At 53.3% G+C, this 230,686-nt stretch carries 189 protein-coding genes, 4 tRNA genes, 1 pseudogene and 3 riboswitches (1 of these 197 only partly in view); of the genes and pseudogenes, 87 read left to right on the top strand and 107 right to left on the bottom strand.

Going from position 1 to position 230,686, the window contains the following annotated elements:
* The 11 genes from OH144_RS02800 to OH144_RS02750 all read right to left on the bottom strand — a co-directional run.
* On the bottom strand, positions 1-530 hold the 5' portion of the coding sequence (locus OH144_RS02800) for an SDR family oxidoreductase (RefSeq protein ID WP_266204769.1). Its footprint begins 238 nt before the window's first position; only the first 530 of its 768 coding nucleotides appear in the window; its start codon is at positions 528-530; the stop codon falls past the left edge of the window.
* A gap of 73 nt (positions 531-603) precedes the next feature.
* Positions 604-1,170 (bottom strand): NADPH-dependent FMN reductase, encoded by a 567-nt coding sequence (locus tag OH144_RS02795; protein ID WP_266204768.1) that lies wholly within the window; start codon positions 1,168-1,170, stop codon positions 604-606.
* A 234-nt stretch (positions 1,171-1,404) separates the two neighbouring features.
* Entirely contained in the window at positions 1,405-2,121 is a 717-nt protein-coding gene (locus tag OH144_RS02790) for an SDR family NAD(P)-dependent oxidoreductase (RefSeq protein ID WP_266204767.1), read from the bottom strand.
* A gap of 497 nt (positions 2,122-2,618) precedes the next feature.
* On the bottom strand, positions 2,619-3,134 hold the full coding sequence (locus OH144_RS02785) for an NUDIX domain-containing protein (RefSeq protein WP_266204766.1): 516 nt from the start codon (positions 3,132-3,134) through the stop codon (positions 2,619-2,621).
* A 76-nt stretch (positions 3,135-3,210) separates the two neighbouring features.
* A complete protein-coding gene (locus tag OH144_RS02780; protein ID WP_266204765.1) occupies positions 3,211-4,233 on the bottom strand; it encodes an SDR family NAD(P)-dependent oxidoreductase in 1,023 nt (340 codons plus the stop codon).
* Positions 4,234-4,329: 96 nt separating this feature from the next.
* Positions 4,330-5,100 (bottom strand): outer membrane beta-barrel protein, encoded by a 771-nt coding sequence (locus OH144_RS02775; protein ID WP_266204764.1) that lies wholly within the window; start codon positions 5,098-5,100, stop codon positions 4,330-4,332.
* A gap of 230 nt (positions 5,101-5,330) precedes the next feature.
* Positions 5,331-6,266, bottom strand: coding sequence for a M20/M25/M40 family metallo-hydrolase (locus tag OH144_RS02770; protein WP_266204763.1), 936 nt, complete (start codon positions 6,264-6,266; stop codon positions 5,331-5,333).
* A 1,062-nt stretch (positions 6,267-7,328) separates the two neighbouring features.
* Positions 7,329-7,541 (bottom strand): hypothetical protein, encoded by a 213-nt coding sequence (locus tag OH144_RS02765; RefSeq protein ID WP_266204762.1) that lies wholly within the window; start codon positions 7,539-7,541, stop codon positions 7,329-7,331.
* A gap of 156 nt (positions 7,542-7,697) precedes the next feature.
* Positions 7,698-8,282, bottom strand: coding sequence for an outer membrane protein assembly factor BamD (locus OH144_RS02760; protein ID WP_266204761.1), 585 nt, complete (start codon positions 8,280-8,282; stop codon positions 7,698-7,700).
* Between the two features lie 15 nt (positions 8,283-8,297).
* Positions 8,298-9,020, bottom strand: a complete 723-nt coding sequence (locus OH144_RS02755; RefSeq protein WP_266204760.1) for a head GIN domain-containing protein — start codon at positions 9,018-9,020, stop codon at positions 8,298-8,300.
* Positions 9,021-9,127: 107 nt separating this feature from the next.
* Positions 9,128-10,048, bottom strand: a complete 921-nt coding sequence (locus OH144_RS02750; RefSeq protein ID WP_266204759.1) for a M48 family metalloprotease — start codon at positions 10,046-10,048, stop codon at positions 9,128-9,130.
* A gap of 235 nt (positions 10,049-10,283) precedes the next feature.
* On the opposite strand from OH144_RS02750, the gene OH144_RS02745 reads away from it, so the two are divergent.
* Entirely contained in the window at positions 10,284-10,697 is a 414-nt protein-coding gene (locus tag OH144_RS02745; protein WP_266204758.1) for a hypothetical protein, read from the top strand.
* An 89-nt stretch (positions 10,698-10,786) separates the two neighbouring features.
* On the opposite strand, the gene OH144_RS02740 is transcribed toward OH144_RS02745, so the two are convergent.
* Together OH144_RS02740 and OH144_RS02735 are read right to left on the bottom strand one after the other, a co-directional pair.
* Positions 10,787-11,335, bottom strand: a complete 549-nt coding sequence (locus OH144_RS02740; protein WP_266204757.1) for an outer membrane protein — start codon at positions 11,333-11,335, stop codon at positions 10,787-10,789.
* Positions 11,336-11,887: 552 nt separating this feature from the next.
* On the bottom strand, positions 11,888-14,140 hold the full coding sequence (locus tag OH144_RS02735; RefSeq protein WP_266204756.1) for a Tex family protein: 2,253 nt from the start codon (positions 14,138-14,140) through the stop codon (positions 11,888-11,890).
* 334 nt (positions 14,141-14,474) lie between these two features.
* Here OH144_RS02735 and OH144_RS02730 point away from each other — a divergent pair, with 334 nt between their 5' ends.
* The 4 genes from OH144_RS02730 (at position 14,475) to OH144_RS02715 (ending at position 18,639) form a co-directional block, all read left to right on the top strand.
* On the top strand, positions 14,475-15,797 hold the full coding sequence (locus OH144_RS02730; RefSeq protein WP_266204755.1) for a mechanosensitive ion channel family protein: 1,323 nt from the start codon (positions 14,475-14,477) through the stop codon (positions 15,795-15,797).
* 71 nt (positions 15,798-15,868) lie between these two features.
* Positions 15,869-17,260, top strand: coding sequence for a neutral/alkaline non-lysosomal ceramidase N-terminal domain-containing protein (locus OH144_RS02725; RefSeq protein ID WP_266204754.1), 1,392 nt, complete (start codon positions 15,869-15,871; stop codon positions 17,258-17,260).
* A gap of 274 nt (positions 17,261-17,534) precedes the next feature.
* Positions 17,535-17,768, top strand: a complete 234-nt coding sequence (locus OH144_RS02720; protein ID WP_266204753.1) for a hypothetical protein — start codon at positions 17,535-17,537, stop codon at positions 17,766-17,768.
* 283 nt (positions 17,769-18,051) lie between these two features.
* Positions 18,052-18,639 carry a hypothetical protein gene (locus OH144_RS02715; protein ID WP_266204752.1) on the top strand — a complete coding sequence of 196 codons (588 nt, stop codon included), beginning with the start codon at positions 18,052-18,054 and terminating at the stop codon, positions 18,637-18,639.
* A 76-nt stretch (positions 18,640-18,715) separates the two neighbouring features.
* On the opposite strand, the gene OH144_RS02710 is transcribed toward OH144_RS02715, so the two are convergent.
* Positions 18,716-19,207: a peroxiredoxin gene (locus OH144_RS02710; protein WP_266204751.1), complete on the bottom strand. Its 492-nt coding sequence runs from the start codon at positions 19,205-19,207 to the stop codon at positions 18,716-18,718.
* A 167-nt stretch (positions 19,208-19,374) separates the two neighbouring features.
* Between OH144_RS02710 and OH144_RS02705 the strand changes: the two genes are divergently transcribed.
* The 7 genes from OH144_RS02705 to OH144_RS02675 all read left to right on the top strand — a co-directional run bounded on the left by OH144_RS02705 (position 19,375) and on the right by OH144_RS02675 (position 26,956).
* Entirely contained in the window at positions 19,375-20,067 is a 693-nt protein-coding gene (locus OH144_RS02705; RefSeq protein ID WP_266204750.1) for a glycosyltransferase family 2 protein, read from the top strand.
* 62 nt (positions 20,068-20,129) lie between these two features.
* Complete coding sequence (locus OH144_RS02700; RefSeq protein WP_266204749.1) at positions 20,130-21,467, top strand: glycosyltransferase 87 family protein; 1,338 nt, start codon at positions 20,130-20,132, stop codon at positions 21,465-21,467.
* 120 nt (positions 21,468-21,587) lie between these two features.
* Positions 21,588-22,223, top strand: a complete 636-nt coding sequence (locus OH144_RS02695; protein WP_266204748.1) for a DUF4919 domain-containing protein — start codon at positions 21,588-21,590, stop codon at positions 22,221-22,223.
* A gap of 129 nt (positions 22,224-22,352) precedes the next feature.
* Positions 22,353-23,702 carry a GntP family permease gene (locus OH144_RS02690; protein WP_266204747.1) on the top strand — a complete coding sequence of 450 codons (1,350 nt, stop codon included), beginning with the start codon at positions 22,353-22,355 and terminating at the stop codon, positions 23,700-23,702.
* A gap of 167 nt (positions 23,703-23,869) precedes the next feature.
* Complete coding sequence (locus tag OH144_RS02685) at positions 23,870-24,574, top strand: TIGR04283 family arsenosugar biosynthesis glycosyltransferase (RefSeq protein ID WP_266204746.1); 705 nt, start codon at positions 23,870-23,872, stop codon at positions 24,572-24,574.
* Positions 24,575-24,592: 18 nt separating this feature from the next.
* Positions 24,593-26,317: a glycoside hydrolase family 15 protein gene (locus OH144_RS02680; RefSeq protein WP_266204745.1), complete on the top strand. Its 1,725-nt coding sequence runs from the start codon at positions 24,593-24,595 to the stop codon at positions 26,315-26,317.
* 159 nt (positions 26,318-26,476) lie between these two features.
* The gene (locus OH144_RS02675; RefSeq protein ID WP_266204744.1) at positions 26,477-26,956 is read left to right on the top strand and encodes a vitamin K epoxide reductase family protein; all 480 of its coding nucleotides are present in this window, start codon (positions 26,477-26,479) and stop codon (positions 26,954-26,956) included.
* A 57-nt stretch (positions 26,957-27,013) separates the two neighbouring features.
* Here OH144_RS02675 and OH144_RS02670 read toward each other — a convergent pair whose 3' ends face one another.
* Both OH144_RS02670 and OH144_RS02665 read right to left on the bottom strand, forming a co-directional pair.
* Entirely contained in the window at positions 27,014-27,880 is an 867-nt protein-coding gene (locus tag OH144_RS02670; RefSeq protein ID WP_266204743.1) for a sterol desaturase family protein, read from the bottom strand.
* 167 nt (positions 27,881-28,047) lie between these two features.
* Positions 28,048-28,731: a DUF2461 domain-containing protein gene (locus tag OH144_RS02665; protein WP_266204742.1), complete on the bottom strand. Its 684-nt coding sequence runs from the start codon at positions 28,729-28,731 to the stop codon at positions 28,048-28,050.
* 142 nt (positions 28,732-28,873) lie between these two features.
* Here OH144_RS02665 and OH144_RS02660 point away from each other — a divergent pair, with 142 nt between their 5' ends.
* Positions 28,874-30,022 carry a L,D-transpeptidase family protein gene (locus OH144_RS02660; protein WP_266204741.1) on the top strand — a complete coding sequence of 383 codons (1,149 nt, stop codon included), beginning with the start codon at positions 28,874-28,876 and terminating at the stop codon, positions 30,020-30,022.
* Positions 30,023-31,085: 1,063 nt separating this feature from the next.
* Here the strand turns inward: OH144_RS02660 and OH144_RS02655 are convergent.
* Together OH144_RS02655 and OH144_RS02650 are read right to left on the bottom strand one after the other, a co-directional pair.
* On the bottom strand, positions 31,086-31,694 hold the full coding sequence (locus tag OH144_RS02655) for a TIGR04282 family arsenosugar biosynthesis glycosyltransferase (RefSeq protein WP_266204740.1): 609 nt from the start codon (positions 31,692-31,694) through the stop codon (positions 31,086-31,088).
* The gene (locus OH144_RS02650) at positions 31,681-32,199 is read right to left on the bottom strand and encodes a rhodanese-like domain-containing protein (RefSeq protein ID WP_323134773.1); all 519 of its coding nucleotides are present in this window, start codon (positions 32,197-32,199) and stop codon (positions 31,681-31,683) included. Before OH144_RS02650 ends, OH144_RS02655 begins: the two co-directional genes overlap by 14 nt.
* Before the next feature lie 231 nt (positions 32,200-32,430).
* On the opposite strand from OH144_RS02650, the gene OH144_RS02645 reads away from it, so the two are divergent.
* Entirely contained in the window at positions 32,431-33,795 is a 1,365-nt protein-coding gene (locus OH144_RS02645) for an NAD-dependent succinate-semialdehyde dehydrogenase (RefSeq protein WP_266204739.1), read from the top strand.
* A 544-nt stretch (positions 33,796-34,339) separates the two neighbouring features.
* On the opposite strand, the gene OH144_RS02640 is transcribed toward OH144_RS02645, so the two are convergent.
* The 4 genes from OH144_RS02640 to OH144_RS02625 form a co-directional block, all read right to left on the bottom strand.
* Positions 34,340-35,104 carry a YdcF family protein gene (locus tag OH144_RS02640; RefSeq protein ID WP_266204738.1) on the bottom strand — a complete coding sequence of 255 codons (765 nt, stop codon included), beginning with the start codon at positions 35,102-35,104 and terminating at the stop codon, positions 34,340-34,342.
* Positions 35,105-35,255: 151 nt separating this feature from the next.
* On the bottom strand, positions 35,256-35,477 hold the full coding sequence (locus tag OH144_RS02635) for a DUF2905 domain-containing protein (RefSeq protein WP_266204737.1): 222 nt from the start codon (positions 35,475-35,477) through the stop codon (positions 35,256-35,258).
* A gap of 167 nt (positions 35,478-35,644) precedes the next feature.
* Positions 35,645-36,244 carry a hypothetical protein gene (locus tag OH144_RS02630; protein WP_266204736.1) on the bottom strand — a complete coding sequence of 200 codons (600 nt, stop codon included), beginning with the start codon at positions 36,242-36,244 and terminating at the stop codon, positions 35,645-35,647.
* 2 nt (positions 36,245-36,246) lie between these two features.
* Positions 36,247-37,071: a metallophosphoesterase family protein gene (locus OH144_RS02625; protein WP_266204735.1), complete on the bottom strand. Its 825-nt coding sequence runs from the start codon at positions 37,069-37,071 to the stop codon at positions 36,247-36,249.
* A gap of 303 nt (positions 37,072-37,374) precedes the next feature.
* Between OH144_RS02625 and OH144_RS02620 the strand changes: the two genes are divergently transcribed.
* Positions 37,375-39,816, top strand: a complete 2,442-nt coding sequence (locus OH144_RS02620) for a type IA DNA topoisomerase (RefSeq protein ID WP_266204734.1) — start codon at positions 37,375-37,377, stop codon at positions 39,814-39,816.
* Positions 39,817-39,897: 81 nt separating this feature from the next.
* Here the strand turns inward: OH144_RS02620 and OH144_RS02615 are convergent, their stop codons facing one another.
* Positions 39,898-40,299 (bottom strand): hypothetical protein, encoded by a 402-nt coding sequence (locus OH144_RS02615; protein ID WP_266204733.1) that lies wholly within the window; start codon positions 40,297-40,299, stop codon positions 39,898-39,900.
* Between the two features lie 568 nt (positions 40,300-40,867).
* On the opposite strand from OH144_RS02615, the gene OH144_RS02610 reads away from it, so the two are divergent.
* A complete protein-coding gene (locus OH144_RS02610; RefSeq protein WP_266204732.1) occupies positions 40,868-41,869 on the top strand; it encodes an SWFGD domain-containing protein in 1,002 nt (333 codons plus the stop codon).
* A gap of 216 nt (positions 41,870-42,085) precedes the next feature.
* Positions 42,086-42,694, top strand: coding sequence for a porin family protein (locus OH144_RS02605; protein WP_266204731.1), 609 nt, complete (start codon positions 42,086-42,088; stop codon positions 42,692-42,694).
* A gap of 74 nt (positions 42,695-42,768) precedes the next feature.
* Here OH144_RS02605 and OH144_RS02600 read toward each other — a convergent pair whose 3' ends face one another.
* From OH144_RS02600 to OH144_RS02585, 4 genes are all read right to left on the bottom strand, one after another.
* A complete protein-coding gene (locus OH144_RS02600) occupies positions 42,769-43,410 on the bottom strand; it encodes a carbonic anhydrase (protein ID WP_266204730.1) in 642 nt (213 codons plus the stop codon).
* A 55-nt stretch (positions 43,411-43,465) separates the two neighbouring features.
* Entirely contained in the window at positions 43,466-45,037 is a 1,572-nt protein-coding gene (locus OH144_RS02595; RefSeq protein ID WP_266204729.1) for a SulP family inorganic anion transporter, read from the bottom strand.
* 150 nt (positions 45,038-45,187) lie between these two features.
* Positions 45,188-46,579, bottom strand: coding sequence for an ATP-binding protein (locus OH144_RS02590; protein WP_266204728.1), 1,392 nt, complete (start codon positions 46,577-46,579; stop codon positions 45,188-45,190).
* Positions 46,576-47,259 (bottom strand): response regulator transcription factor, encoded by a 684-nt coding sequence (locus tag OH144_RS02585; RefSeq protein WP_266204727.1) that lies wholly within the window; start codon positions 47,257-47,259, stop codon positions 46,576-46,578. Before OH144_RS02585 ends, OH144_RS02590 begins: the two co-directional genes overlap by 4 nt.
* Positions 47,260-47,392: 133 nt before the next feature.
* On the opposite strand from OH144_RS02585, the gene OH144_RS02580 reads away from it, so the two are divergent.
* Complete coding sequence (locus OH144_RS02580; RefSeq protein WP_266204726.1) at positions 47,393-48,304, top strand: cation diffusion facilitator family transporter; 912 nt, start codon at positions 47,393-47,395, stop codon at positions 48,302-48,304.
* 4 nt (positions 48,305-48,308) lie between these two features.
* Here OH144_RS02580 and OH144_RS02575 read toward each other — a convergent pair whose 3' ends face one another.
* The 4 genes from OH144_RS02575 to hpf all read right to left on the bottom strand — a co-directional run bounded on the left by OH144_RS02575 (position 48,309) and on the right by hpf (position 50,808).
* Positions 48,309-48,668, bottom strand: a complete 360-nt coding sequence (locus tag OH144_RS02575; protein WP_266204725.1) for a DUF1801 domain-containing protein — start codon at positions 48,666-48,668, stop codon at positions 48,309-48,311.
* Positions 48,669-48,828: 160 nt separating this feature from the next.
* Positions 48,829-49,461: a DsbA family protein gene (locus OH144_RS02570; protein ID WP_266204724.1), complete on the bottom strand. Its 633-nt coding sequence runs from the start codon at positions 49,459-49,461 to the stop codon at positions 48,829-48,831.
* Positions 49,462-49,570: 109 nt separating this feature from the next.
* Entirely contained in the window at positions 49,571-50,353 is a 783-nt protein-coding gene (locus OH144_RS02565) for a glucose 1-dehydrogenase (protein ID WP_266204723.1), read from the bottom strand.
* A gap of 149 nt (positions 50,354-50,502) precedes the next feature.
* The gene (gene hpf / locus OH144_RS02560; RefSeq protein WP_266204722.1) at positions 50,503-50,808 is read right to left on the bottom strand and encodes a ribosome hibernation-promoting factor, HPF/YfiA family; all 306 of its coding nucleotides are present in this window, start codon (positions 50,806-50,808) and stop codon (positions 50,503-50,505) included.
* A gap of 264 nt (positions 50,809-51,072) precedes the next feature.
* Here hpf and OH144_RS02555 point away from each other — a divergent pair, with 264 nt between their 5' ends.
* The 13 genes from OH144_RS02555 to OH144_RS02495 all read left to right on the top strand — a co-directional run bounded on the left by OH144_RS02555 (position 51,073) and on the right by OH144_RS02495 (position 63,166).
* The gene (locus tag OH144_RS02555) at positions 51,073-51,696 is read left to right on the top strand and encodes a hypothetical protein (protein ID WP_266204721.1); all 624 of its coding nucleotides are present in this window, start codon (positions 51,073-51,075) and stop codon (positions 51,694-51,696) included.
* A 7-nt stretch (positions 51,697-51,703) separates the two neighbouring features.
* Positions 51,704-52,012 (top strand): winged helix-turn-helix domain-containing protein, encoded by a 309-nt coding sequence (locus OH144_RS02550; RefSeq protein ID WP_266204720.1) that lies wholly within the window; start codon positions 51,704-51,706, stop codon positions 52,010-52,012.
* Positions 52,013-52,096: 84 nt separating this feature from the next.
* Positions 52,097-52,435, top strand: a complete 339-nt coding sequence (locus OH144_RS02545; RefSeq protein ID WP_266204719.1) for a potassium transporter KefB — start codon at positions 52,097-52,099, stop codon at positions 52,433-52,435.
* Between the two features lie 43 nt (positions 52,436-52,478).
* Complete coding sequence (locus tag OH144_RS02540) at positions 52,479-52,808, top strand: hypothetical protein (RefSeq protein WP_266204718.1); 330 nt, start codon at positions 52,479-52,481, stop codon at positions 52,806-52,808.
* 52 nt (positions 52,809-52,860) lie between these two features.
* Complete coding sequence (locus OH144_RS02535; protein WP_266204717.1) at positions 52,861-53,151, top strand: hypothetical protein; 291 nt, start codon at positions 52,861-52,863, stop codon at positions 53,149-53,151.
* 68 nt (positions 53,152-53,219) lie between these two features.
* The gene (locus OH144_RS02530) at positions 53,220-53,510 is read left to right on the top strand and encodes a hypothetical protein (RefSeq protein WP_266204716.1); all 291 of its coding nucleotides are present in this window, start codon (positions 53,220-53,222) and stop codon (positions 53,508-53,510) included.
* Between the two features lie 47 nt (positions 53,511-53,557).
* Entirely contained in the window at positions 53,558-54,802 is a 1,245-nt protein-coding gene (locus OH144_RS02525; protein ID WP_266204715.1) for a hypothetical protein, read from the top strand.
* Positions 54,803-54,900: 98 nt separating this feature from the next.
* Positions 54,901-57,408 (top strand): XrtN system VIT domain-containing protein, encoded by a 2,508-nt coding sequence (locus OH144_RS02520; protein WP_266204714.1) that lies wholly within the window; start codon positions 54,901-54,903, stop codon positions 57,406-57,408.
* A complete protein-coding gene (gene xrtN, locus OH144_RS02515) occupies positions 57,405-58,790 on the top strand; it encodes an exosortase N (protein ID WP_266204713.1) in 1,386 nt (461 codons plus the stop codon). The genes OH144_RS02520 and xrtN overlap by 4 nt, the downstream gene beginning before the upstream one ends.
* A gap of 135 nt (positions 58,791-58,925) precedes the next feature.
* Entirely contained in the window at positions 58,926-59,645 is a 720-nt protein-coding gene (locus tag OH144_RS02510) for a hypothetical protein (protein ID WP_266204712.1), read from the top strand.
* A 101-nt stretch (positions 59,646-59,746) separates the two neighbouring features.
* A riboswitch (SAM riboswitch) is annotated at positions 59,747-59,852 on the top strand.
* Between the two features lie 317 nt (positions 59,853-60,169).
* Entirely contained in the window at positions 60,170-60,889 is a 720-nt protein-coding gene (locus tag OH144_RS02505) for a phosphoadenylyl-sulfate reductase (RefSeq protein WP_266204711.1), read from the top strand.
* 112 nt (positions 60,890-61,001) lie between these two features.
* Positions 61,002-61,910 carry a sulfate adenylyltransferase subunit CysD gene (gene cysD, locus OH144_RS02500; protein ID WP_266204710.1) on the top strand — a complete coding sequence of 303 codons (909 nt, stop codon included), beginning with the start codon at positions 61,002-61,004 and terminating at the stop codon, positions 61,908-61,910.
* Complete coding sequence (locus OH144_RS02495; RefSeq protein WP_266204709.1) at positions 61,910-63,166, top strand: sulfate adenylyltransferase subunit 1; 1,257 nt, start codon at positions 61,910-61,912, stop codon at positions 63,164-63,166. Before cysD ends, OH144_RS02495 begins: the two co-directional genes overlap by 1 nt.
* A gap of 310 nt (positions 63,167-63,476) precedes the next feature.
* Here OH144_RS02495 and OH144_RS02490 read toward each other — a convergent pair whose 3' ends face one another.
* The 5 genes from OH144_RS02490 to OH144_RS02470 form a co-directional block, all read right to left on the bottom strand.
* Positions 63,477-63,893, bottom strand: coding sequence for an OsmC family protein (locus tag OH144_RS02490; RefSeq protein ID WP_266204708.1), 417 nt, complete (start codon positions 63,891-63,893; stop codon positions 63,477-63,479).
* Between the two features lie 267 nt (positions 63,894-64,160).
* Positions 64,161-65,321 carry a trans-sulfuration enzyme family protein gene (locus OH144_RS02485; protein WP_266204707.1) on the bottom strand — a complete coding sequence of 387 codons (1,161 nt, stop codon included), beginning with the start codon at positions 65,319-65,321 and terminating at the stop codon, positions 64,161-64,163.
* A gap of 72 nt (positions 65,322-65,393) precedes the next feature.
* Positions 65,394-66,929 (bottom strand): TSUP family transporter, encoded by a 1,536-nt coding sequence (locus OH144_RS02480; protein ID WP_266204706.1) that lies wholly within the window; start codon positions 66,927-66,929, stop codon positions 65,394-65,396.
* 22 nt (positions 66,930-66,951) lie between these two features.
* Positions 66,952-67,791: a uroporphyrinogen-III C-methyltransferase gene (gene cobA, locus OH144_RS02475; protein ID WP_266204705.1), complete on the bottom strand. Its 840-nt coding sequence runs from the start codon at positions 67,789-67,791 to the stop codon at positions 66,952-66,954.
* Between the two features lie 92 nt (positions 67,792-67,883).
* Positions 67,884-69,977, bottom strand: coding sequence for a nitrite reductase (locus tag OH144_RS02470; protein WP_266204704.1), 2,094 nt, complete (start codon positions 69,975-69,977; stop codon positions 67,884-67,886).
* 125 nt (positions 69,978-70,102) lie between these two features.
* Here OH144_RS02470 and OH144_RS02465 point away from each other — a divergent pair, with 125 nt between their 5' ends.
* The 3 genes from OH144_RS02465 (at position 70,103) to OH144_RS02455 (ending at position 74,454) form a co-directional block, all read left to right on the top strand.
* The gene (locus OH144_RS02465; RefSeq protein WP_266204703.1) at positions 70,103-70,351 is read left to right on the top strand and encodes a hypothetical protein; all 249 of its coding nucleotides are present in this window, start codon (positions 70,103-70,105) and stop codon (positions 70,349-70,351) included.
* A 138-nt stretch (positions 70,352-70,489) separates the two neighbouring features.
* Positions 70,490-70,592, bottom strand: a riboswitch (SAM riboswitch).
* A gap of 563 nt (positions 70,593-71,155) precedes the next feature.
* Complete coding sequence (locus OH144_RS02460; RefSeq protein ID WP_266204702.1) at positions 71,156-73,654, top strand: outer membrane beta-barrel family protein; 2,499 nt, start codon at positions 71,156-71,158, stop codon at positions 73,652-73,654.
* Between the two features lie 137 nt (positions 73,655-73,791).
* Positions 73,792-74,454: a YczE/YyaS/YitT family protein gene (locus OH144_RS02455; RefSeq protein WP_266204701.1), complete on the top strand. Its 663-nt coding sequence runs from the start codon at positions 73,792-73,794 to the stop codon at positions 74,452-74,454.
* Positions 74,455-74,498: 44 nt separating this feature from the next.
* Here OH144_RS02455 and OH144_RS02450 read toward each other — a convergent pair whose 3' ends face one another.
* The 13 genes from OH144_RS02450 to OH144_RS02390 all read right to left on the bottom strand — a co-directional run bounded on the left by OH144_RS02450 (position 74,499) and on the right by OH144_RS02390 (position 98,082).
* Complete coding sequence (locus tag OH144_RS02450; RefSeq protein ID WP_266204700.1) at positions 74,499-74,768, bottom strand: hypothetical protein; 270 nt, start codon at positions 74,766-74,768, stop codon at positions 74,499-74,501.
* Between the two features lie 491 nt (positions 74,769-75,259).
* Complete coding sequence (locus OH144_RS02445) at positions 75,260-76,075, bottom strand: carboxylesterase family protein (RefSeq protein ID WP_266204699.1); 816 nt, start codon at positions 76,073-76,075, stop codon at positions 75,260-75,262.
* 9 nt (positions 76,076-76,084) lie between these two features.
* Entirely contained in the window at positions 76,085-77,857 is a 1,773-nt protein-coding gene (locus tag OH144_RS02440; protein ID WP_266204698.1) for a family 43 glycosylhydrolase, read from the bottom strand.
* 220 nt (positions 77,858-78,077) lie between these two features.
* Positions 78,078-79,598, bottom strand: coding sequence for a sulfatase family protein (locus OH144_RS02435; protein ID WP_266204697.1), 1,521 nt, complete (start codon positions 79,596-79,598; stop codon positions 78,078-78,080).
* Between the two features lie 82 nt (positions 79,599-79,680).
* Complete coding sequence (gene bglX / locus OH144_RS02430; RefSeq protein WP_266204696.1) at positions 79,681-82,035, bottom strand: beta-glucosidase BglX; 2,355 nt, start codon at positions 82,033-82,035, stop codon at positions 79,681-79,683.
* A gap of 16 nt (positions 82,036-82,051) precedes the next feature.
* On the bottom strand, positions 82,052-82,720 hold the full coding sequence (locus OH144_RS02425; protein ID WP_266204695.1) for an SGNH/GDSL hydrolase family protein: 669 nt from the start codon (positions 82,718-82,720) through the stop codon (positions 82,052-82,054).
* Complete coding sequence (locus tag OH144_RS02420) at positions 82,717-84,879, bottom strand: glucoamylase family protein (RefSeq protein WP_266204694.1); 2,163 nt, start codon at positions 84,877-84,879, stop codon at positions 82,717-82,719. Before OH144_RS02420 ends, OH144_RS02425 begins: the two co-directional genes overlap by 4 nt.
* Positions 84,880-85,455: 576 nt before the next feature.
* On the bottom strand, positions 85,456-87,189 hold the full coding sequence (locus OH144_RS02415) for a family 43 glycosylhydrolase (RefSeq protein ID WP_266204693.1): 1,734 nt from the start codon (positions 87,187-87,189) through the stop codon (positions 85,456-85,458).
* Positions 87,190-87,284: 95 nt separating this feature from the next.
* On the bottom strand, positions 87,285-88,667 hold the full coding sequence (locus tag OH144_RS02410; protein ID WP_266204692.1) for a glucoamylase family protein: 1,383 nt from the start codon (positions 88,665-88,667) through the stop codon (positions 87,285-87,287).
* A gap of 56 nt (positions 88,668-88,723) precedes the next feature.
* Entirely contained in the window at positions 88,724-90,352 is a 1,629-nt protein-coding gene (locus OH144_RS02405) for a glucoamylase family protein (RefSeq protein ID WP_266204691.1), read from the bottom strand.
* Positions 90,353-90,440: 88 nt separating this feature from the next.
* Complete coding sequence (locus tag OH144_RS02400) at positions 90,441-91,907, bottom strand: RagB/SusD family nutrient uptake outer membrane protein (protein ID WP_266204690.1); 1,467 nt, start codon at positions 91,905-91,907, stop codon at positions 90,441-90,443.
* A gap of 22 nt (positions 91,908-91,929) precedes the next feature.
* Positions 91,930-94,908 (bottom strand): SusC/RagA family TonB-linked outer membrane protein, encoded by a 2,979-nt coding sequence (locus tag OH144_RS02395; RefSeq protein ID WP_266204689.1) that lies wholly within the window; start codon positions 94,906-94,908, stop codon positions 91,930-91,932.
* A gap of 273 nt (positions 94,909-95,181) precedes the next feature.
* Positions 95,182-98,082 carry a ligand-binding sensor domain-containing protein gene (locus OH144_RS02390; RefSeq protein ID WP_266204688.1) on the bottom strand — a complete coding sequence of 967 codons (2,901 nt, stop codon included), beginning with the start codon at positions 98,080-98,082 and terminating at the stop codon, positions 95,182-95,184.
* Positions 98,083-98,353: 271 nt separating this feature from the next.
* Between OH144_RS02390 and OH144_RS02385 the strand changes: the two genes are divergently transcribed.
* The 9 genes from OH144_RS02385 (at position 98,354) to lysA (ending at position 109,090) form a co-directional block, all read left to right on the top strand.
* Positions 98,354-98,983, top strand: a complete 630-nt coding sequence (locus tag OH144_RS02385; RefSeq protein WP_266204687.1) for a hypothetical protein — start codon at positions 98,354-98,356, stop codon at positions 98,981-98,983.
* 165 nt (positions 98,984-99,148) lie between these two features.
* Positions 99,149-99,919, top strand: a complete 771-nt coding sequence (locus tag OH144_RS02380; RefSeq protein WP_266204686.1) for a DUF4145 domain-containing protein — start codon at positions 99,149-99,151, stop codon at positions 99,917-99,919.
* Between the two features lie 278 nt (positions 99,920-100,197).
* A complete protein-coding gene (bioB, locus tag OH144_RS02375) occupies positions 100,198-101,199 on the top strand; it encodes a biotin synthase BioB (RefSeq protein WP_266204685.1) in 1,002 nt (333 codons plus the stop codon).
* Positions 101,200-101,268: 69 nt separating this feature from the next.
* Entirely contained in the window at positions 101,269-102,405 is a 1,137-nt protein-coding gene (locus tag OH144_RS02370) for an aminotransferase class I/II-fold pyridoxal phosphate-dependent enzyme (protein WP_266204684.1), read from the top strand.
* A complete protein-coding gene (gene bioD, locus OH144_RS02365; RefSeq protein ID WP_266204683.1) occupies positions 102,402-103,016 on the top strand; it encodes a dethiobiotin synthase in 615 nt (204 codons plus the stop codon). The genes OH144_RS02370 and bioD overlap by 4 nt, the downstream gene beginning before the upstream one ends.
* Before the next feature lie 59 nt (positions 103,017-103,075).
* On the top strand, positions 103,076-104,392 hold the full coding sequence (gene bioA, locus OH144_RS02360; RefSeq protein WP_266204682.1) for an adenosylmethionine--8-amino-7-oxononanoate transaminase: 1,317 nt from the start codon (positions 103,076-103,078) through the stop codon (positions 104,390-104,392).
* Positions 104,393-104,663: 271 nt separating this feature from the next.
* Positions 104,664-105,857: a beta-ketoacyl synthase N-terminal-like domain-containing protein gene (locus tag OH144_RS02355; protein ID WP_266204681.1), complete on the top strand. Its 1,194-nt coding sequence runs from the start codon at positions 104,664-104,666 to the stop codon at positions 105,855-105,857.
* A 766-nt stretch (positions 105,858-106,623) separates the two neighbouring features.
* Positions 106,624-107,955 carry an aspartate kinase gene (locus tag OH144_RS02350; RefSeq protein ID WP_266204680.1) on the top strand — a complete coding sequence of 444 codons (1,332 nt, stop codon included), beginning with the start codon at positions 106,624-106,626 and terminating at the stop codon, positions 107,953-107,955.
* Positions 107,921-109,090: a diaminopimelate decarboxylase gene (gene lysA, locus OH144_RS02345; RefSeq protein WP_266204679.1), complete on the top strand. Its 1,170-nt coding sequence runs from the start codon at positions 107,921-107,923 to the stop codon at positions 109,088-109,090. The genes OH144_RS02350 and lysA overlap by 35 nt, the downstream gene beginning before the upstream one ends.
* Positions 109,091-109,159: 69 nt before the next feature.
* On the opposite strand, the gene OH144_RS02340 is transcribed toward lysA, so the two are convergent.
* The 4 genes from OH144_RS02340 to OH144_RS02325 form a co-directional block, all read right to left on the bottom strand.
* Entirely contained in the window at positions 109,160-109,876 is a 717-nt protein-coding gene (locus tag OH144_RS02340; RefSeq protein ID WP_266204678.1) for a hypothetical protein, read from the bottom strand.
* A 174-nt stretch (positions 109,877-110,050) separates the two neighbouring features.
* A complete protein-coding gene (locus OH144_RS02335; RefSeq protein WP_266204677.1) occupies positions 110,051-111,310 on the bottom strand; it encodes a homoserine dehydrogenase in 1,260 nt (419 codons plus the stop codon).
* Entirely contained in the window at positions 111,291-112,358 is a 1,068-nt protein-coding gene (gene metX, locus OH144_RS02330; RefSeq protein WP_266204676.1) for a homoserine O-acetyltransferase MetX, read from the bottom strand. The genes OH144_RS02335 and metX overlap by 20 nt, the downstream gene beginning before the upstream one ends.
* Positions 112,359-112,366: 8 nt before the next feature.
* The gene (locus OH144_RS02325) at positions 112,367-113,689 is read right to left on the bottom strand and encodes an O-acetylhomoserine aminocarboxypropyltransferase/cysteine synthase family protein (protein ID WP_266204675.1); all 1,323 of its coding nucleotides are present in this window, start codon (positions 113,687-113,689) and stop codon (positions 112,367-112,369) included.
* A 299-nt stretch (positions 113,690-113,988) separates the two neighbouring features.
* A riboswitch (SAM riboswitch) is annotated at positions 113,989-114,098 on the bottom strand.
* Positions 114,099-115,119: 1,021 nt separating this feature from the next.
* Between OH144_RS02325 and xseA the strand changes: the two genes are divergently transcribed.
* Together xseA and xseB are read left to right on the top strand one after the other, a co-directional pair.
* A complete protein-coding gene (xseA, locus tag OH144_RS02320; RefSeq protein WP_266204674.1) occupies positions 115,120-116,688 on the top strand; it encodes an exodeoxyribonuclease VII large subunit in 1,569 nt (522 codons plus the stop codon).
* Positions 116,669-116,926 carry an exodeoxyribonuclease VII small subunit gene (gene xseB, locus OH144_RS02315; protein ID WP_266204673.1) on the top strand — a complete coding sequence of 86 codons (258 nt, stop codon included), beginning with the start codon at positions 116,669-116,671 and terminating at the stop codon, positions 116,924-116,926. The genes xseA and xseB overlap by 20 nt, the downstream gene beginning before the upstream one ends.
* Positions 116,927-117,876: 950 nt before the next feature.
* Here xseB and OH144_RS02310 read toward each other — a convergent pair.
* Complete coding sequence (locus tag OH144_RS02310; RefSeq protein ID WP_266204672.1) at positions 117,877-118,938, bottom strand: DUF6687 family protein; 1,062 nt, start codon at positions 118,936-118,938, stop codon at positions 117,877-117,879.
* A 147-nt stretch (positions 118,939-119,085) separates the two neighbouring features.
* Here OH144_RS02310 and OH144_RS02305 point away from each other — a divergent pair, with 147 nt between their 5' ends.
* Positions 119,086-120,549 (top strand): nicotinate phosphoribosyltransferase, encoded by a 1,464-nt coding sequence (locus OH144_RS02305; RefSeq protein WP_266204671.1) that lies wholly within the window; start codon positions 119,086-119,088, stop codon positions 120,547-120,549.
* Between the two features lie 63 nt (positions 120,550-120,612).
* Here OH144_RS02305 and OH144_RS02300 read toward each other — a convergent pair whose 3' ends face one another.
* The 12 genes from OH144_RS02300 to OH144_RS02245 all read right to left on the bottom strand — a co-directional run bounded on the left by OH144_RS02300 (position 120,613) and on the right by OH144_RS02245 (position 131,563).
* The gene (locus tag OH144_RS02300) at positions 120,613-120,903 is read right to left on the bottom strand and encodes an HNH endonuclease family protein (protein WP_266204670.1); all 291 of its coding nucleotides are present in this window, start codon (positions 120,901-120,903) and stop codon (positions 120,613-120,615) included.
* A 195-nt stretch (positions 120,904-121,098) separates the two neighbouring features.
* Positions 121,099-122,517: a carboxypeptidase-like regulatory domain-containing protein gene (locus OH144_RS02295; RefSeq protein ID WP_266204669.1), complete on the bottom strand. Its 1,419-nt coding sequence runs from the start codon at positions 122,515-122,517 to the stop codon at positions 121,099-121,101.
* A 323-nt stretch (positions 122,518-122,840) separates the two neighbouring features.
* The gene (locus tag OH144_RS02290) at positions 122,841-123,419 is read right to left on the bottom strand and encodes a hypothetical protein (protein WP_266204668.1); all 579 of its coding nucleotides are present in this window, start codon (positions 123,417-123,419) and stop codon (positions 122,841-122,843) included.
* A 76-nt stretch (positions 123,420-123,495) separates the two neighbouring features.
* Positions 123,496-125,127, bottom strand: coding sequence for a hypothetical protein (locus OH144_RS02285; RefSeq protein ID WP_266204667.1), 1,632 nt, complete (start codon positions 125,125-125,127; stop codon positions 123,496-123,498).
* A 251-nt stretch (positions 125,128-125,378) separates the two neighbouring features.
* On the bottom strand, positions 125,379-126,512 hold the full coding sequence (locus tag OH144_RS02280; protein ID WP_266204666.1) for a hypothetical protein: 1,134 nt from the start codon (positions 126,510-126,512) through the stop codon (positions 125,379-125,381).
* A gap of 196 nt (positions 126,513-126,708) precedes the next feature.
* Positions 126,709-128,115, bottom strand: a complete 1,407-nt coding sequence (locus tag OH144_RS02275) for a CsgG/HfaB family protein (protein ID WP_266204665.1) — start codon at positions 128,113-128,115, stop codon at positions 126,709-126,711.
* A gap of 64 nt (positions 128,116-128,179) precedes the next feature.
* On the bottom strand, positions 128,180-128,608 hold the full coding sequence (locus OH144_RS02270) for a curli production assembly/transport component CsgF (RefSeq protein ID WP_266204664.1): 429 nt from the start codon (positions 128,606-128,608) through the stop codon (positions 128,180-128,182).
* A 24-nt stretch (positions 128,609-128,632) separates the two neighbouring features.
* The gene (locus tag OH144_RS02265) at positions 128,633-129,145 is read right to left on the bottom strand and encodes a CsgE family curli-type amyloid fiber assembly protein (protein WP_266204663.1); all 513 of its coding nucleotides are present in this window, start codon (positions 129,143-129,145) and stop codon (positions 128,633-128,635) included.
* A gap of 172 nt (positions 129,146-129,317) precedes the next feature.
* Positions 129,318-129,734, bottom strand: a complete 417-nt coding sequence (locus OH144_RS02260; protein ID WP_266204662.1) for a response regulator — start codon at positions 129,732-129,734, stop codon at positions 129,318-129,320.
* A gap of 19 nt (positions 129,735-129,753) precedes the next feature.
* On the bottom strand, positions 129,754-130,575 hold the full coding sequence (locus OH144_RS02255; protein WP_266204661.1) for a sensor histidine kinase: 822 nt from the start codon (positions 130,573-130,575) through the stop codon (positions 129,754-129,756).
* Complete coding sequence (locus tag OH144_RS02250) at positions 130,572-131,108, bottom strand: hypothetical protein (protein WP_266204660.1); 537 nt, start codon at positions 131,106-131,108, stop codon at positions 130,572-130,574. Before OH144_RS02250 ends, OH144_RS02255 begins: the two co-directional genes overlap by 4 nt.
* 125 nt (positions 131,109-131,233) lie before the next feature.
* Positions 131,234-131,563, bottom strand: a complete 330-nt coding sequence (locus OH144_RS02245) for a hypothetical protein (protein ID WP_266204659.1) — start codon at positions 131,561-131,563, stop codon at positions 131,234-131,236.
* A 263-nt stretch (positions 131,564-131,826) separates the two neighbouring features.
* Here OH144_RS02245 and trxA point away from each other — a divergent pair.
* Positions 131,827-132,141 (top strand): annotated as a pseudogene (gene trxA, locus OH144_RS02240) (thioredoxin); the annotation flags it as partial.
* A 99-nt stretch (positions 132,142-132,240) separates the two neighbouring features.
* On the opposite strand, the gene OH144_RS02235 reads toward trxA, so the two are convergent.
* Complete coding sequence (locus OH144_RS02235) at positions 132,241-133,635, bottom strand: sensor histidine kinase (RefSeq protein ID WP_266204657.1); 1,395 nt, start codon at positions 133,633-133,635, stop codon at positions 132,241-132,243.
* On the bottom strand, positions 133,625-135,007 hold the full coding sequence (locus tag OH144_RS02230) for a sigma-54-dependent transcriptional regulator (protein WP_266204656.1): 1,383 nt from the start codon (positions 135,005-135,007) through the stop codon (positions 133,625-133,627). Before OH144_RS02230 ends, OH144_RS02235 begins: the two co-directional genes overlap by 11 nt.
* Positions 135,008-135,298: 291 nt before the next feature.
* On the opposite strand from OH144_RS02230, the gene OH144_RS02225 reads away from it, so the two are divergent.
* The 11 genes from OH144_RS02225 (at position 135,299) to OH144_RS02175 (ending at position 154,026) form a co-directional block, all read left to right on the top strand.
* Complete coding sequence (locus OH144_RS02225; RefSeq protein WP_266204655.1) at positions 135,299-136,549, top strand: efflux RND transporter periplasmic adaptor subunit; 1,251 nt, start codon at positions 135,299-135,301, stop codon at positions 136,547-136,549.
* Between the two features lie 169 nt (positions 136,550-136,718).
* Entirely contained in the window at positions 136,719-137,420 is a 702-nt protein-coding gene (locus OH144_RS02220) for an ABC transporter ATP-binding protein (RefSeq protein ID WP_407676624.1), read from the top strand.
* Between the two features lie 144 nt (positions 137,421-137,564).
* Positions 137,565-139,994 carry an ABC transporter permease gene (locus OH144_RS02215; RefSeq protein WP_266204653.1) on the top strand — a complete coding sequence of 810 codons (2,430 nt, stop codon included), beginning with the start codon at positions 137,565-137,567 and terminating at the stop codon, positions 139,992-139,994.
* A gap of 21 nt (positions 139,995-140,015) precedes the next feature.
* The gene (locus OH144_RS02210) at positions 140,016-142,424 is read left to right on the top strand and encodes an ABC transporter permease (RefSeq protein WP_266204652.1); all 2,409 of its coding nucleotides are present in this window, start codon (positions 140,016-140,018) and stop codon (positions 142,422-142,424) included.
* 41 nt (positions 142,425-142,465) lie between these two features.
* Entirely contained in the window at positions 142,466-143,209 is a 744-nt protein-coding gene (locus OH144_RS02205; protein ID WP_266204651.1) for a toast rack family protein, read from the top strand.
* A 42-nt stretch (positions 143,210-143,251) separates the two neighbouring features.
* Positions 143,252-145,645, top strand: a complete 2,394-nt coding sequence (locus tag OH144_RS02200) for an ABC transporter permease (protein WP_266204650.1) — start codon at positions 143,252-143,254, stop codon at positions 145,643-145,645.
* A gap of 303 nt (positions 145,646-145,948) precedes the next feature.
* Entirely contained in the window at positions 145,949-147,829 is a 1,881-nt protein-coding gene (locus OH144_RS02195; RefSeq protein ID WP_266204649.1) for a M61 family metallopeptidase, read from the top strand.
* 46 nt (positions 147,830-147,875) lie between these two features.
* Positions 147,876-149,228 (top strand): TolC family protein, encoded by a 1,353-nt coding sequence (locus OH144_RS02190; RefSeq protein ID WP_266204648.1) that lies wholly within the window; start codon positions 147,876-147,878, stop codon positions 149,226-149,228.
* Between the two features lie 639 nt (positions 149,229-149,867).
* Positions 149,868-152,177 (top strand): TonB-dependent receptor, encoded by a 2,310-nt coding sequence (locus OH144_RS02185; RefSeq protein WP_266204647.1) that lies wholly within the window; start codon positions 149,868-149,870, stop codon positions 152,175-152,177.
* On the top strand, positions 152,177-152,992 hold the full coding sequence (locus OH144_RS02180) for a DUF4249 domain-containing protein (protein WP_266204646.1): 816 nt from the start codon (positions 152,177-152,179) through the stop codon (positions 152,990-152,992). The genes OH144_RS02185 and OH144_RS02180 overlap by 1 nt, the downstream gene beginning before the upstream one ends.
* Before the next feature lie 251 nt (positions 152,993-153,243).
* Positions 153,244-154,026: a CPBP family glutamic-type intramembrane protease gene (locus OH144_RS02175; protein WP_266204645.1), complete on the top strand. Its 783-nt coding sequence runs from the start codon at positions 153,244-153,246 to the stop codon at positions 154,024-154,026.
* A gap of 102 nt (positions 154,027-154,128) precedes the next feature.
* Here the strand turns inward: OH144_RS02175 and OH144_RS02170 are convergent, their stop codons facing one another.
* From OH144_RS02170 to OH144_RS02150, 5 genes are all read right to left on the bottom strand, one after another.
* Positions 154,129-154,944, bottom strand: coding sequence for a purine-nucleoside phosphorylase (locus OH144_RS02170; RefSeq protein WP_266204644.1), 816 nt, complete (start codon positions 154,942-154,944; stop codon positions 154,129-154,131).
* Positions 154,945-155,236: 292 nt separating this feature from the next.
* Positions 155,237-156,997, bottom strand: a complete 1,761-nt coding sequence (sppA, locus tag OH144_RS02165; RefSeq protein WP_266204643.1) for a signal peptide peptidase SppA — start codon at positions 156,995-156,997, stop codon at positions 155,237-155,239.
* 163 nt (positions 156,998-157,160) lie between these two features.
* The gene (locus tag OH144_RS02160) at positions 157,161-157,364 is read right to left on the bottom strand and encodes a hypothetical protein (RefSeq protein ID WP_266204642.1); all 204 of its coding nucleotides are present in this window, start codon (positions 157,362-157,364) and stop codon (positions 157,161-157,163) included.
* A gap of 51 nt (positions 157,365-157,415) precedes the next feature.
* Positions 157,416-158,684, bottom strand: a complete 1,269-nt coding sequence (locus OH144_RS02155; protein WP_266204641.1) for a replication-associated recombination protein A — start codon at positions 158,682-158,684, stop codon at positions 157,416-157,418.
* Positions 158,685-158,762: 78 nt separating this feature from the next.
* Positions 158,763-159,908 carry an AI-2E family transporter gene (locus tag OH144_RS02150; RefSeq protein ID WP_266204640.1) on the bottom strand — a complete coding sequence of 382 codons (1,146 nt, stop codon included), beginning with the start codon at positions 159,906-159,908 and terminating at the stop codon, positions 158,763-158,765.
* 76 nt (positions 159,909-159,984) lie between these two features.
* Between OH144_RS02150 and OH144_RS02145 the strand changes: the two genes are divergently transcribed.
* On the top strand, positions 159,985-160,881 hold the full coding sequence (locus OH144_RS02145; RefSeq protein ID WP_266204639.1) for a DMT family transporter: 897 nt from the start codon (positions 159,985-159,987) through the stop codon (positions 160,879-160,881).
* Positions 160,882-161,127: 246 nt separating this feature from the next.
* Here OH144_RS02145 and OH144_RS02140 read toward each other — a convergent pair whose 3' ends face one another.
* The 6 genes from OH144_RS02140 to lpdA all read right to left on the bottom strand — a co-directional run bounded on the left by OH144_RS02140 (position 161,128) and on the right by lpdA (position 169,415).
* A complete protein-coding gene (locus tag OH144_RS02140; protein ID WP_266204638.1) occupies positions 161,128-162,471 on the bottom strand; it encodes a DEAD/DEAH box helicase in 1,344 nt (447 codons plus the stop codon).
* A 1,117-nt stretch (positions 162,472-163,588) separates the two neighbouring features.
* The gene (locus tag OH144_RS02135) at positions 163,589-164,569 is read right to left on the bottom strand and encodes a YpdA family putative bacillithiol disulfide reductase (RefSeq protein ID WP_266204637.1); all 981 of its coding nucleotides are present in this window, start codon (positions 164,567-164,569) and stop codon (positions 163,589-163,591) included.
* A 102-nt stretch (positions 164,570-164,671) separates the two neighbouring features.
* Complete coding sequence (locus tag OH144_RS02130) at positions 164,672-165,193, bottom strand: GNAT family N-acetyltransferase (RefSeq protein WP_266204636.1); 522 nt, start codon at positions 165,191-165,193, stop codon at positions 164,672-164,674.
* Positions 165,194-165,325: 132 nt separating this feature from the next.
* Entirely contained in the window at positions 165,326-166,444 is a 1,119-nt protein-coding gene (locus OH144_RS02125; protein ID WP_266204635.1) for a fatty acid desaturase family protein, read from the bottom strand.
* 80 nt (positions 166,445-166,524) lie between these two features.
* Positions 166,525-167,637: a fatty acid desaturase family protein gene (locus OH144_RS02120; RefSeq protein ID WP_266204634.1), complete on the bottom strand. Its 1,113-nt coding sequence runs from the start codon at positions 167,635-167,637 to the stop codon at positions 166,525-166,527.
* A 383-nt stretch (positions 167,638-168,020) separates the two neighbouring features.
* A complete protein-coding gene (gene lpdA / locus OH144_RS02115; RefSeq protein ID WP_266204633.1) occupies positions 168,021-169,415 on the bottom strand; it encodes a dihydrolipoyl dehydrogenase in 1,395 nt (464 codons plus the stop codon).
* A 201-nt stretch (positions 169,416-169,616) separates the two neighbouring features.
* Between lpdA and OH144_RS02110 the strand changes: the two genes are divergently transcribed.
* Positions 169,617-170,225 (top strand): tetratricopeptide repeat protein, encoded by a 609-nt coding sequence (locus OH144_RS02110; RefSeq protein WP_266204632.1) that lies wholly within the window; start codon positions 169,617-169,619, stop codon positions 170,223-170,225.
* 662 nt (positions 170,226-170,887) lie between these two features.
* Here OH144_RS02110 and OH144_RS02105 read toward each other — a convergent pair.
* On the bottom strand, positions 170,888-172,225 hold the full coding sequence (locus OH144_RS02105; protein ID WP_266204631.1) for a peptidoglycan DD-metalloendopeptidase family protein: 1,338 nt from the start codon (positions 172,223-172,225) through the stop codon (positions 170,888-170,890).
* Between the two features lie 281 nt (positions 172,226-172,506).
* On the opposite strand from OH144_RS02105, the gene fabG reads away from it, so the two are divergent.
* The 4 genes from fabG to OH144_RS02085 all read left to right on the top strand — a co-directional run bounded on the left by fabG (position 172,507) and on the right by OH144_RS02085 (position 177,052).
* Positions 172,507-173,253, top strand: a complete 747-nt coding sequence (gene fabG / locus OH144_RS02100) for a 3-oxoacyl-[acyl-carrier-protein] reductase (RefSeq protein ID WP_266204630.1) — start codon at positions 172,507-172,509, stop codon at positions 173,251-173,253.
* A gap of 313 nt (positions 173,254-173,566) precedes the next feature.
* Positions 173,567-175,645 carry a vWA domain-containing protein gene (locus OH144_RS02095; protein ID WP_266204629.1) on the top strand — a complete coding sequence of 693 codons (2,079 nt, stop codon included), beginning with the start codon at positions 173,567-173,569 and terminating at the stop codon, positions 175,643-175,645.
* Between the two features lie 117 nt (positions 175,646-175,762).
* On the top strand, positions 175,763-176,350 hold the full coding sequence (locus tag OH144_RS02090) for a GNAT family N-acetyltransferase (RefSeq protein ID WP_266204628.1): 588 nt from the start codon (positions 175,763-175,765) through the stop codon (positions 176,348-176,350).
* A gap of 24 nt (positions 176,351-176,374) precedes the next feature.
* Complete coding sequence (locus OH144_RS02085) at positions 176,375-177,052, top strand: pseudouridine synthase (RefSeq protein ID WP_266204627.1); 678 nt, start codon at positions 176,375-176,377, stop codon at positions 177,050-177,052.
* Between the two features lie 820 nt (positions 177,053-177,872).
* On the opposite strand, the gene OH144_RS02080 is transcribed toward OH144_RS02085, so the two are convergent.
* Both OH144_RS02080 and OH144_RS02075 read right to left on the bottom strand, forming a co-directional pair.
* Positions 177,873-178,418 carry an RBBP9/YdeN family alpha/beta hydrolase gene (locus tag OH144_RS02080; protein WP_266204626.1) on the bottom strand — a complete coding sequence of 182 codons (546 nt, stop codon included), beginning with the start codon at positions 178,416-178,418 and terminating at the stop codon, positions 177,873-177,875.
* A gap of 31 nt (positions 178,419-178,449) precedes the next feature.
* Positions 178,450-179,043 (bottom strand): porin family protein, encoded by a 594-nt coding sequence (locus tag OH144_RS02075; protein ID WP_266204625.1) that lies wholly within the window; start codon positions 179,041-179,043, stop codon positions 178,450-178,452.
* A 134-nt stretch (positions 179,044-179,177) separates the two neighbouring features.
* Here OH144_RS02075 and OH144_RS02070 point away from each other — a divergent pair, with 134 nt between their 5' ends.
* Positions 179,178-179,735 (top strand): GNAT family N-acetyltransferase, encoded by a 558-nt coding sequence (locus OH144_RS02070; RefSeq protein ID WP_266204624.1) that lies wholly within the window; start codon positions 179,178-179,180, stop codon positions 179,733-179,735.
* A 74-nt stretch (positions 179,736-179,809) separates the two neighbouring features.
* A complete protein-coding gene (locus OH144_RS02065; RefSeq protein ID WP_266204623.1) occupies positions 179,810-180,439 on the top strand; it encodes an L-threonylcarbamoyladenylate synthase in 630 nt (209 codons plus the stop codon).
* A 179-nt stretch (positions 180,440-180,618) separates the two neighbouring features.
* Here the strand turns inward: OH144_RS02065 and OH144_RS02060 are convergent, their stop codons facing one another.
* Entirely contained in the window at positions 180,619-181,503 is an 885-nt protein-coding gene (locus tag OH144_RS02060; RefSeq protein WP_266204622.1) for a lysophospholipid acyltransferase family protein, read from the bottom strand.
* Positions 181,504-181,710: 207 nt separating this feature from the next.
* Between OH144_RS02060 and OH144_RS02055 the strand changes: the two genes are divergently transcribed.
* Both OH144_RS02055 and OH144_RS02050 read left to right on the top strand, forming a co-directional pair.
* A complete protein-coding gene (locus OH144_RS02055) occupies positions 181,711-182,316 on the top strand; it encodes a WbqC family protein (RefSeq protein ID WP_266204621.1) in 606 nt (201 codons plus the stop codon).
* A gap of 119 nt (positions 182,317-182,435) precedes the next feature.
* Positions 182,436-185,033 (top strand): ATP-dependent Clp protease ATP-binding subunit, encoded by a 2,598-nt coding sequence (locus OH144_RS02050; protein ID WP_266204620.1) that lies wholly within the window; start codon positions 182,436-182,438, stop codon positions 185,031-185,033.
* A gap of 167 nt (positions 185,034-185,200) precedes the next feature.
* Here OH144_RS02050 and OH144_RS02045 read toward each other — a convergent pair whose 3' ends face one another.
* Together OH144_RS02045 and OH144_RS02040 are read right to left on the bottom strand one after the other, a co-directional pair.
* Positions 185,201-185,347: a hypothetical protein gene (locus tag OH144_RS02045; RefSeq protein ID WP_266204619.1), complete on the bottom strand. Its 147-nt coding sequence runs from the start codon at positions 185,345-185,347 to the stop codon at positions 185,201-185,203.
* Positions 185,348-185,558: 211 nt separating this feature from the next.
* Complete coding sequence (locus OH144_RS02040) at positions 185,559-186,605, bottom strand: AI-2E family transporter (RefSeq protein WP_266204618.1); 1,047 nt, start codon at positions 186,603-186,605, stop codon at positions 185,559-185,561.
* An 88-nt stretch (positions 186,606-186,693) separates the two neighbouring features.
* Between OH144_RS02040 and OH144_RS02035 the strand changes: the two genes are divergently transcribed.
* Positions 186,694-187,992, top strand: coding sequence for a M20/M25/M40 family metallo-hydrolase (locus OH144_RS02035; protein WP_266204617.1), 1,299 nt, complete (start codon positions 186,694-186,696; stop codon positions 187,990-187,992).
* Between the two features lie 161 nt (positions 187,993-188,153).
* Complete coding sequence (locus OH144_RS02030) at positions 188,154-188,867, top strand: SIMPL domain-containing protein (protein ID WP_266204616.1); 714 nt, start codon at positions 188,154-188,156, stop codon at positions 188,865-188,867.
* A gap of 203 nt (positions 188,868-189,070) precedes the next feature.
* Here OH144_RS02030 and OH144_RS02025 read toward each other — a convergent pair whose 3' ends face one another.
* Together OH144_RS02025 and OH144_RS02020 are read right to left on the bottom strand one after the other, a co-directional pair.
* Complete coding sequence (locus OH144_RS02025) at positions 189,071-189,925, bottom strand: SDR family oxidoreductase (protein WP_323134772.1); 855 nt, start codon at positions 189,923-189,925, stop codon at positions 189,071-189,073.
* A gap of 79 nt (positions 189,926-190,004) precedes the next feature.
* Entirely contained in the window at positions 190,005-190,865 is an 861-nt protein-coding gene (locus tag OH144_RS02020) for an endonuclease/exonuclease/phosphatase family protein (protein ID WP_266204615.1), read from the bottom strand.
* Between the two features lie 197 nt (positions 190,866-191,062).
* On the opposite strand from OH144_RS02020, the gene priA reads away from it, so the two are divergent.
* Positions 191,063-193,594 carry a replication restart helicase PriA gene (priA, locus tag OH144_RS02015; RefSeq protein WP_266204614.1) on the top strand — a complete coding sequence of 844 codons (2,532 nt, stop codon included), beginning with the start codon at positions 191,063-191,065 and terminating at the stop codon, positions 193,592-193,594.
* Positions 193,595-193,970: 376 nt separating this feature from the next.
* Here priA and OH144_RS02010 read toward each other — a convergent pair whose 3' ends face one another.
* The 4 genes from OH144_RS02010 to OH144_RS01995 all read right to left on the bottom strand — a co-directional run bounded on the left by OH144_RS02010 (position 193,971) and on the right by OH144_RS01995 (position 199,679).
* Entirely contained in the window at positions 193,971-194,153 is a 183-nt protein-coding gene (locus OH144_RS02010; RefSeq protein ID WP_266204613.1) for a hypothetical protein, read from the bottom strand.
* 150 nt (positions 194,154-194,303) lie between these two features.
* Positions 194,304-195,749 carry an SLC13 family permease gene (locus tag OH144_RS02005; RefSeq protein WP_266204612.1) on the bottom strand — a complete coding sequence of 482 codons (1,446 nt, stop codon included), beginning with the start codon at positions 195,747-195,749 and terminating at the stop codon, positions 194,304-194,306.
* 79 nt (positions 195,750-195,828) lie between these two features.
* Entirely contained in the window at positions 195,829-196,362 is a 534-nt protein-coding gene (locus tag OH144_RS02000) for a DinB family protein (protein ID WP_266204611.1), read from the bottom strand.
* Between the two features lie 755 nt (positions 196,363-197,117).
* Positions 197,118-199,679, bottom strand: a complete 2,562-nt coding sequence (locus OH144_RS01995) for a M14 family metallopeptidase (protein ID WP_266204610.1) — start codon at positions 199,677-199,679, stop codon at positions 197,118-197,120.
* A gap of 444 nt (positions 199,680-200,123) precedes the next feature.
* Between OH144_RS01995 and OH144_RS01990 the strand changes: the two genes are divergently transcribed.
* Positions 200,124-200,813, top strand: a complete 690-nt coding sequence (locus tag OH144_RS01990) for a TIGR02117 family protein (RefSeq protein ID WP_266204609.1) — start codon at positions 200,124-200,126, stop codon at positions 200,811-200,813.
* A gap of 57 nt (positions 200,814-200,870) precedes the next feature.
* Here the strand turns inward: OH144_RS01990 and OH144_RS01985 are convergent, their stop codons facing one another.
* A complete protein-coding gene (locus OH144_RS01985) occupies positions 200,871-201,584 on the bottom strand; it encodes a pirin family protein (RefSeq protein ID WP_266204608.1) in 714 nt (237 codons plus the stop codon).
* 26 nt (positions 201,585-201,610) lie between these two features.
* Complete coding sequence (locus OH144_RS01980) at positions 201,611-202,195, bottom strand: nitroreductase family protein (RefSeq protein ID WP_266204607.1); 585 nt, start codon at positions 202,193-202,195, stop codon at positions 201,611-201,613.
* 258 nt (positions 202,196-202,453) lie between these two features.
* Here OH144_RS01980 and thiL point away from each other — a divergent pair, with 258 nt between their 5' ends.
* Positions 202,454-203,479 carry a thiamine-phosphate kinase gene (gene thiL, locus OH144_RS01975; protein WP_266204606.1) on the top strand — a complete coding sequence of 342 codons (1,026 nt, stop codon included), beginning with the start codon at positions 202,454-202,456 and terminating at the stop codon, positions 203,477-203,479.
* 138 nt (positions 203,480-203,617) lie between these two features.
* Here thiL and OH144_RS01970 read toward each other — a convergent pair whose 3' ends face one another.
* Together OH144_RS01970 and rlmD are read right to left on the bottom strand one after the other, a co-directional pair.
* A complete protein-coding gene (locus tag OH144_RS01970; protein WP_266204605.1) occupies positions 203,618-203,986 on the bottom strand; it encodes a hypothetical protein in 369 nt (122 codons plus the stop codon).
* A gap of 171 nt (positions 203,987-204,157) precedes the next feature.
* Entirely contained in the window at positions 204,158-205,570 is a 1,413-nt protein-coding gene (gene rlmD, locus OH144_RS01965) for a 23S rRNA (uracil(1939)-C(5))-methyltransferase RlmD (protein ID WP_266204604.1), read from the bottom strand.
* Positions 205,571-205,798: 228 nt separating this feature from the next.
* Between rlmD and OH144_RS01960 the strand changes: the two genes are divergently transcribed.
* The gene (locus OH144_RS01960; protein WP_266204603.1) at positions 205,799-206,608 is read left to right on the top strand and encodes an SDR family oxidoreductase; all 810 of its coding nucleotides are present in this window, start codon (positions 205,799-205,801) and stop codon (positions 206,606-206,608) included.
* 165 nt (positions 206,609-206,773) lie between these two features.
* Here OH144_RS01960 and OH144_RS01955 read toward each other — a convergent pair whose 3' ends face one another.
* Positions 206,774-207,511: an SH3 domain-containing protein gene (locus OH144_RS01955; RefSeq protein ID WP_266204602.1), complete on the bottom strand. Its 738-nt coding sequence runs from the start codon at positions 207,509-207,511 to the stop codon at positions 206,774-206,776.
* A gap of 73 nt (positions 207,512-207,584) precedes the next feature.
* Here OH144_RS01955 and OH144_RS01950 point away from each other — a divergent pair.
* From OH144_RS01950 to OH144_RS01940, 3 genes are all read left to right on the top strand, one after another.
* A tRNA-Lys gene (locus tag OH144_RS01950) sits at positions 207,585-207,657 on the top strand.
* Positions 207,658-207,796: 139 nt separating this feature from the next.
* Positions 207,797-207,869, top strand: a tRNA-Lys gene (locus OH144_RS01945).
* 129 nt (positions 207,870-207,998) lie between these two features.
* On the top strand, positions 207,999-208,619 hold the full coding sequence (locus OH144_RS01940) for a DUF4403 family protein (RefSeq protein ID WP_266204601.1): 621 nt from the start codon (positions 207,999-208,001) through the stop codon (positions 208,617-208,619).
* 13 nt (positions 208,620-208,632) lie between these two features.
* On the opposite strand, the gene OH144_RS01935 is transcribed toward OH144_RS01940, so the two are convergent.
* From OH144_RS01935 to OH144_RS01925, 3 genes are all read right to left on the bottom strand, one after another.
* Positions 208,633-209,598 (bottom strand): TIGR03885 family FMN-dependent LLM class oxidoreductase, encoded by a 966-nt coding sequence (locus tag OH144_RS01935; RefSeq protein WP_266204600.1) that lies wholly within the window; start codon positions 209,596-209,598, stop codon positions 208,633-208,635.
* A 188-nt stretch (positions 209,599-209,786) separates the two neighbouring features.
* Positions 209,787-211,148, bottom strand: coding sequence for a hypothetical protein (locus tag OH144_RS01930; RefSeq protein ID WP_266204599.1), 1,362 nt, complete (start codon positions 211,146-211,148; stop codon positions 209,787-209,789).
* A 95-nt stretch (positions 211,149-211,243) separates the two neighbouring features.
* Positions 211,244-212,002, bottom strand: a complete 759-nt coding sequence (locus OH144_RS01925; RefSeq protein WP_266204598.1) for an ABC transporter ATP-binding protein — start codon at positions 212,000-212,002, stop codon at positions 211,244-211,246.
* A gap of 292 nt (positions 212,003-212,294) precedes the next feature.
* On the opposite strand from OH144_RS01925, the gene OH144_RS01920 reads away from it, so the two are divergent.
* Positions 212,295-212,376: transfer RNA gene (locus OH144_RS01920), tRNA-Leu, on the top strand.
* Between the two features lie 723 nt (positions 212,377-213,099).
* Here OH144_RS01920 and OH144_RS01915 read toward each other — a convergent pair.
* From OH144_RS01915 to OH144_RS01905, 3 genes are all read right to left on the bottom strand, one after another.
* Positions 213,100-215,178 carry a ComEC/Rec2 family competence protein gene (locus OH144_RS01915; protein WP_266204597.1) on the bottom strand — a complete coding sequence of 693 codons (2,079 nt, stop codon included), beginning with the start codon at positions 215,176-215,178 and terminating at the stop codon, positions 213,100-213,102.
* 26 nt (positions 215,179-215,204) lie between these two features.
* Positions 215,205-215,633, bottom strand: a complete 429-nt coding sequence (locus OH144_RS01910; RefSeq protein WP_266204596.1) for a GNAT family N-acetyltransferase — start codon at positions 215,631-215,633, stop codon at positions 215,205-215,207.
* Between the two features lie 103 nt (positions 215,634-215,736).
* Positions 215,737-216,774 (bottom strand): PhoH family protein, encoded by a 1,038-nt coding sequence (locus OH144_RS01905; protein ID WP_266204595.1) that lies wholly within the window; start codon positions 216,772-216,774, stop codon positions 215,737-215,739.
* 97 nt (positions 216,775-216,871) lie between these two features.
* Here OH144_RS01905 and OH144_RS01900 point away from each other — a divergent pair, with 97 nt between their 5' ends.
* From OH144_RS01900 to OH144_RS01880, 5 genes are all read left to right on the top strand, one after another.
* Positions 216,872-217,648, top strand: coding sequence for an SAM hydrolase/SAM-dependent halogenase family protein (locus OH144_RS01900; protein WP_266204594.1), 777 nt, complete (start codon positions 216,872-216,874; stop codon positions 217,646-217,648).
* A gap of 40 nt (positions 217,649-217,688) precedes the next feature.
* Positions 217,689-218,069: a four helix bundle protein gene (locus OH144_RS01895; RefSeq protein WP_266204593.1), complete on the top strand. Its 381-nt coding sequence runs from the start codon at positions 217,689-217,691 to the stop codon at positions 218,067-218,069.
* A 67-nt stretch (positions 218,070-218,136) separates the two neighbouring features.
* The gene (locus OH144_RS01890; RefSeq protein ID WP_266204592.1) at positions 218,137-218,427 is read left to right on the top strand and encodes a putative quinol monooxygenase; all 291 of its coding nucleotides are present in this window, start codon (positions 218,137-218,139) and stop codon (positions 218,425-218,427) included.
* A gap of 132 nt (positions 218,428-218,559) precedes the next feature.
* Positions 218,560-219,096 (top strand): Fe-S protein assembly co-chaperone HscB, encoded by a 537-nt coding sequence (gene hscB, locus OH144_RS01885; protein WP_266204591.1) that lies wholly within the window; start codon positions 218,560-218,562, stop codon positions 219,094-219,096.
* A gap of 13 nt (positions 219,097-219,109) precedes the next feature.
* Positions 219,110-219,193 (top strand) — tRNA-Leu (locus OH144_RS01880).
* A gap of 125 nt (positions 219,194-219,318) precedes the next feature.
* Here OH144_RS01880 and OH144_RS01875 read toward each other — a convergent pair.
* The 4 genes from OH144_RS01875 to OH144_RS01860 all read right to left on the bottom strand — a co-directional run bounded on the left by OH144_RS01875 (position 219,319) and on the right by OH144_RS01860 (position 225,610).
* Complete coding sequence (locus OH144_RS01875; protein ID WP_266204590.1) at positions 219,319-220,728, bottom strand: KAP family P-loop NTPase fold protein; 1,410 nt, start codon at positions 220,726-220,728, stop codon at positions 219,319-219,321.
* A 468-nt stretch (positions 220,729-221,196) separates the two neighbouring features.
* Positions 221,197-222,576 (bottom strand): FAD-binding oxidoreductase, encoded by a 1,380-nt coding sequence (locus OH144_RS01870; protein WP_266204589.1) that lies wholly within the window; start codon positions 222,574-222,576, stop codon positions 221,197-221,199.
* A 461-nt stretch (positions 222,577-223,037) separates the two neighbouring features.
* Positions 223,038-224,882: a PLP-dependent transferase gene (locus OH144_RS01865; protein ID WP_266204588.1), complete on the bottom strand. Its 1,845-nt coding sequence runs from the start codon at positions 224,880-224,882 to the stop codon at positions 223,038-223,040.
* Between the two features lie 227 nt (positions 224,883-225,109).
* On the bottom strand, positions 225,110-225,610 hold the full coding sequence (locus OH144_RS01860; protein WP_266204587.1) for a YkgJ family cysteine cluster protein: 501 nt from the start codon (positions 225,608-225,610) through the stop codon (positions 225,110-225,112).
* 247 nt (positions 225,611-225,857) lie between these two features.
* On the opposite strand from OH144_RS01860, the gene OH144_RS01855 reads away from it, so the two are divergent.
* The 3 genes from OH144_RS01855 to OH144_RS01845 all read left to right on the top strand — a co-directional run bounded on the left by OH144_RS01855 (position 225,858) and on the right by OH144_RS01845 (position 229,282).
* Complete coding sequence (locus OH144_RS01855) at positions 225,858-226,520, top strand: transmembrane-type terpene cyclase (protein ID WP_266204586.1); 663 nt, start codon at positions 225,858-225,860, stop codon at positions 226,518-226,520.
* A gap of 592 nt (positions 226,521-227,112) precedes the next feature.
* Positions 227,113-228,096 carry an acyloxyacyl hydrolase gene (locus OH144_RS01850; RefSeq protein ID WP_266204585.1) on the top strand — a complete coding sequence of 328 codons (984 nt, stop codon included), beginning with the start codon at positions 227,113-227,115 and terminating at the stop codon, positions 228,094-228,096.
* A gap of 244 nt (positions 228,097-228,340) precedes the next feature.
* The gene (locus OH144_RS01845; protein ID WP_266204584.1) at positions 228,341-229,282 is read left to right on the top strand and encodes a DUF808 domain-containing protein; all 942 of its coding nucleotides are present in this window, start codon (positions 228,341-228,343) and stop codon (positions 229,280-229,282) included.
* Positions 229,283-229,365: 83 nt separating this feature from the next.
* On the opposite strand, the gene OH144_RS01840 is transcribed toward OH144_RS01845, so the two are convergent.
* Complete coding sequence (locus OH144_RS01840; RefSeq protein ID WP_266204583.1) at positions 229,366-230,259, bottom strand: LysR family transcriptional regulator; 894 nt, start codon at positions 230,257-230,259, stop codon at positions 229,366-229,368.
* A 105-nt stretch (positions 230,260-230,364) separates the two neighbouring features.
* Between OH144_RS01840 and OH144_RS01835 the strand changes: the two genes are divergently transcribed.
* Positions 230,365-230,622 carry a hypothetical protein gene (locus OH144_RS01835; protein WP_266204582.1) on the top strand — a complete coding sequence of 86 codons (258 nt, stop codon included), beginning with the start codon at positions 230,365-230,367 and terminating at the stop codon, positions 230,620-230,622.
* Positions 230,623-230,686: the final 64 nt, after the last annotated feature.

Genomic DNA, 230,686 nt, shown 5'->3' with positions numbered 1-230,686 from the left:
GCGTTAGCCCGGATGCCATACTTGCCGAGTTCGATGGAAAGGGTTTTGGTAAAGCCGATGATGCCCCATTTAGCGGTGGAGTACGGACTCCGGTTCTCATACCCAAACCTGCCTGCAAGCGAAGACATATTGATGATCACACCAGCTTCTGATTTTTTCAGAAAAGGAATGGCCGACCGGGTGACATAGAAGGTGCCATTCAGATCCACCTGCATCACTTTTTCCCATTCTTCCGGGTCCATCTCCTCCACCGGCGCCGTAGGGCCGGCAATACCGGCGTTGTTTACCAGTACATCCAAACCACCCAGGGCTTTGGCGCCGGCAGCCACCATACTTTCCACATCGCTTCGTTTCGAGACATCGCATACCTTGACCTTGGTGATTACGCCGGGAACATCCTGCTCCAGTTTCTTTAAAGCATCTTCGTTGATATCACACACAAAAGCACTGCCCCCTGTGGCTGCAAAAGCCTTTACTATTTCAAGGCCTATACCGGCAGCACCTGCGGTTACTAATACTTTGTGTTTCATAATGAATGATTTGAGATAGAGAATTGATCTCCTGATAAATCAGGGCAGGATAACACTGTTGTCCAGGCAATCTTCAGGCAGCTTGTTTTTTAGTGTTTGTATCCACCCATTTTGCGAAGGCTTCCATAAAGCTTTTCAAAAAATCTTTGGTTGAGTCGTTGGTAAGGTTACCACTTTCGTCAAATAAAGAAGCAGCATCTCCAAGATAGGCTTCGGGCTGGGCCATAGCGGGCACATTCACAAAAACAAGCGACTGGCGCAGGTGATGATTGGCGCCAAAACCGCTTATGCTCCCGGGGGAGACACTTACAACAGCTCCGGGCTTACCGTCCCAGGAGTTTTCCCCATAAGGGCGGGAGCCCACATCGATGGCATTTTTTAATACGCCCGGTACCGAGCGGTTATATTCCGGTGTAACAAACAACAGGCCATCGGCAGCCCTAATCTTGGCACGGAAGTCTTCCCATTCTCTAGGCGGTGTTTCTTCCAAGTCTTCATTAAACAACGGAAGTTCCCCGATACTTACCAGTTCAAGCGACAGCGATTCCGGTGCCAGCGCCATAAGTGCTTTCGCAGTTTTCAGGTTGAGAGATTCTTTGCGGAGGCTTCCCACAAAAACGGCAATCTTATACTTGTTCATAGTTCTGTTTTTTGATTTAGATATCTTTTAAACTCAAATTGCGATTAACCCACCCCTGAGAGCTGCGCTCGCTAGCTCAAAACTCGCGTTGTGGCTAGTCCAGAGGAGGGGAATTCCGCAGAAGAGTAGGTGATTCCCCTCCTTGGAGGGGTTAGGGGTGGGTTTACACCTGCACATCATGAGTAGATCGCAACTTGGGTTTTTAAATTAATCCCTTATGCTTTAGCCGAAGCGTTAAACCGCAGTATAAACGCCATCCACTTTAAGGCTTGTTCCGGTAATAAAGGAAGCATCATCGCTGGCCATGAAAAGAACGGCGTCAGCCACTTCAATCGGTTCGCCTAAACGACCAAATGGGTGCAGGTCGGCTAACTGCCCTCTTATCTCGGAGGATATAGTCTGGTTGGTATAAGCCGGACAAACCATGTTGCTCCATATTTTTTCTTTGGCATAGGTGGTGCCCACCATTTGAGTTAACATTTTAACGCCACCTTTAGAAGAGGCATACGCGGTCAGCCCTTTTCTTGCCACAAAACTGTGGATGGAACCGTTGTTCACAATAGCCCCGCCCGTTCCCTGCTTTTTGAATTGCTGTACCGCACACTTGTTGCACAGGAAAGTGCTTGTCAGGTTAACATCGATTACTTTTTGCCATTTCTCTAATTCCAGTTGATCTACATCTGCTTCAATATTGATGCCTGCATTGGCAAAGAATACATCCAGCTTTCCGAACGCGCTCACGGTTTCATTCACTAAATTCTGCACGTCTGTCTCACTCGCAGCATCCGCTTTCACGAAGATGGCTTCGCCGCCATTGCCTTTGATTTCTCCTACTACTTTATTCCCGGTTTCCTGATTAATGTCGCTAATCGTCACTTTGGCACCTTCTCTTGCGAAGAGCAGAGCGGTTTCTTTGCCAATGCCTGATCCTGCCCCTGTAATGATGGCCACTTTGTTTTTCTAGCTTTCCCATAGTTGTGATTGTATTGATTGCTATTAAATACTTGCCCGTCTGGTTTTCATCAGCCTGGATAAGGCCTTGCAGAAGATTGGCAGGCCTTCACCTGTATTTTACCCACTGCCAAATAAGTTGTGCATTTCATACCTACGTCCGCAGCACGTATCAGTTCGCCATGCGTCAAAGCGCTCGACACAACGGCACACGCTTATACCGACACCAAGATCACCTTTAAAGCAACTGACTTTCAGGTAGTTTTACTTCACCTACTCTGCTGCCCAGGCAGTTTTCACACCCAGTAATATTTGCGTTTATGTGTTTTTAGTTTGAGACACCGCTATGTCCTTCATACCACAACCGGTTGGCTAAGTGTAACAGAACCGACGAATTAGCCAGCTGGAAACACCGCTAAAAAGCGATGCCGGCCATACTTGTAAGTATAGCCGGCATCGCCTACGTGGAAGTATAAAGAAGAATAAAAAAGTGGCCTTTATCTCCGGTTCAGTTTGGCCCACTGCTGCGCGATGATGGTCTTGGCATCAGGGGTCTCGAGGGCGTCCAGCTCTTCCGGGCTCAGGTGCAGGATCTCGATAAACTCGTGCTCGTGGGCGTTGCCGCCTCCTGCGCCGTTCTGCTTCGTTACCTCGGCAAAGTATAGCATCACCCGCTCGGTGGTGCCGCCCGGCGAGGAGTAGAACGTGTGCAGGTGCTGCAGCTTGTCCACGTGGTAGCCGGTTTCCTCTTCCACCTCACGGGTTATACTTTCCTCGGGCTGCTCGCCCTGGTCTACCATGCCGGCCACCACCTCCACCAGTTCCGACTCCGAGCCCACCCGAAACTGCCGGGTCAGGATGTACTGCCGCTTCTCGGTGTCGAACACAAGCGCTGCCACAGCGTCGCCGCGGTCAAACTGCTCCCGGGTAAACGTATGCCCCTGCTGCTCAACGGTCAGTTTATAGATCTTGAAGTAGCCGTCGTAGGCCTTCTCTCTGTTCTTAATTTTCATAAGGGTGAAATTTGTGATGCGGATAAAGATACCAAATCTAACGTACAGCCGGGTTTATACTTGTGCCAGGTATAAATTATAGCTCGTTGTTTTTGGTGGCGGCCTTCTGCGTACGCTCCGTCAGCCACGACTCCGACAGCGGCGTTTCACTCTCGTAGCCTTTGGCCCTGTTCTTCCCGATACCTCCCTCGCCGGGCAGCACAGCGTTTACCAGCGCCAGTATATCCGTAGTCAGGCCCGGAGAGAGCCGGTGCAACATCTCCCCTATCGTGGCAAAGAGCGTGGTAGTTACCGTGGCATCGCCGTGGCGCAGGGCGTTCAGCATTTGGCGTGCCGAGTCTTCGGCCGGGATGGAGGTCAGCGGACTGGAGTCCATGATCTTAAACAGCGTATACTCCTGCTTATGGTGCCCCTTTATAAAGGCATGGCGGGGGCTGCCTGTCTGCATCAGGCCGGGCGTGGCCGTGGTTACCGAGATGTTATACTTCTTCAACTCGGCCCGTAAGCCCTCCGACAAGCCCACGAGGGCGAACTTGCTCGCGCTGTAGGGCACCAGGTGCGGCACGCTCACCCTTCCGCCAATGGAAGCAACGTTCAGGATTCGGCCTCCGCCCCGGGCCTTCATACCTGGCAGCACAGCCAGCGTGGTATAAATCGGCGCCCAGTAGTGTATGTTGATGGCCTCCTCAAAATCCTGCACCGTCATCTCCGCCACCGGTCCGGCATGTATGACACCGGCGTTGTTGATGAGCACGTCAATTGGGCTGTACTCGTTCTGCACGTTGGTGATCATGTCATTCACCTGCTGCTCATCGGTTACGTCGCACTTCTGCACCAGCACCTCGGCCCCTTTCCCGGCCAGCTCCAGGCGGGCATTCTCCAGCTCTGTCTCGTCGCGGGCGCAGAGCACCAGCCTGGCCCCCTCCTGTGCCAGCTGCCGCGCCATCACCAGCCCCAGTCCGCGGCTGCCGCCTGTTATCAGCACTGTTTTCCCTCTAAAGTCGTAGGCGGTCAGTTGGCGGGTAACAGCCCGCCCAACGGCCAGGGCGCTTAGCCCGGCGGCAAGCCAGAAGAGCTTTTTCTTATCTGTTGTTTCCATAGGTAGCGAAGTATAAAACGAAAGGCAGGCGCGCTTTGCACCTGCCTTTACCTCTACGGCGGTAGAAATAGCGAGGTTAAGTAAATTGCGGCGATGCTACTTGGAGAAGAGCTTCAGCTTGTTCTTGAGCACCGGCGTATACTGCAGCTTTATAGCCAGCACCCCATACTCATCCCGGCGGGAGCCATTGGTAAGCACGGCCGGTATATTATCGAGCAGGTCGGTGCTGGTGACACGGTAAACCGCCTCCCCGGCGATACTGAACTCATCGTTGATGAAAAAACGGATACCTCCGCCCACGGGCACCACCGCCGCAAAGGCCGGGTAATCCTGCTCCGGGTCGTAGGTGGTCTGGGAGTCGTCGAGGCTGCGGTTGGCCGGGAACGAGGAGGCGGTGTAGTATAAGCCCCCCAGGCCCACCCGGAGGTAGGGCACCGCGAAGCGCTTGCGCTTGGAGCGGTAGTTTCCTGATCCGGCATAAGTATCGAGCAGGTTGATCACAGCAGAGGCCGACACCTCGATCACCTCCGACTCAAATGCAATATTAAGCGGAGCCTCCGGGTTCTTCTCCACCGCGCCCAGCTTTACATAATCCAGCGTGCCGCTCACCCCGAAGTATGGAGAGAATTTGTACAGGCCGCCCACGCTCACGTTCGGGCCAAAGTCTATGCAGCTGGGGCTGCCACAAATATCGCTCCTGACTGCCGTAACACCGCCGCCCACGAGTATCACCCACCCGCGCTCCATCACATTTGTGGTTTTGCTGTTTCGCTTGTAGCGGTACTGTTGCTGTTGCGCCAGTGCATCCCAGGGGTAAAGTATAAGCAGAGAGAAAAGTATAAGTAAATAGTATGGTTTCCTGTTCATATCATCAGACAGGTTTAACATCATTTTGCCAGGCTTTCGGGCGGGTAAACAGCTGCCGCTGCCATGCCCTTGCGCGTGCCTGCAACTTCTTCTTCTCTACGGTTTATCTGCAAGAAAGATGGTGCTTTCGCGATAAATATATACTAATATCGGAATAGTTAAAGTATAAAATATTAGCTCGTGGTGGCTGAGGCTTATTTTTGAGGTTTGGATCGAAAACCGGGCATGCTTTACTCGTGTTTTGCCGGCCGCTGCTGCTGCACCGGAAGCCGCTGCAGGTTGGTGTCTATCAGCTCCAGAAAATCTATCACCAGTGCCGCCGCATCGGGGTAAAAGGCATGGTTGATGTTCTCGTAGTCGTCGGTGGGCTTGTGGTAATGGGGATGGTCCTCCACGCCGAAGTATACGTAGGGTATGCCGCGCTCATGAAACCTGAAGTGGTCGGACTGGCCGGTCCAGTCGTCGCTGCCCTGCTCGGGGCGGTCGTGGCCCAGTACCAGGCGCGCCTGTGCTCTTGGTTTCACCTTCAGCAGGTATGGCTTCAATTGCGGATAGTGGAAGGTGCCGCTGGCGTAAAGCTCACCTTTCGGGTTGATGCCCAGCATGTCCATGTTCACATTGAGCAGGATATTATGCAGCGGCACCGGCGGCTGCTCCAGAAACGCCTTCGCGCCGGATAAGCCCAGTTCCTCACCATCCAGGGCAGCAAAGATAACGGTGTGCTTTGGAGGGTGCTTCGCAAAATGGGCGGCGGCGGCCAAAAGCGCGCCCACGCCGGAGGCATTGTCATCGGCGCCGTTGTAGATCTTTCCCTCGCGCTGGCCCACGTGGTCGTAGTGCGCCGTTACCACCATCACCTTGTCTGACTTACCCGGAAGGTAGCCCAGCAGGTTCGTGGCCTGCTCTACCTGTGCCCGCCTGTTATTGATCTGGAAATGCTGCTTGTAGTTGCCGTTAAACGGCTTCAGCCCTATCTCCTCAAAACGCTTCAGGATATACTCCTGCGCCATCAGGTTGCCTTCCGTCCCGCTTAAACGCCCCTGCATCGAGTCGGCCGACAGCACTTTCACATCCCGCAAGAGCAAAGCGGTATCTGGTTTACTTTTCTGCGCCAAGGCAAAAAGCGGTGTGGCAAGTATAAAAGCGAGGGCGAAGGTCTTTTTCATGGGAGTTAAAAGCCGAAGATAATGGTTGCAGGCGGGTTTGGCAAATTATGAGATGCCCATGCCAGATCCAACCACCCCTGCCCCTCCTTGTCCAAGGAGGGGAGCCTGAAATTGCTTTAGCCAAAGTATGAGCTTCCTAGCTGCTGCCATTTCGCGGACAGGTTACGACCTGTCTCTACAAAATTTAAACCCCAGCCCTAAACTCTCCGAGGAGGGGAATTATACTTACTCCTTTCCCTGTCATCTCGAGCTGCGCGAGAGATCTATCGGGGATTTCGGATGAAAGCCTATGTGACAAAGACAAAAGAGACAAAGTATAAAACCACTTATACTTGCGGCATCGCTAAAGCAGTGGCTATCGAACTGATCCCAGTCCTTGGATTGAGCGCCTTGTAGATTTCCGGTTTCGCTTTAGCGAAATTGCGGAGACCGCAGGTCAAGCAATGGAAATGTACACCGCGCGATGCCCGAGGACGAGCCCTCTCGGGCTGGAGAGCAGAATGCATGAGATGAAACAGTGCAGGTTGTAAAGCTTTGGATGAACAGAAGCTAGATAGAATAGCTTGGTTCAAGTTGCAGAAAGCAGCGGCTATGGAAGTATAGCTGTTGCAAGTGCTGGCTTTTCAAACCACTCGGATTACAAATCCGAGATTGTAGAAAGTCACGGGTTGCAAACCCGCGCCAGCGGAGGGCTGGAGGATGAACGGGAGCTAGCAAGGAATAAAAGTATGGCTTGGGTCAAGCTGCAGGAAGCAGCGGCTAAAGTATAAAAAGGCACGGGCTGCAAGCCCGCGCCAGCGATAGGATGAAGTATAGCAGCAAGTAAAGGCACAAGCGGACGCTTGCGCCAGAGAAGTATAAGGTATGGCTTAAGTATGAAGTATGGCTCTCCGAGCCGGTCGGGTTGCAAACCCGCGCCAGCGTGGTTATGGCAGGAAGTAAGAAGTATAAACAGCCGTAGCTACGCTACGCCAACCAAATATGTATAAAAACAGAACAGCCCCAGCTACGCCAGCAATAAGCCGACACAGCTGGGGCTGCTCCCTGGTTACACTTTTATCTTTATATAGACCTCACCCACTCAATCCAGTTGCGCTGGCGACGTGGCTGCATGGGCTGCTCTAAATCTGTCTCAGAACGTTCGGTTTCCTGGGTATAGGCTTCTTTATAACCCACCATTTCCCCGCGGTTCACCCATCCCTCCTGGCGCATGTAAAATCTGATGGCTCTTGCCTCTACAAACAGTTCTTCGGTTCTTAAATCGTTGTAGTTCATCTGCTTCTTCAGTTGAAAATTTATACTATGGCTAAAAAAATCTAACAGAAGAAGCATAAAAAGCGTGCCACTACGAATGCATTCCCTTAAAAGTTACAAACACATCATCATATTTTTAAGAAAACAAAAAAGCCAGGTGCTGTACCTGGCTTTTCCTTACCCCTTTATCTTGATGTAAGAGGGCAGTTCCAAAGGTCCTACCGAAGTTTGGATGGTGGGTTTTATCTGCAGCGTTACCTTGGGGCGGTCGGCGCTGTCCTTGTTCAGGAGCGTGGCCAGGCGCAGCAGTTTGTTCAGGTCTGGCTGGCTGCTGCCCTCCCCGGTGGCAAAGGTAAGCGGAGAGGCAACGGTGATAGTGTTCAGACCGTTCCGCAGCTCCACCGGCTCGCTCACCAGCCCATCCAACGTATGCTGACCATCCACCAGCAACTGCCACTTCAGCTGCGTTACCGTCATGGTGCGCTCCTGGCTTCCCTCCGGCAGCTCCACCTTCAGGCCGATGGTGGACACCGCGTTCAGGGCGTTGTCGGAGAAGGCTGTATAGAGGGTGGCGGCATCGCTGAACGAGAAATCCTGCGGACGCTTCTTTTTCAGCAGGTCGATGCCGTTCAGCTCCATGCGCTCTATACTTTCCAGATCATACTTAGCCTCCTTAAAAGCCTCCACATCGTTTTTGGTGCTGCACGAAAAGCTGAATACCAGCAGCATCAGCAGCAGTGTGTATTTCCCTATATTCCTCATGATCCTCATTGTATTTTACTTCTTTATCACTTTCCCGGAGCCCGAGACGCTGGAGCGAACATCGGGGCTGCCACTATAGTATACGCGCCCGCTACCGCTGATATCGGCTTCCAACCGGTCTTCTGCCTCCACCTCGGCTCTGCCCGAGCCGGAAACGCTCACCTCAACCCTGCGGCTGTCCAGGTCCGTGGCCAGGTACTTGCCCGAGCCGGAGATGGAGACATCCTGCACATCGGCCACACCTGCAGCACGAATTGTGCCAGAGCCGCTGATACGGGCATCAAGATTCTCCGTGGCCAGGCGCAGCAGCACACTCCCGGAGCCTGACACGCTGGACTGGAACGAACGGCTTTTGAATACATCCACCAGTTCTACGGTTCCGGATCCTCCTACGCTGGCCTTCTCCAGTTCCGGCACCGTAATGTATACCTCCACAGTTTCGTGCGTGCCCAGGCAGCGCTCAAACTCGATCTCCCACGTACCATCGCCCTGCACCTCGGTGTCCAGCTCATCCAGAATGTTGGCCTGGCCGCGCACTTCCACGCTTTGCTGATTTCCCTGCCGGATGTATACCTTGGTGCCGCCGCTTACTTCAACACCGCTGAACCGGGAGAGTTCCAGTGTGCGGCGCTCCACATCGCCCTCGCCTTCAAGGCACAGCAGGTTACCGCAGGCGGACAAGGCACCCAGCAAAGCCACAGCTGCCAGCTGCAGCACCGGTTTTTTCGTAATTTTCATAGTTCAGGGGGTTTAGGGCATATTACTGCTGCAATATATTAAATTCCGAAGTATAAAGGCCACATCGCCTGTAACGATGTGGCCTTTCTGCCTGCGGGAACACAGGGTTAAGACAGATGCCCTACCTGTTGCCCCTGCCTGTTTACCAGGATGCCTTCATCTGTGATGAAGACAGTTTTAAGGTACTCACTCTCGAAGTAATAAGGGTAATCGGGGTTGCCGGTTTTGGCAAGCTTGCCGATTACTCTTGGCCCGTCTTTGGTGAGGTGCACCAGGTGCAGGCGTGAGGTAAGGTAGAACTGCTCGCGCGGCGCCTGGCTGAACACCACCTTGGAGAGCACCATGCGGCTGTTGAGGGAGGCCGTCTGGGCGGCGGCTGCACGCTGTTGCTGCGGCTCCTGCTGAGCCATGCGCGGCTGCCTGCGCACTGGCTCTATGGCACGCTGGTCAGGCTGCGGGCCGCTGGCGCTGGCCAGCAACTGCTCGTTGGCACTGCGCCAGCCTTTGCTGATAGCCGCCAGCCGGTAGCTGCGCCCCGGGTGCGAGCGCGAGTTCTCCTCCTCCGACAGCAGGTTGATGGCCGCCTGCGCCTCTGCCATACTTGCCCCCATTTTGCGCAGCACAAAACCGGAGAATTCATCGGCCTCCAGTTCATCGGCCGGGTTGCTGCCGCTGCGACTCAGGGTATGGCCGTTCAGATGGTGGCCAATCTCGTGGGCAAGTATACTTACACCGGCCCAGTCGGTATGCACGGCGTTGTTGATGGCATCCAGGAACCGCTCGTTGTAGAGAATATAGCGCTTGCCGTTGTAGACCACGGCAGCGGCGTTGTCAATGTCGGCAGCCTGCAGCTCGAAGCGGGCTTTCAGGCCCACCACGTTGATGATCTCCTGCACGATGTCGCGGGTATCAGCAGACGTAGCAACTGTAGTATAAGGGGCAGCAACCGTAGCTGCCGTGGCCACTTGGCCCAGTACCGGGGCGAATATAAGCCCCAGCGCAAACGTAATTTTTCTGAAGTATGGCATGTATAAGCTCTGTGGATGATGCGGCTATATTTAAAACGTAGGTGCCGCCGCGGGTAGTATAATAGCAAGTACTTTGCCAGAAATACAATTTTATACTTCCGCCTCCTTCGCTACGCTCCTTCCTACCTAACTTCCCTGCTTATATTTTACTACTTTAGGAGAGACCGGCTGCCAGGCATGATCATGCATTATTAAGCTTTTTTATTTAACTTGCTCTATGCCTGCACCCCGTGTTGTGATCTTAAACGAACCCGAGCTACTCATCTATATGGTGCCGGAGCAACAGTTGATGGTGGTGCAGGCAAATGGCGTGGTTCCCTCAGCCACTTACCGCAAGGGGTTGCAAACAGCCACAGACGAGGCCATTGAAAGGCGGTTGAAGTACTGGCTGATAAATAACAAAGCAGGAGGAATCGTCACACCTGCCGATCAGATCTGGGCGAATGAGGTAAACGCGCCGCAACTGGCCTATCAGTCTGCCATCGTTAAAATGGCGATTATAGAACCTGAGGATGTACTGAGCCAGCTTATACTTGAGGGCATGATGGATGAGGGAAGAAATATTTTCCCGTTCGAGATGCAGTTCTTTGAGAAAGTAGAGGATGCCTATGTCTGGTTCAGGGACTCGGATCTGTCTTTAGACTTGTAGCAGTGTGTACTCTACGTCTTTTTTCACAAAAAAAGGCGGCTCCCGCTGGTGCAGGAGCCGCCTTTTCTATACTTTAAACCTATAGGCTCTTAGTTGATTGGGAATGCTATGCCTACCTGAATAGCAATCTGCTCCAGCGGCGTGTTATACTTGATTTGGGCATTAAGGTCAAGCGTTTCGGTAAGGGGATATACCAATCCTGCCCCGATGTTTATGCCAGCCTTGTTGTCTGAAGCAGATTCTGAGCCCATCCAGTTTTCATCGCCATCTACCTCTACCTTGGCAAACGCCATAGACAGGCCTGCCATGCCATAAAACGATACCGTTTCGGAACCTGCAAAATAGTACCGCCCGTCAATGTCTAAGGTGCTGGCCTGACCTGATATTTCTGCTCCGTAAAAGTCAACCTTCGACTTGAAGAAATAGGTGAAGCTCGGTGCAGCGCTAATTTTCTCCGTGAAGAAATACTCGCCACCTACAGAAATACCCACACCGCCTTTTCCGCCTCCGTTCTCATCCAAACCGGCTTCGGTACCATAGGCTAGCCCAGCACCCAATTTCATACTTCCCTGCTCCTGGGCAAACGCTGTTCCTGCAGCCAATACCACTGCCACTAATGCTAGTAAAAATGTTTTCATAGACTTTAAATTTTAAATTGTTATTGATTTACAGTGCAAAAATAGAAGTTATATATACTTTTCAAAATATAATATATAAACTATATAACAAAGTTTAAGCTACACCAAAATTGCAGTTGATAGCCAACCACTTATAAGGAAACATATCGACTCAACAAAGAAACAAAGTGCAAGAACAATTACTTTGCGGTGTAATAACCAGGAAAAATTTCTCTGACTTTCCTGTGCCATAAAAAAGGCGGCTCCCGCTGGTGCAGGAGCCGCCTTCGAAGTATAAAGCAGATGCTATTACAGGCTGAACAGGTAAGCTAGGGAAACGCCTAAAACACTAGTAGCAGACTTGTGTATACCATCTGGGCACTCATCCTCATACTTTTGTCGTCTGAGGAACTACTGCGCATATCCAGCTTAAAAGAGCCTGACGCTAAACCTTCACCAACGCGTGCTCCCAGAAGTAACCTGTTGTCTTTGGAAGTAGGCTACAGATACATACAAAAAGCCCCCGCTATACTTTAGCAGGGGCTTCCTTCCTATTTATACTTGTACCGGCGGCTATTTAAACCGGCCTTTTAGCTGCGCCAGCTTTGCCTGGAAGTCGTTCATTGGCTCTTCCTCACGCTTATTGCCGCCTTTGCCTCGGTTACCTCCGGCAGGCTTAGGAGCGGCGGGGTCGCCTTTCATACTTAGCGAGATGCGTTTGCGGTTTACATCCACCTCCAGCACGGTCACTTCCACCTTCTGTCCTACTTTCACCACCTCGTGCGGGTTGCTCACAAAGCGGTCGGACAAATGGCTCACGTGTACGAGGCCGTCCTGGTGCACGCCCAGGTCCACGAAGGCACCGAAGGCCGCTACGTTTGTCACGATGCCTGGCAGTTTCATGCCGGCGCGCAGGTCTTTGATCTCGTTCACGCCCTCGGTAAAGCTGAAGGCCTCAAATGTGTGGCGCGGGTCGCGACCGGGTTTGGCCAATTCGCTTACGATGTCCTGCAGTGTTGGCAAACCAACCGTTTCAGTAACATAGTTTTTCAGGTTGATCTGCTTGCGCAGCTCCTCTTTCTGCATCAGGTCCTGCACGGTAACGCCCAGGTCTTTGGCCATCTGCTCCACGATCGGGTAGCTTTCCGGGTGCACCGCCGAGGCATCCAGCGGGTTTTTAGCATCGCGGATCCGTAAGAAACCTGCCGCCTGCTCAAAAGCCTTATCGCCTAAACGGGCGACTTTCTTCAGTTCGGTTCTGGTTTTGAACGGTCCGTTCTGGTTCCGGTACTCTACAATGTTCTGCGCCAGGGCGGGTCCGAGGCCGGAAACGTAGGTCAGCAATTGCTTGCTGGCAGTGTTTACCTCCACGCCTACCGCGTTCACGCAGCTCATCACCACGTCGTCCAGCGAGTGTTTCAGCGCCGACTGGTCCACGTCATGCTGGTACTGGCCTACGCCTATACTTTTCGGGTCTATCTTCACCAGTTCAGCCAGTGGGTCCATCAAACGGCGGCCAATAGAAACAGCGCCGCGAACGGTTACGTCCTGATCGGGAAACTCTTCACGGGCCACGTCTGAGGCGGAGTAAATAGAGGCGCCGCTCTCGTTCACCATCACTACCTGCACCGAGGCCGGCAGCTTCAGGCTCTTCACAAAAGCCTCTGTTTCGCGGCTGGCGGTTCCGTTGCCGATGGCAATGGCCTCCACCTCAAAGCGCGTGACCATGTAACGCACTGCCTGCGCGGCCTCCTGCTCCTTGTGCTGCCCTGTGTGCGGGTAAATTGTCTCGTTGTGCAGCAGCTTGCCCTGCTTATCCAGTACCACCGATTTTACACCGGTCCGGAAGCCGGGGTCCAGAGCCAACACCGTTTTCTGGCCAAGCGGCGAGGACAACAGCAGCTGGCGCAGGTTGTCGGCAAACACACGGATGGCTTCTTCATCAGCCCGCTTCTTCGAACTCAGGCGCACTTCGGTTTCCATACTTAGCTTGAGCAGGCGCTTGTAGCAATCCCTGGCAGCCAGCTTTACCTGCTCGGAAGCCGCGTTGTTGCCCTGCACAAACATCTTCTCTAGCTTTGCCAGTGCTGCTTCGTCGTCGGGCTGTGCCGTCAGCATCAGCACCATTTCGGTTTCGCCGCGGCGCATGGCCAAGATGCGATGCGAAGGCGCTTTCTCGATCGGCTCCTCCCACTCAAAGTAATCTTTGAACTTCTGGCCTTCCTCTTCCTTACCCATCATCACGCGGCTCTTGAACATGCCCTGTTTCTCGAACAGTTGGCGCATGGCAGCACGTGCCTCGGCATTCTCGTTCATCCACTCGGCCATGATGTCGCGGGCACCGGCCAGGGCTTCGTTCACATCCTTCACCTCTTTCTCTTCCGAGATAAAGCTGGCGGCTTCGGCTTCTACATCAAAGTTTTCCTGGGCAAACAGGCGCTCTGCCAGCGGCTCCAGTCCTTTTTCGCGGGCGATGGTGGCGCGGGTGCGGCGTTTTGGCTTGTAGGGCAGGTAAATGTCCTCCAGCACGGCCATCGTTTCGGCGGCCATGATCTGCGCCTCCAGCTCCGGCGTGAGCTTCTCCTGGTCGCGGATAGACTTCAGGATGCTTTCGCGGCGCTTGTCGAGCTCGCGCAGCTGCTCCATTCTGTCGCGGATAGAGGCGATCTGTACTTCGTCGAGCGAGCCAGTGGCCTCTTTGCGGTAACGGGAGATAAACGGAACAGTCGCCCCTTCGTCCAGCAAGGTTGCCGTGGCCTCCACCTGCTTGATGGTGATAGAAAGCTCTGAGGCAATCTTTAGTAAATGTTCTAAATTAGGTTCCATATATCGGTATAAGACAATAGTCTGGTTTGGTGCTGCGGCAGGTATGGCGGGGAAGTATAACTCCTGATCTGAAAGGGCTTTTGCACCTTCTCCTCCTGCCGCCATAGCCCTTGTCCCTGCCTTAAAGTATAAACCGGGACTTAAGAAACGCCAAATTTAAACCTTATTGCCAAACCTGAAAACATTATCTGCTGAAATGGCAGGGATGGAAAGCATAAATTCTGGCAGGCTGGCCAAGGTATGCGGACGGCTATAGTACAGTTTTCGCCTTCCCCTCCCTGTATTTTTGTTACCTTTGCACTGCAATCCATCTTTCAACCTTTTACCCATCAACATGGAAACTGCAACTCATTCCCCCTCCCTCACCCACTGGACCTATAACCAACTTGTGAGTATGGGCATGCCCGAAACCACAGCCGTTTACCTGAACATGCTGCTGTTGTTTGCCGTGGTGCTCCTGCTGGTGTACACGGCCGGTGCTGTTTCTAAGAAGCTGATGGTGGGAGCTGCGCAAAAGTTCTCCAGCAGAACGGCTTCCCAGTTCGATGATTTACTTATCCGCAACAACGTGTTCAGCCACTTGGCCAAGGTGGTTCCGCTCATTATTGTGGTGCAGGCGCTGCCCATAGTTTTCGCTGATTTCCCAGCCTGGGTAAAGCCGCTGCGGACGCTCACCGATGTGTACACCGTACTGCTTTCCATCTGGGTCATCCGGGCTCTCTTGCGCACGACAAAGGACTACATGAAGGGCACCGCCCTCTTCCGCGACAAGCCGGTGGATAGTTTTCTGCAGGTGATCTCCATCTTTTTATACTTTGTGGGCGGCCTGCTCATCTTCTCGCTGCTGACGGGCAAGGAAGTATGGGCCTTCATCACGGCTATGGGTGCGGCCTCGGCTATACTGTTGCTCGTGTTTAAGGATACCATCCTTGGCTTTGTGGCCAGCATACAGGTCTCCAGCAACGACATGGTGCGCATCGGCGATTGGATCACCATGGAGAAGTATGGCGCTGACGGCGACGTGATCGAGATCAACCTGACGACCGTGAAGGTGCAGAACTGGGACAAGACCATCACCACCATCCCGACTTATTACCTGATCTCCGACTCATTCAAAAACTGGCGCGGCATGCAGCGCACAGGCGGGCGGCGCATCAAGCGCTCCATTCACCTGAAGATCTCCAGCATAAAGTACCTCTCCCCGGAAGACATCAACCGGCTGAGCAAGATACAGCTTATCCAAAGTTACCTGGAGGAGCGCACGCAGCAGATAGATGCCTACAACCGGGAGAACGAGATCGATAAAAGCCTGCTTATCAACGGCCGTAACCTGACCAACGCGGGTGCTTTCAGGGCCTATGCCAGTGCCTACATCGAGCAGAACCAGTTTGTACACAAGGAACTCACGATGATGGTGCGCCAGTTGGAGCCCACCACCACCGGCATGCCCATAGAGCTGTATGTGTTTGCCAACGATGTGCGCTGGTCCAACTATGAGGGCATTATGGCAGATATTTTCGACCACTTGCTGGCAGCGGTCAAGTATTTTGACCTGGAGGTATTTGAGCACCCCGCAGCCGACGACATGCGCCATTTAAGCAATACCATGGCAAGCTCGCGCATGCCCGGTTATGTGGCGGAGGCCATGCAGAATTAAGGCAGGATTTTTGCAAATGCAGTCGCAGCAAGTGCTCCTTTGGGCACTTGCTGTTTTGTTATCATACTGAAATGAACCCGAAAAGCCTTCAACGCTCCCGCCGCTACAAATACCTGTATGTGCTGCTCTTCCTGCTGCTGCTTACGGCCTGCGTAGTGCGCCCCCTCGACCGCACCCCCTACCGGCAGACCGACTACTACCAGGAAACCATCAGCGACCTGAGCGAGAGCCCGGCCACCGTTACCCACAGCGACACAGTGCAGGTGGGCTGGGCGAAGGTGAATATTACGCCACCGGTGGGCACGCCCCTGGCAGGCTATGGCAAGCGCATGGGCATGGCCTACGAGCAGGTGCACGACTCGGCCTGGGTGCGCACGTTTGCCTTCAGCAACAGCAAGACAGAAGCCTATTATGTGGCATTGGATCTACTGATCGTGCCGATGCAGGTGCTGCAGGAGCTGGAGAAAGTATACCCGGAGCTGGGTCTCCGGCCAGAGCAGGTATACCTTACCGCCACCCACAGCCATACCAGCTTTGGGGGCTGGGGCAAGAAGCCGGGCATCAAGCTGATGTCGGGCAAGTATGATGCGGAGCTGGTAGAGCGGCTGGCGCAGCAGATCGTGCAAAGTATAAAACTGGCCCGCCAACACCTGCAGCCTACTAAAATTGGCTACGGCAGCACCAGTGCCGCCAGCCTGGTGAAAAACCGTCTGCTCGACGACCAGGATAACCCCTACTATGAGGACCGCCATACCACCCGCGACACTGAGCTGCGCTTCCTGAAGTTCGAGCGGGAGGACGGCAGCACGGCCATACTGTCGGTTTTCTCGGCGCACCCCACCATCCTTCCCTCCGACGATCCTACCCTCTCCCGCGACTACCCGGGCGTGCTGGTGGACGAACTGGAGGAGCGCGTGGGCTTCGCCTCGTTTTCGGCGGGCGCGGTGGGCAGCCAGAGCACCGTATACTTTCAGGGCGATACGTATGAGAGCACCGAAAACGTAGGCGATCGCCTGGCCAGGCTGCTGCGCGAGGAACTGCTCCACGTTAAAACCGACTACATGTATACCCTGGGCTATGGCCGCGTACCGCTGGAGCTGCCGGAGCCAAGCTGGCGCATCAGCAAGGGGCTCCGGCTGGCGCCGTTCCTCTTCAACAGCATCTTTGGGGAGCACCCGGCCTACGTTACCAGCCTGCAGCTGGGCGATGTGGTTTTCCTGGGCGCGCCCGCTGACTACTCCGGCGAGTTTGTGGCGCAGATCAGGCAGCAGGCACGCGCGCAGGGGCAGCAGGCTATCGTGACGAGCTTTAACGGCGGATACATCGGCTACATCACTCCGGACAAGTACTACAACCTGAAGGAGTACGAGACCCGCAGCATGAACTTCTTCGGCCCCTACAGCGGCAGCTACCTCACCGAGATCATGCTACGCCAGCTACAGCAGCATCAGCCCAGGAAATAAGTATAGCAGGAACTTTAGTAATCAGCTATTGCAAAACGTTTAACAGCCATAGTACAGGGTGTGGAGCAGCAGGAGAAAAGAAAAAGGATATGATTTCCGTGCCATATCCTAAAGTATCTCTGATTCTTGCTAAGTACAATTAGTTTCCCTCAATTTATTTGCCATTCCCACAGTATTCTTTTTAAAATGATAAACATAAAATCGCCAAACCTGTTTAACATAGTATAACAGGGGCAGCTATGCCTCTGCATGTGTACAATTTAGAAATGGAGTTATGGAACTGATGATGATAGATGTGACCAATATGCTTTTCCTGTTGATGGTTGGGCTGTACATGGTACTGCTGGGAATGATCCTGGCCTACGTGTACTTTGATGCCCGGCAACGCGGGCTGAACGGCTGGTTGATTGCGGGCATGACCTTCTTTACGGGTACCATCGCCGGTGCTCTTGCCTGGCTTCTGCTCCGCCCTAAGCTGAAACCACAGCCTATACCTGTTAAAAGGTAAGCACGCCAGAGGCGAATACCTTATGGCTGAAGAGCCGGCAGCCGGAAATTAAGTATGTTGGTGCTTATTTCCGGCTGCCGGTTTTTTTGTGCCCGTTTTATACTTCTGTTCACCTATGCCCAAACAGGCTAACCTCCGGCAGGAGTCCCCACATCCCGGAGGCGGTGCATGGTTAAAAAATGCGGTGGCCATGCAACCCTCACCTACCCAAACGGGGTCTGCCTGATAGACAACAAATTTTATTGCTTAACTTACGAACACAAATCTATTTTCCGACACCCGCATGAAGACTACCGTAAAATCTTTCTTTCTCCTGATGTTCGCCTCTGCGACCCTGGCCTCCTGCGAAAACTGCGGCGACATCAGCATTACCGAACCTACTCCAGAAGACAGTCAGTGGCTGGTATACGGCACCGGCGATAACGTCCTGTTCCGCAACGAAAAAGACGACACTATCACCTACCAGCGTACCGGCATCTACGTCCAGAGTGTACCCGGCGATGGCTACTCCGTCTCCGACGATTGCATTGATAAGCGCAACACGCAGGTGACGAACATCATCGAGGATAAGGACAGAAAGCTGCCTTACCTGATCACCTACATCCTGAAAAAACCAGACTCCCTGATTGTGAGGATCGGCGTGGCCAACAAAAACGCCTGGGAGATCAAAGGCAGCGACCAGCCACAGACCGTAACCGTAGGCGAGGGAGAGGATGAGATTACGTACAACAACGCCTATGTATTAAAGGCCGACAGTACCGCCGCCGATAGCCCGAAGGAAGTGTACTTTACCAAGGACGAAGGGTTCGTTAAGGTAGAGTTGTACAATGGCAAAAAGCTGGAGCTGATTGAAATTAAGAACGACAAGTAATAACTCAACCGCTAACATATAAAGGGGCCGCCGGAAGTACATCCGGCGGCCCCTTTTAGGTATCGTTTTAAACTAACTAAGCGGTTTTGAAGTGTCTCTCTTTGCTGTTGATCTCGCGCAGCACCTCCAGGGCCGTGCTCACGTGCTCCAGCGGCTTGGTCATGGAGTTGAACACGTAGCGCACTACGCCCTCCTGGTCGATGATGTAGGTCACGCGGCCCGGCAAAAGGCCCAGTTTGCGCGGCACCCCAAACAGTTTCCGGATCTGGCCGCCCCTGTCGCTTAGCAGCGTGAACGGCAGTCTATAGGTCTCCTCGAACTTCTGGTGCGACTCCACACTGTCTGAGCTAATGCCCACTACCTCGGCGCCATGCTCCTTAAACACCTCGTACTGGTCGCGGAACTCGCAGGCCTGCTTGGTGCAGCCGGGTGTGCTGTCCTTCGGGTAAAAGTATAGCACCACGCTTTTCTTTCCAATCAGATCATACAGGCGAAAAAGACCCCCGTCCTGGCGTTCAAGCTCAAAATCAGGTGCCTTGTCTCCAACCTTTATGGCTTCCTCTCTCATACTTATTGTATTATTTATTATTTGTCTAACCTGCTCACAGGCAAAAAGTTTAGTGCAAAGGTAGTGCCGCATAAGCCAGAACTTCAAAGAAAAGGCATATTAATAAGTAGAGGTACTAGAATAAGGTGTGGAGGATTTTGGACATCTTTGCCCTACGTATGTTACCTATGCCCCGAATCAACGTCATTATACCTGCCTACAACGAGGAAAGCTCCATATCGCTGGTGGTGCAGGACATCCCCAAAGGGTTGGTAGCCGAGGTGATTGTGGTTAACAACAACTCCACAGACCGCACCGCCGAGGTAGCCGCCGCCGCCGGAGCCACCGTGCTGCACGAGCCCAGCCCCGGCTACGGCAACGCCTGCCTGAAAGGCATCGCCTACGCCGCCGCCAAGCCCGCTTCCTCCCGCCCCGATATCCTTGTTTTTCTGGACGGCGACTACTCGGACTACCCCGAGGAGATGGTGCAGCTGGTGCAGCCCATTGTGCAGGGGCAAGTCGATATGGTGATCGGGTCGCGGGCGCTGGGGCAGCGGGAGAGCGGCTCCATGATGCCGCAGCAGATCTTCGGCAACTGGCTTGCCACCACACTCATCCGCGTGCTTTACGGGGCCCGCTTCACCGACCTTGGTCCGTTCCGCGCCATCCGGCTGGACACGCTGCTGGCCCTGGGCATGCGCGACCGCAACTATGGCTGGACCGTGGAGATGCAGGCCAAGGCCGCCCGGCAGAAAATAAAGTATACCGAGCTGCCCGTCTCGTACCGCAGGCGCATCGGCGTATCCAAAGTGTCGGGCACACTAAAAGGCACCGTCATGGCGGGTTATAAGATCATCCTGACTATATTTAAGTACCTGTAGGCGGTGTTTACCGTATCGGGTAACATCATGACGATAAAAGCTGCATAAGGCCCACCCTACGAATGGCACCCGCAAAGAGCAACCCACTCGGCTACGCAGCCCTGGCTGTTTCGGCTGCGGCATATGCAGCCCTGGCTTACGCCACGCCCCGCACTAGTTTTGCGCAGCTACTGTTGCTTTACGCGGTGGTGTTTGTGGCTTACCTGTATGTAACCAACCAGCGCTTTAGCCTGCGGCACGGCATGGCGGCCGCCCTGCTTTTCCGATGCATTTTTCTGTTTGCTACTCCTGCCCTTTCCGATGATTACTTCAGGTTTGTGTGGGATGGGCGGCTATTGGCGGCTGGCGTAAATCCATACCTATACTTGCCGGAGTTCCTGATGCAGCCGGAGGCGCCACAGGTGCCGGGCATTACGCAGGAACTGTTCGCGCAGCTCAACTCGCAGAGCTATTATAGCGTGTATCCGCCGGTGTCGCAGGCGGTGTTCTGGCTGGCAGCGCAGCTCTCGCCGCAAAGTATACAAGGCAGTGTGGTGGTGATGCGGCTTATACTTTTGCTGGCCGAGGCCGGAAGTATACTGCTGCTCTGGCGTCTGCTCCGCAAAATGGGCCTCCCCGAAAAGCACGTGCTGCTCTACGCCCTCAACCCGCTGGTGATTATAGAACTGGTGGGCAACCTGCATTTTGAGGCCCTGATGATCTTCTTCCTGCTCCTGGCGCTCTACCAGCTCTTTTACCACCGCCTGGTATGGTCAGGCTTTGCGTTTGGGCTGGCCATTGGCACCAAGCTGCTGCCGCTCATGTTCCTGCCCTTCCTGCTCCGCAAGCTGGGGCTGCGCCAGTTCATACTTTACGGCTCGGTGGTACTGATAACGGTGATGGCTCAGTTCGCGCCACTGGTAAACCTGCAGCTGCTGCACAACATCCTCCAGAGCCTGGACCTGTACCTTACCAGGTTCGAGTTTAACGCCAGCATTTACTACCTGCTGCGCTGGCTGGGTTTCCGGCTAATGGGCTACAACACCATTGCCATACTTGGGCCCTTGCTCTCGCTGGCTACGCTAGTGGTGATACTAAGTATGGCCTCGGTTAAAAAGCTCGGCTCCGTCCGGCGCCTGGCCGGTTATATGGCGGCAGCCCTTACGGTATACCTGCTGCTCTCTACCACCGTACACCCCTGGTACCTCACCACGCTGCTGGCCCTTACCGTCATGAGCCACTTCCGCTTCGCCATTACCTGGAGTGGCCTGGCCATACTTACCTACGCTGCTTACCGCACCCCCACCTACCAAGAGGATACCTTGCTTCTTGCATTAGAATACATCCTTGTTTTCATGTGGCTCGGTGTCGAGGTATACCTCTACCGTCAGCGCCGCCGCCATGCTAATTTGAATGGGTAAAGGATAAAGAGAATTTTTCTATATTTAGAGGAGGGTATCTTCTTAAAGTAATGATTGTAAGTATAACCGCTACCGGCTTAGGCAGAAGGCAGGCTTTGCAACACATTTACTAACTATGATATGAGAGCTATACTTTTACTGTTTATACTTCTTTTTTCTTGTAAAACTTTTGCTCAGTCAGTTTCCGGAGAACAGATCAAGGAAAATGTAACTGCATTTCTCACCGACAGTACCTCGGCAGACCATTGGACTAAGGTTAAGGCCATATTTGAGCAAAACGAAGAGGCACTCACCTCTAGGCACTTTTTCCTGCTCTATTATGCCCAAGGCGTAAAGCCCTCTCCCACCTATACTTCACTTGAGGTGAATGCTGAAAGAATGCAGCTCATGCATTATGTAAGAGCCAAAAGGTACAAGAAGGCTATTGAATTAGGGGAGAACCTAATGCAGGAGAATCCTTTTGACCTTACAACACTGGTTTACCTTTCCATGAGTCTGGATAAATTAAAAAGGAATACAGATAATAAATACTACACAAGGATGCGCCAAATAGTAGAAGCCATTTTATCTACTGGAGACGGACGTACGCCCGAAACAGCGATCAAGGTTGCCAATATTGGGGATGACCAGGTGATGCTAGGGCTTACAGATTTTAAAACATTCAAGGCTTCCTTTAAATTAGTTGGCCCTCATGTGGTATGGGAGAACAGTAGTGGAGAAAATTTATACTTTGAACATGTGATGATGTTTCCGTAGCAGAGTAGCCAAAGTATTGGAAGAACTGATCAGCAAAGACGGCCTATTCCAATTCCTTTCCAAGCCATCATTCGTAAAGCAAAAACTGCTCGTTTCAGCCCTTCACCCCACCCTGAAAACAAAGTATACATGATCGACTACACCTTGCTATTTGCCGTTGTCGCTGGTATTGCACTGCTGCTCTTCCTGATTTTATACTTCAAGCTACAGGCTTTCCTTTCGCTGCTCATCGCCAGTATTGCGGTAGGCTTACTGGCGGGCATGCCAGCCATGGATATCATTCTGAACATACAGAAGGGCATGGGCAGTACGCTGGGGTTTATAGCGGTGGTGGTGGGCCTTGGGGCCATGTTCGGGGCTATTCTGGAGAGTTCGGGCGGGGTGCAGTCGCTGGCGGCGCACATACTGCATAAAACCGGCGAAAAGCGCGCTTCCTGGGCCCTGGCTGCTACGGGCTTTCTGGTCAGTATACCTGTTTTCTTTGATGTGGCCTTTGTGATTCTGGTGCCGGTGGTATACGCCCTGCAGAAGAAAACAGGTCGCTCGCTGCTGTTTTACGGCATACCACTGCTTACCGGACTGGCTGTTACGCATGCGTTTATACCACCCACGCCCGGCCCTGTGGCCGTAGCCGACATACTGGGTGCTGACTTGGGCTTGGTGATCGCGGCGGGTATGTTGGCGGGCATACCTGCCACCATCGTGGCCGGGCCGCTCTTTGCCAGCTTTATCTCCAGGAGGATTCATGTCGAAACGCCTGCAGCTTTTATAGAGGCAGAGGCCACCCCGCAGAAACTACCCTCTCCTGCCATGATCCTGGGGCTGCTTGGCCTCCCCCTAGTGCTTATTCTGATGAGCACCTACCTGGATAGTCCGTTAGGTGCCGCCATTCCATTTTCTGAAACTGCCAAGAGCTGGATAAAAATGCTGGGGCATCCTTTTGTGGCACTGATCCTGGCTAATCTGCTGGCCTGGTACCTGCTGGGCGTAAAACGGGGCTTCAGCCGACAGGAGTTGCTCTCCATCACCTCCAGTTCCTTAGGTCCGGCGGGCCTGATCATACTTATAACCGGTGCGGGCGGGGTGTTCAAGCAGATCCTCACAGAAACCGGGGCTGGCAAGATGCTGGCCGAGGTGATGACGAGTTACGGCCTCTCCGCCTTCTTGTTCGCCTTCCTGACGGCAGCTGCCATTCGTATCATGCAGGGTTCCTCCACGGTGGCCATGATCACGGCGGCCGGCATGGCGGCCGCTTTCCTGGAAGGCACCGCCTTTAGCGACATGCACCGCGCCCTGATGGTGATCGCCATTGCTTCCGGGGCAAGTATACTCTCGCACGTAAACGACAGTGGCTTCTGGCTTGTGAGCAAATACTTTGGCCTGACAGAACGCCAAACCCTCCGCTCCTGGACCGTCATGACCACCCTGATCGCGCTTACTGGTTTTCTGATGGTGCTGCTGCTGAGTGTGGTATTATAAAACGCCTCTGTTTCATCCTAAAACATACCAGCCAGCTTAGTATAAGTAGCGTTTCACCCTTGAACAGCGGGTAACCGTAAAAAGCAAGAGTACCATACTTTAACTTCGCCAATTGAGGTATGGTGGGAACAGCTGCATACACCCTACTCTAACAAACTGAACCACGCATGCCTGAGCGTATAAGTATCATTATACCGACCTACAACGAGGCCGACAATATTGAGCGGCTTGTCAGGCATTTGCTGAAGGCGGTGCCGGCACCGGAGGTTATCGTATCGGATGGGGGTAGCACAGATGCTACGCAGCTGTTAGCAAAAGAGGCCGGAGCCAGCGTTGTTCAGTCTTCATTGAAAGGCAGGGCCCCTCAGATGAATGCCGGCGCCAAGGCGGCTACGGGTAGTATTCTGTATTTTCTGCACGCCGACACCTTTCCCCCGGCCGATTACCAGGCTACAATTCTGGAAAACTGCACCCCCGCGAGCGGTGCCGGTTGTTTCCGGCTTCAGTTCGACGATGCACACTGGTTTCTGAGCGTAAACGCCTGGTTTACCCGCTTCGACGTTGACAGCATCCGTTTTGGAGATCAAAGCCTGTACATCCGTAGGCATTACTTTGAACAGATAGGTGGCTTCCGGAATGATTACGTGCTGCTGGAAGATCAGGAAATTATCAGCCGAATAAGAAAGTGTACAGGATTCAGAGTGCTGTCAAAAGCTGTGACCACCTCCGCACAAAAGTACCGCGAGAATGGCATATACCGGCTCCAGTTGATTTTTTCCTTCATTTGGTTTTTATACTACCTGGGTCTTCCGCAGCAGAAACTTGTTCACATCTATAACACACTGATCAGGAAATCCAAGCTGAAAGACTAGTTGCGGAAATGTAAAGAGATGGAGGAACAGGAAGTCAACATAAAGGATCTGGCCATGATAGGCGACCGCCGCACCTGCGCATTCCTGGATAAGCGAGGCAACGTGGTCTGGTACTGCCCTAAGCGCTTCGATAGCCCCTCCTTATTTGCGCACTTGCTGGATACGAGTAAAGGGGGTATTTGGCGCCTGGAACTGAACGGAATGCAGCTTGAGAAGCGGCAGTATCTGGAAGGGAGTGCGTTGTTGCAGACACATTTTGCCAGTGATAAAGGCAGTTTATTACTGGAAGACTGGATGCCACTTTATGCAAGCTTTTACGGCATGTGCCGGGAGCTTTCCCCCAGCCCGGTTTCGTACACGATGCACATGGTCCCTCGCCCAAACTACAGCCGCCAGCCCCCGGTGCTACAAGCCGTGGGCAAACAACACGCCACCCTGGATTTCGACTTTCACCTCTATGCCTCCCACCCGCTTGATATAGCCCAGGAGACTGTTTCCTGCCGGGTACCCACTGGAGAAGCAGCTTGGTTTATAATTTCTGAAAAGGCCCTGGACAACCCTGAGAAACTACTCCGCGAGACCAGAAAGCTTACGCTCAGTAACTGGAGGGAAGTATCGGGCCATATCACCTACCAAGGCCCTTATCAGGAGGAAGTACAAAAGTCTCTCCGCTTGCTGCGCATGCTCACCTACGCGCGGAACGGAGGGATTATTGCGGCTGGCACCACCTCTTTGCCCGAGGTGCCCGGTGGAAAACGCAACTATGATTACCGTTACGTTTGGCTGAGGGATGCAGCCATGATTGTGAGCGCCCTTTCCCGGGCAGGGAGCGACGGGGAGGAAGAGCGGAATTTCCTGAGCTTTATGTGTTCAGCCATGCACCGCATCTCAAGGCCCGTGGTGCCGATGCTCACGCTGGACGAGCAACCTGCCGGCACAGAGCAGGAACTTGACTTTGCTGGCTACCGCAACAGTAAGCCAGTGCGTTACGGAAACGGAGCTAACAGCCAGCTACAGCTCGACGCCAACAGCAACGTCATCATTGCCGCTAAAGTCATCTACAACCGCTATGAAACGCGGGAACATTGGGAAACGATAGCAGAACTTGCTGACTTTTTGGTAGAAAACTGGCATAAGCCGGACCATGGCATGTGGGAGGAAACTCCCAAGCACCATTATACTTCCAGCAAAGTGGTGGCCTCCATAAGTCTGCAGTACATAGCAGAGCACTCCCAGGACGAGGAGCAGAAGAAGCGTTGGCAGGATGCCTCCGCCGCGATACGTGCGTATGTGGAAAAAAAATGCAAGACGCCGGATGGTGCCTACGCAGTGTATGCAGGGAGCGAAGCGGTAGACGTGAGCGCCGTGCTTTTCCCCATCTGGGGGTTTACAGAGGCAGACTCTCCTACCATGCTGAAAACCATCGAAAGGCTGGAAAAGGATTATTGCCACCACAACCTTTACCGCCGCCACCTGGTGGAATTCGACTCCCGGCAGGAAGGAGCCTTTCTGGCCGGTACGTGCTGGGTAGCGCAGTACTGGGTAATGCGGCAAAACCGTGAGAAGTTTGAGCAAATAATAGGCGCAGCCCTGCAGTTTATGAACGACGTGGGGTTAATGCCCGAGGAAGGAGACCCGGAAACCGGCGAGTGGCTCGGCAATGTGCCGCAGGCTTTTGTACATGCCTCCCTTATAGGGGCTATCATAGACTACAAGAGCGAATTCGAACCAGCTAAAGTGTAAGCTTCTCCTTATCTGAATCCTCGAAAGTATACGTTAGCGAATGAAGCACAGGTAACGGGTAAGAGGCTCACTGGCTTGCTGCAGGCTGATCCTTTTCCAGCCTGCAACACTCCGATTTATATTACTCGTAAACAACAGTTTATAAACTTAAACCAAGCTATGAAACAAGCAACTACAGTAATAGACGAAATAAGACAAGACAGAACCGAAGCAACAGAAAACAGACGGCAGGTAGCAGCTTTGGCGGCGGCAGGACTACTGGACTTTAGCCTGATCTCCCTGTTACAGATGGGCTACTTCAAAAAACTACCTGACCTGCCCGGAAAAGTGTTTGACACGGTAAAGGTCAACACATCAAAGGATGCAGTGATCCTGGGTATACCAGATGGCGTGATTAGCTTGGGAGCTTACGCCGCGACAATGTTCTTAGCCATGGCCAGCTCCCGCTTCCAAAAACAATCCCGGCTTCTGGATCTGGCCTTAGGTGGCGTTGCCCTTGGGCAAGCTGTGGGCGCCGCCCAGTACCTCTACAAAATGGCCTTCGTGCAGAAGAAAGTGTGCGTGTATTGTGTAACTGGAGCCGCCATAAATTTTGCCTCGTTAAAGCCCGTCTATAAACTCATTCGCCAGGAAAGGTAGTTCGGGTACTTACCTGCGGCAGATCCCAGCTCATCATAGTAATTCCTGATTTTAGCGTTATGGAGCGAGGCGAGTGCGGGGGAATTTCTCTTCCCGCTCCGGCACTGTGCCATCAGGTAATTGCCATGCACGTTGGTGCTTAAACGGGATCATGAAGAGGTTGAGGGGAGTTTGTTCTTTTGGATCTCTAAAAGAGGGTACACCAATGGTGATTTCATCCTGTGCCACGTGCAGCAGTAGAGAGTTGTGCAGCCTATCCCACCAGGAGAAAATGACCGAATAGTTACTGTTCGTTTCTTTGGCTACGATGGAGTGGTGTATGCCGTGCATTCGTGGCGTAACCATTACACGGCTCAGCCGCTGCTCTACTTTATAAGGCAACCGCAGATTGGAATGATGAAACGCTGTGCAACCTTCAAACATAAGTTCGTAGAACAGCACGAGCGGGGCAGGCGCACCAAGTAGAGCAACGACAGCGCTTCGGTAAGGAGCTGAGGCAATATTCTCACCTACATGAAAACGCCAGGCCGTAGAGAGATCCAGGTCCAGGTCGATGTGGTGCACGTTATGGAAGCGCCACAACAGGTCTGATTTGTGGAGCAGAACGTGCCACAGATAATTGGTGTAATCCAGCAGCAGAAAGCCGGCAGGATAGCGTATCCACACGGGTAGCGCTGCCCAGTACAGTACTCCAAATTTAGATTTTTCAGCCTGCCGTGCCGCTGCATACAGACAGGGCAGCAGCAAAAGCCGCAGCGCAGGCAGTGCCAGGGCTGCTACACTGGCATTCTCTTTCAGGCGTTCAGTTTTGGACCGGGTGCGCTTTCGTAATTGCCGCTTCGCTTCAGCCACAAACAGCACAGTGGCAGCCAGTCCGAGCAGTGGCATTCCGATGGTATCGAAGTACGGAAACCTGACCTTCATCCAGTTAAGTACAACGGGAGCGCCCCAGAAGTTACATCGTGGCCCAGGAGAAGTGCCATACGAGAAGTTGCCTTACGCGGCCTGAAGCTGCTGCTGTTTGGCCGGCACAAGGATTACCTTTTCCAGATGAGGGTGCAAACGGCCGAACACGCCGCCTTTTTCCCCCTTTACTCCTCTCCCATATCCTTCAGCGGGTGCGTCAGGAAATCATTCAGCGGCTTCAGGGATCGGAACCCGTCGAGCACCACCTGCAGGAAATCCGGACTCAGCACCGTCTCGTCGGGGAGCGGCATCACGGCGTTCCAGCTTTTGAAGCGCAGGTAAGGGATAGCGGGGTTGTCTTTGTCGTAGCCCTTGGGCGTGGTTTTCAGCTGCTCGCCCTCCAAGGCGCCAAACTTCTTCCTGAACTCCTCCGACTCCACCAGCGCCTTAAACTCCTCCAGGTTATAGTCTATCTCCTGCCGCACAGCCTTCAGTTCCGGCGCCGGCGGGTACCACAATCCTCCCGCCAAAAAAGACTTGTTGCCGCCCGCCAGGTGCAGGTAATAGCCCGGAAGTATGGATTTGCGCCCTCCTTCCGCCACATAAGCCCCAAAATGGTCTTTGTAAGGCCGCTTGTCCTTCGAGAAACGTACGTCGCGGTAAATGCGGAACACCAGATCTTTGCCTTGCTGGCCCCGGGCGGCGGGCTCAAAATGCTGCATCTCCTGCAGCAGCTCCTGCAGAAAGCCAATGTAGTTCTGGCGTGCCTTTTCGTAGCGGGGCTTGTTCTCGGTAAACCACTCGCGGGTATTGTTAGCAGACAGTTCGGCCAGAAAGCCCAGTGTATTCTTATCAATGGTGGATGCCATACGTGTGTGATTGATCAGCAACGACAAATGTCATTTTTTAGGGTGAACAAAGCTACTACCTTAGCCTGAAATGAAAAAGAAGCAGGCAATGCCGGGCGATTGTCCCGCTCCGTATACTTTAATAGCTACTATACAGTTCCACATGCTCCGTTCACTGTCCCTTTTATTCATCTTCTTCTTTTTATGGACGGAGGTGCGTGCGCAGGAGCAGCTGCAGCCATACAGGCCCTACAGCAAGGACCGGATGGAGCAGGCCCTGCTGCAGTACGAGGCCATCGCCAAGTCAGGCTGCTGGCATACTTTCCCCGACACCCTCCTGCTCCGCCCCGGCGACAGCAGCCCACTTATTCCGCAGCTGCAGGACAACCTCCTGCTGACCGGCGATCTGCCCCTTGACTCGGCCTCCAGTGCTTTGGTTTATACTTCAGGAATAAGCACGGCCGTGCGGCACTTTCAGAGGCGCCACGGCCTGGCGCCTGACGGTGTGGTTGGCCCCGTCACGGTTGCTGCCCTTAATGTGTTACCCGATAAGCGGCTGGAGCAGCTGCGCATCAACCTTACCCGTTATGATGCTGTGTTCACCAGCGAGCAGGAACCTTACGCCATCATCAATTTGCCAGAGTTTATGATGCAGGTGGTGGATAGCGGCAAAACCGCGCTGCAAATGCGCGTGATCGTCGGAAAGCCCGTGCTCAAAACGTACCCGATCCACTCCAGGCTCGACATGGTAGTGCTGAACTCTTACTGGCAGGTGCCCACCTCCATCGCCGTAAAGGAAATCGTGCCCATTCTGAGGCGCAACCCGGGCTACCTGGCCAAAAAGAACATGGTGCTGGAGCAATCCGACGGCAGCGGCTGGATGCGCATAAGCCCTTGGGAGGTGGACTGGCAACGTATAACGGCAGCCAACTTTAACTACCGCATCATACAACTAAACGGGCCCGATAACGAGTTGGGGGTGGTAAAATTCCCGTTTCCGAACCGCCTGCCGCAGTACCTCCACGACACGCAGGCCAAGCAACTCTTCAGTTACCCGAGCCGCGCCTTCAGCCACGGCTGCGTCCGGCTAGAGAAACCGGTGGAACTGGCGTATTACCTGCTCGAGCGCGGCTCCGGTTATACCGCCGCAGAGGTTAAGAAACTATGGGAGCTTGGCAGGCCCAACCACTACGTGCGTGTAAAGAAGCCCGTGCCGCTGCATATCGTATACTTTACCTCCTGGGTAGACGAGCAAATGGAAGTACATTTCAGGGACGATGTGTACGGCTATGACGCTTTGCTGGGGCTGTAGAGAGTTTAGGAGTTAGAGAGTTTGGGAGTTATACTTTGAAGAACGGGAAGGATGGCTGAAGTATAATGGTTTCGTAACGCTGGCTTTACCCTCCATACGTCTTGTAGCTGCCAGGGCCATACTTTGGGATTTTCGTTTTTTAGGTCTGCCTAACCGGTTCGAACTGCCTTAACCCCTCCTTGTCCATGGAGGGGAGTCTGTAATTACTTGTGCTAAAGTATAAGTTTCATAGTTGTTCTTATCAGCACAAGTATAAACCCACCCCCAGCCCCTCCCGAGAGGGGAATTTAACCTCACCCCAACCCTCTCCTAAGAACAGGAGAGGGAGTTCCCCGCTACCGGGTCCAACCACCCCTACCCCTCCTTAGCTAAGGAGGGGAGTTCTGTTCAAGTTGCAAAAGCAGCGGCTATCGAATCCGATCCCAGTCCTTGGGTTGAGCGCCTTGTGAGATCCGGTGCCCGTTGAGGCCATGCCGAGCGAAAGCGAGGCAAGGAGGAAACACAGCGCGATGCGCTTATCGAGGGACCCTACCCCCAGGACGAGCCCTCCCGGGCTGGAGGGAGCCAAAGCCAGAAATGCAACTGTAGGCTTGTAAGTCTGGAGGATCAGCAGTAGCTAGCAAGGATAGCTTGGTTCCAGTTGCAGGAAGCAGGAGCTAAGAGAGGCACAAGCGGACGCTTGCGCCAGAGAGACTACAGGAGCAGCAAGTATAAATCAACAAGTAAAGAAGTATAAAGTATAGCTCAAGTATAGTAGCACAGTCCAAGTATAAAGGATGGCTCTGTGAGCCAGTCGGGTTGAAAACCCAACGAATAACAAGACACGGGCTACAAGCCCGCGCCAGCGGAAGAAGACTAAAGAAGTATAGAAGGACGACTAAAGTATAAAATCCCGCTAATACCTTCATCCTGAAAATTCCGATTCGGACAAGTATAAACGTATGGCCAAAGCAAGTATAGCTTACACAGGCGTTGACGCCCGCAGCAGAGAAGTTCCGCACAAGGATGTACGAAGCAGCGGAAGGCATCGGAGATTTAAGCAGTGGATGCGCGCAAGTATAAACTACAGCCCGAAATCGCGTAGCAGTTCCTCGTCCAGGTCCTCCACCTGATCTACGTCGGAGAGGCGGGGCAGCAGGGCGTACGACAGCTTCAGGCGCTGCAGGTCCTGGATGGTTTCCGGAAAGACATGTGCGGTGCTCCAGTGCTTGTTCTGGAAAAGCTGCGAATACAGGCAGTTCATCCCGATCAGGTAGTAACCGCCGTCCAGTGCCGGCCCCACCACCACATCATGGGTCTCCAGTGCTTCGTAGGCATTCAGGATGATCTCCGGCGTGAGCTGCAGGCAGTCGCTCCCAATGATCACCACCGAAGTATAGCCTTCCAGGAAAGCGGCGGCAAAGGCAGCTTGCATGCGCTGGCCCAGGTCTCCCTCTACCTGCTCCCGCTTCTGGTAAATGGCATTAGGCCAAATATCATTTAGATTCACCCCGCCCACATAGTATACCAGCTTATCCATAGGCAGCTCCTGCGTTACCTGCCTGGTGTGTTGCAGCAGGTGGATGTACACTTCCAGCGCCGTTTCAGGCCCAACGGAGGCAGCCAGCCGGGTCTTTACCTTGCCCAGCTCCGGGTTGCGCACAAAAAGCAGCAGTAGTTTATTCTTTCCCATATACTTTCTCCCCTTTCTGCAGCCAGACACCCCATGTTCTGGAGTAGGCGTGCACTCTGTTTGTTTTCCCTTTACTATCATACACAGGCAGTCCCTGGTTCACCCACTCGAACAGGCCGCCGTAGAGGTGGCGCACATTGGTATACCCTGCAGCCTTCAGCTGCTCCCCCACCCGTTCGCTGCGATAGCCCACCGAGCAGTAGAGTACAATGGGGGCATCTTTTGGCACCTCCTCCAGTTGTTCAACCCGAAACGTTTCATAGCCCAGGAAGCGGGCGCCAGCCAGGTGGCTAACGTCGTACTCCTCCTGTTGGCGCGTGTCGAGGAGCAGTGGCTTCTCCGCTTCAGAAGCCAGCATGACTTTCAACTGAACAGGGTCTACAGTAGGGACCGTCTTTTTATAAAGCCCATCAAGCATCAGCGCATAAGACATATCTGTGGCTTGCCCACAGGCCTGCAGCACCGTTAGCCAGCAAACGGTGCCCAACAACAATAACTTCTTCAAAATGATCGTCAATATAGGTATATAGGAATCAAGTACGCGACACTCCCCTTACTGCCTGAGAAGCAACAGGTTTCAAGGAATCTCTCCAAAGTTAAAAATATTATAGGAAATCATTCCTAAAACCAAGACTTACCTTCATTTGTTTCTGCAGCCGAAGTATAAGCAACTGCCGGCTCAGCCCGGGTGCGGCTTGTTGCGTATATTTACAACGCAACCCGAAAAGACAAAACTATGGCCATAGAAACAGTAAACCCAGCCACCGGCGAAGTGGTGAAAACCTTTACCCCGCATACACCGGAAGAAATAAGAGAGAAAATCGAGGCTGCCGAAAAAGCTTTCCAAAGCTGGCGCGACGTAAGCTTTGAGGAACGCGCAAAGTGTATGAACAGACAGGCCGAGATACTGGAAAACGAGGCCGAGAAGTATGGCCGGATCATTTCGCTGGAGATGGGCAAGCCGCTGAAGGATGCCGTTGCCGAAGTAAAGAAATGCGCCCTGGCTTGCCGCTACTATGCCGAGAACGCAGCCGATTTCCTGGCGGATGAAGAAATAGGAACCAAAGCTGAGCGCAGCCTGATCGCCTTTGAGCCACTGGGTGTGGTACTGGCCATTATGCCCTGGAACTTCCCCTTCTGGCAGGCCTACCGCTTCCTGGCCCCTGCCCTGATGGCTGGTAACGTGGGGTTGCTGAAGCACGCCTCCAATGTGCCGCAGTGCGCGCTGGCCATCGAGGAAATTGTGCGCAAAGCCGGCTTTCCGGAGAAGGTGTTCCAGACACTGCTGATCGGTTCCGGGGAGGTGAATGCTGTGATAGAGCACCCGCACGTAAAGGCGGTTACGCTGACCGGTAGCGAAGGCGCGGGCTCGAAAGTAGCCAAGAAAGCCGGGCAGGAGATAAAGAAAACGGTGTTGGAGCTGGGTGGCAGCGATGCCTTTGTCGTGTTGGAGGATGCCGACCTGGAGAAAGCTGCGGAAACAGCGGTAAAGTCGAGGATGGTGAACGCGGGCCAGAGCTGTATTGCCGCCAAGCGCTTTATCGTGGTGGAAAGTATAGCAGATGCCTTCCTGCAAAAATTTAAGGAGAAGATGCAAAGCCTGAAAACCGGCGACCCGCTGAAAGAGGATATTGACTACGGCCCATTGGCACGCGTGGACCTGGCCGAAGACTTGGAGAAGCAGGTACAGGAGTCGGTGAAGCAGGGGGCGGAGGTGGTGCTGGATGGTGGCCGCGAGAGCAAAGACAGCGCCTACTTCAAGCCGATGATCCTCAGAAACGTGAAACCCGGCATGCCTGCCTACGAGGAAGAAATGTTCGGCCCCGTGGCTGCCGTGATGGTGGTGAAGGATGAAGAGGAGGCCATAAAGGTAGCCAATGATTCCCGCTTCGGCCTGGGAGGCGCGGTGTGGACGCAGGACAAGGAACGCGGCCTGCGCGTAGCCCGAAAGGTAGAGACCGGTGCTATGTTCGTAAACGCTATGGTAGCCTCTACGCCCGAAATGCCCTTTGGCGGCATCAAGAAATCCGGCTATGGCCGCGAGCTGTCCTACCTCGGCATCCGCGAGTTTGTGAACCAGAAGAGTATTTGGGTGGCTTGATAGTTGTTCGTTATTCGTTGTTGGTTGTTCGATTTGTAGAACCGGGTCCAACCACCCCTACCCCTCCTTGTCTAAGGAGGGGAGCTCCGTTCAAGCTCCGTCAGCGGCGGCTATCGAACTGATACCCAGTCCTTGGGTGGAGCGCCTTGTAGATTTCCGGTTTCGCTTTAGCGAAATTGCGGAGACCGCAGATCAAGCAAAGGAAATGTACACCGCGCGATGCCAAAGGACGAGCCCTCTCGGGCTTGAGAGCACCACAGTCGGAAATGAAACAATGCAGGTAGTAAAGCCGTGGATGAACGGCAGCTAATAAGTGTAGCTTGTGTCCAGTTGCAGGAAACAGCGGCTATGGAAGTATAGCCAAAGTATAAAGTATGGCTCTGCGAGCCAGTCGGGTTACAAACCCGACACCATAGAAGGACACGAGTTGCAAACGCGCGCCAGCGGAGGAACTGCAATAGCTAAGCGATGAAGGCACAAGCAGGCGCTTGCACCAGAGAAGCTAAAGCAAGGGGTAAACCGCATCTACGGCAGCAGAAAGCAGTTAGCAGTACCCCAACAATTTATACACCACATACCCGGCTATTTCGTGGATGAGGTGGTGCCAGCCCTCAAAGGCAACGGCGCTGGGGATTAACGTATAGTCCGGCGTAAAGACCAGCTCAGAGGAGTAGAAATCCGTGGGATAGCTGTCGAAGGACACGCCCACTTTTTGGAAGCAGCCCTCGGAGCGGCGCATGTGGAAGGCAGAGGTTACCAGCAGCACCTTCTTCCAGCTCGGATGCTGCGCCAGCACCTGGGCGGCATATACTGCATTCTCGCGCGTGTTCACAGCGCCAGTCTCCACAATTAGATCCTCATCCGGCACGCCAGCCAAGAGCATGACTTGCCTCAGCTGCTCCGCCTCCGGCGTCATCTCGTCCAGCAAAAAGCCTTTGCCGCCAGTTATCAGGATCTTATCCACTTTACCCAGGCGGTAGAGCTGCAGCGTGTGCAGAAAGCGGTCTGCCCCTTTGTTGGTGTGCACCCGGTCCGTGATATCGGGCTTAAAGGAAGTCACGCCCGTCAACACCACGGCCACGTCATACTTGCCCACCTCGCTAACCGGCACCGGCTTGGCCTCCCAGGCGCGCCAGGCCAGGTTGCTGAGAAAGGGGTTGCTGAAAAACAGCAGCATCGCCAGTGCACTGATCAGGCTGACGCGGCGCCATTTCACAGATTTCATGAAAACGGCCAGGAACAGCAGCACAAGCACCCACACCAGGGGCATCAGCAGGAAATCGAGAGTTTTGGAAAGTATAAAGAACATGGCTCAGAACAAAAGCCAAAGCAGCAGAAACACCAGCACCATGGCTAGCAAAGCGTAAAGGTCTTTGTGGAGCTTGACTTTCATCGGGATTTATACTTTGGCGGCAGCAAGTTAGGAAAGTATGGCCAAAGTATAAAACCACCGCATCCCCCTAAAAGAGCTTGCGGAACAGCCACAGCGCCAGCGAGAGCAGGATGCTGAGCAGGATCATGCTGGTGATAGGCGCGTAGAAGCGCATGTTCTTCTTCTCCACGCGGATATCGCCGGGCAGGTGACCAAACCAGCTAAACTTGTCGCCGGCCAGCCACACCACCAGCCCGATTACCACAAGTATAACCCCAAGTATAACAATGGTTTTCCCGATCGGCTGCATCTGATTTCCTGTTTTATACTTTATAACTCAAGTTCCGATTAACCCACCCCTCCGAGAAAGGGAATTTTGCAAAAGAGTAGGTGATTCCCCTTCTCGGAGAGGTTAGGGGTGAGTTCACACCTGCGCTGAATTAGTAAATCGTAACTTAAGTTTTATACTTTATTGCCCTAAAACCCTGCCCGCACGCCAATGGCAAAACTCATAATGTCCCAGGCGGTGAGCGTAGGGTCTTTTACGGCGGAGGTCACGATCAGGTCGTAAGTGCCCACCTCCCCGTAGAGGGTGAGCTCTTTTATACTTCGGCTGTTGCGGATCGGGCGGTGCAGTTCTGCGCCCAGGCCGCCGGTTACGCGCAGGCTGCTCGTCCACCAGTAGTAGTTTTTGGGGTAAGAGCTGTCCCAGGAGGTGGAGAACTGGTCGCGGAAGTAGTAGCTCAGGCCCAGGTTCAGGCGCAGGGGCGTGAGTTTATACTTCTCGTTGAGCTCAACCCGCTTTATCGGCTTGTAAATGCCCCGGATGGTGAGCAGGTGCAGCACTTCCTCGGCATCAAACTTTGGCACAAAGCCATAGAGCAGCTCCGCATTTACTTTATCCTGCGCAAAACTATAGTTCGGGCCAACCGCAAACATGCCAACGTTTCCGGCGAACTGCAGCGTCAGGGCGTCGGGAGCGTACCATTGGCGCGCGCTGGTGCTATCCTCCTGCCCATACGTATAAAGCGGCAGGCTAAGGAAGCAAAGTATGATCAGTAGTAGTCTTAGATTCATGGTTAGATCTTAACGCGCTCAAAGTTTACCTCATCGCCCACCACCGTGAACACAATGTACTCCAGTTTCTCGGTGGCCGCCGTTTCCAGCACCGGCACCCCCTCCCCGAAAGGAAAGTGGAACTTGTAGTTGTGGTTGTGCCCGTGCAGCGAATAGGTGACACTATACTGATTCATCAGCTCGCCATACCGCACTGCGTTCTCCTCGCCGAACTCGGTATTGGTGGGTGGGATGTGCGAGATCACAAAGATGTTCTCCTGCTCCTGCGCAGCCTGCAGTTCCGTCTCCAGCCAGTCCAGGTCGGGCACCTGCTTGTCGAACTCCAGGTAATTGGTATTCAGAAGTATAAACCTGGCGTTGCCCACGGAAAAGCTCACGTCGTAGTCGCCGTACATGGCCGAAAACACCTGCTTGCCGTTGTTGATGGCGTCGTGGTTGCCCACCACGGCCACATAGGGCACCTTCAATGTTTTGAAATCCTGGTGCACCAGCCGGAACTCCTTTGTCAGTCCGAAGTCCGTCAGGTCGCCGCCAATCAGCACAAAGTCGATGTCGTCGCGCCGGTTGATGTGCGCTACCAGTTTCTCGTTCTCCTCATAAAAGCCCTGCGTGTCGGCGGTAAGTATAAAGCGCAGCGTATCGGTGGGGGAAATAGGGAGGGCGCTTATCCGTTCGATGTTGCGGCCGTTAATGTTCTTTTCGTCATCGTCCAGCCTGATCTCGTAAGGGCTGTACTCGAATTCCTCGCAGGCCTGGTTCAGTAGCGCCAATGCCAAGATACCCGCGGCCAGGAAGCCACGGCTATACCATTTTTTTAAAGCATGCATGTTAGTGTTGTGTAGTAGTTCTTCATTCGGTGTACATCAATCAGCAGCGTAATGTTTAGCACTTATCCCACGTGTTTCAGCACTAAACATCAATTCATTTAAGTATAACTTTAAAGATATGCTTGTATAGCCATAGCAGGCATACTTGTTTTATGATTGTACCCACCTAACCGGCCAACAGGTTTAATGTTTCAACTCTCATACGTTTATTTACAGTGATATAAGGCTGGCTTTTATTCGCAGATGCGGCATAAAAATGCTAAATTTGGAGTCTGATGAACATCTTCCTAAACCCCTAACAGCTTGAAAGTCTGCATTGCTGAGAAACCGAGCGTAGCCCGTGAGATTGCCATGGTGATTGGTGCCAGGACAAAAAAAGACGGCTACTTTGAGGGCAACGGCTACCAGGTAACCTGGACCTTCGGCCACTTCTGCACCTTGCGCGAGCCCGACGACTACCGCCCCGAGTGGAAGCGCTGGAGCCTCTACGACCTGCCCATGCTGCCCGAGAAGTATGGCATTAAGCTGATGAAGGACAGCGGGGTGCAAAAGCAGTTCGGCATCATTAAAAAGTTGCTGGAAAACGCCGAAGAGGTGATCAACTGCGGGGATGCTGGCCAGGAAGGGGAAGTGATCCAGCGCTGGGTACTGACCGAGGCCAAATATAGAAAGCCTTTCAAGCGCCTCTGGATCTCCTCGCTCACCGAGGACGCCATCCGGCAGGGCTTTGCCAAACTGAAGGAGGGCTCCGAGTTTGACCTGCTCTACCAGGCGGGCAAGAGCCGCGCCATCGGCGACTGGCTGCTGGGCCTGAACGCCACGCGCCTGTTCACGCTCAAGTATGCCAACGGCGGCCGCCAGACCCTGTCCATCGGCCGGGTACAGACACCCACGCTGGCCATGATCGTGAACCGCCACCACGAAATTGCCAACTTTGTGCCGCAGCCCTACTGGGAACTCAAAACCCTTTACCGCGACACAACCTTTGCCAGCACCAACGGCCGCTTCCAAAAAGAGGAGGAGGCACAGAAAATCATGGAGGCCATCAAGCAGGATGAGCTCACGATCACGGATGTAGAGACAAAGAAAGGCACCGAGGCACCGCCCAAGCTCTTCGATCTGACCTCGCTGCAGATCGAGTGCAACAACAAGCACGGCATGTCGGCCGACGAGACGCTGAAAACGGTGCAGAGCCTGTATGAGAAAAAGGTTGTCTCCTACCCCCGCGTAGACACTACCTTCCTCCCGGATGACATCTACCCAAAGATCCCCGGCATCCTGCAGGGCCTGAGCAACTACAGGCAGGAGGTGGCGCCGCTGCTGCAAAGTAAGATCCGCAAGACTAAAAAGGTCTTCAACAACAACAAAGTTACCGACCACCACGCCATTATCCCGACCGGCGATGCGGCTGGCAACCTGTATGGCCGCGAGGCGGATGTATACGACATCATCACGCGCCGTTTCATCGCCGCTTTTTACCAGGATTGTATCGTGAGCAACACCACGGTGATGGCCGAGTCGGCGGGTTATACATTTCGGGTGCGTGGCAAGCAGATTCTGGAGCCGGGCTGGCGCGTGCTCTACGGTGCCGACGACGTGAAATCATCTGATGCGCCCACAGGCAAGGATGCCAAGGAGGAAGAAGAAGCCGCTGGCGTTTTGCCACTCTTTGAGAAGGGCGAGCACGGGCCGCACGAGCCGCTGCTGGAGAAGAAAATGACCAATCCGCCCAAAGAGTATACCGAGGCTACCCTGCTCCGCGCCATGGAAACAGCCGGCAGGCAGGTAGACGACGAGGAGCTGAAGGAGGCGCTGAAAGAGAACGGCATCGGCCGCCCCTCTACCCGTGCCGCTATCATCGAGACCCTTTTCAAACGCCAGTACATCCGCAAGGAAAAGAAGAAGATCATCCCTACGCAGATGGGCATCGACCTGATCGGTGTGATCAGGAACGAAACGCTGAAGTCGGCGGAGATGACCGGGCAATGGGAGCGCAAGCTGCGCCAGATCGAGGGCGGTGAGTTTAAGGCCGAAGCCTTCCTGCAGGAGTTACAGGAGTTCGTGACCAACCTGGTACAGGAAGTGAAGTATGACCGCGCCACCGTGACACTGGAGCCACAGCAGGAAGAGAAACCAGCCAGCAAAGGCAAGAAGACAAGTATAAAGCCCGCAGAAAAGAAGGAAGCCACGCCTTCTCAAGGTCTGGGCGCCTGCCCTGCCTGCCGCGAGGGGCACATCCTGAAAGGCTCCAAGGCCTATGGCTGTATCCGTTACAAGGAGGGCTGCCGTTTCCTGATACCCATTGAGCAGCATGGTAAAGAATTGACAGAGAAACAGGTGACGGCGCTGCTGGGCAAAGGAAAAACCCCGACCATCAAGGGGTTTAAAAACGAGCAGGGCGATACATTTGACGCCATACTTAAGCTGGATGCAAGCCACCAGCTGCAAGTGGAATTGGTGGAGAAAGCCCCCGCCAAAGACCCGTTTGCCCAATGCCCGCGCTGCAAGCAGGGCAAGCTGCTGAAAGGCAAAGCCGCTTATGGCTGCAGCAGGTTCCGGGAAGGCTGCCAGTTTGTGGTGCCGTTCGAGATGGGCGGCAAGCAACTATCTGAAAAACAGATCGCGACGCTGCTGCTCAAGGGAAAGACACCTAAAATAAAGGGGTTTGTATCGCAGAAAACAGGCGAGCCTTTTGATGCCTCCTTATCCCTGAACGAGCAGTGGCAGGTGGTGTTCCAGTTCTGAGTGGCCATGCCAGTAGCATAAATAAAAAGGCGGCTCCGATTACTCGGAGCCGCCTTTTTATCAGGAAAAGTATAATCAGGATTACTTCACGTTAACCGTTACCTCTCTGGTGCTTAGGTTCGTGCGCTTGTCGGTGGCCGCTACAATAAGCTTATAGGTGCCCGGCGCGATGCCGCCAACGTTAAGTGTCGTATCAAACTCCACCACTTTCTTGCCTGGCCGGGTACTGAAATTCAGCACTGCTTTCTCGGCCGTCTCGCCTCTCAGCGTGAAGTTCAGGTTTTCTACATTGTCTTTGTCAACGGCTGTGATGTTTACACGCAGGCCGCCTGTGACAGTAATGGCCTGGTTTTTACCAGGGTTGTTGATGGTTAAGCTCGGGGTAGAACCATCTGGTTGAAGGTTTCCCCCCTCAAAGATGTCCTCACAGGCTGTAAATGTAACAACAGCAACCATAGAGGCCAGCAAAGTTTTAAGTTTCATAGGTAATATGACTAAAAGTATCGTGCCGTAAACGGGTAGTCCGCAGTATAAATTGCACTCCTGGCTCAACCATTTCTGCTGCCACATAATTCCAACACGCCACAAAATTATATAAGCCCAAACAATAAACCTAACGCTTTACTATAAAAAATTACAATTAGACAAATAAATGAAGTACAATAAAAATCGTCCAAACACCACCAGTATCAACTCAGACACATATAGTTACACACTAATTAATAAACTGTGTGAAATTAGATACAACAAAACACATAGAGTAAATACAATTTTTAGAATACCAATAATGTATTATACTTATACAGTCATGCTTACATGGAATTGCACTGCATCTGTCTTACTAATTCATTGCTAGCGTACAGAGTAGGATTACTGTGACGGCCTGAAGGAGGGTAAAAGGCTGTGGGGCTCTGAAAACAGGCGATAATATAACATATCATCCTGCTCACCGTAGAAAAATACGTCGAAAGCATTTAGTATCTGATGCTTCTGCTTTCGGCACTTGCTATTGCATGTAAGTAATATCTTTAAATTAAAACTAATAGAACCTATGAGAAGCTATGAAAACTCGGGTTACAACCCGTTCAACGACAACGACAGGTCCCAGTCAAGAGGATCTGCCAGAAACTACTATTCGAACGATTTCGACATAACAAACCGCAACCGCCGCACTGGCTACGATAGCTCATCCAGTGGCTACGGCAGCCGCAGATCTGATCTGGGCTCCGGCACGGATGCCTACTCCAGCTCAGGCTACGGCAATACCTCATCCTACGGCCGCTCGGCCGGCACCGGTTCCTCCAACTACGGCTACGGCTCTTCAGGCTATAGCTCCGACTACGATCGTGACAGAAGCCACCGAGGCGAACGCGACACGTGGGACCGCTCTAAGGACGAGGTAAGATCCTGGTTTGGCGATGATGACGCCGAGCGCCGCAGAAGAAGAGATGAGATGCGCGACCGTGACAGCGACCGTTGGAGCGGCAGCAACTATGGCTCCTCTAACTATGGCCGTTCATCCGGTTCCGGTTCCGGCTCTTCCTATGGTTCCGGTTCGTCCTACAGCCCAGGCTCTTCGTACAGCAGCGGCTCTAACTATAGCGGAAATTACGGCAGCAGCAACTACGGCAGCGGATCCTCAGGCTATGGCAGCAACTACGGCAGCGGTAGCGGATCCTCAGGCTATGGCAGCGGCACGTACGGCACAGGCTATACTACCAGCAACTATGGCTCCTCCGGAAGAGGCAGCTACGGCTCATCCGGCTACGGCAGCAGCAGCTACGACAGAGACCGCTATTCTTCCGGCCACGACAGGGACCGAGACCGTGATGACGACAGAGGCTTCTTTGACCGCGCCGGCGACGAGGTAAAGTCCTGGTTCGGGGATGAGGAGGCCGAGCGCCGCAGAAGAATGGACGAGATGCGTGACCGCGACAGGGACCGCGACTTCCATACCGGCAACCGGTATGGAAGCTCAAGTGGGTACGGAAACACCTATGGCGGACCTCCCTACTCTTACGGATCATCTTCGAGAAGAGATTATGAATGGTAGGCACACAGACAGGCGGCCGCTTCCCAGCGGCTACCGTCGGTAAGCTTTCCTGAAAGATAGTGGCAAAAGCGCCACACAAAAGCCCTGCTACAGCTGTAGCAGGGCTTTTTGCATTTTAGGCTGGCTATATTCAAAGCTTTTTATACTTTTGCGGGCAGCAGGGCAGCCTACTGCAGCCTTACCCGCTATTTAAAAGCTTTTAATTTATACTTTATCATGAAGAAATTTATCCTTGGCGTAGGCCTTTCTCTGCTGGCTGGCGCAGCCAGTGCCCAGTCCATGGGCGTAAAAGCCGGCCTGAACCTTGGCACCCTCAGGGGCGAACATGCCAACAACTATGACTACCGCCCAGGCTATACGGCCGGTATTACGGCCCGCCACGGTTTTAACGAGCTGATCGGCATCCAGACAGAGGTGCTGTATACCTCCAAAGGCTCCAGGTATACGTTCAACACCAATGATATTGAAACAGAGGATCGCCTGCGCCTGAACTACCTGGATATTCCGGTGCTGCTGCACCTGCAGGTGAGCGGCCTGTTTTTTGAGCTGGGACCGCAGGCATCGTTCCTGGTAAAGGCCAAGCGCATCCGGGAGGTTAGCCGGGCTAATACCACGACCACCACTGAGACCGACATCACGGACGACCCCTATCCTATTGACTTTGGCTACGCTGCCGGACTTGGCTACCGGGCTCCGAGCGGCATCGGGCTGGGTCTGCGCTACAACGGCGGCCTGAAGAACATAGACGACGAGGGAGCCTATGAGGGGCGTGAGCGCCGCAACACCTCCTTCCAGCTTACCTTGAGCTACGTGCCGGGCTTCTAGAGAGTATAGACAAAAACAAAGCGCCTCCCCTAAAATTGGGAGGCGCTTATCAACTAAACATAAACAAAAGGCACTTAGGTAGTAGTGGTCATGTCACCGGTTACGCTGTAGATGTGGTCGTACTGCTGGAAATCCTTCTCCCCCACTTTCAGGTCGCGCAGCAGGCCTTCCCGGATATCATACACCAGCCCCCAAAGCCTCGGGGCATTATCGCTCAGCATGGCGTTCTGGATAATAGACGTCTTCGACAGGTTATGCACCTGCTCTATGATGTTGAGCTCCACCAGGCGGCGCTGGCGCTGCTCCTCATCCTCCATGCTCATCAGTTCCTCCTCGTGCAGGCGGATCACGTCCTTGATGTTGCGCAGCCAGTTGTCCATCAGCCCAAACTGCTTGTTACTAGCAGCCGCGGCCACACCGCCACAGCCGTAGTGGCCGCACACGATCACGTCCTTCACCTTCAGCACCTCCACGGCATACTGCAGCACCGACAGCATGTTTATGTCCGAGTGCACCACCATGTTGGCAATGTTACGATGCACAAATATCTCGCCCGGACCCGTACCGGTAATTTCGTTTACAGGCACGCGGCTGTCGGAGCAGCCAATGTAGAGGTAGCGCGGCTTTTGGCCGTTAGCAAGCTTGGTAAAGAAATCACTGTCCCCGGCCAGCTTTTCGGCAACCCATTTCTTATTGTTCTCAAATATCTTCTCCATAAAATAACGTTTGCTTTATTTTAATCCTCTTATCTGTTTATATTCCTTTTTATACTTAATGCAGATCCAATACGGCCACATCTTTAATATTGATCAGCTCCACCTGTATATTACGCTCATGCGCGGTTTTCTTGAACGTCTGTATCGCTTCCAGCACATCGTAGTCTATGTACTCGGAGTTCTCTCCGTCTATGATCACGTGGCTGTTTCGGGGCATGTGGTCCAGGGTAAGCACGATGCTGGCCTTGTTGAGAAACGACACGTGCTCGCTTAGTTTAATGCGGATAATCTCGCGCTCCCGGTGCTCCTCCTTGTGGAAGAAGTAGGGCGATTTATAGTTGGCCTTCAGGATGTAGAACACACCCACGGCAAGGCCCACGCAGATACCAACCAGCAGGTCGGTGAACAGGATGGCGAGAATAGTAACGATGAAGGGGATGAACTGCTCATGCCCCAGCCTCAGCTGCGTTTTATAAAGTACGGGCTTGGTGAGCTTGAAACCTACCACCAGCAGCACGGCAGCCAGCGCCGAGAGCGGGATCAGGTTCAGGAAGCTGGCCAGAAACAGCACCGACAGCAGCAGGAAAAGGCCATGTATAAAGGCAGACATCTTGGACTCGGCGCCTGAGGCCACGTTAGCAGAGCCGCGCACGATCACCGCGGTCATGGGCAAACCGCCAATCAGGCCCGCTGTGATGTTACCCACGCCCTGCGCCATCAGCTCCCGGTTGTTAGGGGTGCGGCGCTTGTGCGGATCCAGCTTATCGATCGCCTCCACGCTTAGTAGCGTTTCCAGGCTCGCAACGATGGCAATGGTAAAGGCCACCACGTACAGCTGCGGGTTGGCGAAGGCCGACAGGTCGGGGAAGCGAAGCTCCTGCCCCAGTTCCGAGACAGAGCCGATCACCGGCAGGCTTACCAGGTGCTGCGCCCCCACTACAAGCCCGGGGAAGGAAGCCTTGAACAGCTCGTTCAGGGCGATGGATAGAAGCACCACCACCAGCGCCCCCGGCACCAGCTTAAAGAATTTATACTTTTTCAGCGCCTTTGTATCCCAGCCGATAAGTATGGCTAGCGAAATAGCGCCTATCATCAAAGCGCCCAGGTTGATGGCTGAGAACGCGTGGCCAATCTCGGAGAAGGTGGTGCGCCCGTCAGGCTGGAAGAACCGCATCTCGCCAAAGAAGTCATCATCGGCACCCATGAAGTGCGGAATCTGCTTCAGGATAAGGATAAGACCGATGGCAGCCAGCATGCCTTTGATAACGGAGGAAGGGAAGTATAGCCCGATCACCCCGGCCTTCAGAAAGCCCAGCACCAACTGCAGCACACCGGCCAGCACCACGGCCAGCAGGAACGCCTCGTAGGTTTGCAGCGCCTCGATACCGTTCAGCACGATGACCGTTAGGCCGGCAGCCGGACCGCTTACGCTCAGCTGTGAGCCGCTGAGCCAGGCCACTACCACACCCCCTACTACACCCGTGATGATACCGGCAAACAAGGGTGCGCCGGAGGCCAGCGCAATGCCCAGACACAGTGGCAGCGCCACTAAGAATACGACCAACCCAGAGGGGAAATCCTTTCCCAGGGTAGCCAAGTAGTTTCTTCTTTCTCCTTTTTCTGTCATATTTAATTCTGATCTTGTTCGGCAAGCTTCCACACCTGCACCCGCTCACGCTAAGGTGCAAGCGCAGAATAGCTTGTCTCACCTAACTGGCACAAACCTACGCTGCCGGGATTAAGGGGAAATTAAAAAGACATTAAAAGGGAATTAAAATCACGGGTGGGCAGGAATCGTTGCGAAAGCCTGGGGTAGCGAGATAGTTACCTCAGTGCCCTTGTTGATCTGCGAATGCACCGCAATGCTGCCCCTGTGCAGCTTCAGGATACGCTCTGCCAGCGGCAGTCCGATGCCGTGCCCCGTAATGTTGCGCACATTCTCGGCCCGGAAGAAAGGGACGAACACGTGCTTCAGGTCCTCGGGGGCAATGCCCAGGCCATGGTCCTGCACGCGCAGCACCACATCGCGCTGCTGCACCTCTATCTGCCCGATGGCCGCCCGCCCATTCGGCGAGAACTTGATGGCATTTTCCAGCACGTTTACCACCGCAATCAGCAAGAGAGCCTCGTTGCCCTGCACCATCAGGCGTTTCTCATCGTCCGGGAAGCTGGCAAAGTCTATATCGATACGGGCCTGTGGCTGGCGCTTCAGGGCCTGGTCGCGGGCCATCCACAACAGTTCGTCGAAGCGCAGCAGCGTCTGCTTGATCTTGGCGTTATCTATACTTGCCTGGGCAATCTGCAGCAGGCCGTTCGAGAGTTCGGTGAGCAGGCGGGCATCCTCCAGGGTGCTCTGCAGCACCCGCTGGTACTCCTCCGGCTCACGCGGCTTCATCAGGGCCACCTCCAGCTCCCCTATCATGGCGGTAAGGGGTGTGCGCAGCTCGTGCGAGGCGTTGGAGACAAAGGTGCTCTGCATCTCGAAGGAAAGCTCCAGGCGGTCGAGCATCTTGTTAAAGGTCTGCGCCAGGTGCGAGAGCTCATCTTTGCCGTCGGCGTTGCTCAGGCGCAGGTGCAAGTCGCTGGCGCTGATCTTCTCCACCTCGCTCACGACCTTGGTGATGGGGCGCAGCGCTTGCTTGGCAAAAATCCACCCTGCCAGCACCACCACCACCACGGATCCCAGCATGCCTACGATCAGTATAATCTTCAGATTCTGAAGCTTGCGCAGACTATAGGCATCGATGCTGGAGGCCAGCACCGCGTATTCCTCGCCGTTATCCTGGTAGCAGATGCCCACCACCTGCCGCACGTCGCTGTCGTACTCCACGGCCCCATCCTGCAGCAGGCGCTCCAGTATGGCGGGCGTGATGCCCAGGTTGCCGTCGCCGTGGGAGAATACCAGCTCGCCGCTCCTGTTGTAGATCCGGACAGCCTCATGCGGAAGCTCGTGGTAAAAGTCGATCATGTTCTGCCGCCGTGCCGCTGCCCCTACCTCATCGGCCTCCAGTACGTGCCGGGCCGCCACCTCCGCGCGATTCAGGATGCGCTTGTAGAAATCGTCCTGCCGGTAAAGGGAGGTAAAATAGTAGACGACCAGCGAGAAAAGCACCAGGATCAGAGCAAAGATACTGGCGAACTGCAGCGTCAGTTTAGAGCGGATTTTCATACTTCGTCCTGTTCTTTCAGCACATAGCCCATCCCTACCAGCGTGTGGATCAGCCTGGAAGTATGGCCTTTGTCCACCTTCTTGCGCAGAAAGTTGATGTATACGTCTATCACGTTGCTACCTGTGTCGAAGGAGGTCTCCCATACCTGCTCGGTGATATCCACACGGGATACCACGCGGCCCTTGTTGCGCAGCAGGTAGTGCAGCAGGGCGAACTCGCGGGCCGTCAGGCTGATGGGCTTGCCGGCCCGTAGGACGGTTTTGCGCACCACGTCCATCTCCAGGTCGGCTATGCCCAACCGCTCACCCACGATGCTCTCGCTGCTGCGCCTGGAGATGGCCCGGATGCGCGCCAGAAGCTCCTTGAACTCGAAGGGCTTGGTCAGGTAATCGTCAGCGCCGGCGTCCAGGCCTATGATCTTGTCGTCGGTGGTGCCGAGCGCTGTGAGCATCAATATGGATACCGTGCTGTTGTGGCGCCTGATCTCGCGGCACACATCCAGCCCGTTCATGTTTGGCAGGATGATATCGAGGATGATAAGGTCGTACTCCTTCTGCAGCGCCAGCCGGATGCCCAGGCTGCCGTCATAGGCCTGGTCTACCTCGTAACTCTGTTCCTCCAAGCCCTTCTTAATAAAGGAGGCGACTTTTGGTTCATCTTCAATAAGCAGTATCTTCATGGACGATGGGTGTTTACGTGCCTGCGTGGCATTAGGCTTGCGGGCGCAGGGCACAAATGTACAACCTATACGCCAAAGCGCAACGGCGCGGCAAGCAGACACCCTAAAACAGCATTTACCGTTTTATAGGATTATGGCACACGATCACCGGCACCACGAAGGCCAACACGGGCATCACCACCACCATGGCGGCAGCAATATAAAGGTGGCCTTTTTCCTGAACCTGGGCTTTACCCTGCTCGAAATTATAGGCGGCATCTGGATAAACAGCGTGGCCATACTTTCGGATGCCCTTCACGACCTGGGCGACTCGCTCTCGCTGGGACTGGCCTGGTACTTTGAGAACGTGGCCAAGCGCGGCCGCGACCAGAAGTATACCTTTGGCTACAAGCGCTTCACCTTGCTGGGGGCGGTGATTAACTCGGTAGTGCTGCTGGTGGGTTCTTTCTTTATACTTTCGGAGGCGGTGCCCCGTATCTGGGATCCGCAGGAAGTGCATGCGCCGGGCATGATAGCCTTTGCCATACTTGGCGTGATCGTGAACGGAGCCGCTGTGTTGCGCCTCAAGAGTGGTAGTTCGCTGAACGAGCGCGTGGTGAGGCTGCACCTGATGGAGGATGTGCTGGGCTGGGCAGCCGTGCTGGTAGGCGGCATCATCCTATACTTTTTCGACCTGCCCTGGATAGACCCGCTGCTGTCGGTGGTGATTACGTTGTACGTGCTCTATAACGTGGTGCGCAACCTGCGCCAAACCATGAATATCCTGCTGCAGGGCTCCCCTTCCCATATCAAACCGGAGGCGGTGGAGGCAAAGCTGCAGGAGATGCCGGAGATCAACTCGGTGCACGACCTGCACATCTGGACCCTGGATGGGGCCTATAACGTGCTGACCGTGCATGCTGTCGCCACATCTGCGCTGCCGCTGCACCAGGCCGAAGAGCTGAAGAAAAAGGTGCGCTCTGCCATGGCCGCCATGGACATACAGCACGTCACCATCGAGCTCGAGAGCCCGGGCGAGGAATGCAGCCACGAGGGCAGCCTCTAAGAACTTAGTTCTGGTTCAGGTGCACCGCCTCGCGCACCAGGTCGGCGAAGTAGGCCTCATCAATATCGGCGATGGTACGGATCTTAATGTGCGGGTACTGGCCATTGCGGCTCACCAGGCGGCGGTGCGGATCAGATAGCTCCTTGCCCCGGAAAAAACCAAAATGGATACCGCTACGCGAGGAGGAAAAGTAGCACACAGGGCCGTAGAAGAAATAACAGGCGCAGTCCCAGCGTACGCACTCCTCCAGGTGGGCCACCGAGGCGTGGATAATGCGGCGCACTTCCTGAGCCAACAGCTGCTTCTCGGGCGTCAGTTTGTCTATGTACTCATCAACTTGGTTTGTGGTCGTTTTGCTTCTCATATGGGGGTCTGGTTCTCTATTCGGTCTAAACTCAAGAACACTTAAATATACTGAAGTTTTAATATACGACAAAACAAGTAAAGAGGTTGTTATAGATGCTCATGAAGGCCTATATATAAAACTACTTATATAAATAAAGTATAAATCCTGTCTTGGCCCCTTACAGCAGCTGCAGCAGGCGCTGCTCCAGTTCCCCCAAGTCTACATAGCCGGCGGTGAGGCGCTGGGGGCCGTCTTCGGTGTTCAGGTAAACACTTGGATAGGTCGTGGCCCCGATGTCGTCTACGAAGGCAAACTCATCCTCCATCTGCCGCATAATCTCCTCAGACTCAAATAAGGTCAGGAACAGGTTCTCGGGGATGCCGAAGAGACGGACAAGGCGCACCAGCTCCATCGTGTCCTTCAGGTCGATGTTATCCACGAAAAAGGCAGAGTGCATGGCCCGTAGCACCTCCAGGGTGAGTACAGGCCGCAGCAGGCGCACGCACAGCATGGCGCGGCAGGCTGGCTCGGTGTTAAACACAAAACTGCGCTGGATGAAAAAGCGGTACTCGAACGGAAGGTAGGTGCGCTCCTGCACGCGGTGCCAGCTCAGGGCCAGGCGTTCTTTATGTTCGTGCTGCAGCGGCTGTGTTTCGTGCGCCTGCAGCTCCCCGAAAAGTACTTTTACCTCTACCCGCCCCTGCCACAAGGCCCGCAAACGGCGCACCACCGGCGTAAAGCCATAGCACCACGCGCACATGGGGTTAGTAACATAAAGCAGCGACAGGTTTTCGGGCATGTCTCTCATCATAGCTTGGCTCTGTTTCTATACTTTCTACGGGGATGGGGTTATTAGTTGCTCGTTATTAATTGTTCGTTACCGGCCACTTTCAACTTTCTAATTCTTTAACTTTCTAACGCTAAGCGTAAATCATTTTCACGCTCATGCCGCCGTCTATTATGATACTTTGCCCCGTAATGAAGCCGGCTTTGTCGGAGCAGAGGAAGAGGGCGGCCTCGGCAATGTCGTTTGGCTCGCCCACTCTGCCGGCAGGGTGCTGTTCCCTGTCTTCTTTGGTGTGCTGCGGCGCATACTTGTCCTCCGCCTTTTTCCACTCGCCCACCTCTATCCAGCCCGGGGCAATGGCGTTTACCCGCACCCGCTCCCGAGCCAGGCTCACGGCCAGCGCGTGCGTGAGGGCCTCCAGGCCGCCTTTGGAGGCAGAGTAGGCAAAGGTGTCGGGCTCCGACATAAAGGCACGGGTACTGGAGATGTTCAGGATGGCCGGGTGCTCTGCCTGCTGCAAAAGCGGCAAAGCATACCTGGCACACAGCAGCGGGCCGCGCAGGTTCACGGCCAGCATCTTGTCGAAGGCAGCCATCTCCAACTCCTGCAACGGCCCCTGAAACGGGTCGGCAATGCCGGCGTTGTTGATGAGCGCATCCAGGCTTTTATACTTCTCCCCCACCTGCCGCATCAGCGCCTGTACCTCCTCCTCCCTACTTACATCGCAACGCACGAATAGGGCCTGATAGCCCTGCCCCTGCAGCCACTGCTCCGCCTGCCGGCCGGCTTCTTCGTCGTTATCGGCGATAACGACGGTGGCCCCTTCCTGGGCAAACCGATAGGCCATCCCCAGGCCAATGCCCTGCGCGCCGCCGGTTATGAGTATGGTTTTGTGCGGATAGTAGGATTCACTCATTTTATACTTCTGATTTGGTGGTACAAGTATAACGGATGTCCTGGCCGAGGGCTCTAAAAGGAAGCGCCTGCAGGTGATGGGAAAACAACAAACCCGCCGCATCTACAAGTATAAATGCAGCGGGTTTGCCTTGTAAGGCCAGAGGCAGTTTATCTTTTCTCCAGCTGTCGCTTTAGTTTCTCCTCCACGTTCTTGAGCAGTTCATGCCAGTTGTCGCCTTCGTCCTGCGCAAAAACATCGTTACCGGGTATACCCACGCGCATGCGCACGCTCTTGCTGTTGGTAGCCTGGCTGGCCTCCTCCTTAAAGTACACGTCCACGGAGTCGATCTTTTTCGCGTGGCGCTTCACCTTGTCAATGGTATCGCGCACGCTTTGCTGCAGGGCGTCAGAAATGGTAATATCAACAGCCTGCACGTCTAGTTTTATGCCTTCGTAATGCTCTGTGTAATTCATCGTTTGTTTTGTTTCATGTATGGATGGGGCAGAACGCTATACTTTATACTTCCCGCCCCGGGTTTGCCATTTAAACGTAAGGCGGGGGCTTTGGTTTGGCCGTGCTTTGCGAGGGATGCCTCCGCTCGCCGCTCCGTTTCAGGCTTGGGCATCGCAGTTCTCACAGCGAAAAGGCACCGGGTGCATCTTATTTTCAAAATATTTATTCTTTTCGCTTGACATTACGTAAAGCACTATTAACTTTGAAACTCAAAGTACTTTACCATGAACCAGCAGCAAGACCAACTAGAAGCCCTGCACGAGATCCGCAACATCATGGATCGCTCTTCCCGCTTTATCTCGCTTAGCGGCCTGTCGGGAATAGCAGCCGGCGTCTCCGCGCTCTTAGGGGCGGCCGTGGTGAAGTGGTACCTGGTAAGCCAAGGCATCAAGTATGGAGCGTCACTGGGCCTTACCCTGACCCAAGACAATCTCATGTTCCTGGCGGCAGTGGCGGGGCTTGTATTTATACTTGCCCTTTGCTCGGCTACCTATTTCACGGCACGCAACGCCAAAAAGAACAGCCACCGGGTGTGGGACAGCAAGACGGAGCGCATGCTCGTTAACCTGTTCATACCGGTTGCGGCAGGCGGGGTGTTCTGTGCCATACTTGTGTACCATGACCTGTTGTATCTGGTGGCGCCTGCCATGCTGCTGTTTTATGGCTGTGGTTTACTGAATGCCAGCAAGTATACCCTGAGCGACATCCGGTACCTGGGCCTGCTCGAGATCGTACTGGGCCTGCTCGCCAGCTTTTTTGTGGGCTACGGTTTACTGGCCTGGACGCTGGGTTTCGGGGTGCTGCACATCGTGTACGGCACGCTGATGTATTTTAAGTACGAACGCTAGCAGACCTGTGAAAGATTACCTTGAAAATATAAACAAAGCCTTCGAAAGCAGGGCGCGGCTGGGCATTATGTCGGTACTGATGGTGGAGGAGAAGGCAGATTTTAACACCCTGAAAGACACATTGCAGCTGACGGACGGGAACCTGGCCAGCCACCTGCGGGCGCTGGAAGAAGCCGAGTACCTGCGCGTGGAAAAGCAGTTCGTAGGCCGCAAGCCGAACACGACCTACCATGCCACTGATGCCGGCCGCGAAGCCTTTAAGAGCCACTTGGATGCGTTGGAGCAATTAATTTTGAGCAATCGGAACGGCAGCTAATTTTTTTTTATACTTATACTTTGCATTTCAAAGTACTTTACAAACAGGAAAAATCAATTTAAGAACGATTAAAACTTGCAAGCCATGACACAGAAAAGCGAATCGCAGAATAGGCCTGTTCATCCGGCTCCGGTGGGAAAACGGTTGTTAATGGGCGCAGGGATCGGGCTACTCCTGATCTCCTTCTTCCTGATCGGGGCCGGGGAGCCTGACCCGGAATGGCCGACGCTATGGTGGATCAGGCCGCTGCTGGTGGTTCCGGCAGCCGGTGCCCTCGGCGGGCTGTTCTTCTACAACATGGACCATCTCCGCTCCCAGGGCGGCTGGCGGGAGGTGTTTGCCTATGTGCTGAGCCTGATAGTATTCCTTGTGGTGCTCTGGCTTGGTACGGTGCTCGGATTAGCCGGCACCATGTGGGATTGATCAGAATTGAAAAGGTGTTTCAAAAATTTTAAAGTATAGCGTCATGCACGACAAAAAAGAATATCAGGGAGAAGTAGCGAGAAATGACGGCGCTACCGCCCTTACCATCATCAGCTGGCTGTTCGGCATTTTATTTTTCGCTATCGGCTTTGTGAATACCTTCTGGGGAAACGACCCCGGTTTTGGAGTTTTCATCATACTTCTATCGCTCATTTACTTCTTCCCGGTTAATACCATTCTCCAAAGATTACTCGGATTCTCCATCCCCAAAATCGGGTTAGTGAAAATCCTGCTGGGCATGTTCATTATCTGGGCAGCAATGGGCGTGGGCGAGTTATTCGATAAGATAGAACTGATGCTAAACAGCTTTTAAAAACTGATAATCAAACACATAAACCAAAACATCAACTTAAAACCAGAACGTTATGATCACGCAAAACAAAAGACTTACCGGCATTATGCTTGCCGTAGTGCTTATCCTGTCCATTCCATTCATAGCGATGCAGTTCACCAGCGAGGTGGACTGGGGCCTATTTGATTTTGTGCTCATGGGCGTGCTGCTGCTCAGCACCGGCCTGCTGTGTGAATTTGTGCTTAGAAAGGTAAGGAATATGGATTATCGGATCGGCCTTATTGCCCTTATCCTGGTAGTGCTCTTCCTCATCTGGGCCGAACTGGCAGTCGGCATTTTCGGGTCGCCGTTCGCTGGAAGCTGAACAGTAACACCACCCATGGCGCAAACTGAACTGAAAAGTGTAACCGACCACTAAAACCTGAAATAACAATGGAAAGCAAAACAGCAGTACCTAGCAAACCAATTATCTGGGCTATGAGCGGCTGGGTGTTTGGCCTGGTAGTCATCACGGTGGGTATCTTGAACTTGCTCTTGGTGCACCCCGTTCCGGGAGTTGCTTATCTTCTCATCTCCCTGATTTACTTGCCGCCGGCTAATCTTTATGTCAGGAAGAAGCTTGGTTTCTCGCTTCCAGCTGTCGTTAAAATCATCCTGGGCATTATCCTGATCATGTTCACCTTAGGCGTGAGTGACCTGGGAGACATGCTTGACAAGTGGTAGATACGCCAGCATCAAAGTATACTTTCTAAAGACCAACTAACCCCGCCATGAAAGACGAGATACGTACACATCTAAACGACCCCGGTCAGCTCGAAAAGCTATACAGGAGCAACAAGGCCCCTTTTACGCAGGAGTTCCGGACAATATACCCTGAGCTTCGCGGCAACGCGCTCGCTGATTTCTGGAACGAACGGCTCCGTTACGAAACCGATGAGATCAACTGGGGCACCACCCGGGACCTGCTGCTGGTGGTGACGGCATCGCTGGTAGCAGGTATACTTGCCAAGCTGCCCGCCTTCTTACCCGTCGATGAAGCGTTCTTTTACCCCAGAAACATCAGCTTCATCATCTTCCCGCTGCTCACGGCCTATTTTGCCTGGAAGAACAAACTGCCCGCACGTAAGATGGCTCTGCTTGGCGGGGCTATGCTTCTCCTCCTGGTTTACATTAACCTGCTGCCGGATGCTCCTGCAAGTGACACCCTGGTGCTAGCCTGCCTACATCTGCCCCTGCTGCTATGGGCCTTGCTTGGGGTAGCCTTTACCGGAAACGAGCTCAACAACTATAACAGGCGACTAGGGTACCTCAGCTTCAACGGCGACCTGCTGGTCATGACTGCGCTGCTGGCCATAGCAGGCGTGCTCTTGACGGGTATTACAATCGGGCTCTTTGCGATAATAGGGATCCAGATAGAGCAGTTCTATGCCGAGTACATTGGCGTTTTCGGGCTGGCAGCCATACCCATCGTTGGCACCTACCTCACGCAGACCAATCCGCAGCTGGTAAACAAGGTATCGCCTGTCATCGCCAAGATCTTTAGTCCGCTGGTGCTGCTCATGCTCACCGCCTACCTCATCGCTATCCCCTTCTCCGGCAAAGACCCCTACACCGACCGGGACTTCCTGATACTGTTCAATGTGCTGCTAATTGGGGTAATGGCGCTTATCTTTTTCTCGATCGCTGATAAATCCAGGAACGAGCAGGACACAACAGGTACCTGGATACTGTTTCTCCTGGCCATCGTCACGGTTGTAGTAAACAGCATCGCCTTGTCGGCTATTTTATTCCGGATAGCAGAGTGGGGCATTACGCCGAACAGATTAGCGGTACTGGGCAGCAACATCCTGATGCTGGTGCACCTGCTGCTGGTAACCCGGGCGCTTCTCAGATCGCTCACAAAAAAGGAGGACATGGGAGCTGTGGGTAGGACCATCGCTTTTTACCTGCCGGTTTATTTCGCCTGGGCGGCCCTTGTCGTGTTCCTGTTTCCGGTGCTGTTTGGGTTCAGGTAGCTGCTTGAGGTACATATCCGCTAGTTTATACTTTAAAATATAAAGAAGTAGATCTCCCCCACTTAGATGTGGTGGAATTATAAAACTATGCCCGCAACATGCAAACACTAACCAGAATACCTGCTAAAACCGACCTGAAGCTGCACTATGTTGGTGTGGGTCTGATTGCAATTTCCTCACTTATCTTTATGCTTCCGGAGTGGGGCACTGCGGCAACAGATGGATCTGCATTCGGCATCTTCTGGCTAAACTATGGTTTGGCTGCGATATACTTTATGGCTATGCTATTGGAAAGGGTGTTTTCCTTCAAAAGGCCTTTCCAACACTTAAACTACCTGTACTTATACCAGGTGCTCTTTATCATCAGCTGCTTTTCCCTTAACCGGGAGATGAACATTTTTCAGGATTCTGTTCCGTGGCTCGAGGCATTTGTCACCCTCTTTTGCGCAACGCTGGTGGTGTATAGCTTTCAGGAGCGGCTACCGAAACTCCTCAACCAGGTACTGCTTTTTATACTTGGAGCCGGCATCATGCTTTGGATATACTATGCGGTATACTTGTTGCCACTCTATTTTATCAGCATTGTAGGAATAGTCGTACTGGGCATTTCGCTGCACACATTTGTGCCTTTGTGGGTGGTGCTGAGTGTAGGTTTCGGGGTGCAAAAGACGGCTTCCAAAGACCGCCAGTACCTGCGTAGCTTTTTGGCCGGAGCCGCATTCCCTATCCTTTTCGGGGTATTTTTTATCTGGCAGTGGCATACCCGGAGCGCTCAGATAGACTTCTATAACAATGACTTTGTGATAGAGGAAAATGAAAGCCTGCCGCGTTGGGTGAAATTAAGCCAGCATCTGCCAGCCGATTACCTGACAGAGCGGATCATGAAAACAGACTTTGTCTACCAGGTACCCAGTACCAGTTTTAGTATGTGGGATATGCCCGGTGAAAACTTCACTGAAATCAAACGCCACGATCCGCTGGTAACATTGGCTGTCTTTTTTCTGGGGGTGCCCAACCTGGACAGGAAAGAGAAAGTGAAAATTCTGGAGAGCATGTACGATGCGCGGCACCAGGCAGAACAGCGGCTGTGGTCGGGCAACAACCTGAGTACAGCCAATGTGGTGTCGCAGGTGCGGATCTACCCGCGGTACCGCCTCGCCTATACCGAAAAAGTACTGCGAATACACAACAACATGCCGAATAGCTGGAACGAGCAGGAAGCCATTTATACTTTCTTTTTACCCGAAGGAAGCGTGGTATCCTCGTTGTCGCTCTGGATCAATGGCCGCGAAGAGAAAGGCTACCTTACGACAAAAAGCAAGGCTCAAACCGCTTACAACACCATTGTAGGCGTTGAAGCACGCGACCCCTCTGTCGTGCATTGGCAGGAAGGCAACCGGGTGTCGGTGCGTGTTTTTCCCTGCACCCCGGCAGAAAACCGCCAGTTTAAAATCGGCGTCACCTCTCCCCTTCGCCAGGATGGCCGAAGGCTGGTGTACGACAATGTATACTTTACGGGCCCATCCGCTAAAGCCGCATCCGAAACATCAGTAATATACCTCGAGGATCAGGTTGCCGGTTTAGAGCTTCCATTTGGATATAAACTGACACGAAATAACGCGTACAAACGCCAGAGCAACTATCAACAGGACTGGAGTATGAGTTTCGAGGCGCCTGCTTTAGCCAAGGGCAGTTTCAGCTTTGGTGGCAACAGCTATAAACTGGTAGCCCTTCCGCAGCAACTGGACCATTTCAAGCCACAGCAGGTATACCTGGATGTTAATGTGAGCTGGTCTGCTAGGGAGTTCAGGCAAGTATGGCAGTTGGTAAAAGGAAACCAGGTTTATATTTGGAATGGAGAGATGGTGCAGCTAACAGAACAGAACCGTGCAAAGTTGTTTGAGCTGCTGCAACAGCAAAATTACTCTCTCTTTCCGCTCCACAAGGTGAAGCACCCCGGGCAAGCCCTCGTCATCAGCAAGAGCAACGGTGCCTCTCCCAACCTTCATGATCTGAAAGACACCCCATTTTCAGTGGAAATGGCCGATGCCTTGCCGATGCAAACCGCCATCAGGGTTTACTCGCTGAGTGAGCAGCTTTCGTCCTACTTTAAAAGCCTGAAAGAGCTGCGTGTCATCACCGCCATGCACGGAGAGGAAGGTCAGCTGGCAGCGCTACTAGAGCAGCAGCAATTCCTCAAAACAACGCCGGATAAGAACATCGTATCCTTAGGCGCGTCGGGTTTAGGCGTTGTAAAAACCGAAGCCTCCCTGGCAGGTGACGCGCCGGATCATCTGCTACGCCTGTTTGCCTATAACCACTTGCTGCAGCAAATCGGTCCCCGTTATTTCTGTCAAGATTTCATCGAAGAGGAATTGCTTGCAGAAGCCGCGCAGGCCAATATCGTAAGCCCGGTTTCAAGCCTGATCGTGCTGGAGACGCAGCAGGACTACGAGCGTTTTGATATCCAGAAAAGCAAAGACAGCCTGGGCAACGCCAGCATGAATGCTTCCGGAGCTGTGCCAGAACCTGAAGAATGGGCTTTGATCATACTTGCCATCCTGATCGTAGGCACCATCACACTTAAGCCATACATCCTGAAATGAACCTGACTCTCCTCCGACCGACAGAACGCCTGCTGGTGCCCCTGGTAGTGCTGAGTTTATACGTAGCCGTAGGCGGGTATTTTTTGAAAGAGTACTTGCTTTGGGATAGCCAATGGTTGCTGGCCCTTGTACTGGCGCCGTTGGTAGCCCTGCCGGGGAAAGAAAAAGCTTTTTCACCGGTCTTGTTGCTCCTGGCCATTGCCCTTGCTATACTTTCGGCACATTTACTGAACAGTACGCTTTTCTTCTTTGCCTTCCTGGTGGCACTTTGGTGCGGGGCACAGCTTATACTTGGTCGTATCTCGTGGTTCCCCTTGCTGCTGCTGGGCGTGGCTTCCCCAATCCTTAAGTATGTTGCCAACATCCTCAGCTTTCCGCTTCGGATGCAGCTGACCGATTGGGCCGTTGCTGTACTGAAGCAAATCGCCACCCACGCAGAGGCTGCCGGCAACATCATCCTTGTGAACGGCCAGGAATTCGCGGTTGATCCGGCGTGTGCCGGGCTGTCGATGCTGTCGCTCTCGCTTATGTTGGGGGTATTTATACTTGCCCACCTGCAGCGGGCAACGCAGCACGTATGGCCGCTTTGGTCCATCGGCCTGATGCTGGGTGTCATGTTGCTACTTAACCTGGTTTCCAACCTGTTGCGCATTCTGTTGCTCGTTTGGTTTAAAATTTTGCCGGCTAATCCCTTACACGATATTATCGGTCTGCTCTGCCTGCTGTTTTACACGCTCATCCCGTTTTATTTTCTGGCCAAATGGCTGCATCAATACCTTGCAAGGCCAGTAAGCTGCAAACCCAAAAGCTCGCAGATGAGTTTGCGGGGCTCCTTACTGCTGAACTACCTCCTGCTCCTGCTGCTAGCAAGTACAGGTCTGCAAATCCAAAGCAAAAAACCATGGATGGCAACCGAACAAGCCGTGCCCCAGCTAACAGATTTTGAAATGGAAAGCTTGGATAATGGCGTGACCAAGTATAGTAACCAGGAGGTGCTGGTGTACTTGAAACCTGTGCAGGCCTTTTACTCGACCGAGCACCACCCGCTCATTTGCTGGGAAGGGAGCGGCTATACATTCCGGCAGGTACAGCAACGGCAGGTTGGCAGCAACACGGTGTATGTGGGCGAGCTGCAAAAGGGTAAAGACACGCTGTTTACGGCCTGGTGGATGGACAATGGCCAGCACCGCACCATCAACCAATGGGACTGGCGCACCAGGATGCTAAAAGGAGAAGAAAAGTATAAAATGGTAAACGTGACGGTTGCACAAAAGCAGGAGCTACACCGGGCTATCCGCTCGGTCATGCACCAGATCCGGACCTCGCCGGAGGCAGCCTCCCCAAATAGCCTACACATAGCGGTAGCTGGTGTAAAAGAATGAAGGGTTCGGGTAAAGATCGAGCATGTCCATAAAAACAACGCCCCCTCCCGTACTTTCTGTCTTTTTACCCCCTAACCCTCCCCCACCCCTTTCTCGTTTAATAGCACAGCAATTAACCATTAAAGTTGAAGGCCTATGAACACCCTACCTGTCAACTGGCTTACCGAGGGGCTGCTGGATTTTGAGTACAAGAAATACCTGCTGCTGGCCTACCTGCAGGCCGCCAAAACCGAGTTTGGCAAACAACGCCTCTACCCGATTTTCTCCGATCTGATCATGCATTACCGCAATCTCAAGCAGGTAAAGGAGCACAAGCAACTGGTGTACGAGTCTTTCCCGCAGCGCATCAGCCGCGCCGACTTCGAGAAGCTGGAGCTGGTGTATGAGAAGATCGTGCAGGACGATGAAACAATGGAGCAAATAGAGGAGATCATCCAATATGCCACGCCGCTTTTCAGCCAGGCGCTGGAGGAGGGCAAAGAGCTGTATGATTTCGTGGAGCGCCACCTCGAGATCACCCCGGTGGGCATCACGCCTATTTACCACAACGAGGGCTACCTTTTCCTGGAGAGTTTACCCGGCAAGGAAACCCGGGTGTACAGCTACCACATCACCGTTTTTGAGAATACCTACGAGAAGTACAGGGGCATTAACACACAGCACCTGCAAACCGTGCGCCGCGGCCTGGCCCTGACGCATGAGCACCTGAAGGCGCAGCTGATAAAGGAGCGGAAGGAACTGCCAAACCCGGCCACCTTTGCCGCCGTGTCTACCTTTCCGGTACCGCTGGAGCAGTCGCTGCTGCCCATTGCCAAGCGCTCGCTGGTAAAGTACGTAACCAGGCTGGCAGGCTGATTTATCGCCTGTTTCAGAATAAATTACGCACAAAATTTACACAGTTCAGAAAAATATGTAATTTTGCATCATTAGTAAAAAGGACGGTAACGTCTGTAAAAGATTTATAGAGAAGAGGCGAGAGAATAGGCTCCCTGACCCTCTGGCAACCTCCCAAGTCGGGGAAGGTGCCAAATCCTATCCCGGCTGGTCCGGGGCATATAAATAGACAACGCAATGCAAACCTACACGAACACACCAGCACCAAGTATAGCCCGCCGTGGCCTCACCACTGCTCAGGCTACCATTATTCCCAATACTGCCCGCACCATGCAAGGGTACTGTTGCTGCTGTTGTTGTATGTGCTGATCGAAGCACCTCCTCACCTTGCTCCTTCCCTGATTTGAATCAGGCTTTGCTGCGGAGCAGCAGCAAGTGCAGAGCATCCTTTGCCGCTGTACCTGTAACAGGTGGAGCAACGGCAGTATTTAATCGAAAACTGTATTTAGCAGTCCAGTTTATCACAGATTCAAACTTTTAGCTATATGGATTTATCACAGGAACTTCTGGCCCGGCTAGACTCCTTGCGCGCTGCCATGGCCGGTTTGCCGGCAGCTGAGGGCCTGCGCTACCTGGCGGAGGAGTTCAGCGGCAACATCGCCTTCTCTTCCAGCCTGGGTATTGAAGACCAGCTCATTACGCACCACATTTTTGAGCAGGAATTGCCGATCCGCGTGTTCACCCTCGATACCGGCCGTCTCTTTAACGAGAGCTATACCCTGCTGCACAAAACAAACCAGCGTTACAGAAAGAAGATAGAAGTATACTTCCCCAGGCACGAGGCCGTGGAGCAACTGGTGAACGAAAAGGGCCCGATGAGCTTCTACAACTCCATCGATGACCGCAAGCAGTGCTGCTATATCCGCAAGGTGGAGCCCCTGAACCGTGCCCTGCAGGGCGTGCAGGTATGGGTTACCGGCATCCGCTCCGAGCAATCGGGCGCGCGGCAGGAGCTGCAGCTACTGGAGTGGGACGAGGCGCACCAGCTCATCAAGTATAACCCGCTGCTGCACTATACTTTAGACGAGGTATGGGCAGCTGTAAAAGCACTGCACATCCCATACAACCCGTTGCACGACAAGGGCTTCGTGAGCATTGGCTGCGCCCCGTGCACCCGTGCCATTGCCGAGGGCGAGGACTTCCGCGCCGGCCGCTGGTGGTGGGAGGATAACTCAAAAAAAGAGTGCGGGCTGCACGCCAGATAAGTTAGAAAGTTTACAAGTTAGAGAGTTGGGGAGTTTAGGAGTTAGAGAGTTGGGGTTTACTGATACCGAACCACTAATAACTAACAACCAATAACGAGCAACGAACAAAGATATGACAAAAAGATACCTGGATTACCTCGATCAGCTGGAGGCAGAGGCGATCCACATTATGCGCGAAGTAGCGGGGCAATTCGAGAAGCCGGCCCTGCTTTTCTCCGGAGGCAAGGATTCCATCACCTTGGTACGCCTGGCCGAGAAGGCTTTCCGCCCTGGCAAGTTCCCGTTCCCGCTGGTGCACATCGATACCGGGCACAATTTCCCGGAGGCGATCCGCTACCGCGATGAGCTGGCCGAGCGCCTGGGTGAGAAACTGATCGTGCGCAACGTGGAGGAAACCATTAAACGCAAGAACCTTTCGGAGCCGAAGGGCCGCTATGCCAGCCGCAACGCGCTGCAGACCCATACCTTGCTGGAGACCATCGAGGAGTTTGGTTTTGACGCCTGCATTGGCGGTGCCCGTCGCGACGAGGAAAAGGCCCGCGCCAAGGAACGCATCTTCTCGGTGCGCGACGAGTTTGGTCAGTGGGATCCGAAGCGCCAGCGCCCCGAGCTCTGGAACATCTACAACGGCCGCATCACCAAAGGCGAGAACGTGCGCGTGTTCCCGATCTCTAACTGGACCGAGCTGGACGTTTGGAACTACATTAAACGCGAGGGAATAGCCCTGCCAAACATCTACTACACCCACGAGCGCGAGTGCCTGGTGCGCGACGGCAAGCTGATGGCCTGGTCTGACTTTATTTTCCAGGAGCCCGACGATGTGGTCGTGACCAAGCAGGTGCGTTTCCGCACCGTGGGCGACATGACCTGTACGGCCGCTGTGGAAAGTATAGCCCACGACATTGATGGGGTAATTGCAGAGATTCTGGAGTCAAAGATAAGTGAGCGCGGCGCCACCCGCATCGACGACAAACTGTCGGAGACAGCGATGGAAGACCGTAAGAAAGGAGGATACTTTTAATGGACATACTACGATTTATTACTGCCGGCAACGTAGACGACGGCAAGAGCACACTCATCGGTCGCCTGCTCTACGACACCAAGCAGATCTTCGCCGACCAGTTGGAAGCCATCGAGAGCTCCGGCCGCGTAAATGAGGACGGGCAGGTAGACCTTTCCTTACTTACGGACGGCCTGAAGGCGGAGCGCGAGCAGGGCATCACCATTGATGTGGCCTACAAGTACTTCTCCACTGAGCGACGTAAGTTCATCATCGCCGATGCGCCGGGCCATATCCAGTATACCCGCAACATGGTAACAGGTGCCTCTAACTCCAACCTGTCCATCATCCTGGTAGATGCCCGTAAGGGCGTGCAGGAGCAGACACGCCGCCACTCCATCATCTCCTCGCTGCTGGGTATCCCGCACCTGGTGATCTGTATTAACAAGATGGACCTGGTAGGCTATGATGAGCAGGTATACGACCAGATTGTGGAGGACTACAAGCAGTTTGCCAGGAAGCTACGCGCCAAAGAGATCACCTTTATACCTGTGAGCGCCCTGAAAGGCGATAACATTGTGGAGGGCTCCGAGCTGACCATGCCGTGGTACCAGGGGCCGAGCCTGTTGGAGCACCTCGAGCAGGTACCCGTATCGCAGGACTTTAACCTGGAGGATGCCCGTTTCCCGGTGCAGTATGTCATTCGCCCGCTCACAGCCGAGCACCACGACTACCGGGGCTATGCCGGTAAGGTGATCAGCGGCACCTATAAGGCAGGCGATAAGGTGACAGTGCAGCCATCAGGCCAATCGACTACGGTTAAATCCGTGGAGCTGGGAGGCAGGTTACTGGAGGAGGCTTTCGCTCCGATGTCGGTCGTTTTACAGCTGGCGGATGAAGTGGACATTAGCCGTGGCGATGTGATCGTGAAGGCCGCCGATAACCTGGAGGTAGCACAGGAGTTTGAGGCAGAGATCTGCTGGATGCACAACAAGGCGCTGAAGCCGGGTGCCAAGCTGCTGCTCCGCCACAACTCCACCGAAACCCGCTGCGTAGTACGCCACATCGATTACAAGATCGACATTAACACCCTCGATCACCTGGAGGATGTGGACCAGGTACAACTGAATGACATCTGCCGCGTGCAGATCAAAACAGCCTCCCCACTCCTGCTCGACAAGTATGCCGACAACCGCTCCAACGGCGGATTTATACTTGTAGATGAGACATCTTTTGCAACAGTAGGTGCCGGTATGGTAGCCGAGATTGCGTATTAACTTCAAGTTTATACTTCCTATAAAAGCTAAAAGCCGCTGCAATGTATACTTGCAGCGGCTTTTTATTTATCTGTTCGGTAGTGAAAGCATTGGCAACAACCTTTGCAAGTGCGTCTGCTCAGGTGTATCTGTCCCCTTGAGGGGACAATAGGGGTGTCAAGTTCAGAAGAACCCCCAGTAGCTTTCATTCAAAGTATAAACCCGCAAGAGTAAAGCCCCCTGTGACCAACGGTCGCAAGTTTCAAACTCTCGTTCTCACTTGTCCTCGAGGGGACAATAGCTAAACTTAACGCCTGTTCCTTTCCATCCTCTACCTCACCAGCTCATAAGTATAACTGATCGTGGCGGTATGGTAAAGTATGGCCGCTACCGAGCAGTACTTGTCCATCGAGAGCTGGATGGCTTGCTGTACTTTCAGTTCTTCCAGCGGGCCGCCAAGTATAAAGTGAACGTGGATCTGCTTAAACACAGAAGGCAGTTCCCCCTGCTCCCGCTCTGCCTTCACATTAATTTTGAAGGAGTCGATCTGCTGGCGCTTCTTTTTCAGAATTTGGATGATGTCGATGGCACTGCAGCCGCCAAGGCCCATGAGCAGCATTTCCATGGGGCGGGCGCCGGCGTTGTGGCCACCGATCTCCGGTGAGCCGTCTATGTTGATTTCCACTCCTGAGGCTCCTTCCGCCACAAAATGAAAATCCTGGTCTACGCGTGTAAGGTTAACTTCCATGTAAAAATAGTGTCTAGTATGCCTGCAAGCTACGCCCGCAGGTAGTGTAAAAGCAAATTTATACTCCCGACAAATATAGGGCTTGCCCTAAAGCAAAGGGAAGGGTACAACTTCACATTCTCCCCTTCTAAAGCGCGGAGCCTGTTCATTCTACTATGTTGTCATCCTGAAAGATGAAAATCCCGAATTTGTTTCGGGAGATCTTGTTGGCTAGTAGTAGAGGCTTAACCTCCCCTCTGATAACGAACAACTAAAAACCAATAACTACTACTCCAGCGCCTGCTGTATGTCCCCAATGATATCGTTTATACTTTCCAGCCCCACTGAAACGCGCACCAGGCCTGGGGTGATGCCCGTAGCCAAACGCTCTTCTTCGGTCAGTTTGGAGTGTGTGGTAGAGGCCGGATGGGTGACAATGGTACGGGTATCACCCAGGTTAGAGGTAATGCTGGCCATCTGCAGGTTGTCAATAAAGCGTTTGGCTGCCTCATAGCCGCCCCTTATCTGCAGCGTCACAATGCCACCGCCCAGGCGCATTTGTTTCTTCGCCAGCACATACTGCGGGAACGACGGCAGGAACGGGTAATTGACCTTCTCCAGCGCCGGGTTGCCCTCCAGGGCCTCTGCCAGTTTCAGGGCATTTTCGCAGTGCTTCTCCATGCGCAGGCTTAGCGTCTCCAGGCTTTTCGACAGTATCCAGGCATTAAACGCCGACAGCGCCGGACCGGTATGGCGGGCAAAGAACCGGATCTGCGCAATCAACTCCTTGCTACCCACGGCTATCCCCCCCAGCACACGTCCCTGCCCATCGATATACTTGGTGGCAGAGTGCAGCACCAGGTCAGCCCCATAGTCGGTGGGCGTCTGCAGGACAGGCGTGGCAAAGCAGTTATCCACCACCAGCAGCAGGTTATGCTTTTTCTTCAGCTCCCCCAGCCACGCCAGGTCAATTAGCTCCAGGCCCGGGTTAGAAGGCGTCTCGATAAGGATGAGCCTGGTCGCGGGCGTGATCAGGCGCTCCCACTCCTCCGGCTTGGCGGCATCGGCGTACGTATACTGTATGCCCCACTTCGGGAAGATGTTGGTGAGCAGCTGGTGCGTGGAGCCGAACAGCGAACGGCAGGCCAGCACATGGTCGCCGGACTGCAGCAGCGCCCCCAGGCACCCGAAGATGGCCCCCATCCCGGAGGCAAAGGCAAAGCCATCCTCCGCCTTCTCCAGAAAGCACACCTTCTGGATCAGCTCGTCTACGTTCGGGTTGGCGTAGCGGGAGTATACCTGCCCCTGCTCCTCCTCGGCAAACACGGCACGCGCCTGTTCGGCATCCTCAAACGTGAAGCTGGAGGTAAGATACAAAGGCACCGAGTGCTCCCGATAGTGCGAGCGCTGCGCCTGGAGGCGGATTGCCCCGGTCGTGTTATCACTCATGTAATTTCATTTTTTGTATTGATCCCACGGATGCATCCATTGCATCTGCAGGGCTTGGTCAGCAGTTAGTTCTTAAAACGGCAGGGCCATCACGATCAGCCTCAGGCTGACGATGATCACCACTATGCCCACGATGATCATCATGGTTTTAACCGGCAGGCGACGCGCCATCATGGCTCCGATAGGAGCCGAGATACAGCCGCCCAGTATAAGCCCCAGGATGATTTGCCAGTGCGAGATACCTGCAAAGGCCACAAAGGTGGCAGAACTGGCAATAGACACGAAAAACTCAGCCAGGTTCACGGAGCCGATAGTATACATGGGGTTGCGGCCTTTGGCAATCAGCGTGGAGGACACGATTGGCCCCCAGCCCCCACCGCCGATGGCATCCAGAAACCCGCCTGCCGTAGCCAGGAAGCCCAGCTTTTTCACCGGCTTCTTCTTTACCTTCTTTCGCAGCACCTTGCGCAGGATCAGAATGCCCAGCACCAACGTGTATCCTGCCACGAGCGGCTTGATGACGTACAGGTACTCTTCAAACGTAAAAAGCAGGTACGCACCCAGTATGGCCCCGAGCACGCCCGGCAGCACAATGCTCTTGAATAGTTTGCTGTTCACGTTCCTGAACTTCAGGTGCATCCAGCCCGATACGCCGGAGGTAAAGATCTCGGAGGCGTGCACACTGGCACTGGCCGCCACCGGGCTTACCCCTACGCTCAGCAGAAAAGTAGTGGCACTCACGCCATAAGCCATACCCAGGGCTCCGTCGATCAGCTGCGCCACAAAGCCGGCAAGTATAAAAATGAGGATATCCGAGTCGATCTGCCCGGCAACATCCATGGCCAGGTTTCCAATGGTCTGCAACGGGATGTAGATGAACAGCAGGTGGCCCGTCACCATCAGGGCGATGGCCGAAAATACCAGCACCAGCACCGAGATCAGGTTATACTTGAGTAGTACCCTAGGCACCGGCACAGGTGTTACCAAGCCTTCCGTAAGCGCGTTCAGTTGCTTTACCTTTTCGGCAAAATCGCCCTTCAGCTGCGCCCGGATCTTCCCCATCTTGCCCAGTACCTGGTCTATCTCATCCGGAAAGGCCTCGTTCAGCACCTCCTTCACGCGCTTGGCCACCGTGGGCGATTTACCGTTCGTGGAAATGCCCAGCTTCAGGCTGCCTTTCTGCACCACCGAGCCCAGGTAAAAGTCACAAAGCTCAGGAGTGTCGGCCACGTTGGCCAGTATTTTCCTGGACTTGGCCAGGTCGCGGATGGCTTTGTTGAGCACGTGATCGTCGGTGGCGACCAGCACCAGGTCCTTCTCCGTCAGGTCCTCCTCCTGAAACTCGCGCACCGCCAGCTCTACCTGCGGGTGCTTTGCCGCCAGCGCCCAAATATCCACATGGATCTCCGGCGCCACCAGCCGCACCTGCGCCTTGGGGCTATTGGCAAGTATGGCCGAGAGCTTTTCCAAGCCAACAGCCCCACCGCCTACCACCAAAGTCTGCAACTCCTCCAGCTTCAGAAAAACAGGGAATAAGGGATTAGCGGCACCGCTTGCCTCTGTTGGGGAAGGGGCAGCGTTCCTATTGTCTCCTTGAGGACTATCCATCTATACTTTTGATACGATAAGTTTATACTTCCACAGCCGTTAATTCCTGCTGCTGTTGCAGGGCCAGCGTGTAGCGCAGCGCCGGGTGGTAATTTACCACCTCTCCTATAACGATAATTGCCGGGGCGCCTACCTGTTGCGCTTCTACCCGCCCCACAATGTTGTGCACATTCCCCAGCGCGATCTTTTCATCCGGCAAAGAACCATTCTGGATCACTGCTACAGGCGTGTCGGCTTTACCAGCTGCCGTAAAGATCTCTGAAATCTGCGCTAATTTACTCACTCCCATCAAAATTATCACAGTCGCATCGGATTGTGCGGCCAAACTTATGTCGGAGGATACCTCCCCGGAGCTCGTGGTGCCGGTAATCACCCAGAAACTTTCGTTCACGCCCCGGATGGTGAGCGGGATCTGCTGCAGTTCGGGCACCGCAACAGAGCTGGAAATGCCCGGCACCACCGCCGTCTGTATATTGAACTTATCGGCATGCGCCAGTTCCTCATAGCCTCGACCGAACACAAAGGAGTCGCCCCCCTTCAGGCGCACTACGTGGCCGTGTGCAAAGGCGGAATCCACGATCAGGTTGTTGATCTCCTCTTGCCGGAGGTGGTGCGCTCCGGCGCGTTTGCCCACAAAGATCTTCGGCGCCCCGGCCGGGGCATACTTTAGCAGCTCCGGGTTTACCAGCGCGTCGTAGAGCACCACATCGGCCTGCTGCAGCGCCTTTATGCCTTTCAGGGTGATCAACTCCTCATCGCCGGGGCCAGCGCCGACCAGCGTTAATCTGGGTAGTTTATACTTTGTTATACTTGCCTGCTGCCCTGCAGCCGTGTTTCTTATTTCTTTTCTTCTGGATGCCATGTTTTTTGAATTTTGAATGAGTGGATGAGTGAATGAGTGAAAGTGGTTCTTGAGTAATCAGATTTTGATCTTCTCTAAGACCGGCTTCTCCATCAGGCATTCACAGCTTTTTCTTTCCTGTAGCGGGTTGCCTCCTGCTGGAACAGCAGCGCCTGGTTCAAATAATCCTTGGCGAAGGCCTCGCCTGGTTCCTGCTGGTTCAGCTGCAGCACTTTGCTTTTGAAATCAGGCTCAAATGTGAAGATGCCTGTCTCTACAAAATGTTTGTCAAACTCCTCCATGATGCTGTGCTGGGTGTTGGTGCTCACGCTCTTGTCGAGCAGCAGTGCCTTGGCTGTGCTGATAAAGGCAGCATACCCATAGTAGATCGCGTCGGCAAATCGTTGCTCTTCCAGCGCCTCCCCGGCCCACTCCAGCTTCTCATCCGCTTCGTAGAGCAGCGTGGCCACCAGGTCAATCATCACACCGGCACACTCGCCCACACCAATGGCAGGCTGAAAACCATCCTGGTGCCCCCAGTCTATAAAGTCTTCCGGCGTGAGGGTGGTCAGGTCTGTGAGCGGCTTCAGCAGCTGGTAAAAGTAGTCCTTGCCGTGGCGGTCGTAATAGGCGTTGAAGCGCTCCTCCCCCTGCTTGTTGGCCAGGTAATCGTTCAGCACGTAGCGCAGCACTTCCGGTCCGCGCTTACTGGGCACTTTCAGGAGCTTCTGCGCGATGCGGCCTTCGCCGTTACTTAGGGTTCCGCCTCCTAACAGCACCTGCAGGGCCGGCAAAACGCTTTTACCGCTTTTCAGCGAAGAACCGTGAAAGCCCAGGTTCGCCATGCCGTGCTGACCGCAGGAGTTCATGCAGCCACTGATCTTGATTTTGATATCCGTATTGAACAGCATCTCCGGGTATTCCTCCATAATCACCTGCTCCAGCACCTTGGTGATGTTAGTGCTGTTCGAGATGCCCAGGTTGCAGGTATCGGTGCCGGGGCAGGTGGTAATGTCAGCCACACTGTTGAAACCCGGCTCAGCCAGTCCCAACTCATCCAGTCTGGCAAAGAAATAGGGCAGCGCCTCCTGGCGCACATACTTGAGCAGCAGGTTCTGCCCCTGCGTCACCCGGATGTCATCGGCCGCAAATTCCCGCACCAGCGGCACCAGTTTCCGAGCCGTATCGCTGCTGATGTCCCCGAGCTGCACTTTGATATAGACGCCGTGAAAACCGTCCTGCTTCTGCCGGAACACGTTCGTCTTCAACCACTTGCTATACTTGTCAGTATCCTCGATCACGTAGTCCGGTATCTCTTTGGCGATAGGTAGCGCAGCGTTGAAATCTATACTTGTGTCGATCTCGAACCTGTGCGACTTCAGCGCTCTATACTCTTCGTTCACCAGGCGCAGCACCTCTTCCAGCCCTAACTTGGTAATCAGGTACTTAAAGCGGGCCTTGTTGCGGTTGTTGCGCTCGCCGTGGCGGTCAAAAATACGCAGCACACCCTCGATGAACGGGATGATTTTATCCTCGGGCAGAAATTCAAAAGCAGTATGCGCCAGCGCCGGCTGTGCGCCCAAGCCGCCGCCGATCATCACTTTAAAACCGCGCACTCCATTTTCTACCTTCGCAATAAAGCCCAGGTCGTGCATGTAAGCCATGGCCGTGTCGGAGTCGCTGGAGGAGAAGGACATTTTGAACTTGCGACCCATTTCCTGGCAGATCGGGTTGCGCAGGAAATAGCGGAAGGTGGCATCGGCGTAAGGCGACACATCAAAAGGCTCCCCGGGGTCTATGCCTGCCTCCGGCGATGCCGTGACATTACGTACCGTGTTACCGCAGGCCTCGCGGATGGTGACATCATCCTCTTCCAGCTTCGCCCACAGCTCCGGGGTTCTGTCGAGGCTCACGAAGTGGAGCTGTATGTCCTGCCGCGTGGTCAGGTGCAGGTTGCCGGTAGAGTACTCTTCGGAGATGTCGGCGATGCGGAGCAGCTGCTGTGTGGTCACCTTGCCGAAAGGGAGTTTGATGCGCACCATCTGTACGCCCAGCTGCCGCTGCCCGTATACGCCGCGGGCCAGGCGCAGGCTCTTGAACTTATCTTCCTGGAGCTTGCCTTCGCGGTAAAGCCGGATCTTTCTTTCCAGCTCGATGATGTCCTTTTCTACAATCGGGTTTTCTATTTCTGTTCTGAAGCTTTGCATAGTAATACAAGTATAAATTGCCGCCAACGCGGCTTTAGATAAAAGAATAGATGGATGGCAGACACGGCCTGTACTGGCGGCGCTGCTGATAACATATAAAGTATGGATTAACCTAACAGGCGCGCATGCCAAAGAACTGCTGGCAACAACAACACATAGCCTGTGCGAAAGCCGAAGAAGTTACCAGAGCTGAGGCTGTAGCAGGAGTAAAAAGTAAAACCGGGAAACTTGTTGCTGCGTGCATAGGGTATTGTTGTGCGCCACAGCAAAGGCAGTTTATACTTGCCACCACTGTTAGCGCGGGAAAAAAACAGGAAAACGGCCCGGGAAACAGCTTCAGAAGAAGCTACAAGAAGTTAGGCCAAGAAAGATGAAGGGATTCCCTTAGCAGGAACAACAGCAACAGCAACAACACATCGCGGCGGGAGCGATGGCGGAAAAGGAAGCAAAGCTAAATGGCAAAGTGGCGCTTCCGGATGCAGAGGTCTTTTGTGTTGCGTTCATGGTGTTGTAATTTATATTTTCCCTTTGTTGGGCAGGATGTGGCACCTTTCCAAAGCGGATGGTTGCCAGAGGGTCGCGGAGCCTGTTCTCTCGCCTCTTCGTCTATAAATTGATTGCGGGTAGCAATACGATTCGATGCAAATGTACTAAGGAATTGGAGAAAGGCTACAATGCGCTGCAATTATTTTTCACTTTTTGCTTCGCTGCCCGCCCCGGAGCTACTGTGTCTGCCTCAGCACCTTAAAAGCTATACCACCTATACTTTACCTGAGCCTTCACGAGGAAACTATAGCCTACGCCACGCTACCTTAGGCGCTTTAATCTGTTGCACTTTTAAGTTCAGGCAGGCGAAGCCCCATCTGTACAGCTGTACTCTTTTCCTCTCCCGCTGCCCCGCTTCTTCTGCCTCTGCAGTGGTTAAACGCGCTTTTTAACACTTTAGCAATTGCACTTTTCCCGCTCCTGCCCCACCCGAAGCCGACCAAGCCGCTGTTTATTCCCACCAACTGCTTATCGGGTGCCAACGGCTATTCATATAGAAATGCTGAGCATTGGTATATTCTGTTTTAGCAGTACAGTTTTGCCGCTTTACTTTGTAGGGTGAGGAACCAGAAAAAGCGCGTATGAAAACTTTTACAAGACTGAAATCAACTGACCACCTGAACGCATAAACTATGAAGAAGCATTTACTACTGATCCTGCTGGGCCTGAGCACCACAGCGGGATGGGCACAGGCACCACAGCAGGCAAGCCCGCAACAGCAGCAGGCCGCCATGCCTGCCCCGAAAGGCAACGCCAGAATCAGCGGCATGGTGCTGGATGCCGAAACCAAACAACCCGTGGAGTTTGCCACCGTGGCCCTTATCAACCTGAGCACCGGCAAACCCATCGACGGCGCCATGGCCGACAACAAAGGCAGCTTCACGATTCAGAAAGTGGCGGCTGGCAAGTATAAACTCAACGTGTCGTTTCTGGGGTATCAGCAGCAGGTGGTGGAGAACGTAACCATCGCCTCCGATAATGCCGAGGTGAACGTGGGCACGATCTCCCTGGCCTCTGATGCCCAGAAGCTGAGCGAGGTGGTGATTACCGGGGAGAAGCCGCTGGTGGAGGAAAAAATCGACCGCACCGTGTACAACGCCGAGAAAGACATTACGAACGCCGGCGGCAATGCGGCCGACGTGCTTCAGAAGGTACCCTCCCTGAGCGTGGACACCGACGGTAACGTGCAGCTGCGCGGCAGCGGCAACGTACGCGTGCTCATCAACAACAAGCCCTCCTCCATCATGGCGGGCAGCGTGGCCGATGCGCTCAAGCAGATCCCGGCAGACATGATCAAAACCGTGGAGGTGATCACCAGCCCTTCGGCCAAGTATGACGCCGAGGGTACGGCCGGTATCATCAACATCATTACAAAAAAAGACAGCGGGCTGGAGGGCGTGAGCGGCTCTGTGGCGCTAACCGGCGGCACGCGCGCCAGTAACGGCAACGCCAGCCTGAACGTGCGCCGCGGCAAGCTGGGCATCAACGCCACCGCCAGCGGGGTGCATTTCTACAACCACGGCGACATGAGCAACATCACCACCTTTAACAATGAAGATGGGACGCAGAGCAGACGTGAGCAATTTGGCGACACCAAGATACGCGGCGCCTTTATGAACGCGCAACTTGGGTTCGACTACGACATCAATGCCAAGAACACCATTTCGGGCGGTGTACGTCGCAACGGAGGGCAGTTTAAGATGCAGAACGACCAGGCACAGCACTTCACTGAGAATGGCGTGGAAGACCCGGCTTATACGTTTAACACGGACATCGAGAACCGTAACGAGCGTTTAGGCACCGACCTGAACCTGGACTACGTGCATACCTTCGGGAAACAGGGCCACGAGCTGGCGATCCTGTCGCAGTACACCATGACCGATACTGACACCCGCAACTACCAGGACCGCTACAGCGATGGCCAAGCGCCGTTCTTCCTGCAGCGAAACAACAACGACGGAGCCAACAACGAGCTTACCTTCCAGGCTGATTATGTGCAACCGTTCGAGAACAAAACGACACTGGAACTGGGTGCCAAGACCATTTTCCGGGATGTGAAGAGCGACGGTTTCTACCGCGACATCACGTTAGTGGATGAAGCCAACAGCAACCTGAACTTCGATTATGCGCAGGATGTGTACGCCTCCTACTTTACCTATGGCTTTGCGGTAAAGAAAGTGAACGTGAAAGTGGGAGCCCGCTTCGAGCAGACCGAGATTGACGGTGACTACTTTCAGGAGCGCGAAGACGGCGGCCAGGAAAGAGAGACTTATTCCGACAGCTATAACAACCTGATCCCAAGTATAGCCTTGTCTTATACACTGAAGGAGAAGCACACGCTGAAGGCTAACTTCACGCAGCGCATCCAGCGTCCGTCGCTGTTCTACCTGAACCCGTTTGACCAGGAGCAGGCACCCGGAACAATCGTGCGTGGTAATCCTCGCCTGGATGCCGAGCTGACCAACCTGTACGAGATGGGCTACAGCACTTACTTTAAAACGGCTTCTATCAGCGCCAACCTGTACATGCGCGAAACAGATAATGCCATTGAGACGGTACCGCAGCTGGAGGGTGACAACACCATCCTGACCTTTGCCAACGTGGCCCAGAACAAGACTTATGGTATCAGCCTCTTCGGCTCCTTAAAACCGGTTAAGGCCTGGTCGATTAGCGGCAGCTCCAACATCTACTTTGTAGACCTGAAGAGCTCGCTGTACGAGAACAGCGGCTGGATGTACAACGTCAACGGTAACTCCTCCTATGACTTCGGAAAAGGCTTCAGCGCCCAGTTTAACGGCGGCTTCAACTCACGCAGAATTCAGCTGCAGGGCAAGTTTGCCTCCTTCTCTTACCACGCGCTGGCCTTTAAGAAGGAGCTGTTTGAAGGCAAGGGCGGCATCAGCTTAGGTCTGGATAACCCGTTCCGCAAGAGCATGAAGATGAACAACGACGTGGAGGCCATTGACTTCACCCAGCGCATGCGTATCAACAACTATAACCGCGGTGCCCGTGTCACCTTCGACTACCGCTTCGGTAAGATGGAGAAGCAGAAGCAGCCGCGCCGCAAGCGCAGCATCCGCAACGACGACACCAAACAGGGCGACGGCAACGGCGCCGCCGGCGGCCTCTAAGCCTCCAAAGAATACACTACTACCTATCTACCCGGACTCCCCGCCAACTTTGGCGGGGAGTCTTTTTTATATGCTACCTGGCTCGTTTTTTAGCCGGCGGCGATGGCAGAGTGGGCAGATTTGCTTAAGCTTGCAGTATGGCTTTGTCTGTAAAATCCGATACCCTGCGCAACTGGGTCATTCGCTATACTTTCTTTTTTCTGGGGCTGATTTTATTCGGCCTCGGTATTGCCATTGCCGTAAAGGTACGGCACCTGGGCCTGCACCCCTGGGATGTACTGAACGTTGCCCTCTCGGATAAGTTCGGCTGGAGCATCGGCACCTGGAGTGTGATCGTGGGCATGGTGGTCATATTTTCCTCGCTGTTGGTCAGCAGGAAGTATATCAACATCGGCACGTTTCTGAACGCGCTGCTCATTGGCCCCTTCATGGACTTTTTCCTTTGGCTCGATTTTCTGCCGGAGGCAACCTATACATGGTTTGATTATGTGTGGCTGTTGTTCGCGATCCTGATCATCGGCACAGCAGGAGGCTTGTATGTGGCGGGCGGCATCGGCGCCGGCCCCCGCGACGGCTTCATGCTAACCATTGCGGACCGGACCAGCCTGTCAGTAAGCAAGGCCCGGATAATTGTAGAAAGCATTGTGTTGGTGGTGGGTTTCTTGCTGGGCGGGCCGATTCACGTGGTCACGTTCCTGTACACACTCATCCTCAGCCCGGTCTTCCAGGTATCCATGGGTGTGTTTGTAAAGCTGCGGGAGGCGCTAAGTGAGGAGAAGCCGCAAGAAGTGAAAGTATAGAAAGGGGATAAAAGCGAAAAAGCAGCCGTTGGGCTGCTTTTTTGTTACTTGAGGGTTTCGTAAAGCTTCTTTGTCTTCACATGTAGTGAGAACCAGTCGTAGTTATTGCGGAGCATGCTGAAGGTACTGCCTTCTACCACACCGTTCGTTCCTTTTTTAGCGAGCGCATCTGCTATTACATGGTCTTCAATCACAAAAGAGTCTACCACCAGGCCCCCGTTCACAAAAGAGCAAGCTAATCCTTTGTCGTTTGTTTTGTAAAGCAATGTGTTGCTTTTCTTCAATCCTTTCTCGATTCTTTCTAATTCTTTCATAGTATTAAGCTTCTAGGGTATATACATGCGGGATTGTCTGATAGTTCAAATCTAGAGAAGAAAATCACAACTTTTATTACAAATGGGTGAATGGCTCTGGAAATAATGTGAATAAACCGCAATTACGTTCAATTAGCTTTCTTCTATACTTTAAACGAAGCTTAGGGTTATACCAATGACTTTTTTTCATGGCGCCACCTCCTCGCTGTAGCGAAGCCTACGGCATCCAATTTACTAATAGTCAAACATATACATTCTATGTTATTCGTGTGTTAATTTTGGCGGGATCAGAAAAAACTCTCTGCTGTGAACCCAGTCAGGCGACAGCGATCAGGTGCGGGACCCCGGTATTTATACAAGAAGGCTATACTTTAAAAGAGACTTTTGAGCTGCTGCCGTTGTAAAGCAGGCATAAAAAAAGGTAGAAGAAACTTCTACCCCTTTTCCTGGAGATAAACTCTTGTGTGCCTGTAGCACCTTAAAATCATACTTTATTTCTCTTGGGAGAACAGCCACTGCAGCAGCTCCGGCTCTTTAAAGGCATAGTCCCAGCTGTTGTGGTTCACGCCCGGATACACGGTCAGCTTCACGTTGCCACCGGCTCGCTTTATGGCCCCGGCCATCACCCTGGAATGCTCCACCGGCACAACACCGTCGTCCTCACCATGGAAAACCCAGATGCTTTCCACCTTCCTGGCATACTTGCGGGCGGCTTCCGGGGCTCCTCCCCCACAAATCGGGAAGGCTGCTGCAAAAGTGCGGGGCTGGCGGCGCAGCAACTCGAAGGTGCCCATGCCCCCCATGGAAAGACCACCGAGGTACACCCGGTCTTTGTCTACGTTTCCGCTTTTACGCAGCTCTTTCAGCAGCCCCATCAGCGCCGCCATGGCAGGGGTGGGCTCCCCGCCCGCCTGAAAGTTAAAGGTACGCTGGCCCTGCGCATTAGGCAGGATGTTCACGTTAGACCAGTAGCTATCCCGGGGGCACTGCGGAAAAACGACAATGGCCGGGTACTGCTCCTGCTCCTCCAGAAAGCGCTTGGCTCCATACACCAGTTGTGACTCATTGTTGTTACCGCGCTCGCCGGCCCCGTGCAGCACCAGCACCAGCGGGTACTTTTGCTTAGGGTTAAAGTTCTTCGGGTAAAGGATACGGTAAGGCAGCGTGTCGTTGCCCTGCACATACACTTTACGCTGGTATGCGTCCAGCTCGCCCTGCGCCTGCGTGGTTATACTTGCTAGCAGCAAGGGCAGCAGAGCCAGCAAAAGTTGTGTATACTTTGTCATATCGAGGTTCTTATACTTCATAGTTGGTCCCTACTCTACTTTCACCACCTTGGTTCGTTTACTGATTCCGTTTTCATTAAAGGCCTCTACCTGAAAGTAGTAGGCGGGGTTTACGTTCAGCGCATTCAGCTCATACGCGGTGTCCTGATAGATCAACACCGAGTTGTAGAGTTTATCGGGCGCAATGCCATAGTAGAGGTGGTAGCCCTGCGCTCCCTTTACTGGCTGCCATGCCAGTTTTGCCTGTCGCCTGTCTGCGCCCCTGCTTACGCTGAATCGTGCCGGTACGCCAGGCTTTTTACCCGCGCCTTTCCCGAAAACCCGCAGCCCCGAGATGGCCAGGTGGGGCGTGGGCACATGGTGATTGGTGAACCTGATGTAGCGGGCTTTCTGCGGCTGCGGCAGCTCTACGTAATCATTTGGCACATCCTGCCGGATCACCCTTTTATCTACCAGTACCTTCCAGTTCTTCCCGTCCAGCGAGTATTCCAGCAGGTACTGGTGGTAGAGCGTGTCTGGTTTTCCGAAGATGTTGGACTTGTGGTCGTGGTAATTGAGCTGCACCGCCCTCACCTCGCTCACCTGCTCCAGGTCTACCTCCAGCCACTCGCCGGGCTTGTTGGTCTGCGCCACCCAAAAGCTTTTGATGCTTTCGTCCACCACATGCTCAGGAGTATAGTTTTCCTGTGCAGAAGAAGCCTTCACCGGCTTGTTGTAGGATAGCAGCATCCAGCCGGTGAAGAGGCTCTGGCGGTCCTTGTTATCCGGAGAGGGCAAATAGTGCGGATAGTCCCCGTAAGCGGTGTTTGCATAGAGCTGCCCAGCTTTGTCAAACCCTGCCGGGAACTGCCCGATGCGGCGCTCAAAGTTAAAGTTAACGCCGATCAACATCGTTCCATAGTGCCACCACTTGCCCCAGGGGTCCTGCACGGTGCTGCCATGGCCCGCTCCCCTGATAAAGCCGCCGGGCTTGTAGGAGAAGGGGCTGTACTCCTGATAGGTGAAAGGGCCAAGCGGCGCCTCTGAAGTATACACCCCATCTGCATAGACATTCCATTCCGTACCGGGCGCGGCATACTGCAGGTAATAAGTGTCCTTATACTTAGTCATCCAGGCACCCTCCAGGTAACCGGCTGTCGCGGTGTCGGTGTGGTTCTCCCCAAAGCGCTCCCAGCCGTGCTGCTTGGGGTCAAGGCTGATGAGTTTTTTGTTTTCGCCGGCAGGAAGAAAGTAGTGCCCTGGGTTTAGCTCTAGCCCCTGCAGCGGCTGCGTGTTGGAGGACTCATGGTAGAGGTATACTTTGCCATCGTCATCCACAAAAAGCGCCGGGTCGTGCAGCGTCAGCGGCAGCACAGACGGCACTCCCCGCCAGGTGCCTACCTTAGGGTTATCGGTATAGATAACAGACTGCGCCGATGCCGGATTCCCCAGTGCCAGCAGGACGGAGTCGCCCATAGGCCAGGCCCCAGGCGCATTGGAGGACTCAAAATACCAGCTCTGCGGCCTGATAAACTGCCAGCTGCGCAGGTCTTTGGAGTGCCAGTAGCCTTGGGAACGTGTCACGAGCATATAATATTCGCCCCGGAACGGCACCACGGCAGGGTCGGCACCCGAGCGAAAGGATACGCCCCGGCTGGCATGCACCACGCTGTAAGTATAGTCTATGTTGATGGGGTTGCAGTAGGTGTGCTGCCCCTGCGCCAAAGTATAAAAAGACAGCATCCAACCCACCAGCCCCGCCAGAAGAGCCTTCCGCCGTGCCCCGGTTTTCATACTTTTGATATTCCTGCGGTTATACTTCATCCTTGTTGTTAAGAAGTCACTCCCCTACATCTGTACCTCCAGTCCCGTATCTGCGGGAGGCAACGCATGAGTCTTTGCCATGGCTGCTGAGCACTTAAACGAGCCGCTGCGCGCCACACCACCTCCTATCCCCCTTCCCTGCCCCGCTGCCGCAGCGGAACAGCCACGCCGGCAGGGGTATAGCGGGAGCGCTCTAAATCACACAGTTGCGTTATTATGTTTAGTAAGTTCCTTTGTATGGTAAGTCGATGCGCTTGTAGGGCACGTTCTTGAGCGGGATCTGGAGCCCGTTAGTCGCTTCCAGCCAGTTCCACATCTCCGCCTTCAGCTCGCCGGCAAGCTTCGCGTATTCCGGGTCGCGGATCAGGTTGTTCATCTCCCCCGGATCCTGCTGTATGTCGTAGAGTTCGTTGATGTCCCAGACGCCGTGGTTGTAGATGTACTTATACCTATCGGTGCGGATGCCGAAAATAGTGGGTGTTTGCGGAAAAGCCCACTCCCAATAATACTCATAGAAGATCTTGTCGCGCCACGGCACTTTCTGGCCCTGCAGCAGCGGCAGAAACGAGTTGCCCTGCATCTGCGCCGGCTTCTCCAGGCCTGCCAGTTCCATAATGGTGGGAGCGATATCCACGTTGAGCACCATCTGCTCCACCTTGGTGCCGGGTTTTATCAGGCCGGGCGCGCGCGCCAGCAAAGGCACCCGGATAGAGGCCTCATACATGTCGCGCTTGTCGATCAGGCCCAGCTCCCCGAACTGAAAGCCGTTGTCGCCCATGTAGATGACGAGCGTGTTCTTATCCAGCCCCTCCTTCTTCAGCCAGTCCAGCACACGGCCAATGCTTTCGTCCACGCTCAGCAGGGTCTCCAGGTATTGGCGGTAAAAGTCGTCGAACTTTATCTCGCCGTCATACATGCCATCCACGCCGTGCCAGCTGTTGCGCTGCGCCTTCACCCACTTGGGGATGTCGCGCACGTTTACCGGCCCCTGCGGCTCCTGCACCTTGCCGTAGCGCTTACTGGAGTCGGTGGCGGTGAGGTACATGGAAGGCGGGCTCACGATCTCAATGTCTTTATACTTACCCTCATGGCGCTTAGCCGGCATGAACTCGGCGTGCACACCCTTGTGCGAGAGGTAGGCGAAAAAAGGCTTGCTCTTATCACGCTTTTTCAGCCACTCCAACGTGTAATCAGTAAGCAGGTCGGTCGTATAGCTATCTTCCGGCTGCTTCACCTCCTGGCCATCTATGTTAAAAGTAGGGCTGTAGTAGACGCCCTGCCCCTTAAAGCTCACCCACTTGTTAAAGCCCGGCTGCGGCTCATCGTCGGTGTTGCCCATGTGCCACTTGCCGAAAAAGCCGGTCTGGTAGCCCTGCTGCTGCAGGTACTGCGGAAAGAAGACCAGTCCTTCGGGGAGCGGCGCGCTGTTATCGACTATCTCGTGGGTATGGGCGTACTGGCCGGTCAGGATGGAGGCGCGACTGGGCGAGCAAAGTGAGGTAGTGACAAAGGCGTTCTGCAGATGCGCGCCCTCTTTGGCCAGCCGGTCCATGTGGGGTGTTTCCAGCTCCGGCACTTTGTTCATAAAACCCATGAAATCGTAGCGGTGGTCGTCACTAAGTATAAAGATGACGTTCATGGGCTTGGCCTGCTTCTTTTTCTGGGCCTGTGCCGCAGGTAGCCACAGCAGCAGCGCCAGTATACTTGCCAGCCACTTTCTGTGCAGGTATAAGTTCATCATGGTAGCGAATTTTAAGGTATAAAAAGTGAGGTTGTGGCGCCGCCGGCCTTAAAGGTCCGGCAGCACCAACTCACCTAACCAATTATGGTGTCACGGTAAAGCTGGCCTCCTGCACGTCGCGGGAGTTGGTGCCAACAAATACCTTGAATTCTCCTGGCTCCAGCACGTGCTCCAGGTCGTTGTTGTAGAACTTCAGATCGTCCGGGGTGATGGTGAAGGTCACGGTCCGGCTCTCGCCTTTCTTCAGGTTGATCTTCTGGAAGCCTTTTAGCTCTTTTACCGGGCGCGTGATGCTGGCCACCACATCCTGGATATAGAGCTGCACCACTTCCTCGCCATCGTAGTTGCCGGTGTTCTGCACCTGCACGGTTACCTCCAGGTTCTCGCTGGGGCTGATGCTGGTTTTGCTCAACTGCGGTTTGGAGTAGTTGAAGGTAGTGTAGCTCAAGCCGTAGCCGAAGGGGTACAGCGGCTCGTTGGTCACGTCCATGTAACGGGTGGTGTACTTGTTGAGCAGGTCTCCGTTGAAGGGGCGGCCCGTGTTTCTGTGTGCGTAGTACAGCGGAATCTGGCCCACTACCTGCGGGAAGGTAGCGGTTAGCTTACCCGACGGGTTGTAGTTACCGAACAGCACATCGGCAATGGCGTTCCCGGCCTCAGTGCCGGCAAACCAGGTCTCCAACATAGCATCCGCATTCTGGTCTTCCCAGGTCAGGGTTAGCGGACGGCCGTTCATCAGCACCACTACCAGCGGCTTGCCGGTTTTCTTCAGCGCCATCAGCAGCTCCTGCTGCTTGCCGGGCAGGCCAATGTCGGCGCGGCTGGCGGCCTCCCCGCTCATGCCCTGCGACTCCCCTACCACGGCCACGATCACATCCGATTTCTGCGCCACTTTCACGGCCTCGGCAATCAGCTGCTCGGAGGTGCGGTTGTCGAGCTGCAGCTCGCCGCCGTGGGCATTCAGGCGCTTGATCATCTGCTCATCGTCGGTAATGTTGGCGCCTTTGGCATAGTTGATCTTGATGCCGTTGCCGGCCACATTGCGGATGCCCTGCTCCACCGACACGGCCTGCTTCCAATCGCCGGCGCCGCTCCAGTTACCGATTAAATCGCGCTGGTTGTTAGCCAGCGGGCCGATGAGCGCGATCGTACCAGACTTCTTGAGTGGTAGCGTCTGCTTGCTGTTTTTCAGGAGCACCATGCTTTTGCGGGCAATGTCCCGGGCTGCCTCGCGGTACTCCGGCTTCATGATCGTGTTTTTGGCGCGCTGCTCATCCGCATAACGGTAAGGGTCCTCAAACAGGCCCAGTTTATACTTTGCCTCCAGGATACGCCGCGCCGCTGTATTGATGTCCTCCTCGGTCACGTTGCCTGCTGCTACGGCCTGCTTCAGGTGCTTGAGGAACACTTCGCCTACCATGTCCATGTCCACACCCGCCTCCAGGGCCAGCTCGGCCACTTTGGCCTCATCGCCCACGCCGTGCGCAATCATCTCATTGATGGCAGTATAGTCCGTCACTACAAAGCCATCGAAGCCCCACTGCTCGCGCAGCAGCTCGGTCATCAGCCAGCGGTTGCCGGTAGCTGGCACGCCGTTGATGTCGTTAAAAGAGGTCATCACACTGCCTGCACCCGCGTCGATAGCTGCCTTGTAAGGCGGCATGTACTCGTTGAACATGCGGTTAAGGCTCATATCCACGGTATTGTAATCGCGGCCAGCCTCGGAGGCCCCGTACAACGCGAAGTGCTTCACGGTGGCCATTACGGTGTTTTCCTTTGTCAGGTCATCGCCCTGGTAGCCATGCACCATCGCCTTGGCAATCTGAGAACCCAAGTAGGGATCTTCCCCGGCGCCTTCCGCTACACGGCCCCAGCGTGGGTCGCGGGCAATGTCCACCATCGGCGAGAACACCCAGTTGAGGCCATCGGCAGAGGCCTCGTCGGCGGCGATGCGGGCACTGCGCTCCACAGCCTCCATGTCCCAGCTCGCCGAGAGGCCCAGCGGAATCGGGAAAATGGTGCGGTGCCCGTGGATCACGTCATACCCGAACAACAGCGGAATTTTGAGGCGCGTGTTGTTGACGGCAAACTCCTGCAGCTTTCGGGCAGCCACCGGGGTATAGGTATTGAATACGCCGCCTACGTTACCCTTGCGGATGTTTTCGTCCACGTTCTCGCTCACCACCGGCCCCGTCACATCGAAGCCCACCGACACCAGGTTCAGCTGCCCGATCTTCTCCTCCAGCGTCATCTGGCTCAGGAGGCTGTCCACAAACTGGCGCATGCGTGGGTCTGCTGTGTTGCTTGCCACAGCTGTTGGCGTGGTCTGTTCCACGGTTTGGGTTTGCTGGGCCGTAGTAGGCTGCTGGGCTGTATTACACTGCGTGCTCATCAACCCGATAGACATCACCAAGGCTGTGCGTATGATTCGTTTCATGTATGCTATAGTTAGGTTATTTAATCAAGCTTGATTTTATCTTCTTCCTCCAGATCTGGTAGCCCTGCTGGTTCATGTGCAGGCTGTCTTTTGTGAAAATCTCCGGCTTCGGTTTGCCGTTCGCCTGCAGCATCGGCTCGTACACATCCACATACCTGGTCTTAGGTTGTGTTTGCAGATAGGCCTTTATCAACCGGTTCGATTCCTCAATAATAGGTTTATACTGGATGCGCGAAGGGCTGGGCTTGATCGACACAAACACCACCGGCACCTGCGGCAGCTCCTGCCTGATGCCCTGGAACACATCCTGAAAACGCTCCAGCACCTCCGGCGCCTGCACACTACCCCCGGCAATGTCGTTCTCGCCGGAGTAGATCACAATTTGTTTGGGCTGGTAGGGGATCACGATATCGTTGAGGTAACGCTTCAGGTCGAGGAGGTTGGAGCCGCCAAAGCCACGATTGATGACCGTATGCTTCGGAAACATCTCCTGCAGGTTCTTCCAGAGTTTGATGGAGGAGCTGCCCACAAAAAGGATGGCGTCTTGGGGCGGCATCTGCTGGCTGTCCTGCTGCTTAAAGGCCTGGATCTCTTTCCAAAAGGGTGGGTTGCTCTGCTGGGCTTGGGCGTTTGGAAGGGCCAGAAGTATAAACAGCAGGGCGAAGTACGTGTAGATTTTTCTCATCGGGTTTTCTCTATTTTTTTAAGGGCTTGTTGAATCTCTTTATTTTTCATGAACAGGTTCCAGATCAGGCCGCTGCGGTGGTTTTCAATCATGACCGTGATGGGAGCCTGGTTCAGGCCCATGTACAGCGGCGAAACCCAGTTCTCGTCCAGGTTAAAGGCGTCCCGGAAGCCATAGCTTCCCCACAGAAAGTGGCCATACACACGGTAAAAGTGCTTCAGCGCGCGCATCGACTCCTCCGGGGTGTACGGAAAGGAGGCCAGCGCCCCGGTCGGCGTCATCTTCCCGGTATCGGCATGTGGCACCGGCTCGTTGGCCGAATAGTCCCAAGGGCCGTCAGAGGCCGTCAGGCCCCAGCTATTTTCGCTGTAGCCCTGGTGGTTCTCCGGGTTCTCTGTACAATATCGGTAATTTATCAGCGCGATGTTCCGGTTATTTTCGAAGTAGTTGGTATACCTATCGATGAGCTTGTGCGGGTCTGCCGCCATATAGGAATAGTGTATAAAGAACAGCGGCCCGCCGTTAGACACCCCCACGGGCAGCGGGATGCCAAAGTAGGTGTTGCCGTTGGTGTACATCATTCCCTCTTTGGTTTGCCCCCAGGCGGCCCTGTATTGCAGCGCTTTCTCGCTCTGGCTGGCCCAGCCGCTGTAGTACATGCTGGCCGGTATGCTGTGCGTAGGCGAAGCGATGCCGAGCAGGTACACGATCATCGTCTCATTCCAGCCGATAAGCTGGTGGTTCAGCACCCAGGCCTGGTCCGGCGACCAGTGCCAGGTCAGGAAATCGCTTTCCGGCTTTTTGCGGTACCAGTCCCACTCCACGCCGCGCCAGATAGTGGTAATGGTATTGCGGATCTCTTTTTCCTGCGGCGTGTTCGCCGTGAAATACTCCCGCGCCGCCAGCAGCCCCTGCACCAGGAAAGCCGTCTCCACCAAATCGCCGCCGTTGTCGCGCGGGCCGAAAAAGGGCTCTGCCTTGCCGGTCTCGCCGCTGATAAAATGCGAAAAGGCGCCATGGAATTTCTCGGCCTTGTTGAGGTAGCGCAAGATCTGCAGAAAGCGCTCCACGCCCTGCTCCCGCGTTATCCACCCGCGCTCAATGCCCACCAGCAGGGCCATTACGCCAAAGCCGGAGGCCCCGGAGGCCACCATCGTCCTGCGGCCCGGAATATTCTCCAGTGCCAGCCCGCTGTTGGGTTCCGCTCCCTCCCAATAGTAACGAAAGTTCGCCTCCTGCACCATCGTCAGCAACTCCTCGTCCGTCATGGGCCGGGTGGTGGCACTCATACTTTCAGAAAGCCCTGTTTCCTGGTATCGATCATCCAGCAGGCTGATTTTATAGTAGAACGTCTGCCCCACGGTGTCCACGTAATCGGCATAGCGGCTGATGGAGGGGATTTGTACCGCCACCGGCTTGAAGTTCTTGTTATCTGTGGAGCGGTATACCTGCACGTAACGCACGGCAGGATCCTCGATCTTTTCCCAGGTCAGGTCGATGTGCTTCTCATAACCTTTGGCGCTTAGCAGTTTAGGAGCGGCTTTTATACTTTCTCCAGCTTGCAGGGGCAGCATTTCCATCTGATCCAGGTACAGCTCGTGCCACTTTCCATCCGCTGCCTGCTGCTGAAAGGCCACCACATCCAACTCCTTCGTATCGCTGTAACTCAGGCCTTTGAAGCTGCTCAGGGGCACCTCCACCGTCAGCCAGGCACCGGTTTTACAGGTAGGGAGGAAGTTTTGCAGCGGCAGGAACTGGGAGAGTTCCTTTGCCTCCCGTTTGCCAATGGCCACTGCCGGAAGTTCTGTCGCCGCCGTGTTGGATTTAACGAATAGCCGGAAGACCAGCTTCTCCTGTGGCCGGAAAAAGTCCATGCCCCGGATGGGGTGGTAAAGCACCTGCGCCTGCCAATGCCCGCCTTTCGCGGAATTATACTTCAGCTCGAGCGCATTGCCGGGGGTAACGTATACTTCCTCGCTCACAGGCAGTTTGCCTCGGCTGTTCTTTACCCAGCTCGGCGAAGTATAGCTGGCCGAAGTATAAAAGTGGTCCTTGCCCATCAAACTGTTATCGAAGAAAACCCTGGTGTAGGGAGTCTCCTGCGCCAGCAGGTTGGTGGCGCTCAACAGGGTAAGGATGGCAAGAAGTATACTTCGCATGGTTTTAAGCTGGTTTATACTTTCTGATTTATACTTTTATAGCTCCCTCTTTCCTGGCACAAGTCTTCAGACTTGTGTCCTTTTGTAATGCCGACTCTCCGACTCGACTGGCTTAAAAAGTTTTGCTGTTCCGGACATCCCTGTCCGGAACCAAAGCTGCTGCGGACTTCCTAGTCCGCGTAAGCCATACTTTTATACTTGTTGATTCATACTTTATACTTTGCTTATACTTGCTGGCTTATACTTTCTTAGACGCTGCTTCTTGTATTTTGACACAAGCTATTCTATCTAACTTCCGTTCATCCTGTAGATTTACAACCAACTCGTTTCATTTCTGGCTTTGGTGCTCTCCAGCCCGAGAGGGCTCGTCCTGGGGGTAGGGGCCCTCGATAAGGGCATCGCGCTGTGTTCCCTCCTGCGCCAAGTCGCTGCCCTTACCGGGCACCGGATCTCACAAGGCGCTCAACCCAAGGACTGGGATCAGGTTTGTACATCGATCTGGGTTTAGTATAGTTCAGGGTGCAGTATTAGTTTAAGTGTAATTAAAGTATAGTTCGTGTACTTAGGTTAAGCACCTTACTCCACCTTTACCGCCTTCGTCCTTTGTGACACACCATTTTCGTTGAAGGCTTCGATGGCGAAGTAGTAGCCCTGGTCCACGCCCAGGCTTTTCAGGTCCAGCTTGTTATCGTCGTACACCATCCAGGAGCTGTAGAGTTTGTCCGGTGCGATGCCCCAAAGCACGTTGTAACCTTGCGCATTGGCCTGTTTGTCCCAGGTGATCATGGCGTCGCGGCGGTCCTGCTTGCGGTTTACCTTAAAGTTCTTTACCCGGGCAGGAGCTTTACCTTCTCCCACCCCAAACACGCGCAGGCCCGAAATGGAAAGGTTAGGCGTCGGCGCGTGGATGTTGCGGTAGCGGATGTAGCGCACCGTCTGCGGGGTACCCAGCTCGACGTAATCGTTAGGCACATCCCTGTAGTTGTCGCTCCTGTCCACCAGCGTTTGCCAGTTTTTACCGTCCGTAGAGCCCTCCACCACATAGCGGTGATACAGCCCCGGCACTTTGCCATAGAGGTTGGATTTGTAGTCGTGGTAGTTTACCTGCACGGCGTATACTTTGCCGGGCTTCTCCAGGTCTATCTGCACCCACTGCTGGTCGTTGTTCTGCTCGGCTACCCAGAAGGTCTTGGTACTCTCGTCGAGCATGTTCTCTGGCTTAAAGTTTTCTAAGGTAGAGGAGCCCTTCACCGGCTTTTTGTAGGACAGGAGCATCCAGCCGGCAAAATCACCTGCCTTGCCTGGCACAGCCGGTGCGTAGTGCGGATAGTCGCCGAAGTAGGTGTTCACGTGCATCAGCCCATCCTTATCGAAGGTGGTATGGAACATGTTGATGCGGCGCTCCCAGTTCATGTTAACCGACACCGAAGCCGAGCCAAAGTGCCAGTACTCCCCTGCCGGCCCTACCACGGTGCTGCCGTGCCCTGCCCCGTTCATGTAGCCGCCAGGCTTATAGGATACCGGGTTGTTCGGGGCATACGTAAACGGCCCTAGCGGCGAATCGCCAATGTACACGCCATCGCCATACACGTTAAACTCGGTGCCGGGGGCGGCATATTGCAGGTAGTACTTGCCGTTGTGCTTCGTCATCCAGGGGCCTTCCATGTAACCGGCCAGCACCGTGTCGGAGTGGTTCTCCCCAAAACGCTCCCAGCCGTGCTTGTCGCCGTGCAGGGTAAAAAGCTCCACCGTTTTCTCCGACGGCTTAAAGCGATCTTTCCTGTTCAGCTCTTTTACCCGGATGGGGTATGTGTTGGAGGAGCCCCAGTACATGTAAGCCTTTCCATCGTCGTCGATAAAGAGCGCCGGGTCCTGCAGATCGCCCAGAATACCGGGTGTCGCTTTCCAGTCGCCGCGCTTGGGATCATCGGTATACAGCACGCTCATAGAGCCGGAGGGGTCGCCGGCCACATACAGCACCGAGTCTTTGTAGTTGAAGGCCGCAGGAGCGTTGGATCCCTGAAAGTACCACTTCTCCGGTTTGATGAAGTTCCAGTTCTGCAGGTCGGTGGAGTGCCAGTAGCCCATCGAGCGGGTCACGAACATGTAGTACTCGTTGCGGAACTCCACCACGGCTGGGTCGGCCCCGGAGCGGTACGAGATATCCCGGTAGGCATCATACACGGCATACGTATAGTCGATGTTGATGGGGTTGCAGTAGGTGCTCGCCTGCGTGCTTTGCGCCTGGGCAGCGAAGCTCCCGCCCCAAAGTATGGCCAGTGAAAGTATAGCTTGTAAGGCTTTTCTCATGTGTATGGGTTTATACTTTGATATTCCTGTCAGGTAATATATGTTCCTTTAAAAGCAGACGCGAGAGCTATTCCTGCGCCTGCCAGCTTTTATACTTACTTGAGCTGCGGACTTTGGAAGCCTAGCTTTTTCAGGCCGCTCTGCACTTCCGGAGCGCTCATGAACAGATCCCAGAGCAGGCCTGTGCGACCGTTCTCGATCATCACCACTATCGGTCCCTGGTCGATGCCCAGGTAGCGCTGCGGGAACCAGTTGTGCTCCTCCGAGTAAGCATCGTACGGCCCGTACTTCCCAATCACTTTGTCGCCCAGTTCTTCGTAAAGGTGGCGGATTACTTTCAAGGACGCTTCCGGTGCATAAGGGTAAGACGAAAGAGCCGCGGTCGGTGTGATTACGCCCAGGTCGTTTTCAGGACTATGACCAGCGTAGCCCTTCGGAGAATAGCTGGAGGTAAGCCCCCAGGCATCTTCTCCGTAGCCTTTGTAGCCTTTCGGGTTGTCCACGCAGTAGTCGCGCTGTATCAGGGTGTGGTTCTGGTTGAGTTTCCAGTAGTCGGCGTACTTGTCGGTGAGCCCGCGCGGGTCGAGGCCCAGGTAAGAATAGTGTGCCCAGAACATCGGCCCGACGCTGCCTTTGTGTCCGTTGTGGTTCAACACCACCTCACGGCCATACATGGTAGCGCCAGATGTAATATCCCCACTGCGGGCCCAGCCCTCGTGGTATACTTCGGCGGGCACTCCGTGCGTAGGCGAAGAGGCCGCCAGCACATAGGTTACCAGGCACTCATCGTATCCGCGAATTGGAAAGTTCATCTCCCAGCCATAGGTGGGGCTCCAGTGCCAGTAAAGCGCGTTTTGCCCGCCGTTGCGGTACCAGTTCCAATCTACTCCTTTCCAGAGCTTGTCTATCTGTGCTGCTAAGGCTTTTTCCTGTTCATTGCCATCCTGTAGGTACTGGCGCACCGTCAACATGCCCTGCACCAGGAAAGCCGTTTCCACCAGGTCGCCGCCATTATCTTTTTGCCCGAACGGCTTTACCTTGCCTGTCTCCCCCTCTATCCAGTGGCTCCAGGCCCCATGAAAACGGTCGGCTTTCTCCAGAAAGTTCACCATCTTCTGCAGGTGCTGCACCCCTTCCTTTCGGGTAATAAAGCCACGCTCCATGCCCACTACAATGGCCATTAAACCAAAGCCAGTGGCACCGGTGGTAACCACATTCTGGTCATTTTGTGGATAATCGCCATCCATGTGGATACGCTCGCGGGCAAGCCCCGAGTTAGGCTCTGCCCCCTCCCAGAAGTACTGAAAGGTCTGCTCCTGCACCAGCGCCAGCAACTCCTCATCCGACAGCTGCTGGCCAGCTGTTGCAGTGGTGTCGGCAGCTGGCTCAGTTGTAACGGTGCTCGTTTCGGAAGAACTCTGGCAGCCATAGAAAAGCTGAGCGGCCAGCAAGGGTATGGCTAGTAAGGTTCGCTTCATGTGTGTATTGTTTTGTTTCTGTAATTTTTATCTCAGATACTGGTTTACACTTGTTCTTAATGGAGGTAAAGCAGGATCTCTTTAGATGTAGCGCCCGAACGGAGCAGCAGTTTATACTTTCCCGGCGCCAGTTCCTGCCCCAGCGCCACCTGCTCCAGTCCAGCACTTTTGCTCTCGTTGTTCCAGATCGTTTTTAGCTCCGTGCCGTCCTCTTGCAGCAGTTTTAGGGTATAGCTCCCAGCTTCTTTCGTGGCCACATCGATCAGGTAGTTGTCCTTGTCCGGGTGGCGCAACAGATCTACCTGGCTTGTTCTGATATCGGGTGTTACCAGCGGAAAGCCTGTATCGTAGGTCGGTTTTCGGAAGCCCAGTTTGGAAAGCCCGGTCTGTACTTCGGGCAGGTTAGTAAACAGGCCCCAGAGCAGTCCGCTGCGGTAATTCTCTATCATCACCACAATCGGCCCCTGATCGATGGCCAGGTGGTCGGTGGCTGTCCAGTTACGGGCCTTGTTATGCGCGTCCTTTAAGCCATACTCCCCCACCATCCGGCTGCGAAGGCCCTTGTACATTTTCCGGAGCACCTGCATGCTGTAATAGGGTGTGTAGGGGAAAGAACCCAGCGCCGCCGTGGGTGCCACCGTGCCATTGTCGTTGGCGGGTGAGTGAGCGGCATAACCATCCGGATCATCGGAAGCCGTAAGGCCCCAGAAGCTCTCGGTGTAGCCGTAGCTCTGCGGCGCAGAACTGAGGCTGTAGGAGCGGTTCACCATGGTATGGTTCAGGTTTTGCTGCCAGTAGTTCGTATAGGTATCTTCCAGCTGCCGCGGGTCGAGGCTCAGGAAAGAGTAGTGGGCAAAGAACAGCGGACCACCATAGGCCGGTCCCATTTTCAAGGTATAGCCGCCGTAGTTCTGTGCGGCCCCGAAGTTGGCGCTCACCCAGGTATTCCGGTATACTTCCGGCGAGATGGGGTGGGTGGGCGAGGCGGCGGCCAGCACGTAGGTGATCAGTGCCTCGTTCCAGCCCTGTAGGGGCATGTTCATCTCCCAGCCATAGGTGGGGCTCCAGTGCCAGTAGAGCTTGCCGTCACCACGCGAGGCGTACCAGTCCCACTCCACTGTTTCCCAGAGCTGGGTGATCTTTTGCCGGAGCTCTGCCTCTGCGCCGCCGCCATTAAAGTAGGTGCGGGCCGTAAGCAGGCCGTTCATCAGAAAGGATGTCTCCACCAGATCGCCGCCGTTATCTTTGGGGCTAAAAGGAATGGTGGCGCCGGTATTGCCATGCAGCCAGTGTGGCCATACGCCATGAAAACGATCGGCCTTGGCCAGAAAATCTGAAAGTTTGTTTAGTCGTTCTACAGCCTGCTCACGTGTGATCCAGCCGCGGTGCACTCCTACAAGTATAGCCTGCACGCCGAAGCCGGTGCCGCCTGTGGTTACGAGGTCGCCGGAGCTGCTGCGCTCACGCGCCATACCACTGGCAGGATGGGCAAAGTCCCAAAAGTAGCGGAAGGTACTCTCCTGTACTTCATCCAGCAGGGCTTTATCTTCTGCTGCCGTGGGTTCTGAGGGGGCTACAGGATCAGTTGGTCCCGGTGCAGGCTGCTCCTCATCTGCCTCGCCCTTGCAGGACAGCAGTGTGCATAGCAGTAGCAGGCAGCAGTACCATAGCTGTTTGTTCAACATCCGTTGCGAAAGTGTAGTCTAAATAGTGAAAGAAAAGAAAGTATGGAGCCTTGCCTTGCGGCGGCCCCATACTTCAATTATTTAGTAATTAATAACCCGGGTTCTGGGTAAGCACACCGTTGCTGAGGTCTATCTGGCGCTGTGGAATAGGATATACCTCATTTACACCTTCTGTAAACTGTTTCCCTTGCGCTTGCAGCACCTCCGCTGCTCTGCCTTGTCTCACCAGGTCAAAGAAGCGATCCCCTTCCAGCGCGAGCTCCACCCGGCGTTCGTGCCAGATAATGTTGCGCAACTCCTCCTGCGAAGCAGACGTGATTGGATCTAAACCAGCTCTCTCGCGCACCTGGTTCAGTGCATCCAGTGCCTCCTGGGTCATGCCTAGCTCATTGGCGGCCTCGGCATGCATCAAAAGCACCTCTGCATAGCGTAAAATGCGCATGTTCTGATCTTTAGCATAACCACACTCCCGCGTTACGTAGCTTGGTACATAGGCCTTTTGGTTATACCGCGGATTTGATGCATTCTCATCGATCTTATCGCCTTCAGGGGTTGTTTCCCCTCTAAACAAAATAGTAGCGTCCAGGCGCTCATCTCCCTCTTCGTAGGCATTGACCAGGTCCTCAGTAGGTATGCCAAATCCCCAGCCGAACTGGGGGCGAACTCCCTGTACTTCCCCCCACTGCAGGTTAGACGCCCCACAGTTTCCGGGTATGGTCGTGGCCTGCACCTCAAAAATAGACTCACTGTTATTCTCCCCTGAAATACGGAAGATGTCGTAGTAATTCGGTGTGAGCGAGTAGCCCATGCTCATTACCTGGCTGGTAAGGTCATACACTGCCTGCCAGTTCTCCTGGTACATCTGCACCTTTGCCAGAAGGGTAAGTGCGGCCCCTTCGGTAACGCGGCCAACATTGGCTGCATCATAACTCTGAGGCAGCACCTGCGCTGCATCTGTCAGATCCTGAATAATTTGTTGGTATACCTGCTCTTTTGGAGTGCGCACCGGGTTCAGTTCCTCCGGTTCTGTTGGAACACGCGTGAGCAGCGGCACATCGCCGAAGGCTCTGACAAGGTTGAAGTAATGATAGGCACGCAGAAACTTAGCCTCCGCAATCAGGCGATCCTTCAGCGCCTGATCCATCTCAATGTTCGGGATGTTCGTGATCGCCTGGTTTGTCAGGTTGATGGCCTGGTACTGGCCAGTCCAGTAGTCATCCAGAATAAATTGAGTGGGAGAAATGGTGAAGTTATCGAAATCGTTCATGAATGCAGCGTCTCCGGGATCACTCCCTTTCTCTGCATTGTCTGAGGCAATGTTCGTCATCGCCAGGTTGGCAAACGCGGCAACTTTCCACTCCCGCAGGTTGCCATAAATCGCGTTCACCGATCTGATCGCATCCTCAGGTGTCACGAAGAATGTCTCGCTGGTTGTTTCACCCTGAGGTTGCACATCCAGGAACTCCTCCTCCTTACAGGCATACAGCCCGCTAAGCAACAGTACGCCTAGCACAATTAAAGCCTTTCCTCTGCCCCTCTTTCTGTTCTTTTCCATATGATTTGCTCTTGATTCCGTTTTAGAAGTTAACATCTACACCAAAGTTATAAGTGGCAGAAAGCGGGTACACGTTCAAGTCTACGCCTGCGCTGTTGGGGGCTCCTCCTACCTCAGGTGTAAAGCCTGTGTAGTCGAACCAGGTAACCGGGTTCTGCGCATTTACATAGAGTCTGATGCGCTCCATTTTCCAGCCACTGGTAAGTGCACTTGGCAGGGTATAACCCAACTGCAGATTTCGGATACGCATGTAGCTACCATCCTCCACATACCAACTGTTAGCCTGAATGTTAGCATCTTTTAAGTCAGGACTTGGATAGGTATTGGTAGACCCCGGCCCACTCCAGCGGTTTTCATAAAAGTCTTCTGTATAGTTCTCGTTGCCGATCCTTACTCCTTTGTTTGCATTATACACGTCTACATCGCCAACGCCCTGAAAGTCTAACTGGAAATCCCAGTTTCTGTACCTAAAGTTCGTGTTTAAGCCATAGTAGAACCCTGGGTTTGGATTGCCAATGATCGTCTTGTCATTCGCGTCGATCACATTGTCGCCGTTCAGGTCGCGGTAGCGGAAGTCTCCGGGCTCTATGTTAGTCACGTTAGCCTGGGCAGAGTTTGCTATCTCCTGCTCATTTTGGAAGATGCCTTCCACCTCATAGCCATAAAAGGACCCGATCGGGTCGCCTACACGGGTTACGCTGGTAAAGATGCGGCCCACAGGGAGTCCTCCACTAAACTGGGGCAAACCTGTAGCCACCTCGGTCACCTCGTTCTTGTTGGTTGAGAAGTTGCCGCTTATAGAGTAGCTGAAATCAACGGTGACATCCTGATTCCAGGTAGCAACAAACTCGAGCCCTCTGTTACGGAAGCTGGCAAAGTTTCCAAAAATATCACTTGTCAGTGTACCTAGTGTGGCAGGCAGCGGCGTATTGAAAATGGCGTCCTCCGTCTCACGATTGTACCAGTCGATTTCAGCTGTAAGCCTGTTGTCCAGGAAAGCAAATTCTGCCCCGATGTCTGTCTCTTTCACCACTTCCCAAAACAGAGTTGGTGGAACCGCCAGGTTGATGGTACCACCCGGGTACACCACCCCGCCAAAAACAGCTGTATAGATTGGATTGTCCAGGTCCGGCCGCAGAATGGTTATGTTGGAAGGAATACGGCTGTTACCCAGTTTGCCCCAACTGCCGCGCAGTTTAAAGTAATCCAGCACTTGCTGGTTCTGCATAAACGATTCCTCAGAGACTACCCAGCCTAAGCCTATTGCTGGAAAGTAGTCAAAACGTTCATCCTCCGGGAATTTAGAGGAGCCGTCGCGTCGGAGTGTGGCCGTGAGTAAGTACCGGTTCTTGTAGTTATAGTTTACGCGGCCGAAATAAGAGAGCAGGGTAAGTTTATCAGCAGTGTTGGTGATAAAAAAGGTTTCCGGGTCTCCTAAGCCTAAGTACAGCGTCGCCTCCGACTCGAAAGGCACATCGTTGGCGGAGCCGATCAAGGCCTCTTCATTATCCTCCTGCGCCGAGTACCCCAGCAAGGCAGTTACCTCGTGGTCTCCGAACTGCTTATCGAAGGTAAGGGTATTCTCCCAGAGCCAACGGGTAAACTTACTTCTGGATTTTGTGAGGGTGCTGCGTCGGGCAACCTGCGTGGTTGTAAGCGAGTCCTCGGATACATAGTTGCGGTACTCGTTGATAGCGTAGGAAAGCCCGAGGCTGGAGCGGAACGTAAAGTTCTCCAGGAAGTTGACCTCACCGAAGGCACTACCAGTCAGGTTCTGGCCGTTGGAGATTTGGTTGTACCAATCAAGCGCAGCCCTGGGGTTGCCGAAAGTGCCGAGGCCAAGGTTTGCCGGGTCGCCATAATTACCGTCAGCCTTAAATACCGGCACAACCGGGGGAACCACATAGGCCTGGTACGTAACGCCGCCTGGCACATCGTCTGAGTTATAATCATAGAAAATGGCGTTATAGCCCAGCTTTATGTGCTCTGTGGCATTGAAGTCTGTTTGCAGGCGCGCCGTAATACGCTCATACTTGTTTCCGTCGATAATGCCTTCCTGGTTCAGATAACCAGCGCTGGCACTATAGGTAATCTTATCAGACCCTCCGGAAAAGCTCACCTGGTGGTTGTGAATGCTGGCTGTACGCAGGATTTCATCATACCAATCTGTAGAGGGAAGGTTAGGGTCTACGATTTCTGATCCTTCTTTCTGGTTGATCAGTTCTGCATACTGCTGCGAATTTGCTAAATCAACCTTGTTTGTCACGCGCTGCACTCCTACAAATCCATTGTAGTTGATGCGCGCCTCACCAGCCCTTCCGCGCTTGGTCGTAACCAGTATTACGCCGTTGGCTGCACGCAAGCCGTAGATTGCAGCACTGGAGGCATCCTTCAGGATTTCCATGGAGGCAATATCATTGGGGTTCAGGAAGCTGAGATCCTGCACAATAGTACCATCTACCACATATAAAGGGCCCGGATCTCCAAAAACAGAGCCTGTACCCCGTATGCGCACGGTAGGCGATGCCCCTGGCTGGCCGCTGTTCGAAATCTGCACCCCTGCCACTTTACCCTGGATATTGCTGACCGGGTTCTGTGATGCCTGCCTGGCAATCTCCTCTCCTTCTACAGAGCTGATGGAACCTGTAATATCCCGTTTCTCCTGCACACCATAGCCTACCACTACCACCTCTTGCAGTGCCTCAGCGTCTGTCTCCAGCTGTACATCAATAGTCGTACGGTTATTAATGGGCACCTGCAGGTTTCTATAACCAAGGTAATTAAACGAAAGGGTACCGTCTGCCGGGGCATTTAAAGTATAGCTGCCATCAGCATTGGTCTGAGTTCCGGTTGTGGTGCCCTGCACCACAACACCCGCCCCGATCAGCGGTTGCCCGGTGGTGGCATCGGTTACCCTACCCTGCACCGAAATTGTATTCTGTGCAAACGAGAGGTGAACCGCCAGCAGGCACATGACGAGTAGTATAAATTTTCTCTTCATACGTTTTATGATAGGTTTGATTTTGATTAGGTTGATGGTTTCAATGTCAGCAAAAAAGCCCCGGCGCCCAAAAAGCCCGCCACTACAATACCACATCATCCCTAAAATAGTGAGTGCTTACCCTGTAAGGCGCAGGCGTGAAATAGCACCGGCAAGTGCATGCTTCTGTATACGTGGAGCGGTTGTTATAGATGAAGGGATCACATAAAAAATACCCCCCAGAAACGGCTTTCAGGGGGGCAAGAGGGGCAATGATGTAGTAATGATGTGGTACTAAATCTCCATGAAGAACTCCACCAGGTTCTTATCGGGATCCATGTTCAGCTTTTTGCGGAGGCGGTAACGGCGCAGTTCCACCCCCCGCACCGTAATGTTCAGCAGCGAGGCGATCTCCTTGCTCGACATGTTCATGCGCAGGTAGGCGCATAGCTTCATATCGTTTGGGGTGAGCTCGGGATAGTCCTCTTTCAGCTTCTTAAAGTAGTTGGCATTGGTCTCGTTAAAGCTATTCTCAAACAGTTCCCAATCGGTCTGGGGGCTCATGCCATCCAGTATGATTTTTTGGATTTTCTTTAGTTGCCGCTCCGGCAGCCTGTTGCCCTCGGCATCCTGCAGCTTGTTTACCTCATGGCTGATGTTCTGCAGCAGCTCGTTCTTGTTCACGATGTTGAGGGCGGTGCTGGCCAGCTCGCGACTCTTGTTCGAGAGCTCCGACTTCAGCTGCTCGTTCCGTATCTTCACCAGTTTCTGCTCGTGCAGGATAGCCTCCTGCCGCAGTTGCTCCTGCTTCTCCTGCTCCAGCCTTTGCTGGATGCGCTGCTGATCGCGCTGCAGCTTTCTGAAGTATAGCCTTCGGCCCAGCCAGAGCAGCACCGCCGCCAGCACGGCGTACAAAGTATAAGCCCACCAGGTGGCGTACCAGGGCGGCAACACCACAAACCGGTATACGGTGGCCTCTGTTACGGCCTCGCCGTTTATGCGGGCGCGCACCCTAAAGCTATACTCGCCCTGCCCCAGGTTGGTGAACTCTTTCTGCGTAGCGTCGCTCCACGGCGACCATTCAGCGGCGTACCCCTCCAGCTTATACTGAAACTCCACCTGCGCCTGCTTAAAGTAGGGCAAAGCGTAAGACAGCCGCACGTTATTCTGGCTGTAAGGCAGCTCCAACACGCGCCTGTACCTGCCTGTCTCGCTTAGCACCTGCTGTTTACCCGCGGTATTCTCCACCCTCCGGATAAGGACAGACGGCAGCGCCATACTTGGCTGCGCCCTGGCCTCCGAGTTATAGATCACAAAACCGTCGTCCATACTTATCAGGTAAATGGTGTCGCTGATCTTGCTGATGCTCTCGTATTCCTGCACCATTCGGCCGTCCAGAATGCTGAACTGGCTCGTGTTGATGCGGGGCTGCTGCGGATTGCTCATGTCTGCCAGCGCCACCTTGCCGTGGTTGATGAACCAATGCTTTTTACCGGTGGCCGGCAGTACACGCTTAGAGGTGGCCATTGGCCCCAGCTTGCCATTCAGCTCCTTGTAAGGGATAAACCTGCCGGAAGCCTCGTTGTAATGGTAGAACCCGCTGCCGGTGGAAAACAGCAGGCGGTTGAAGAGCCGGGAAATATTTACATTATAGCTACCGGGCAAGCCGTGGCTTTCGTCGAAGCTCCTGCTATCGGTTACCTGCCGCAGGTCGGGGCTCAGCGCTAACCTGTAAAGCCCCTTGTAAGCATGGCTTACCCAGATATGGCCGCTCTGGTCCTGCTCCACGTGCTTGCCCGGCTCGCCAAAGCCACTGACCATATGGGAGAAGGCCCAGTGCCCTGCTTTGCCCTTGCGGTACACGGCCAGCCCGGTATAGGTGCCCTGTATCAGCACCGTGGGGTCCGACTGCAGCTTTTTGATCGTCCACCCCCCCTTCACATCCGAGATTTTGACCAACGCACTTCCCTCTACTCTGAAAGTGCCTTCGTTGTGGCCACACAAAATTTCACCATCTATAACAGTCAGTTCCCATACCTGTCCCTGGGAGTTCTCGATCATCCGAAAGTTAAGGTGCTGGGCCGCATTTGGGGTACCGGGACTCCAGTTGCTATAGTACAGGCCCTGGTTGGTGCCCAGGTAAATTTTATTGCCATGGATGATGCTGCTGTATACGGTGCCAAAATCGCCCACCTTATCGAAGTAGAAATATAGCGGCGAGTTGATTTCCACCCGGTCGACGCCGTTATCCAGCCCCACCCATAGGTTTTGCGCGGCATCGGCAAAGAGGTTGAGCACAGTGTTGTTCTGGAGGCCGTTGCTTTTATTGAGGCGGTGCACCAGTTTCCCGTCCTCATCCAGCACTACCACCCCGTTCAGGATGGTTCCGAAGGCATAATAGCTGCCGTCGAGCAGGGTACCGTTGTTGAGCTGGTAAGTTTTCAGAAACTCGTTTGCCTCGTTCTGCCAAGGTGTAAATTGCTGTCCGTCAAATAAAAAAAGACCGTTTTTGGCAGTGCCGATCAAAATCCTGCCCTCGGAAAACGGCAGGATGCTCAGAATGCCCGAGCTGCCCAGCTGCTGACTGCCAGGTACAAAATGCAGGCTGTCGCCCCTCAACTCGTAAAGGCCCTCGGAGATGACCTCTGCGAAGTAGCGGCCGCCGGCCTGGTGCAGGAACAGGAAAGGATTCGACGCTTTCACCACGGTCATCTTCCCATGCTGGTACCTGAAGATGCTCGTAAAGGACTGAAAGTATACGTTGTCCCCGTCCACGTAGATCTTCCAGATCTCGTCTGCAGGCCGGTGCTGCGGCGGCACCAGCCCCACTAGGGAAGTATAGCGGAAGAGCCCCTCTTCGTCGTGGCTCCAATAGCCCATCTCCCCAAAGCCTCCCGCATAGACCCGCCCATTGGCGTCTGCAGCCACGGCCCTTACGATTAGCTTATGGGGCATCTGGTAGAGCTGCCAGTTATTGCCGTCGTAAGCCAGCAGACCGGTAGAGTTGCCGTAGTACATCACCCCGTCGGGGCTGCGCGTTACCGACCAGTTCTGGTTACCGGCTTTATATTGTTGCTTTGTGTAGTTCTGAATGTATGGAAAACCTAGCCTGCCTGCCGCCCCTGCCTCTGCCCCGGAAGCAGACAGCAGCAACAGCAGCACGAGTATAAGCCAACGTCCTGCTTCTTTCTTCATAAAAGATGTTTTTGCAGCTTCTTTTGTGATAGTGCAGCAATAATATGCTAAGATATGGATTTAATGGGAATTTATAACTATTACCACCTATACCTTGTGTTAGGCACGACCTAAAGAGCAACTCTACGGTTTATATGCTGTGCCTTCTGTACCTGTTCGCTCACACGTTCCTCCGGACTTTCTGATCCGAGCCATCAACATCCGGCCAAATGGCGCGTAAACTCATTCTCTGAGGAGGTATACTTCCACATCACTAAAACGAAGAACAGCCATGTCGATAAAGGATATATTTAACAAGGTAAAGAAAGAGGCCAAAGTGCTGCAGGGCGAGGAGACCAAGGACAAGGTCTACCAGAACGAGAACAGCTACCCGACCGAGCAGGAAGCCAGGACGGCCTTTGAACGCTCGAAACAAAAGCTCTTTAACGTGAATGACTGGACCAAGCTCTCCGGCGTTAACTCCACGTTCGAGCTCTACGATAGCCGCGGCCGCACCACGGCGCTCAAGCCGGAGGTTGGCTATTACCTGAAGATCATACTTCCGGCCTCCACCATCGAGAACTGGGTGAAGATTGCGGACCTGCGCGAGGAGGATAACCTTGCCGAGTTTGTGGTGCACCCGAGCGAGAAACCGAAGGAGTTGGGCGAGGGTGAGGCCGAGGTAGAGCACTTTTTTATAAAGGAGGCCAGCAGCACCTTCCGGGTAACCCGCCAGGGGAATACCATCCATGGGTATGAGATCGGCAAAAATGAGGGTATCAACAACCAGGGCGAAGATGCCGGCGACCGTGCCGTGCTGAATACCTTCGTGGCCGAGGGCGGCTGGGCCATCTTCCAGGAGCTGCAGTGGGACAAACTAACCCGCTACCTGGTGCACCTGGAGGAGGCGCAGGAAGAGTAAAGTACAAAGTATGAAATCAGCAATGGAAGAGCACCTGGAGACGGGTGCTCTTTTTGTTTCATAGAAATTGCTATATTTAAAGAGTACTCCGTTTAGCCCCCGGATTTGATAGTATAAACGGAATAGGGTTCCGTTTATACTGAAATTAACAAATATTAAAAACATATGAAATTATTAAATGAAGAAGAATTTACTGAGTACATAAAAAGTAATCATCAATTCGTTTTGACAAATGACTCTTCAAGTTTAAGTTCAGAAATATCTAGTAGATGTGACTTTTGTCAAAAAGATGCTTACTTAAAAATAGGTTCTCGGTGGCATGAAAGAACTTACAGAAAAGACAACTTACCAATTTTTGCTACTTTTTTTATTCAATGTCCAAGTTGTAAAAGGCAAAGTTTCATACAATTAGTTGTGCTTTCAAGATTGCAGGAATCTGAAAATGGCAGTAGGTATGTTTTTGATTACTATAAATTATTTAACCTCCCATCTCAAGAATCACAATTTGAGACTAAAGATATACCTGCAGAGTATCGCTTGTTGAAAAAAACAGTATTGGAAGCAAAGTACGCCTTGCAACATTCTCAATACATGTCTGCAACTATTATGTTCAGGCGTGCCCTACAAATTTTAGTTAAGGATATATTAGGAGCCAAAGGCAGAACCTTGTATAAAGAACTAGAATGGCTAAAAGACAATGTAAATGCTTTGCAAATTAATCTAACAGATGTTTTTCATGATAATAGTAGTTTGATTAGACAAGTTGGAAATCAAGGAGCACATCCCGATAAAGACGAAGAATTACAAGAATTTTCTGAAGAAGATGCTAATGCAGTTCACGACTTGTTTTTACTTTTAGTAAATGAAGTTTTTGTACTCCCTGCTAAAATAAAAGCTATGAAAATGGAGCTTGCAGAAAGGCGTAAACTAAAATAACATTTGCTAACAATGTATAAACATTATGCTACGGCCGACGGCCTTGCACATTGCTTACACGAGACCATTCCCCCCGCCCCTGCCCACCAGCAGGGGCTTTTTGTTTTCCACCCTTGGCCCGCTAATCAAATTTTCTCAACAAATCAACAAAGTAATTTATCCACAAAGAACCTGCACGTGCTGAATAAGTTAACTATTTATCCACCGAAGCTGCCCAGACTTTTGATTTTTAAATCCTAAATCTTCAAATTACCTTCGTAACCCTAAACACGAGGACCATGATGCAGAACGGACAAAACACAGCTCTCCGCAACGACTGGAGTTTGGAAGAAATAGAGGCGATATACAACAAACCCGTACTGGAACTGATTGTAGAGGCAGCTAATGTGCACAAGCAGTACCAGGCCACCGGCGAAGTGCAGGTGTGCACGCTTCTGTCTGTTAAAACCGGCGGTTGCTCCGAAGACTGTGCCTACTGCCCGCAGGCGGCGCGCTACCACACCGATGTGGATGTGCATAAGCTGCTGAGCCAGGACCAGGTGCTGACGGCGGCGCAGCGCGCCAAAGAAGGCGGCTCTACCCGTTTCTGCATGGGCGCGGCCTGGCGCGAGGTGCGCGATAACCGCGACTTCGATAAGGTGCTGGATATGGTGAAAGGTGTGAACGACCTGGGTCTGGAAGTATGCTGCACGCTGGGTATGGTAAACGAGTACCAGGCTGAGAAGCTAAAAGAGGCCGGCCTGTATGCCTACAACCATAACCTGGATACCTCCGAGGATAACTACGCCAGCATCATCACCACCCGTACCTACGACGACCGCCTGAACACGATCGACAACGTGCGCAAAGCGGGTATCTCGGTATGCTCAGGTGGCATTATCGGTTTAGGAGAGACGGACGAAGACCGCATCAAGATGCTGCATACCTTGTCTACCATGGTGCAGCACCCGGAGTCGGTGCCGGTAAACGCACTGGTGCCGGTTAAAGGTACGCCGCTGGAGCACCAGCCGCTGGTGTCGGTGTGGGAGATGGTGCGCATGATCGCCACGGCCCGTATCCTGATGCCGAAGTCGATGGTGCGCCTGTCGGCTGGTCGCGAGCGCATGAGCGTGACAGAACAGGCCCTGTGCTTCCTGGCTGGCGCCAATTCTATCTTTACAGGAGAGAAACTCCTGACTACTCCTAACCCGGATTTTGACGCGGACAAAGCCATGTTCGAGCTGCTGGGCCTGAATCCTAGAAAATCATTCAAAGAAGTATGCCAACCGGTGGTTGGCTAGACAAAAGACTATTTGACATAAGACAAAAGAATTATACTTTAAGGTATTATTGCTTAACTCCTTTGTCCTTTGTCACAAGATCCTTTGTCCATAAAACTACAGCAGAAGCTGGCGGAGCGGGCGGCGCAGGGAAACTTGCGGGCGCTGAAAATCACCTCCGGCCTTACTGACTTCTGCTCTAACGATTACCTCGGCCTTGCTCGCTCTGAGAAACTGCGGGCACTTATCCACAAGGAGGAGGAAAAGTATAAACATCTGCCATTGGGTGCGACCGGCTCCCGACTGTTATCAGGTAACCACCCGCTGTTTGAGGAGCTGGAGGGGATGATTGCGCGCTACCACCAGGCGGAGGCGGCGCTGCTTTTTAACTCCGGCTACACCGCCAACGTGGGTTTGCTGTCGGCACTGCCCCAGCGCGGCGACACCGTGCTGTATGATGAGGCCAGCCATGCCTCTATGAAAGACGGGCTGCGCCTGAGCTTTGCCAAGAGTTATGCCTTCCGCCATAATAATGTGGAGGACCTGCGGCAAAAACTGGAACGGACGAGCGGGCAGGTATACGTGCTGGTAGAGTCGGTGTACTCGATGGATGGCGACCAGGCGCCCTTGCGGGAACTGGCACAAGTATGTAACGCACATAATGCGGCACTTATTGTGGATGAGGCACATGCCGTGGGCCTCTACGGTGCGAAAGGCGAGGGACTTGTATCGGACCTGGGGCTGGAGCAGGAGGTATTTGCCCGGGTACTGACCTACGGCAAGGCCATGGGCTTACACGGGGCTGCCGTGGTAGGTCCGCAGGTGCTCCGTGAGTTTCTCATCAACTACAGCCGCGCTTTTATTTATACCACAGGGCTTCCAACGCACGCGCTGGTGGCCCTGAAGTGCGCCTATACGTTGCTGCCCGAGCTTGCGGAAGAGCGGGAATGGGTAAAACGGCTGGCGCACCTATTGTACCGGAAACTAAACAACATCAGCGGCATTCGCTGTACCCCGGAAGGCAGTGTTATACTCTCTGTTTTCCTGCAACAGCCACAGCAACTAAAGGCGCTGGCGGCTGCGCTGCAACAAGATCGTTTTGACGTGCGCCCCGTGCTTAGCCCCACCGTGCCCCAAGGCACCGAACGGCTGCGCGTAATTGTGCATGCTTTTAATACAGAAGAAGAAATTGAGGGCCTCGTGCAGGCCATAGCCAAAGGTACATGAAACAATATTTTGTAACAGGAATCGGTACGGATGTAGGCAAGACGGTTGCTGCTGCCATACTTACCGAAGCCCTGCAGGCCGACTACTGGAAACCTGTGCAAGCAGGCGGTCTGGACTTCACCGACACAGACACTGTAAAGAGTCTGGTTTCTAACGAGCGCTCGGTTTTCCACCCGGAGGCTTACCGCCTCAAAATGGCTGCGTCGCCGCATAAGGCTGCCGCTGCCGAGGGCGTGGAGATCGATGTGAAAGGCATGAGACTACCCGACACCCAAAACAACCTGATTGTGGAGGGAGCCGGTGGCCTGATGGTGCCCCTGAACAAGCGTTACCTCGTGCTGGATCTGGTGCAGCAGCTGGGCCTGGAGGTTATACTTGTGTCGCGCAACTACCTCGGAAGTATAAACCATACGTTGCTCACTGCCGAGGTGCTGCGCTACCGCAAAATTCCGGTTGCCGGTATCATCTTTAATGGGGAGGAGAACGCCACCTCAGAGGATTTCATCGTGAAGTATACCGGACTGCGTTGCCTGCCGTCTATCCGCCAGGAAGCCGACTTCTGCAAGGATACCGTGGCCGAGTATGCCAAAACATTTGAAGGATACTTATAGTTGTTTGCCTATAGCAGAAACTCTACAAAACCAAACGTGCCTGAACGCACACTGTAAGAATGAACTTAGCCGAACGTGATCAAAACGTTATCTGGCATCCTTATACCCAAATGAAAACCGCAGCGCTTCCTATTCCGATTGTTCGGGGCGAGGGGGCGCTTTTGTTTTCGGAGGATGGCCAGACTTATATTGATGCCGTGGCCTCGTGGTGGGTAAACCTGCACGGGCACGCGCACCCCTACATTGCCAAAAAAGTAGCCGAGCAGCTGCGCACGCTGGAGCATGTTATTTTTGCCGGCTTCACACATCCTGCCGCCGTTACCTTTGCCGAGCGTCTTTTGCAGCTCCTGCCCCAGGGCCAGAGCCGTATCTTTTACTCCGACAACGGCTCCACCGCCGTGGAAGTGGCCCTGAAAATGGCTATCCAGTACTGGAACAACCTCGGCACGCCTAAAAAGAAGATCATCGCCTTCCGCGACAGCTATCATGGCGATACGTTCGGGGCCATGTCGGTGAGCGCCCGCAGTGCCTTTACCGCCCCGTTCTGGCCCTACCTGTTCGAGGTGGAGTTTATAGACGTGCCTACTGTCGGCAAGGAAGCAGAAAGTATAAAACAACTGGAAGCACTTGCTGCTCAGGGTGACATTGCCGCTTTTATTTACGAGCCGCTGGTGCTAGGTACCGGTGGGATGATCATGTATACCCCTGAAGTGCTCGATAAGCTAATGGCCATCTGCCAGCAGCACGACATCCTCAACATTGCCGATGAGGTGATGACCGGCTTTGGCCGCACCGGGCGCACTTTTGCGACGGATTACCTGCAGCAAAAGCCCGACATGGTATGCCTCTCGAAGGGGCTGACCGGGGGTACCATGGCCCTGGGAGCCACCTCCTGCAACGAAAAAATTTACGAGGCCTTCCTGCACGACGACCGTAGCAAAACCCTTTTCCACGGCCATAGCTACACAGCCAACCCCGTGGCCTGCGCTGCCGGCCTGGCAAGTATGGATTTGCTGTTGCAGCCCGAAACACAGGAAAGTATAAACCGCATCGGACATCGCCACGCAGCCTTTGCTCAAAGTATAAAAGACCTGCCGCAGGTGCTGGAGGTGCGCCAGCAGGGCACCATCCTAGCCATCGAATTCTATGACGGAGCCACGTCCTACTTCAGCGACCTGCGCGACACGCTCTATAGTTTCGGGCTGGACAACGGGGTTATACTTCGTCCGCTGGGCAACATCATCTATGTTATCCCTCCTTACTGCATCACCGACGAGCAACTCGATCAGGTATACCAGACACTGATCGGAATGCAGGAGATTGTGGCAGGCAAAAGGCAGCACCCGCATCCGGATTCGATTATGCTGCATGATTAGGCAAGTATAAACCGCAAGTTGCGATTACCCCATCCCTCCCCCTCCAAGGAGGGGAGTCAAATTACACTTGTAGGACTCCCCTCCTTGGAGGGGTTAGGGGTGGGTTTACAGTTTAACCATACTCGGAGGTAGATAAGGGCGCTGTTTCGGACAAAGCTATCCGTAACAGCGCAGGAATCGTGGAAACTGAGTTGTTTTTCCACGATTTCTCATCCTGCCTATCCTAAAATCCTGTAAATCCTGATCTGGAATACTTACCTTTGCCCACGTTTTGGAAGCAGCGAAAGAACATATTGTCATCAAAGGACTGGGGGCCATTTCTCCGTTAGGGCACGATAGCACTTCTACTGCAGCAGCTTATACTTCCGGTATACCAGCTTTCAAAGCTATACTTCACCAGGCCCAACCAACGCCTGTAGCTGCTTTGCCAGCTGAGGCAGAGGAGCAGTTGCAAGATTTGCTTCACGAAAACCCAGTGTACAAGCAGCTCGACCGCTCGGTGCTGATGGCGGTATATGCTGCCAGGCAAGCGGCAACGCAGGCGGGTTGGCTGCAAGAGAATTCTTCAGCAGATGATGACCTGGCGGTAAACATTGGCTCCTCCCGCGGGGCAACCGGCTTGTTTGAGGAACATTTCGAGGCTTTTCAACAGGAGAACCTATCTTCCAGCGCCTCCCCTACCACTACTCTCGGAAACCTGTCGAGTTGGGTGGCGCATGCGGTGAACGCGGGTGGCGGGCAAATCAGCCACTCCATTACCTGCAGCACCGCCCTGATGGCCATTGCCAACGGGGTGGCCTGGCTAAAGTCCGGTATGGCCAAGCGCTTTCTGGCCGGCGGCACCGAGGCCCCACTCACTCATTTCACCATCGCGCAGATGAAGGCCGTGGGCATTTACTCCAGACTTGCCAACACGACCTACCCTTGCCAGCCTTACGCTTTGGAAAAGCAGAATACCTTTACCTTAGGCGAGGGAGCCGCTGTTATTGCGCTGGAGCAGGTGCGGCAACCCGCGCCAGGTACGCCAGTCATAGAGGCTGTCGGGTTGGGCTTTGAGAAGCTGGTGAGCAAAACGGGCATCTCAGCAGAGGGTATCAATTTTCAGAAATCGATGAGGCAGGCGCTGGCCCAGCTGCCGGAGCACGACCGAACCGTACACCTGATTATTACGCACACACCCGGCACCCGCGCTGGCGATAAAGCAGAGCTTGCCGCCATAAAGGCTGTCTTCGGCGAAAACAGCCCGGCTATCACCACTAATAAATGGCTGATTGGCCATACGTTGGGAGCCTCCGGGGCGCTGAGCCTGCAATACGCCCTGCATGTGCTGCAGCAACAGCAGTATACTTTCATCCCGTATCCAAATCTGCTCCAGCAAACAGTACCATCACGTATTAAGCGCATCATGGTAAATGCCGCCGGCTTTGGCGGTAACGCAGCCAGTGTGGTGGTGGGTTTGGTTTAAAGTATAACCGCTTTTCTTAAAGCTTCTAGCAGCTTTATGGTGCCGGGTCCAACCACCCCTGCCCCTCAAAGCTACGCTCGCTACCTTCGAACTCCCGTTCTCGGTAGTCTAAGGAGGGGGTCTGTAACTGCATTAGCCAAAGTATAAGTTTTATAGCCGCTGTTCTCACACGGACAGGTCGCGACCTGTCCCTACAAAGTATAAACCCGCCCCTCCGAGGAGGGGAATTCTGCAGTACTGGTCCAACCACCCCTACCCCTCCTTAGCCAAGGAGGGGAGCTCTGTTGAAGCTTTGTTAGCCGTGGCTATCGAAATGATACCCAGTCCTTGGACTGAGGCCTATGCGATTTTTCCGGTGACGAACGCCAGTGAGGCAGCCCGAGGCACGAGGGCAGGAAAAGCTCCCAGCGCGATGCCCTTATCGAGGGCCCCTACCCCCATGACGAGCCCTCTCGGGCTGGAGAGCAGAAAGAATACTACGGAACAAGTTGGTTGTAAAGCCGTGGATGATCAGCAGCTAGCAAGTATAGCTCGTTTCAGTTAGCAGGAAGCAGCGGCTATATAAGATACAAGCCGACGCTTGCGCGAGGAAATGCCCTACCTGATAAGGAACATTCACCGCCACCCCTACTAATCATCCAAAGACAAATTATAATCTACCCGGTTTTTACAGACATTGCGCAACAGGAAGAAACAGACCCGCCGTATTCCGCTGATTTTTTGCTACTTTTGTAGCTTACTATCATCACTTATTTTTATCACCTGAATGAAAATACTCAAGTTCGGCGGTACCTCGGTGGGGTCAGCTGAGAGAATGAAGGCGGTAGCCACGCTCATCTGTAACGGTGAGCCTAAAATTGTAGTGCTTTCGGCTATGTCGGGCACCACAAACGCATTGGTACAGATAGCGGAGACGCTGTATCAGAATAAACACGACGAAGCAAAGGCGCTCATTAAGGCCCTGCACGATAAGTATAAACAGGTGGTAGAGGAACTCTACACCTCCGACGATAAGAAAAAACAGGCAAACGAGCTGCTAAAACAGCATTTCGATTACCTCACAGCCTTCACCCTCGACCTATTTACCATTCATGAGGAGCGCGCGGTGCTGGCGCAGGGCGAGCTGCTGAGCACGGCCCTTTTCCAGTTTTTCCTGGAGGAGCAGGGCGAAGAGTCTGTACTGCTGCCAGCACTAAACTTCATGAAGATCGATGAGAATGAGGAGCCGGATACCGAGTACATTGCCCAGCACCTGCAAAAGGAGCTGGAGAAATACCCGGGCGTGGAGCTTTTCGTTACGCAGGGATATATCTGCCGCAACGCCTTTGGGGAGATCGACAATTTGAAGCGCGGAGGCTCGGACTACTCTGCCTCGCTTATCGGGGCTGCCGCTGATGCAGCGGAAATCCAGATCTGGACCGATATTGATGGCATGCACAACAACGACCCGCGCATCGTGAAGAATACTTACCCGATAGCGGAGCTCTCGTTCGACGAGGCAGCGGAGTTGGCGTACTTTGGGGCCAAAATACTGCACCCGAGCAGCGTGAAGCCGGCCAAGCAAAAGAACATTCCGGTAAAGCTGCTCAACACCATGGCACCCGAGGCGAAAGGCACCACCATCAGCACCCAAACGGAAAGTGGCAAGATAAAAGCCGTGGCCGCCAAGGATGGCATCACCGCTATTAAAATAAAGTCTGGCCGCATGCTGCTGGCCTACGGTTTCCTGCGCAGCGTGTTTGAGGTGTTCGAAAGGTATAAAACCCCAATTGACATGATCACCACCTCTGAGGTGGCCGTATCGCTGACGATCGACAACGACAGGCACCTGAACGAGATCATGGCCGAGCTGAAGGAGTTTGGCCAGGTGGAAATAGATCAGGAGCAAACCATCGTCTGCGTGGTAGGTGATTTTATTGCCGAGCGCAGTGGTTCGGTGCTGGCTATTTTCCAGTCGCTGCAGCACATCCCGCTGCGCATGATCTCCTACGGCGGTAGCAAGAACAACATCAGTTTCCTGGTAAGTACAGCAGACAAAGTAGAGGCCCTAACCAAATTGAACGATGGCATCTTTAACAGAAATAAAGCCCATGCTTAACCTGAACCCGGAGCAGCTGCAGCAACACGCTACTCCGTTCTATGTATACGACCTAAGCCTGCTGCGCCAGACCCTGAAAGCTGTGCAACAGGAGGCTGAGAAGTATAACTTCCATGTTCACTACGCTCTGAAGGCCAACGCCAACGCACCTATTCTGGACGAGGTGCGTCAGCACGGCTTCGGTGCCGACTGCGTGAGCGGCAACGAAGTAAAAGCCGCCATAGAGAACGGTTTTCCGGCACAGGAGGTGGTGTTTGCCGGTGTGGGCAAGTCGGATGCGGAAATAAACTACGCCCTGCAGCAGGGCATCTTCTGCTTTAACTGCGAGTCGAAGCATGAGCTGGAGGTGCTAAACGAGCTGGCTGAGAAGAAAAATACCGTGGCCCGCGTGGCCCTGCGCATCAACCCGAACGTAAACGCCAACACCCATAAGTATATCACCACGGGCCTTGAGGAGAACAAATTCGGCATAAACGCCTGGGAACTGGAGAGCGTGATCGAGCTGCTGCAGCAACTAAAGCATGTGCAGCTAATCGGCATTCACTTCCACATCGGCTCCCAGATCACGGACCTGACGGTGTTCAAGAACTTGTGCACCCGTGTAAATGAGTTCCAGGAGTGGTTTTTGGCGCATAACATCCAGCTGGAGCACGTGAACGTGGGCGGTGGCCTGGGGGTGGATTATTATGCCCCGGACGAATCCCCGGTTCCTGACTTTGCCGCCTACTTTGCATTGTTTAACCAGTTCCTGGAGCTGCGGCCGGGCCAGCAGGTGCATTTTGAGCTAGGCCGCGCACTGGTGGCACAGTGTGGCACCTTGATCTCTAAGGTGCTCTACATCAAGAACGGGATATCTACTAACTTTGCCATACTCGATGCGGGCATGACGGAGTTGATCCGCCCGGCACTGTACCAGTCGTACCACAAGATTGAGAACCTGACAAGCCAGAAGCCGGAGGTGCGTTACGACGTGGTGGGCCCGATCTGTGAGTCGAGCGACTGTTTTGGCAAGGCGGTGATGTTGCCGGAGACCAACCGGGGCGATCTGATCGCGATCCGCACGGCGGGAGCCTACGGTGAGGTAATGGCCTCAGCCTACAACCTGCGCGACAGGGCAAAAGCTATTTATGTATAGCTGCTGCGTGCATTAACGTATAAAAAAACCGCTCTAGAATACCCAGAGCGGTTTTTTTATATCTAAAGTTTAATTGAGGCGGTTTCCGATGCCGTTCCTTCTGTCGGCTACCGGCACATCAGCCGATACGATAAAATCGGGTTCGGCGTGTGTGATACCGGTTTTACCTTTCAGGAAGTTGGCTAGCTCTAAGGCATTGCCGGTGGCATTTTTATCCACACGCACCAGGTAGGTTTGGCCACTCAACGGCATCAGCACCTCTGCGCCATATTCGGCAGCCATGGCAGTCAGGGCATCTTCTGCTCCTGCTTCAATCGTAACGATAGCTTCGTTGCTGATGCCAAGCAAGCCATCCCCATTCAGGAAGTATGGCGCCACATACGCTATAGCAGGGTCTTCAGCTAGCAGTTCCATCGCCTTTTCCACCTGCCGGCAATTTAGCCCGTCCACCAGCTCAATGTTATGGAGCATGGCCGAGTTCGAGCTGACCTGTCCGTTGTTGCCTTTCACAAAACCGTAGGCAGCCACTGCCGCAGCCTCTTCCCCGGCGCTTAGGCCGCTGGCGAACACCACCAGCACTTGTTTCGTAAATACGCTTCCCAGGTTCTTCTGCTCATTGCCATAGAAGTACGTGTAATTATCACAGGAGCCATTTCCGGCTTGCACCCTCAGCAAGGTGGGGCCGGCCTTCACGTTTCGGATGGGAGTAGCCCCATCATTTCTGCAAGATGACAGCCCCAAGACCACCATCAGGAAGGTGAAAAAGAGTACAGGTATATTTTTCATATGGGTACAAATAATAATCGCTAACAGATTGATTATTTGTACGGTTAGACTTGGATAATAGCTGCGATTTCATTAAATTAAAAATCACCATAGTATAATTTATATATACTTATATCCTTGTCAATTTACACCTATCAAGATTCCCTTTTAGAAAAACACAAAACGCGTTCAGGTTTATACAACCTCCTCCAGCTTCAGATACGAGGCATTTACCACCTGCTCCGCCGATACATGGGCCGGAATCTGTGCTATAAAAGCAATGGTTTGCTTCAGGGCCGGCAGGTATAAAAGAAAGTCTTTCCTGCCAATGGTGCCTACCAGTTGCACCTCCCTTTTCCCCGTACCAAAGACCCTCAGCTCCCGCCACGGCAGCTGGGGCAGAAACTCGGGCATGGTCGTGCGCACGTATACTTTCAATTCATCGTCCTCCTCCAAAGGTACCGGCTTCAGTTGCGCCTCGTCGTTATACTTGAATTTAGGGTATTTATACTTGTAGCCGGCCAGCGCTGCCGATACATCGGCCCATACGGCAGACCCGGTTGGGTGGCTTCCGGCACCGCGCCCCTTCAGAAACTGATCGCCGGCATAGCGGGCCTGTAGCTGCACCCCGTTAAACTCCGCCTCCACATAGTATAGCTCCGAGTCGGGGAACACGAGCGTAGGCAGCACTTGTAGCTCCAGTTTTTTGTGCTGGTTCAGCCTGGCCGTGGCTACCAGCCTGATGCGCCCGCCCAGTGCCTGTGCCAGCGCCACATCCCGCCGCGATATGTGCTGAATGCCTGCACGGAGTACCTGCTCCGGCTTTATCACGGCCCCAAAGGCATGCGCGGCAATTAAGCTGATCTTGTGCAGGGCATCGTAGCCGCCCACGTCCAGCGTCGGGTCAGCCTCGGCAAAGCCAAGCGCCTGCGCCTGCGCCAGTGCCTCGTCATAGCTTATGCCTTCCGCATCCAGCTTGGTGAGGATGTAGTTGGATGAACCGTTCAAGATACCGCTTACCTCCTGCAGCGGCTCGTTGCCATAGTATGCCTCCAGCGTCCGCAGGATTGGAATGCTGCCGCACACAGCCGCCTCGTAGAGCAAAGTGCCGCCAAACTCCTCCTGCAGTGCCACCAGTTCCGGCAGGTTCTCCGAAATCATCTTCTTGTTGGCCGACACGATGGTTTTACCCGCCTCCAGCGCCTGGCGCACTATCAGCAGCGCCTCCTCCGGGTCGCTGATCAGCTCGGCAAACAGATCTATACTTTCGTCCTGCAGCAGCTCCTGCGCGTCATAGGTAAAATGATGCTTGGGCAGGGTGCGCAGCTTCTCCTTGTCGCGCACGCAGATTTTGGCCACATCCAGGTGTGGGTTGTCCTGCAGCACGTCATGCAGCCCCTGGCCCACGCAGCCAAAGCCAAATATCCCGATTCGTTTACCGCTCTTGCTTTTCATAGTTGAATTCTTCTTCTTCTGTTACTTTTTCATTTTGATAAAATTGACGGATAGCCTCCGTCAGCTGGTCCACCTCCACCAGAAAGCCATCGTGGCCATAGTTGGAGCGGATAAGGTGAAAGGAGGAATCCGACACCTGGGCATGCAGGAAATACTGCTCCTCTACCGGAAACAGCAGGTCGGTATCCACACCCACAAACAGGCTCCGGGCCTTTACCTGTGCCAGTGCACGCTCCACACCCCCTCTGTCGCGGCCCACGTTGTGCGAGTCCATGGCCTTGGAGAGCAGCCAGTAAGTATAAGCATTGAACCGCTGTGCCAGCTTCTCGCCCTGGTATACCTGGTAGCTGGAAGCGCGAAAGTTGTCGGTAATGCTATGCCCCGGCTCCTGCTGCGCTTCGTTGTAGGTGTTGTAGTGGCGGTAAGACAGCATGGCGATAGCGCGGGCCGTTTTTAGCCCTTCCTGTCCTGCCTCCTTTGTGCTGGTGCCCCAGGTGGGGTCCTGGCGGATGGCCATGCGCTGGCTTTCGTTAAAGGCGATGCCCCAAGGGGAGTGCCGCGCATTACTGGCCACGTGCACCAGCCGCTCAAACACAGCAGGTTTCTGCAGCACCCACTCCAGCGCCTGCTGCCCGCCCAGCGAGCCACCCAGCAACGTATGCACCCGCTCCAACCCCAGCTCCTGCCGCAGCAGATCGAAGGCGCGCACAATGTCGCGGTTGGTGAGCTGCGGAAAAGTCTGGAAGTATGGCTGCAGCGTTTTTGGGTTTACCGAGAGTGGCCCTGTGGAGCCGTAGCAACCGCCCATGGTGTTGGCGCACACGACAAACCATTCGCGCGGGTCGTAGAGCTTGCCTTCCCCGAAGAGGTCGCACCACCAGTCGGTAAAATCGGCGCTGCCGGTAAGGGCATGGCACACCCATACCACATTGCTGCGCTGCTGGTTCAGCGCGCCGTAAGTAGTATAAGCCAGCTGGAAGCCCGGCAACGTAGCCCCGGACTCCAGCTGAAACTCTTGTTGGTGATGAAAAACGTGCTGTGTTGGCATTATTATACTTAGGCTATAGCGGGCGCTGCCTCCAATACTTTGGAGAAGGCCTGTTCGAAATCTGCTTTTATGTCGTCTATGTGCTCTATGCCGGCGGATATGCGTAGCAGGGTTGGATCTACGCCTGCGCTTAGTTGCTCGGCATCGCTCAACTGTTGGTGTGTGGTGGAGGCCGGGTGGATGATCAGCGTTTTGGCGTCGCCCACGTTAGCCAGGTGACTCACCAGTTCCAGGCTGTTGACAAATGTCTCCGCCTGCTGCTTGTCACCTTTCAGCTTAAAGGAAAGCACCCCGCCAAAGCCGCGCTTCAGGTATTTTTTAGCCAGTTCGTGGTAGGGGCTGCTCTGTAGGCCAGGGTAGTTCACGCTCTCTACCAACTCGTGCTGCTCCAGCCACTCGGCCAGCGCCTGCGCGTTCTGCACGGTTCTCTCCAGCCTTAGCGAAAGCGTTTCCAGCCCCTGCAGCAGCAGGAACGAGTTAAAAGGACTCAGTGCCGGACCGAAATCCCGAAGGCCTTCCACACGGGTACGAATGGCGAAGGCGATGTTTCCGAACGGGCCGTTTTCGCCAAACACCTCCCAGAAGTTCAGCCCATGGTAACCTTCCGATGGCTCGGAGAACTGCGGGAATTTGCCGTTGCCCCAGTTAAAGTTACCCCCGTCCACAATCACGCCGCCAATGCTGGTGCCGTGGCCGCCGATCCACTTCGTAGCAGACTCCACCACCACATTGGCGCCGTGCTCCAGCGGGCGAAACAGGTAACCACCGGCCCCGAAGGTGTTATCCACAATCAGCGGAATATCATACTTGCGAGCCAGGGCGGCAAGGGCCTCAAAGTCCGGAATGTTAAAGCGCGGATTGCCAATGGTCTCTGTATAAATTGCCTTTGTCTTTTCATCGATCAGCTTCTCGAAGCTCGACACGTCATCGTTTCCGGCAAACCTGGCCTCAATGCCCAGGCGCTTGAACGATACCTTGAACTGGTTATAGCTACCGCCATACAGGAAGCTGGACGTTACAAAGTTATCCCCGGCCTCCAGGATGTTGGTGAGCGCCAGGAACTGCGCCGCCTGCCCCGAGGCCACGGCCACAGCCGCCACTCCTCCCTCCAGAGCCGCAATGCGCTTCTCGAACACATCGGTGGTTGGGTTCTGAATGCGGGTATAAATGTTACCGAATTCCTTCAGGGCAAACAGATTAGCCCCGTGCTCCGCGTTTTTAAAGGCGTAAGAGGTGGTCTGGTAGATAGGCACTGCGCGTGACTGTGTGGTGGGATCTATTTCCTGGCCGGCGTGCAACTGTAGCGTTTCGAAGTGCAATGATTTAGACATGGCTATGTAGATTTTATATCGTTAAAAAGAAAAGGTATGATTTGAGTAAAGACAGGAATGCTGTAGAGGTATAAGTAGGCTGTAGCAGCAGATGCGGGATCTGCCACTAAGCCATGTATGAAAACAGGAACTTTATACCTTGGTTAACAGCAACAACAGTCGTGCATGGCGCACATGGGCATGCGCATGACGAAAGCCTTAGCAGGAGCTAAAATGCAGACTTGCGACAGTGCTTTGGCTGTCGGCGATACTAGTAATACGTGTTGCGTTGAATTGATTCCCTTGTTCATGACCGTATCAATTTATATTCGTCCGGCACCCTGCCGAACTCAGGAATTAGCACCTTAACACCGATCGTTAGGTTGCTAGCGTTTCACAGAGCCTGTCTCTCCACGCTTCTTTATAAACCAATATCCGCAAAGGGAGTATTGACTTGATGTTGCAAGTATACGGCGCGACTTTTTAAAATGCCAAATGTTTTTGATGTTTTTTTAAAATCAAGTTTAAGATCTTTGGATTTCTATGCCAGAACCATCGCGTTTCAGCCTGGTATACAAGCCTACAATTTCCTCTCTATCTGGCGCAAGTCTAAAGACTTGCGCCCTACCAATGTGTCGCGTCTATGCCTCGACTGGCTTGAAAAGCCATACTTTATACTTGGGCTATATTCTTATACTTCAGTTTATACTTGCTGCTATACTTTCACTGGCGAAAGCGTCCGCTTTTGCCTTTTCTTAGCCCCTGCTTCCCGTAACCTGAAACAGGATATCCTAACTAGCTACTGTTCATCCACGGCTTTACAACCTACTTGTTTTATAGTACACTTTGACTCCCTCAAGGCCGGGAGGCCTCGTCTTCCCGCATCGCGCTGTGTACATTTCCTTTGCTCCTAAAGTCGCAATGCCTTCGGCACCGGAAATCTACAAGGCGCTCAACGGAAAGACTGGGATCAGTTTCCGATAGCCACCGCTATCTGTCATCTCGAACGTAGTGAGAGATCTGTTTAGAATTGCAGATAGATCTCTCATTTCATTCGAGATGACAATTAAGTATAGTGGCAAGTATAACTCCCTCCCCTGTTTTTAGGGGAGGGCTGGGGTGGGGTGAACTCCCCTCCTGGGAGGGGCTAGGGGTGGATTCACTCTTGTAGGGACAGGTCGCGACCTGTTCGCTCTATGCCAGCAACTATGAAACTTATACTTGAGCCACAACAATTTCAGGCTCCCCTCCTTAGTTAAGGAGGGGCAGGGGTGGTTGGAACTGGTTTGTAGAAAATCCTGTCCATCCTACAATCCCACAAATCCTGATTCAGACAAGCAAAAACTTTTTCTCCGCCACCTTACTAATTATTTTAGCCAAAAAATCCTATCTTCGAGGCACAGGAGCCGGCGCTCTGCCGGTTGTGCAGGAGATTGTAACGTTGTTGAACCATGTCCCAGATCTTTTTTCGCCAGACGGTAGTGTATGAGGAGCAGGCCCCGCTCTCGCTGTATGAGCTGCACCAGCAGATACGCGAGGAACTGGAGGTGGCTTTCCCGGACAGCTATTGGGTGGTGGCGGAGGTAGCCCAGGTAAACGTGGACCGCCGCAAAGGCCACTGCTACTTGACTCTGGTGGACAAAGGCGACGACGCACGGCAGATGCTGGCCCAGGCACGGGCAACCATCTGGGGGTCGCGTTACCAGATGCTGGCGCGCTACTTCGAGGAGAAAACCGGGCAACCACTGAAGGCGGGGCTCAAGGTGCTGCTGCAGGCAACGGTGCGGTTCCACGAGCTCTACGGCCTCAGCCTCGACATCACCAGCATAGACCCCAACTATACCATTGGCGACCTAGCCCGCCAGCGCCTCGAAACGCTGAAGCGCCTGGAGGCTGAAGGGTTGCTGGAGGCGAACAAGGAGTTGGAACTGCCGCCGGTACCGCAGCGGCTGGCTATCATTTCATCAGCCACGGCAGCCGGTTTCCAGGATTTTATACACCAGTTGGAGAACAACGGCTACGGCTATACTTTTGAGGCCACGCTTTTCCCGGCCACAGTGCAGGGCAATGAGGCACCGGCCTCGGTGGCGCAGGCATTCGTACAGATAGCAAAGCGAAGCGACCAGTTTGATGCCATCGTGCTGATCAGGGGCGGTGGCTCCCAGACAGATCTGAGCTGTTTTGACGACTACAAAATTGCGGCTGCCATTGGTAACGCACCGCTTCCGGTGCTCACGGGCATAGGCCACGAGCGCGACGAAAGTATTGCCGACCTGGTGGCTCACACAAGGCTGAAGACTCCCACTGCTGTGGCCGGTTTCCTGATAGACAGGTTCCGGGAGGCGGAGGAGTACGCGGAAGATCTGTTTGACAGCATCCGAATGTTTGCAGCACAACAGCTGAAGCTGACGGACGACAAGCTGGAACGACTAAGCTTGCGCTTCCAGAACATCACAAGGCAGCTGCTACAGAAAAGCAAAGATAAACTGGAAACGCTGTCGCGGGGGCTGTTACTGAAGCCGAAGGCATACCTGGAGGCGCAGCGCCATCTTATAAGCGACCTGGACAAAGACCTCAACGCCGGCACCAAAGACCTGCTGCACGAACGGCAGCGGCACCTGCAGGAGCTCTCGGTATGCGTGGAGGGTAAAAGCCAGCGTTACCTGCACCTGAAGGAGCACGAGCTTAACCACCTGGTGCACTGCGTGGAAACCGAGGCCAAGGACAAGCTGAAGCAAAGGCAACTGACCTTTACCAAGTATAGCGACAAGCTGGAGTACAGCGCCAAAGGCAGACTGCAGGGCGAGAACCACAGGCTAAAGCTGCTGGAGATGAGCATCGAGGCCAACAACCCCGAGAAGCTGCTGCTGCGCGGCTACACGCTCACGCTTCTGAACGGCAAGATCATTAAAAGTATAAAAGAGGTTAAAGACGGCGATGTGGTGGAGACGAAGCTGCAGGACGGCACGCTCCACAGCATGGTTGTAAACATTGATACAGATGAACAAGGAATTAAATAACATGACCTACCGCGAGGCAACGCAGGAACTGGAGGAGATCTTACGCGCCATCGAAAACGACGCCGTAGACGTGGATGAACTGACGCAGAAAGTACAGCGCTCGTCGCAGCTGATAAAGCTGTGCAAGGAAAAACTGCGCAAAGCCGAAAAAGCCATCGACCAGGTGTTTAACGAGGAAAATTGTGAAACCCCTGCCCCGGCTAAGCCGCAGGAAGGTAGTGCTGGCACATTATTTTAGGCTTTCCCCAAAAACCAGCGAGGGCCTTCTGCTCTTGCCCATTTCCTAGTCCGACAATCGGTCTGCCAGCGGGCGAGTAGGAGCCATAATTTTTTCTTATTTGAATCAGGATTGTTAGGATGATTGGACAAACGGGACTTTATACCTGAGCAATGCTTTTATACTTTCCCATTCTGGCGCAAACCTGAAGACGTGTGTCTTATTATGGTGTTAAGTCTCCGACTCAACTGGCTTGGAAAGCCATACTTATACTTGAGTTATACATTGGCTATTCTCTCGCTGTTTCGGATATACTTGTCCGAAACCCCTCTGCTGCGGATCTCCAGATCCGCGTAGGCTACAATTCATTCTTCTCTGGCGCAAGCGTCCGCTTGTACTTCTTTTAGCCGCTGCTTCTTTCCATTTGAAACAGGTTATACTTGCTAGCTGCTGTTCCTCCACGGCTTTACAACCAGCTTGTTTCACCTCCTGCTTTCTGCTCTCAAGCCCGAGAGGGCTCGTCCTGGGGGTAGGGGCCCTCGATAAGGGCATCGCGCTGTGTTACCTCCTTGCCTCGCTTTCGCTCGACATGCCCTTAGCGGGCACCGGATCTCACAAGGCGCTCAACCCAAGGACTGGGAACAGGTTCGATAGGCACGGCCATTGCTATGGAACAAGTATAAGTCCCCCTTTGAAGGGGTAGGGGGATGACAATCGTTCACGAGCAATTCCCCTCCTTGGAGGGGCTTAGGGGTGGGTTTATACTTGTGCTGATGCTATTAGCAGCTACGAAACTTACACATTAGCTAGAGCTGTCACAGGCTCCCTCCCCTGTTCTTAGGGGAGGGCTGGGGTGGGGTGATGGAGGGACAGGTCGCGACCTGCCCGCGCAACGGCAGCAACTATAAACTTATACTTCAACAGGAGCAAAAGCAGGTTCACCTTGGCTTCCGGTTGCCCAATATTTAGTTTTAATTCCCCCTGTTCAATTCCTTCACCTCTTTCCAGGTCCAGTTATACTTCGGTTGGATGCCCAGGTAAGCCTGCTCGTAATACTGCACCACCTCTTGCTTCAGCTGCTCCACGGGTATAGACGAAGTATAAATCTCGCGTTCGGTGGGATTGGCATAGGTTTCGGAGCGGGTAAGCTTATCACCGTCCAGGCGCAGGAGCGGGCCGGTTTCGGTCACAGCATCATGCGTCCAGCGGCGGCCGGACGTTTCAAGTTCGTTGAGGCGTGCGGCCAGCGGGGCCATACTTAGCCTCGGAAGTGTTGGCCGGGAGGTAATATCCACCCAGGTGGTATACTTATACTCCAGTTCATACTTATTGCCCTGGTAGCAGGCAAGCACCATGTCAAACCCCTGAGAGCGGCTGAAGAGGGCGTAGTAATGCAGCGGGTGCGGGGTCTCGATGATGATGAGGCCGATCTCGGGGTGGCGCGTGATCTTTGTCTCCGGCTTGTACATATCGCGGTAGCCCAGCAGCACGCTGGCCACCTCATCTTCCCAGGCGCCTTTTTCCCAGTCCGGGTCCTGCAGCACACGGGTAAACTCACGCAGAAAATAGCGGAACTTCTGCACGCACTGCGCCGCCTCCTTCTCCTCCATCTCATCCGCCTCAAAAGGCCTGTAAAACAGCTCCCGCTCCCTGGCATTCAGCCAGCACACCAGCTTCAGCGCCTCACCGGCCAGCGGGTGGTTCAGGTCCAGCTCCCGGAAATCGCCGATTAAAGCCATTTGCCGCAGCAGCTCCTCGTTCTCCAGCGCCAGCTCCGGGTTCAGCAAAGCCCACACCCCCACAAATCCGTCGATGTCGAAGTGGTTGGCGGTCACGTAAGGCAGGTCCAGCTCAGGCAGTTGCTGGCGCATGGCGTTCAATACTATGGCCGCGCTGGTGTCGTCCTTCACCGACGTAGGCGTTGGGGCGCCCTTCCAGTGCGAAAGCATGAAGCCATTGGCATGGGTGCTGTCCACCACGATAGCCTTCTTATCCTTAACCTCCGAAAAAGGTATAAACTGTCGTTTCTGCATGCCATAAAGTTGCAGATACATGCATCAAACCGCAAATATAATTTTATAGAACTGAGCGCAAGGCCGAAACATACCCAAACGGCAGCCTTTTCGGCTTTTCTCAGGTATACTTCTTAAATTTCGGCACAAACAACAGAAAAACGGCCCATGGCACTTCAGGAAATCTATCGCACCTCCCTCACCCTCCTCACCGACCTCTACCAGCTGACAATGGCCTACGGCTACTGGAAAAACGGCATGGCTGAGCGCGAGGCTGTGTTTCATTTATACTTCCGGAAGCACCCGTTTGGCGGCGGCTATACGGTGGCGGCGGGACTGGAGCATGTGGTGGAGTACCTGCAGGCGCTGAAATTCACGGAGGAGGACCTTGCCTACCTCAGCAGTCTGAAAGGCAGCCAGGGGCAGCCACTTTTTGAGCAGGAATTCATCGACTACCTGGCCCGCATGGAGTTCTCCTGCGATGTAGACGCCATTCCGGAAGGAACAGTGGTGTTCCCGAGCGAGCCGCTGGTGCGCGTAAAAGGTCCCCTGCTACAGGCACAGCTCATTGAGACGCCGCTGCTTACCATCATCAATTTCCAAACACTAATTGCCACCAAGGCCGCCCGTATTAAAGAGGCCGCCAAAGGCGATACCGTAATAGAGTTTGGCATGCGTCGGGCACAGGGTATAGACGGCTCGCTTTCTGCGGCACGCGCAGCTTATATTGGTGGCGCCGATGCCACCTCCAACCTGCTGGCGGGGCAGCTATTCAACATCCCGGTAAAAGGTACGCACGCCCACAGCTGGGTGCAGGCCTTTGATACAGAAGAGGATGCTTTTGAGGCGTATGGCGAGGCATTCCCGAAGGACTCTGTTTTTCTGGTGGATACCTACGATACTGTGGAGGGCGTGAAAAAGGCCATCGCGGTGGCCAAAAAACTGCAGCCAAAGGGCTTTCTCTTCGGGGGCATCCGCCTCGACTCCGGCGACCTGACGTACCTGAGCAAGGAAGCCCGGAAATTATTGGATGCTGCCGGATTTCAGGATGCTAGCATCGTGGCCAGCAACGACCTGGATGAGCGCCTGATTACGCACCTGAAGCAGGAGGGCGCCAAAATAAATGTGTGGGGCATAGGCACCAAAATGGTCACCGCTTATGATCAGCCTGCCCTGGGTGGCGTGTACAAACTGGCCGCGATAAAAAACGGCAAGTGGGAGTATAAGATCAAGCTATCGGAGCAGCTGGCGAAAACCTCGAACCCGGGCATCCTGCAAGTGCGCCGCTTTTATAACCAGGAGCGTTACCTGGCCGACATGATCTACAACGAGCAGGAGCAGCTACCAGAGCACCCGCAGATCGTGGACCCGCTGGACCTAACCCGCCGCCGCAATGTGGAGGAAGATGCAAAGCACAAAGACCTGCTGGTGCCGATTTTCAGGCAGGGCAAGCTGGTTTATACGTTGCCAGACCTGCCAGGTATAAAAGCCCATACTTTAAAGGAAATTACTCAGCTACACGAAAGCATACGCCGCTATCTGAACCCGCACAGCTACCCGGCAGGCCTCGAAAGCGGCCTGCATCACTTTAAAATGGATCTGATCCTGAAGCTAAGAGGGACAGAGAAATAAGTGGCAGACGCCCAGGAAAGGTGCTCACGAGAGTGCCTTTTTCACTTGCTCGGACTATATACCTTATCGGCGCTTGCCGCGGCGGTTTGCTATTTTCTCGATACGCTTGCCGCGCACCCACTTCAGGTACTTCTGCAGCGGCTCCGCCTGCTGCAGCGCGGGTATGGAATTGTAGATCTGTGCCAGCTCGCGGTTGCTAAAGGTGAGGTGCAGGGTGCTATGGCAGGGCTGGCAAAGCTCGGCGGTAGCGCCGTAGCGGCCTCCTTCCTCGCGGGGCACCAGGTGGTGCCGCGACAAATTCAGCACCTCTCTGCCGCAAAGCTCGCATACTTGTTCCGCCTGCTTTCTGGCCATACTACGCAGCAATTATACTTTATACTTCCATCCATCTAAACAACAACCCTGGTCGTATGGTTTTCTGTGCCTGCACAAGTATAACAAGTATAATAAGTATGAAGTAAACTTTTTATACTTCCGGCTCTGGCCGTACACAGAAAAAGCCACGATACGAACCGTGGCTCTTTGCTCTTGAGTGGTTTAAGATGATACTTATTTCCAGTCCGGCATGGTGGCGTTGGAGAAGATCCTGGTGCGGTTGCTGCCATTGGCATCCATCACATAAATATCGTAGGGGCCAAAACCATCGTTTGGCGTATTCACAAAAATAATCTTATCGCCGGTTGGTGAGTAGCGCGGGTACAGGTCGTTTGTGCCGGCGGGCTTTCCGCTGGATAAATCCGTCACCCGGTTCGTGCCCAGCTCCTTCCGGTAGATGCGGGAATTCAACTGCCGGCCCTCGGTATTCTCGAAACCAGCCGCATCGTGGGTATAAAGTATACTTTTGCCATCTATCGCGAAGGCGGGGCTCTCCACGCGCCCCGGCAGGTTCTCCACCAGCACCGTCATGTTTGCCCCGTTGGAGTCCATGATGTAAATCTCGGAATGGTTGATGTTCTGCCCGATGGTCTGCGCCAGAATCTTATTGCCGCGGTCTGTCCATTCGAGCATGCGGAAGTGGCGGCCCTCCGGGGCGGTGGCCAGCACGGTAAGTCCGGAGCCGTCGCGCACAATGCGGTATAGCTTATCGTAGTGCGGGTAAATCAGCTGCCCGCCGTCCGGCGACCACACAAAACCAATACCCTGGTTATGGTAGCCAGCCACAGGCACCGTGGTAATCTGCAGCTTGCCCGTTCCGTCCAGATTCATGGTGTAGATCTGGGGCTCTACGGATTCGTTGGAGGCATACGCTATCACATCGCGCTTAGGGTTCAGCAGGGGCCACCAGTCGCGGCTCACGCCCGAGGTAAGCCTGAAGGTGTTGACCTCTGTGCCGTCTGAGCGATAAATGTTGTAATCGCCCTCAATGGCCCGGGCGAAAAGGTAGCGGGCATTGGTGAGCGCCAGCGTCGTAAAGCTCCAGACATCCCCGTTAGATGTTCGGCTACTGGCATCCTTTACCACCACCTGCCAAAAGTACGTCGTGTTATACTTCAGGTTCCTGGCCACCACGCTTGTGTCTGAAATGGCTTCGGCGATCAATCTTTTCTCCGTGTTGCCAGACTCGTACAAGTACACATCGTAGGAAAGCGTGTCGCTGCTGTTGGACTTCGGGGCCTTCCAGCGTAGGGTTACATCCGTTGGCTGGGACGTAGTGCCTGACGCTGGCACCGGGTTAGTCGCCTTGCCTGGAGCCAGTCCGCCGCCAATAGCCTCCTCCAGCACAATGGTAACATGGCTGCTCTTAAAGCTTTTAACGGCTACGGTCACGCCTTTCATCTTGTATCCGAGCTTCTGGGCCACCACATTATACTCTCCGGCATCTACCTCCGGTATCGAGAAATTTCCTTCCTGATCGGTAATAACGGCTGCAGTGGCTGGTTTTGTGCTGATACTCACACCCGAGATGGGCGCATCGGTTTCGGCATGTATCACTACTCCTCTGATAGAGCCCCCTCCTTCCGGCTCCACAGTTTCTTCGTTGCAGGAGGCAAGACCGATTAAAAGTAGAGAAAAGCAAAACAACTTAAGGGTAGAAGCAGCTTTTAACATGTGAAGGTTAAGTTTGGTGATTTAGCAGCAAGTTGGAAAAGTCTAGCTAAGTATAAACATATACTTATATACTATACTTATGTTGTCTATTTTTATGAATAACTTATACTTTAACAATTACACTTACGCCTTTGTCTGTCGCTGATCTACAATACAGCCAGCTATGCAGCACCCACCAGATGCCAGCACCTCAATTCTATAGGAATAATAGTTAGGAAAGGGAACGGGACTATGCTATCCCATTACTGCTTTTGGATAGTGGCGGGCGCAAAGCCTCTGCTCTGCTCAATGGTAATGTTCATGTTGTTGCCCTCCTGCACCACCTGGTAAGGCCTGGAGGCAGGGGTAGTTTCTAGTTGATTGATGGTGTTATTGTTACCCAGCTGGATAAGACTGTATTCCAGGCTGTTGCCTCTTATGTGCTGGTTCACGGCATTGTTATCGCCCTGCTGCACCACATTGGAACTCAAATTGTTGCCCAGTAGGCTGCCTTCGTACGAGTTACTGTTGCCATACTGGCCTATGGTGGCACGTATGCCCGTGCCATTTTGCTGCACTACCGCGTTGTTATAGTTCCCCACCTGCAGCACGCTTGCCTGGTTCGCCACAGTGTTTGTCTGCACCTGCTGCACCATCGAGACATTGGCCCGCCCTTCCTGGGTTGTCTCGGCTACGTCCCCTGCTGCGCCCGGTAACCTGTTCTGCAGGTTCTTAGAGCGGAGGTTCTCGAGCATGGCCTCCTCGGTTCTACTGTTTTGCGCAGTTGCCTGGTTCAGCACCAGCACAGTGATGGCTACGAAAGCTAAGATCGCTTTTTTCATAATGCCTGTTTGGGTATAACTTTATAACTTCTCCGCGATGGGCAGCACACCCACCGCGGAGAAGTTTTTGTACATTTTATTGCTGATTGATCACACTGCTATTGCCTGTGCCACTTTGTGAGATAGAAGCATTGTTCAGTTCACCGCTCTGTGTTATCGACGCTGAGTTTAGCACACCTGTCTGGTAGATATCAGCCATACTGTCTGCCGCATACTGAGATATCGCAGCATTATTGGAAGAACCCATCTCTTGTGTGATAGTTGAAGTAGAGAAGGAACCATCTTGATCTATCGCTGCTATATTGTTATCACCACCGTTCTGGGTGATTATTGCGCGATCACCAAACCCGCCCGTTTGGTCAACAACTGCTGTGTTAGACAATCCATCTACCTGTTCCACAAGGGCATAATTCCCCAAGCCAGACTGCACTACCATTACGCTGTTGTCCTGACCTCCATCTTGAAGGATATCACTCATCATACCTTCACCTCTCTGATCGAGATCAGTATAATTTCCGACACCTCCTATCTGAGTAACGTCTGCATTATTATAATCACCCCTTTGGCTTATATATGCCTCATTATTCTCTCCTCCTAACTGAGTGATAAAAGCATTGTTGTAATCGTGTAGCTGGTTTATCTCCGCTTCATTGTTCAATCCGCCTTCCTGCACTATCGAAGCTTCGTTTTCAATGCTGATCTGCTGTGTAATATCTGCATCATTGCTTTCCCCTCCGGTCTGAGAAATACTAGCTACGTTCATTTCTCCATCCTGCACAATGTCAGCATCGTTATTTTCGCCCTCCACTTGCCAAACTTCCGCCATGTTACCTGTGCCTGCCTGGTCAACTTCTACATCGTTGTTTTCACCTCCAATTTGGTTTGTCTCCGCCCAGTTGTTTGTACCATCCTGGTCGATATCAGCATCGTTATCCTCGCCTCCGTCCTGCAGTATACGAGCATAGTTAGCAATACCCAGCTGGGTTACATCGGCATTATTGTTTACTCCATCATACTGGCCAACAGAAGCTCGATTCAGATTTCCTTCTTGGATCACCTCTGCATCATTGGTTTCGCCTCCATACTGACCAATGAATGTGTAGTTATCATCTCCGTTCTGAACAATATCAGCATCATTGTTTTCTCCAGGAGACTGATCTAAGAAAACACTGTTCAGATTTCCGTTTTGGGTCACATAAGCATCGTTATTCTCACCACCAGCCTGCTGTACAAAGGCTCCGTTCTCATTTCCGCTTTGGTTCACCTCAGCGATGTTATCTTCCCCTTCAGGTTGGTTAATATACACGCTATTAAAGTTCCCATACTGGTTCGCAACGGCACCCTTCGCGGCACCACCATACTGTTCAACCCAAGTTACATTTCCACCTCCTTGCTGATAAACCTCTGCTTCATTGCCTTCTCCGTACGTTTGCCAAATACCAGTAGCATTTCCTACACCTATTTGTGTGATTGAAGCCATATTCCCAACACCTCCTAGCTGTACTGTCTCTACTGCATTATTATCTCCTTCCTGCACAATAGATTGCACATTTGCAGTTCCCATCATCTGATTGGAAACTGCTCTGTTTAAGGTACCGGTCTGGGTTGTGGTGGCTGTGTTGGCGGTGCCGCTCTGAGCAAATACTGATCCTGAAGCTAATAGCATAGCTGCTACAGCTGCTGCTGCATACTTTTGTTTGTTTTTCATAGTGTTGGGAATAGAGGAAAGTTTAAAATGATTTACGCTAATATTATACTTTAACAAAGTATAATGGTTTCATGCAAATAATTTAAATTTATACTTTTCTAATTATTTAGTTTTCTATTTCCTAACATAGCACCACCCGGGTGCAGTACCCTCTACAAGATTCCATGCTTTACAAAGGCTTTTGGAAACAGCAAAAAAACATGGCACCCAACCAACGTGGGTGCCATGGGTGAGACTATATAAACTCTTAATTAGTGCTGCGTGATAGTGCTCACGTTGCCGGAACCGCTCTGGACAGCTGAGGCAGCATTACCCCATCCCATCTGGCTGATGGTGGCGGTGTTGGTGTCTCCTGCCTGCTCCACAGTGGCACCGTTCAGGATGCCAGCCTGCGAAACAGAGGCTGTATTTAACAGACCTGTCTGATAAACACTTGCACCGTTATACCAGCCACTCTGCGTTACTGAAGCATCATTCTGGGAAGCCAGTTCCTGCACAACGACGGCTCCATTGCCAATGCCATCCTGTGCAACAGCAGCTGTGTTGTAGTCGCCGCCAAACTGGTAAATCGCAGCTCCGTTAGCTAAACCGTTCTGTCTGATTTCAGCATCGTTGCGGTATCCATCCACCTGTTCAATAAGGGCACTGTTCAAGGCACCATCCTGATAAACATCACCATCGTTGCTTTCCCCACCACTCTGAAGAACAGCGGCAAAGTTCAGGTCTCCATCCTGATCGATGTCAGAATCATTGTTCTCGCCACCAAACTGAAGTATGTAGGCATTATTTAGATTACCATCCTGCTCAATGTCTGCGTCATTGTTTTCACCATCGACCTGATCAATGTGGCCAACATTCAGGTCACCGTCCTCTTGCGTAATATCGGCGTCGTTGCTTTCACCGCCACTTTGGTGAATCAGTGCGGTATTTAGGTTCCCCTCCTGCACTACGTCGGCATCGTTATTCTCGCCGTCGTACTGCAGCACCTCAGCGTAGTTCTGGTCACCTGCCTGAGAAACTTCTGTGTCGTTGTCCTCACCTCCCCACTGATCAACGTAGGTGTCATTTTGGTAACCAGTTTGGCTAACATTAGCTTCATTGCTTATGCCTCCATCCTGCCAAACAAAGGCATTGTTCTCAACTCCAACTTGAGCAACGGTAGCGCTGTTGCCAACGCCATTATCCTGCTGGATAGTTGCTGTGTTGCTTAAATCTACCTGGCTTACGCTGGCGGAGTTGCTTAAGCCGCCTACTTGGTCAATGGTGGCAATGTTTGTGATGCCACTCTGGGATGTGGTAGCCGTGTTTGCTGTGCTCTGTGCGAAAGCAGAACCTGCTGTGAACATTAATGCTGCCGCGGCAGCATACATTACTCTTTTTTTCATGCTAATGATTTTTTTAAGATTTAAGATGATTTACATTAGCACTATACCTATCAACAATATTAATGTTTCAAAATTTATTAATATTTTTTATTTGATTATATACATAAATAATTCATGCCTTGTTCTCAAAGTCATCAACTCTATAACCAATTCAGGCCACTTTTACGCGGCCTGTGATCCGAGACTAGATCAAGAGCTACTTGTATAGACCCAGGTAAAAGTTAATACCGACTTTCCCCGTCCAGAAGTAATCGTTAAAACGGCCCTGCTCCACCTCATCCAGGTCGTCATCCAGCAAGTATGAGCTCCCGAGGCTAACGTCTAACCCAATGTTCCGGGTGAGCAGGTACTCCATGCCTGCGCCGGCTTTCACGTAGGGCATCAGGCCGCTGTCTCCGAAACTATCAAAAATGTCCACGACGCCGCTGCCTAGCACCAGGCCTCCACCGCCTACCTGCACGTATGGCGTATAGCGCAGTTTCGGAAACAGGAGATAGTTGAGGTTTAACTCCGCATAGTTGATACTAGCATCAAATCCGTTGTCTGTAGCTAATTTGCCTCTGCCCAGCCTAAGGTCCAACCCAATGTTTTGCCGCGAGCTGATTTTTAGCCCAACCTCGCCCATAAACTCAACCTGCGAGTCCGGGAAATCACCTTTATAGTACATGGCCCCCGCCGCTCCGGCTACGCCAACCAGACTGCGGCGCTCCGCCATCAGGTTGCCGTGAATGTCGCTACTAAGAATATCCTCCTTCTCCTGCAGGTAATTCTTCACCACCTGCGATTCCAGATCGGCTTTGTCTTTGGGCCTCCAGTACCCGGCCAGCATCCCCTCGATCACCATGCTCTGCACAGCTTTGTCTATCGCTTCTTTCACGGCAATCTCGGAAGGCTCATTATAGGTAAAACCCGTTTCTGCCTCGAGCAGGCGCTTGAAGTGCACATACCGGAAAACACCGAAATCAACAGACTGCGAAAGTATGGTTTTGGAAGTATAAACCGTTTTCAGGATCTCGCCGGTGCCGGTGGATATGGCCCGCAGGTACACCGTTACCTTGTCCTCGCGGTACTGTCCGGAGCCCCCGGCACCAAAATAACGCAAGCCGGCCCCGCCTGTCACCACGTTCGCGTCATAGGAAATGATACCGCCCTCCAGGATGATGCCTGCAAACAGCAGGCCCGGCAGGTTTGGCTCTTTCTTGCCCGTTATGGCCTCAGACTCAGCGCGGGTGGAGCGGATGATCTTGCGCTCGTTGAGCAGGTTGCCCAGGTTCTCCCGCTCTATCGTCGTAAACCAGCCCGATTCCTCCAGGGAGTTGATAAGGATGGTGGTGGCCCCCTGCGTTACGGCAGTAGACCAGCTGGTACCGATCTCGGAGGGTTTGTACTGCCCCGTCTGGTCCCTGAACTTGTACACAGCGGCTACTACCTTCTGCTGCGGCTCAGGCAGGCTCACCAGGTCCTTATAAGCCGGGGAAGGCACCCCCAGCGAAGCTTCCGAGCTCCGCATGGGCTGCTGAAAGTATGGCGAGCAGCTCTGCCCCAGGCAAAGCCCTAACAACAGCAGCGTATAATAAGTATAGGTGTAAAGCTTTTGGATCATAAGAGAGGGCGAGGTAGTAAGGAAAAGCCAGGGTACAGGAACAGTTGGGGAGTAAGCTTTAACCTTAATAGTATGGGATGGTAACTGAAGTGCGGTTGCCCGAAGTCATGTCTACAATGTCGATGTTAATGCCCCCGGGGCCTTCGGTTACGTCGATCTGGTAATCGCCTAAGGTGTAGCTGCCTGGGGTCACGCCGTCCTCGCCGAACTGATTGGCGATCAGCTTTCGCGAAAGCTCATTGAGGATCTGGCGGTTCAGGCTGTTCTTAAAGTCCTCCATCGGATCGCGGTTATACAGCGAGCCGCTCTCGGCATCCGGGTCCTTCAGCTTGTCCTGCGACTGGGCAGAGCTGTGCATCCAGGAGTAGTTGTAGGGGTTGCCGCCAAAGGCAGGGTTCTTCGGAGTATAAACCATATCCTGCGCTTGCACATTACTAAGATTTACTAAAGTGAGCAAAAGAAATGCTACCAGAGTAGTAATAACATTTTTCATAGATGCGTTAGATAATACGTTGTCTTAAAATACCTCTCTCAGTTGCTGCCCCTCAGCCTCCAGCTGTTGCTGCAGCTGGTTCCGGACCAGGTACTCGTAAAGCCCTGCTGCCACATAAGTCGCTGTTTCCTCTATCATATCATACCTTGGCTGCAGTTGCTGCTCAAAAAGCAACTCATCGTTCAGCGCAACTTGGATCAGGGCACCGCTGCCACGGGTAGGGCGCTCTTTTATAAGTATGGTAAAGTTCTTGGCAGAAGGCGGCGCCTCCCACTGCCGATGGAAAATATCGTAAAAGTCGCGGCCAATCTTGGTGATGGTCTCGTCGACGATCAGGCCGTCTACTTCCAGGTCGGCTGAACTGCGGATAACTTCCTCGAACTGGTTCGGCCGCGGAGAAGCCTGCTGCCGGGTCTTTGCCTGCTGCTGTGTGGTATCCTGCCTGGTAGTATTTTGCGCCTCAGCCTCTGCCGGCAAAAGTATGGCGCAGCAAAGTATACCTGCCGCCAGGGCCTGCCGCAACAGGTATGTTTTCAAAGGGTGCAAAAAGAAATCTTTCAATATTATATTAAACACATATTATATAGTCCTAATACTTGATCCCCTGAAAAAAGTTTACCTTTACTTGGTATAAGTATAAATAAATTGATTCAAAGAAAGCCCGGCTCTTGAGGAACCGGGCTCTGTACCGTTTGGGCGCAAGGGCTTGTCAGAAGGAGTCGATTCTGATGCCGGACGAGAAGAACCCATCACCGGCACGCAGGGCTTGCAGGGCCTGCCGCAGCTCGTCGGGTTCGGAATTCTTGAGCAGGTAGCCCTTTACGCCTTCCTCCAGCAGGCTCTCCACCAGCGCCTCATCCCCGTAGGTAGACATCACGAGAATGCGCACGTCAGGGTACTTCGACAGCAGGTAACGCGAGGTGGCTACGCCGTCCATTTCGGGCATTTCCAGGTCCAGCATCACCACATCGGGCAAGTCGGACTCAATTTTTTCGAGCAGTTCGGCGCCATTGCTGGCGTCAGCTACCAAGGTAATTTCCTCAAAAGCCTTCAACAGTTCCAGAACCCCCTTCCGGAACAGGTTGTGATCATCGGCAATAGCCAAAGTAAGCGGCTGATACTCCATGGGCAGTAACAGGTTTAAATTATGTTGGTTGTGTAGGTATTAGTTCGGGTGATGTAGTAGGAATGCTGATGCTGGCGGTTGTGCCTCCCCCTGGAGCAGACGTGAAACTGATGCTTCCGTTCAGGAGGGCCGCCCGGCTCTGCAGGCTCATAATGCCCAGTCCACCGCTCAATGCTTTCTCCTGCTGCATGGTGGCCATATCAAAGCCTACGCCATTGTCCTTGTAAAGTAGCTTTGTCTCCGTGGGCGTAAACTGCAGGTCTATTTTTACCTGAGTAGCCCGGGCGTGCTTGATGGTGTTGTTCAGCAACTCCTGCACCATACGGTACAGCAGTAATTCGTGTTGCGGTTTGAAGCGTTTACTTTTATCGTTGTAGCTGATAATCAACTCTATTTGCCCGCTGTGGGCAAGGGTTCTACGCAAGGCGTCCAAAGCCTGAGCTAGCCCCATTTTCTCCAGCACCACCGGCATCAGATCGTGGGAGATGCGGCGCACGCTGCTGAGCACCTCGTCCAGTTGCTGCTTCAGGTGCTGGGTGTTGCGCAGCAATTTCTCATCCCTGGCTTCCGTGTGGCTCACCATCTGGTGCAGGTTCAGGCGGACAAGGGCCAGCATGGCGCCCACCTCGTCGTGCAGGTCGCGGGCCACGCGGCGGCGCTCCTCCTCCTGCGCGTGCAGGGTAGCCTCCAGCAGCTGCTGCTGCTTAACCGACTGCAACTGGCGCAGCTGCTCCTGGTGCTGCAGCATGCGCCGCTGGTAGAGCACCACGAACACAATGATTCCTACCGCCAGCATCAGCATAACGGGCGTGATCAGTATGAGAGGGTCCAGAGTTTTCATGCTACAGGGGCCCGCCTCAGGGCCATCATCAGTACAATCCTAAACAGGATGTTGAGCACCACAATAATAGACAAACAAATTCGGGCGGCGTCGTAAGACTCGGCTAGCGCTGCGTTGAACATGCTGAAGGCCATAGCAGTGCCCGCCTGGTAAATAATGACCCCGCTGCTGAGCACAAACATGGGGTCACGGTCCAGGTAGGTAAAGCTTGGCCTGCTGGCGGTCTGGTAAAAGTAGAGCACGGCCATCGCAATCAGCATTGCCCCGGCTATCATTCGCGGCATGGAGTTCATCTGTGTGATATCTTCCACCATAACCACAGTCAGCACGCACAACACACTAATGCCTGCTATACTTATCACTATTCCACGTTTTAGAAACCTGCTGGTGAGGCTAAAGTAGTAGACCATCGCCAGCAAAACGTACTCTATGGGCGTGTAAATATGCTGAATCCAATGGTTGTTCCTGGTGCCCAGGTATACGGTCAGCTGCCCTGTTATCTCTATCAGGGCAATAAAAACTGTGTATAGCAAAAGTAGGTTAAACAGCTTGCTGTTCCGCTTTCTTATCAGCAAAATGCCAGCTACGAGCGGTATGCTAAAGCTAAAGGAGGATACCTCAACTACCCAAGGATAAATCTCCCGAATGTAAAACTCCATTAGCCATTCAGCTCCCCTGTCGCACAGTCTGGTGGGCATACCTTAGCGCCATCCGCTACTGTGCCCTGTGTCATGTCTTCGCCATCGGCGTTGGCACCCACCAGCACCAGCTGGCGCTGTCCCCGCTCGTCGCGCGCGTGGTACACCCGGATGCCCATGCAGCCTTCCTGGCTCAGTATCTTCTCCAGAATTTCGCGGCCAAAGAAGTGGCCCTTGACCACTACTCCGCGCACAGGGTCTGGCGTGGCTCTTTCGCGGTAGTTTCTAGTCCATTTAGCGGCTGTGGCCAGGTCTATGGCTACACCCTCTGAACCGTCGAATTTTGGCATATAATTTTGGCTTAGGTTGAAAAACGAAATATAGTGAATTACTAATTTACTATGATACAAACGGGGAGCGAATTTTGTAAGAACAGTAGAATAAATTGTCTGCTCTGGAAAAAGCACACTACAGTAGCCGCCAACTGCTTACCTTTATACTTTAGGTGCAGTACACAGGGCGTACCCTAACCTTTCTGGCTCTGCAAACGGTACGGCACACGCAACCGTATGAATAGTATCTTTTACTTTTAGCTAATACTTTACACTTTAGAGAAAGAGCCATGGCAAAGAAATCTTTTCAGGAACTGATCAACAGCCCGGGCATGCCGGTACTCGTGGACTTCTACGCCGACTGGTGCGGCCCCTGCAAGGCCATGAGCCCGGTGGTACAGCAGGTGGCCAGCCAGTTCAACGGCAAGCTGAAGGTGATAAAGGTGAACATAGACAGCAACCAAACCGCCGCCGCGCAGTTCAGGGTGCAGGGCGTTCCCACGTTCATACTATTCCACAAGGGCCAGCAGGTATGGCGGCAGTCCGGGGCCATGCCGGCGCAGCAGCTCACGCAGGTGATCCAGCAGTATGTGTAACATTTAATTTTGAATGAATGTGTGAGTGAATGAGTGACTATTTGCTCCTCAATAGAGGTATAGAATAATTTATATTCACTCATTCACTCAGTCGCTCATTCAAAATTCCCTAATCCCTCCCCCACTCACTCTCCTCAGCCCCAGGCTAAAGGTTGTTTCACCGGGTTGGGCGTGCACGCGGATCGTGCCGCCGTGCTGCTGCATAATTTGCCTGGATAGGCTCAACCCTATGCCGGACCCCTGCTTTTTAGTGGTATAGAAAGGTATAAAGATTTTGTCCAGCACATCGTCGGGAATCCCGGGCCCGTTGTCGGTTACATCTATCCGAAGCTTGTCGCGCTCGTTCTCCGGCAAAAAGGCTACCACCTCCACACACGAGCCGCTTCGCCCCTGGCATGCCTCCAGGCCATTTTTGATCAGGTTGATAAGCACCTGCTCCAGCTGCTCGGCATCGGCCAGCACCTCTGTTCTTTCATCGGGCATGTACATTTTCAGGCTCACCTGCTGCTCTTCCAATTGATGGTGCAGGAGTGTGTGCACATTGCGCAGGAGTTCTGTTACCCGCACCGGCTTAAGCTCAGAGGCCGGCAGGCGCATCAGGCGGCGGTAATTCTTTACAAAGTGCAGCATGCCGGCACTGCGCTTCTCGATGGTCTTCAGACCGGCGTGCATATCCTCCAGCACCTCCTGATTAATCCCCTCGCCAGTCTCGTGCCTGACCATCACCTCCTGCTCCAGCAGGTTGCTTACCGTCGTCGCCAGCGACACCACCGGCGTTACCGAGTTCATGATCTCGTGCGTCAGCACCCGAATCACCTTCTGCCAGGTCTGCAGCTCCTGCTCCTCCAGCTCCGACTGTATGTTCTGCAGCGTCACGATCTTGAGCGGCTGCCCCTGCATTTGCAGCTCAGTGGCATTGAGGTTCAGCAGCAGCAGTTCATCGTTTACCTGTAGCGTCACCAGTCGCTTCTCCTCGTGGCCGATGGTATAGAGTGCCTGCACCAGCTCCCTGCTGATCCGCTCCAGCGAATCGAGATGGCGCAGGTGCGGCACGTGCAGCAGTTCCCTGGTGACGTGGTTCACTAGCTGCACCTCCCCCTCCTCATCAAAAGAAAGTATCCCTACCCCCACCTGCTCCACAATGGCCTGCAGGTAATGGTAATGGACTTGCTTTTCCGTTTTTACCCGCTGGAAGGCCTCCGAGATATCATTGAAACTCTGGTAGAGCTCGCGGTAAGACGGGTTTCCCCCCTCCGTGGCGAAACGCTGGGTAAAGTCGGAGTGGCGGATGGACTGCAGAAAACTGCTGATGTCGCGGTTGGTGCGCTCCACAAAATGAATGAGGTCGTAGAGTTGGAAGAGCACGAGCAGGAACAGCACCAGGGCCGTCATGTACCAGTCGGTGCGGAAGAGCACCAGCAGGAGCACCCCTACCACGGCGACCAGCAGAAATAGGCGCAGCAGCAGCCTTAACCTGAAGCCACTATAGCCCATGCTTCTCTATTCTGCGGTACAGGGCGGTGCGCGTGATGCCCAGTTCTTTGGCGGCGTGCGTGATATTGCCCGAATGTTTTACCAGCGCCTTCTGCACCATCATTTTCTCCAGCGCCTCTAAGGTGTAATCATTGTCGGTTATACTTTCCGGTGCATGCGGTTTGGGCTGCCCGTTTTCGCTGGGGGCAAAGTAAAAGTCATCAGGGTGCAGCTCGTTGCCGTCGCAAAGTATAACGGCCCGCTCCATGGCATGATCCAGCTCTCGTATGTTGCCGGGCCAGTGGTACTCGTTGAGACGGCGCAGCGTTTCGGTGTTCAGGTGTAGTTCGGGGCGGTCATACTTCTGGCGGTATACTTTCAGGAAGTGCTCGGCCAGCAGCCTGATGTCCTCGCGCCGCTCGCGCAGGGGCGGCAAATGTATCTCCACGGTGTTGATGCGGTAAAGCAAGTCCTGGCGAAACGTGCCCTCGCGCACCATCTCGTAAAGGGGCATGTTGGTGGCGCAGATAAGACGTATGTCGATGAGGCGTGGCCGGTTGGTGCCGAGGCGGATAACCTGCCTGCTTTGCAGCACCGTTAAGAGCTTGGCCTGCAGCGCCAGCGACAGGTTGCCGATCTCATCCAGGAAAAGCGTGCCGCCGGAGGCTGCCTCCAGCCTCCCCGCCCGCTCCTCCTTGGCATCCGTATAAGCCCCCTTGGCATGGCCAAACAACTCGCTCTCAAAGAGCGTTGTGCTGATGGCACCCAAGTCCACGATCTCAAACACGCTGCCTGCCCGTTTCGATTTCCGGTGCAGGGCACGGGCGGCCACTTCCTTGCCTGTTCCGTTCTCACCAAGTATAAGCACATTGGCATCGGTGGCGGCCACTTTGGCTATGGTCTGGTACACACGCTGCATGGCCGGCGACACGCCGATGAAGCCATCGTAGTGGTAGGCGGTATTTTCGCGCTCGGCTATCTCGGCACTGCGCTTGCTCGTGGAAGCCCGGTTCTGGCAGGCCGTTTTAAGTATGGCTACTAGTTTCTCGTTCTGCCAGGGTTTGAGTACAAAATCAGTGGCTCCCTCTTTTAAGGCGCGCACGGCGAGTTCTATGTCGCCATAGGCTGTCATCAGTATCACAGTGGTCTTTGGGGAGAGCTGGAGTATCTGCTTCAGCCAGTGGAACCCTTCCTTGCTGGAGGTGGCACCGGTGCTGTAGTTCATGTCCAGCAGCACCACATCAAAGGCGTTTTCCAGCAAAAGCGTTGGAATCCGGTAGGGGTCTGAGGTCGTGATGACGACTTCAAAATGTTGCTTCAGGAGCAGTTTGCCTGCCATCAGGATATCTTCCTCATCATCTACCACCAATACTTTGCAGGGGATTTTACTCATAGTTTTATGTTGATTTCGCGCAGCTGTATATGTAAAACTACGTTTTTTCTGTGCAATATGCCATGTTTCCGGCTAAGTATAAAGCATCAGCTACAAATTCCCTTTCCCTTGCCCGCCCGCTGTTCGCTACAGGACACCCAGGTGTACGGAACCGGACAGTATAGAAATAGCACCAACACTATACTTAAAATTAATTATCTGATTATCAATCACTTATAAATAGTGGCACACTAATTGGCAATGCGGTAAGGGAACGATAGAAACCTGTGCTCACGACCACAATCTACAACTATGGATCGCGTAATTGAAAAGAAAAAAGTAACGCCGAAGAAAATACTCCTCATAGCAGGCGGCGCCCTGGTGCTGGTACTGGTGCTCTACAACCTGTTGTTTGCCGAACACAGCTCCAAACTGAACGTGGACAGCAAGCGCATTACGGTTGGGCAGGTGAGTGAGGGCATGTTCCAGGAGTTCATCGCCATTGATGGTACCGTGGAGCCGCTCAAGTCGTTTTACCTGGACATTACCGAGGGCGGCCGCGTGGAGAAGATCTATACCGACGACGGCCGCATGGTGGAGAAAGGCGACACGATCCTGAAGCTCTCCAACACCACGCTGCAGATCGACTTCATGACCCGCGAAACACAGCTTTACGACCTGATGAACGAGCGCCAGAACTCCGAGATCACGATGAAGCAGGACCTGATCCGCAAGGAAAACGACCTGGCAGAGATACAGTATCAGTTGGCCCTGGCTAAACGCAAGTATGAGCGCAACAAAATGTTGATCGCGGAGAAAGTGATCTCGCGGGAGGAGTATGAGGCCTCTAAAGATGAGTTTGATTACCTGACTACCCGCAAGACCCTGGCCGAGCGCTCTGTGAAGCAGGACGCCCAACTGATGAACGATCGCCTGAAGCAGCTGGATGAGTCTATCCGGCGCATGGAGGCTAACATCGGCATGGCCCGCAACACGCTCAACAACCTGTATGTGACCGCCCCCTTCACCGGGCAGCTCTCTACTTTAAAGGCTGAGGTGGGCGAGTCGAAGGCGCCGGGTGAGAACATTGGCCAGATCGACGACCTGAACGGCTACAAAGTAAAAGCCAACATAGACGAACACTATATCTCCAGAATCCACCCCGGCCTGAACGGCACATTCGACTTCAACGGCAAGAGCTACAAAGTCACCGTGGCGAAGGTGTTCCCGGAGGTGCAGAGCAATACCTTCCAGGTGGATTTGGAGTTTGCAGATGGCGCACCGGCAGGCATCCGCCGTGGCCAGACGCTGCAGGTAAAGTTGAACCTCAACGATGGGGCGCAGGCTATACTTCTGCCGCGTGGCGGCTTCTACCAGAGCACCGGCGGCAACTGGGTGTTTGTAGTGAACGAGGCCAGCGGCAACGCCGAAAAGCGCAGAATTAAACTGGGACGCCAGAACCCGAACTATTACGAGGTGCTGGAGGGCCTGCAGCCGGGCGAAAAGGTAGTGCTCTCCTCCTACGACAGCTACGGCGACATAGACCAGTTGGAACTGAAGTAAATGGCTACATGGCTACATGGCTACATGGTTAAATAGTTTGAGTTTTGACTACTAACCAAAACAACAATTTAACCATGCAGCCACTCAACAATCAATTGACACACCATTAGTACAGGATAAAACTTTAAGAACTTCTACAACCGCAAGAACCATGAGCATGCAAGAACTTATCATCGACACGCAAAACCTGCAGAAAAAGTACGTTACCGATACTGTAGAGACCACTGCCCTGGCCGGGGTAGACCTGAAAATCAAACGCGGCGAGTTTGTGGCCATTATGGGCCCATCAGGCTGCGGCAAATCTACGCTGCTCAACATTTTGGGTATGCTTGATAGCCCATCTGCCGGAAGCTTCAAGTTCCAGGGCCAGGAGGTAGCCAATGTATCGGAGCGCCAGCGGGCCAAGCTGCGCAAGCAGAACCTGGGCTTTGTGTTCCAGAGCTTTAACCTGATCGATGAGCTGACCGTGGAGGAGAACATCGCCCTGCCGCTGGCGTACCTGGGCCACTCCAAGTCTGAAATGGCGAAGCGCTCCCTGCAGGCTATGGAGCGCATGGGCATCGCACACCGCCGCAACCACTTCCCGCAGCAGTTGTCGGGTGGCCAGCAGCAGCGTGCCGCCATTGCCCGGGCCGTAGTTTCAGAGCCAGCCCTTATACTTGCCGACGAACCTACCGGTAACTTGGACTCAGTACATGGTCGTGAGGTAATGCAGCTGCTTTCGGAGCTGAACGATGCCGGTACTACGGTGGTAATGGTAACACACTCCCCTACTGATGCGGAGTACGCCCACCGCATCGTGAACCTCTTCGACGGCCAGATCGTGACCGAAAACCTGAACGTAAAGCGCCACGCTGCAGAGTTATTGTAAGGAGTTTACATACATCGAGATTAAGTTTAAAGTGCTGTTTGTTGTGAAAGAGGCGTGAGCTTTCGCGCCTCTACAACAATCTACTTCAGATGTGAATATCCCGCTGTTTTCCTCCTAAAGCCATACCACTACACAAATAAGACTATGCTAAAAAACTACCTAAAGGTTGCCTTGCGTAACCTTGCCCGCAACAAAGTATATTCTGCTATAAACGTTGGTGGTTTGGCTATTGGGATAGCTGCCTGCATGCTCATCTTTCTTTATGTAAAGGATGAGCTTAGCTATGACCGTCACCACTCGAAAGCAGACAATATCTACCGCATAACACGCGACTTCCTTTCCGATGATGGCTCTGTTAGTCTTCACCTGGCACGCGTGGCCCCTCCTTTTGGTCCACTGCTGCAGCAGGATTTTCCTGAGATTGAGCGTATTGCCCGCACCCTGCGTACTACCCTGACCGTGGAGGATGCAGAAAAGCAGAAGACCTTCCGCGAAGAGGGCATCTACTTTGCCGAGCCTGCTTTTGTGGATATTTTTGACATCAACATGCTGAAAGGCAGTGCCCACGAAGCTCTTCAGGAGCCTTACTCAATCCTGCTCAGCGATAAAATGGCGGAGAAGTACTATCCGCATGAAGAGGCCGTAGGAAAAGTGCTAAAGTTGAATGAGACACTCACCTTCAAAGTTTCAGGCGTATTCAAGTCTTTCCCGGAGAATTCGCACATGCACCCTGACTTTCTCGCCTCTTTCTCTACCCTGAACGACACCACCGTGTATGGCGCAGAGGCTTTGAAAACAAACTACGGTAACAACTCTTTTCCTACCTACCTGCTGCTGCAGTCGGAGGAGCAGGCAAAAAGCCTGCAGGCCCAGCTCCCCGCTTTTCTGGATCGCCACCTGAGTGGCACCAACCATGCGCGAAGCCGCAAGCCTTCCGAGTTCACAAACTTATACTTGCAAAAGCTGACAGACATCCACCTGAAATCTAACCTGGATTCGGAACTGGAGGTAAACGGCGACATAGATAGTATCATGGTACTAGGCGCTGTAGCCATTGTCATACTTCTTATTGCCAGCATCAACTATGTAAACCTGAGTACAGCCCGGTCTACCAGCCGCGCCAAGGAGGTAGGCGTGCGCAAGGTGATTGGCGCTGCCAAACATAACCTGGTGCTTCAGTTTCTGCTGGAGTCCGTCCTGATCACCACCATTGCCACGATCCTGGCACTCGGTATGACGGAGCTTGCCCTACCCTGGCTAAACGAATTCACAGGTAAAAACATCACCACCACCCTGCTGTCTGATAAGTGGGTACTACTCCTTGTGCTTACCCTTCCGCTTGTGGTGGGGGTACTGGCAGGCTTGTACCCGGCCTTTTACTTATCGCACTTCCAGGCTGCCACCGTACTGAAAGGTTCCCTGAGCAGCAGCTCTAAAAACCCGATGCTACGCAAAACGCTGGTAGTGCTGCAGTTCTCTATTTCCACTGTGCTGATCATCGCCACGGGTATTATTTACCAGCAGCTGATGTATATGCAGCAGAAAGACCTTGGCTTCGATTCGAATCAGTTGGTGGTCCTGCCCAACAGCAGCAACCTCACGCCGAAGTATGAGGCTTTCAAGGCTGAGTTGATGAAATCGTCCACCATACAGGGCGTGGGCAGGTCTTCGCTGGTGCCTACCGACCAGCTGCTGAACTCCATGGGTGCCCAGGTAAGCAAAGGCGGCAACTTAGCCCCTACATCTGCTACTATAAAGTTTGTTACTATAGACCACGACATGCTGGATGTGTACAAGGTGAAGATGGCCGCTGGCCGCAACTTCGACCGTAAGTTTGCCAGCGACGACACGGCCGCATACATTATTAATGAGGCAGCCGCACGCATGATCGGCTGGCACGACCCGAATATAGCCATAGACCAAACCTTGAGCTATGGCGGTAACAACGGGCGCATTGTGGGGGTAGCCCAGGATTTTCACTTCGAGTCGCTGCACAAGGAGATCTCCCCCATGGTGTTCATGATCTCTGACTCGCAAGGGTATAGCAACATCTCTGTAAAAGTTGCAGGCGATACCAAAGCGGCGCTCGCCCACATGGAAGAAACCTGGCAGGAGTTTTTACCTAAAGTACCGTTCTCCTACCAGTTTATAGATGATCTTTATGAGAAGAGTTATCAGGATGAGGTGAAGAAAGGGCAGATATTCACCATATTCTCCTGCATCGCCATACTCATCGCCTGCCTTGGCCTGTTTGGTTTAGCCTCCTTCACCACCATACAGCGCACCAAGGAAATTGGGGTAAGAAAGGTTTTTGGGGCCTCCGTGTCGGGTATAGTGGCGCTTATCTCCAAGGACTTTCTGAAGCTGGTGTTGGTTGCGAACCTGCTTGCGTGGCCTATTGCCTGGTATGCCATGCGCCAATGGCTCTCCGATTTTGCCTACCGCATCGACATCAGCACCGACATTTTTTTACTGGCCACATTGGTTGCGTTTGCTGTGGCGATGGTTACCATAAGTTACCAGGCTATAAAAGCTGCATCGTCTAATCCCGTGGATGCGCTACGAACAGAATAAAACTAGCTTATACAGAACCCCATGCTACAGAATTACCTCAAAATAGCTGTCCGCAACCTGCTGCGGAACAAAGTATACTCGGCCATCAATATTGTGGGGCTGGCTATCGGGGTGGCTTCCTGTATCCTTATTTACCTGTTTGTTCAGGACGAGCTGAGCTACGAGAGCCATTTTAGCAAATCAGACCGCATTGTGCGCCTTGTGGGCGAAGTGGTGTTTGAGGGACACAAGGACGAGTTTGCCGTAACACCCCCGGCACTGGCGCCAGCCGTAAGCCAATTCTCCGACATCGCGGCACTGACGCAGTTTTACCAGGCTGGTAAGCAAACCATCTGGTACGATAACCAAACCTTCTCAGAAGAAGATCTGATCTTCGCCGACAGTGCCTTTTTCAAGGTGTTCGATTACAACATGCTGGCAGGAGACCCAGCCACGGCCCTCAATGCCCCCAGAACCATCGTTCTGACCGAAGAACTGGCCAACAAAATATTTGGCGGGGTGGAGCAGGCGATGGGTGAGACCCTGCAGTTCAGCCGCGACTCCTATACGGTAACGGGTGTGTACCGCAACCCGGGCCACTCGCACATAAAGGCCTCCGGGCTACTCTCTAAAGCGACACAGGATGCGCGCACCAGCGCAGACGACCGGAACAACCAATGGTTCAACCTGAACAACTTCACCTATGTGCTGCTGCATGATAAGGAACATATCCCTGCACTGCAGCAACAGGTGGATAACCTGGCAAAGAACCGTGTGAATCCCTGGATAAAGGAGAACCAGTTGAACGCGCACATGAACTTTTTTGTGCAGCCCCTGCAGGACATCCACTTCGACAACCGGTTTAAGCATGACCTTAACCCGCACGGCAACCTGTCTTATGTTTACATTTTCAGCGCAGTGGCAGTTTTCCTGCTCCTGATAGCAAGTATAAACTACATGAACCTGGCCACCGCCCGCTCGGCCAAGCGCGCCAAGGAAGTGGGCCTGCGCAAGGTAGTAGGGGCCGACCGCAGCCAGATTATACGCCAGTTTCTGGGCGAGTCGGTGCTGCTGACGCTGATCGCAGTGCTTCTGGCGCTGGCACTCGTGCAGATCTTCATCCCGAGCTTTAATAACCTGACCGAAAAGAACTTCTCTTCCGATTTCTTTCTGCAGTGGGAGTTTGGGCTAGTATTGGTGACCATTGTGCTGCTGGTGGGCGTGGTGGCAGGAAGCTACCCGGCCTTCTTCCTCTCTGCCTTTAAACCGGCCGACGTGCTGAAGTCAGACAAGCAGCCCCGAGGCGGCAGCGCGACATTGCGCCGGGCACTGGTGGTGCTGCAGTTCAGCATCTCGCTCATCATGATCATTGGCACCATCGTCGTGTTCGCCCAAATGCACTTCCTCAAAAACTCCGAGCTGGGCTTTAACAAAGAGCAGGTAATGGTAATTGATGTGCCGGGAGGTGACTCTACGCTGGTACAACGCCTGCCTATCATCAAGCAGAAGTTGCTGCAGAACCCTAACGTGCTCCAGGTATCTAACTCCTACAGCATTCCTGCCGAACTTACCAGCCGAACCCTGATGCTGGTGGAGCAAGGTGATAAAATGGTGGAGAAGACAATCGACATCATTGCCGTGGACTACGACTTTATACCCTTGATGGGTATAGAAATGCAGGCAGGCCGCAATTTCTCCCGCGACATGAAAACAGACCAGAGCGAGGGCATTATTATTAACGAAGCGGCTGCTAAATGGCTTGGCTGGAGCGACCCTGTTGGCAAGAAGGTAGAAACCGGCGATGAAAGTATAACCGGTGCAGATGCCAGAGTTATAGGTGTGGTAAAGGACTTCCATATGAACTCTCTTCATACTGATGTGCAGCCTTTGGCTATACGCCTCATTCCACAGTCACCTGGTTATTTGCTGGCCCGCCTTGCGCCGGAAGAACAGGCAAACACCATCAGCTTTATCGAGCAGCAGTGGCGTTTGTTTGATCAGCGGCACCCCATGGAGTACTTCTTCCTGGACGAGCACTTCGACGCACAGTACCGCGCCGAGGAGAAAATGCTGACCGTGTTCGGCTACTTCGCTGGCCTGACCATCTTCATTGCCTGCCTTGGGTTGTTTGGACTGGCCTCGTTCACGGCCGAGCAGCGCACTAAGGAGATCGGCATCCGCAAAGTGCTGGGCTCCAGCACAGGCAACATCGTGCTGCTGCTCTCCAAAGATTTTGCCTTGCTGGTGGTGGTGGCCATTGTGCTGGCTACCCCGGTAGCCTGGTACGGCATGAGCCAGTGGCTGCAGGACTTTGCCTACCGCATCGAGCTGAGCTGGTGGATCTTTGCCCTGGCCGGCATCCTGGCCTTGGTCATAGCCCTGGCAACGGTGAGTTTCCAGGCCGTGAAAGCAGCCCTGCTGGACCCGGTAAAGGCTATTCGCACGCAGTAAAGGCGGATCTACCTCTGATTTCTAACCCTTACCATAAAACCATGAAAAAGCTACCCCTGCTCCTTTGCCTTCTTTTTGCAGCGCACGGTCTGTTTGCCCAGCAGAAGTATGAAAAATCTGTATCTGCCACAGGTGTATCGAAGGGTACTGTAAAGCTGGAGATACCTGCCGGCACCTTGAAGCTAAACGCCTCGGGGAGTGAGCTGCTCCGCGCGCAGGTGGAGTACGAGCGGCCAAGCTGGAAGCCAAGCATGCAGATGCATACCAACAACGGCACCGCCAGCATTACCCTTAAGCAAGAAAGCCTGAGGAATAACGAAGACAGCGGCCAGAACGACTGGGTAGTTAACCTGAGCAGAACCACCCCGCTTGCGCTCCATCTACAATTCGGAGCCGGCAAGTCAGATATAAACTTAACTAACAGCAAGGTGCAGAAGCTACAGATAGAAGCTGGCGCTGCGGAGCTGAATGTAAAACTGAGCAAGAGCGACCTAAGGCAGGCCGATATAAAGGCTGGCGTAGGGGAGCTAACCCTTGACCTGACGGGGGATTGGAGCCATGACCTTACCGTGGATGTAGCCGGCGGCATAGGCGATATTAACATCAAGCTACCCAAGAATACAGGCGTACGGCTGGAGACGGCTGGGCTGGGAAGCCAGGAGCTGGACGGGCTAACCAAAGAAGGCACATACTACCGCAATGCGGCCCTGGGAAAATCAAAGCACACGCTCACGATAAAGGCGACAGGTGGCCTTGGCAGCATCACTGTAATGAACGAGAAATAGCAGCATACCTGGACTAGAGGTATTCACTTAAATCAGAACATCATGCTTAGCAATTATCTGCTTATTTTCTTCCGGAACATGGCCCGCAATAAAGTGTATGCCGCGATCAACATCATTGGCCTGGCCATCGGCATTGCATCCTGCATCCTGATCTACCTGTATGTGCAGCACGAGCTGAGCTATGACAAAGCTTTCTCAAAGCATGACCGGATATACCGGGTGGTGAACGACCTGATAGTAGAAGACGAGGTGGAGAAAGCTTCCATCACGCATGGTGCGCTCGCTCCAACGCTGGCTGCCGACTTCCCGGAAGTGGAGGCTGCGGTGCGCATGATCAACAGAAACAAACAGGTACTCCGGCTGGACGAGAAGGCGATAGCCATTGAACATGTTTTCTGGGTAGACAGTAACTATTTTCAGCTATTTGACTACAAACTCCTGGCTGGCAACCCCAAAACGGCCCTGCAGGAGCCAAACACTCTCGTGCTGTCTAAGGACGTAGCAGGTAAGTTCTTTAGTGATCCGATGCAGGCCATGCTCAGCACCTTCCGCATCGGTAGTCAAACCTACAAGGTGACCGGTATTTTCGAGCCGGTGGATGCCGCCCATATGCGGCCGAACGTGCTTACTTCGCTTAACACCCTGTCTGCCGAGACGCGCCGGAACCTGGGCACAGACTGGTTTGGCACGAGCAGCTATACGTACCTTTTGCTGCGCAACGCCCATGATGCGGCAGGTTTGGAGGCAAAGTTACCGGAGTTTGTGGAGCGGCGCATCACCCCTATCCGCAGAAGCGCCACTACAGAGCGCGTAGTGATACACATGCAGGCGCTGCCCGACATTCACCTGAACACCGACTACCTTTGGGAGGCCTTTCCTGTTGGCAACAAGTCCTATATCTACATATTTGCGTTTGTGGGCCTGTTTATACTTCTGATAGCAAGTATAAATTACATGAACCTGGCTACCGCGCGCTCTGCCAAGCGAGCTAAAGAGGTCGGTTTACGAAAGGTGGTGGGCGCCAGCAGGCTGCAGCTGGTGCTACAGTTTCTGAGCGAATCGGTACTGCTGACGCTCATAGCCGTAGTCCTGGCGCTGGGGCTGCTGGAGCTTTTACTGCCTATGTTCAACAACCTGGCAAATAAGCAGATCCCATCCACTTTTTTTACTGATCCGTCTTTACTTGTGCTCATCCTGGGCATTGCCGTTTTCATAGGGCTGGTAGCCGGTAGCTACCCTGCCTTTATCCTCTCGCACTTCCGGCCGGTGGATACGCTCAAGACAGACAAAGTCCCTAATGGAGGAGGTGCCATGCTGCGCAAGAGCCTGGTGGTGCTGCAGTTCTCCATTTCGCTGGTCATGATTATCGGTACTGTGGTAGTATACAGCCAGATGCAGTTCCTGAAAAGCCAGGACCTCGGCTTTACAAAAGAGCAGGTGGTGGTGATCGACATTCCCAGCGGCGACACTACCCTTGTGAACAAGATGTCTGTCATTAAAACAGAGCTTCTGAAGGATGCAAGCATTACGGAAGTGGCTACCTCGGCCATGATACCGGGCGAGGAAACGGGGGTGATCATCTTCAACGTGGAGCGCGGCAACGGCATGGCCGAAAAAACCATGAACACCATTTGGGTAGACTATGACTTCTTCGACCTGATGGACATTCCGGTGACAGCAGGCAGAAACTTCTCGAAGGACATGGGCACAGACCCTGAAAACGGGTACATCCTGAACGAGGCGGCTGTCAAGGCACTCGGCTGGGCAGACCCTGTCGGCAAGCGCATCGGATTTACTGATACCACCTCTGGTCGAGTGATTGGAGTGGTGCGCAACTTTAACTATAAATCGCTGCACAGCCAGATTGAGCCGCTCGTCATCCTGCTGGCGCCCCGCAACAACGGCTCCTTGATGGCCAAGATATCCCCCGGTGATTTACGCCAGACCATGACGCACATCGAGAGTACTTGGCAGCGTTTCGCTCCCACGCACCCCATGGATTACTTTTTCCTGGATGAGAGCTTCAACAAGCAGTACCTGGCCGAGGAAAAGATGCTGACCATTTTTGGTTACTTTTCCCTGCTCACGATCATCATCGCCTGCCTCGGCTTGTTCGGCCTGGCCTCGTTCACGGCCGAGCAGCGCACCAAGGAGATTGGCATCCGCAAAGTGCTGGGCTCCAGCACAGGCAACATCGTGCTGCTGCTCTCCAAGGATTTTGCTTTGCTGGTACTTATCGCCATTGTGCTGGCCAGCCCTGTGGCCTGGTACGGCATGAGCCAGTGGCTGCAGGACTTTGCCTACCGCGTAGACCTGAGCTGGTGGATCTTTGTCCTGGCTGGCTTGCTTGCGTTGGTCATCGCCCTGGCCACGGTGAGCTTCCAGGCCGTGAAAGCTGCCCTGCTCGACCCGGTAAAGGCTATCCGCACGCAGTAGGTATTGTTATTTGTGATTAGTTGATAGTTATTGGAGGGGGGAATTCTTTAACTCCCAAACTCCTAAACTCTCTAACTCTTAAAAGTTTGTTGTTTGTTTAAGGTGAATCCCCGGCGTAAGACGGTATGGCCTGCCGCTGCCGGGGTTCTTTAAAAGCCAGACAACCTTTCGTTCAGAAGTAGCATCTATTCATCCGTAACAAAAAACGTGGCTGGGAAGCTGGTCTACAAAAAGAGCCCTTTGGTCTAAAAAAGCTATCCTTTATACTTCGTATAAGTTATATTGATAGAAACAGAACATACCATGCTAAAAAACACATTCACTGCGCTAACACTTTGCCTCGGCCTGCACATGGCTGCCCTGGCAGGTAGTGCGCCGCAGACCGACCCTGCTCAGAAGTATAATGTCACCATCAACCTGAAAAATGTACAGAACGACCAGGTACAGGTAACGGTACAGGCCCCGCAGATAACTGAGAAAGTAACAATTTACAACATGCCTAAGATCGTACCGGGCACCTACTCCGTGTCTGACTTTGGCAAATTCGTAAACGATTTTAAAGCCTTTGCCGAAAACGGCGATACCCTGGCCGTAGCAAGGCTGGACACCAACCGCTGGCAGATCAGCAATGCTGACAGGCTGGACAGGATTACCTATTGGGTGGATGATACGTTTGACGCCGCCAAGCGCGAGGACGTGGTATTTGAGCCGGGCGGAACGAACATTGAGGAGGGTAAGAACTTTCTGCTCAACACTTTTGGCTTCGTGGGCTATTTCGAAGGCATGAAGCAGGTGCCTTACACGCTCAACATTACCAAGCCTGAGGGATTCTACGGCTCAACACCGCTCAAAGCCGTTGCCTCCAACGACTCGCTGGACACCTACCAACTGCCAAACTACGTGGACCTGGCCGACTCACCGCTGATGTATAACGTACCCGACACGACGGTGCTTAACCTGGGCGGAACAGAGGTGCTGGTGTCGGTGTACTCGCCATCTGGCCGCGTGACGTCTGAGCCAATAGCGAAGAACGTGCAAAGTATACTGGAGGCGCAGCGCAGCTACCTGGGCGGCACCCTGCCGGTAGACAAGTATGCGTTTCTGATCTACGTGCCGGAGCGCGTGGGCAAGTCCGGCTCTTTCGGAGCGCTGGAGCACTCCTACTCCTCGGTATACTTTCTGCCGGAGATGCCGGAGGCGCAGTTCAGCTCCACCATCCGCGATGTGGCCGCACATGAGTTTTTCCATATCGTAACGCCGCTGAACGTCCACTCCGAGGAGATCGGCAACTTCGACTTCATCAACCCCAAGATGTCGGAGCACCTGTGGCTGTATGAGGGCGTTACGGAGTATTTTGCCTCCCACGTGCAGGTGTATGAAAACCTCTACGATGTGGACGAGTTCCTGCAAAAGATCCGCGACTACATCCTCACCTCCAAAACCTATTACAACGACACCCTGCCCTTTACAGAGATGAGCTCGCAGGTACTGGAGAAGTATGAGAACGAGTATGGCAACGTGTATCAGAAAGGTGCTCTGATTGGCCTGGTACTGGACGTGAAGCTGCGTGAGCTGAGCGATGGCAAGTATGGCCTGCGCGACCTGATGCTGGACCTCTCCAAGACCTACGGCAAGGACAATGCTTTTAAGGATGAGGAGCTGTTCGACAAGATCGCTGAGATGACCAGCCCCGAGATCCGGGAATTTTTCGCCAAGTATGTGGAGGGATCGGAGCCACTGCCGCTGGAGGAGACGTTCCGTAAGGTGGGCATCGTGTACAAGCCGAAAGGCACACAGGAGCTTATCTCCTACGGTGGTTTTGCCCCTGGTTTTGATGAAGAGACAAACAAGATAAAAGTAGCTGACACCGCGGACATGGATGCGTTTGGCCGCAAGATAGGCTTCCAGACCGGCGACCTGCTGCTGGCCTTTAACGGCACCGAGATCACCCCTGCCAACATACGGCAGATCATAGCCGAGGACCTGCAAAACATGAAACCCGGCGACAGACTTACCTTTACCGTGGGTCGTGTGAATGACAAAGGCGAGGTGAAGGAGAAAAAACTGAAAGGCAGGGCAACCGCCGTGAAACGCGAGCAGCAGCATGTGCTACAACTCGACCCGATGGCCACGCCGGAGCAGGTGCAGTTGCGCAATGCCTGGCTCGGACTGGAGGAGGCCTAAGCCATACGTTGTATCAGGATCATTGCCACTAGTATAAGATAAAACTATGAAAAAATGTATAACCAGAGCCCTGCTCAAAAAGCTGGGAGGGCTCACCTTATGCCTTGGTTTAGCAACCGCCGCCTACGCACAGGAACCCCTGACGCTGGAGAAAAGCATGGAACTGGCTCGCCAGCACAACGTGGCGCTGCGCCAGGCGCGCTACAACAGCACCAAATCCGGGATAGAGGTGCGACGCAACAAGTATGGCTACCTGCCCAGCATCTCTGCCAACGCCGACCTTAACCGCACCAATGGCCTCGTGTTCGACAACGTGACCGGGCAGGTGCAGCGAGGCAACACCACCGGCTCCTACCCCTACCTGGCCGGGCAGGTGGTGCTCTTCGACGGCTTTTCCAAGTTGTTTGAGCTTAAGAAAGCTAAGCAACAGGCCCAAGCCAGCGCCTACGCCGAGCAACAGGCCGAGATTGACCTGGAGACCAATGTAACAGGTTATTACCTGCAGGCCCTCGTAGACCGCGAGAACATCAGCATCTCTGAGGGACGTATTGCACTGCTGGAAGGGCAACTGAGCCAGATGGAGAAACTCGAGCGCGCCGGTGTGCGGGCCATGGATGAAGTATACCAGATGAAGGCCCAGATTGCCACTGAAAAGCTGAACCTGATCACCTACCAGAACAACTACCGCAAGGCTATGCTGCAGCTGGTGCAGGAGATGAACGTGGAGGGTACGCCCGACTACGCGCTCGAGATGCCTGCCACTCCTGACGAGATACGCATGGAGCTGCCAACAGAGCAGGAGGTGATGGCGAACGCGCTGAACTACTCCCCGCTCGTGAAATCCTCTGCCGCCACCCTGGATGCCGCCAAAACCGAGCTGAAGGTGGCTAAGAGCAATTTCTCCCCCACCCTCACCCTGGAAGGTATGATCGGCTCTAACTACTCCAGCAACATCTACAAAGACCCGGAGAACGGCAACCTGCAGACCATGCCCTACTTCGACCAGCTGGATCTGAACCAGCGCAAGGTGGTAGCTCTGAACCTGAGCATCCCAGTCTTCAATGGCCTGAGCCGCCACTTCGATGCCCAAACCGCCCGCCTGGACCTGCGCAACGCCGAACTGGACTATGCGGCCAGCCAGAACCAACTACGGCAGACGGTGCAGCAGGCTTACCAGGATGTTCTCGCCGCCCGTGAAAAGTATAACACCGTCATCGCCAACCTGGAGTATACCCAACGCGCCTTCGAGTCGGCCAAACGCCGCTACGAGTTGGGCAACATCGACTTTTTCGCCTACATGGAGTCGCTGAACAACATGAACAAATCGCAGGCTGAGCTGCTGCAAAGCAAGTGCGAGTTTTACCTGAAGAAGCGGATTCTGGAGTTGTATCAGGGGTGATCTTTATTGTATTGGTCCTTTCGGCGTTGTTTTATAAAGAGTAGCGGCAATCCACATACTTATAGTGTGGAAATCATCTGCAGGATCGGGTCCAACCACCCCTGCCCCTCATTGGCTAAGGAGGGGAGCTCTGTTCAAGCTTCGTCAGCAGTGGCTATCGAATCTGATCCCAGTCTTTCCGTTGAGCGCCTTGTGAGATTCCGGTGCCCTGCAAGGGCATTGCGACCGAAGGGTAGCAAAGGAAGGGAACACCGCGCGATGCGGGAAGACGAGGCCTCCCGGCCTGGAGGGAGCCAAACTTGGAATTGCAACTGTAGACTTGTAAGTCTGGAGGATGAACAGAAGCTAGTAGGAATAACTTGGTTCCAGTTGCGGAAAACGGCGACTAAGAGAGGCACAAGCGGACGCTTGCGCCAGGGAGTATTAAGTATAGCCCGGAAAGTATAAAGCAGCCCAAAACCTATCAACTACTGCAAAGGCTGTTGCCGCTGGCAACGGCTTTTGCTATTTCCCAGAAAACAGCCTCAAACTAAACCAAATGCATAAACCAACAGTTTAGCCTTAGAAGAAGTATAAATGATTTCCCGTTACGCCGTTGATTGGCTAACTTGACCAGAAACAAGCCTAGCAGCTGCACACATGCGGATTTACCATACTACCTGTTTTTTATTATTGCTGCTTGTCTCGCTGCCCGCCTGGGCGCAACGGCAGGTGGTGCAGGGCTATGTGCGGGCCGCCAGCAACAACGAGGCCCTCGTAGGGGCCAGCGTGTCGGTAACGGAGGCAGGCATCGGCACCATCACCGACGAGGAAGGATTTTATACTTTAAACCTGCCGCAGGGCGAGCACAGGCTGCGGGCAACCTATGTGGGCTACACCACCGCCACACGCACCATTTCTGTAGCCGGGAGCCACCAAACTATAAACTTTATACTTGACCCGGCCCGCAACGAGCTGCAAGTGGTGGAAATACAGGCTAACTCGCTGCGCCAGAAGCTCAACGACACCCGCATGAGCGTGGAGACCCTATCTTCCAAAGAGGCCAAGCTGCTGCCCGCTCTTTTCGGCGAGGTGGACTTGTTGAAGACGCTGCAACTGAAGCCGGGCGTCCAGTCTGGCGGTGAGGGCACCTCCGGCCTTTACGTGCGCGGCGGCGGACCCGACCAGAACCTGGTGCTGCTCGACGACGCTATGATCTACAACCCCTCGCACCTGTTCGGTTTTTTCAGTGTGTTTAACCCCGATGCCGTGAAAAGCGTGGAACTGTATAAAGGCGGCTTTCCGGCGCAGTTCGGCGGGCGGCTCTCATCGGTGGTGGATGTGAAGATGAACAAGGGTAACAACGAGCGCGTGCGCGGCACCGGCGGTCTTGGCCTCATTTCCTCACGCCTCACCCTGGATGGGCCCATCTTGAAGGACAAGCTCAATTTCTCTCTGTCGGGCAGGCGCACGTACGTGGACATTTTCACGCGCCAACTCAACCGCATCAAGGAGGGCGACAAAGACTACAACCCCATCCCCGACTATTATTTTTACGACCTAAACGGCAACCTGAGCTATACTTTAAGCGAGAAGGACGAGCTGAGCCTGAGCGGCTACTATGGCCGCGACTTCTTCGGGTTCAATGACAGCGATTTCAGCTTCGGGTTCGATTGGGGCAACACCATGGGCAGCCTGCGCTGGCGCCACAAGTTCAACGACAACCTCTACGCCACCACCTCCCTCACCTCCACCGGCTACAAGTACAACATCAACAACAAGATTGATATTTTCAGCTTTAAGCTCACCTCCCAGGTACAGGATTATACTTTCAAAACTGATTTTGACTGGTTTTTAGGGGATGGGCATAGCCTGAAGTTCGGGGCGCAGGCAACGCACCATGGCTTTACGGTGGGCCGCCTCAACTTTGAGTCTGCGGACAGCACCCTGAACTTTGGTGCGGGGAGCACCTACAGCGGCAGTGAGTTTGGTCTGTATGCCTCCGACGATTACGAACTCAGCCCGATGCTCTCGTTCAACTACGGCCTGCGGCTATCGGGTTTTAACAGCGGCGGCAAAACCTATGCGGCCCTGGAGCCCCGGGGATCTGTAAAGTATACCTTAAATGAGCACACCTCATTAAAAGCCAGTTACGCCAGCATGATGCAGTACGTGCACCTGCTCACCAACTCCGGCGCCTCGCTGCCCACTGATATCTGGTATCCATCCAACAAGGGCGTGAAACCGCAGCGCTCGCAGCAGGCAGCCCTGGGGGTAAGCCACCTGTTCGGCAAAGGCAAATACCTTGTTTCCAACGAGGTATACTATAAGTGGATGCAGCACCAGATCGACTTCCGCGACGGGGCCAATCTGTTTGTAAACGATAGCCTGGAGAACGAGTTCCTCTTTGGCAAGGGCGAGAGTTACGGCAACGAGTTATACCTGGAGAAAGTGAGCGGCAAGACCACCGGCTGGCTGGGCTACACCCTCTCCTGGACCTACCGCACGTTCGACGGCATTAACAACGGCAGGCGCTTTCCGGCCCGCTACGACCGCCGCCACGACATCAGCCTGGTACTGATGCACCAGCTCAACAAGCGCCTCAGCCTGACGGGGGCCTTTGTATACGGCACGGGCAATGCCTATTCGGTGCCGGTGGCCAGGTTCGCTTTTCAGGATGTGGAAGGGAAGGAGCCGAGCATCGTGCCGATTTACGAAGACCGGAACGCCTACCGGCTGGCCGCCTACCACCGCCTGGACCTGGGGGCGGTGCTGAAGTTGAAACCCAAGCGGGGTGAGGCCGACCTGACCTTCAGCGTGTACAACGTATACAACCGCCGCAACCCCTATTTTGTATACTTTGAGCAGCAGAAGGATAGGACAAACGAGCAGACAATCCTGGGCTTCCAGGCCAAGCAGGTGTCGCTGTTTCCCGTTATTCCGTCGGTTACCTATAATTTCAGATTCTGATGATGCGAAAGCTACTTTTATACTTGCTGATACCGCTGACGGTCCTACTTACCGCCTGCGACCTGGAGAAGGATATTGACGTGGAGCTGCCAAACCATGAGCCGCAGCTGGTGGTGGAGTGCTACCTGGAGCAGGGCAAGCATATCCGCGCCTCGGTACTGGAGAGTTCGGGCTATTTTGAGGACCCCGCCCCGCCTCTGGTACCTGATGCGGAAGTATACATCACCACCCCCATCGGCAGGCGCATTCAGCTAAAGTATAATCCTGTGATCGTGAAGAGCACGGGCCGCTTCTATACGCACACCTCCACCGAGATCCTGTACGGCAAACCCGGCCAGACCTACCACCTGGAGGTGGTGGATGGCAAGGGGCGCAAAGTAACCGGCTTCACTAAGTTACAAACACAGGTGCCCATTGAGGAGGTAGTATGGAAATTTAACGACAAGGAGGAGGCCTACCTGCTCACCACGTTTCAGGATGATGCCAGCACCGCCAACTACTACCGTTACATGACCCACATCGACAGCCTCAGCGGCGGCTCCGACCGCGACTTCGTTACCTCCGACAACCTGACGAACGGCAAGCGGGTTTCTTTAGGGTCGTCATATAAGTATGAGGAGGGCGATACGCTCATCGTAACGCTCTACCATATCGAGAAGCAGTACTACGACTTTCTGGCCTCCATCTCCGACGCCAAGAACGCCAACGGCAATCCCTTTGCGCAGCCTTCCCAGATCAAGTCGTCGGTGGAAGGCGGCTTCGGCATTTTCACTAACCTGGCCTACGACCGTAAAACCGTCATCATCACAAAATAGCCTACGCCCTACCTCCTGATTCTTTCAACGGCTGCCCTAACCGGCAGCCGTTTTTTTATGCGCCGCTCAACCTAAACCACTTAAACAAAGTATGAACATTTAATTACCCGCCCCATCCTTACGAAGCCTGAACTACACACCGTTCACCAGGGCCACCGCTACTATAGACCTGTTCCACGCTTTATTTATACTTGTTTTGATTATAAATAATAATATATATATTTATATTATTCTGTAGAGCGAACTTTCCTATGAAAACACCTGTCTTCTTCTTTACAGAGGCATCGCCCTATGCAGCGCCTCCCTCGGTACAGGACACGCTGAGGAAGCTATGGGCATTTGCGCTGCAGCCGAAGCCCCTGAAACAAGAGCATAACCTACTGGAAACCAAGCTCCCGCTCATCCTGCAGTTAGCTCTGATCGAGACGGTACTGCAGACGGTGCTGTTTATTTCCCTGGCGTTGGTATGTAGTGCGGTGGGGGTGCCATACCGCCCCACGAGCCTCATAGAGGTGTTTCCCACTAACATCCCTTTCTTCCCGCTATTTGTGGTGGCTGTGCTGCTGGCCCCAGTTACCGAGGAAATGGTTTTCCGGCTGCCGCTGGTATACGCGCGTAGTTTTGTCGTAGTGGCTGCGCTGGCCTTTATGATTAGCTTCGGGCCGGTTGTGGCACGAGCGGCGGGGGCGCCTGTCTGGCTGATGGCAACTGTTGCTTTGCTGCTGGTTATACTTTTAGGCTGGTACCTGTCGTCCAGGAAATGGCAGGCAAATATGTACCTGCTTTGGAAGCGGCGTTTCGGATTGGTATTTTATACTTCCACGGTTCTTTTCGGGCTCCTGCACCTGCTCAACTACCAAGGCATCAGTTTACCGCCGGTGCTGCTCCTGCTGTTGCTGCTGCCAAAGTTTATAGGGGGCGTTTTTCTGGGATACACGCGCCTCCGCCTGGGCATGGGTTGGGCCGTAGGGCTGCACATGTTCCACAACCTGATAGTGCTGCTTCTGCTGTACGGCTACACGGTAGGGGTGTAACTAAGGGAATCCTCTCAGGATGAAGTATAAAATGCGCAAAGGCAGAAACACCAAGTTTTTCTGCCTTTGCGCATTTTATACTTCTATATTTTTGCCACCCTGCTAGGCGCGGCGCACCAGCTCCCGGATGATCAGCGCCATGCGTGGCTCTGCAATGGCAGCCGCCTCCAGAATATCTGACAACACTACTTTCTTGATGCGGTCCGGGGTGCCCATGTCCGTGATCGCAGAAATGGCGAACACCTGCATGCCCATATGGCGGGCCGCAATCACTTCCGGCACCGTGGACATGCCCACGGCATCAGCACCGATGATGGTGATGTAACGGTACTCTGCGGGTGTCTCCAGCATGGGGCCGGGCACGCTGGCGTAAACCCCTTCCTGCAATGTGAAGCCGGCGTCTTCGGCAATCACCATCGCCTCGCGTATCATGTGCTCATCGTACACATCGCTCATGTCGGGGAAGCGCGGCCCCAGCTCGTCTATATTCTTGCCGATCAGCGGGTTGCTTGGCTGCAGGTTGATATGGTCGGTGATCACCATTAGGTCGGAGGTGTTGAAGGCCGGGTTCAGGCCGCCGGCGGCGTTCGACACGAACAGCTTCCGTACACCCATCAACTTCATCACGCGCACCGGAAACACCACCTGCTCCATACTGTAGCCTTCGTAGTAATGGAAGCGGCCCTGCATCACCACCACGCGGCGCTCGGCCAGGTGCCCGAAAATCAGCTTGCCGGAGTGGCTCTCCACCGTAGATACCGGGAAATTCGGGATAGCTGCATAATCGATGGCATGCGCTATCTCCAGCTCATTTACCAGCGCGCCGAGGCCGGTGCCAAGTATAATGCCGAATTCAGGCTCGAAGTCGCCGATCTGTCTTTTTATATGTTCTGTTGATTCCTGTAATTGCTCCATCATGGCTTTAATTGTGAATGACTGAATGGGTGAATTAGTTTCTACGTTTTGCTGGCGCGAAGTAAGAGGTTCGACTTATCAGTTAAAATGATTTTCATCACACCCCATACCTTACGCACTGCCTCATTTTTATACTTGCCTGCCGCTACTGGCCGCAGCCGAAAGTACAGGTAGGCAAGTTGCAAAAAATAGCCTTGCCATAAAACAAAAACCGCCCCGGCAAAGTTATCCGGAGCGGTTTAAAGTTACAGAATCAAAGTTGTGCAAAATCATTCATGCACACATTCATTCACTCTTACTCTATAATCATCTCATAAGGCATGCGTGCCTGGGCGCCCACAATCGTAGAGGCTTTTTTGTAGAGTTTGTAGTAGGGGTAAAGCTCCCCCATCTCGGCCTTTATGGCCTGCTCTTTCGCCTTGGCACCCATACCTCCCAGCAACTCGTCAAAGAACGTTTTGCGGGCAGGGAGTTCCTTCAGACGGTAATCATCGGCTACGCCAGCCTTTTTGGCGGCAATGGCGAGGGCCTCATCCAGCCCGCCGTACACATCCACCAGCTTGCGCTCCATGGCCTCTGCACCTGACCAAACGCGGCCCGAGGCATATTCCTTCAGCTGGTCCTGCGTCATGTTGCGGCCCTGCGCGGCCTTGCCTGTAAAGACCTCGTAGATCTGGTCGATCTGGCGCTGCATGATCTCTTTTTCCTGTGCCGTCATCGGGCGGGTAACGGTAGGCATGTCAGAGAATTTGCCGGTGCTTACATGGTCCACAGTAATGCCCAGCTTATCGCCCAGGAAGCCTTCCATGTTCGGCACCACGCCAAACACGCCAATGCTGCCGGTAATGGTGTTCGGGTGCGCTACAATCGTATCGGCGCCCATGGCAATGTAGTAGCCGCCAGAGGCCGCCACATCAGACATAGAGGCAATTACCGGCTTTACCTTCTTGGTGAGCTGTACCTCGCGCCAGATCACATCAGAGGCCAAGGCGCTGCCACCCGGGGAGCTGATGCGCAGCACAACGGCCTTCACATCCTCGTCGAGTCGGGCGTCGCGGATGGCCTCGGCAAAGCGGTGGCCGCCAATGTTGTCTTCGTCCCCTTCCCCATCCACGATATCGCCTTCGGCGTAGATAAGTGCAATGCGGTTTTTAGACGTGCTGATGTCCTTGTCTTTTACCTTTTTATACTTGGCCAGCTGCACCATCTCCAACTTGTCCTGCTCCTCCAGCCCAAGCTGGTCTTTTATGTAGGTGATGGCCTCGTCGTAGTAACCGATGTCGGTGATGAGCTTATGCTTTTTAGCGTCCTCGGGGTCGCGCACCAGCAGGTTGTCCTGCACGTTCTTGAGCTCCTCGGCCGTAACGCCGCGCGACTTGGAGATCTGGTTCAGCTGGTAGTTGTTGATGGAGTTCAGGAAAGAGGTTACCTGCTCGCGGTTGGCCTCGCTGGCCTTCTCCAGGAAGAACATCTCTACGGCGCTCTTGTAGGTTCCCACCTTAAATACCTGCGCCTCGATGTGGAGCTTATCCAGCATACGCTTTACAAAGTATAGCTCCGAGCTCATGCCATTAAACTCAATGGTGCCCATCGGGTTCAGGTAGATCTTATCGGCCACAGAGGCCAGGTAGTAAGCTTTCTCGGTAGAGAGGTCGGTGTAGGAAACAATGAACTTGCCGGACTCCTTGAAGTCGATCAGTTCGTTGCGGATCTCCTCCAGCTTGCCCATCCCGGCATCCACAAAGGTCATGTTCAGGAAAATGCCCTCGATCTTGTCATCGTTCTTGGCGCGGCGGATAGAGGCTTTGATCTGGTCGAGGCCATCGGTGCTGGAGAACCCGCCAAACGAGAAGCCGATCTCAGAAAAAGGGTCTTTAGGGTCGCGCTCGGTGATGGGCCTGTTCAGTTTAAGCTCGAGCACGGAGTTATCAGCAACCTTCACCTCGTCTTCAGAGGCTGTGCTGGCGGCAATGCCGATCAGCAACAGGACGCTGATAAAGAAGAATATGAGCAAGCCTACAAAGGTGGCCAACACATATTTCAGGAAATTTAGCATGGTATGTCAGGGTTTAAATTGGTTCGTTTTACTTCAGGAGCCGTCCGCTCCCCTACATCATAATCAAATTTAAGGCTTAAAGTTCATCCTCCCCACCCCAACTCGACCAACCACAATTATTTCTAGACAAACCTATTGAGTTAGAAAGTAAGAAAGCTTTAACTCAGGGTAATTTAAAGTATTTGGGAATATCAGACAAGCTGCCGGCCCAGTACGGCCGCATGCCCAGGTAGCGCCTGCGGAAGTATATCAGCGCCACCGTGCCCACAAACACCAGTATGCTGCCAAAATGGTAGCCCAGCTGCCCCCAGAGAATGTAGAAAGCAATCAGCAGCACAAACGAAAGTATAAAGATGATCCTGTTCACGTAGTTGGTTGTTTGTTATTAGTTGTTAGACTTCCATAACTTTCTAACTTTCTAATACCGATATTTCTTCCCCCACTGCGCCTGCAGCTGCTTCAGCATCTCGTTCTCGCGGCCGTTCTTCCCGGGTTGGTAGAGCGCGGTGTTGCTCAGCTCCTGCGGCATAAACTCCTGGGCCACAAAGTTCCCCTCGTAGTCGTGAGCATATTTGTAGTTATTGCCGTAGCCGATCTCCTTCATCAATTTGGTCGGCGCGTTGCGGATGTGCAGCGGCACAGGCAAATTTCCGGTTTGCTGCACCAGCGCCCGCGCCGTTTTGATGGCCTTGTACGAGGCGTTGCTTTTGGGCGATGTAGCCAGGTAGATCGTGCACTGCGAAAGTATGATCTCTGCTTCCGGATAACCGATCATCTGCACCGCCTGGAAACAGTTGGTCGCCATCAGCAAGGCGTTAGCATTAGCAAGGCCAATGTCCTCAGAAGCGGCTATAAGCAACCTGCGGGCAATGAACTTCGGGTCCTCGCCGCCCTCGATCATGCGCGCCAGCCAGTAAACCGCAGCGTTGGGGTCGGAACCCCGAATGGATTTGATGAAGGCCGAAACCAGGTCGTAGTGCATCTCACCGGACTTGTCATACATCACGATGTTCTGCTGCGCCACCTGCTTCACCAGCTCGTTTGTCACCACCACTTCCTCCGCCTTCACCCCTTCGGCCACGATCTCGAGCAGGTTCAGCAGTTTGCGGGCATCGCCGCCGGATATTGTCAGCAGGGCCTCATACTCCTGCACCCGCACCTTGCGGTACTTCATCCACTCGTCCTGCGCCAGCGCCTTGTCCACCAGTTCTATCAGCTCATCCTTTGTCAGGTGCTTGAGGATGTATACCTGGCAGCGCGACAGCAAGGCCGAGATCACCTCAAAGGAAGGGTTCTCGGTGGTGGCGCCCACCAGGGTTACGGTGCCCTTCTCCACAGCGCCCAGCAAGGCATCCTGCTGCGACTTGTTAAACCGGTGGATCTCGTCGATGAACAGCACGGTGCCCTGCCGCTTTTTGGCCTGGTCAATTACCTCACGTATGTCCTTTACACCGGAGTTGATCGCGCTCAGCGCCACGAAAGGCACTTTCATTTGGTTGGCGATGATGTTGGCCAGCGTGGTTTTGCCTACGCCCGGAGGCCCCCACAGAATCATACTGGGTATCACGCCGCCCTCGATGTAGCGGCGTAGAATGCCGTCAGGCCCTACCAGGTGCTTTTGTCCGTAATACTGATCCAGGTTGTGGGGCCGCATGCGCTCGGCCAGGGGTATGTTCGGGTGGTTCATCTGCTCTAAGTTTCTCCGGTGTCGGTAAAGGCAAAGCTACGAATTTGCGGGCAAAGAGGTAAGTATAAATGCGCTCCCTTAGCTCTTGTGGGGGGGCTCCACTTTATTTTCCCGCTCCAGCTTCTTCCGGACTCGCTCGCTTTTCCCTCGTAAAAAAGGCACCTCCATCGGGCTTCTATCAGGTCTTTCGTCGCCGAACAGCACGCCCCACTGCTTGAACTGCTCGGTGCGGTCGAACACTACCTTGAGCACGGCTATGATGGGCAACGACAGGAACATGCCGGCTACCCCCGCAATCTCCCCGCCCACAATCACGCCCACAATGGTTGCCAGCGCGTTCAGCCTTACCTTAGAGCCCACGATGCGGGGCATCAGGATGTTATTGTCCAGGAACTGCACGAACGTGATGGTGCCCAACACAGCAAATACAGGCCACAGCTCCGACGAAGAGGCCAGGGTCAGCAGCACGCCGATAATGTTGCCCAACAAGGCCCCTACGTAGGGGATCAGGTTAAGGAAGGCGAAGATCAGCCCGATGAGCAGCGCGTGTTTAATGCCGATGATGAGCAGGATACCGCCCAGCAGCACCGTCATGTAACTCACCTGTATCAGCAGGCCGAACAGGTAGCTTTTGATGATCACCTGCATCTCTTGCAGCGTCTCCTCCACCCTGCCGTGCTGCTCCTGCGGGAACCAGAAAAAGACGAAGCGCAACAGCAGGTTCTTGTAAAACATGATCAGGAAGATATAGATAGGCAGCAAACCCAGCAGCACCACCAGCGAGGTAACCGACCCGGCGGCCCCGGTCAGGATAGTGCCCGTGAACCCCAACAGTTTGTTGCTTTGCTCCTTTATAAAGTCCAGCTGCTCGGTGGTGGAAAAGGGCGAGTGCTCCCCGATCCAGGCGCTCAGGGCGTTCAGGTGGTTGGTCACGTTTTTCTGGATGACCGGGAAATCGGATACCAGGTTTCCGATCTGGGAGGAGAAAAACCAGATGATCAGGCCAAACACAACCACCATGACCAGGATACTGATTATAATGGCAAGCGCGTCGGGCAGTTTATACTTTGTGAAGAAGCGGTAGAGCGGCATTAGCATGATGCTGATAAAGAAGGCCAGCAACAGTGGAGTCAGCAGCCCCTTTGCCAGCACAATAAACCATCCCAGAAAGAACAGTCCCATTATTTCTATTGACCGCCGCACCGTAAGGGGCATCCCGTTCATATACCTTGTCGTTTTAGGTGTTGTTTTGTTTCCTCCCTTATACGGAGCGGCACGATTTAGCACGTACCTTTGCCCTATGAATAAGCAATTGCAGGTGCACGGGGCACTCTTCCTGGTGGCCCTGATCTACGGCAGCAACTATAGCATCGCCAAAGCGGTGATGCCCGCCTACATGGGGCCGTTCGGGCTGATCGTGATCCGGGTGGTGTCGGCGGCCATTTTCTTCGGGATATTTACGCGGCTTGTCACCAGGGAGAAGATCGTGGGATGGAACGATAACCTGCGGGCCATACTTTGCGGCGTAACGGGTGTGGCCATCAACCAGCTCTGCTTTTTTGCCGGCCTGAACCTAACGGCGCCCATCAACGCGGCCCTGCTCATGGTCATCGTGCCGGTGGTGGTGCTGGTGTTCTCGGCCATACTCTTGCGGGAGCGCATCAGCAAGCGCAAGGTAGCGGGTATTGCGCTGGCCTTTCTGGGTGCTTTCCTGCTGATCTATACTTCCAGCAGCGAACACACCACGGGCAACCTCTGGGGTGACCTGCTCATTATTCTCAACGCCACCTCGTTCGGTTTATACTTAGTGCTGGTGAAACCGCTGATGCAGAAGTATAATGCTTTTACCGTGGTGAGCCGCATCTTTACCGTGGGTGCTGTTATCGTGCTTCCGTTTGGCTGGCAGCAGGTGCTGGAGCCGGACTACAGCTCTTTTCCGGATTCCATCTGGTGGTCGTTAGTGTTTATGGTGATCGCCGTTACCATCATTGCCTACCTGTTCAACACCTGGGCGCTGCGCTATGCCAACCCTTCGCTGGTGGGGGCCTATATTTACCTGCAGCCGGTGCTGGCCATCGTGATCGCGATTGGCGTGGGAAGGGATGTTTTCACGCTGGAGAAAGCGTTATACGCCCTATTCATCTTCGCCGGGGTATACTTAGTGAGTCGTACAAGGCAGGCGGTGACGGAGGGCTAGCTTCACAGCATTTTTGATGCCTGGTAGTGTTTTTATACTTCGTAGCCAGCAAGACACTCCGAAGGCTTCCGGAACCTTCGACACGCAATCCTCGCGTAATCCTTCAGGACAGGCCGACACTGCGGGGAATGCGGTTCATCCCGCTCCGCCTCACTTAACCGGCTATTCCTGACTCAACCACACAAAAAAAGTCCTGCCAGATCAGCTCCGGCAGGACTTTTATACTTTAAAAGAAGTTAAGCTTTATTAGCTTGACTGGTGCGTTCTGTTTCGGTTACCACTGGTGCGGTTGCCTCCGTTGCGGGGTCCGCCGGCTGGCCTGTTGGCATTGGCGCTGCCTGCGCTGCGCTGGCCTTCACCAGATGGCCTGTTGCTCCAGTTGCCGCGTCCGCCTCTGCCGCCTTGCTTCTTTTGCTCCTTCACAGTGCTGGCTGCCTCGGCAAAATCTTTGGCTGTGAGCGGGAACGGGTGGTTGTCGATTACCGGTACGTTCTTAGAGATCAGTTTCTGGATGCTGGCCAGGTACGGAACCTCATCGGCACCACAGAACGAAAGCGCGATACCGCTTGCCCCTGCCCTACCCGTACGGCCAATGCGGTGTACATAGGTTTCAGGCTCGTTGGGCAGCTCATAGTTCACCACGTGGCTCAGGTCGTCCACGTCGATACCGCGGGCGGCAATATCAGTGGCTACCAGCACACGCGTTCTGCGCGACTTAAAGTTATCCAGCGCACGCACACGGGCGTTCTGGGCTTTGTTGCCGTGGATAGCCTCTGCTGTTACGCCAGCCTTGGCAATATCCTTGGCTACGCGGTCAGCGCCACGCTTGGTGCGGGTAAATACCAGCACGCTCTCCATCTCCTCGTCCTTGAGCAGGTGCAGCAACAGCTTGCGCTTGTCCGGGCCCTTCACGTAGTATACCGACTGCTGAATGGTATTGGCTGTGGACGAAACCGGCGTTACCTCCACCTTGGCGGGATCCACCAGGATGGTATCAGCCAGCTTCATGATCTCCGGGGCCATAGTAGCCGAGAAAAACAGCGATTGCTTTTTCTCCGGCAGCACTTTCAGCACCTTTTTCACGTCATTCACAAATCCCATGTCCAGCATGCGGTCCGCCTCGTCCAGCACGAACAGCTCAATATGCTGCAGGTGCACATACTTCTGCGCCATCAGGTCGAGCAGACGGCCCGGGGTGGCCACCAGAATATCCACGCCGGCGCGCAGGGCGTCGGTCTGCTTCTTCTGCGGCACGCCACCGAAAATAACGGTATGCTTCAGGCCCGTATGCTTGCCGTACGCGTCTATGCTATCTGCAATCTGAAGCGCCAGCTCGCGGGTAGGTGTCAGTATCAGTGCTTTGATCCTGCGCTGTCCCTTGTCGCTTCCCTGCTTCTCGTGCAGCAACTGCAGAATAGGAATAGAGAAAGCCGCTGTTTTACCGGTACCCGTCTGGGCACAGCCTAGCAGGTCTTTTTTCTGAAGTATAAGCGGGATGGATTTGGCTTGGATGGGTGTTGGGGTGGTGTATCCTTCTGTTTTAAGAGCTCTAAGGATTGGCTCTATCAAGTTAAGATTCTCGAATGTCATTCAATGGTTTTTCAAATAAAACCGCGCAACGCTTTGTGCGCTGCTTTTGCGGTAAGGAGGCCGGAATTTGATATAAGTGCAGCAAGCTGCCAAAGGCCATTCCCGACCGGTGTTGTTCCCATCAACTTAAAAACCTAACGTATAGTTTCTTTTTGGAAGTTGGGATATGTGTAATGTGCAAAGATAGCGCCAGGTTTACTCAGTTCCTATTTTGGCAGGTTTTATACTTTGGATATACTTTATACTTCTCTGGCGCCAGCGTCCGCTTGTGCCTCTCTTAGCCCCTGCTTCCTTCCACTGGAACTAAGTTATACTTGCTAGCTGCCGTTCATCCACGGCTTTACAACCAACTTGTTCCATAGTATACTTTCTGCTCTCCAGCCCGAGAGGGTTCGTCCTCGGGCATCGCGCGGTGTACATTTCCTTTGCTTGACCTGCGGTCTCCGCAATTTCGCTAAAGCGAAACCGGAAATCTACAAGGCGCTCAACCCAAGGACTGGGATCAGGTTCGATTGCCTCCGTTGACGCAGCTTCAGCCAAGTCCCCCTTGGAAGGGGGCAGGGGTGGTTAGACCCAGTATCGTTAAACTCCCTCTCCTGTTTTTAGGAGAGGGCTGGGGTGAGGTATAATCCCCCTCCTGCTGTTCCGGATTTGCAATCCGGAACGCTGTTACCTGCGGATTTGCAATCCGCTTTTCTGTCCGTAGCTACTGCCTTTGCCGGGGCAGATTACAAATCCGCGGCTATTATACTTCCGGATTGCAAATCCGAAAGAGCAGGAAAGGGTGGGTTCCATACTTGTAGGGACAGGTCGCGACCTGTCCGCGCTGTACCCGCGCTATGGAATTTATACTTGAGCAACAGCAGCTACAGGCTCCCCTCCTTAGCTAAGGAGGGGCTGGGGTGGTTGGACCCGGTGCTGCAGAAAATCTGTGCTACACTTGGGATAGGCAAATATAAAATACACTGTGTTTGACAGTGTGCTGATACAATAAGTGTGGCTTTTGGCGTAGCGATGCCTCTGGCCACACTTGCCCAGCTACGGGTAAAGCCATTTTCCTCCACGGCCTTCACCGCCTGCTACAGCAATTGCTGCACTTACTTTATTGCAGCTATACTTATACTTCCTCCTCCTGCAGCACCTGCTTTATGTGTTTGACGATTTTTACGGCATGCTCCCGTGAGTTCTCTATAAACCAAACACGCGTGTCCATACCGCCGCACACCACGCCGGCCAGGTATACGCCGCGCTGGTTCGTTTCCATTGTCTCCGGGTCGTACTGTGGGTAGCGCTTCTCGTCCTGGCTCAGTTGTATGCCAATCTTCTCCAGAAAGCCGAAGTCGGGCTGATAGCCGGTCATGGCCAGCACAAAGTCGTTCTCCAGCGTTACCTTTCCCTGCGGCGTTTGTATATCCACCTCACGCTCCCGAATCTCAGTTATACTTGTGTTAAAGTACGCCTTTATCTCCCCTTCCTTGATGCGGTTCTCCAGGTCGGGTTTGGTCCAGTACTTTATACTTCCAAGCTCCGGCTGGCGCACCACCAGCGTCACGTCGGCACCTTTGCGCCAGGTTTCCAGGGCAACATCGGCGGCGGAGTTGTTGGCTCCTACCACCACCACTTTCTGGCGGAAGTAATAATGCGGGTCGAAGTAATAGTGGCGCACTTTCGGCAACTCCTCTCCCGGCACGTGCAGCAGGTTGGGGATGCCGTAAAAGCCCAGCGCCACTACCACTTTGCGGGCCAGATAACGGCCTTTGCTGGTGCCGATGCGGTAGGCATCGGCCTCCGGCTGCAGGTACTGCACCTCTTCAAACAGGTTTATGTTCAGCTTAGCCGAGTCGGCCACGCGGCGGTAGTACTCCAGCGCCTCAGCCCGCGTTGGTTTGGCATTAAGTGAGGTAAACGGGATGCCGCCAATCTCCAGCCGCTCCGAGGTGGAGAAAAAGGTCATGTTGAGCGGGTAGTTGTAGATAGAATTGACGAGGCAGCCCCTCTCCACGATGAGGTAACTCAGCCCCTCCCGCTGCGCCTCCAACCCGGCGGCTAGGCCGATCGGGCCGGCTCCGATAATGAGTATGTCGTAGGTTGTTTCCAAATTTTATACTTTCTAATGCGGCACCAGCAGGTGCGCTTTTGTACAACAGGCTGCAGGCGCCTAAAGTTTAGTGTAGGTACATTGGCATCTCAACGAGACACCCTACAGTTCCAGCTTCATCACATGCATGCCCCGGTACTCCGGCTTCATCTGCTCGAAAGGCAGCGTATACGAGCCACACTTCACAAAGCCATTCTGTTCGTAAAAATCTACGGAGCGGCTGCTGTCCATCGCCTTGAGCCAGATAACGCGCTTGTTACACTTTGCAGCCACCTCTCTGGTAAACTTTACCACCTCCCGGCCAATACCCTTGCCCGAGGCTGCTTTGGTCAGGTAGATACGCTCCAGCTCCAGCGCCTCCTCTGCCGGGTAGTTCTCAAAAGCCTTATGCAAATTAAGTTTCAGGAAGCCTACCAATTCTTCATCCGCATAGATCAGGCAGAAAACCGCGTGCGGGTCGGACAGCTCCTCGCGCAGGGTTTGCTCCTTGAAACTGCGGTCTACGTACCAGGCGCCGCCATCAAACCACAAGTATAGGTAATGGTCGTTGTAGGAGCGGATGGCGATGTCCTGCAACGAATAAAGGTCGGCAAGGGAGCAGGGAATGATGCGGGTTTCAGGCATAAGTATAACGGTTCTTCCGCGCTAAATTACTCAAAAACGCCAAGGTCCGGAAGAAGGCCAGGTATGCGTATAAAGCAAGAACGGCAGAAAGTTTCCCTCCTGCCGTTTCATCATAATCTTTTGTGTTAGACTTTACGCCATCACTTCGCTCAGGCGGGGCAGCTGCAGCCGGCCAAAGCGGTGCAGCGTGGCCAGATGCGACCTTACGGCCTGCACCAGCGTTTCGCTCTCGATGTACGGGATGCCAAATTCTGCGGCGGTATCCTTCACGATATCGGCGATGGCCGGGTAATGCACGTGCGAGATGCGCGGAAACAGATGGTGCTCCACCTGAAAGTTCAGGCCGCCCACGTACCAGGAAAGCAACCTGCTCCTGCGCGAGAAATTAGCCGTTGTGTTTAGCTGATGGATGGCCCAATCGTTTTCGATAGTGCCGCTCTCAGAAGGCAACGGGTGGCTCGTGCCCTCCACCGTATGCGCCAGCTGGAAGACCGTGGAAAGAATAATACCCGACACGAAGTGCATCAGCAGGAAGCCAAGCACAACCTCCCAGAACGGGATGCCGAACAGGAGCGTCGGGGCAACCAAGATCGAGAAGAAGTAGAGCACCTTAAATGCCACGATCTTGGCGAAGGCCACCTGGTTCTTAGCCTTCGAGTTGGCGTTCACGCCGTTACGGATATAGCGGAAGAACTGCAGAAAATCCTTGAGGATAACCCAGTACAGCGTGAGCAGGCCATAGAACATAAAGGCGTAAGCCCATTGTATCTTATGGTAGAACTTCACCTTGGTGTGCGGCGAGAAGCGCATGAACACAATGTCGTCGATGTCCTCGTCCATCTCCACCACATTGGTGTAGGTATGGTGGAGGATGTTATGCTGCAGCTTCCAGTTAAAGGCCGACGCGCCCAGCAGGTTCACGGAGTGCGCCATCAGGTAATTGATGGTTTTGCTTTTGGAGAAAGCGCCGTGGTTGGCGTCGTGCATCACACTCATCGCCACGCCGGCCACGCCAATTCCCATCATGAACCAAAGCGCCAGGCTTATACCCAGGGATGGCGTGAAGGCAAGCAGCCCTGCAAAGGGAATAAGGTATAGTAACAGCAGTATAATACTCTTTACCAGCAACTTACTATTGCCCGACTTGGAAAGATTGTTCTCTGAAAAATAGGTATCGACGCGCTTGCGCAAAGTGGCGAAAAAGAGGTTTCTGTCTTTATTGACGAATTTTACTTTGCCTTTTAATTTCATTCGGTATGCTTGATGATTCGTAAAACGGGCGCAAATTTAGAAATTCTGGCTTCTGGCAACACTTACCCGGATGATAAATTTTAACCGATCGCCTCATTCATGCCTGGCAGTCTGCCGAAGCGGTAGAGCGTGGCTATATGAGAACGTACGGCCTGGCCAAATGTCTTGTTCTCCAGGTAAGGGATTCCGAACTCCTCGGCGGTTTCTTTCACAATGCCGGCAATGGCGGGGTAGTGCACATGGCAGACCCGTGGAAACAGGTGGTGCTCGATCTGGAAGTTCAGCCCGCCCACGTACCACGACAAGAGTTTGTTATGGCGCGAAAAGTTCACGGTGGTGTTCAGTTGGTGGATGGCCCAATCGTTCTCGATGGTGCCGTTCTCATCAGGTCTGGGGTGACTCGTACCCTCCACCGTGTGTGCCAACTGGAATACCACCGTAAGGATGATGCCGGCTACAAAGTGCATCAGCAGGAACCCAAGTATAACCTCCAGGAAAGGGATGCCGAAAAACAACGTTGGCACCGCCAGCACCACAAAGAAGTATAAAACCTTCATCGTAATGATCTTCCCGAGCATGGTGCGGTTCTCGGCAGCCGTGTTGGCATTCACGCCGTTTTTGATAAACAGCTTGTACTGTACAAAATCCTTTGCAACCACCCAGTACAGGGTGAGCAGGCCGTAGAACACGAAGGCGTACACCCACTGCAGCTGATGGAAGAACTTCACCTTGGTGTGCGGCGAGAAACGCAGCACCAGCCTGTCCTGTATGTCCTCGTCCATCTCCACCACGTTGGTGTAGGTATGGTGGAGGATGTTGTGCTGCAGCTTCCAGTTAAAGGCCGAGCCGCCCACCAGGTTCAGGGTATGCCCCATCAGGAAATTGACCTTTTTATTGCCGGAGAAGGCGCCGTGGTTAGCGTCGTGCATCACGCTCATGCCAATACCGGCCACACCAAGGCCCATTACGAACCAAAGCAGTAAACTAAGCGGGAAAGCCGGCTGCAGCGCCAGCAATGCAATAAACGGCAGGATATAACTTAACAACAGCACCACGCTCTTTACGATCATGGCTGTGTTGGCCGTTCTGGGGATGTTGTTCTCTGCGAAGTATAGATCTACGCGCTTTCGGAGGGTAGCGAAGAAGAGGTTTTTATCTCTGGATACGAATTTTACTTTGCCTTTTAGCTTCATAAATGGGGAATACGTGTGGTAAAACCAAACTCACACAAAGGCTGAAAGAGCAAAAGAGTGAATCAAGGGTACTGATGTAAAACCTGACGGACAGGTATATGATCAAATACTGATCCAATAACACCATCCGGAAATATAAATTCATTTTATTTGGGCCCCCGGACGCTCAAAGAGGATCAGAAGTACACACCAATATAAGCTTAGCTGCCTGGAACAGAAGAAAGTCTGCGGCGCGTAAAGTATACTTCTATTGTGCCGGTACACAGCCGAGCCCAAAATATTTCTATTATACTTCAGTGGCGGGCGGCAGGTTCTTCAAATAAAAGGGGCCGGCCGAAAGATCGGCCAGCCTCTTCTTTATTTTGTGCGGTTATACATCCTGGCTACAGGTGGATCACCTCGTCGTACGCGGCAGCGGCGGCTTCCATAATCGCCTCGCTCATGGTTGGGTGCGGGTGCACCGACTTGATGATCTCGTGGCCGGTGGTCTCCAACTTACGGGCTACCACTACCTCAGCGATCATCTCGGTTACGTTGGCACCGATCATGTGCGCGCCCAGGAACTCGCCATACTTGGCATCGAAGATCACTTTCACAAAGCCATCCTTGGCACCGGCGGCGCTTGCCTTACCAGAAGCTGAGAACGGGAACTTACCTACCTTAACCTCCAGGCCTTGCTCGCGGGCCGCCTTCTCGGTCAGGCCAACAGAGGCGATCTCCGGAGAGCAGTACGTACAGCCCGGTATGTTGCCGTAGTTCAACGGCTCCGGATCGTGTCCGGCCATTTTCTCCACGCAGATGATGCCTTCGGCAGAAGCAACGTGCGCCAGCGCAGGGCCCGGCACAATATCGCCGATCGCGTAGATGCCATCCACGTTGGTCTTGTAGAACTCATCCACTACCACGCGGCCCCGGTCTACTTTAATACCCAGTTCTTCCAGGCCAATGTTCTCCAGGTTTGTCTGGATACCCACGGCTGAAAGTACTACCTCTGCCTCCAGGATTTCTTCGCCTTTGGCCGTTTTAACGGTTACCTTGCACAGGTCGCCCTTCGTGTCCACGTGCTCCACAGAAGAATCGGTCATGATGTTGATACCGGCTTTTCTGAACGACTTGGACAACTGGCGCGATACCTCCTCGTCCTCTACCGGCACGATGTTCGGCATGTACTCCACGATGGTCACTTTCGTACCCATGGCGTTGTAGAAGTAGGCAAACTCCACCCCGATGGCGCCAGAGCCAACCACTACCATACTTTCAGGCATCTTATCCAGGGCCATGGCCTGGCGGTAGCCGATGATCTTCTTGCCGTCGATGGGCAGGTTAGGCAGCTCGCGCGAGCGGGCACCTGTGGCGATGATGATGTTGGTCGCCTCTACGGTGTCTTTCTTGCCATCAGCATCCGTCACCTCGATCTTGCCTTTGCCAACGATCTTTCCGTTGCCCATTATCGCATCGATCTTGTTCTTGCGGAACAGGAACTGGATACCCTTGCTCATGCCGTCAGCCACGCCGCGGCTGCGCTGAATCACTTTATTGAAATCTACCGAAGCCTCGCCGATGGTGATGCCATAGTCAGCAGCGTGGTTGATGTACTCGAAAACGTTTGCGCTTTTCAGCAGTGCCTTTGTCGGAATACAGCCCCAGTTCAGGCAGATGCCACCCAGCGACTCACGCTCAATAACACCCACTTTCATACCAAGCTGCGAAGCACGGATTGCCGCCACGTAACCACCCGGGCCGCTACCCAGCACTACTAAATCGTATTTTGATGCCATAGTTTCTTTATTATAGTTTGCTGACAAAATTAAACGATAATCCCAACTCTGCAAAACCGCCTTTTACCTCCCTCACTTCTAGCACATTGCCAAGAACTTGATAGGACTCTCAGCCCTTATACCATAAATATCCTACTTAAATTTTGAGAGTGCCCCATACTACCGTACTTTAGCCCCCGAAAGTATAAATTCTGAGTGCGCATGCTTAAAATTCTACCCTTTTTATTTTTTGTGCTTTTCACCTTCACCGCAGCTGCACAGCAAACGGCAAAAGACTTTTTCAGGAGCGGAAATGAGCAGTTTAAGGCCGGAAGGTACAACGAGGCGATACAGCAATACGACCAGGTGCTGCGGCTGGAGCCGCGCCATGCCCCTACCCTTACCAACCGCGGGGTGGCCAAGGACCGCCTGCGCGATTACCGGGGTGCCATCGAGGATTTCACCAGGGCCATCGCCGCCGATAAGAAATATGCCGAAGCCTACCTGAGCCGCGGCCTCTCCCGGTACAACATGCGCGAGTATAAAGCTGCCCTGCTGGATTTTAACAAAGGGCTGGAGCTGAACCCGAAGGATGCCCGCGCTTTTAACAACCGCGGCCTGGTGCGCTACGCCCTGAAAGACTACAGCGGCGCCATCTCAGACTACACCAAGGCCCTTGAGTTGGATAAGGATTACGCCGAAGCCTACTATAATCGCGGCGCGCCCCGCTACAACATCGGCGAGAAGGCCAACGCCTGCTCCGACTGGTCCAAAGCCAAGAAACTGGGCCTGAAAGAAGCAGAGCCCTACCTGAAGAAGTATTGTAAATAGCCCCGGGTTTTCCTTTGCCATAAGTAGAAAGGGGCAGGAGTTTTGCTGAACCGGGCCCAACCACCCCTGCCCCTCCTTGGCTTTTTCGAGGGCCCCTACCCCCAGGAGGGGAGTCTGCATTTGCTACTGCTAAAGTATAAGTTTCTTAGTCGCTGGTATCGCGCGGACAGGTCCCGACCTGTCCCTACACGTGTAAACCCACCCCCAGCCCCTCCGAGGAGGGGAATTATACTTGCTATACTCCCTCTCATCTCAAGCAGGGCGAGAGATCTCTCCCAAAGGTCGAGATGACAGCAAGAACGGCAACTATCGAATCCGATCCCAGTCCTTGGGTTGAGCGCCTATGCGAGTTTTTCCGGTGGCGAGCGCAAGCGAGGCATTGCGACGCAGGAGCAAAGGAAAAGCTCCCAGCGCGATGCCCTTCATCGAGGGCCCCTACCCCCAGGACGAGCCCTCTCGGGCTTGAGAGCACCACTGTCAGATATGAAACGAGCAGGTTGTAAAGCCGTGGATGAACGGCAGCAAGTAAGGATAGCCTGGACCTGCGCCAGAAACAGGAAGTATACTCCATGGGCAACAATTGCCCAAGCCATAAAACAACAAAAGGCGCTGAGAACAGCGCCTTTTGCTTTAACAATCAAATGTTCACTTATAGTATAGCTTTATGCATCATTTGGTTCTTTGTTTTTACCGGAAGCCAATAGCTCCTGTTTCACGCTCTTGATATCGATAGCCTGCATGCGCTGCATGGTTTCTCCTTTTAGCACGTCAAAGGCATCCAGGTGCTTTTTGCTTACCGGGTTGGCGGCTGGCAGTTTCACGCTAAGGGCATCTACTTGGCGGCCGTTCTTCCAGAAGCGATAGCAGAGATGCGGACCGGTAGCCAGGCCTGTGCTGCCTACGTAGCCGATGGTCTGTCCCATTTTTACGCGCGCTCCTTTACGGATGCCTTTCGCAAACTTAGACATGTGCAGGTACTGCGTGGTATACGTATCATTGTGGCGCACTTTTACGAAATAGCCATTGCCGCTGGTATAATGGGCCGCCACTACCACTCCATCGCCTACTGTGCGTATTGGCGTGCCGCGCGGGGCGGCGTAGTCGGTGCCCAGGTGGGCTTTGTAGCGCTTCTGCACCGGGTGGAAACGGCGCTTGGAGAAGCGGGAACTGATGCGGGTGTACTCCAGTGGCTCCTTCAGGAAAGCTCTTTTCAGGCTCTGCCCCTTCTGGTCGTAGTAATTGATGCCATTTCCCTCATCAAATCCGATGGCATAAATCTCCTCGCCCTCGTGCTCGAAAACGGCCGACTTCAACTCACCAAAACCTATTGTCTGGCCATTCACCACTTTCTCCTCATAGATCAGCTTAAAATTGTCGCCGGGCTGCAGGCGGTTCAGGTCAAGGCGCCAGGCAAAGATGTCGGCAAAGCTGTTTACCAGTTGCGGCGATCCCCCGGCCTCCACCATACTTACGTACAGCGAGCTGTTTATCTCACCGGCAATGGTACGCTCTATTACCTCTACCTTGCGTTTCTCCAGCGTTACCGCCAGGCTGTCGCGCAGGTCGAAGATCACGTACTCTACCTGGTTCGGCTCATAAATAAAGTATTGGGCAGTCTGCGCAGAATCGCGCCGGTGCAGGATCATGTAGTTACGGCCGGCGGCAATCCTGCGTACATTAAATACATCTTTCGCCTTCTGGGCCAGGTTATGCACCGTGGGAGCGTCGATATTGTACTGGGCAAGTAGCTGCGAGAGCACCTCCCCGCGTGCCACCTCTCCCTCTACTATCTCCAGCGAGTCGGTGGCAATGCCGTAGACGACGGGCGCAGGCAATTTAACTTCCTCTTCTCCTTCAGCAACTTCCTGCGTGGAGGCCGCTTCCGCTCGTTTAGCGCCCAGAAGGTTTACCGGGATAAAGTCCAATGTTTGCGCAGCCGTAATGCAGATCAAAAACGACAACGCGATCAGGATGGCGAGTCCTTTTCTGCGTTTCAACATAAAATTTGGGGTACCTTTGGTTAATAATGGTCACGAAAATAGACTTTAACCTATAAAAATAAAAGCCAATTTTCGCACAATATTCAGATTGTAAATATGTTACAATACTTTCCATGGAATCATACACATAATAAACTTATATATAGCTACATTTTATACTTACATTATCCCTTTGTTATACTCCCGGCAATCCCTTTAGCAACAGGTGTTTCCATACCTGCTACCGCTGCCGCTGTAGCCGCTGCATCGGAATACCGAAATCTTTTTTAACTTTGGCTCCTATGAAAGCATTAGAAGGAAAAGTAGCCCTCATTACCGGGGCATCAAAAGGAATAGGACGCGCCATTGCACAACAATTTGTGGAGATGGGCGCCCAGGTAGCGTTTACCTACCTCTCGAGCGTGGAAAAAGGACAGCAACTGGAGCAGGAACTGGCAGCTGGCGGCGGCAAAGTAAAAGGCTACCGCTCCGACGCCTCCGACTACGCCCAGGCCGAGCAGTTGGTAGAGGACGTGGTAAAAGAGTTTGGCAGGATAGACGTGGTGGTGAATAACGCCGGCATTACGCGCGACGGCCTGCTGATGCGCATGAACGAGGAGCAGTGGGATGCCGTGATGAACGTGAACCTGAAGTCGGTTTTTGCGGTAACCAAGGCGGCCACCAAGCACATGATGCGCGCCAAGAGCGGTTCCATCATCAACATCACCTCGGTGGTAGGTATCAAAGGCAACGCGGGCCAGGCCAACTACGCAGCCTCTAAGGCGGGCATTATTGGCTTTACCAAGTCGGTGGCGCTGGAGCTGGGCTCGCGCAACATCCGTTGCAACGCCATCGCCCCGGGCTTTATCGAGACGGAGATGACCGGCGAGCTGGACCAGAAAGTAGTGGACGAGTGGCGCAAGGCTATACCTTTGAAGCGCGGCGGTACCCCTGAGGATGTGGCCAAAGCAGCCGTGTTCCTGGCCTCCGACGACTCGGCTTACATCTCCGGCCAGGTGCTGCAGGTAGACGGCGGCATGCTAACCTAGTAAGTTAAAGAGTTTAGGAGTTTGGGAGTTGGGGAGTGATCCTCTACAAGCAATCAAACCTGATGTTAGAAAAAGACCAATGCCGCGGCGTTTACGTTAGTAGCATTGGTCTTTTTGTTTTAACTTTAGTTTTGCTGTGATATCGGTAATTAAGTAAGGCGCAAGTATCCGCTTTTGCCTGTGTAGCACAATCAGACACTTGTGCCATTAAGTATACTTTACCTGCACCATTACTTACAATGCTCCCGTAAAGCAAAACCTAGCTATAAAGTATAACTCTTGGACTCTTTAACTCTCTAACTCCTAAACTCCCTTGAGCTCGCTCCGCCTCATCACCACCGCCTCACCCTGGCTTATTCTTGCCTGCCTGGCAGCGGGCGCGCTGTATGCGTGGCTGCTCTATAGCAAAAAAACGCCCTGGCCAAAGCCGCTGAACTATGCGCTGGCAGCTCTGCGCTTTGTGGTGGTAAGTGTGCTGTGTTTTCTGTTGATGGGGCCGCTGGTACGGTATGTATCGAACACCACGGTGCCTCCTACCATTGTATTTGCCCTGGATAACTCGCAGTCGGTTGAGCTTTTTTCTGACTCTGCGGCGCTGAAGGCCACGCAGCAGCAACTGCAGCAGATGCGGGAGCAACTGGAGGAACAGGGTTACAGCACCGCCATTCAGACGCTGGGAGAGGATCAACAGGAAAGTATGAGCGAGGTGAAGTATGGCTCCGAAACCACCAACCTGAGCCAGCTGCTGCAGCGGGTGCAGGACTCGTACACGGAGCAGAACCTGGCAGGCGTGGTGCTGCTGTCGGATGGCATCGTGAACCAGGGCATGTCGCCAACCTACGCCAACTACGGTTATACTTTGTACCCGGTGGCCGTAGGCGATACCGTGCCGAAGAAGGATGTGCTGGTAGCCTCGCTACGCTACAACAAGGTAAACTACAGCGGCAACCGTTTTCCGCTGGAGGTGGAGCTGCAACACGAGGGCTTCGGCGGACGGACAGCCAACGTCATACTGCAGGAGAACGGGAAAACCATCGCCAGCAAAAAAGTGCTCTTTAAAGATAACCAGCCGGCGCAGCAGGTGCCGTTCCAGGTGCTGGCCAGTGGGTTGGGCAAGCGCCATTACGTGGTGCAGGTAGAGCCACTGGAGGGCGAGTTCACTACCCTCAACAACACCAAGCATGCTTACATCGATGTGGTGAAAGGCAAGATAAGAGTACTCCTTGCCGCCGCTGCCCCACACCCCGACATCAAGGCTATCCGGTCTGCCATAGAATCAAACGAGAATTATGAAACGGAGCTCTTTATACCTAGTGTGAATGAGCTGAAGCAGCAGGATTACGATGTGGCAGTGCTGCACCAGCTGCCCGGACGCATGGCCGGTGCCGAGCCCGCGCTAAACCTGGTGCGCCAGAAGAACCTGCCTGCCCTCTACATCCTCGGTCCGCAAAGCGACCTGCCCAATTTCAACCGCCTCAACGTGGGCATCAACCTCATCAGCAGCGGCCAGACCGATGAGGTAACGGCCGTGCCGAATTCTAACTTCAGCAATTTCCAGCTGCCGGAGAACGCGGCGGAGCGGCTGCAGGAGTACCCACCGGCGCGGGTGCCTTTCGGGGAGATAAGACTCGCCCCGAACACCGAAGTTATACTTTACCAGCAGGTGGGCCGCGTGCGCACGAATAAGCCGCTGCTGGCCGTGCAAACTTCCGGCGACAGGCGTAACGCCGTGCTGCTGGCCTCGGGCACCTGGCAGTGGCGGTTGCAGGAGGCCGCCAACCACGAGCAGCCGCAGGTCTACAACCAGCTCATCACCAACCTGGTGCAGCTGCTGAATGCACCACGCAATAAAAAGCGCCTGAACGTGTACCCCGCCCAAACCGAGTATACGAGTTCCGACGAGGTCCGCTTTAACGCCGAGGCTTACAACGAGGCGCTGGAGCCGATCTATGGCCAGAACATCACCCTGAACATAACCGGCGAAGATGAGCAAACCCGCACCTTTACCTTTGCCAACGGCGAGAACCAGAGCGGCGTGAACATCGGCACCTTACCCGGCGGGCACTATACCTATACCGCCACCGCAAGTATAAACCGGCAGCAGCAGAAAGACGAGGGCGAGTTTGTGGTGGAGGAGCTGCAACTGGAGGCCCTCAACGCCGTGGCCGACCATAACCTGCTCTTCCAGCTGGCCAGCAACAGTGGCTCCAGGCTTTACTATCCGCAGGAGTTGCAGCAGCTAGAGCAGGACATCCTGCAGGCCGACTATAAAAACGTGATCTACAGTAAGGAAGAACTTAACGACCTGGTGGACCTGAAATGGCTCTTCTTCCTGCTGCTGGGCCTGGTGATAGTAGAGTGGTTCGTGCGCAAGTATAATGGCAGTTATTAACGTTTGGTTATTCGTTGTTAGTTACTCGTTATTAGTTGTTGATGCTGCAAGTCCTGATCCGGGCAACGTACGGCTGTGGCAGAAGTATAAGGTAGGACCGGGTTTATACTTTGCCACATGTTTAGCGCCTCCCCTATCATCCTTACTACCAAGCGTCTGCTGCTCCGCGAGCTGACACCGGCCATTTTCAACCAGCTTTTCCTGAAGAAGACCAAGGAGGAGATTATGGAATACCTGCACCTGCAGACCGACAAGCAGTTCGAGGAAATGGAGGAGCGCTACACCAAAGGCATCACCACGTATTTTCACGATTTCAAGGGCTTTCACCTGCTGGACCGCGACACAAAACAGGTCATCGGCCACTGCGACTACCATACCTGGGTGCCCGGCCACCGCCGCGCAGAGGTGGGCTATGCCATGACGAATCCAAAGTATAAAAACAAAGGCCTGATGACGGAAGCGCTGGAAAGTATACTTACCTTTGGCTTCCGGCAAATGGATCTGTACCGCGTGGAGGCGCTCATCGCAGACTATAACACGCCCTCGCTGCAGCTGGTGCAGCACTTTGGCTTTAAGCGCGAAGGCCTGCTGCGCAACCACTACCTGGTAGGCGGCCGACTGGAGGACTCCCTCATGTTCTCGCTCCTGAAACCGGAGTTTGAGGAATGGCAGGCCAAGCAGCAAAAGCAGGCAGGTACAGCCTAATTATTCACGATTTATACTTTTATCTTGAAATACATCCTAGTAAATAAGCCCTACGAAGTGCTCACGCAGTTTACCGACGAGGCAGGCCGCGCCACGCTGAAGGACTTTGTACCTGTTCCCGGCATTTACCCCGTTGGCCGCCTCGACTACGACAGCGAGGGCCTGGTACTGCTAACCGACGATAAGCAGCTGCAGCACCGCCTCTCCGACCCTAAGTTTAAGGTAGAGAAAACGTATTGGGTGCAGGTGGAGGATGTGCCCGCCGATGAGGCGCTGACGCGGCTGCGGCTAGGCGTTCAGATAAAGGGCGGCAAAACAACCCCGGCCAAGGTGCGCCTGCTGGAGGAAGAGCCTAAAGTATGGGAGCGTTCTACCCCGATCCGTTTCCGTAAGAACATTCCCACCTCCTGGCTGGAGATCAAAATATCGCAGGGCATGAACCGCCAGGTGCGCCGTATGACCGCTGCCGTGGGCTACCCCACGCTCCGCCTGATCCGCCCAAGTATAGGCCCGCTGAGTATAGGCATTCTGCAGCCCGGTGAGTGGCGCGAGCTGACTCCTGAGGAAGTGGAACAGCTGAAGGGCATCGCTAAGGGTAGTAGTGGAAGTGGGGGCAGTAGTGTACGAGCCAAGAGTTTCGGCACCACCAGCAAAGGCCGGAGAGGCAGTGGCAAAGGTGGGTTCAGGAAGCAGATCAATTAAGATTTAGATTTTATTACGGTTTCGCTGTTGCAGGCACCCTTCTCCGGAGCCCTTTCCAAATCCGCGTACGCCAACTTTATACTTCTATACTTGTTCATTTATACTTGCTGTCCCTATAGCCTCCCTAGCGCAAGCGTCCGCTTGTGCCTTGACTTAGCCACGGCTTCCCGCAACTTGACACGAGCTATCCTTAGTAGCTGCCGCTGACCCACGGCTTTACAACCAACTTGTTCCATAGTATACTTTCTGCTCTCAAGCCCGAGAGGGCTCGTCCTGGGGGTAGGGGCCCTCGATAAGGGCATCGCGCTGGGAGCTTTTCCTGCCCTCGTACCTCGGGCTGTCTCGCTTGCGCTCGTCACCGGAAAAACTCGCATAGGCGCTCAACCCAAAGACTGGGTTCTAGTTCGATAGCCATCGCTATTTGTCACCTCGACCTATGGGAGAGATCTCTTTAGAATTCCCGATAGATCTCTCACAGCTACGCTGGCTCTCTTCGGCTCTCGCCTCGAGAGTACTCGGGATGACAGGGAAAGTAGTAAGTATGGCTCCCCTCCTTGGACTACCGAGAACGAGAGTTCGAAGGTAGCGAGCGCAGCTCTGAGGGGCAGGGGTGGTTGGACCAGGTGCTACAGAATTCCCCTCCTCGGAGGGGCTAGGGGTGGGTTTATACTTGGTGGATTATACTTTGTAGCCATAGCATAACCTCCCTTCCACCAGGATCCTTACAGGATGACAAGCAGAAGCAGTAAGTATGGCTCCCCTCTTAAACAAGCCTCAAATCCTGGACTAGCTCCGTACTTGGCCATAGGTGATTAGATTACTACAACCGCGAAGTGCCGCAGAGGCCTTTGAGCAGCTCCAGCCCCTGGTCCCAGCGGCCGTAGCCGGAGGCGCTGTTGATGTGGCCGGCCATGCCGATGTTGACGTAGCGGCTGCTCCAAGCGGTGGCTAGCTGCTGCGCCCGCCTGGTTTGCATATACGCATCGTTGCTGCTGCTCACCAGTATACTTTTAAACGGCAACCGCTGCATGGGTATGGGGGCAAAGCCACTCGCTTCCTCCGGAAACAGGGGCGCTTCGGTATCGGCAGGAGCAACAAGCAAGGCCCCTTTTATTTTCCGGTTATACTTCTGCGCCCAAAAGGCCACGGCAATGCAGGCCAGGCTGTGCGCCACCAGCACCACCTGCCCGGGGTTATGTTGCTGCACCATACGGTCTAGCTCCTCTACCCACTCCTTGCGCGTAGGTTTGTCCCAGTTCTGCTGCTGTACCCGCTCAAAAGCCGGGAACTGCTGCTGCCAAAGGCTCTGCCAGTGATCGGGGCCGGAGTCGCCGAGGCCGGGCACAAGTATAACGGTATACTGCATAAACTATCGTGAGGCTGAAAGTATAAACCGGTTAAAAACCTAATCCTGCTGAGATTGAGAAAGCACGGCCCTTGCCCGATGATCGCCCATCGTTAAAAAGTGAGGTAAGGTAGTGGTGGTACATCAGGTCCAGGTGCAGCAGCCAGACCTCAAAACCAATACCGCCATTGAGGGCGAACTGGGCCTTTTGCAAGTCACCGCGGCTCACGTCTATGTTATTGTCTACCACAGAAAAGGCATAGGAGATGGAAGGACCCGCCATAAAACGCACCTGCGTAGCCACCGGACCGCTGTAGTCTGTGCGGTAGCCCAGCAGCACGGGTATGCGCAGGTAGCGCACAGTAAGCGCGTCACGCTCGCCCACGCGGGTCTGGGTGCGGGTAATGAGGTGCGTCTTGTGGCTCACCAGGTTTAGCTCCGGCTGCACGAAAAACCGCTCTCCTATACGGCCGTAAACCCCGAACTCATAGCTCAGGCCAGTGTCGTCGTCCTCTACCAGTTCGTCGCTGCTCAGGCTGTAGAAGTTGAGTCCCCCCTTGGCCCCAATGGTTAGCCTCGGCTCATCCTGGGCATCGGCCGGCAGGCTGCAGCCAAGTATAAATATGAGTAGTGTAAAGAATTTCATATAGTGATGGTATAGGTTTCTGAAGGCTGCGTTATATTCCTTAAACTATACTTCCCGAAGCTTTGTTTAACCGCCCTTGCTGGCAGTATGGGCGAAGTTGATTAACTTGCTTGTTCACGTGTAAGTATAAAACTATGAAACCTGCTGTCCCGCTTTTACAGCTGCCCGTAGCCCCGGACCTGTACCTGCGCCGTGCCACCACAGCCGATGCGCCTGCCTTGTATCACATCATAGACCGCGACCGGCCGTACCTGCGCCAGTGGCTGCCTTTTATAGATTTTAGCCAGGACGTGGGCGATACCGAAGCCTACCTGAAGTATGTCTCTGCGCCGGGCAATACCTCCGACCTGGTTTTCGTGATCGTGCATGAGCAGAAGGTGTGCGGCCTCATCGGGTTTAAGGGGGTGGATAAACTCAATAAGAAACTGGAGATCGGCTATTGGCTGGCCGAGGGCAAGCAGGGAAAAGGCATTATGCGCCGCGCCTGCCAAACACTGCTGGCCTATGCCTTCGAGAAACTGCGCATGAACCGTGTGGAGATCAGGGTAGGCGTGGGCAACGCGCGCAGCAGCAACATCCCCAAGAAACTGGGCTTCACGCTGGAGGGGGTACAGCGGCAAGGAGAGTTCCTGAACGACCACTTCCACGACCTGGAGGTATACAGCCTGCTCAGGAGCGAGTTTAAAAGCTGAGCGGAAGTATACGTTTTGCAACGCTTCTGCACCCGAAGCAGTATCTCTATTTTAAAATCAACAACACCTGAAAAATGAGCAACGCAGCTTTTGTACAAATACACCCCGACAATCCACAGGAGCGAAAGATACGTGAGGTAGTGGACATACTCCGCAACGGGGGCATCATCATCTACCCTACCGATACCATCTATGGCCTTGGCTGCGACATCCACAATGCGCGCGCCATTGAGCGCGTCTGCCAGATAAAAGGCGTGAAACCCGATAAGGTGAACCTTTCCTTCATCTGCTCCGACCTTACCCACATTTCCGACTACGCTAAAATAGATACCCCCACCTACAAGGTGATGAAAAAGGCGCTGCCGGGGCCGTTTACTTTTGTGCTGAACGCCACCAGCAACGTACCCAAGTATGCCAGCGCCAAGAAGAAAACCGTGGGCATACGCGTGCCAGACAACAACATTGCACTGCAACTGGTAAAGGAGCTCGGAAACCCCATCCTCTCCACTTCTATTCGCGACGATGATGAGGTACTCGAATACAGCACCGACCCGGAGCTGATCTATGAAAAGTATAGAAACCTGGTGGATGCCGTGATAGACGGAGGACCTGGTAACAACATTGCCTCTACCGTGGTGGACGTGACCAATAACTCTTTTGAAGTACTCCGCCCTGGCGCCGGGGATATTGAAGAGTACCTTTAGGAGTTAGAGAGTTGGGGAGTTTAGGAGTTAGAGAGTTAAAAGGCTAATATGTAATAAGGTGTCATGATCGTGATCTGCTTTATATCACGCAGTTTATACTTACTCCTCCCTTTTAATACGCCTACTCGTTGTACTTTATACTTTCCCTTAACTCCTAAACTCTCGAACTCCCCAACTCTCTAACTCTGCGGCCGCTTGTGTTTCCAGCGTTTGTGGGTCCAGAGGTAGTTGGCGGGAGCGCGGCGGATGGCAGCTTCCAGCTTTTGTGCAAAAACTTCAGTAATCGGAACTGTATCTGAAGTACCATCCGAGATTACGTCGAACGTTAACGTGTAATACCCGCGTTTCGTACGTTTTACATCCAGGAACAGAACCGGGCATTTGAATTTTTTGGCCAGCTTTTCGGCTCCTTCATAAAAAGGGGTGTCCTGATGTAAGAAAGTAGTCCAGAACGTGATCTCGCTTTTAAGGGGCGTCTGGTCTGAGAGCATAGCCACCACGCGCGGCATGTTGCGGTTGGCGGCAAAATCGCGAAGGGTATCTTTCATCTTTATCAGCCCTGCCCCTAGTTTGCTGCGCGTCTTCAGCATAAAGGCCTCGAAGAACGGGTTATTCAGCGGCTTATAGATGCCATAGGCTGGGAAACTGAACTGCACTGCCCCGGCAGAGAGCACCCACTCCCAGTTGCAGGAGTGTGAGCCCATGGTAATAACGGTCTTGCCCTGCTGCACAAAATCATCCAGCAGCTCCTGGTTCGAGAAAACAATGCGCCGCTCCATTTCAGCTGCGCCCATCGACCGGAGCTTCAGTATCTCCACCACCACATCCATAAACTGCTTGTAAAAGTCCTTGGCTATCTGCCGGATTTCGGCGGTGCTTTTCTCCGGAAAGGCGTTCCGCAGGTTGTTTAGCACCACCTTTTTGCGGTAGCCCACCACGTAGTAAACAATCAGGTACAGGAAGTCGGACAAGAGGTACAATACCGGCAGCGGCAGCAGCGACAAACCTTTCAGCAGCAGCCAGAGCGGGTAATAGAGCGGGGGTATGTTTATACTTTTATTCACGGGAAAACGGAGCAACCGCAAAGGTACAACCATCACCCCGCATTATGAAATCTCAGAACTTGTGCTTATTTAGCGAATGGCAGCCACGCTGCTGACAAAGGATTTTGTGATAAAAGACAAAGGAGTCACCTGTTTTATAACCTTCTTTTGTCCCTTGTCACAAAGTCAACTTTCTAACTCTCTAACTTTCTAACACTCTAACTCCCTTTGATTCTCTTAACCGAAACCATGTATAACCCGCCGGTGGCTTTTTTCTGGCACGCGCTTCGCTGTGAGAGTATACAGCTGGAGGCGCACGAGAACTACGTCAAGCAGAGCTACCGCAACCGCTGCCATGTGCTCACGGCCCACGGGGTGCAGCCGCTGAGCGTGCCGGTGCTGCGTGGCAACAGCCAGATAAAGACACCGATACGGGAAATTGAGATTGACTACAGCCAAAAATGGCAGCTGGTGCACTGGCGCACTATACAGGCGGCGTACGGACGGGCTCCTTATTTTGAATTTTATGGAGACTACCTGCGGGAGGTGTACGAGCGGCAGCCGAAATATTTGTTTGAGCTGAACGTTGAACTTTTAAAGCTTTATCTTAAATTACTAAAACTAAACAAACAGCTGAATTATACGGAGGAGTACCGGATTCAGCCCCCCGCAGACGTGCTGGACCTCAGAAACCGGGTACATCCAAAAATCTATCCTGACAATTTGCACGTAATACCATATACACAAGTATTTGGCAAACAATTTGTACCAGAGCTTAGTATAATTGACTTGTTGTTTACACAGGGGCCAGCGTCGATTTCTTTCCTTCAGTAGCGGCGCCCATCAAGCTGAACATTTGTACCGAAAAGCTTGTTTGGATAATAGATAGTAACTGTCATAATCAAGCAGTTATAAATTTCATACTTTATAAGAATACACGGAGTATAGTATACATGGAAGCAAAATTCTCAAACCGAGTAAAAGAGGTCATCTCCCTTAGCCGCGAGGAAGCCATCCGGCTTGGCCATGACTACATCGGCACCGAACATTTGGTGCTGGGGATGATTCGGGAAGGAGAAGGTACGGCCATCTCTCTGCTGAAGAAGCTTGGCGTTTCGATAGATGAATTAAAGTACGCTTTAGAGCAGGCTACACGAAATACAGCATCACAAAACAGCAGCATAACGGGCAGTATCCCTCTGACGAAGCAGACCGAAAAGGTGCTCAAGATAACCTACCTGGAGGCAAAGATCTTCAAGAGCGATATTATTGGCACAGAGCATCTTCTGTTGTCCATCCTGCGGGACGAGGACAATATATCTTCTCAAATTTTAGCGAAATTTAACGTGAACTACGAAGCAATAAGAGACTCTCTGGATTATCATAGCAATAATCCGCTGGCGTCGTCAGACACTGATGATTCTGATGACTCAGACAAACTGTTTGGTAGCTCATCGTCCCGTTCTGGCAGCTCTGCAAGCAAGAAGCCAGGGGAGAAATCGCGCACCCCGGTGCTCGACAATTTTGGCCGCGACCTAACCAAGCTGGCCGAAGACGATAAGCTGGACCCGATCGTTGGTCGGGAAAAAGAGATTGAGCGTGTGGCCCAGGTATTGAGCCGCCGTAAAAAGAATAACCCGATCCTGATTGGCGAGCCGGGTGTTGGCAAAACCGCTATCGCTGAAGGACTTGCCCTGCGCATTATCCAGAAAAAGGTGAGCCGCGTGCTGTTTAACAAGCGTGTGGTTACCCTGGACCTTGCCTCTTTAGTGGCCGGCACCAAGTATAGAGGCCAGTTCGAAGAGCGTATGAAAGCCGTGATGAACGAGCTGGAGAAGTCACCGGACGTGATCCTGTTCATTGATGAGCTGCACACCATTGTGGGAGCCGGTGGCGCCTCAGGCTCTCTGGACGCCTCTAACATGTTCAAGCCAGCCCTTGCCCGTGGCGAGATCCAATGCATCGGTGCCACCACGCTGGATGAGTACCGCCAGTACATTGAGAAGGATGGTGCGCTGGCCCGTCGTTTCCAGATCGTGATGGTAGATCCTACCACGCCTGAGGAGACCATGGAGATCCTGCACAACATCAAGGACAAGTACCAGGACCACCACCATGTAAATTATACCGATAAGGCCATTGAGGCCTGTGTGAAGCTTTCGGACCGCTACATGAGCGACCGCTTCCTGCCAGACAAGGCGATCGATATCCTGGATGAGGCGGGTGCGCGCGTACACATCAACAACATCGTGGTGCCGGATGACATCCTGAAACTGGAAGAGCAGATCGAGAACATCAAGGTGGAGAAAAACCGCGTGGTGAAGAGCCAGAAGTATGAGGAGGCAGCCCAGCTGCGCGACAAGGAGAAAAAACTCATCGACCAGCTCGAAACCGCAAAACGCAACTGGGAAGACGAGACCAAGAAGAAGCGCTATACGGTAAAAGAGGAAAATGTGGCAGAGGTTATTGCCATGATGACAGGTATACCGGTGAAGCGCATCGCCCAGAACGAAGGACAGAAGCTTCTGAACATGGGCGAGGAGCTGAAAGGCAAAGTGATTGGCCAGGACAAGGCGATTACGCAGTTGGTGAAAGCCATCCAGCGTACGCGCGTAGGATTGAAAGATCCCAAGAAGCCGATTGGCTCGTTCGTGTTCCTCGGCCCTACTGGTGTAGGTAAAACGGAGCTCGCCAAAGTGCTGGCCACGTACCTGTTCGACAAGGAAGATTCGCTGGTGCGTATCGACATGAGTGAGTACATGGAGAAATTCAGCGTGTCTCGCCTGGTGGGAGCGCCTCCGGGATATGTGGGTTACGAAGAAGGTGGCCAGCTGACTGAGAAGATCCGCCGCAAGCCATACTCTGTAGTGCTGCTCGACGAGATCGAGAAAGCGCACCCGGATGTGTATAACCTGCTGCTGCAGGTGCTCGATGATGGTATCCTGACCGACGGATTGGGCCGCAAGGTTGACTTCCGTAACACGATCATCATCATGACATCCAACATCGGTGCCCGCGACCTGCAGGACTTCGGGGCTGGTATCGGTTTTATGTCGAAGAGCAAGCAGGAGAACGTGGACGACATCATGAAAGGCACTATTGCCAGCGCCCTGAAGAAAACGTTCTCGCCAGAGTTCCTGAACCGTCTGGACGACGTGATCGTGTTCAACTCACTTAACCGTGAGCACATGCACAAGATCATCGAGCTGTCGCTAAAGAAACTGTTCACGCGCGTAGAAGGCCTTGGCTATACTATCGAGCTGACGAAAGAAGCGAAAGACTTCGTGGCCGAGAAAGGCTACGATCCGAAGTACGGCGCGCGTCCGCTGAACCGGGCTATTCAGAAGTATATCGAAGACCCGATTGCGGAGGAGATACTGAAGGCCGAGGTAAACCAGGGGGACGTGATCCAGGTGGAATACAAGGAAGGCGAAGAAAAACTGACCTTCACATCCAAGAAGTCGGGCGGCAAGAAAGCCAAGGGCGCATCGGATGAGGCAGAAGAGACAGAGCCAACCAAGTCTACCGACACGGACAAGACGAAAGAGTAACGTATAAACTTAAAGTATAGAAAAGGCTACCCGCTTGGGTAGCCTTTTTTGTTTTATCCCGCCTAGTTTGCATCGTACGCAACTCCTGTAAGGGGCTAGCTGTAGTGCCTCGCTTAACCACCCCTGCCCTTCTCCCGAAACAGGGCCGGGATTTGGGACACATACGACTACTGCCGCAAGATTCCATCTTGTGGCTTTTGATGGGGCAAGCTTTCAGCTTGCAGATGCATACAATACAGGTTATTGCTGGCTAATGCAAGCTGCAAGCTTGCTGCAATGGAAAAACACGAGTTGAAAGCCTTGTCTTGTTCCATATCTTTTCTGGAATAAGCTCTGATTCTGAAGAATTGTCCCCTCAAGGAGATAATTGAAGCCGAAAATCAAAAAGTTACGAAACAAGATAAGGCTGAATACTCACGGCAGAATAACTTATTTTATACTTGTGCCCTGCTAGTAGCCTTTGGCAAGCAGGGAGGTCTTTGGCTATTCAAACCTGGAACTGCTCTGGCGCAAACGTCCGTAAAATCACTTGCCCTTCCCGCTGCCCAGCAGCAGCGAGATTGGCCGCATGCGGTGGTGCTTATCAGCAATAAGCTTAAGTATGGCCAGGAAAGGAATGAACAGGATCATGCCGGAGGCGCCCCAAAGTATACCGCCCGCCACAATAGCCAGCAGCGTAAACAGCATATTTACCTGCAGCCGCGCGCTCACGGCCCACGGGAAAATCAGGTTCGCCTCCAGGTACTGCACCACGCCAAACACCAGCACCACCCCCAGCGGGTACCACATCGAATCATAGGTGATCCAGGCCACTGCCATGGGAAGTATGGCCCCAATGGTGATGCCTACATAAGGTATGAATGTGAGCACTGAGGCGACCACCCCAAAGAAAATGGCATGCGGCACACCTATAATCAGCAGCCCCAGGCTATTTAACACCCCCACCACCAAGTATACAATGGCCATGCCTTTGATAAAGTTATAGTACGTGGTGATGGTTTCATGCAGAATCTGGTGAATCTTCTGGTGTTCGTCCTTCGGGAAAAAAGAGTACAAGGCCCTGGCCAGCGCCTCACGGTTATAAAGTATAAGCGCCACGTAAATCGGGATCAGCACCAGCAGCACCAGCGACACTGCCGAGGTATAGACCACCCCCTGCACCAGGGCAAAGGCAGAGGAAGCCACATCAGCCGCCATCCCCTCGAGCCAGGCCACCTGTTTGGCGGCATCTATTCCAAAATGGTCTTCTGCGTACAGGCTGATGTTTGCCCAGGCTGCCTTCAGCTTACCCTGCAGCTGTGGCCACTCCTCTCCAAAACGCAGCACCTGGCGCACCAACAGATACCCCAACCCTCCTATCAGCCCCAGCAACAGCAGCAGGCAGAGGGCTATGGCAGCCCAGCGCGGAAAGTTTTTCTGCTCCAGCCACAGGCAGACCGGGTAGAGCACAAAGCTGATGAGCAGGGCAAAACTGAGCGGGATAAACAGCGAACTCCCAAAGTATAAGATCACCGAAACCAGCACGGTAAACTGCAGCCACTTCAGCCAGTTTATGTCTGCGCTTTTGTCCATAGAAACACTATATTTGTTTTGCTAAGGCGTTGCCTGCCTCCGCTGACAATATGCTCATTATTTTCCCAGAATCCATAGACGCTACCCCATGAAACTAAAATTTACCGCACTAGCTTTTGCCTGCGGCCTTTTCACTGCTGCCTCAGCGCAGCAGGTAAGCACCATCACCCAGAATGAGGTTACCCGTATTGTCTCCACTCTCAGCGATGATGACATGCAGGGCCGCGCCTCCTTTACACCCGGCATCGAAAAAGCTGCCAAATTTATTCAGGCGGAGTTCCAGCGCATCGGCCTGCAGCCGCTCCCCGGTGAGGACGACCACCTGCAGACCTTTAGCGTGTACCGCATCTCCCCGGATGAAAAAGAGGCCAAGCTTAACGGCAAAAAGATAAAACCGGAAAGTATGTTTGCCATCACCGAGAAAGAAGAGGTAGAGTGGAAGCACAAGGGCAAGCAGAAGGTGGTGACCATAGGGGAGAACGATGACTTTCGGGCAGTGCTGCGCGAGCTGAATAACAGTACCGAGGATGTGCTGGTGCTGGTGCACCCCAAGCATGAGGAAATCTTTAGCCGCTATCAGCACTACATGGGCCGTGGCAGCGTGAAGCAGCAACTTGTCGAGGAAGGCAGCAAGGTGTTCATACTCACAGACCAGTTGCAGGCCAAAAAGTACAAACTGGAGGTGGAGAACAAAATAGAGCAGCTGCAGCTGACCAACGTGGGCGGCATGATTGAGGGCAAGCGCAAAGATGAGTTTGTGGTGTTCTCGGGCCACTACGACCACATCGGCGTCCAGCCCGCTGTGGAGGGCGACAGCATTGCCAACGGCGCCGACGACGATGCCGCCGGCACCACCGCCATGATGTTACTGGCTGACTACTACAAAAAACAGCCGCAGCCGGAGCGCACCTTGTTATTTGTGGCCTTCACGGCTGAGGAAATGGGCGGCTTCGGGTCCAAGTACTTCTCCGAGCAACTTAACCCTGACCAGATCGTGGCCATGTTCAACATCGAAATGGTAGGCAAACCCTCTAAGTTCGGCCCGAACAGCGCTTACCTCACCGGCTTTGAACGCTCCAACCTGGGCCCGCTGATGCAGAAACGGCTGGAAGGCACCACCTACAGCATCCACCCCGACCCTTACCCCGAGCAGAACCTGTTCTACCGCTCCGACAACGCCACGCTGGCCCGCCTCGGTGTGCCGGCCCATACGATCTCTTCGGTGCAGATAGACCAGGATAAAACCTACCACACCGTGCACGACGAGCTCTCTCAGCTCAACATGGAGCACCTGACCAACATGATCCGCGCCATTGCTCTGGCCTCTGAGGGTGTGGTGAATGGCGAGGATACGCCTACGCGGGTAGATAAGACGCAGGTGCGGTAGTAACTCAGACATGACTTACTTAGCTAGCACCAACTTTTATAGCGCAGGCGTCTGCTTGTGCTGCTACAAAAGTAGTTCAGGCTCATAAACGGCAATTTTTAATAAAATCTAGCCATCAGAAATATCTTTGAAAGCCAAACACCTTACTAAGCACTGAACTCATGAATAAACTGTATTTTATCATAATCTATGCGATGCTTCAGTCCATTGTAAGCTTTGGGCAGACAAAGAATTTCATAGACCAGCCATTTATAGAGACAGCTGCATCGGTAGATACGCTGGTAACTCCTGATGAAATTTACCTGAACATCTTGATCAATGAAAAAGATACAAAAGGTAAAAGTTCTGTTGAGGAATTAGAGTCCAAAATGGAAGAAACACTCCAAAAGCTGGGAATTAATACAGCTAAAAACCTCGTGCTAAATGACCTGGGGAGTAATTTCAAAAAATATTTTCTTAAAGGGCAAGATGTTCTGAAGACCAAAGTTTACTCATTGAAAGTTAATGATGCACAAACAGCAGGCCTGGTTATTTTGGAGTTGGAGAAAATCGAAGTTTCCAATATTCACCTGGACCGAACTGAGTTCTCAGGTATGGACCAACTAAAGTTGGCGCTCAAATCCAAGGCAATTGCAAAAGCCAAAAAGCAGGCAGAATACTTAGTTTCCCCCTTAAACCAGAAAGTGGGAGCTGCTATCTATATTTCCGACCAAAGCAACAATGCCGTACAAAATGACCTTCAAGGGCGAGTTGCCGGAATTGTTGTCAGGGGTTACGGAACTTCAACTAAATCAGAGCCCAAACCAGCTGATATACAATTTGAAAAAATTAAAGTAGAGAGCAGTGTAAGCGTAAAGTTTAAACTGGAACAGTAACTCCCCGCACACAAGCGGATGCCTGCGCCAGATAAGCGGGTAAGCTCAGGCCTTGCAGTACGGTTGACGGACATCCCCTTATCACTTTCAGCTTCACCAATGGCTTAATCAAGTACAGAAACATAAAGAGCTACTAGAATAAGTAGCTCTTTGTGTTTCTGTACCTTCCCTGATAAGAAACCTATCAGGCTATACTTTGCTTTTTAGGCCCCTTTCAATGCATCCGCCACTGCAGCGGATAAAGGCGTGGTGGGGCGGCCAATTAACCTGGAAAGCTGGCGACTATCATCATACAAGGCATCATGCGAGGCGGCCACGTCCCAGCCGGCAATGGCCTGCGCCAGCCCCTCGGGCAAGCCAAAGCTGGTAAGGGCAGCTGCATAGTCCGCCTCCGGCAGGTTCTTGTAGGGGATATCTTTGCCAGTCTGCCTAGAGATCTCTGCGGCCAGGTCGCTGAGCGTGAAAGCCTCATCTCCGGCAAGCTCGTATACTTTACCCTGGTGCCCCTCACCGGTTAAAACAGCAACGGCCGCATCAGCAAAATCGGCACGGGTGGCGGCAGAAATCTTGCCTTCGCCTGCGCTGCCAATAAACGCGCCGCCTGCCAGTGCTCCTTGAATGGAGCCTGTGTAGTTCTCGGTGTACCAACCGTTCCGGAGGAGTGTGTAGGGAATACCTGAATCTTTCAGCGCCGCTTCCGTTACCCGGTGCTCCTCTGCCAGACTAACCGAAGAAGTATCCGCATGAAGTAAACTTGTGTAAACAATCCACCTCACTCCAGATTTTTTCGCAGCTTCTATCACGTTTTGATGCTGCTCGGCGCGCTTTCCTACCTCGCTTCCCGAAATCAGCAACAGCGTGTCTATTCCTTTCAATGCGTTCTCCAGCGTCTCGGGTTTTTCGTAGTCGGCTTCGCGCGCTTCCACGCCAAGGTCGGAAGCCTTCTGTGGTGAACGCACAAGTGCGACAATATTATCTGAGGATACTTTTTCCTTGAGCTTGTCTACAACCAGGCGGCCCAGTTGCCCTGTAGCTCCAGTGATACCAATCTTCATCATTTACAAAAGTTTAGTTGTTCTTTAGGAAAACCCGGAACTCAAAGAAAAGTTAGAAGGATAAAAGTCAGAAGGCAGGCACCTACTTCTTCTTCACCTCATACCTTACTTCCGCAACCACCGGGAAGTGGTCGGAAGGGAACAGGCCATTGGCGTAAGTATCGGTCAAAATCCCGTACCTGGCGACTTTAAATTCAGGGCTAAGCCAGATGTGGTCGATGCGGCCGTCAGACTTTCGGGTGGCCTCAAAGCCATTGAAAGTACCGCGCGGCGCATAACGCATGGCGGTTGTCTCATAAGCGTCTTTCAGGTGGGAGGCTGTCAGAGTTTTATACTTCTCGTCGTGCTGATCAAAGTTGAAGTCTCCGAGAAGTATAACCGGTGCTTTTTTGGCAATCTCCTGCACCTTCTTTTGGATCAGCTTCACGCTCTCCTGGCGGGCTTTTTCGCCCCGATGGTCGAAGTGCACGTTGAAGAGGAAGAATTCAAAGCCCGAATGCTGATCTCTGAACTGGCCCCAGGTACACACGCGCGGAAAATCGGCATCCCAGCCTTTGCCCGGTTTCTCAGGGGTTTCAGAGAGCCAGAAATTGCCTTCTTTGAGTAGTTTATACTTGTCGTTCTTGTAAAAAACGGCCGCATACTCCCCCGCCTGCTTGCCATCATCGCGGCCCACGCCAATGTAGCCATAGGTCGGCAGCGCCTTTGCCATTCCCTCCAGCTGGTGGTGCTGTACCTCCTGCGTACCGAAAATATCGAAATCATGGAACTGCACCAGGTCAGCGATAACGGGCAAGCGTTTGCTCCAGGCATTGGTTGTATCGCTTTTGTTATCATACCGGATGTTGTAGGTGGCTACGCGCATGGTTTGGGTTTGGGCAAGTACAAAAGTGCTGCAAAACAGCAGCAGCAAACTGGCAAAGTATACCGTTTTAGTTATCATATAGATTCAGGTTTTAGTGAAAGTACAGGTTCATTTGGAGGTACTAAATCATCTACTGAAGATTTACCAAAGCTTAAGTTAAGTTTTTTACCCGCACCTGCCAAAGTATAAATCCGCCTCTCCTACTTCTCACTTTACCGCCTGCATACTTTCATCAAATTTTACGACCTTTGTACTTAGCTAAAGTATAAATACCCTTGTCTGAGCTACTGAACTTTAATTACCCCCCGGAGCCGGCCACAGACCGCGTTACGCTGTTTGCCGACGTGATTCTGCCCCTGCCCCTGCCCAAGCTGTACACCTACCGCATCCCTTACGAGATGAACGATGAGGTATCGGTGGGCGTGCGGGTGATTGTGCAGTTCGGGGCCAAAAAAGTGCTGAGCTGCATCGTGGCGGAGGTACACGAAAACGCCCCCGCCGATTACCAGGCCAAGTATATTCTGGATGTGCTCGACGACAAGCCCATCATCACGGCGCCGCAGCTCAAGCTTTTTAAGTGGATTGCCGATTACTACATGTGTACCCTGGGCGAGGTGATCAACGCCGCCCTGCCCTCTGCGCTAAAGCTCAGCAGCGAATCGCGGATACAGCTGCACCCGCACTACAATCCCGAGGAGGACGAGCTTATACTTGCCCCGCAGGAGGAGAAGATCATTTTTGCCTTGCAGAACAATCAGGCCCTCACGTTTACGGAGGTAGGTAACCTGCTGCAGCTCAAGAGTTACCACAAGTTCATCAAGTCGCTCATCCAAAAGGAGGCAATTATTATTTATGAGCAGGTAAGCGATAAGTTCTCGCCGAAGGTGGTGAAGAAAATCCGTATTACAGAGCACTTTGTGCAGGAGGAGGGCCTGCTGGAGGAGCTGTTCAACCAGCTCACGCCACAGCCCAAGCAACTCGACATCCTGCTCAACTACCTGCAGCTCGTACCCGTGCACCAGGATATCCACCTGAACTACCGGGGCATTGAGAAAAGCGCGCTCACTAACAACCCGCACCTGTCGGCCTCGTCCATCAATACACTTATTAAAAAGGGCGTGCTCGAGCAGTTCGACCAGATTGTGTCGCGCTTTCCGATGGAGCATGAAAACCAGCAGCTGCCCATGGCGCTGTCGGAGCACCAACTGCAGGCCAAGGACGAGATTCTGGGCTTGTTTAAAGAGAAGGAAACGGTGCTGCTGCATGGCGTAACGGGCAGCGGCAAAACCGAGGTATACATCGACCTGATCAAGCACGCCCTAGACAGCGGCGGACAGGTTTTATACTTGCTGCCCGAGATTGCCCTCACCGCCCAGATCGTGACGCGCCTGATGAAGGTGTTTGGCGACAAGCTGGGCATTTACCACTCCAAGTTCTCCGACAACGAGCGCGCCGAAGTATGGCAGGGCGTACTCTCAGGGCGTTTCCAGGTGGTGGTCGGCGTACGCTCCTCTATCTTTTTGCCTTTCCACGATTTGTCGCTGATTATTGTGGATGAGGAGCACGAGCCCAGCTACAAGCAGTACGACCCGGCCCCGCGCTACAACGCCCGCGAAACGGCGCTGATGATGGCGCACCTGCAGGGAGCTAAAACGCTCTTGGGCTCGGCCACGCCGTCTATCGAGAGTTACTACAACTGCAAGACCGGCCGCTGGGGGCTCGTCAGTATGACCAAGCGTTTCGGCGAGGCCAAACTGCCGGAGATAGAGCTGGTGGATACGCGCCGCGAGCAGCAGCGCAAGACCATGCACAGCCACTTCTCGGCCAAGTTATTAAACGAAATCGAGGAGCGGCTGAAGCGGCAGGAGCAGGTGATCCTGTTCCAGAACCGCCGTGGCTACGCTCCTTTCATCTCCTGCGACGAGTGCTCCTGGATCCCCAAGTGCAAGTTCTGCGCCGTGAGCCTCTCCTACCACAAGTATAACAACGAGCTGCGGTGCCACTACTGCGGCTACCACGAGCGCATGCCCCACGACTGCCCCGCCTGCGGTGCCACCACCCTCAGAAGTATGGGTTTCGGCACCGAGAAGGTGGAGGACGAGCTAAAACTCATGCTGCCCGAGGCCGAGGTACAGCGCATGGACCTGGACACGACCAAGAAGAAAAACAGCTATCAGCAGATCATCGCGGATTTTGAGAGCGGCCGCACCAACGTGCTGGTGGGCACCCAGATGGTCACCAAAGGCCTCGATTTTGAGCATGTGAGCCTGGTGGGGATATTGAATGCCGACACCATCATCAACTTCCCGGATTTCCGGGCGCATGAGCGGGCCTACCAGCTATTCGTGCAAGTAAGCGGGCGTGCCGGTAGAAAGGGCAAGCCGGGTTCGGTGATCATCCAGACCCGCGACCCGTTGCAGCCGATCTTCAACAAAGTGCTTAGTAATGATTACCAGACGCTCTACGAGCACGAGATAGAGGAGCGTATGCGCTTCGGTTACCCGCCATTTACGCGTATGATCCGCATCACGGTGAAGCATGTGGAGGAACGCACCGCCGAGAATGCAGCTATCGTGCTGGCCAAAGATTTGACCGACCGCATGGGCAAGCAGCAAGTGCTGGGGCCCGAGGTGCCGTATATCTTCAAGATAAGAAACCTGTTCCTGCAGGAGATCCATATAAAATTGCCGCGTGACACGACAAACCTTAAGTCTGCCAAGGGCCAGATCGCGCAAGCCATCTTTAACCTGAGGCTCTTACCGGATTTCAAAGGGATCAGGGTCGTGGCCGACGTGGACCCCATGTAAGTATAAAAAGCAGCTTCTGAGCAGGGCTGAATTTATTTTGAGGCTGCTGCGGGATAAATATATAGCTGAAGAACAGTTAAGAGATAAGTCCAAAACAACAGCTAGTACCCATTCCGGCCTCCTATCGGAAACAACACGCTATAGGACTGTACATGAGCTAGTTTAACAAGGATACCGGTGGCAAACCCTTACTATAAAAGAGATTGCTTGGCCATGCCGTACTAAAATATTTAAAAATATTTTTTCCAGGTCATAACCTTTTCCAAACCACCCGCGTAAATATAGATACCTTTGGCTAAAAGTTGAGAACCTGAAAGTCTGATTGTTCAGAAGGAACATTATAGACTTTCAGGTTTTTTCTTTCTATACTTCCCTTCTATTCCGGCTTGTCCTTCTTAAAGATCAGGAACAAATAAATTGCACCGAAAACCAGGAAAACCACCAGCAGGATCAGGTCCATGGTGGAGTAGTTTCCGGTGTATACCCTGTACCCGTTAAGTCCGGCAAAAACAAAACAGGCAATGGCCATGATAACTCTATAATACTTGCGGTTCTGCATGAGCTAAAAGTATGATTGTATAAGTGATGATATAAAGTTTGTGCGTGCCAGTGTGGGCAAACCAGTACAAAACTGACCTGCCACACCCGGATAAATGCCGGTTCGTACTTGCCAGAGGCTGTTAAGGCACCGGCGAAGCTGCACCTGCTATTACAGCGCCATGTAGAGCAGTATCCACGCAGAAATGAGCAGCGTACCAATTATATTCAGCAGCAAACCTGTGCGGGCCATCTGACTGATAGGCACCTCTTTACTGCCGTACACAATCGCGTTTGGCGGCGTGGCTACAGGCAGCATAAAGGCCATACTACAAGCCACCACCACGCCTAGCACCGGGTAAAGCAGCGGCAACTCCAAGCCGTGCAGCACCCCGATAATGATGGGCACAAACGTAATAGCAATGGCCGTGTTGGAGCTTACCTCCGTCAGCATCAGCACCAGGAATACCAGCGCCACCACCAGCAGCACCTGTTGCTCAGGGTCTATCATCGTGGTGATGCTGCGCCCGATCACATCGGCCAGGCCAGAGCTGACCACCAATTGCCCCAGCGCCATACCGCCGCCAAAGAGCAGAATAGTATCCCAGTCTATCTTTACCAGATCCTCGGCTGTCAGTGTACCCTGCCCCTTGTTTTCGTGGCCGGGCGGGATAAGAAACAGCAGCAAAGCAGCCAGCACCGCCACAGTACTCTCGGCAAAGTAGGTGCTCATGAACGTATAAGCCTCCTCCAGACCCATCAGGTTCAAGAAGCCCGGTGCCAGCCAAAGTATAACTGCCACCATAAACACGCCCATCGTAACCAGTTCTCCCTTGCTTAAGTTGTTTTCTTTCTGATGATGCTCGGCCACATACGCCTGTACCACCTGCCTGTTATAGACGCCCTTGCCCAGGAAATAGCGCATGTACAGCAACATAAAGCCATACATGCTCAGCGAGATGGGTAGCGCCAGGTACATCCACTGCAGAAAATCTATCCGGATGCCCTCCTGCGCCAGGTAATTCACACCGATCAGGTTAGGAGGAGAGCCAACGATGGTGCTGATTCCCCCGATGGAAGCGCTGTAGGCGACGCCCAACAGAAAGTATACCGCTGTGCTTTTCCCGTGCTCCTGGTGGCACACCAGCTTCGTAACGCCAAGCACGAGCGGCAGCAGCATGGCTACCGTCACTGAGTTGCTCACCCACATCGAGAGCACGAAGGAAATGCCCGAGAACCCCAGGAACAACCGGAACAAGCTCTGCTGAAAAAACGGGCGGGAAAGTATAAACAGGGCGATGTGCTTGTCCAGGCCGTGGCGCGTCATGGAGCGGGCCAGCAAAAAGCTGCCGATAAAGAGCAGGATGATCGGGTGGCCCAGGTTCTGAAAAGCCGTATTTATATCGGCTATACCCAGCATGACCGCCAGCAGCACGCCCAGAAAAGCCGTCATGGACAGCGGGATCACCTCTGTCATCCAGAACACGAGGCAGAATGACATGATGGTGGCCACCATGCGCGCCTCATAAGCCAGGGGGGGCGTAAACAGCCACACCAACAGCGCCAGCAGCGGTGCCAGCAGCATACCTACATTCCGACGGGTGAGGGCTATAGCCATACTTTAGCTGATGCAAGAGAAACATTCATACCTAAAGATATAGAAAAGCAGGACTATAGCAATGCCTTTATGGGTTGCCTCAGGCTTTCAGGTAGCGTTCGCGTATTATTTTCTGATGATGCACCTCGTGGCCCAGTATGACATAGCCCAGTGCCCGCACGCTCGACTCCACGCCATTGGCGGAGCCTCGCTGCTGCAGCGCCTCCTCATCAAAACTTTTAAATAACTCGATCGTGGCCGTGCGCAAAGAGGTATACTCTGCAATGATGGAGTTGATATCCCGCGTGTTGGCGCTGGAATGCTGCGCGTACAGGTTCTCATCAAAGCCAGGAAGCTCAGTTTTATCGTGGCGGGCAAAGCGCAGGGCACGGTAGGAGAAGATGCGTTCGGCGTCCATCATGTGTACCATCAGCTCCTTGATCGTCCATTTACCTGGTTCGTAGCGGTACTGCAGTTGCTCCTCTGTTAGCCCCTGCACCAAGCCGGTGATGAACACATAGCTCGCCGTCAGCCCCTCTATCAGGTCTTCGGCTTGCGCTTGCTGGATATAGTTGCCCATGTAGCCGGTATACTCAGCTGATGTGGGCGGTGTGATGATCTGTTGCGGTTGCATAGTTATACATCTGTAAGTATAGATGCTGTGCAAGTTAAGCATTTATACTATTATTGTGATAGGGAGGGATGGAGGTTCTCCTGCAAAGGTTTTCCCTGGCCCGCTATACTTGCTAACTGCTGTTTTCTGTAGCTTTACACGGGCTATACTTTCATACTGCTGCTTCCTATAACTTCAGGCAAGCTATACTTGTTAGCTGCTGCTAATCCTCAGTCTTGCAAACCTATCGTTCCATTTCTTGCTTTGGCTCCCTCCAGGCCGGGAGGCCTCGTCTTCCCGCATCGCGCTGTGTTCCCTCCTTGCCTCGCTTTCGCTCAGCATGCCCTTAGCGGGCACCGGATCTCACAAGGCGCTCAGCGGAAAGACTGGGATCAGATTCGATAGCCACGGCAATTTGTCCTCTCGACCTATGGGAGAGATCTCTTTAGAACTCCAGATAGATCTCTCGCCCTGCTCGAGAGGACAGGGAGTGTGGCAAGTATGATTCCCCTCCTTGGAGGGGCTGGGGGTGGGTTCACTCTTGTAGGGACAGGTCGCGACCTGTCCGCGCAATACCTTCAACAATGAAACTTGTACATCAGCCAAAGCAGTTACAGGCTCCCCTCCTGGGGTAGGGGCCCTCGAAAAAGCCAAGGAGGGGCAGGGATGGTTGGAACTGGCACTGCAGAAGCCTCTATCCCCCTAAACCCTGACCGATACAAAAAATCCCCTGCTCCTTACCAGAGCAGGGGATCTCTCCTGAATTTATACTTCTCCTACTGCCCTACCACGAAAACAGCATTGCCAAACATGAGCTTTCCGCCCTGCCAGAAGCCCCGGAAAAGCGGATTATCTGCCAGATACACGATCTGGCCACGGCCTAGTGGCTGCGTGCCAAGTATGAGGGCATCCTGCAGTTTCTCTTTCGCCCCCTGCCCCACGTAGCCGGCAGCGTAGTTGTTCTTCTTCAGCACGCCTACGTTCCAGCCATTCTCCATGAACTGAAACGTGTTTGCAGAGCGGATAAGGGCGAAATAGCTGTCGCCGTAGCCGAAGGCCAGCGGGTGGGTCTTGTCCAGGTCCACGCGGTATACGCTTCCCTGCACTTCGCTTTCCAGCGCCTCCCGCTCACGGTCGGCGTAGGTACGCAGGTTTTCGTATGGGTCTTTGGCATCACCATTGCCCTTCCCTTCTTTTTTCTCCTCGGCCTCCTCGCCTTTCTTCTTCAGCTCAAAACCTTTTTTACCGGCCAAAAAACCAGCGGCGCTTTCCAGGGCGATCAGCTTCCCGCCGCCGCGCACCCAATCCTGCACCTTCTCCAGCGTTTTCTCGTCCAGCACCTTGGTATAAGTGCCTGTGGGCAGAATCAGCACATCGAACTCCTGCAACGGTACCTGGCTAAAGTAGGAGGTGTTGAGCACCGTTACCGGGTAGTGTATCTGCTGCTCAAAGAAATGCCATATCTCCCCAAATCCGTAGGGTGATACTCCCTCCCCCGACAGCAACGCCACCTTTGGCATTTTCAGGTAACGCACGCTGCCTGAGCCAAAGTCAGCACCGGTGCTTACAAAACCGGTATTGGTGGCGGCAAGCTGCACGTCGTGTTGCTGCGCCAGCTCACGCACGCTGGTATCAAATGCATCGCCCAGGCGCTCGTTGCCGGTGCGGGTCATGATGAGTGTGCCGGCTTCGTACCTGGTGCCATCTATTTCGAACGGCAACTCGGCCATGCGCAGTTTTACGTTCTGCTGCATCAGCTGTGCGGCAAACTTCAGGTCCTGCACACTGTTCCAGCGGGCCAGGTAAGCGTAAGGCTTTTCTACGCTGATGGCAGCAGCGGCAGGCGCAGCAGGCGCTGTGGTGGTCATATCTACCCTACCCTTCACAGCATAGGCCTGTACCCCGTAGGCATAAGGCAGCGCCCAGGAGGTAATGTCGTAGGTCAGTGAGTCCTCCAGGGCAGACTTTGGCTCGAACAGCACCTTTACCAGCACCGATTTTGGCTGGTACATGCTAATGACCACATCCTGCGGTGCCAGTTCCACCCGCTCCGTTTTGCCATTGAGGTAGTTATATCCTCTCACAGCACCCTTTTTACCGGCATACCCATACTGTATCCCCTGCTGCGCCAGGTATTCAGTTAGTGCTTTCAGGTTGCCGGCACTGTTGGCGCTGCTCTTCAGCACAAAAGATTTGTACTCGCCCTCCGGGCTGCGCAGGCTGTTGTTGTAGTACTTCCGGAACTCCTGTTTTAGTTCATCGGCTTTCTCGGAAGTGGCCTTGATGGTAGCCTCGCTCGCCGCCACGTGATGCGCAATCCTTTCAGTCAGGGTCAGCGTATCGCCGTCCAATTTCTTGTAGGCCAAACCTGCCCGGCCGGAGCCCCCCTGCTCGTAAGTCATGCCGATGGCGCCGTTGTAGGTAGGCCAGGTATCGCCGTAGCTGGGGTAAAACAGGTCGAAGCTCTCGCGGGTAAAGTACAGCCAGTTGTTTTTATCGAAGTACTGGCGGTTGTACTCGCCGATGGTATTCTGGAACTGGCGCTGCCACGGGGTTATACTTTCATGGAAGGGCCTGGCGGCCGGAGAGAAATAGTAGGGCGACTCGGCTCCCATCTCATGAAAATCGGCGTGTACCTGTGGCAGCCAGTTGTTATACTTTGCCAACCGTTGCTGCGACTCCACCTGCGTTTGCCAGGCCCAGTCACGATTCAGGTCGAAATAGTAGTGGTTGGGCCTGCCGCCCGGCCACGGCTCCCAGTGCTCCCAGGCGTAGGGCGAGGCGTTGCCGCCCCGGTTAGAGGCTTGGTTGTACCACTGTACATAACGCTCACGCCCGTCGGGGTTCACCATCGGGTCAAGTATAACCACGGTATTCTGCAGCCACTGCCGGCTCTGCGCATTCTCCGGGTTCACCAGATCGTAGAGTACCTGCAGCACCGACTCCGAGCTGACCGACTCGTTGCCGTGCACGTTGTAACTGAGCCAGACGATGGCCGGCTGATTGCCCTGTATGCTTCCGCTCTGCAGATTGGCCTGGCGCAGGTTATTTTCCCGTATCTGCTCCAACCGCTGCAGGTTCTCGTCGGAGGCCACGTAAGCCAGCACCAGCGGGCGGTTCTCGTAGGTGCGGCCATACTCCTCCACTTTTATGCGGTTAGGGACTTGTGCAGCCAGGTAATTCACATAGTCCAGGATGCGGTTTTGGGTGGTAAACTGCTCGCCCAGCTCATAGCCCAGGAACTGCGCCGGCGATTGCAGTTGCTGCTGCGCCACGGCAGCCTGCATGCTTAGCAGCACCAGCCATAGAGCGGCAAAACGCTTTAGCGTGTATGTCATAATTTTTTTGTGGGTGAAGTTTTGATGGAGTCTCTAATTTTACACAATCTGCGCAAAAACGGTTAATATGGCAAATAAGCTATTATTACGAAGGCTTACCTGCACAGGTGTCGCTTTACAAACTTCAGATAAAATCAGGAAAGATGTTTAAACAAATGCAATTTTTCATACCTTTGTACCCGAAATCCATTTCGGGTTTCTTGCCGCCCTCCCACCTACTGAAAACAAAAGCCGTTGCTACGTATAAATAACGACAGGCACAAATCAGTAAAATCCCTTGCATCAGCAGCATACATACTACCAGTGGTTGGGGCCGCGGGCGAATTTGGAAGAGAAACTAAACTAACTAAACTACACTCAGACCCGGTGCACTGCACCGGGTTTTGTTTTTCGGGGCTTTTTATACTTTAGGAGTGTTACACGTATCTAACAAGTATGCGTTACATGCTCAGGAAAATAACAGCGGTTATACTTTGGATACTGGCCGTTGTGGCAGGTGCAGCGGTGCTTTTTATGGTGGCCGCCTTTATACTTGGCAGCATCACCGTGCACAATGGATACGCACAGGCACAGGCGCAGGAAGAGCCGATCGAGATCTACGTTACCTCCAACGGCGTGCACACCGATATCATCGTGCCTGTTTCCACACCGTTCATAGATTGGCGCGATAAACTGCCGCTGCACCACTTCGGCAGCGTAGACAGCACCTACCGCTACATCGGCTTCGGGTGGGGCGACCGCAAGTTTTACATGGAAACACCTGAGTGGACCGACCTGACGCCGAAGGTGGCCATCACCGCAGCCCTTTGGCCCACCCGCACCGCCATGCACGTGGAGTACATCCGCGCCCGCTTAGTGCCCACCAAACGGCAACGCCCCATACATATCACCCCAGCCCAGTACCGGCAACTCATTGCGTTTATCGACAAGTCTTTTGTGCAGCAGCAGGATGGCAGCTACCTACACATCAGCGGGTCGGGCTACTCCGGGAGGGATACGTTTTATGAGGCCAACGGGAAGTTTTACATCCTGAAGAACTGCAACAACTGGGTAAATTACGGGTTGAAGAGCATGGGCGTGAAGACAGCTGTTTGGGCCCCGCTGCCTGTGTCCATTATGCGGCACCTGCGCTAAAAAGAAAAACCCCGGCATCTGCCAGGGCTCCTACTTAAATCACTAAACACTATATACTTATTTCATGGGAATCTCCATCAGTAACAGCTCTGCATCGCCGGAGGAGTTGATCTGCACCTTGTCCGCCCCGCTAATGCCCATGCCGTCGCGCCTGCCCAGTTTTTCGCCGTCAATCTCCACCTCTCCGTCTATCACGAACGCGTAAAGGCCATTGCCAGGCTTGTGCAGCGCGTACTGCTCCGAGAAACCGTTTCTGAGCGTGCCCAGCGTAAACCAGGCATCCTGGTTTATCCAAAGGGCTTCGCCATCCTTCTCAGGAGAAACCACGGTCTGCAGCCTGTTCACCCGGTCTTCCGGCTTAAAGCTTTTCTGACCGTAGCGTGGCTGTATGTCCCGCTCTTTAGGAAACACCCAGATCTGCAAAAAGTTCACAGGCTCTGTTTTTGATCCGTTGAACTCCGAGTGTGTCAGTCCGCTGCCCGCCGACATGATCTGCACCTCGTTTGTTTGGATCACCTCCTGCGTGCCGGTGCTATCGCGGTGCGCCAAGGAGCCCTTCAGCGGAATCGAGATGATCTCCATGTTGTCGTGCGGGTGTGTACCGAAGCCCATGCCCGGCGCCACCACGTCGTCGTTCAGCACGCGCAGCAGCCCGAACCCCATGCGCTCCGGGTCGTAATAGCTGGCAAAGCTGAAGGTATGGTGCGAATCGAGCCAGCCGTGGTTGGCATGGCCGCGCGTTTTGGCCCGATGGATTGTCTTCCTGCTCATTGCTTTATACTTATACTTGAGGTCACTTATCTCTGCTTCCACTCCCCCTTAAAGGCCAGTTTGCTCAGCGGCTGGCGCTGGCGCGGTGCCTGCTCACGGGCCTTCAACGGCTCAGGCAGCGACTCCGGGTCGCCCACATAACCAACCGCGCCCATTGCCACAGCCTCAAACCCCTCCGGTATGCCCAGCGCCTGCTTTGCCCTGGCGGCATCAAAGCCGCCCATCAGATGCACGTGCAGCCCCATCTCGGTGGCCTGCAGCAGCAGGTTCCCGGTAGCCAGCCCTACATCGTGCCACGCATGCTTGTTCTGGCTGCCGTCATAGTCATAGCTGGTTTTGGCGATGGATACAAAAAGCGCCCCCGCATGCTTTGCCCAACTGTTGCCTTCCACCAATAAAGCACCTAGTTTCTCAAATGCTGCCTTATCCTCTTTGGTGGCATAGACAAAGCGCCACGGCTGCTCGTTCATGGCAGAGGGCGCCCATCGGGCTGCCTCAAACAGCGCCTCCATCTGCTCCTCACTCACAGGCTCGTTGCTGAAAGCGCGCGGGCTCCAGCGGCTCTCAATTAAAGTATGGGTGGCGATACTTTTCTCTGTAGTAGCGGACATATTTCTTATTTTAAAGTATAATGCTGATTCTAATCGAATGCGGATGCAATTTAATGTACATACATGCAATGTACAAACATCAGACCAAATTTGTTTGATTTTTACTCATTCTCTCTACTTGCTCTGGCTGCTGCCCTTCATGTTACGGTAGATCAGCAGTAGGGAAAGTAGGAAGTATGAACCCGCAGCCGGGAAAGCCATACAGCAGCTCTGTTTCTTATTTTGTATCTTTGCATTTGCTAAAACAGATACAGAACTATGAGCGAATATACTCCTTTAAGTGCCGTGGGCGAGTTTGGCCTGATCCGGAAGATAAACGAGAAAATCGAGCTGCGCAACGATTCCACGGTTAAAGGCATCGGCGACGATGCGGCCGTGCTGCAGCCGAAGGAAAAGCAGTTGGTGGTAACGTCGGACATGCTGCTGGAAGGCGTGCACTTCGACCTGTCGTTTTGCCCGCTGAAGCACCTGGGCTACAAGGCCGTGGCCGTAAACGTATCCGATGTGGCCGCCATGAACGCCAAGCCCACCCAAATAACGGTGAACATTGCCTTGGGTGCCCGCTTTACTGTGGAGGCCGTGGAAGAGTTGTACGAAGGTATCCGTTTGGCCTGCGACAACTATAAAGTAGACCTGGTGGGTGGCGACACGACCTCCTCCGCAGCCGGACTGGTGATCAGCGTTACCGCGCTTGGCGAGGCTGCTGCGGACCAGGTCGTGTACCGCAACGGCGCCAAGGTGAACGACCTGGTGTGCGTAACCGGCGATCTGGGGGCAGCTTACATGGGCCTTCAGATTCTGGAGCGCGAGAAGCAGGCATTTATGGCCAACCCCGACATGCAGCCGGAACTGGAGAACAAGCAGTACATCGTGGGCCGCCAGCTACGACCGGAGGCACGCATGGATGTGATTTACGACCTGAAGGAGCGCGGCATTCAGCCAACTGCTATGATCGACATTTCAGACGGGCTGGCCTCAGAGCTGTTCCATATCTGCAGCCAGTCCAAGGTAGGAGCCACAGTATACAAGGATAACCTGCCAGCCGACCCGCAGATGCTGGAGACAGCGCTGGAGTTCAACATCGACCCGCTTACCTGCATCATGAACGGCGGCGAGGACTATGAACTGCTCTTTACGGTGCCACTCACAGCCTACGACGAGCTTAAAAACCACCCGGACATCACCATCATCGGCAAAATAACCGAGGAAAGCGACGGCGTGAATCTGGCTACCAAATCCGGTCAGGTGTTCCCGCTGAAAGCACAGGGCTGGAGCCATTTTTAATGTTGTCGTATCACGTAGCACGTATCAAGTATCACGACAACAAAACAGAAGAGGAGCACAAAACTGTGCTCCTCTTCTGTTTTTACATCCATCTTAACTTACTGTCATGCTACGTGCTACGAAATAAGTGCTACGCGCTTAATCCTCCGGGAAAGGGATGAACACGAAGTTCTGGAACTCGCCGTCCACCACGAACAGGCAGCAGAATTCGTCGGGATCTTTGTAGGCGGCTTTAAACTCCTCCACCTTCTCCTCTACCACCAGTTGGCGTTGCACAAAGTCCTCCAGGTAAGAGGCATTGATGTGCCAGTCCAGCGCCACCTCTTCCTTGGCCAGGAACACAGAGCCTACCGGCACCTGCGTGCGGCTGAACACAAAGATGGGGTACTCGGAGATCTTACGCTTGCGCACCTGGTACGATGCCTCCTTCAGCGTCTCGGCCACCACCACAAAATCCTTTGAGATAGTGCCCAGGTATTTACCATTCAGTTCCGGATCGTTTTCCATATTACTTGGCGTAGCACGTATCAGGTAGCACGACTTCTGTATAGAGGGCATTATGTCAAAGAATTGAGATCTACCCTTATGATGCTTCTATACTTCGTCAAATTCTCTTTTGTTAAATTGTCAAAGAGTCTATTGTCGTGCTACTTGATACATGCTACGTGATACGTTTATCTATTTAGCGGTTAACAATACAATATTCTCTACGTGGTGCGTCTGCGGGAACATGTCTACCGGCTGTACGCGCGTTACCTCATACTTCTCCGAGAGCCACTCCACATCGCGGGCCTGCGTAGCCGGGTTACAACTCACGTACACGATGCGGTTCGGATGCACCTGCAGCAGCTTTTTCACCACATCCTCGTGCATGCCGGCGCGCGGCGGGTCAGTTATCACCACATCCGGTCTTCCGTGACGGGCAATCAGCTCATCCGAAAGGATATCTTTCATATCTCCGGCATAAAAAGTAGTGTTGGTGATGTTGTTGATCTGCGAGTTGATCTTGGCGTCCTCAATCGCGCTCGGCACATACTCAATACCAATCACCTCACGGCACTGCTTTGCCACAAAGTTAGCGATGGTACCGGCCCCGGTATAAAGGTCGTACACCAGCTCGTTTCCGGTCAGGTTGGCCAGCTCGCGCGTCTTCTTATACAACTCATAGGCCTGGTCGGCATTGGTTTGGTAGAACGACTTTGGCCCCACGCGAAACTTGATGCCTTCCATATCCTCGTGGATGTACGGCAGGCCTTTGTAGCACACCACCTCCAGGTCGTGGAAGGTTTCGTTGCCCTTAGCGTTCACTACATATTGCAGCGAGGTAATCTCCGGAAAAGTCGCGGCCAGGTGCTCCATCAGCGCCGTCATCTCCTCCGGCCTGTCTTCGTACACCTGCACGATCACCATCACCTCACCCGTGTTGGCGGTGCGGATAATGAGGTTTCGCATGTAGCCTTCCTGCTTCACGATGTCGAAGAACGGCAGGTCGTGCTGCTTTGCATAAGCCTTTACCTCCAGGCGTATGGCGTTCGACGGATCGGGCTGCAGATAGCAGTGCTTGATGTCGAGGATCTTATCGAAGCGGCCGGGGATGTGGAACCCTAACGCGTCGCGGTCGAAATCCTGCCCCGACTGGATCTGCTCCTTGGTGAGCCAGCTGGTGTTGGAGAAGGTATACTCCAGCTTGTTGCGGTAGTAGCGCGTTTTCCCGGAGCCAAGTATGGGGTCAAACTCCGGCAGCGGCACTTTGCCGATGCGCTCCAGGTTGTCCTTCACCTGCTTCTGCTTAAAGTATAGCTGGGTATCGTAGCCGATGTGCTGCCACTTACAGCCGCCGCAGGTACCGAAGTGCTCGCAGAACGGCTGTACGCGCAGCTCCGACAGCGCATGGAAATGCACCGGCTCGGCCTCCATATAGCTCTTCTTTTTGCGGGTTACGCGCAGGTCTACCACGTCGCCGGGGGCTACGCCGCCTACAAAAATGACCATGTTATCGTGGCGCGCCAGGCACTTGCCCTCCGCTACCATCTCCTCGATCCGAACTTGCTCGAGTATCGCGAATTGCTTCTTCTTGCTCTTATTTCTCACAGTGGCGCAAAATTACGAAAATATGGGCAGATACAGGTGGTCCGTTGGTAGTTATTGGTTATTCGTTGATTGTTGTTCGTTAATTAAATACTAGCTCCTTGACCTTCTAACTCTTTAACTTTCTAACCCTCTAACTCCTAAACTCTCTAACTCCCCAACTTTCTAACTTCCAGCAATCAACAATTAAAATTACCTTTGCAGTTGATTTTAGTTGAAGAAAGTATAAAAATGAAGAATAAAGTTGTCCTTATAACAGGTGGCACGTCGGGTATTGGCAAGGCGCTGGCCTTCGCTTTTGGCCGCGAGGGTGCGAAAGTAGTCGTTTCGGGCCGCAAGCAGCAGAACCTCGACCAGACCAGCCAGGAACTGAGCGCTGCTGGCATCGACAATCTGGCCGTGAACGCCGATGTAAGTATGGAGGAGCAGTGCCAGCGCATGGTGCAGGAAACGGTGGATAAGTATGGCCGGCTGGACGTACTCATTAACAACGCCGGCATCTCGATGCGCGCTCTCTTCGAGGACCTGGACCTGGCCGTGATCCGCCAGGTGATGGACATTAACTTCTGGGGCACCGTGTACAGCACCAAGTACGCGCTACCGTACATCAAGCAGGCAAAGGGCTCTATCGTGGGCATTTCCTCAATTGCCGGCTACCGCGGCCTGCCTGCCCGTACGGGCTATTCTGCCTCCAAATTCGCCATGCATGGCTTCCTGGAGACCCTGCGCACGGAATTGCTCCACTCAGGAGTGCACGTGCTGCTGGCTTGCCCTGGCTTTACAGCTTCCAACATCCGCAACACCGCTTTGGCCGCCAACGGCCAGCAGCAGGGCGAAACACCACGCGAGGAAGAGAAAATGATGAGTGCCGAGGAGGTTGCCGAAAGGATCCTGAAAGCCACCATGCAGCGCAAACGCGACCTGGTGATGACCACGCAAGGGAAACTGGCCGTGTGGGTAAACAAGCTTTTCCCGAGCCTGGCCGACAAGCTGGTGTATAACGTGATGGCAAAGGAGAAGGACTCGCCGCTGAAGCGATAGTTATTTGAGTATCTCGTAGCTCGTATCACGTAGCACGACCTGATTCTTTGACTGCGTGACAGAAGACCATTTGTCAAAGGACTTACTTCAGCGTTATTTAGAGGAGGCCTCTAACTCTCTTGCCAAAAAGTCGTGCTACGTGTGTCGTAATACGTGATACGTAAATCAAGGCAGCTCCAGCAAATTACTTTTGCGGATATAGGCCTTCTCTCCTTTCCATTTGATCTCGTACCAGATGTCCTGCTCGCCGGTAATAGGTACTTTATGGCCCTGTGAGGCAGTGGCCACCCAATCGGCGCCGGCAGAGGGAGCCGACATAATGGCTACCTGGTTGTTTTTAATGATGCCCTGATCGCCGAGGTTGAGGAAGTTAATGTAATAAAGTATAAACAGCAGGTAAAGTATAAAACCGGCCTTGAACGTAGCACTGAACCTGTAGCCCCTGCGCCACCTGAACAGCATGATGGTAACCGTAATAACCGCCGCCAGCAGCATGACCTCCAGCATGCGCATGTAATGTTTGTTAAACTGCGTTTTGAAGAACTGCAGGTCGTTGTACTCGTAGCCCTGCAGGCGGTGGACCTGCGCCAGTTCCTCCATCTTCTTGAGGGTAGAACGGCTCGGTTCCTTGGTGTAGAACAGGTGCAGGTAATACATGGCCCCGGTATAGTCGCGGAGGCCCTCTCTGATGTAGGCCATCTTCAGAAGCATCTGCGGCGAATAGTGCTGTTCCTGCTCCAGCAACTGCTCATACAGAACAAAAGCATCGGAATAACGTTGATTCTGAAATAAAGAATCTGCTTTAGCCAGTGTTAAATTATTGTCCTGAGCACAAGCCGGTTCCGCCAAAACAGCCAAAAAAATAATCAGAAAGGCAGATATTTTGGATAAGATGTTTTGCATTTAAAAACTTAGCTGTTAGTTTTGCATCGCAATTCAGGGAAACGCCTTGAGCATGCAAGTTAAGAAATAAACTGATTCTGTAGCTCAGCTGGTAGAGCAATACACTTTTAATGTATGGGTCCTGGGTTCGAATCCCAGCGGGATCACTGAAAGAAAGCCGAAGCCTTTCCTAACCGGGAGGCTTTTTATTTCAACCTCTTGCAAAGAGAGGAAAAGAAGCGAAAAAAGTGTTTGACATTTAAACGGAAGCTTCTATCTTTGCACTCCCAATCAGGGAACATAAACGATTCTGTAGCTCAGCTGGTAGAGCAATACACTTTTAATGTATGGGTCCTGGGTTCGAATCCCAGCGGGATCACTTCAAAAGCCTCAAACTAACACGTTTGGGGCTTTTTTCATTTATACACTAAACAAATATCGCTATATACCTGTAAGTTCTACAGAAAATCGCCGCTGTGCCGCCTGTTAAACCACAAGTCTGTTCCCTATGGAAGATTCCGTAAGAGTTTATGTGCCTGTCTCCGTCTCCTACCCCGCCCTGGAAGGTGTGCTGAAAAACCAGCTGATCGGTGAATATATCCCGAAGCAGGAGGAAGGAACAGACGCGCCACCTTACGCGCAGATCCTGGATGTGGGCATTAGCGGAAGCAACTCAGGCCCGCAGGAAGTAATTCTTAGAATTAAAATCAGGATACTCCGCACCATGCTGAAGCGTGACAACGTGGACCTGTATGTATTGGCCAGCCTGGGGTATGATAATGCTACGCAGCAGCTTTACGTACAGCAGTTCCACCTGACATCCAGAACAACCAGCGGCTTTTTCAACACCGGCCTGGAGGTGCTGGTAAACAAGGTCGCCTACAGCCAGGTCCTCCGGAAGGCAAGGGTAAATGTAGGGAGCATTATTGCAGCAGAGCTGGCAAAAGCCAATGGCATGCTGCAGGAGGGGCTACAGCTAAAGGGCGTTAAACTGACAGGCGCCGTGCATGAGGTGCGTGTACAGGACATTGCCCCCCTCCCCGACCAAGTTAGGCTTGCTGTGGAGCTGAGGGCTGATGTAGAGGCGCAGGTGCTGAGCCTTGTCGATCTTCTGCCACCCAAAGTATAACACCTTCGGGGGCTTACCTGCCCCGGAAATGCGGCAGCACCTTCTCTCCGAATACCCGGATAAACTGCTCCTGCTTTGTGTTCACGTTATGCAGGTCCAGGTCAGTAAAACCCATCTCCACATACTTCTCCAGCCACTGCACATGCTTTTCAGGGTCGCTGGAAATGTTAACGGCGCCGTCCATTTCTTCGGGCTTCACAAACTCTGCTGCCTGGTCAAACTGTATCGGGGTTCGTAGCTCAGCCTGCAGGTCGCTGGCAAACACGTTGGTTCTCCACTGCTCGTGTGCTCCCGTTCGGGCGGCCTCGTCGGTTTCGTCATAAGAAACCTGCACTTTCAAGCTCATGGGTTTAGCTGCCCCGCCGTTGCTACGCCAGGCGTCCACCACTTTCTCCAGCTTCTCCACCGGCTGCAACACCGTGATCAGGCCATCGGCCCAGCCTGCGGCCCAGGCAGCGGTTTCGGGCGTGATGGCAGCACCGATGAGGCGGATCTTTTCTTTGGGCCGGGTATAAAGCCTGGCCTTCTCTACCTTCACCAGACCATCGTGCGTAACGGTTTCTCCGCGCCACAGCGCCCGCATCACGTCCACACTCTCCTTTAGCCTTGCGTTACGCTCCGGTTTGGCCGGCCAGCGCCCGCCGGTTATCGACTCGTTCAGCGCCTGTCCGCTGCCGGGGCACATCCAAAACCGGCCCGGGAACATCTCATCCAAAGTGGCGGCGGCCTGCGCTATAATAGCGGGATGATACCTGTAGGCGGGGCAACTCACGATGCCGTAATCCAGCGAAGTCTGCGCCATAGCAGCCCCCAACCACGACCAGGCAAACCCGGACTCGCTCTGGTTCTCGCTCCACGGGTGAAAATGATCCGAGGAAATGCAAAACTGAAACCCTGCCTCCTCAGCCTGCTTCGCCAACTGCAGCAGCTGGCTGGGCGGAAACTGCTCATGCGATATATGGTAGCCTATTCTTATCATCGATGTATACTTTATCCGATTACCCTTGAGGTAACGGAGCGATGGCAAGTGCTGTTGCAAGTGAAAGCGCAGGCAGGCGGAAGATGCTTAGGTGCCACAACCATGGCTTATACTTTAGACCTGTAAAAAGTACAGCCCCGACACCTGTTAAATGCCGGGGCTATACTCTTATACTTCATACTTGTACGTTAGGCCTCCGCCTTAAAGTGTGTTTCGAAGAGCTTATACTTATACCTGGGGTATTCCTTGAGCACGGCCACCAGCGCGAAAATGGTGCCGCCCACCACCACCGGGTACACCAGGTACAGCAGCGGGTGTATGAGCGGCAGAAACAGCAGGCAAAGCAGGCCGATGGCAATAAAGTTGAACAGGTAGGAAGCCTTGGCGCTGAAGCTGAACATGCCTCCTGACACCGTTTTAGGGCTCACGACAGAAGCAATAATACTCAGCGGTGCCATCACCAGCACACTGCCCAGGTACATCATCACTACAAAGAAAGCCTCTCCCTGGTTAAAGACGGCCACATACACAAAGGTAAGCACGGCATCGATGAGCAGCGGCAGGCGCAGTGCCAGCCACGTTACCCGCAGCAGGTCCTTGGTGGTGCCGCTGCTGCGCTCCACGGTCAGCCACAGGTTGCGGTAAAAGCCCCATACATTGTTGAACACGTAGGAGAACACCACCAGCGGCCCCACAAACAGCCACAGCGTCATCACCTCGTCCAGCAGGTGCTCGCCCTTCTTGGCGAATGCCAGCGCATCGGCACCAAGTATAAACACCTTGAAAACGAAGCCAAAAATAAGCATCTGGCGGGCCTGCTTGTGGTTCTTGAACAGGCGCCACCCTAAACTGCGGCGGGCGCTGGTACTGTAGTTAACGGTTTTTCGGCGCGGCTCCGAGGCGGCTTTCTCCAGGAAGAAGTTAGCCGTTACAAAAGCACCCAGCGCCGCCAGGTGCACCACCAGCATCAGCCACTCCGATACCGGGTAGAACATTGGCACACGCACCTGCAGCGCTATGAAGGCCGCCGCCATCACCGCCGCCGAGTAAAAGTTGGCATTTTTCCAGCGCATGCGCCGCTCTATAAACACCTGCAGCGAGCGCAGCGTTACGTGTGCCGTAAGTATAACCAGCACGCTTTGCAGCAGGTGCAGCAGCGTATACAGCGGCGACATCAGGTACATCAGCACCAGGAAATTGAGCAGCACAAAGTAAAACGGCGACACCAGTTCCACCACCAGCTCGGTGCGGAACCGCTGCAGCGCCGACACCGGGTACAACTGCGGGATCAGGCTAGCCTTCGGTATATAAGCCGGGAAGAAGCCCTTCAGGATGATGATGGCCAACATGAACAGGTTGGTATATTCCAGCACCTGGTCTACGCTTAGCTTTGTGCTGCCCTCGCCGGCCTGCTGTAGCAGGAACGCGAACAGCCAGCTATATACCCCCGCCGACACCAGGCCCAGCGAAAGCAACAGCACACGCTGCAGGCGCTTCTGCCTGAAAAAGCTGTTGATACGGGCACGGCAAGAGAATAAAATCAAATCCATGTATTTTGGTTAAGAGGTGAGCGTTAGGAGTTAAGAGTCATCAAACCGTGTTCGTTTTCACACTTTTGACTTTGTACCCTTAACTTTTAACTACCTTAAGTGAGCATCCAGTCGAGGTTGGTTTCGGTGTTGTGGTGCGGCAGCAGCAGCTGGAACAGCGCCTGGTCTATCAGGCTGGAGCCGTTCATGGTAAACTCCTGCACCGAGCCGTTGTACATCAGCTGCCCGTCGTTGAGCACCCCTATATGCGTGGCGATCTTCTCCACGTAGTTCAGGTCGTGAGAGGAGATCAGGATGGCGCGGTTAGCGTTGCGGTAGCTGCGGATGAGCTGTACCAGGAGCTGCGCCGCAATCGGGTCGAGGCCGGTAAAAGGCTCGTCGAGGATAAGCACCTGCGGCTTGTGCAGCATGGCGGCGGCAATACCTACCTTCTTTTTCATGCCGGTGGAGTAGCCGGCCACGTTCTTGTGCAACGACTCCTTATCCGTGAAGAAATAACTTACAAGGCTATTGATGCGCTCCTCCGCCTCGGCTGCCGAAAGCTTATAGAGCTTGGACACAAAGCTGAGGTACTCCAGACCGGTGAACTCCTCTATCAGAGGGTTGTCTTCGCAGAGGGCGCCCAGGTTCTGCTTTACCTCCAGCTGGTGCCGGTGATAGTCCTTGCCAAATAGGGTGATGCTCCCGCTGTCGGGCTGCACCAGGTCGAGAATACAGTTGAGGAAAGTACTTTTGCCTACGCCGTTTTTGCCTAGCAGGCAATAAATCTGCCCGCTTTCGATGGTCAGGTCCAGCTCCTGCAGCACCTGTTTTTTTCCATACTTCTTCGACAATCCGGTTATTTCTATACTCATATATTTATATCGTAGCGTGAAGGACCTGAAATAAAAAGTGTGCTTATAGCCTACAGCACAAGCCTAAAGGTATAAACAATCTCCGAAAGGCCCTACATTTACAGCAGCTTTATCTCGAAAATTTCATACTTCCGTTTGCACCCGTTACTTTCCTCTGTGCTAACACCACAAAAGCCTGATATGGTTCTTCGCGTGCCAAATTTTAGTTTTAGTGTATAAAGAGCCTAATTTTTGATTGTCTGCCGTTGCATTTGTCAGAGCCTGTTTATACTTTTGCATCCTACTTTTACCAGCGCACGTGGTGAAATCGGTAGACACGCCATCTTGAGGGGGTGGTGCCTTCGGGTGTGGGAGTTCGAATCTCCCCGTGCGCACTTTTTAAAGCTCTGTTCTATCTGAATGGAGCTTTTTGCTTTTAGGGCTGCCTAGCAATTGATTGAGGCTATACTTTATACTTGCTTCTTACTTCCGCTGGCGCGGGCTTGCAGCCCTTGTCTTTTTATCTGTTGGCTTTTCAACCCGACTGGCTCGAAAAGCCATACTTTTATACTTGCTGGTTTATACTTCCCTGGTCGCCGCTTCCTGCAACTTGATACAAGCCATTCTTATTAGCTGCTGCTCATCCTCTTGTTTCCACAAGCCTACCGTTTCATCTCTAGCTTTGGTGCTCTCAAGCCCGAGAGGGCTCGTCCTCGGGCATCGCGCGGTGTACATTTCCTTTGCTTGACCTGCGGTCTCCGCAATTTCGCTGAAGCGAAACCGGAAATCTACAAGGCGCTCTACCCATGGACTGGGTATCATTTCGATAGCCACTGCTGTTTGTCATCTCGACCTTCGGGAGAGATCTCTTTAGAATTCCAGATAGATCTCTCGCCCTGCTCGAGCTGACAGGAAAAGGAGCAAGTATGGCTCCCTCCCCTGTTCTTAAGGGAGGGTTGGGGTGGGGTTTGGCTCCCCTCCTTAGACTACCGAGAACGCGAGTTTGAAACTAGCGAGCGTAGCGCCGAGGGGCAGGGGTGGTTAGAATAGGTATTGCTGAGGCTCATCTGAAAACAGCGGCCTACTGCAATGAAGAAACTTGTGGTTCATCAGCGTTCTTACAACTCCAGCACAAAAGCCCCGGAATCGGCTACATCATAATATGCGATTCCCAGCGAGTCTAACTGCTGGCGCAGGCGCTGGCGATACCATGGTGCGTTGGAGCCATCCAGTATGAGCTTACTGAAAGTATACTGCTGCAACTGCCCCTGCTTCAGGCGAACGTTCCGGCGCAGCAGGAGGTAATCCACCTCGAAGCCGGCCTTTGGCTGCAATTTAGGCGGGTGGGAAAGTAGAAGCCAGCGCTGCCCATGCCACACCAGCAGCTGGTTACTGTCGGGGAGCAATACGGTGGGGGCCGGGCCGGAGCCGGCGAGCGAAGTTAGCTGGGGCTGCTGCACGCCCAATTGCCACAGGTGCGGCTGCACGTTAAAGGCATAGTTCTGCTGGTTTTGCAGCAGCGCCGAGTCGGCTACCAGCATCGCCTGCTGCCCCTGCACCAGTCCGATACCCGTGCTGCCGCGCAGGCTGTACACGATGAGTTGCCGCTGCTGCCTTTGCTCTACCTCCTCCCACATCTCCTGCACCGAAAGTATAGCCGCCATGCCCACCGCTACACCTAAGTAGCGTAGCTTCTTAAGGGCCACGAAAAGTATGAAAGCCAGCAGCAGCAAGTATAAAAGCCAGGTTTGCCACACACTGATGTCGATGCCGGTGAGAATAGACTGCGGCCAGCGCTGCACCCACAGGTTAAACTCGTTCATCAACCAGATCAGCCAGAAGTGCACCTGGAACAGCAGCCAGCTGAGCCCCGGCACCCAGCTAAAAGCCAGCGCCGCCATACCGGACCACAGCACCAGCGTTGCCGCCGGCACCACCAGGATGTTAGCCAGCCAGAAGTATACCGGGAACTGATGAAAGTAGTACAGCCCCAGCGGAAAGGTAGCCAGTTGCGCTGCCAATGCCACCGTGAAGAGCGCCCATACTTTATCCAGCAGCCAGTTATCCACTTCCAGGAGCTTGTAAAACCTTGGCTGCAGGTACACGATCCCCAGCACCGCCAGGAACGACAACTGAAAGCCCACCTCCAGCAAGTTGAAGGGGTTGAAGTATAGCAGCACCAGCGCGGCAAAGGCAACGGTGTTGTAGATAACCGCCAGCCGCCGAAGTGCCATCCCCACCGTCACGAGGCTAAACATAAGCACCGCCCGCAGCACCGACGGCGACAGCCCCGTGACAAAGGCATACAGCCAAAGTATCAAGAGTAAAAGTATGGCGCTCAGCCAGCGTTGCCTTGGCGTGGCCGAAAACCGGGCCAGCACCAGCATCAGCACCGAGAAGATTAGGCCCACATGCAGCCCCGACACCGCCAGCACGTGCATCGTACCTGTGTCGGCATAGGCCTGCCGGATGCTATTATCCAGCTCGTCCTTTACGCCTAATATAAGCGCCGAGGAAATGGCGTACTCCCGCTTCTCCCCCACCCGCTCGCGCAGCAAATCATCGAGCTGGCGCCGCAGCTGTATGCTATAGTATAAAATAGGGTTAGAAGGCTCGGAGCCGACTTTCTGGTACTGCAGCGGCTGCAGGTAATGGCGGTGGTGGATGTGCTTGTTAGCCAGGTAAGCTTGGTAGTCGAATTGGTTGGGGTTGAGCGGTGGCATCACCTCCTGCGGTGCGCCTTTTACCAGCAGCACATCCCCGTAGCCCAATTCATATGCCCTGTCCGAATCATGGGGTACGGAGAGCTGCACCTTGCCGGTGGCTCGTTGCCAGGTGCCGTCTATTTTCACCTGTTCCACCTGCAGCACCGTGCTTTGGTAGCCGGGCTTCTGCAGCACATAATCATCTACCACACCAGTGTAATGCGTTGGAGCTGTTTTTAGATGCGCGATGTGGTGCGACTGATTCCGCTCCGTGCGCTGGTGCACCGTAGTATAGCCAAGCGCCATAAACGTGAGCAGGCCAAGCATACCCGCCACGTCGGTGGCAAAAGCGCTTTTATACTTGGAGGCAAGTATGGCGGCAGCCACAAAGGAGGCAAAGCAAAAGGCGAGCAACCCGAGCCCATGCCCAAGTTGCCCGCCCAGCGAAAAGTATAGCAGTATACCCGCTATAAAGCTTAGCGTGATGCGCACAAACGGGTATGGCGCCCACCGCAACACTAGCCTTTGTAAATCATTTTATAGTGCTGGATATCGCACTCGGTAAACATATCGCCTTCCGCCACAAAGCCGTGGCGCTTGTAGAAGTTAACCGCCGGCAGCTGTGCATGCAGGTAGATCTGCTGCCCCGGCTGCTCTGCCTGCACGTCCTGCAGCACCAGCTGGAGCACCTCGGCGCCTATGCTTTTATTCCGAAACTCCGGCAGCACGGCAAAGCGCTCCAGCTTTACGCCGGCATCGGTTTTGCGCCAGCGGGCAGCTCCGCAGGGTACGCCTTTATAGGTAGCCAGGTAATGTTTGGCCGTGGGCTCATGGGCATCGTACTCCGCCTCGCGGGGCACCTGCTGCTCCTGCACAAAAACTTTCTCGCGTATGGCAAAAGCCGCCTGCAGGTCTTGCCCGGTGGCGGCTCGTTTTACCTCGATCATGGGGTTCAGGTATAAAAAGGTAGAGACGCAACAGGTTGCGTCTCTACAAATGTATTTAGAAAAGTATAAATCAATATTCCGGTACAGAAAGTTCCGTTTACAGCTACTCTGCCGGTTGCCTTCTGCTACGGCCGTTCACCTTCACGGGCTCGCCGACCTCGGCTGCCTTCGCTTCCTCACGGGCGGCGCGGCGCTTCTCCTCCAGCTCGCTGTAGGCGTTCACAATGTCACGCACCAGGCGGTGGCGTACCACGTCCTCGGCGCTCATTTCTACAAAACCGATGCCCTTTACACCCCGCAGAATGTTGAGCGCCTCCATCAGGCCGGAACGCTGGTTGCGCGGCAAATCGATCTGCGACCAGTCACCGTTCACCATCACTTTGGCGTTCGGACCCATACGGGTCAGGAACATCTTCATCTGGGCGGGTGTGGTGTTCTGGGCCTCATCCAGCAGCACGAAGGCATTGTTCAGCGTACGGCCACGCATGTAGGCGAGCGGCGCTATCTCAATGATCTTGTTCTCCTGGTAATACTTCAGTTTCTCCACAGGTATCATATCCTCCAGGGCGTCATAGATCGGGCGCAGGTAAGGGTCTACCTTGTCCTTCATGTCGCCGGGCAGGAAGCCTAGGCTCTCGCCCGCCTCCACCACTGGCCTGGAGATGATGATCTTCTTCACCTCCTTGTTCTTGAGCGCCCGCACAGCCAGGGCCACCGAAATATAGGTCTTACCCGTACCGGCGGGCCCCAGCGCAAACACCAGGTCGTGCTTCTCCACGGTGTCCACCAGCTTTTGCTGGTTAGGGGTTTTTGCTTTGATCACGCCACCTTTGCTGCCGTACACGATCACGTCCGAAGAAGTGATGATCACCTCCTCCTCGGTTATCGCATCCGAGCCAAGGTATCTATTTACGCTGTTATGCGTAATCTTCCCAAACTTATGATAATGGTCTATCAGTGAAGACAGGATCTCGTGTATCTTAGTGATCTCAGGGGTCTGCCCCTGGATCTTTATCTCGTTACCTCTCGATATGATTTTGCTGCTGGGGAAAGCTGCAGCAAGCTGTTTGATGTTTTGATTTTCTGTTCCTAAAAAATCGATGAGGGAGATATTCTCTAAGGTTATTACTTTCTCTACCAAATGTTTATCCTCTTATATAGTAGGTTAGGAATATTTTTTTTAATTTAACTAAATTCAGTATTATTAATACAAATCTACTCAAATTATAGTTCGTAATATGGCTGTAATTACGTTTATCTCGGACTTTGGATATAGGGACCACTATGTGGCCGCCGTGAAAGCCAAAATCCTCTCTCTGGACCCGCAGGTGTCTGTCGTGGACATTACGCACGCCATTGAGCCTTACAACATCGCGCACGCAGAGTATGTTTTCGGATCCGTTTTCCAGGATTTTCCGGAGGGCACCGTGCACATCATCGCCGTAGACACCCACGGTTGTAAGATGGGCAAATATCATGCTACAAAGTATAAAGGGCATTACTTTTTGTTGGCTAACAACGGGTTGCTCTCGCTCCTGACAGACGGGCAGCCGGAGGTAGTGGTGGAGTTGAAGACTGACACCCCTTATATGCCATCTCCGGCAAGGGACCTGCTGGCGCCTGCCGCTGTGTTCCTGGCAAAAGGCGGCGATATGGACGTGCTCGGCGACCGCACCACCCACATCAAACAGCTGTTTAACCGCCAGCTCCGCCTCGGCGACCACGCCATCACCGGCCACGTCATCCATGTAGACCGCTTCGGCAACCTCATCACCGACATCACGCGCGATAGCATCGAGACGATTGCGCATGGCCGCACCTTCACCATCCATTTCGGCCGCGAAACCATTGGCCGCATCTACCCCAACTATAACCAGGTAGACGACGGCGACTGCTGCTGCACCTACAACAGCCAGGGGCAGCTATGTATCGGCATCAACAAAGGCCACGCCGCCGAGCTCCTCGGCCTCGGCTTCGACTCGCAGGTAGACGTACGCTTTTATCCGGGAAGCTAGGGAATTTTGAATGAGTGGATGAGTGAATGAGTGAATTTTAATGGAGGAATCTAGAACAGGAGATAAGCAACAATTTGTAGAGCGGTTTAGGCAGCGTACAAAGCAGTTGGCGCTGGATGAAATCCTGTTCTCAAAGGACTTGCCTAAAACGGAAGAGGCAACTATCATGAAGCGACAACTGCTTCGCTCAGCTACATCCGTGGCAGCTAATTACAGGGCGGCCTGCAGGGCAAGATCATCAGCAGAGTTTTACTCCAAATTAAGTATTGTGATAGAAGAAGCAGATGAGACCTTGTTCTGGTTAGAGTTACTTTCTGAATCCGGTACTACCACAGAGGCAAAGGTAGCTGAGCTTAAAAGGGAAACAACAGAAATCCTGTCAGTGATGGCAAAAGCTAGGAAAAGCGCGTCAAAAAACTGAAATTCACTCATTCACTCATTCATTCATTCACTCATTCACTCATTCACTCATTCACTCATTCAAAATTATGTTGATTCGCATTGTCCGGATGACGTTTAGGCCGGAGAAAACGGAGGAGTTTCTGGAGATCTTCCGCAACTCGAAAGAGAAGATACGCGCTTACGAAGGTTGCCAGCACGTGGAGCTGCTGCAGGACCTGCACCAACCTAACATTTACAGCACCTACAGCCTCTGGGACTCCGAAGAGCACCTGAACAACTACCGCGGCTCTGAGCTGTTCGGGCAAGTATGGCCCGCCACCAAAACGCTTTTTGCCGCTAAGCCCGAGGCCTGGTCGTATAGATCAGTTAACAATTAGCAGTTATCATTTATCAAGATTTAGAAAGCTATACTTCCGCTTTCAAACAATCCTGGTCCTTTTGCTGTACTTTTGCTAAGTATGGCCTGCTTTGAGAGGCCCATCTGATAAATGTTAATTGATAATTGATAGATGAAAAACTACTTCGAATTTTATAACATACCCGAGAGCTTTATACTGGACGAGAAGGCGCTGAAGAACACCTACTACAAACTGAGCCGCGAATACCACCCGGACTTCTTTGCCAACGAGCCGCAGGAGAAGCAGGAAGAGATCCTGCAGCTGAGCACGCAGAACACCAATGCCTACCGCACCCTCTCTGACCCGGACCTGCGCATGCAGTATATTCTAAAAGAGCACGGCATACTGGAGGAAGGTGGCAAAAATGAGCTGCCCGGCGATTTCCTGATGGAGATGATGGACATTAACGAGGAGCTGATGGAACTGGAGTTCGACTTCGATGCCGATAAGCTGCACGAGATTGGCGAGAAAACCTCCGGCCTGGTGGCCCAGCTCGACAACGACATTCTGCCGGTGCTGCAGCGCTACCCCGAGCTGCACGGCATCACCAAAGATGAGGCACTGCAGGAGGTGAAAACTTACTACCTGAAGAAAAAATATTTATTGCGTATTCAGGAAACATTATCTAAGTTTGCATCCCGTTCCTGATAGAGGAACAGAGGCCTTGGTGGCGGAATTGGTAGACGCGTTGGTCTCAAACACCAATGAGGTAACACTCGTGCCGGTTCGACTCCGGCCCAAGGTACTTTTAGCAAATAAAAAGCCCTGTAAATTAAATATTTACAGGGCTTTTTCGTTTTCGGGGGACGGTTCAGGGGGCGGAATATTCTATTTTTCTCCTAGATATGCCTTACTAGTTCTAGCTCTTTTTTATAGCTGAATATTAGTAGTCAAGTCTATTTTTTTCATAAAATGCCCCATATCTAGATGACCAACATCTCTTATTCTATCAAATCTTCCAAAAGCTTCTAAGAAATCATTGTCTTTTTCAGGATTTATAGCTGACTTTAAAAGTAGCTTCTTTTCTATGTCATCATTCTTGTAAATGCGGCTTCTGTCATACGAACCATAAAGATAATTATTGTAATAAAGCACTAATTGGGCTTCAATCCACATTAAAGACCTTTCTCCCTCTCCTGTTACATTCTTCCTTACAATTCCTTTAAACTGCTCTTGTAGCTCACTTAGGCTTAATGATTTATCTTTTATTTGATTGTACAGTTTTTCATTTGTCAATTTTATATAGGTCAGAAGTAAAAACACAATTGGTATAACATATTCAAGCGCTTTAAAACTTCTTAAAGCAAGACGTGCATGTGCAAATATTTTTTCTTGTTGCCTTAAGGGTATTGTTGTGCCATCAAACAATATTTCTGATACTTGCAGAAATTCATTCTTATCAGAACTCAATTCTCTGTGGTCTTTTCTCTTTTCCTGTAAAAAGAATTTATTGAACTCAAAGTATTCGAACAGATAATTACAATAAATACCCTTCTCTGGTTCAGGTATCGAGTACTCAATATCAATAAACCTCCTTAAATATTCTTCAGTATCTATATATTCACTTCCGTAAACTCCTCTAATGGCATTTCCTAATTGTGTCTTATCGATTGACAAGACAAAAACAATATTAGATACGGAAAAGAAATGCTTGATTTGTTCAAGAATAGATACAGCATAGTTTGGGCGACAGCGATCTAATTCGTCAATGAAAAAAATCAGAGGCTTATCATCATTTGTTTCGGCAATAAACTCTGATAGATTCTGCTTAAATTCCTTGATACTCTTCTTTTTGCCTACATAATCATTTACTTCACTTTCAAATATATCAGACACTCCTTTGGAAACATTTACTATTGCTTCCTTTAAAATCCCAGTACTAATATATTTATCAGCAACTGCCTGTAATAAAATTGGGGTAATGTGTTTTGATAAGGCTGCTGCACTTTTTAAAGCTTTCTTAAATTTAGGTTTAGCCTTACCATTGCCTACCAAAGATTTTAGCTCCCCCATTAGAGCTGTTAAAGGATTATCTTCAAAGTCATTCTCCCACGCGTTAAAATATAAGGTTCGATAGGAGTTGTTCATTAATTCTCTTTCCCACATTCTTATAAATGTAGTTTTTCCCGATCCCCATTTATTATTTATAGCTAAAACAAACCCTGTAGGATAACTTTCGATTATACTGGTTAGAATATCTGCATATTTAGAACGGTTAAGTTTACAATTTGAAAAAGGATCTTCTAAATAGATTTCTAACTCTTTATGTTTTATACTCATTGCACATATGTTAATTATCTAAAATTATTGAGTTTAGGGATAAGCCTAATCATAAAAAGAGTTTCTAAGCGGACAAGCTTTTTGTGCTCTACTTTATTTAAATATAAAAATATAAATATATGAAAACAAAAAAACCGGTGCTACCCGGTTTTTCTGCTAAAACTCTTCTGTCATAATCAAAGCTGAATACTCCTCACAATTTGGACAGTACAGGAAGTAGTCTATTGAATCTAACATTCCAAATTCTTTCCAATGTGGCTGCTCCTTATCAGGAAGCTCCTTATAATTAAATTCGTCCCTTACTCCTCCGCATTTCCTGCAGGGATTTGTCTGTATTCTAAAAGGAACAGAAGATTAGGTAGCAGCCCCCCGTGGGTTTAGCCAAGTTGATTCTCTAATTACTTGCTGCCGGAACACACCTGTAACACTTAACCACCTCGTCCCAGATGCTCCCTTACCTTTTCAGCTTTAATTTTGATCAACAGATGTAGGGGATTCTGGTACTGGCTTGATGTTCTGGTTGAGGCGGAAGAAGTTGTTGGGGTCATACTTGTTCTTCAGCTGTACGAGCCGCTCGTAGTTGACACCGTAGGCGGCCCTGGCTCTCGCCTCGCCCTCCTCACCGACATAGTTTACGTACACCCCCTCTTCCAGGAAGGGCGCTGCGGCGCGGTAACACCTACGTCCCCAATCAATGTTCGCCTCGGTTTCCGCCGGGTCCTGCCACATCCGTAGCACCAGAAAGCTGTGCTGGGCGTGCCGGTGGCTGAAGGCTGTATCCTGCACCCCCACACGACTGATTGCCCCGCCCAACTGCTCTATCGCGACGGCGGCAAACGGTGCGGGCACAGCGCCTGCAAAAAAGTCCACAAGGGCATCGATGGCTTCATCACTGAACGAGCGGAACAAACCAGCCTTCCAGTAATGCAGCAAGCCGGGCCGGAAGACTTCCGTGAGCAGGTTCTGGACCGTTGCGTACGGTACCGGCGCGACGGTGTCGGCCATAGGCGTTCCGAACGACCGCAGGGGCTGCAACACCTTCTCCCCCTCTTCGATGGCACCGCAATAGCAAATCATGATCGCCAGCGCAGGTCCGTTAGGTCCAGAAATCAACGTTGCGTCCGCCCTGGCCTCATCGGGCGCGGTGGTTGACCAGTCCCGGTAAAAGCGCAGTACCTCTTTCGCCTGGTCTAGGGGATAAACAAGTTCGCCGCCCAGAACGAGCCCTACCGGGTGAACCCGGTATTCCAAAGAAGTGACCACCCCGAAGTTTCCACCACCGCCACGGATGCCCCAGAAGAGGTCTTCGTGCTCGTCGGCACTGGCCTTCAGCAGCCGCCCGTCCGCCGTCACCACATCGGCAGATAGCAGGTTGTCGCAGGCCAGTCCGAACTTGCGGTTGAGGTAGCCGATGCCCCCGCCAAGCGTCAGGCCTGCGATGCCAGTAGAGGGCACGATGCCTCCGGTCGTGGCCAGCCCAAACGCCTGGGTTTCATGATCGAAGTCCCCCCATGTGGCGCCGCCCTCGGCGCGGGCCGTCTGCTTTGCCGGATCTACGTACACGCTCTTCATCTCCGACAAATCAATCACCAGGCCGTCGTTGTTGACGGCGTTGCCCGCCACACTGTGCCCCCCACCGCGGATGGCGACCTGCAAGTCCGTTTCACGGGCGAAATCAACAGCCGTGATGACGTCTGCTACGCCCGCGCACCGAACGATAAGGGCAGGCCTTTTATCGATCAATCCGTTAAAGACTTTGCGTGCGTCATCGTACCCTGCGTCCTCGGGCAGGAAGAGCCGCCCACGCAGGTTCTCCCGCAATTCCTGAATTCTCTTGTTGTCCATCATGCCTACCTCCTTTTAGTAACCGTTAACTATTCTCGAGTTCTACAAGGTGCCACTCAGCTTTTTCCATCTCACAATGGCATATGCGCTAAAGCCGGCAGAAGGGTGATGTGTTTTTTAGATTTGCCAACCTTGTTCTTATTTTTACTGCATTTGCAGTATGATTAGTTATAATTTTTAAGGCATATCTTCAAATTTTAACCCTGAATAGTAAAACGTATCCCAAACAACATAATCACTTTGGGGTATAAACGCTCAGCCTATAGGTTAAGCTGTAAAATGGTTGGCTTGCCCAGTTTCCCGCCGTTGTTGGTGTTCTCACCAACAACCAAATCCCCAGCACAAAGGGAAGCCCGCATTATAGCTTTAAAACGCCGTTAGCCGCTATATCACATCGCGCAAGCGAGGAACATAGCGGCTAACACAAGTTTTAACCGGCTTTGGTTATACTACCTCTACCAGCTTTAGATTTGCGCTACAAAGTCCTTGAACACTTTTTTATGTAGCTCCAGGTCCAGATCAGGAGACAGGGACACTCGGGCAATGTAATCTTTGTCGGCTTCCTTGGTCGTGCCTTGCGTGGAGGTGGCAGGTATGGTCCAGTAACATCCCTTTAGCTGGCCATAGCTCACGCAGTATTTACTTTCATTCGGGATTTCTGTGATCATCATGTTGATCAACTTACTATTCAATTCCCGCTTATAGGTTTCCCTTTCTTCATGGGTATTCCCTTTCGTAGGAAGATCCAGTGAAAACACGGACGGCGTAAACCCTTCCTGTGCCAGTTCCTCTGAAACAAAGTTGATCTTCGCCTCCGGCAACGTATCCTTTATAAAGTTTACAAACTCCCGCGTATTCCTGTAGGCATCAGCAATCCTCTGGTTCATGGAGGGCAGTTGTTCTGCCAGTTTCTCCACCTGAAGGTCTGTTGCCTCGTTGTCGCAAAGCATCAGGTGCTTTTCTATCTTTTCCAGCAAGGCTTCCGCTTTAGCATTGGCTACACAGTAGCCGGCTGTCGCTTTTCCGCCACTCGGGAACTTCGATCCGCTCACATACGAAATGGTCCTGATCGTGGAGAGAATCCCGTCATTGCTGACAAATGGCACATTCGGGCAGAAGGTCTGATCCAGAATGAAAACCGGGTCAACCGCAGCTTCGCCAGCTGCCGTCTTACGCGTTTTGCTTAGCACCTCCCTCAGCTTTGCCAGATCCGGAACTTCTACTCTCGGGTTAGTCGGAATCTCAGCGATAATGTAAGGCACAGCATCCTGGCGGGCGATTTCCTCCAGCACCGTATCTATACTACGGACCATATCATGCTCCCCATCTACCAGCAAATCCACTATTTCCACATTATCCAGAGCAGCAGCTACCCGCCTGGACTGGTCGTTGGTGCCGCCATAGCAGTTTGGAGGAACCACAAACTTGATGTCTTTTCCCGGGTGCTTTTCCAGGGCCTCGTGCACAAGACCCATCATGATGGCATATTGCGTAGAAAGCCCGGAGGAACCCAGCAGCGCTTTTGTACTTGTGCCGGCAATTTCTTGGATCAAATCCTGTACCCGCGCTTTGTTAGCCGCGGCATCACGCTTCTCCTTTTCGGAAGAAGACTTTCCTACCAGCTGCTGCAAGGCAGCAAAGCAATTGGCCGGCGTCATGGCAATGCTCTCCCTCCTTCTCACATGCTGTATTTCTGAAATGTAGTCTTTGTTCTGCTCGCCGTTTACCAATATTACACTTCCGAGGTGCGCATGCACACTTACATAGAAGTCGATATGGGGCGTGAGGGTAGCATGGCCCACTTCATCGTCTTGTGAATAGAAAACAGTGCTGCCGTCAAACGCAGCGACATCTTCTGCTTTCTCAACGTGCTCTAAGTCAAACTTATACCCATATACATGCTTTAGCACTTCCGCGTCAAAATAGTCAGGCAAGGCACCGGTATACACGATGCGGGTGTTTTTGTGCACCAGTAGATTTTTCCTTAGAACGGCCAGAACAGGCATCGTCCGGGAGGAGAAACTGATGACATGCTCCGGTTTTAGCCCGTGCAGGCCGGCAATTGCCCACTCCAGCACGGATGATAAGGGGTGACCTAAACGGATATAATCGAAAGCAGTGGGTAACGCACTGAGTGCCGCTGTTTCCGCATTGCGGTCTTCAAACAGGCTTTCAAACTGCTCCAGGAATTCGGTTTTAGCCAGTTGTTCGTTGTAAATATCTAGTCGATGGGTGGTCAGCCTCAACCAGTCAGCTGGCATGTTTTCTAATACAGCCTCAATATAACTCAGCACTTTATTGTCTTCCATAATATTTGTATTGCGATAAGCCCATAAGATAAATGGCTCAAATTTACTTTAAAAATGCTACAACACATTTGTTCTAGCATGGTACTCTGGCGCTTTACTGCCGCTCCAAACTTCTTCCCTCTAAACCCCATAGCGGTGTTATGTTCAAGTAGTCGGCACACAAGCAGCATTGTCATCAAGAAAAGCAGGGACAAGCTTTGATCTTTTTTCAACCGCAGATCTTCTATTTAAAATAGGGAGACGCCAAATCTTGTTGACAGCAGACTGTCGAGTTGCTCGAGATCCGATTTCAGATCCATGTAGTCTTGCGTTAAGGATGCAGGCTCGCTTTTCTGAAGCAAGTTTTTCAATTCGATCATTTTAAAGTAAAAGGATTGGGATTGAAGTTCGATCTGTAGCAACGTCAACTGTTTTTCTATAGCGATCCTTCTTTGTTTAAGCTCATCAACTATTTCGACAGCCGAATCAAAATCCAGCTCCTTTTGCTCGACGGATTTCAAGAGTTCGCACTTGAAACTGGCACAATGTTTCGGTCTTCTGGAATAGATCGTGCAGCCATCACAAAAGTTTTTACAGGGCTGAAGAAAGAACCCTTCACCATTTGTATTCTCAACATCCACTAAATCACTCAATGCAGGCAACTCTTCCCGACCGATCTGTACAAAACCAATCATGGTACCGTTGCAACAGCAGCCACAAGCCAAACAAATATTTGTTGAATCACCCATTCTTCAAGTTTATATAAATAATACGCCGTTGTCGGTGTTTTCACCAACAACCAGCTACAAAACTGCCGAAACATTCCGTAAGCATCTTACATATTACTCTTAAATTCTCGGAAGAGCAGCCCTACAACAACAAAGTTGTGGTGAAAACACCGACAACGGCGGCAAATAGTATGGGCTGTTAGTGCCGCGAACTTGGTTACGCTGCAACAGGGGAAAAAGCCGTTTATTATACTTTAAACGAACACACATGCTAGAGAACCCGCTGGAGGTAGATCCCACCGTAGATGCCATCTTTAAAGTATGCAGCGGCATCTTCTGGTCGGTAACGTACCTGCTTATACTTCGGCGGGGCATTGTAGACAAAAGCTATGGCATGCCGGTGGTGGCGCTCTGCGCGAATCTTTCCTGGGAGTTTATCTTTTCCTTCATCCACCCGCACAGCACCCCGCAACTATACATTGACTATGCCTGGCTCGCCCTGGATGTAGGAATTCTGGTGCAGTACCTGAAGTATGGCAGAAAGGATTTTCCGGAGCATTTACCCGTTACACTCTTCTACCCCACCTTTTTGCTCACCCTGCTCTTGTCCTTCCTTTTCATCTTGCTGCTATCGCGCGAGTTTAACGACCTGAACGGCGTGTATGCTGCCTTCAGCCAAAACCTGCTGATGTCCATACTTTTCATTCAGCTGCTACTGAAGCGGAACAGCCCCCGAGGGCAGTCGCTTTATATCGCCCTTTGCAAGATGATCGGCACCGTGTTCCCTTCCGTACTGCTTTACCTATACTTCCCTGATTCATACTTCTTGGTTTTGCTGTATGTGGGCATCTTTATTTTCGACATGACCTATCTGCTGCTGCTCTACTTTAAAATCAAAGCGGCAGGCCTCAGCCCCTGGGCCAGGGTATAAAGTATAAATCAGCAGTTTGCGTTTGTTTCGTACATGCTAACCTGCTATCTCCGCTCTTTCGGATTTGCAACCCGAAAGGAAATTAGCGCGGATTTGTAATCCGCACCTGCAAAGGAAGTAGCTACTGGCAGCCAAGCGGATTATAAATCCGCAGTTACTCGGGTTCCGGATTACAAATCCGGAACAGCGGCAAGTAAAGGTAATCCGCCGCAGCAAAGGCCGTAGCTTCAAGCACGTAAGCGGATTGCAAAACCCAAAGTATAAAGTTCCGGATTACGCATCCGAAACAGCAACGGGCTGGGCGCATGGGGTGGAAGTATAAATTCAGGGACCAGCGCAAGTTGTACTTTCTAAGCTTTTCTGTATTTTACTGGATAGATGAGTTCCTCCAAGAGGAGAATAGGCAGGTGTTGCAAGTCAGCCTTACCTGTTGCACGTTTACCCACCATGTATGAGGCAACCTTTACACGTTCTGGCGCTATGCCTGTTGTTTACCTTTTGCTGTTTTCCGGCTGTACTGGCCCAACAAACTACCCCACCTGTTCCCGCAAAAGCGCCCTGGTCGTTTGGGGCGAATGCGTACTATGGTGCTTTGTTTCGTTACAGAAGCGGGTTATCTATACTTAACTTCACGCATCCTTTTGCGGTTGAAGTATACGCCAACAAACATACCCTTGGCAAGCGGAATTGGGAGCGGCTCTATAATTACCCGCAGGTGGGTTTTGCTCTATCGTATTACAACTACGGCAATCCGGATGAACTGGGAGAGGCGGTCTCGCTGACAACTTACCTGGATAATACGCTTTTGCAATTCAAGAAAAGTAGCCTGCGCCTTCACCTTGGCACTGGCCTGGTATATTCTACCCGCCAGTATACCCCCGAACTAAACGAGCGGAACGTAGCGATCGGGAGCAAGTTCGCCTTTGCGCTTCGCGGCACCGTGCACTATGAGTTCCCGGTGAGGGAGCAAGTATATTTGAACCTGAACCTGGCCTTCCGGCATTTCTCCAACGGCGCCCTGAACAAGCCGAACAATGGCATGAACTTTCCATTGATAGGTGTAGGGCTTCGCTACCAGTTAGAGGAGGTCAGGCAGCCGGATGTGCAGGAGGATACCATGGCCGCCCCTGTAGACAAGCGTCTCCGTTTTAACCTGAGGTTGGCAGGCGGCGTGAAGGAAGTATTGCGGGTTGATGAGAAACACCCGATGTACAGCCTTTCGGTATATGCCAGCAAAAGACTCTCGCCCAAAAGCAGCCTGTTACTTGGTGCCGATGGGTTTCATAACACGGCGGTGCGGGAGGAGTTTATCAATAAGTTTCAGCCTGTGCCTGATGAAGTGCTGGACCAGCGGTTGGCGGGCGTCACGATAGGGCACGAGTTGCACCTGGACAAGCTATCGGTTGTTTTTCAGGTAGGGCATTACGTTTACCAGCCTTATGACCAATATCCCGGTTATTACCAGCGGTATGGCCTGAAGTATATGCTCCATCAGAACATTTCTGCCGGCGTCATGCTTTTGGCGCACACACGTACTGCGCATGTGATCGAGTGGGGACTCGGTTTTCATTTATGAAGGCCAGGAGGCAGCGTATAAAAACAGGGATAAACAATTGAACATCGGCGTAAATTCCTTCCTACAGCTTCCACTACTTCCAGTCAGAAATTACTCAACTTATTTCTACAACGTAAGAGAAAGTCTTAATTGCGATCCGGCTACTTTCGCTTAATTTAGGATCGTGAAAAAGAGTGCTGTCGCAATGAATCCGTACACAGTAGGCAGCACAAACTCAATTATACTTTAAACTAAAGAACAAATAATGGCGACAGGACTCCTCGCACTATTGGATGATGTGGCGGCGCTGGTGAAGGTCAGCGCGGCAAGCCTCGACGACGTACCGACGCAGGTGGCGAAAACTACAGGTAAAGTCTCCGGCATTGTGATTGACGATACGGCCGTAACGCCGAAATATGTGGTGGGGCTCGATCCCAAGCGCGAGCTCTCCATCATTTTCCAGATCGCCAAAAAGTCACTCATCAACAAGGCGATCTTCCTGGGGCCGGCCGCCCTGGTGCTCGGCTATTTTGCACCGTCGGTTATACCTTACCTGCTCATGCTGGGCGGTGCCTACCTGTGCTTCGAGGGCTATGAGAAAGTGCACTCCATGTTCAGCAAAACCCACGAGCCTACCGATGAGCCTACCGATGAAATGGAAGTGATTACCCCGCAGCAGCTGGAGAAAGAGCGGGTAGGCAGCGCCGTGCGCACAGACTTTATACTTTCGGCAGAGATCATGGCCATTGCCTACGCCACCGTGGCCAACAGTCCGCTGATGAACCAGATCGTGGTGCTCTTAACGGTGGCCGTTTTCATTACGATAGCTGTATATGGTTTCGTGGGGCTCATCGTGAAAGCCGACGACATTGGGGTGCACATGGCGCAGAAAAAATTCCACCCGACCACGCAAAAGATCGGGCGCGGCATCGTGAAGTCCATGCCGAAGTTCCTGACGATACTTGGTTATGTTGGCACCGCGGCCATGCTGTGGGTAGGGGCCGAGATCATTGCCCACGGGCTGCCGTTTCTGCACCACCCGCTGGAGTCTTTGGAGCATGCCCTCTCCGGTGTGCCTGCGCTGGCCTGGCTGGTGAAGGTGGTGCTGCTGGCCCTGGGCGGCGTGCTGCTGGGCTTTGTTATTGCCCTGGTGCTAAACTTAGGGAAAAAACTGTTCAAGCGCCCCGCCGAAAAGGTGGCGAGCTAAGCAGGAACCAAATCCGGATCACATCTACCAACATCCGGTTAAAGGTATATTCCGTAGCCGCCTTGCGCCTGTATCACCTGTAGTCAACTTCCCTCGGTAATATACTTGCCGGCTGCCTCTGTTACCTGCTGCAGGATGTTCTTCAGCACGGGGCTGTTGTCGTTCTTTCGCCAGGTTACATAGAGGTTCATAGTATAGGGCAGCGCGATAAAACGCACATTGGGCAGGGCGCTGAAAGCGTAGGAATACGGCAGAATTGTAATGCCAAGTCCTTTGGAAACCAGCCCGAGCACCATTCCCCCGAAATCCGACTCGATACGCACATCGGGGGTAAAGTGGTTGTCCTCGAAAATCTGCCGAAGGCTTGAAGTATAGAAGGTCGTCTGCGCCAGGTTCGACAGGATAAACTTCTCCTCTTTCAGATCGTGCAGCCCCGTAAAGTTCTGCTCATTGAGCCGGTGACTATTCGGCACGACCAGCGCAAAGGGCTCTGAGTAAAGGCAGGTTGACTGCAAGGCAGGGTTCTCAGCAGGGTCTCGCCTGAAGGCCATGTCCATCTGGTAATTAAGCAGCAGTTGCTCAAAACTAATGTCGGTCGGCTCCACCAGCTCCACCTTCAACTCCGGCAGGGTGCGGGAGATGCTGGCGATCAGGTCCGGCATGAAGCTGTAGGCAATAGAACCCGGGTAACCGATGCGCACCGTGCCGAACGCTCCCTCGTGTATCTTCTTTGCCTGCAAGTGGATGCGGTTTATCTCATCGAGCAGCGGCAGCCACTGGTCCCGCAGAAAGGCACCGGCCTCCGTCAGCTTTACGCTCCGCTTGTTTCTTTCAAATAGCCGCACCCCAAGTTCCTCCTCCAGCGCCTTGATTTGCCTGCTGAGGGCAGACTGCGTGATGAACATCCGCTCGGCCGTGTTCCAGAAGTGCAGCTCCTGCGCCAGTGCCAGAAAGTACTTTATCTGCTGTAGCTCCATGTATACTGATTCAGTTTTCGCATTAATCAACCCAATATTAGCATTTTTAAGTCCGGGTGCATACACTTCCTTTGCAGTATTGAAAAATGATTAACGTGTAACGCCATGACGCCAACTCGAAAATATGTGTGGGAAGGGATAGGTTGGATAGGAGCGGTCTTTGCACTGCTGGCTTTCAGCCTGAATAGCCTGAATTTTATCAGCAGCCAGTCGGTGCAGTACCTGGGGATGCAGATTTTTGGCTGCCTTCTGATGGCCCTGTATGGAGCATCGAAGAAAGCACACGCCAGCTGGGTGCTCAATGCCATCTTTCTGCTGGTGGCTGTGATTGCCCTGGTTAGGGTCTACGGGATGCCCTCGTAGCCATGCTCCAGGAGAGTGGCCACACATAGTCGCGTGAACTAGACCAGCACTTTTCTTTTACCGG

It is taken from the genome of Pontibacter kalidii (assembly GCF_026278245.1).
In the GTDB taxonomy this organism is placed as follows: Bacteria; Bacteroidota; Bacteroidia; order Cytophagales; family Hymenobacteraceae; genus Pontibacter; species Pontibacter kalidii.
This window is presented reverse-complemented; position numbering and strand designations above follow the sequence as displayed.

What these genes read in the sequence shown, in the direction of transcription:
- OH144_RS02795 (WP_266204768.1), bottom strand. Translation starts at nt 1,170, where the DNA reads ATGAACAAGTATAAGATTGCCGTTTTTGTGGGAAGCCTCCGCAAAGAA.
- OH144_RS02785 (WP_266204766.1), bottom strand. Translation starts at nt 3,134, where the DNA reads ATGAAAATTAAGAACAGAGAGAAGGCCTACGACGGCTACTTCAAGATC.
- OH144_RS02780 (WP_266204765.1), bottom strand. Translation starts at nt 4,233, where the DNA reads ATGGAAACAACAGATAAGAAAAAGCTCTTCTGGCTTGCCGCCGGGCTA.
- OH144_RS02775 (WP_266204764.1), bottom strand. Translation starts at nt 5,100, where the DNA reads ATGAACAGGAAACCATACTATTTACTTATACTTTTCTCTCTGCTTATA.
- OH144_RS02770 (WP_266204763.1), bottom strand. Translation starts at nt 6,266, where the DNA reads ATGAAAAAGACCTTCGCCCTCGCTTTTATACTTGCCACACCGCTTTTT.
- OH144_RS02765 (WP_266204762.1), bottom strand. Translation starts at nt 7,541, where the DNA reads ATGAACTACAACGATTTAAGAACCGAAGAACTGTTTGTAGAGGCAAGA.
- OH144_RS02760 (WP_266204761.1), bottom strand. Translation starts at nt 8,282, where the DNA reads ATGAGGAATATAGGGAAATACACACTGCTGCTGATGCTGCTGGTATTC.
- OH144_RS02755 (WP_266204760.1), bottom strand. Translation starts at nt 9,020, where the DNA reads ATGAAAATTACGAAAAAACCGGTGCTGCAGCTGGCAGCTGTGGCTTTG.
- OH144_RS02750 (WP_266204759.1), bottom strand. Translation starts at nt 10,048, where the DNA reads ATGCCATACTTCAGAAAAATTACGTTTGCGCTGGGGCTTATATTCGCC.
- OH144_RS02740 (WP_266204757.1), bottom strand. Translation starts at nt 11,335, where the DNA reads ATGAAAACATTTTTACTAGCATTAGTGGCAGTGGTATTGGCTGCAGGA.
- OH144_RS02735 (WP_266204756.1), bottom strand. Translation starts at nt 14,140, where the DNA reads ATGGAACCTAATTTAGAACATTTACTAAAGATTGCCTCAGAGCTTTCT.
- OH144_RS02730 (WP_266204755.1), top strand. Translation starts at nt 14,475, where the DNA reads ATGGAAACTGCAACTCATTCCCCCTCCCTCACCCACTGGACCTATAAC.
- OH144_RS02725 (WP_266204754.1), top strand. Translation starts at nt 15,869, where the DNA reads ATGAACCCGAAAAGCCTTCAACGCTCCCGCCGCTACAAATACCTGTAT.
- OH144_RS02720 (WP_266204753.1), top strand. Translation starts at nt 17,535, where the DNA reads ATGGAACTGATGATGATAGATGTGACCAATATGCTTTTCCTGTTGATG.
- OH144_RS02715 (WP_266204752.1), top strand. Translation starts at nt 18,052, where the DNA reads ATGAAGACTACCGTAAAATCTTTCTTTCTCCTGATGTTCGCCTCTGCG.
- OH144_RS02710 (WP_266204751.1), bottom strand. Translation starts at nt 19,207, where the DNA reads ATGAGAGAGGAAGCCATAAAGGTTGGAGACAAGGCACCTGATTTTGAG.
- OH144_RS02705 (WP_266204750.1), top strand. Translation starts at nt 19,375, where the DNA reads ATGCCCCGAATCAACGTCATTATACCTGCCTACAACGAGGAAAGCTCC.
- OH144_RS02700 (WP_266204749.1), top strand. Translation starts at nt 20,130, where the DNA reads ATGGCACCCGCAAAGAGCAACCCACTCGGCTACGCAGCCCTGGCTGTT.
- OH144_RS02695 (WP_266204748.1), top strand. Translation starts at nt 21,588, where the DNA reads ATGAGAGCTATACTTTTACTGTTTATACTTCTTTTTTCTTGTAAAACT.
- OH144_RS02690 (WP_266204747.1), top strand. Translation starts at nt 22,353, where the DNA reads ATGATCGACTACACCTTGCTATTTGCCGTTGTCGCTGGTATTGCACTG.
- OH144_RS02685 (WP_266204746.1), top strand. Translation starts at nt 23,870, where the DNA reads ATGCCTGAGCGTATAAGTATCATTATACCGACCTACAACGAGGCCGAC.
- OH144_RS02680 (WP_266204745.1), top strand. Translation starts at nt 24,593, where the DNA reads ATGGAGGAACAGGAAGTCAACATAAAGGATCTGGCCATGATAGGCGAC.
- OH144_RS02675 (WP_266204744.1), top strand. Translation starts at nt 26,477, where the DNA reads ATGAAACAAGCAACTACAGTAATAGACGAAATAAGACAAGACAGAACC.
- OH144_RS02670 (WP_266204743.1), bottom strand. Translation starts at nt 27,880, where the DNA reads ATGAAGGTCAGGTTTCCGTACTTCGATACCATCGGAATGCCACTGCTC.
- OH144_RS02665 (WP_266204742.1), bottom strand. Translation starts at nt 28,731, where the DNA reads ATGGCATCCACCATTGATAAGAATACACTGGGCTTTCTGGCCGAACTG.
- OH144_RS02660 (WP_266204741.1), top strand. Translation starts at nt 28,874, where the DNA reads ATGCTCCGTTCACTGTCCCTTTTATTCATCTTCTTCTTTTTATGGACG.
- OH144_RS02655 (WP_266204740.1), bottom strand. Translation starts at nt 31,694, where the DNA reads ATGGGAAAGAATAAACTACTGCTGCTTTTTGTGCGCAACCCGGAGCTG.
- OH144_RS02645 (WP_266204739.1), top strand. Translation starts at nt 32,431, where the DNA reads ATGGCCATAGAAACAGTAAACCCAGCCACCGGCGAAGTGGTGAAAACC.
- OH144_RS02640 (WP_266204738.1), bottom strand. Translation starts at nt 35,104, where the DNA reads ATGTTCTTTATACTTTCCAAAACTCTCGATTTCCTGCTGATGCCCCTG.
- OH144_RS02635 (WP_266204737.1), bottom strand. Translation starts at nt 35,477, where the DNA reads ATGCAGCCGATCGGGAAAACCATTGTTATACTTGGGGTTATACTTGTG.
- OH144_RS02630 (WP_266204736.1), bottom strand. Translation starts at nt 36,244, where the DNA reads ATGAATCTAAGACTACTACTGATCATACTTTGCTTCCTTAGCCTGCCG.
- OH144_RS02625 (WP_266204735.1), bottom strand. Translation starts at nt 37,071, where the DNA reads ATGCATGCTTTAAAAAAATGGTATAGCCGTGGCTTCCTGGCCGCGGGT.
- OH144_RS02615 (WP_266204733.1), bottom strand. Translation starts at nt 40,299, where the DNA reads ATGAAACTTAAAACTTTGCTGGCCTCTATGGTTGCTGTTGTTACATTT.
- OH144_RS02610 (WP_266204732.1), top strand. Translation starts at nt 40,868, where the DNA reads ATGAGAAGCTATGAAAACTCGGGTTACAACCCGTTCAACGACAACGAC.
- OH144_RS02605 (WP_266204731.1), top strand. Translation starts at nt 42,086, where the DNA reads ATGAAGAAATTTATCCTTGGCGTAGGCCTTTCTCTGCTGGCTGGCGCA.
- OH144_RS02600 (WP_266204730.1), bottom strand. Translation starts at nt 43,410, where the DNA reads ATGGAGAAGATATTTGAGAACAATAAGAAATGGGTTGCCGAAAAGCTG.
- OH144_RS02595 (WP_266204729.1), bottom strand. Translation starts at nt 45,037, where the DNA reads ATGACAGAAAAAGGAGAAAGAAGAAACTACTTGGCTACCCTGGGAAAG.
- OH144_RS02590 (WP_266204728.1), bottom strand. Translation starts at nt 46,579, where the DNA reads ATGAAAATCCGCTCTAAACTGACGCTGCAGTTCGCCAGTATCTTTGCT.
- OH144_RS02585 (WP_266204727.1), bottom strand. Translation starts at nt 47,259, where the DNA reads ATGAAGATACTGCTTATTGAAGATGAACCAAAAGTCGCCTCCTTTATT.
- OH144_RS02580 (WP_266204726.1), top strand. Translation starts at nt 47,393, where the DNA reads ATGGCACACGATCACCGGCACCACGAAGGCCAACACGGGCATCACCAC.
- OH144_RS02575 (WP_266204725.1), bottom strand. Translation starts at nt 48,668, where the DNA reads ATGAGAAGCAAAACGACCACAAACCAAGTTGATGAGTACATAGACAAA.
- OH144_RS02570 (WP_266204724.1), bottom strand. Translation starts at nt 49,461, where the DNA reads ATGATGAGAGACATGCCCGAAAACCTGTCGCTGCTTTATGTTACTAAC.
- OH144_RS02565 (WP_266204723.1), bottom strand. Translation starts at nt 50,353, where the DNA reads ATGAGTGAATCCTACTATCCGCACAAAACCATACTCATAACCGGCGGC.
- hpf (WP_266204722.1), bottom strand. Translation starts at nt 50,808, where the DNA reads ATGAATTACACAGAGCATTACGAAGGCATAAAACTAGACGTGCAGGCT.
- OH144_RS02555 (WP_266204721.1), top strand. Translation starts at nt 51,073, where the DNA reads ATGAACCAGCAGCAAGACCAACTAGAAGCCCTGCACGAGATCCGCAAC.
- OH144_RS02545 (WP_266204719.1), top strand. Translation starts at nt 52,097, where the DNA reads ATGACACAGAAAAGCGAATCGCAGAATAGGCCTGTTCATCCGGCTCCG.
- OH144_RS02540 (WP_266204718.1), top strand. Translation starts at nt 52,479, where the DNA reads ATGCACGACAAAAAAGAATATCAGGGAGAAGTAGCGAGAAATGACGGC.
- OH144_RS02535 (WP_266204717.1), top strand. Translation starts at nt 52,861, where the DNA reads ATGATCACGCAAAACAAAAGACTTACCGGCATTATGCTTGCCGTAGTG.
- OH144_RS02530 (WP_266204716.1), top strand. Translation starts at nt 53,220, where the DNA reads ATGGAAAGCAAAACAGCAGTACCTAGCAAACCAATTATCTGGGCTATG.
- OH144_RS02525 (WP_266204715.1), top strand. Translation starts at nt 53,558, where the DNA reads ATGAAAGACGAGATACGTACACATCTAAACGACCCCGGTCAGCTCGAA.
- OH144_RS02520 (WP_266204714.1), top strand. Translation starts at nt 54,901, where the DNA reads ATGCAAACACTAACCAGAATACCTGCTAAAACCGACCTGAAGCTGCAC.
- xrtN (WP_266204713.1), top strand. Translation starts at nt 57,405, where the DNA reads ATGAACCTGACTCTCCTCCGACCGACAGAACGCCTGCTGGTGCCCCTG.
- OH144_RS02510 (WP_266204712.1), top strand. Translation starts at nt 58,926, where the DNA reads ATGAACACCCTACCTGTCAACTGGCTTACCGAGGGGCTGCTGGATTTT.
- OH144_RS02505 (WP_266204711.1), top strand. Translation starts at nt 60,170, where the DNA reads ATGGATTTATCACAGGAACTTCTGGCCCGGCTAGACTCCTTGCGCGCT.
- cysD (WP_266204710.1), top strand. Translation starts at nt 61,002, where the DNA reads ATGACAAAAAGATACCTGGATTACCTCGATCAGCTGGAGGCAGAGGCG.
- OH144_RS02495 (WP_266204709.1), top strand. Translation starts at nt 61,910, where the DNA reads ATGGACATACTACGATTTATTACTGCCGGCAACGTAGACGACGGCAAG.
- OH144_RS02490 (WP_266204708.1), bottom strand. Translation starts at nt 63,893, where the DNA reads ATGGAAGTTAACCTTACACGCGTAGACCAGGATTTTCATTTTGTGGCG.
- OH144_RS02485 (WP_266204707.1), bottom strand. Translation starts at nt 65,321, where the DNA reads ATGAGTGATAACACGACCGGGGCAATCCGCCTCCAGGCGCAGCGCTCG.
- OH144_RS02480 (WP_266204706.1), bottom strand. Translation starts at nt 66,929, where the DNA reads ATGGATAGTCCTCAAGGAGACAATAGGAACGCTGCCCCTTCCCCAACA.
- cobA (WP_266204705.1), bottom strand. Translation starts at nt 67,791, where the DNA reads ATGGCATCCAGAAGAAAAGAAATAAGAAACACGGCTGCAGGGCAGCAG.
- OH144_RS02470 (WP_266204704.1), bottom strand. Translation starts at nt 69,977, where the DNA reads ATGCAAAGCTTCAGAACAGAAATAGAAAACCCGATTGTAGAAAAGGAC.
- OH144_RS02465 (WP_266204703.1), top strand. Translation starts at nt 70,103, where the DNA reads ATGCCAAAGAACTGCTGGCAACAACAACACATAGCCTGTGCGAAAGCC.
- OH144_RS02460 (WP_266204702.1), top strand. Translation starts at nt 71,156, where the DNA reads ATGAAGAAGCATTTACTACTGATCCTGCTGGGCCTGAGCACCACAGCG.
- OH144_RS02455 (WP_266204701.1), top strand. Translation starts at nt 73,792, where the DNA reads ATGGCTTTGTCTGTAAAATCCGATACCCTGCGCAACTGGGTCATTCGC.
- OH144_RS02450 (WP_266204700.1), bottom strand. Translation starts at nt 74,768, where the DNA reads ATGAAAGAATTAGAAAGAATCGAGAAAGGATTGAAGAAAAGCAACACA.
- OH144_RS02445 (WP_266204699.1), bottom strand. Translation starts at nt 76,075, where the DNA reads ATGAAGTATAAGAACCTCGATATGACAAAGTATACACAACTTTTGCTG.
- OH144_RS02440 (WP_266204698.1), bottom strand. Translation starts at nt 77,857, where the DNA reads ATGAAGTATAACCGCAGGAATATCAAAAGTATGAAAACCGGGGCACGG.
- OH144_RS02435 (WP_266204697.1), bottom strand. Translation starts at nt 79,598, where the DNA reads ATGATGAACTTATACCTGCACAGAAAGTGGCTGGCAAGTATACTGGCG.
- bglX (WP_266204696.1), bottom strand. Translation starts at nt 82,035, where the DNA reads ATGAAACGAATCATACGCACAGCCTTGGTGATGTCTATCGGGTTGATG.
- OH144_RS02425 (WP_266204695.1), bottom strand. Translation starts at nt 82,720, where the DNA reads ATGAGAAAAATCTACACGTACTTCGCCCTGCTGTTTATACTTCTGGCC.
- OH144_RS02420 (WP_266204694.1), bottom strand. Translation starts at nt 84,879, where the DNA reads ATGCGAAGTATACTTCTTGCCATCCTTACCCTGTTGAGCGCCACCAAC.
- OH144_RS02415 (WP_266204693.1), bottom strand. Translation starts at nt 87,189, where the DNA reads ATGAGAAAAGCCTTACAAGCTATACTTTCACTGGCCATACTTTGGGGC.
- OH144_RS02410 (WP_266204692.1), bottom strand. Translation starts at nt 88,667, where the DNA reads ATGAAGCGAACCTTACTAGCCATACCCTTGCTGGCCGCTCAGCTTTTC.
- OH144_RS02405 (WP_266204691.1), bottom strand. Translation starts at nt 90,352, where the DNA reads ATGTTGAACAAACAGCTATGGTACTGCTGCCTGCTACTGCTATGCACA.
- OH144_RS02400 (WP_266204690.1), bottom strand. Translation starts at nt 91,907, where the DNA reads ATGGAAAAGAACAGAAAGAGGGGCAGAGGAAAGGCTTTAATTGTGCTA.
- OH144_RS02395 (WP_266204689.1), bottom strand. Translation starts at nt 94,908, where the DNA reads ATGAAGAGAAAATTTATACTACTCGTCATGTGCCTGCTGGCGGTTCAC.
- OH144_RS02390 (WP_266204688.1), bottom strand. Translation starts at nt 98,082, where the DNA reads ATGAAGAAAGAAGCAGGACGTTGGCTTATACTCGTGCTGCTGTTGCTG.
- OH144_RS02385 (WP_266204687.1), top strand. Translation starts at nt 98,354, where the DNA reads ATGTCGATAAAGGATATATTTAACAAGGTAAAGAAAGAGGCCAAAGTG.
- OH144_RS02380 (WP_266204686.1), top strand. Translation starts at nt 99,149, where the DNA reads ATGAAATTATTAAATGAAGAAGAATTTACTGAGTACATAAAAAGTAAT.
- bioB (WP_266204685.1), top strand. Translation starts at nt 100,198, where the DNA reads ATGATGCAGAACGGACAAAACACAGCTCTCCGCAACGACTGGAGTTTG.
- bioD (WP_266204683.1), top strand. Translation starts at nt 102,402, where the DNA reads ATGAAACAATATTTTGTAACAGGAATCGGTACGGATGTAGGCAAGACG.
- bioA (WP_266204682.1), top strand. Translation starts at nt 103,076, where the DNA reads ATGAACTTAGCCGAACGTGATCAAAACGTTATCTGGCATCCTTATACC.
- OH144_RS02350 (WP_266204680.1), top strand. Translation starts at nt 106,624, where the DNA reads ATGAAAATACTCAAGTTCGGCGGTACCTCGGTGGGGTCAGCTGAGAGA.
- lysA (WP_266204679.1), top strand. Translation starts at nt 107,921, where the DNA reads ATGGCATCTTTAACAGAAATAAAGCCCATGCTTAACCTGAACCCGGAG.
- OH144_RS02340 (WP_266204678.1), bottom strand. Translation starts at nt 109,876, where the DNA reads ATGAAAAATATACCTGTACTCTTTTTCACCTTCCTGATGGTGGTCTTG.
- OH144_RS02335 (WP_266204677.1), bottom strand. Translation starts at nt 111,310, where the DNA reads ATGAAAAGCAAGAGCGGTAAACGAATCGGGATATTTGGCTTTGGCTGC.
- metX (WP_266204676.1), bottom strand. Translation starts at nt 112,358, where the DNA reads ATGCCAACACAGCACGTTTTTCATCACCAACAAGAGTTTCAGCTGGAG.
- OH144_RS02325 (WP_266204675.1), bottom strand. Translation starts at nt 113,689, where the DNA reads ATGTCTAAATCATTGCACTTCGAAACGCTACAGTTGCACGCCGGCCAG.
- xseA (WP_266204674.1), top strand. Translation starts at nt 115,120, where the DNA reads ATGTCCCAGATCTTTTTTCGCCAGACGGTAGTGTATGAGGAGCAGGCC.
- xseB (WP_266204673.1), top strand. Translation starts at nt 116,669, where the DNA reads ATGAACAAGGAATTAAATAACATGACCTACCGCGAGGCAACGCAGGAA.
- OH144_RS02310 (WP_266204672.1), bottom strand. Translation starts at nt 118,938, where the DNA reads ATGCAGAAACGACAGTTTATACCTTTTTCGGAGGTTAAGGATAAGAAG.
- OH144_RS02305 (WP_266204671.1), top strand. Translation starts at nt 119,086, where the DNA reads ATGGCACTTCAGGAAATCTATCGCACCTCCCTCACCCTCCTCACCGAC.
- OH144_RS02300 (WP_266204670.1), bottom strand. Translation starts at nt 120,903, where the DNA reads ATGGCCAGAAAGCAGGCGGAACAAGTATGCGAGCTTTGCGGCAGAGAG.
- OH144_RS02290 (WP_266204668.1), bottom strand. Translation starts at nt 123,419, where the DNA reads ATGAAAAAAGCGATCTTAGCTTTCGTAGCCATCACTGTGCTGGTGCTG.
- OH144_RS02285 (WP_266204667.1), bottom strand. Translation starts at nt 125,127, where the DNA reads ATGAAAAACAAACAAAAGTATGCAGCAGCAGCTGTAGCAGCTATGCTA.
- OH144_RS02280 (WP_266204666.1), bottom strand. Translation starts at nt 126,512, where the DNA reads ATGAAAAAAAGAGTAATGTATGCTGCCGCGGCAGCATTAATGTTCACA.
- OH144_RS02275 (WP_266204665.1), bottom strand. Translation starts at nt 128,115, where the DNA reads ATGATCCAAAAGCTTTACACCTATACTTATTATACGCTGCTGTTGTTA.
- OH144_RS02270 (WP_266204664.1), bottom strand. Translation starts at nt 128,608, where the DNA reads ATGAAAAATGTTATTACTACTCTGGTAGCATTTCTTTTGCTCACTTTA.
- OH144_RS02260 (WP_266204662.1), bottom strand. Translation starts at nt 129,734, where the DNA reads ATGGAGTATCAGCCGCTTACTTTGGCTATTGCCGATGATCACAACCTG.
- OH144_RS02255 (WP_266204661.1), bottom strand. Translation starts at nt 130,575, where the DNA reads ATGAAAACTCTGGACCCTCTCATACTGATCACGCCCGTTATGCTGATG.
- OH144_RS02245 (WP_266204659.1), bottom strand. Translation starts at nt 131,563, where the DNA reads ATGCCAAAATTCGACGGTTCAGAGGGTGTAGCCATAGACCTGGCCACA.
- OH144_RS02235 (WP_266204657.1), bottom strand. Translation starts at nt 133,635, where the DNA reads ATGGGCTATAGTGGCTTCAGGTTAAGGCTGCTGCTGCGCCTATTTCTG.
- OH144_RS02230 (WP_266204656.1), bottom strand. Translation starts at nt 135,007, where the DNA reads ATGAGTAAAATCCCCTGCAAAGTATTGGTGGTAGATGATGAGGAAGAT.
- OH144_RS02225 (WP_266204655.1), top strand. Translation starts at nt 135,299, where the DNA reads ATGGATCGCGTAATTGAAAAGAAAAAAGTAACGCCGAAGAAAATACTC.
- OH144_RS02215 (WP_266204653.1), top strand. Translation starts at nt 137,565, where the DNA reads ATGCTAAAAAACTACCTAAAGGTTGCCTTGCGTAACCTTGCCCGCAAC.
- OH144_RS02210 (WP_266204652.1), top strand. Translation starts at nt 140,016, where the DNA reads ATGCTACAGAATTACCTCAAAATAGCTGTCCGCAACCTGCTGCGGAAC.
- OH144_RS02205 (WP_266204651.1), top strand. Translation starts at nt 142,466, where the DNA reads ATGAAAAAGCTACCCCTGCTCCTTTGCCTTCTTTTTGCAGCGCACGGT.
- OH144_RS02200 (WP_266204650.1), top strand. Translation starts at nt 143,252, where the DNA reads ATGCTTAGCAATTATCTGCTTATTTTCTTCCGGAACATGGCCCGCAAT.
- OH144_RS02195 (WP_266204649.1), top strand. Translation starts at nt 145,949, where the DNA reads ATGCTAAAAAACACATTCACTGCGCTAACACTTTGCCTCGGCCTGCAC.
- OH144_RS02190 (WP_266204648.1), top strand. Translation starts at nt 147,876, where the DNA reads ATGAAAAAATGTATAACCAGAGCCCTGCTCAAAAAGCTGGGAGGGCTC.
- OH144_RS02185 (WP_266204647.1), top strand. Translation starts at nt 149,868, where the DNA reads ATGCGGATTTACCATACTACCTGTTTTTTATTATTGCTGCTTGTCTCG.
- OH144_RS02180 (WP_266204646.1), top strand. Translation starts at nt 152,177, where the DNA reads ATGATGCGAAAGCTACTTTTATACTTGCTGATACCGCTGACGGTCCTA.
- OH144_RS02175 (WP_266204645.1), top strand. Translation starts at nt 153,244, where the DNA reads ATGAAAACACCTGTCTTCTTCTTTACAGAGGCATCGCCCTATGCAGCG.
- OH144_RS02170 (WP_266204644.1), bottom strand. Translation starts at nt 154,944, where the DNA reads ATGATGGAGCAATTACAGGAATCAACAGAACATATAAAAAGACAGATC.
- sppA (WP_266204643.1), bottom strand. Translation starts at nt 156,997, where the DNA reads ATGCTAAATTTCCTGAAATATGTGTTGGCCACCTTTGTAGGCTTGCTC.
- OH144_RS02155 (WP_266204641.1), bottom strand. Translation starts at nt 158,684, where the DNA reads ATGAACCACCCGAACATACCCCTGGCCGAGCGCATGCGGCCCCACAAC.
- OH144_RS02150 (WP_266204640.1), bottom strand. Translation starts at nt 159,908, where the DNA reads ATGAACGGGATGCCCCTTACGGTGCGGCGGTCAATAGAAATAATGGGA.
- OH144_RS02145 (WP_266204639.1), top strand. Translation starts at nt 159,985, where the DNA reads ATGAATAAGCAATTGCAGGTGCACGGGGCACTCTTCCTGGTGGCCCTG.
- OH144_RS02140 (WP_266204638.1), bottom strand. Translation starts at nt 162,471, where the DNA reads ATGACATTCGAGAATCTTAACTTGATAGAGCCAATCCTTAGAGCTCTT.
- OH144_RS02130 (WP_266204636.1), bottom strand. Translation starts at nt 165,193, where the DNA reads ATGCCTGAAACCCGCATCATTCCCTGCTCCCTTGCCGACCTTTATTCG.
- OH144_RS02125 (WP_266204635.1), bottom strand. Translation starts at nt 166,444, where the DNA reads ATGAAATTAAAAGGCAAAGTAAAATTCGTCAATAAAGACAGAAACCTC.
- OH144_RS02120 (WP_266204634.1), bottom strand. Translation starts at nt 167,637, where the DNA reads ATGAAGCTAAAAGGCAAAGTAAAATTCGTATCCAGAGATAAAAACCTC.
- lpdA (WP_266204633.1), bottom strand. Translation starts at nt 169,415, where the DNA reads ATGGCATCAAAATACGATTTAGTAGTGCTGGGTAGCGGCCCGGGTGGT.
- OH144_RS02110 (WP_266204632.1), top strand. Translation starts at nt 169,617, where the DNA reads ATGCTTAAAATTCTACCCTTTTTATTTTTTGTGCTTTTCACCTTCACC.
- OH144_RS02105 (WP_266204631.1), bottom strand. Translation starts at nt 172,225, where the DNA reads ATGTTGAAACGCAGAAAAGGACTCGCCATCCTGATCGCGTTGTCGTTT.
- fabG (WP_266204630.1), top strand. Translation starts at nt 172,507, where the DNA reads ATGAAAGCATTAGAAGGAAAAGTAGCCCTCATTACCGGGGCATCAAAA.
- OH144_RS02090 (WP_266204628.1), top strand. Translation starts at nt 175,763, where the DNA reads ATGTTTAGCGCCTCCCCTATCATCCTTACTACCAAGCGTCTGCTGCTC.
- OH144_RS02080 (WP_266204626.1), bottom strand. Translation starts at nt 178,418, where the DNA reads ATGCAGTATACCGTTATACTTGTGCCCGGCCTCGGCGACTCCGGCCCC.
- OH144_RS02075 (WP_266204625.1), bottom strand. Translation starts at nt 179,043, where the DNA reads ATGAAATTCTTTACACTACTCATATTTATACTTGGCTGCAGCCTGCCG.
- OH144_RS02070 (WP_266204624.1), top strand. Translation starts at nt 179,178, where the DNA reads ATGAAACCTGCTGTCCCGCTTTTACAGCTGCCCGTAGCCCCGGACCTG.
- OH144_RS02065 (WP_266204623.1), top strand. Translation starts at nt 179,810, where the DNA reads ATGAGCAACGCAGCTTTTGTACAAATACACCCCGACAATCCACAGGAG.
- OH144_RS02050 (WP_266204620.1), top strand. Translation starts at nt 182,436, where the DNA reads ATGGAAGCAAAATTCTCAAACCGAGTAAAAGAGGTCATCTCCCTTAGC.
- OH144_RS02045 (WP_266204619.1), bottom strand. Translation starts at nt 185,347, where the DNA reads ATGGAACAAGACAAGGCTTTCAACTCGTGTTTTTCCATTGCAGCAAGC.
- OH144_RS02040 (WP_266204618.1), bottom strand. Translation starts at nt 186,605, where the DNA reads ATGGACAAAAGCGCAGACATAAACTGGCTGAAGTGGCTGCAGTTTACC.
- OH144_RS02035 (WP_266204617.1), top strand. Translation starts at nt 186,694, where the DNA reads ATGAAACTAAAATTTACCGCACTAGCTTTTGCCTGCGGCCTTTTCACT.
- OH144_RS02030 (WP_266204616.1), top strand. Translation starts at nt 188,154, where the DNA reads ATGAATAAACTGTATTTTATCATAATCTATGCGATGCTTCAGTCCATT.
- OH144_RS02025 (WP_323134772.1), bottom strand. Translation starts at nt 189,925, where the DNA reads ATGATGAAGATTGGTATCACTGGAGCTACAGGGCAACTGGGCCGCCTG.
- OH144_RS02020 (WP_266204615.1), bottom strand. Translation starts at nt 190,865, where the DNA reads ATGATAACTAAAACGGTATACTTTGCCAGTTTGCTGCTGCTGTTTTGC.
- OH144_RS02010 (WP_266204613.1), bottom strand. Translation starts at nt 194,153, where the DNA reads ATGCAGAACCGCAAGTATTATAGAGTTATCATGGCCATTGCCTGTTTT.
- OH144_RS02005 (WP_266204612.1), bottom strand. Translation starts at nt 195,749, where the DNA reads ATGGCTATAGCCCTCACCCGTCGGAATGTAGGTATGCTGCTGGCACCG.
- OH144_RS02000 (WP_266204611.1), bottom strand. Translation starts at nt 196,362, where the DNA reads ATGCAACCGCAACAGATCATCACACCGCCCACATCAGCTGAGTATACC.
- OH144_RS01995 (WP_266204610.1), bottom strand. Translation starts at nt 199,679, where the DNA reads ATGACATACACGCTAAAGCGTTTTGCCGCTCTATGGCTGGTGCTGCTA.
- OH144_RS01990 (WP_266204609.1), top strand. Translation starts at nt 200,124, where the DNA reads ATGCTCAGGAAAATAACAGCGGTTATACTTTGGATACTGGCCGTTGTG.
- OH144_RS01985 (WP_266204608.1), bottom strand. Translation starts at nt 201,584, where the DNA reads ATGAGCAGGAAGACAATCCATCGGGCCAAAACGCGCGGCCATGCCAAC.
- OH144_RS01980 (WP_266204607.1), bottom strand. Translation starts at nt 202,195, where the DNA reads ATGTCCGCTACTACAGAGAAAAGTATCGCCACCCATACTTTAATTGAG.
- thiL (WP_266204606.1), top strand. Translation starts at nt 202,454, where the DNA reads ATGAGCGAATATACTCCTTTAAGTGCCGTGGGCGAGTTTGGCCTGATC.
- OH144_RS01970 (WP_266204605.1), bottom strand. Translation starts at nt 203,986, where the DNA reads ATGGAAAACGATCCGGAACTGAATGGTAAATACCTGGGCACTATCTCA.
- OH144_RS01960 (WP_266204603.1), top strand. Translation starts at nt 205,799, where the DNA reads ATGAAGAATAAAGTTGTCCTTATAACAGGTGGCACGTCGGGTATTGGC.
- OH144_RS01955 (WP_266204602.1), bottom strand. Translation starts at nt 207,511, where the DNA reads ATGCAAAACATCTTATCCAAAATATCTGCCTTTCTGATTATTTTTTTG.
- OH144_RS01940 (WP_266204601.1), top strand. Translation starts at nt 207,999, where the DNA reads ATGGAAGATTCCGTAAGAGTTTATGTGCCTGTCTCCGTCTCCTACCCC.
- OH144_RS01935 (WP_266204600.1), bottom strand. Translation starts at nt 209,598, where the DNA reads ATGATAAGAATAGGCTACCATATATCGCATGAGCAGTTTCCGCCCAGC.
- OH144_RS01930 (WP_266204599.1), bottom strand. Translation starts at nt 211,148, where the DNA reads ATGGATTTGATTTTATTCTCTTGCCGTGCCCGTATCAACAGCTTTTTC.
- OH144_RS01925 (WP_266204598.1), bottom strand. Translation starts at nt 212,002, where the DNA reads ATGAGTATAGAAATAACCGGATTGTCGAAGAAGTATGGAAAAAAACAG.
- OH144_RS01910 (WP_266204596.1), bottom strand. Translation starts at nt 215,633, where the DNA reads ATGATCGAGGTAAAACGAGCCGCCACCGGGCAAGACCTGCAGGCGGCT.
- OH144_RS01900 (WP_266204594.1), top strand. Translation starts at nt 216,872, where the DNA reads ATGGCTGTAATTACGTTTATCTCGGACTTTGGATATAGGGACCACTAT.
- OH144_RS01895 (WP_266204593.1), top strand. Translation starts at nt 217,689, where the DNA reads ATGGAGGAATCTAGAACAGGAGATAAGCAACAATTTGTAGAGCGGTTT.
- OH144_RS01890 (WP_266204592.1), top strand. Translation starts at nt 218,137, where the DNA reads ATGTTGATTCGCATTGTCCGGATGACGTTTAGGCCGGAGAAAACGGAG.
- hscB (WP_266204591.1), top strand. Translation starts at nt 218,560, where the DNA reads ATGAAAAACTACTTCGAATTTTATAACATACCCGAGAGCTTTATACTG.
- OH144_RS01875 (WP_266204590.1), bottom strand. Translation starts at nt 220,728, where the DNA reads ATGAGTATAAAACATAAAGAGTTAGAAATCTATTTAGAAGATCCTTTT.
- OH144_RS01870 (WP_266204589.1), bottom strand. Translation starts at nt 222,576, where the DNA reads ATGATGGACAACAAGAGAATTCAGGAATTGCGGGAGAACCTGCGTGGG.
- OH144_RS01865 (WP_266204588.1), bottom strand. Translation starts at nt 224,882, where the DNA reads ATGGAAGACAATAAAGTGCTGAGTTATATTGAGGCTGTATTAGAAAAC.
- OH144_RS01860 (WP_266204587.1), bottom strand. Translation starts at nt 225,610, where the DNA reads ATGGGTGATTCAACAAATATTTGTTTGGCTTGTGGCTGCTGTTGCAAC.
- OH144_RS01855 (WP_266204586.1), top strand. Translation starts at nt 225,858, where the DNA reads ATGCTAGAGAACCCGCTGGAGGTAGATCCCACCGTAGATGCCATCTTT.
- OH144_RS01845 (WP_266204584.1), top strand. Translation starts at nt 228,341, where the DNA reads ATGGCGACAGGACTCCTCGCACTATTGGATGATGTGGCGGCGCTGGTG.
- OH144_RS01840 (WP_266204583.1), bottom strand. Translation starts at nt 230,259, where the DNA reads ATGGAGCTACAGCAGATAAAGTACTTTCTGGCACTGGCGCAGGAGCTG.
- OH144_RS01835 (WP_266204582.1), top strand. Translation starts at nt 230,365, where the DNA reads ATGACGCCAACTCGAAAATATGTGTGGGAAGGGATAGGTTGGATAGGA.